Here is a 223091-nt window from a genome sequence, read left to right as displayed (position 1 = left end):
GGGCTGCGTGGACGCGGCGGCGCCGGCTTCTCCACCGGCCTCAAATGGTCCTTCATGCCCAAGACGCCCGATCCGGCGCGCCCCTCCTATCTCGTCATCAACGCCGACGAATCGGAGCCCGGCACCTGCAAGGATCGCGAGATCATGCGCAACGACCCGCATACGCTGGTCGAGGGCGCGATGGTCGCCTCCTTCGCCATGGGCGCGCACGCCTGCTACATCTATGTGCGCGGCGAGTTCATCGCCGAGCGCGTCGCGCTGCAGCGCGCGGTCGACGAAGCCTATGCGGCGCGGCTCATCGGCAAGGACAATGTCCACGGCTATCCTTTCGATCTCTATGTGCATCACGGCGCCGGCGCCTATATCTGCGGCGAGGAGACGGCGCTGATCGAGAGCCTCGAGGGCAAGAAGGGCATGCCGCGCCTCAAGCCCCCGTTCCCGGCCAATGTCGGCCTCTACGGCTGTCCCACCACGGTCAATAACGTCGAATCGATCGCCGTGGTTCCGACCATTCTACGTCGCGGCGCGAGCTGGTTCGCCGGCATCGGCAAGCCCAACAATACGGGGACCAAGCTCTTCTCCATCTCCGGCCATGTGAACAAGCCGTGCAATGTGGAAGAGGCGATGTCGATCCCGTTCCGCGAGCTGATCGACCGCCATTGCGGCGGCGTGCGCGGCGGCTCCGACAATCTTCTCGCCGTCATCCCCGGCGGCTCCTCGGTGCGCCTCGTTCCGGCCGATCAGATCATCGACTGTCCGATGGATTTCGACAGCCTCGTGAAGCTCGGCTCCGGCCTCGGCACGGCCGCCGTCATCGTGATGGACAAGTCGACCGACATCATCCGCGCCATCGCCCGCCTCGCTTATTTCTACAAGCATGAGAGCTGCGGCCAATGCACGCCCTGCCGCGAAGGCACGGGCTGGATGTGGCGCGTCGTCACCCGCATGGCGGAAGGGCGCGCGCATAAGCGCGAGATCGACATGCTGTTCGACGTGTCGAAGCAAATCGAAGGTCATACGATCTGCGCGCTCGGCGACGCGGCGGCCTGGCCGATCCAGGGCCTCATCAATCATTTCCGCGGCGAGATCGAGCGGCGCATCGACCGCTATGCCGCCAATCCGCATCCCGACCCGGTGAAGGTCGCGGCAGAGTAAGGCGCTCACATGACCAAGATTCTCGTCGATGACGTCGAGGTCGACGTTCCGGCCGAATATACGCTGCTGCAGGCCTGCGAGGAGGCCGGCGCCGAGGTGCCGCGCTTCTGCTTTCACGAGCGTTTGTCGATCGCCGGCAATTGCCGCATGTGCCTCGTCGAGGTGAAGGGCGGTCCGCCCAAGCCCGCGGCCTCCTGCGCCATGTCGGTTCGCGATTTGCGCCCCGGCCCCAATGGCGAGCCGCCGCAAGTCTTCACCAAGACTCCGATGGTGAAGAAGGCGCGCGAAGGCGTGATGGAGTTCCTGCTCGTCAATCATCCGCTCGACTGTCCGATCTGCGATCAGGGCGGCGAATGCGATCTGCAGGATCAGGCGCTCGCCTTCGGCGGCGACAGCTCGCGCTACGCCGAGAACAAAAGGGCGGTCGAGGACAAATATATCGGTCCGCTGGTCAAGACGGCGATGAACCGCTGCATTCATTGCACCCGTTGCGTGCGCTTCACGGCGGAGATCGCCGGCACCAGCGACATGGGCGCGATCGGCCGCGGCGAGGATATGGAGATCACCACCTATCTGCAGACGGCGATGACGTCGGAGATGCAGGGCAATGTCACCGATCTCTGCCCCGTCGGCGCGCTGCTGCCCAAGCCGCAGAATTTCCGCGCCCGCCCGTGGGAATATCAGAAGACCGAGACGATCGACGTGCAGGACGCGCTCGGCTCGGCGATCCGCGTCGATGCGCGCGGCCGCGAGGTGATCCGCATTCTTCCCCGCGTGAACGAGGCGGTGAATGAGGAGTGGATCTCCGACAAGACCCGTCAGGTGGTCGACGGACTCAAGGTCCAGCGTCTCGACCGTCCCTATATTCGCGAGAACGGCAAGCTGCGCGCCGCCTCCTGGCAGGAGGCGCTCGCCGCCGTGGCCGCCAAGACCAAGGCGACCGCTCCGCAGAAGATCGGCGCCCTCGTCGGCGATCTCGCCGCGCTCGAGGAAATCTACGCGCTGAAGCTGCTCGTCGAAGGGCTCGGCAGCGTCAATCTCGACGCGCGCCAGGATGGGACCAAGCTCGACCCGCGCTTCGGCCGCGCGTCTTATCTCTTCAACGCGACCATCGCGGGGATCGACGACGCGGATTCGCTGCTGATCATCGGCTCCAATCCGCGCAAGGAAGCCCCGGTGCTCAACGCGCGCATTCGCAAGCGCTGGCTGCGCGGCGACTTCCCCATCTCGCTCGTCGGCGAGGCGGCGGACCTCACCTATGATTATGATTATCTCGGCGCCGGGCCGGACTCGCTGTCGCGCTTCCTCGACAGCGCGCCGACCGGCTCCCACAAGCGCGTCGTTCTGATCGGCCAGGGCGCGCTGACGCGTCCGGACGGCCGCGCCATTCTCGCGCTCGCCGCGCAGATCGCCAAGAAGCACGGCGCGCTCGGCGACGGCTGGAACGGCTTCAGCGTGCTGCATACGGCGGCCGCGCGCGTCGGCGCTCTCGATCTTAGCTTCACGCCGGGGCAGGGCGGGCTCGACGCCGGCGAGATGGCCAAGGCCGGCGCGCTCGAGCTGATCTTCAATCTCGGAGCCGACGAGATCGCGATCGAGCCGGGCGCCTTCGTCGTCTATTTCGGCACCCATGGCGACAAGGGCGCGCATCGCGCCGATGTGATCCTGCCGGGCGCCGCCTATACGGAAAAATTCGGCCTCTTCGTGAACACGGAAGGCCGCGTGCAAGAGGCGCTGCGCGCCACCTTCCCGCCCGGCGACGCGCGCGAGGATTGGGCCATATTGCGCGCGCTCTCGGGGGCGCTCGGTGCGCCTCTGCCCTTCGACTCGCTCGCGCAGCTGCGCGCCGAGCTCGCCAAGACGCATCCGCATATCGCCAAGCTCGACCGGATCGAGCCGGCGAATATCGCCGATCTCGAGGCGGTGGCGCTGCAGCCGGCGACGGCGTGGAAGGACGATTTCGTCGCCGCCATCGCCGATTTCTATCTCACCAATCCGATCGCCCGCGCCTCGGCCACCATGGCCGAATGCTCGGCGCTGGCGCAGGGCCGGCTCAGCCGCGCTGCCGAATAGGAGCATAAGACGTGATCGACGGCTGGCTGCTCAATCTCCTCATCATCATCGTCAAGAGCGTCGTGCTGACGGTGGTGCTGCTCGTCTATCTCGCCTATGCGATCTATATCGACCGCAAGGTGTGGGCGGCGGTGCAATTGCGCCGCGGCCCCAATGTCGTCGGTCCCTGGGGCCTGCTCCAGAGCTTCGCCGACATGCTCAAATTCGTGCTGAAGGAGCCGGTGATTCCGGACACGGCCAATAAGGGCGTGTTCCTGCTGGCGCCCTTCGTCACCGCCATGCTCGCCGTCGCCGCCTGGGCGGTGATCCCGGTCAATGACGGCTGGGCGGTCGCCGATCTCAATGTCGGCATTCTCTACATCTTCGCCATCTCCTCGCTCGGCGTCTATGGCATCATCATGGGCGGCTGGGCGTCGAACTCGAAATATCCGTTCCTCTCGGCGCTGCGCTCGGCCGCGCAAATGGTGTCCTACGAGGTCTCGATCGGCTTCGTCATCATCACCGTTCTGCTCTGCGCCGGCTCGCTCAATCTCACCGAGGTCGTGCGCGCGCAGGACACGCAATATGGGATGCTCGGCTGGTATTGGCTGCGCCTCCTGCCGATGTTCGTGATCTTCTTCATCTCGGCGCTGGCCGAGACAAACCGCCCGCCCTTCGATCTCGTCGAGGCGGAGTCGGAGCTCGTCGCCGGCTTCATGATCGAATATTCGGCGACGCCCTACATGCTGTTCATGCTCGGCGAATATGTCGCCATCCTCACCATGTGCGCGCTGCTGACGCTGCTGTTCTTCGGCGGCTGGCTGCCGCCCGTCCACATCGCGCCGCTGGACATGGTTCCGGGCGTCATCTGGTTCGTGCTGAAGGTCACCTTCTTCTTCTTCATGTTCGCCATGGTGAAGGCTTTCGTGCCGCGCTACCGCTACGACCAGCTCATGCGGCTCGGCTGGAAGGTGTTCCTTCCCATCTCTCTCGTCATGGTGATCCTCGTCGCCGCCGTGCTGCAATTCGCCGGCTCGGCGGGCGCGAACTAAGGGGCCCGTGTCATGAAGCTCGATCAAGCAGCGAAATCGCTCTTCCTCACCGAGTTCATCGCCGCCTTCTTCCTGTCGATGCACTATTTCTTCAAGCCGAAGGCGACGCTGAACTATCCGCACGAGAAGAATCCGATCTCGCCGCGCTTTCGCGGCGAGCATGCGCTGCGCCGCTATCCCAATGGCGAGGAGCGCTGCATCGCCTGCAAGCTGTGCGAGGCGATCTGCCCGGCGCAGGCCATCACCATCGAGGCCGGCCCGCGCCGCAACGACGGCACGCGCCGCACGACGCGCTATGATATCGACATGGTGAAATGCATCTATTGCGGCTTCTGCCAGGAGGCTTGCCCGGTGGACGCCATCGTCGAGGGGCCGAACCAGGAGTTCGCCGTCGAGACGCGCGAGGAGCTGTACTACAACAAGGATCGCCTGCTCGAGAACGGCGCGCGCTGGGAGCGCGAGATCGCGCGCAACATCGCGATGGACTCGCCCTATCGCTGAGGGTTGAGAGCGCTTTCCGATCGAACGGAATCGTTCGGTCGATCAAAAACGAGAAAATGCTGGAGCGCGATCCGATCGGATCGGTAGCGCTCTAAAAGACCGCGGGACGCTATCGGGCTGCGAGAAGAGGAACGACCAAAGTGGCAGCAGCATTCTTCTATCTTTTCTCGGCGGTGCTGATCGCATCGGCTTTCGCGGTGATCGTCGCGCGTAATCCGGTCCATTCGGTGCTCTTTCTCATCCTCGCCTTCGTCAATGGCGCGGGTCTCTTCCTGCTCGCCGGCGCCGAATTCCTCGCGATGATCCTCGTCGTCGTCTATGTCGGCGCGGTGGCGGTGCTGTTCCTCTTCGTCGTGATGATGCTCGACGTCGATTTCGCCGAGCTGCGCCAGGGCTTCTCCAAGCATCTGCCGCTCGGCGCCGGGGTCGGCGCTGTGGTGCTCATCGAGCTCGGCATGATCGCGGTCGGCTGGCAGAGCGCGCCGAGCGCGCTCGAGGCGGCGCAGACGCCCATCGCCGCCGGCGTCTCCAACACCGCGGCGCTCGGTCAGGTGCTCTACACGAAGTATTTCGTGTTCTTCCAAGCCTCCGCCTTGGTGCTGCTCACCGCCATGATCGGCGCGATCGTGCTGACGCTGCATCACCGCCCCGGCGTCAAGCGGCAGAAGATCGCGGAGCAGAATGCGCGCACGCGCGAGAATGTGATCGAGATCAAAAAAGTGCCCTCGCGGGCGGGCGTCTGAAGGAAACGCAGCAATGGCCGTCGGTCTCACCCATTACCTCGTCGTCGCGGCGATCCTGTTCACGCTCGGCGTCGCCGGCATCATCCTCAACCGCAAGAACATCATCATAATCTTGATGTCGGTGGAGCTGATCCTGCTCGCGGTGAACATCAATCTCGTCGCCTTCTCGGCCGCGCTCGGCGATCTCACCGGACAAGTGTTCGCTCTGTTCATCCTGACGGTGGCGGCGGCGGAGGCGGCGATCGGCCTCGCCATTCTCGTCACCTATTTCCGCAACCGCGGCACCATCGCGGTCGAGGACATCAACTCTCTGAAGGGCTGAGCGCCGATGATCCAAGCTATCGTCTTCCTGCCGCTCATCGGCTTTCTCATCGCGGGCCTGTTCGGGCGACGCATCGGCGCGCGTCCGTCCGAGCTCGTGACGACGACGCTGCTCGTCATCGCGGCCGGGCTCTCCTGGATGGTGTTCTTTGACGTCGCGCTCGGCCATGGCCATGCGAGCGCGCCGGTGCTCGCCAACTGGTTCACCTCGGGCAAGCTCAGCGTCGACTGGGCGCTGCGCGTCGACACGCTGACGGCGGTGATGCTCGTCGTCGTCAACAGCGTCTCGGCGCTCGTCCATCTTTATTCCATCGGCTACATGCACGAGGATCCGCACCGTCCGCGCTTCTTCGCCTATCTGTCGCTGTTCACCTTCGCCATGCTCACGCTGGTGACCGCCGATAATCTCGTGCAGATGTTCTTCGGCTGGGAGGGCGTCGGACTCGCCTCTTATCTCCTCATCGGCTTCTGGTATCAGAAGCCCTCGGCCAACGCCGCGGCGATCAAGGCCTTCGTCGTCAATCGCGTCGGCGATTTCGGCTTCGCGCTCGGCATCTTCCTCGTCTTCCAGCTCACGCAATCGGTCGGCTTCGAGCAGGTGTTCGCCGCCGTGCCGGGCATCGCGGGGCAGAAGATCCATGTGTTCGGCGCCGATTTCGACGCGCTGACGCTGGCGACCTTCCTGCTGTTCACCGGCGCCATGGGCAAGTCGGCGCAGTTCCTGCTGCACACCTGGCTTCCGGATGCGATGGAGGGACCGACGCCGGTCTCGGCGCTCATCCATGCGGCGACCATGGTCACCGCTGGCGTCTTCATGGTCGCGCGCCTGTCGCCGATCTTCGAATATGCGCCGGACACGCTGGCTTTCGTCACGCTGATCGGCGGCGTCACCGCCTTCTTCGCGGCGACGATCGGCCTGGTGCAGAACGACATCAAGCGCGTCATCGCTTATTCGACCTGCTCGCAGCTCGGCTATATGTTCGTCGCCGAAGGCGTCGGCGCCTATTCGGTCGGCGTGTTCCATCTCTACACCCACGCCTTCTTCAAGGCGCTGCTGTTCCTCGGCGCCGGCTCGGTCATTCATGCGATGCATCACGAGCAGGACATGCGCAACATGGGCGGGCTGTGGAACAAAATCCCCGTCACCTTCGCGATGATGACGATCGGCACTCTGGCGCTGACCGGCTTTCCCTACACGGCCGGCTATTTCTCCAAGGACCAGATCATCGAGGCGGCCTATGCGGCGAGCGCCCATCATGGCGTCGCCTTCTTCGCCTTCCTCTCCACCGTGATCGCGGCGGGCCTCACCTCCTTCTACTCCTGGCGCCTCGTGTTCATGACCTTCTTCGGCAAGGCCAAGGAGGCGCATGGCGACGCGCATGCCCCGGCTGCGCACGCTGCTGCGCATGGGCATGACGCTCACGCTCACGATGATCATGCCCATGATGACCATGCGAAGGACGACCACGCGCATGGCGACCATGGCCATCACGCTCCGCACGAATCGCCGATCGTGATGCTGATCCCGCTGATCGTGCTGTCGGTCGGCGCGCTCGGCGCGGGCCTCGTCTTCGCCGGCTTCTTCTCGGGCCACGCCTATGAGGAGTTCTGGAAAGGCGCGATCTACACCGGCCAGGAGAATCACATCCTGCATGCGATGCACGAGATTCCGGAGTGGATTTCCTTCGTGCCGACCGTGATGATGGCGCTGGGCTTCCTCGTCGCGCTCTATGTCTACCAGCTCGCGCCGGGCACGGCGCAGAAGATCGCCGGAGCCTTTCCGAGGCTGTACCGGTTCCTGCTCAACAAATGGTATTTCGACGAGCTCTATGACGCGATCTTCGTGCGTCCCGCATTCGCGCTCGGCCGCCTCCTGTGGAAGGGCGGCGACGGCCGCATCATCGACGGGCTCGGCCCGGATGGGATCGCGGCGCGCGTCGTCGACGGGGCGCGGCTCGCTGTGCGTCTGCAGACTGGCTATGTCTATCACTACGCCTTCGCCATGCTGATCGGCGTCGCGGCGTTCGTCACCTGGTTCGTCGCGGGAGGTCTGCGCTGATGTTCGGTTTCGGCATTCTCACGGGCCTCACCTTCCTGCCGCTGGTGGGCGCGGCCTTCATCCTCACGCTGAAAGGCGAGGATGAAGCGACGCTGCGCAACGCCAAATGGGCGGCGCTGCTGACGACCGTCATCGTGTTCGCGCTGTCGCTCGTCGTCTGGGGACGTTTCGACACGGCGAGCGCCGCCTTTCAGCTCGTCGAGCAGAGGGCGTGGTTCGGCTCCGGCCTCACCTATAAGATGGGCGTGGACGGCTTCTCCATTCCCTTCGTGCTGTTGACGACCTTCCTGACGCCTTTCGCCATTCTCGCCTCCTGGGAATCGGTGAAGTTCCGCGTCAAGGAATATCTCGTCGCCTTTCTCGTGCTCGAGACGTTGATGATCGGCGTGTTCTGCGCGCTCGATCTCGTGCTGTTCTACCTCTTCTTCGAGGGCGGCCTCATTCCGATGTTCCTCATCATCGGCGTCTGGGGCGGCAAGCGGCGCGTCTATGCGAGCTTCAAATTCTTCCTCTACACGCTCGCCGGCTCACTCTTGATGCTGATCGCGATCCTCGCGATCTATGGCAAGACCGGCACCACCGACATCGCCGTTCTGTTGGAGACGCAGTTCCCGCCGGAGATGCAGACTTGGCTGTGGCTCGCCTTCTTCGCCTCTTTCGCGGTGAAGATGCCGATGTGGCCGGTGCACACCTGGCTGCCGGACGCGCACGTCGAGGCGCCGACGGCGGGCTCGGTGATCCTCGCGGCGATCCTGTTGAAGATGGGCGGCTATGGCTTCATCCGCTTCTCGCTGCCCATGTTCCCCGACGCCTCGGCGCAATTCGCGCCGCTCGTGTTCGCGCTGTCGGTGATCGCCGTCATCTACACCTCGCTGGTCGCGCTGGTGCAGGAGGACATCAAGAAGCTGATCGCCTATTCCTCTATCGCGCATATGGGCTTCGTCACCATGGGCCTGTTCACCATGACGACACAGGGCCTGCAGGGCGCGATGTTCCTGATGATCTCGCACGGCTTCGTTTCCGGCGCATTGTTTCTGTGCGTCGGCGTCATCTACGACCGCATGCACACGCGCGAGATCGCCGCCTATGGCGGCCTCGTCAATCGTATGCCGCTCTACGCATTCACCTTCATGGTGTTCACGCTCGCCAATGTCGGCCTGCCGGGCACCTCGGGCTTCGTCGGCGAGTTTCTCACACTCACCGGCGCCTTCGTCGCCAATAGCTGGGTCGCGCTGTTCGCGACCAGCGGCGTCGTCCTGTCCGCGGCCTATGCGCTCTATCTGTACCGCCGCGTGATCTTCGGTCCGCTCGACAAGCCGAGCCTGGCCGCAATCACCGATCTCTCGGCGCGCGAGCTCGTGCTCTTCGTGCCGCTGATCGCGCTCACCATTTATTACGGCGTGCAGCCGCAGCCGATCATCGATGCGTCGGCGGCCTCCGTCGCCAATCTCCTGCAATCCCACACGGCCCTGGCGGACGCGCTCAAAGTCGCGGCCCAGGCCGCTCACTGATCGGTCGCCGCCAATGTCGTTCACAACCGCTCTCGCGCATCACTTCCTGCCGGAAACCATTCTCACGCTCGGCGTGCTGGCGTTGATCCTCGTCGGCTCCTTCCGTGGATCGCGCGCCTTCGGCCTCGTCAATGAGCTGGCGATCGGCCTCTTGGGCCTCGCCATCCTCGCGCTGCTGTTCGGCGGCGACGCGCAGGCGTCGTTGTTCGAGGGCGCGTTCGTCGACGACGCCTTCGCCCGTTTCGTGAAGCTCCTCACGCTCATCGGCTCGCTGGTGACGATCCTCATGTCGCGCGACTTTCTGCAGCGCGCCAAGCTCGGCAATTTCGAGTTTCCGATCCTGGTGGTTCTGTCGACCATCGGCATGCTGCTGCTCGTCTCGGCCGATAATCTCATCGCGCTCTATCTCGGGCTCGAGCTGATGTCGCTCGCGCTCTATGTCGCCGCGGCCTTCGCGCGCGACGACGCCCGCGCCTCGGAAGCGGGCCTCAAATATTTCGTGCTCGGCGCGCTCTCCTCGGGGATGCTGCTCTACGGCTCCTCGCTGCTCTACGGCTTCGCCGGGACCATCTCCTTCGACGGCATCGCCAAGTCGATCACCGGGGCGCCGCCGCTCGGCGTCGTCTTCGGCCTCGTCTTCGTGCTCGCCGGCCTCGCCTTTAAAATGTCGGCCGCGCCCTTCCATATGTGGACGCCCGACGTCTATGAGGGCGCGCCGACTCCGGTCACCGCCTTCTTCGCCTCGGCGCCGAAGATGGCGGCGGTCGCCATCACCGCGCGCATCGCCGTCACCGCCTTTCCCGGCATCGCCGCGCAATGGCAGCAGATCGTCGTCTTCCTCGCCGTCGCCTCTATGCTGCTCGGCGCCTTCGCGGCGATCGGCCAGACCAATATCAAGCGCCTGATGGCCTATTCCTCGATCGGCCATATGGGTTTCGCGCTCGTCGGCCTCGCGGCGGGCGACGAGGCCGGCGTAAGGGGCGTCGCCATCTATCTCGCCATCTATCTGGTGATGACGCTCGGCGCCTTCGCCGCCATTCTGCAGATGCGCGTCGAGGGCCGGGCGGTCGAGAACATCGCCGATCTCTCGGGCCTTTCGCGCAACAATGGCGCGGCGGCTTTTTTCCTCGCCATGCTGATGTTCTCGCTCGCCGGCGTGCCGCCGCTGGCCGGCTTCTTCGCCAAATATTACGTGCTGCTCGCCGCGGTGGACGCGGGGCTCTACGCGCTCGCCATCTTCGGCGTGCTGGCGAGCGCCATCTCCGCCTATTATTATCTGCGCGTCGTGAAGGTGATGTATTTCGACGAGCCGGCTCCGGCTTTCGATCATTCGCCTTTGTCGCTGCGCGCCGTTCTCGCTGTCTCCACTGTCTTTCTGCTCGGCTTCTGGCTCTATCCGGCGCCGGTGGTGGAAGCGGCGACGGCGGCCGCGAAATCCTTGTTCTGACCGAAGATGGAAAAGGTCGAGCTCGGCCGCCGCGCCTATGCGCGCGGCGTGCGCCTCGCGGCTTTCGAGACCATCGACTCGACCAATGACGAGGCTCGGCGCCGCGCCGAGGCGGGCGATCCCGGCCCATTGTGGATTGTCGCGGCGCGGCAGACCAAGGGCCGCGGGCGTCTGGGCCGCAGCTGGAGCTCGCTCGAGGGCAATCTCCATGCGAGCCTGCTGCTGTCCGGTTTCGGCGCGCCGGCCATTGCGCCGCAGCTCGGCTTCGTCGCCGGACTCGCGACCATCGCCGCGCTGATCGAGATCACCGGGGCGCCGCATCGCCTCGCGCTCAAATGGCCGAACGACGTGCTGCTCGACGGCGCCAAGCTCGCCGGTGTGCTGCTGGAAGGGGCGCAGCCGGCCCACCCGGCCGCGCCTTTCGCCTGCATCATCGGCGTCGGCGTCAATTGCGCGGCCGCGCCCGAGGGGCTGCCCTATCCCGCGAGCGATCTCTCCCGCCTCTCCGCGCCGACGAACGCCGGCGCGCTTTTCGCTTGCCTCTCGGACCATATGGAAGAGACGCTGCAGCTCTGGTCGAGCGGCGCCGGCTTTCCGGCTCTGCGCGAGCGTTGGCTCACCTATGCGGCCGGGCTCGGCGAGGAAATCGAGGCGCGCTTGCCCGGAGAAACGCTGCGGGGACGCTTCGAGACCATAGACCGAGACGGGCGCCTCATTATTTCAGCCGAAGGCGGGCGCCGCGCCATCGAAGCAGGTGACATTTTCTTGCCGGCCCTGGCGGCCCGGCCCGAGCCGGAGCGACGCCCATGAACGAGGAAGCAGACGAGTTCGTGTTCGCGCCGCTCGGCGGCGTGGGCGAGATCGGCATGAACGCCGCGCTCTACGGCTTCGGCCCCCCGCGCGCGCGCAAATGGCTGATGGTGGATTGCGGCCTCGCTTTTCCGGGTCCCGAGCTTCCCGGCATCGATCTCATGATGCCCGACGTCTCCTTCGTCGAGAAGATCGGCCGCGATCTCGTCGGGCTCGTCATCACTCATGCGCATGAGGACCATATCGGCGCGCTGTCCTTCCTGTGGCCCAAGCTGCGCTGCACGGTCTATGCGACGCGCTTCGCCGCCGGACTGCTGGAGGCGCGGCGCCTCTCCGAGGCCGGCGCGCCCAATATCAAGCTCGTGACCGTCGCCACCGGCGACCGGCTCGACATCGGCCCGTTCAATGTGGAGCTGATCGCCGTCGCCCATTCCATCCCCGAGGCCAATGCTCTCGCCCTGCGCACGCCGCTCGGCCTCGCCATCCACACCGGCGATTGGAAGATCGACCCGGAGCCGCGCGTCGGCCATCGCATCGACGCGGCGCGATTCACCGCGCTCGGCGACGAGGGCGTCGACGCGCTCATTTGCGATTCGACCAATATTCTGCGCGAGGGCGACAGCTTCTCCGAGAGCGATGTGGCCAAGACGCTGATGCGGCTGATCGGCGAGGCCGAGCATCGCGTGATGGTGACGACCTTCGCCTCCAATGTCGCGCGCCTGCGCTCGGTGGCGGAGGCGGCGCAGGCGGCCGGCCGCAGCGTGGTGATCGCCGGACGGGCGATGGAGCGCGTCGTTCAGGTGGCGCGCGAATGCGGCTTTCTCGACGGCCTGCCGCCGTTCTTGTCGCTCGACATGTTCGCCGCGCTGCCGCGTGAAAAAATCGTGGTGCTGGCGACGGGCAGCCAGGGCGAGCCGCGCGCGGCGATGGCGCGCGTCGCCGATAAGGAGCATCCGGCGATCAAGCTCGCGGCGGGCGATCGCGTCATCTTCTCGTCGCGCGCCATTCCCGGCAACAACCGCGAGGTCAACCGCGTCGTCAACAAGCTCTGCGATCAGGGCATGGAGGTGATCACCGATCAGGATCATCTCGTTCATTGCTCCGGCCATCCGCGACGCGGCGAGGTGGCGCAAATGTATGACTGGGTGCGCCCGCGCGCCGCTGTGCCGGTGCACGGCGAGGGGCATCATCTCACCGTCCACCGCGCCTTCGCCGAGGCGCGCGGCGTCGGCCAGGTGCATGGCGCGCGCAATGGCGACATCGTGCGGCTGATGCCCGGAGAGCTCTGCGTCGTCGGCAAGACGCCGAGCGGCCGGCTGCTGAAGGACGGCGACGTGCTGGTCGGCGAGAATGACGGCGCGGTGCGCGAGCGCGCCAAGCTCGGCTTTTCCGGCGTCGTCTCGCTGGCTCTCGCCATCGACAAGCGGGGCGACATGGTCGGCGATCCCGACGTGATGCTGGCCGGCCTGCCGAAGCGCGGCCAGAGCGGCGAGGACATGGGCGAGGTGGTGGACGAGGCGATCTTCCGCACCTTCGACAATTTGCCGCGGCAGAAACGGCGCGACCTCGACGCCGCGGCGACGGCGATCGAGCGCGCGGTGCGGGCGAGCGTCAATGCGGTCTGGGGCAAGAAACCGCAGGTGCATGTATTGATCATCGAAGCCTGATGGCGCATGTAACGGCGAAGCTGTTCACGCCAGGAACGAGAAATGATCGGACGCCTCAATCATGTCGCCATTGCCGTCGCCGATCTCGCGGCGGCCGCCGCGACCTATCGCAACACGCTCGGCGCGAAAGTCTCCGAGCCCGAGGCGATCGCCGAGCATGGCGTGACGGTGGTGTTCGTCGAACTGCCCAACACCAAGATCGAGCTGCTGGAGCCGCTCGGCGAAGCCTCGCCCATCGCCGGCTTCGTCGCCAAGAATCCGGCCGGCGGCATTCATCACCTGTGCTATGAGGTCGAGGATATTCTCGCTGCGCGCGACACGCTGAAGGCGGCCGGCGCGCGCGTGCTGGGCGACGGCGAGCCGAAGATCGGCGCCCATGGCAAGCCGGTGCTGTTCCTGCACCCGAAGGATTTCAACGGCGCGCTGGTCGAGCTCGAGCAGGCCTGAGCCCGCGCGGGGAGGAGGGCCGCACCATGCCGTTCTCGACGCCGCTCGCGATCGCGATCTATCTGACAATGTGGTGGATTGTACTGTTCGCGATCCTGCCGATCGGCGTGCGCTCGTCGCAGGAGGAGGGCGAGACCCCGGAGGGCGGCGACCCGGGCGCGCCGGCGGCGCCGAGACTGTGGATGAAGGCGGCGATCACGACAGTGGCGTCGACTGTTCTGTTCGTGCTGTTCGCGCTCTATGTGAAGTGGATGGGTTGACCGGCGCCGCCGCAACGGTTAGGGGTCGGCGGTCCCATCGCGACGCCGAGAGGCGAGAACGCGGGCGGGCTTGGAGCGAGCGCGTAGCTCAGTCGGTAGAGCATCTGACTTTTAATCAGAGGGTCATGGGTTCGAGTCCCATCGCGCTCACCAAGCAAAACAAAGGCTTAGAGGCGATTTTCCCAGTCTAGCCGACCTTCTGAAAGCTAAAAATCGCCACCATGTCGCCACCGGTGGACGCGCGTCGGACAGGCTTTCACGGTCCCGCGGCGGGACCGTGAAGCACGTTCGGAAATGGTCGCAGGGTGCGACCATTTTGACCGGACAAAAGTCGCAGCGTGCGACTTTTGTCGCGCGAGGCTCGCCGTCATGCAGCGAGCTGCGGCGCCTCGGGAGGGAGTGCGGAGGGGAACCGCCAGCCGCCGAGCTTGTCGATCGGCGGGCTTCGTCTCTTGGTCGCGCGCCACCATGCCGACCATTCTTCCCACCCTGGCTTGCCGACCTCGATCCACACGCCCGCCGGCTCTGGCGCGGCTTCCGCGGCCTGCGGCGGCCCGCTGGCGCGCCAGCGGGCCTCGGACAGCCATCGCGCCGGCGAGCAGATGAAACGCCGCTCACGGCTCGCGATCGCCGCCGCATAGGCCTTCGCCGCGCGAATGAGCTGCGCTTGGTCGGCGCCGTCGTCGACCACGGCCCGGCGCCATGCCGCGAGCGCCGGCTCTCTCGGGCTTTCCTCGTCGCGAGCCGGGAAGGTTTCGAAGAATTCGTCAAAACGCTCATAGACCGCCGCACCGCGCGGAACGCGCGGGGAGTCTGTCTCTCCCTCTTGATCTTTCTCTATGCCGTCACCAAGCGTCACGGCCTCGTCACGCGGCCCGTCACCGCTGGCGCCGCGCCGGTCGCGCCAGCGGCGCGTTCGCTCGGCTCCGGACAGGACCTCGGGAGCCTCGGCCGCGCCCTCGTCGCCGGCGATCCGCAGCTCGCCGCCGGCCTCGGCGATCAAGCCCGCCTCGCGCAGGGCCGCGAGTCGGCGCTCGACGGCGGCAGTGCTCGAGCCGAGCAGAAAGGCGATTTCCGCGACCGGCGGCAGCGCGCCACCGTTGCAGGCGGCGAGGCAGCGCAGGAAGTAGAGATGCTTGAACAGCCCTGCTGGGAGCTTCCGAAGACGCATGTCCAGGAAGTCCGCGCCCTGCGCTTTGAACCAGCGATGAAACTGCATGCGGCAAATCTCCCGATAGCGTCGCCGGCGCGCTCACTTGCGCCGGCCGAGCCGAGCGCCGGCGGCAGCGAGCACTTCGACGAGATAGACCAAGCGGCGCAGTGCCGCCGCCACGGCGCGCAGGGCCATAGCGAGGCCCTTGCGAAGCAGCCGGCGCGCGCCGCGCCGGCCGCCGGAGGGCGGCGCCGACCTCATGCGCCTGCCTCGAGAAACGATTCCAGGAAGGCCACGCAGAATTTGTTGCGGAACTCGTCCGCGATAGCCGATTCCAAGATCGCCGCGGCCTTTATGCGCGCCTCTTCCAAGCTCCGGCAGCGATATGAGCAGAGAGCGAGCGCCGCCTCTTCTTCAGCCTCCTCCGCTTCGTGGTAGCGCCGTAGGGCGGGCCCGAGGCCGAAGGCTTCCTTGCGCTCGTCCTCCTCGGCAAAGAGCGCGCCCGCCATCGCGAGATTTTCCGCTTCCTTCGCGTCGAGCGCGCGGCGCATCTGCTCGGCCAGCTCTGGCTCGATGCAAGCCAGCCGCTCGAGCGCCTCGCGATTATGCCTGTAGGCGCCCGCTATGAATTCCCGAACTTCGTCCGGTCCATTCTCGGAGCCGGCCGAGCCGCCGATGAAAATCGGTATGGTGAAGCCGTGCTCGGATTTGAACCATGCTCGCTCCACGCGATCGAGTTCGTCATACGCGGCGCCGAATATTTCCCCGGCGCTGGAATGTCGAGCGATCAGCGTCGCCAGCTCGCCGCCGGCGGCGAGCGCGGGGAGCCCGGCGATCGGCGTCGCGGCAAGGCCGGCGAGGATCGTGCGGCGGGTCGAATGCGCTTTCATTCTCCAACTCCTTTGATGCGGGTCAAATCGGGATACGCATCGGCGACGGTGAAAACGAAGCGCGGCAAAGCGCGAGTCTCGGTGTCATAGTCGGCGAGGTATCGCAGCGCGGCGACGAGGCCGGCGAATGTGGTCGGCGCGGTCTTGGCGACGGTGTTGAGGGCTTCGGCGTCTCGCCGCGCTGCGCGCTCGAAAATCCGCTGATCCTCATCGGCGTCGATCCGCCCCTCGCCGTCGATATCGATGCGGTTGAGCAGGCGCACATAGACCTTGCGCAGCGCGTTGTGGCGCTCGATCGCCGCGAAGATCGGATCAGCCGCGCTGTCGAGGGCCGCGACGCTTTGGGCGAGGGCTGCGACGCTTTCGGCGAGGGCCGCGCCCTGCTCGTCGAAAAAGACGCGTCCGACGCGCGGTTCGCCGCGGGCGCGCTTTCTCGCGTCCTGTGAGCGCAGCGTCTCGCTCAGCGCGGCGCAGCGATCCCGCGCGTCGTCGAGGATGGCGGACAACGCCAGGAAGGCGTCGCTTGCGAGATCGGCTCCGGCGAACGCGAGCGAGAGCCCATGCAGGCGCTCGTCGATATTCTGGAGTTTCTCCACAATATCAAGCTCCTCTAGGTCGTCGGCGGGCTCGGGAGCGCCAGTCATCGGCAGCGCTCGGCGCGGATTGTGGCGACGACGCGGGCCGTCTCGACGACGAGGAAGGGAATCGCGACGAGCGCGAAGGGCATGAGAAAGTAGAGGGTTGCTGCGATTTTCCAGGGCATTAGACAAAGCTCCGGCGTGCGCAGGGAAGGGCTTTCCCGGCGGCGTTGTTGCTCGTGCGAGCGGATTGTGATAGCTCATGCAAAATACATGACCTTGCGGTAAGGTCAATACAATTTGCATGAGGTTCGATGAGCATCACGGCCGGACAGCTTAGAGCCGCCCGTGGCCTGATCGGGTGGTCACAAGACGAACTCGCCAAGCAATCGAAGGTCGGTCGCGCGACGATCGCTGATTTCGAGTCGGGAAAGCGGGAGCCCTATCAATCCACACAATCGGCGATCCGCGCCGCGCTAGAGGGGGCCGGCGTGATTTTTGTCGAAGCGAATGGGGAAGGTCCGGGCGTGAGACTGCGGAAGAACCCATGAGCCTCGTTCACAACGAGCGCGTGAAGCTCTTGGCGGCGGCGCTGAACACAGCGGCGGGCTCGTCGTTCACCGTCGGCGTGCTCGCGCCGGTCGCCGCCGCTTTCTACAACGTCAATGCAGCCTCGGGCGTCCCTCTTCCGACAATCGTCGCCGGCGCCGCCATTTGGCTTTTCGCCGCGGCGGCGCTACATTTGGCCGCGAGACGCGTTCTCGGGGGATTGAAAGAATGACCGGGACACAGCTTTTCGCTTTCGTGATCCTGCCGCTCGTCGTCGCGGCTCTCGGCTGGATTGTCGCGCTCGCCGCAGAGCGGCGCAGCCACAATCATTGACGGCCCCGACGCGTCGCGGGTCGACGGCGGAAAGGCTCTCCATGACGTTGCAGCCAACGGATTATCCCCTGATCGTCGAGCCGCTGTCCGCAGAACATGGCGGCGGTTTCGTCGCGACGGCCCCCGACTTGCCCGGCTGCATGTCGGACGGGGAGACGCCAGAGGAAGCGGTCGTCAATGCGCGCGATGCGGTCGCCGCCTGGATCGAAGCGGCGGAAGAACTCGGCCACCCGGTCCCGGCGCCCTCGCGCCGCCTCGCGCGCGCGGGCTGACCTTTTCAACTTCCTCCGTTTTCGGCAGTAAGTCCGTGCGGTCACGCCTCGCCGGCGCGCGCGAGGCTCCGCCTAGACGAAACGAACGAAAATTGTCGCTCGTTTGCCTCGGCCGCGCGCGCGGGGCTCCGCCGGTTTAGCAAGCGACAATTTGTCGTTTGTTAACGCCTCAACGAGACATCGACTCGCGATCTGAAAATTTGGCTCGGCTCGATCATGAGCGCCGCAACGGGAATCATTCTCGCCGCCATCCGCTATCTGCCCGCCGGACACTGAAGCGACCTTGCTGCAACTTCGTTCCCGAACGGAACGAAGTTTGCGCGCCCGCCGCGCGCCTCGGCGATCGCGAAGCGCCGTCATTCCATCTTCGCCAGCTCGCGCTCGAGGCTGTCGCGGAACGAGCCGCCGAATTCGCGGGCGATGGCTTCGATGTCGAGCCGCTTGCGCAGCGTCGTCTGCTTCGACAAGTAGAAAATGGGAACGAAGCGCTGGCCGCGCGACATGATGCGAGCGAGGATCGGCGAAAATTTTCGCCTGTGCCGGTATTTCGGCGCCTGCCTCTGCCAATAGGCGTGAGCGACGAGCAGCGCATGTTGCCCGCCGGCGAGCGGAACGAAGGTCAGCTCGATTCCGGTTGCCGCTTGCCATTCGCGGGGCGTGAGCGCCCGATTCCATTGCCTGACGCCCGCAGCAGGCGCGGGAATGGCGAGATACACGCCGTTGCGGGCGCGGATCGTCGCGCCTTTGTCAAACGCGTGAATGATCTTCGGCGCTTTCGTGTAGACGTAATAGGCTGGCTCGAGCGTCGTCGACGAGGCGTCCGGATAGACGTCGCCGCGCCATGTTTGCGCGAGCCGCGTCTTGGGCGGAAACGCCGCGTCCGTTCTTTCGCGCAGACGCAGCTTCAGAGCGTGGCCCGAGCGCTCTGTCGCGCGGCGCGTGGCGCGCGCCAGCTCGAGCTGGATTGCGTCCAACGTGCCTTTCATGGACGCCTTGGGGTCTTCCTCGAATTTTATCTCCACGGACGAACCTCGTTCCATTTGACGCGCGGCCGGGCGCCTGGCGCGCCGGCCGGGCGGCGGCGATCAGTTTGCGATGGCGCCCATGGACGCGCTTTCGAGCAAGCGCATCCGATCGGCGCGGGCGGCGGCGACTTCCTTTCGCAGCGCCGCCGCGAGATCGAAAATGACAATTCCGGGATCCTCGCCGCGATAAAGGCGCAGCATCGACGGCCGCGCGATGGCGAGCGTCTCCTCGGCCGCGTCCAGCGTCGCGCCGGCGGCGAGATGGCCCGCGCGGAAGGCCCGCTCATAAATGAGCCAGAGAGACGCGAAGCGTTCATCGTCGTCATTGTCCATCGTCATTGCCTTTCTCGGCGAGCTCCGCCGTCACCAACCCTTCAAGCCCGCATTGGCTTGCCCCTTGGCGACCTGCGACTCGCGCGCCGAGATCATCAGCATCACCTCGTCATGAGTCGCATAGACCTTCTCGACCTGATTGCCGCCGCGCGCGTCCATGATCTTGACCTCGACCGGTCGGCGCTCGCCGCCCGCGCCGCCACCGCTCGCCACAGCGACGGCCGCCGGAGACGACATGCGCAGCGGCGGCAGCGAGGAGGGCGCGGCTGCCGAGGCATAGGAGAGCGGCGCCGGGCCCGCGCTCGTCATCACGCCGCCGCCGGCGAAGGCATTGAGCCGCAGCGGCGTCGCGCGGCCTTCGCCGCTGCCCCCCGGCGTCGTCAGCCGCTCGCGGCCTTCGAGAACCGCAGGAATGCCGCGCCCATCCGGCAGCGTCACATGCGCGCGCCCGTCGGCGGCGACAGCCACATGCAGGCCGCGCGGATCGGGCATCGGGATATAGGCTTCCCTGTGCCGGCCCTCGCCAAAGAGCGCGAGCTGCGGCCGATCGGCGACGCCGCCCTTCTCATAGCGCTGCAGCGACACGACGCCGCGGCCGGACATGACGCCGCCGTTCGCGAAGCCAAAGAAGCCCCCGATCGTGCTGAAGATGGAAAAGACATCGCCCAGGACATCGCCGCCGCCGCTGGAGCCGCCGCCGCTTCCGCCGAAGATGTTGGACAGGAAGCCGCCCGAGCCTCCGCCGCCGAGGCCGCTGAGACTCCCGCCAGAGACATTGACGACATTCCCCTTGATCGTGATCGTTCCGGCCCCGCTTCCCGACCCGCCGAGCAGGCTTCCAAAGCCCTTCTCGAAAACAGAGGTTAGGCCTGGAAGCAGGTCGCCTCCGCTATTCGTCTGCTGAAACGGCCCGATCGCGCCAGCGGCTTGCCCAGCGAAATTGGCGTTTCGGTCCGGGCCGAACAGCCCGCTGAGCAAGCCGCCGCCGCTTCCGCCGCTGTCGAGCAAGTTCCCGAACAAACCGCCGCCGGAGCGCCCATTGTTGAGCGCTCCGCCGAGGAGCCCGCCGGAGCCGGCGCCGCCGATCGTGACGTTATTCGCCGTCATTTGCACGTCACGGCCGGTCTTGCCGTTCAGTCCGAGCACATCGCCGAAGAGGCCCATATTCGACGAGCCGCGCTCGCCGAGCAGCCCGCCGACGATGTTGCCGACGCTCTTGCGAATGAGGTCGTCTTCGACCTGCCGCAGCGACGACTTCAGCGCATCACCGACATTCTCGCCATGCGCGGCGGCGATGGCGGCGCTGCTGGCGACATTCGTCGTCGCGTCCCGGGCGAAGTCCAATTCGGCGATCTGCTTGCGCGTCTGCTCATTGATGCGCGCACTCTCCGCAGCCTTCTGCGACAGCTCGCCGACGCGGCGCGTCAATTCCTCCGTGAGCGGAATGCCGCGCTGCTGCGCTTCGTTTAATAGTCGCTGCCGCTCCTCGGCCGCAGCGAGCTGCTGGACATTCAGCCCCCAGGAGTTCGAAGAGAGATCGATCGCATGCCGCTGCATGTCGAGCGATTCATTCTCGCCCTTCAGCCATGTGTCGACCTGCTCGATATTGATCGCCTTGACCGTCGCATCATACTTCCGCCACGCCTCGCCGGCCTCGTCGAGCTGGCGCGATTGCGCGCCGAGCCCGGCCGTCTGCGCGGTCGCGCGCTCGGCAGGATGCGATTTGAAGCCCTCCCATGCGCCGACGCCCTGCGTCTTGAAAATCCAGTCCGCCATGCGGTTCTGATTTTCGGCGTTGAACATATCGTTCGCGCCGAGGCCGAGCGCGCGCATCGCGTCGCGCTGCGTCGTGTTGGTGATTTGAAACGCGCCCTTCGCGGAACTGTTGAGCCCTTGCGCACGGCGGACCTGATCGCCCCAGGCAAGACTTTCGCTCATCGTCATATCGACGAGCGGTTTCGGCGAGCGCATGTAACCCAGCGACGTGTTGTAGGGGTCGCCGAACCGGTCGGTTCCCTCGGCGCGCTGAATAGCGGAATAGAAGTCGCCGCCGTTGCGCGCGAAAAGTAGCGTCGGGCTCGCCGTCGCCGCTCGCTGTTCGGGCGCCGAGATCAGCCGGCCGATGCGATCGGCGGAACCCGTCAGCACATCGGCGAGCCGCGTCGCCGCCGTTCCAACGCTCGCAAAGCCATCGATCGCGGGCTTGGTGTAGATGTCCGTCCGCGCGCCGGCGCCGGGCGCGAGGTTCGCCTTTCGCAGGTCCTCACGCAGCGTCAACTCCGCCTCGCGCTTCGCGCGCTCATAGGGCTTCAGTCCCGCGAGCTCGACGCGCTGCTCGGCTTGCTTCGCCTGCTCGCGCATGACCCGCGTGCTTTCGGCGATGGTCGCATTGCGCGCGCCTTCGGCCGCCATTGCCGCGGCGAGCTTATCCTTGGAATTGTCGAGTTCCGCGCGATAGGCCTGCTCGGCCGCGAGCTGCGCTTTCTGGCCGATCGTTTCAGCCTCGATAGAGCGCATGCGCAGCGCATTCTCTTCGCCGACGCGCTGCATCGGCGTCTTCAACATCTCGAGGCTCGTCTTCAGCCGCTCGACGGCTTCGCGCGTCATGTCGCCCGAGACGCCGAGGTCGTCGAGCACTTTGCCGACGCCTTCGCGGCCGAGCGCGCGCTGGAAGCGCTCGACCTGCTGCTCGAGATCGCGTCGCGCGAAGAGGTCCGGCGCCGTCTCGCGCACGATGCTGTAAACGTCCTGTCCGGCGAGGTCGGCTTGCCTCGCGGCCTGCTGCCGTTGCAGCTCGCCGCTGCGCATGCGCGCGAAGACGGTCGAAGCAGATTCATTGCCCTGGACGCCGAACAGGCGATTGACGGTCCGGTTCGCGGGATTATTCGCGAGCGCTTCGCCGTAGGAGGTGAGCACGTCGCTAGCGCCCGTCTCGACGCGATCGATCAGGCGCGAGAAAGGCGAGCGCCGGTCGGCGATCCGATCGAGCGCCCCGCGAAGATCGCGCAGCAGCTCCGCCGCCGCGCCGCTGCGATCGCCGACCTTGGTCAGCTCGTCGATGTGGCGCCCCTGCGCGAGTGTGACGAGCCCATAGCGCTTCGCCAGCTCGTCCGCGCCCTTCGCGGGATCGGCAAGAGCGTCCGTCAGCTCCTTCGCCGCATCGTCGAGCCCCATGCCGAGCTTGATCGAGAATTGTTTCGACAGCGCCGCCACGCCGCCCGCCGTGTTGGCGTCGAGCCCCGCGCCGAGCGCGCCGGCGACGATATGCGACGACGAGCGCAGGGACATGCCCGACGCCGCCGATGCGTTCTCGGCGAGGCCGCGCGCGTCGGTCAGCGATACGCCGCTGAAACGGCCGAGGCCGTCGAGCGAAGCCTGCAATTCATCCGTCGTCGACTTGAAGCGGGTGAGCGCGATGACAGAAGTCGCAGCCGTCCCGACGATGGTCGCGCCGAGCAAGCGCGTCGGAGTGACGGCGCCGGCGACCGCAGAGGAGAACGCCTTCACGCCAGAGGCGGCGCCGCCCTTCGACGAAGCGAAGACGTCATAGACTTGGGCCGCCTGTGTCGAAAAAACCTGCATCATCGACGAGCCCGACGCGAGCATAGTGATCGCATCTTGCCCCTGGCGATTGAGATTGAGCCATTGGTGTTGCGCAAAGCCTCCGATCTGCGCCCGACCATCGTTTGTCGCCGCCGTATCGGGACGCAGCAGGGACATTCTGCTCGTCATTTGCGACCAGCGCGGCGCAGCGGCTTGCGACAGGCCGGAGACGAGCCGATCGGGCTGCAGCTCGGCGGCGACGTCGGTCACGGCCCGGCCGAAAGCGCGCGCCTCGGCCGCGCTTTTCTTGAACTGCGTCTCCGCGGCCGAGCTGATCTTCTCGAGCACGCGCACGACCTCTTCGCCGCCCGTCGTCTGAAGACGAATCCCAACGCTCGCTGCCATCGCCCCGCCCTCCGAACTTCAGCCCTGAACTTCAGCCTCCCGCTGAAATTTCAGCCTATCCAATCTCGCGCCTTGCTGGCCCCACCACGCGCCCCGCTTGCCCGTATTGGTTTCGGGTCCCGGGAGGACCCGCCGCGGGGCCGTCAGCATGTCCCGAAGTCGTGACCGCTCACGTCTCCTGGATTGGCGAGTCGTTCATGAGGCGGCATGGCGCGGCGAAGATTGTCCATCATTTGTCGCCGGATGGCGCGAACATTGATCCGCCTCCATTCCATCGAGTCGTGCGTCAGCACCATCGCGCGGCAGGGCACCAGCGACGTTTCGCTCGCGCCCGACGAGCGGACGCCGCGAACTTGCGCTCCAGGATCGGCCGGCACGGCCACGGCTGAAAGTTCGAAGGGCTCCCAATCGACGACGCTGTAAATTGGCATAGCGCCATCGCGCTCGACGATCTCGACGCGATGAATGGCGTAGCCGACACTAATGTTGCGGATGACGCCTTCCTTGATCTTCAGCACTGTGTCCGCGTCGCTGGGCGCCGGGGAAAGAGCGATCTTCGCGAGCCCGCGCCCGTCCGCTATGCGCGCCGATCCGGGAATTACACTCCCAATGATTGAGGAGACGCTTCCGTCGCGATGCGTATCGAGAAAAGACGCGCCAGCATTGAGACGCGCGAGGCGCACGGCGTTCGCCGATACGATCAGTTCCTCGTCGTAATAGCCATCCCGGCCCCGCTTCGTGACAGTCGCGCCTGTCGTCCAAATAACCTCGATTGTGTTGGTCGATTTGTCGAAGCTCTGCGCGCGCAAGCTCGCATCGCAGAACTGCATGGGCATGGGGAGGTCGCGTTTCTGGTTTGCCGTCATAGCAGGGTCTCCAACCTACCAAGGGGGAAATTTCTCACAACGTCCTCGCGGGCCATGAAAAGAGCGCGTCCATCGATGAGCGCGGCAACATCGTCACCGAAGAGCACCTTCCGTCGCCGGAGCATGACCGACAACGCGCGTGCCGACGCGCGAAACGTCGGATGTCGAAAAAGTAGGAAGGCGAGGAACGCCGCGTCTGACCACAGCGTCACAAGGTCGTCGTCGGCTGCGCCGGCGAAGGCGGCGACCAAGAGGGCCGCTTCCTGGCAGCGGTCACAAGAGCCGCGGTCGTCGTCCCGGACTTGCGCAAGCTTCTGTCGCATGGTTCCTTCGCTCATGAGGAACATGCGTCGGCCTTCGATCCCTTCGCAGGTCGAGCCCGAAATCAGCTCGACCAATCGGCCGAGCCGCGGTGTCTTGGCGCCGTCGGCGCGGATTGAGACGCAGAGCGGATAGTCGCCTATGCGCAGCGCTCGCACGGTGCGGCCGAATGCGACCGCGGCGATTGCATGCCCGGCCTCATGCGCGGCGGCGTTCTGCTGATCGCCGCCCATTTCGGGATATGTCGGCGGCGCTCGATGGTTCGATGCAGGCTCGCCCATGTGGTGCGGCGCGTGCTGACGCGGAGTCACGGGCAACCACCGGCGGCCGATGCAGGCGCAGGGCGAGGAGGCCATCACACGCCTCCGTTCAGACGGGCCCGCTCGGCGTCGTAGAGCGATTTGAGATTTACGCCGAGGTCGACAGTCTTCGGCGTCGGGAGCGTGGCGAGATAGCGCGGGTCGCCGCTCGGGCGCATCGCCGCGCGCGTCAGCGCTTCGCTCGCTTCGGGCGTGCCTGCGCGCAATGCGACCCCCAGCTCGAAAGCCTTCTCCGCGACAGGCTTCGGAACCTTCGCGAGCCAGGCTGTGGCGACCCTCTCTTGTGCAAAATCGTCGCGCCAAGCCACGTTGCTCGTGAAGACGACATCGACCTCGGGGAATGGCGCAGGCTCGATGGTTGCCTTCGGCGGCGCAGGCGGGTCGCGCAGATCGGCGGCGAGCTTGCGCAGTGGCGCCACGATGTTCGCGTGGAATGCGCCGCTCGCCACCAGCGCATTCCCGCCTTCGTCATTGATCGGCAGCTCCGAGCACAGCGCGCCCGCTTTCGTCCGCATCATCAACGTCGCCCGAATCGTGACCGCGCCGGAAATCTCGTCGAGCACGGCCTCGAATGCCTCGGGTATCGCCGCGTAGAGCGTCTCGATCAGCGCCGCGGCGGCGGCTGTCGTCGGCGTGATGTCGCGAAATCCGATAAGGGGGATGTAGCGGCGCGGCGTCAGTGAGTCCGGCGGAATGGCCTCGATGATCTCGGAGAATTCGCCAGCAAGAGCGGTGACGCTCTTTTCGAGACGAAGCGCCGCAAATTCGATCGCCCTTCCCGCCGCGTCCATCTCATCCGCGCGCTTCTCGCGACATTCGGCCGCTCGGGCTTCATCGAGGCGGCGGCGCATTTCCCGCTCGCGAGCGTCCAACGCGGCGAGGGCGTCGCAGATGGCGGCTTCGTTGCGCTCGGCCCTGAGAACTCGGTTGTCGGCAAGAGCGTGGTCTTCACCGTTGTCGCTTCCAATCAACAGCTCACGTAGCGTGTTCCGAGCGGCCTTAGCCTCATCGACCGCGGCTGCACTCCGAGTTCGCAAGCCAACCTGACGCTGAACGATCTGCGCCAGCTCCCCCTCGAGCGCCTCGACGGTGGATTTCTTCGGAAAGAATTTTTCGAGCATCTTCGTCTTGCGCTTTCCAAGAGGGCGAGTGCGAGCCGCCGCCGGCGGCTCGCGACGCGATACAGACTCATCACTTTCTGGACTTTGCGCGAGCAGGCGGCTGTTCGGCAAGCGAACGAACAGACCGAACATTTTCGACTTCGGCCTCCAACCAGGCGGATCGCACGAAAGCGCGTTGGCCAAAGCGAACAAGCTCTCCGCCTCGCGTCGCACGTTGCCGCACGGTGTCATAGGGCTGACCGAGGACTTGCGCCGCATCCTTCAGAGGTATGAGGCTCGACTGCGCAGCGCCGCCGTTGGCGCTCGGTTCTCCCGTGACCTCGGCGAGATGAGCGACGAGCCCCCTGATTTCGGCCTGATGGCGATCAAGCGCGGCATAGATCGCGCAGACCGCCGCCCCGATCATATCATGGCGCCTCATCCGGCTTTTCCCTTTCATCACCAATCACTTGTCAACCGCGGTCAACCGAGTAAACCCAGTCAACCGTATTTCCCGACACCCCTACTGGCGAAAAATCGCGCCCCGTTTGCCCGTATTGCGTTCCGGCGCCGGGAGGACCCGAGGGCGAGGCCGGCGGGTCGGCGGTCGCAATTCAGCGGGCGTCATCGGCTCGCCCCCCTCATCGCCGGCCGGCGGAGTGACGCCCGGCGGCCATTTGCTTCGGCGGCGGAAACCGATGCTGCCGTCGAGAGCGGAGAAATATTCGACGAGCGGCGTCGCGCCGCGCTCGGCGACGTAGGCGAGCCATGCGGCATGTTCCGGCGATCCGCGCGCGATCCACGCCGATGGCTTCGCCGCCTGCGCGACCGGCTGCGCGCGCCGCCTGCGCGACCGGCTGCGCGCGCCGCTTCGGACGGGCTTCCCTGCGCCAGCTCATCGTGCGCCTCCTTCGTGGGGCGCTTCGCCGCCCACGTCGGGAGGCCACTGCGACGGCCGATAGCAACCTATGCCATGAGCTGTGTTGACCGTTTCGAGATGCTCGCCCGCCTTCGCTCGCCATGCCTGCCACTCCGGCGAGCTGAGGGCGATGAAGACGCCCCGATCGGTCACGATTGGCGCATCTCGACGCGGCGTCGGCGGGGGCGAGGGCGCGATGTTCTGGAAGCAGCGGCCACGCAACCAGCGCGAGGCGCGGCCGAGCTTCTCCCTCGCCAAGCCCTTCTTCGCCGCAGCGCGCGCGGCGTCGATAGCTTGGCGCTTGTCCGCTGCGGATGGAAGAAGATCGAATGCCTTCCTCCCGGCCGATCTCGACTCGTTGGCCTCCCATGGCCAGACGGCTTCGAATGCGTCGAAAGCAGGCTCCGAGGGCGCAGGATCGCTGCCCGATTTTGCGGGGGCGTTTGGGGGAAGGTTCCTATCTAAAGGTTCCCCTGACAGACGTGTCAGGGTTTTGCGGACAGACGTGTCAGGGTTTTTAATAGGACACGTCTGTCCGAGTTTTTTGCGCCGCGAGCCGCGTTCGGGCGAGCTTGGAACGGGGGCGGCGCCCTGGCCCTTCAAGACGATGCTATAGACGTTCGGACGCGCACGTCCGCCGCCGATAGACACATTTACGTGTCCACGATCATGTAGCATTTTCAATACTCTGCGAATGTTTCTGTCTGATTGTCCGGTTATTTTCGCAAGTCGTTCCACGCTCGGCCACGCGGTCTCGCTTTGTGAATTGAGGTGTTTCGCGAGCACGATCGCAATGCGGCATGCGCTGTCGAGAAGCCAGACGTCCTCCGCAATCTGTTCCAGCCATTTCGCCTTGGTGACGTGGAACGACATCAGCGCACGCTCAGAACGGCATATCGTCGTTGAGGTCGTTATGCGTTCCTCGATCTTCTCCGGACTTCCGCTCGGCCGCCCGTGGCGTCGCCTTCGACTTCCGTTGCGCGGCTTTCAGGCTCGCGACCGTCGTCGCGACAATGGAGAGATTGACGCGCGCCTTGCCGTCGGCCGGCGCCCAAATCTCGGCTTTCATCGGGCCGCCAATCGCGACGGCGTCGCCTTCGACGAGCGCCAGCAGCTCGGCCGCGGCCCCGTCGTCGAAGGCGACTACGCTCCACCACATGACGCTGCCGCCGCCGACCGCACGCAACGACGCGGTGACGAACGGCTTGCCCGTCCGCGCCGTGCGGCGCTCTGGCCGCCGCCCGATCGTTCCGGAAATGAGAGCAAGCGCGGACATCTCAGGTCATCTCGAATTTCGGCGGGAGCGCCGCGCTGATCTCGCCGAGGAACGCGTTCCGCGCCTGCGCGCCCGATGCTGCCCACACCGCGCGCAGCGCAACCAGCTCGCCCGAGAGCTTCTCCCCGTCGGCCTGCTTTTTCTGCGCCGCTGCGGCCTTGCCTTGCGCGATCCGCGCTTGCACGTCCGGCCGGGCCATCGCCTCGCGCGTGCGGTCGCTAATGCGTTGCCGAATTTCGGGCGCCGCCAACGCCTCCCGCGTCCGGCGCGAGATCAGCGACTTGCGCTCCGGCGAGCTGTTCTCGCGAAGCTTGTCTTGCACGTCCGGCCGCGCCATCGCCTGGCGCGTTGCGTCGGAAATCTTCTTGCGCATTTCCTGCGTCGAATTTATCGACCGCGCTCGCGCGCGAACCGCCTCGCGCAGCTCGGGATTTTTTCATAGCGCGTGCGCAATGACGCGGAACGCTTCGCATTGGCCGCGGCGAGGCGCGCTGCTTTTTCGTCGGCGTGAGGTTGCGGGAGATCGTGCATCGGCTCACTCCGCCGCCGAGCGCGCGGGACGGCCCGTCTTCGGGTAGGGGAATTCCGAGGTCGAGCGATGCGCCGGGCCGATCTTCGATCGCGCCCAATCGTCGAGCGCCGCAGGCTCATAGAGGCAGGCCACGCCCGCCTTGTGGAAGGCGGGACCGCCGCCGACTGTCGCGAGCTTCGCGAGGCTCTTTTCGGAGCCGAAGCCGTAACGGGTCTTGAGGTATTCGCCGGCCTGCTTGCGGCGGAGATATTGCGTAGGATGCATGTGTCATTCCTCGAAAACGCGGGAATGACGCTATCAATCGCATGGACTTTCGCTTTTACGCTTCGCAATGTTCACAATGCAAATTTTGCGAATTTTGCGACGCTATTTATGCCGCGGAAAGGCTTTACTCAGCGCCGCATACATCGAGCTGTCTTGAAATTCTCCGAGTTCGGGGATTTCATGGCTTACGAGCGCCATCAGCTCTTTGGCCTTCATCGGGGGACGGGTCCGATAGCGTTGTCGAAGCCATTCTGCAATAGTTGCGATTTTTCCATTGTGTTCCGACGTAATCTCGACGGCGGGCGCTCGATCTTCGCGCAGCTCAGATGATCGATTACCAGTTGCGCCATTCGCGCGAGGTGTAGGACCATCTCTATCTCGCGGCGCTCTCAGCACGATCGAAGCCCATTCCACCGCGCCCGATTCCGCGTTCACGAGATCGCCGTTGTGGAGGTCGAGCTTCACGTCGGCGCGCGTCCAGAGCTGCGGATCGATCGGCAAGCGCTCGCGTGTGTCGCCACGCCAAAAGCCGTCAGAAAGTATTATGCCCCGAGCCAATCGATTGACGAACAGACTCGCATTCGACACCACTGCGGAAATACGCTTGTAGACGCAGCCTTTTCTCGAGTCGAAATTATGCGCGAGGTCGCGCGCCCGTCCAATGCAGCGCTCGGCGATATGCCAATTCTCGAATGAAATCGTGCGGTCCGCATCGAACAGCTTCAAAATATCGAAATCGCCGAACGCGCCATCGTCAGAGAACAGGCTATATTGCCGCAGATGAAACAGCGCGATTGGTTCATGAAGAACGAACCGATAGAACGCCTCTTTGAGCGACTTATCGGCCGCGATGCTTCCAATGTCCGGAGCCTCGAGGAGCGGAACGACTCTCACGTCGCGCCAGCGCTCTCCCGTCGCGCGCTCGACGATCGTCGAGCTTTCGACATCGAGGATCTGGAATCTCCTCGATTTGTCGAAAAATTCATAGCGTGCGAAATATAACCATTCGCCGTATTCTACGAATTGAACGACAGAGGGCTCCGCGCCGCGACGTCCCCAGAATTGGCAGTCCTGATAGGCCAGCATCGCTTCATCAGGACAGCCGGTCTTTTCGATCCATTCGGCTAGGAAGTAGCTCACCGGACCATTGATGGCGAGATAGTCTTCGAATTCCTCGCGCGTCGGATAGGAGTCGCTATTTAGGCCGAGCATGACATACTTCGCCCATGCGTCCCTCGGGTCCATTGTTCTTCTCACACTGATTGTGGTCGCGAAATCTCGTCACGCGGTCTTGCCGCGCGATCGGCGTTTCTTCAATGGCTCGACGACAGCGCCGCCCGCCTTCTTCCCGTCCAGCGCCGCGGCGATCGTCGCGCCGATCGTGTCGGCGGCGCGGCGCAGCGGGTCCGCGTCCAGATGCGCATAGCGCTCTGTGGTCGCCGCCTGCATATGCCCGAGCAGCTTGCCGATGATCGGCAGGCCGAGCGACGCGCCGGCGCCGACGCTGGCGAAGCTGTGGCGCAGATCGTGGAGCCGCACGCCCTCGAGGCCCGCGGCCTGCCGAACCGCCGCCCATGGGCGTTGCAAATCGGCGCGCGGCGCGCCGTCCTTCGCGCCGGCGATGATATGTGGATTGCCTTCTATGCGCGGCAGGTCCGCCAGCACGGCGAGGGCGGCGGCGCCGAGATAGATCGGCTTGCGGCCGGTCTTGCTGTCCGCCAGGAACAACATGCCACGCTGGAAATCGACCTGCGACCATTGCGCGTCCATGATCTCGCGAAGCCGCGCGCCGGTGAGAATGAGCAGCCGAATCGCCGCGACCGCGAAAGGGTCGAGCTTGACGAGCCGGTTCTCCGGCTTCGGCGCGTGCTTCGCCTTCGCCTTGGTCGCATCGACCGCATAGGGCAGGCCGGCCGTCTCGCCCTCGGCGAGCGCCGCGCCGAGCCGGCCGAGCTCGTCGCCCGTGAGGAAGCGCTCGCGCTTGCTCTCACGATAGCGATCGATCTCGCGCGCCGGATTGTCGCCCTTGGGAACGAAGCTGCGCGTCATGCCCCAGGCGAACAGCTTCGCCCAGGTCGAGAGCGCGCGATTGGCGACGTAGGGGCTCGTCGCCAGCTTCGCATGCAGCGTCGCGATTTGCGCGCGCGTGACGGACTCGGCCTTCGCCGAGCCGTGCGCATCCTTCAGCCGCGCGAGCGCCGCCTTGTAGGAGGCTCGCGTCGAAGGCTTGAGCTTGCCGTCGACATGCTCGACCTCGAAGGCGTCGCAGAGCGCCGCGACCGTCTGCGCCTTGCGCCGGTCGGCGATCTCCTGCGCCGGATCGGCGCCGAGCCGCGCCCGCGCCAGCAGCTCGCCGGCGGACTTCCGCGCCTGCTCTGGCGTGAGCGTTCCCACCTTGCCGATGGTGACGCGCCGCTTGGCGACGCCGCGCCCGCCGCCGTTCGGGCGATATTCGACGACGAAGGATTTCACTCCGGACGGCATGACGCGCAGGCCGAAGCCGGGAAGGTCGGCGTCATAGGCGACGAACGGCTTGGCGATCGGCGCCAGCGTGTCGACGGCGCGCTTTGTGAGCTTGACGATCATCCCCAAACCCCCGACATTCTTTCCCGTGTCGCCACATCAGCGCCCCCAGAAAGTCGCCACCGTGTCGCCACCGTGCGGGGTATGCCGGGAAAAGGTCGGAAATCATGATCGAACGAAAAGCACGATTTCGCAATGGGTTCGGTAAACGTCGTCCACAAGCGGAAAACGTGGGAAATGTCCCAAAATGGGACTTTTAATCAGAGGGTCATGGGTTCGAGTCCCATCGCGCTCACCAAGCAAAGACATAGGTGTGCAAGATAGCGGCGGCGCCGATTCTCCGCCACGAGAGTCGACGGCCAGCGGAGAAGCTCGAATGCGCGATCTCCTTTGTTTCGCTCGCGGCCATGCCGGCGAATGGGAGGGGATTTGCCTCGATTTCGACCTTGCCGTGCAGGGGCGGTCGTTCGACGATATTCGCCGAGCCTTGGAGGACGCCGTCGCCGATTATGTCGCCGCCGCGCGAGACGAGGACGACGCCACGCGCGACAGGCTGCTGAGCCGGCGAGCCCCGGCGTGGGTCGCCTTTGCTTGGACGGCGCGTGTCCTCTGGTCCGCATGGCGACGCGATGCGAGCGACGGCGACACGTCCGCGACCTTCCCCGTGGCCTGCCCAGCGTGACTTTCGACGCCTTCGTTCGGATTCTCGAATCGAACGGCTTCAGATTGCATCGGCAAGGGAAAGGATCGCATGCGATCTATCGCGGCGAAGCGAATGGCGAGGTTCGGCTCGTCACTGTCGCCGCGCATCGCATGAGCGACGACATAAAGCCCGGGTAGGGGGCGATCCATCGAAACTGGCGCCTCGAGAGCGAGCCTGAAGGCTCGCGGTCCGAGCGCGGCCCTGGACCGCGAGCCTTCAGGCTCGCTCTTTCAGCCCCGTCAAAATCGGCCGAGAAGGCTCATCATTCGAACCCGATTGGACGCCCGCCATCTAAGGCTCGCCATGTTCGATCTCGAATTCGCCATTCGCGCCTTGGCTCTCGCCGCTCTGGCGCTGTTCCTGACGCCGGTCGGCGCGCTCGGCTTCTCGGCGAAAGCGCGCCGCTTCTGCCGCCGCGCCGCCATTGCGCTTCTGGCCGCCGCGATGATCGTCGCCATCGGCGCGACGATCGACGGGGTCATGAGGGGTGGGTAGCGGGCGGCGAAACGCTTAACTACACCCCGTCGTCGCCCCGCACGTCTCGCACTTCAAACAAGTCCCATTGCGCACCAAGGTAAAATTCGCGCATTCGGGACAGGCCTCGCCCACATATCCCTTCATCCGCGCTTCGGCGCGCTTCTCGGCGGCGCTGTCCACTTGCTTGGTCGGCGCCGTCCAGCCGAGCTGCGACAAAGGCTCCGGCTCCTCCACGCTCTCGCGCAGCGCCGTCGCGCCGCCATGCACCAGCATCAGCCGGTCGGTCTTGGAGCGCAGCAGCCCTTTCGACACCACCGACGAGGCGCTCTCCGGCGCCTTGCCCTCATGCTCGCCCTTGCCGAGCGCGTCATGGCCCATGTCCTCGGGCGTCACATGGGCGAGATCGGTGCGGCCGAGATAGGAGATCGCCAGCTCGCGGAACACATAATCGAGGATCGACGTCGCATTCTTGATCGCGTCATTGCCCTGCACCGGGCCCGCGGGCTCGAAGCGTGTGAAGGTGAAGGCGTCGACATATTCCTCGAGCGGCACGCCATATTGCAGGCCGAGCGAGATGGCGATGGCGAAATTATTCATCAGGCTGCGGAAGGCGGCGCCCTCCTTGTGCATGTCGATGAAGATCTCGCCCAAGCGTCCGTCGGCATATTCGCCCGTGTGCAGATAGACCTTGTGCCCGCCGACCGTCGCTTTCTGAATATAGCTCTTGCGGCGGTTGGGCAGCTTCTCGCGCTCGCGCACCACTTGATGCACCACGCGCTCGACGATGCGCTCGGCGACCGCGGCGGCGCGCGCGGGCGCGTTCGCCGCGACGATCTCATCGGCGATCTCCTCGGCCTCGTCCTCCGCATCGGCGACGAGATGAGTGGAGAGCGGCTGCGACAGCTTCGAGCCGTCGCGATAGAGCGCATTGGCTTTCAGCGCCAGCTTCCAGGAGAGGAGATAGGAGGCTTCGCAATCCTCGATGGTCGCATCATTGGGCATGTTGATGGTCTTGGAGATCGCGCCCGAGATGAAGGGCTGCGCCGCCGCCATCATGCGAATGTGGCTCTCGACCGAGAGATAGCGCTTGCCGAGGCGCCCGCAGGGATTGGCGCAATCGAACACCGGATAATGCTCGGGAAGAAGATGCGGCGCGCCTTCGAGCGTCATGGCGCCGCAGATGTGGATATTGGCCGCCTCGATCTCCTGGCGCGAGAAGCCGAGATGCGTCAAGAGATCGAAGCTCGCGTCGTCGAGCGCGCTCTGCGGAACCTTCAGCGCGGAGACGAGGAAGTCGGCGCCGAGCGTCCATTTGTTGAAGACGAATTTGATGTCGAAGGCGGAGGCCAGCGCCTTCTCCACCACCTCGATCTTCTCCTCGGTGAAGCCGCGCGCGCGCAGGCTCGTCGTATTGACCGCCGGCGCATTGGAGAGCGAGGCGTGGCCGACCGCATAGGCCTCGATCTCGGCGATCTCGGCCTCGCGATAGCCGAGCGCGCGCAGCGCCTCGGGCACGGCGCGATTGACGATCTTCAGATAGCCGCCGCCGGCGAGCTTCTTGAATTTCACCAGCGCGAAATCCGGCTCGATGCCGGTGGTGTCGCAATCCATGACGAGGCCGATGGTGCCGGTCGGCGCGACCACCGACACTTGCGCATTGCGATAGCCATATTGCTCGCCGAGCGACAGCGCCTCGTCCCAGGCGCGCATGGCGCGGGCGATCAGCGTCTGATCGGGGCAGGCGGCGTGATCGAGCGGCACGGGCGTCATCGACAGGCCCTCATAGCCGGCGCGCTGGCCATGGGCGGCGCGGCGATGATTGCGGATGACGCGCAGCATCGCCTCGCGATTTTGCGGGAAGCAGTCGAAGGCGCCGCGCTCCTTGGCCATTTCCGCCGAGGCGCGATAGGCGACGCCGGTCATGATCGCCGACAGCGCGCCGCAGAGCGCGCGTCCGGCCTCGCTGTCATAGGCGATGCCGCAGGACATGAGCAGGCCGCCGACATTGGCGTAGCCCAATCCGAGCGTGCGATAATCATAAGAGAGCTGCGCGATCTCGCGCGACGGGAATTGCGCCATCAGCACCGAGACCTCGAGCACGACGGTCCACAGACGCGCCGCATGCTCATAAGAATCGACATCGAAGCGCTTGGTCTCGTCATTGCGGAACTGCAGCAGGTTCAGCGAGGCGAGATTGCAGGCGGTGTCGTCCAAAAACATATATTCCGAGCACGGGTTCGAGGCCCGGATCGGCCCGCCCGCCGGGCAGGTGTGCCAGTCGTTGATGGTGGTGTGGAACTGAATGCCGGGATCGGCCGAGGCCCAGGCGGCGTAGCCGATCCTCTCCCATAATTCGCGCGCCTTCAGCGTCTTCGACACTTTGCCGTCGAGACGGCGCGTCAAATTCCAATCGCCGTCGCTCTCCACCGCGCGCAAAAATTCGTCGGTCACGCGCACGGTGTTGTTGGAGTTCTGGCCGGAGACGGTGAGATAGGCCTCGCTGTCCCAATCCGTGTCATAGGTCTCGAAGGAGATGTCCTTATAGCCCTGACGCGCGAATTGAATGACGCGCTTGATGTAATTCTCCGGCACTTCGGCGCGGCGCGCGGCGCGGATCTCGCGCTTCAGCGCCGGATTCTTCTCCGGCTCGAAACAGTCGAAGCCCGGCCCCTCGCAATTGACGCAGGCGCGCATCACCGCCTTCAAATGCTTCTTCACGATCTTCGAGCCGGCGACGAGCGCGGCGACCTTCTCCTCCTCCTTCACCTTCCATTCGATGAAGGCCTCGACATCGGGATGATCGACGTCGACGACGACCATCTTCGCGGCGCGACGCGTGGTGCCGCCCGACTTGATGGCGCCGGCGGCGCGGTCCCCGATCTTCAGGAAGGACATGAGGCCGGAGGAGGAGCCGCCGCCCGAGAGCTTCTCCTTCTCGCCGCGCAGCCGCGAGAAATTGGAGCCGGTGCCGGAACCATATTTGAACAGGCGCGCCTCGCGCACCCACAGATCCATGATGCCGCCATCGTTGACGAGATCGTCCTCGACCGACTGGATGAAGCAGGCGTGCGGCTGCGGATGCTCATAGGCGGTCTTGGACTTGGTCAGCTCGCCGGTATTGTGATCGACATAGAAATGGCCCTGGCTCGGCCCGTCTATGCCATAGGCCCAGTGAAGGCCGGTGTTGAACCATTGCGGCGAATTGGGCGCGGCCATCTGGCGCGCCAGCATGAAGCGCAATTCGTCCTGGAAGGCGGAGGCGTCCTCCTCCGCATCGAAATAGCCGCCCTTCCAGCCCCAATAGGCCCAGGCGCCGGCGAGCCGGTCGAACACCTGCCGCGCCGAGATTTCGGAGCCGTTGCGCTCGTCCTGCGGCACAGCCGCGAGCGCCTCCGAATCGGGCGCCGAGCGCCACAGGAAGCTCGGGACCGCATGTTCCTCGATGCGCTTCAGCCGCGCCGGCACGCCGGCCTTGCGGAAATATTTCTGCGCCAGCACGTCGATCGCCACCTGGCTCCAATCGGCGGGGGCGTCGATGTCGTCGAGCTGGAACACGACGGAGCCGTCGGGATTGCGAATCTCGCTGCGCGCGGCGCGAAATTCAATATCCGCATAGGGAGACTGTCCGGCTCTCGTGTAGCGTCGCTCGATCTTCATCGTCTCGTCATCCTCGCAATAGGCGCGCGCGTTTCCGCGCTCGGCCGCAATGCCGGCCGCGCTGAATCTGGTTCTGTGGGGGACTCTACGTCTGGAGGAAACGCAGATACTGCCCGGCCGCAGGAGCGGCGGGCGCAGGGTCGGCGAGCAAGGAGGCGCGCGCCGCCCTTCCGGGCGCCCGTGCAAACCGCTTCGATCATCCGCCGCTGCGTCATCAGGACCACCGCACAGTGCGTCACTCCGCGAAGCGCGTCAAGACGCTATCAATATATAGTGTGCCTAATTAACAGCCGGACAACATGTTGAAAAAATCGTGGATTGCGGGGGAAAACCGGCTCTGGCTCTGCCGGATGGCTCGACGCGGCCGGGAGATTGGGCAAGGGGGGGCCGAATCGCGCGCTTGGACCGGTCGGCGCGCGGGACGCTCCTCGGCGGCTCGACGCGAGACAACTCCGTCATTGCGAGCGGAGCGAAGCAATCCAGAGCGGCGGGGCGACCCCTCTCGCCCCGATCCCGGGCTTCTCGAATGAGCGAGGCTCGGAGCCTCGCCGCCGGACCGCCCGTTTCGGCGCCGATTCTCCCTCGCCCGATCGCCCCGCCGGCCGCGGCGAAAGCCCTTTACTTCTTATTCACTATGTGCGCCCCCGCACAGACGTGCGCACGAAATCCGCGCAATCTGCCAGCGTTACAACCGATTCTCATCGCCGAGCCGATATTGAAAAAAGGATCATTCCAATGGCCGATTCTCTCAAAGATGCGTTCACCGCCGCCAAAAGCGCTTTTCTGCCGCTCACAATGCTCGCCGCGGTCGTCTCCGCCGGCGTGTTCGTCTGCAACAATCCGGATGTGGTGGGGACGCTGCTCGCGCGCGTGCAGACCGTCGAGCTCGGCGATCTGAAGATCGCGCTCGGCGAGCAGGCGTTCAAGATCAATTCCGCGCTGCAGGCCAAGCATCTCACCGCGGATGCGCAGGCCAAGCTGGCGAAGCTCGCCGCCGATCTCGGCCCGCGCGAGGTCGACCGCCTGCTGCATCTTCCCGAGGTCGAGCAGGCGAGCCAGGGCGATCGCTATCTCCATTGCGAGTTCGAGCGCTCCACGGCGCAGATGCGCTATTTTACGGCGGTCGATCACGGCCTCGCCGAGCGCGCGCTGGTCAAGATCGCGCCGCGCGCCGATCTCGCGACCAAGACGCCGCCGACGCCGAGCCTCGGCCGCGCGCTCACCTGCTATCAGATGGAGCTGACCGACGACGGCTATGACGTGAAATCGCTGATCGTCTCGGAGATGACGCGCTTCTTCCACGGCGGCTTCGAGGGCGAGTTCGAGAAGGGCGCGCCGCGCGAAGGCGCCAAATCCGCCGCCGCCGAAAGGCCGCGCGAAAAGGCCGCCCGCGCGGGCAAGGGCGAGCGCGTCGCGGCGCGGTGAGGTCGGCCTCGGGATGTCGGCGACAGGTCAACCGCGGTCGGGACGCTTCGGCCCCGAGACGAATTTTTATGCGCACCGGCCGAAACGGCGGCCGCAGCGTCCCGGCCTCCCTTTCGCCCCGCCGTCCTCGACGCGCGGGAGCGGCTTCGCGCGCTCTTTCCGCTGCGGGGATAAGCGCGCTAAGACGGCGGGCATGAGCGGCGCGGCGGACATGGACGAGCAGGAACTGGCCGAGGAACAGCGGATCGTCGAGGTGCTGCTGCCGGTCGCCGTCGACATCGCTTATTCCTATCGCGCGCCGGCGGCGCTGCGGCTCGCGCCGGGCGATTGCGTCGAGGTTCCGCTGTCGACGCGCAAGGCCTTCGGCGTCGTCTGGCGCTTCGCCGAGCCGGCGCGCGCCGGGCTGAAGACCGTGACGCAGCGGCTCGACCGGCCGCCGCTGCGCCAGGAGCTGCGCGATTTCGTCGATTGGGTGGCGCGCTGGACGCTGGCGCCGCGCGGCATGGCGCTGCGCCTCGCCACCCGCGCCGTGGAGGAGGCGGCGCCCGAAACGCCGCGCGTCGGCTATCGGCTCAAAGGCCCGCCGCCCGAGCGTATGACGCCGGCGCGGGCGCGGGTGATCGCCGCGGCCGAGGGCGGGCTCGTCTTCGCCAAGGGCGAGCTCGCCCGCGCCGCCGCCTGCTCCTCGGGCGTCGTCGACGCGCTGGTCGACGAGGGGACGCTGGAGGCCTCGGCGCTGCCGCCCGAGCCGGTCGCGGCGCCGCTCGATCCCGATTACGCGCCCTTCGCGCTGGAGAGCGCGCAGCGCGCTGCCGCCGATGCGCTGGCCGCGGCGGTGACGGCGGGCGGCTATCGGCCGTTCCTGCTCGAGGGCGTCACCGGCTCCGGCAAGACCGAGGTCTATTTCGAGGCCGTCGCCGCCGCCCTGCGCGCCGGCGGGCAGGCGCTGGTGCTGATGCCGGAGATTGCGCTCACCGCGCAATTCCTCGAGCGCTTCGCCGCGCGCTTCGGGGCCAAGCCCGCCGAATGGCATTCCGGAATCTCCGAGCGCAAGCGCGCGCGGCTCTGGCGCGGCGTCGCGCTCGGCGAGGCGCTCGTGGTCGCCGGCGCGCGCTCGGCGCTGTTCCTGCCCTTCGTCGATCTTCGGCTCATCGTCGTCGATGAGGAGCATGAGGCGGCCTATAAGCAGGAGGACGGTGTTTCCTATCACGCCCGCGACATGGCGGTGGTGCGGGCGCGGCTCGAGGGCGCGACCATCGCGCTCGCCTCGGCGACGCCCTCGATCGAGACGCGCGTCAACGCCGCGAGCGGGCGCTATGAGCATCTGCGCCTCGCCGCCCGCGCCGGCGCCCGGCCGATGCCGCGCATAGAGGCGATCGACATGCGCAACGAAGGGCCGGAGCGCGGCCGCTGGATCGCGCCGCGTCTGGCGGCGGAAGCGGCCGAGACCATCGCGCGCGGCGAGCAGGTTCTGTTCTTTCTCAATCGGCGCGGCTATGCGCCCTTGACCCTTTGCCGCAGCTGCGGCCATCGCTTCCGCTGTCCCAATTGCGACGCCTGGCTGGTCGAGCATCGCTTCCGCCGCGCGCTGGTCTGCCATCATTGCGGCCATGTCGAGCGCCGCCCGAGCAATTGCCCGGAATGCGAGGCGGAGGACTCGCTCGCCGCCTGCGGGCCGGGCGTCGAGCGCCTCGCCGAGGAGGCGGCGATTCTCTTCCCGGATGCGCGGGTGCTGGTCTTGTCCTCGGATTTCCCCGGCGGGCAGGAGCGGCTGCGGCGCGAGCTGGCCGAGATCGCCGCCGGCGCCTTCGATATCGTTATCGGCACGCAGCTCGTCGCCAAGGGCCATAATTTTCCGCTCCTCACCCTGGTCGGCGTCATCGACGCCGATTCCGGGCTCGGCAGCTCCGATCCGCGCGCCGCCGAGCGCACCTTTCAGCTGCTCGCGCAGGTGACCGGCCGCGCCGGCCGCGGCGACAGACCGGGCAGGGCGCTGATCCAGAGCTGGCAGGCCGATCATCCGGTCATTCGCGCGCTGCTTTCGGGAGAAGCCGAGCGATTCTATGAGGAGGAGACGGCGCTGCGCGAGCGCGCCGGCCTGCCGCCCTTCGGCCGGCTCGCGGCGCTGATCGTCTCGGCCAAGGACGCCGGCGCCGCCGAGACTCATGCGCGGGCGCTGGCCCGCGCCGCCCACTCCCTGCCGGCGAGCGAGCGCTATCGCGTTGCGCCGGCGGGCGGATTGCCGGAGGAGGGCGAGATCGTGGTGCTCGGCCCGGCCGAGGCCCCGATCGCGCTGATCCGCGGCCGCTATCGCTTCCGCCTGCTCATCAAGGCTCCGCGCAGCGCAGATCTGCAGGCGTTTCTCCGCGCGCTGCTCGTCGCCGCGCCCAAGGAGCGCGGCGGCGTGCGCGTCGCGGTGGATGTCGATCCGCAGAGTTTCTGGTGAGGGCGCGGAGCGCCCCGCCGCCGGCCGACGCCTCAGCCACGTAGGAGAAGCCGGGCCGGCGCGTGAGAGAGAGGTAGGAATAAAATCAGAATCTTGCGCCGTCGTCATTGAACCCAGCGAAGCCAGCATATATCATATTGCTTCACTGATGCCGGAGTGTCGCTTCATGCCGCGAACCATCGTCAGCCTGAGCGACTCCGAAAAGGAGTGGCTGACCCGACTCGCCGAGACAGAGCGCGTGCCCGTGACGGAAATCGTCCGCCGCGCCCTGGCGTTGTATCGCCGCCAGAGCGGCGAGCCTCCGAGCTTCGACGAGCTGCTCGACCGCAGCCACGGACTTTGGCGCGAGGGAGACGGTCTCGCCTATCAAAGGAGCATTCGGGACGAGTGGGAGACGTCGTGACGAGTCTACTTCTCGATTCGGTTATCGTCATCGATCATTTCAACTCCATCGCGGCGGCGACCCGATTTTTGCGCGACCACCGCGAGGAGATCGCTATTTCCGTCATCACGCGCGCCGAGGTGCTGACCGGCTGTGACGGCGAGCAGGAGGTATTGGTGAAGGCGGTGTTGGCGGAGCTCCGCCATTTTCCCGTCACCGCAGAGGACGCCGACCTCGCCGCGCGTCTGCGCCGCCAGAATCGCTGGAAGCTTCCCGACGCCTTGCAGGCCGCAATCGCCCTCAACCGACATCATCGGCTGGTGACGCGCAACAGCAAGGATTTCGATCCGTTGAAGCATCCCTTCGCGCTGATCCCCTACACGATCGGCGCTGACTCCGATCGAGAGAGATGAGCGAGCGGGGGACGATGGTGCGTCGTCCCCCCGGCGTCATTCGTCACCACTCGAATTTGAGCGTGCCGACGACCGTCAAGGGCTGCGCCGGATAGGCGCTCAACCGCGGCATGGGGACATTGAACAAAATATCCGCGCCGTAGAAATAGCGGGCATTGGTGATGTTGTTGAGATTGAGCTGCGCCGTCACGCGATGTCCTTCGAACATTGTCGCATAGCTGGCGAAAGCATCGAGCCGCGCCCATGCGGGAACGATGAAAGTGTTCTGAATGTCGCCCCATGCCTGGCTCGCCGCGGTGACGCCGCCGCCGACGCGCCAGCCGAGCCCGTTGTCGCCGAAATCATAGGTCGCGAAAACCTTGCCCGAATGACGCGGCACATTGTCGAGATGGGCGCCGAGAAGTCCGCCCTGCTCGCCATAGACTGTCGCATCGAGCAGGCCATACGGATTGAGGCGATTCATCGGATTGTCCGCGATCACCTTGGCGTCGATATGGGCGTAATTGGCCGAGAGCGTCAGCCGCTCGGTGACGCGGCCGAGAATGTCGAGCTCTATGCCGCGGCTGCGCTGGAGACCCGCGAGATTGGTGTCGGAGGGGTCGGGCGTGGCGTAGTTCAGCGTCGTCAGATTGGATTTCGTCAGCTGGAAGAAGGCGAGCGTGGCGGTAAGCTCGGGGAAGATCTGCGCCTTCACGCCGACCTCCCATTGCGTGCCGCGTTGCGGTGGGAGCGCCTGACCAGTGGAGGAATTATTGGCGCCGAAGGAGCGGGTGAACGAGCCGTAGACGCTCACTTCCGGCGTGAGGTCGTAGACGAGGCCGAAGCGCGGGCTCCAGCCGGTGTCGGTGCGCGACGGCGAGGCGAGGCGGCGCGCCGTCGTGAGCTCCTTGCTCGCGCTGGTGTCGCCGCCGAAGGTGAAGACGCCGGCCGAGGTGACGTCGGCGACGTCATAGCGAACGCCGAGCAGGACATGGGCGCGCTCATCGAGAAAGGTGACGTGATCCTGGACGTAGAGCCCTTTCTGCCGATTGAGCGTCGACGAATGGAATTTCGAGCCCATGCCGAGCAGCGCATTATAAAATGCCGAGGAGGGAACCGTTCCGTAGACGGGGGAATAGATGTCGATCGGATAGGAGCCGCCGTCCGAGGCCCAATAATAATCATTGAGCTTGTTCAAATATCGAGACCGAACAGAAATATGTGACGCGCGCCGAAGGTCTCGAACTTGCCTTGCACATCGAAGTTGGTCGAATAGGTCTCGACCGCCGTGTTCTGCGCCTGGGCGTAGCGATCGAGCTTGGTCAGATCGTCGCTCAGGCCGGAGTGGGCGACGAGGCTCTGCGAATACCACAGGCTCGAATAGAGAAAGCGGTTGGTGACTTTCCAATTTTCGTCGAGATTCTGCCGGAACACATAGCTGCCGACGAAGGAATCCGTGCGGTCGCGCGGGTCGTTCGGCTCCTGATAGGACCGCCACAGCGGAACATTCGCCGGAGCGGAGCCGACGACCGGAATGCCGGAGAGAACGCGCGGCTGATTGCCGTAATATTGCAGATCGACGGTCAGCTCGGTCCAGTCGCTCGGCTTGTAGGTCACGACAGGCGCGACCATCACGCGGCTCGCATGATCGAACTGACGGAAGACCCTGTTCTCCTGATAGGCGCCCGAGAGGCGCCAAGCGAGGCCCGGAACCTCTGCGACAGGCGCCGAGAAATCCCATTGCGTGCGATAATGATCGTAATTGCCGATTTGCTGCTCGACGACGAAGCGCGGCTCGGACAAGGGCGTCTTGGTGACGAGATTGATGAGGCCGCCGGGCTCTCCGCGCCCGAACAGCACCGAGGCCGGACCTTTGAGCACTTCGATGCGCTCGACATTCGCCATGTCGGAGCCGCTGAAATAAGCGGAGCCGGAGTTGAGCAGATTGCGATAGACGTCATAGCTGTCGAAGCCGCGGATCTTGAACAGATAGCCGCCGATCGCGTCATTGTTGGACCGCACGCCCGAGACATTCTCCAGCGCGCCCGACAGATTGGTCACCGCCTGATCGCGAATGAGCTGCTTTGGCACCACCTGCACCGAGGCCGGCGTCTGCTTCAGCGGAACATCGGTCTTCGTCGCCGTCGCCGAGTTGGTGACGACATATCCTTCGCTCGGCGTCCGCGGCTCGCTCGACCGCGCGCCGCGCGTCGCATTCGTCGCTCGAGCGCTTTCGGCCCCGATGTCGATCGTCGGCAGCGTCTCCGCGCCGGCGTCGCTGACGGTCACGCCGTTCTGCGCGACAACGATCGTCACCGCGCGTCCTTCCGGATCGACCCGATAGGCGAGGCTCGTCCCCGTCAGCAATTCGTCCAGCGCCTCTTCCAGCGTGCGCTTGCCATGCACGCCGCGCGTGACGACATGGCGGGCGATGGCGGCGTCGAAGACGAGATGGGCGCCGCTCTCGTCGGCGAGGCGGCTCAGCGCGTCGGCCATCGGGCCGGCGGCGATCTCGTAAGGCTGCGGGGCGAGGCGGGCGAGCGCGGGGCCGGCGTCGATGGCGAGCGCCGAGGGACCGAGAATGATGAGGCCGATCGCTGTCGCCGCGCCCGCTCTGTCTCGCTTCCTGTTCACCGTCTTCGTCCGCATCCCGGCCTCCTCATTCGATCGACGGAGCGCCTCGCCTCCGCCGCCTCCCAAGACGTGAGGATTCGAAAAACAGGAGTCGGGTCGAAAGAGATTTGTCTCACTGTGACTTTTATGTCACTCGGCGTATCTGTTCGGGCCCTCGTCCGACCCGGCCATAGCCCGTCGCTCGCGACGGGCGTGTCGAACGGACGCCATAAGGGACCACTTTCTCCCGTGAGCGGGAGAAGGATGCGCCAAGTCTTCATCGAGCGAGGGCCGTCATTGCGAGCGAAGCGAAGCAATCCAGGGCCGCGGGGCGACTCCCTGTGCTTTTTCGTCGCTACGAATGCAGCAGGATCAGATAATCGGAGAGCCGCGTCGATTTCAGCCCCAGCGATTTCTCGATGGCGCGCAGCGCCTCGAGCGGCTGATCGGTGCGGAACACGCCGGTGACGCGGCGGTCGCGCAGCGCGCTTCCGGCGACCAGCACATAGCCGCGATAATAGCGGGCGAGCGCCGCGATCACCTCGCCGAGCGGTTTGTCGTTGAAATAGAGGCGGCCGCGCCGCCAGGCGGTCACCCTGTCGGGATCGACCGCATAAGCATCGAGCGCCGGCAGGCCGGGGCCATAGGCGGTCTGGCGGCCGGCCTCGACGCGAATGGGCGCGCCGGCGCCGGTCACTTCGACGGCGTGCTCGGTCACCGTGACCTCGGTGCGCGACTCGTTCGTGGAAACGTCGAAGGCCGTGCCTCGCGCCAAAATTTCGCCGCCGGCGGCCTCGACCACGAAGGGGCGGCTCGGGTCGGGCTCCACCTCGAACAAAGCTTCGCCGGCGAGCAGCGCGACGCGCCGACGGTCGCCGCCATAATGAAGGGCGATGGCGGAGCCGGCCCCAAGATGCGCGCGCGAGCCGTCGGGAAGAGCGATGCTGCGCAATTCGCCGGTCCCGGTGCGCGCGTCGGCGCGGAGCCACAGCCACAGCGGATCGAAGCCGAGAAAGAGCGCGAGGCCGAGCGCGGCGAGCGCCGCCACAGGACGCAGCCGCCGCCGCCGCGGGGCGGGGGAGAGAGCCGCGACATAGGCGCTGGCGAGGGCCTTGGGCGCGCGCTCCCAATCGCCCCAGAGGTCGCAGGCTTCCTCGAACGCCGCCTCATTGCGCGGATCGGCGGCGAGCCAGGCGCGAAAGGCCTCGAGCTCGGAGCGTGGCAGCGCCCCGGCGTCGAGCCGCGCCCACCATGCGGCGGCGGCGTCGAAACGCTCGGCGTCCTGCTTCTCGGCGTCCTCCGGCTCGGCGGTCGTCATCTCGCGGCTTCGTCTCCCTGCGGCCAGGCGCGGCCGTCCAGCATGCGGCCGTCCAGCATAAGACGCGCGAGGCGGCGAAAACAGGAGGTCGGCGCGCTCATTTCAGCGCCCCGCGCAGCTGGCGGAACGCGGTGCGCAGATGCTTCTCCACCATATTGCGGGAGATGCCCAGCCGGCGGGCGATCTCCTCCTGGTGCAGATTCTCGAAGCGGCGCATCACGAATACCTGCCGGCAGCGCGGCGGCAGCGCGTCGAGCGCCGCCCGGAACCGCGCCAGCGTTTCCTCGGCGTCGAGCCGGGCCTCGGGCGAGAGCGAGGGAGCGAGGAGGGCGTCGACGTCGAGCCCGCCCACGATGGCCGCGCCTTCCGAGCGCAGCCTGCGGGCGTGGTCCTTGGCCAGATTGGCGGCGGTCGAGCGCAACAGCGAGCCGGCCTCGCGCACCTCCTCCCGCTCGGCGTAGCTCAAAACGCGGGCGATCGCCTCCTGCGCGAGATCGGGGGCGTCGCGCGCGCCGACGCGGCGGGTGAGAAAGCGCAGGAGGTCGCGCGAGTGGCGCGCGAGCGCCGCACGAAGCGAATCATCGTCTCGGTCGAACATGGGAGAGCTTCGCGATCGGACTGCCGCCTCGCGGGCGGCGACAACAGGGCGCGCGAAAGGGACGGCCCCGGGCGGCCGTCGATCAGCGGACGCCGGGCGGCGCCTGGGAGGACCAGCTGCTCGCCCAGCCGGGCGGCGCGCGGCTGAGGCGCGCCGGCGCTTGCGCCGCGGGCGCGACCTCGACCCGCCGAGCCGGCTCAGGGCGCGCTCGCGCCGGCGCGGGCAAGGCGACGCTCGCGGCGCAGAGCAGGCAGGGATCGGCGCAGGGCGTCGCCGGCGCGTCCGCATCTCCGTCGCCGCAGATCGCGGCCGCAGCGGACAGGCCAGAGCCGGCGTGCGCATGGGCGGGCGCGACCGCGAACGCCTGCAGAACGATGAGCAGGACGGCCGTCAGCGTCGCGACCGGGCGGCGCGAGCGGAGCCAGAAGCGCGAGGAGAGAGCCGCCATCGGCGCACAGCATAGCCGAAGTCGGCAGGGGAAGGAAATGGCTCGCCCTCTCGTCTATTCCGCCGCGATGTGCTGATATGGTGCGGGAAATTCCGCGGCCTCCGGGCCCCGCTTTGGGAACAGCATCCGACATGCAGGTCGAAAACGACTCCGCCGATTTCAGCTCCCCCGCCGTGCTCAGCGATCAGTCGCTGCTCGCCGACATCCGCCTGCTCGGCCGCCTGCTCGGCGACACTGTGCGCGAGCAGGAGGGGGCCGCCGCCTTCGAGCGGATCGAGACCATTCGCCGGCTCTCCGTCGCCGTCAGCCGCAATGGCGACATGGAGGCCGATCAGAAGCTCGACGCGCTGCTGCGCTCGCTCTCGGCCGCCGAGGCGCTGACCGTCATCCGCGCCTTCAGCTATTTCTCGCATCTCGCCAATATCGCCGAAGATCTCCATCCGCTGCAGCAGGAGAACGGCAGGGAGCCCGGCCTCGCCAACACCTTCGCGCATTTGCGCAAGGCTTCGATCGGCGCCGGCCGCGTCGCCAAGGTGCTCTCCAACGGCTGGGTGTCGCCGGTGCTCACCGCGCATCCGACCGAGGTGCGCCGCAAGAGCCTGCTCGACGCCGAGCACGCCATATCGGCGCTGCTGCTCGCGCGCCAGCATGCGAAGACCAAATCCGAGCTCGCCCGCAACGAGCTGCAATTGCGCGCGCGCGTCTCGCAGCTCTGGCAGACGGAGCTGCTGCGCGAGGCGCGGCTCACCGTGCGCGACGAGATCGCCAACACGCTCTCCTATTACCGCACCACTTTCCTGCGGCAGATTCCGCTCCTCTACGCCGAGATCGAGGAGCGGCTCGACGGGCTGCGCATCCCGCCCTTCCTGCGCATGGGCACCTGGGTCGGCGGCGACCGCGACGGCAATCCCAATGTGCGCGCCGAATCGCTCGCCACCGCGCTGCGCCTGCAGAGCGAGACGGCGCTGCGCTTCTATCTCACCGAGGTGCACGAGCTCGGCGCCGAGCTGTCGATCTCGCGCCGCTACGCCGGCTGCAGTGAGGCGCTGGGCGAGCTCGCCGCGCGCTCGGGCGACGATAATCCGCATCGCGACGACGAGCCCTATCGCCGCGCGCTGATCGGCGTCTATTCGCGCCTCGCGGCGACGCTCGAGGAGCTGACCGGCCAGCAGGCGCAGCGCCATGCGGTGGCGCCGGCCAATCCTTACGCCGACGCGCGCGCCTTTCTCGCCGATCTCGAGATCATCGACGATTCGCTGCGCTGCCATCACAGCGAGGTGATCGCCTCGCAGCGCCTGGAGCCGCTCATCCGCGCCGCGGAAGTGTTCGGCTTCCACCTCGCCACCGTCGATCTGCGCCAGAGCTCCGACCGCCATGAGGAGACCATTGCCGAGCTGCTCGCCGCCGCGCGGGTGACGGAGACTTACGCCGCGCTCTCGGAAGAGGAGAAGCGCGAGCTGCTGATGCGCCTCCTTTCCGATCCGCGCCCGGTGCGGCTCGTCGACGCGAGCTATTCGGACAACGCCGCGAGCGAATTGGCGATCTTCGAGACCGCCGCGGTCATGCGCAGAAAATACGGCCGCGAATCGATCCGCCATTACATCGTGAGCCATACGGAGACGGTGAGCGATCTTCTGGAAGTGCTGCTGCTGCAGAAGGAATGCGGCCTGATGCGCGGCACGCTCGCGCCCTGCGACGCGGCGAGCGTCGCCGCCGATCTCATCATCGTGCCTTTGTTCGAGACCATCGGCGATCTGCGCAACGCCGCCGGCATCATGCGCGATTTCTACGCTCTGCCCGGGATCGTCAAGCTCGTCACCAATTCCGGCGCGCAGCAGGACATCATGCTGGGCTATTCCGACAGCAACAAGGACGGCGGCATTCTCGCCAGCATCTGGGAGCTCTATCGCGCCTCCACCGCGCTCGCGGAATTCTTCTCTCAGCTGCCGTCGATCGTCATGCGCCTCTTCCACGGGCGCGGCGGCACGGTGGGGCGCGGCGGCGGGCCGAGCTATGACGCCATTCTGGCGCAGCCGCCGGGCACGGTGAACGGGCAGATTCGCCTCACCGAGCAGGGCGAGGTGATCGCGGCGAAATACGCCAATCCGCAGATCGGCCGCATCAATCTCGAGCTGTTGGTCGCCGCGACGCTCGAGGCGACGCTGCTCTCGCATGGCAAGACGCCGCCGCAGGAGTTTCTCGACGCGGCGGCCGATCTCGCGCAATGGGGCATGGACGCCTATCGCGGCCTCGTCTACGAGACGCCGAGCTTCGTCGATTATTTCTTCGCCTCGACGCCGATCGCGGAGATCGCCGCGCTCAACATCGGCTCGCGTCCCGCGTCGCGCAAGCCGTCGCGGAAAATCGAAGATTTGCGCGCCATTCCGTGGAGCTTCTCCTGGGGTCAGGCGCGTCTCGCGCTGCCGGGCTGGTATGGATTCGGCTCGTCGATCACGCGCTTTCTCGACGGCGACGACGGCGCGCGTCTGGCGCTGCTGCGGCGCATGTATCAGGAATGGCCGTTCTTCCGCACGCTGCTCTCCAATATCGACATGATCCTGTCCAAGACCGATCTGTCGATCGCCCACCATTACGCCGGCCTCGCGCCGGATCAGGCGCTGGCGGCGCGCATCTATGGGGAGATCGAGGCGGAATGGGGCCGGGCCAATCGCGCCCTCGCCGACATCACCGGCTCGAGCCAGCGCCTCGCCGACAACCCGTCGCTGGCCCGCTCGCTGCACCACCGCTTCCCCTATATAGCGCCGCTGAACTATCTCCAGGTGGAACTGATCCGTCGCTGGCGCGGCGGGCAGACGGGGGATGATATTCGCCAGGGGATTTTGATGTCGATCAATGGCGTCGCGGCGGGGTTGCGGAATACGGGGTGAGGGGGCATTTCGTTTCGCGGCGCGCAAGTTGTACCTGCTTAACGGCGGCCGGTTGGCGTCACATCGCTCGGCGTCGAAAAAAGGGGTAGATATTATGGACACGAAGGAAGCGATAGCTGTAGCTAAAAAATATATTTCCGATGTATATGCTGACGAGGGTGTAACGAACCTCGGGCTTGAGGAAGTGGAGCATGCCCAGTCTGCGGGGAACTGGGTTGTAACGTTAGGATTTTCTCGCCCGTGGAATACCCCTCGAACCCGGGCGCAAGAGGTTTTAGAAAGCATGGGTACGTTTTCTCCGTTAAAACGATCCTTCAAAGTGCTCACGATTGCAGAAGATGGAACGGTCTTGTCGATGAAAAGCCATGCGGTAAGGGAATGAGTTTTCATGCGAGGCATTGTTGTTGTTGACACAAATCTCTTATTGCTGCTTATTGTAGGCGCAGCATCACCCGCTTACATTGCAAAGCACAAGCGTCTTTCCGAGTATTCCGCTGACGATCTCCATCTGTTGCAGCTGATAATTTCAGAATTTGCAGAGATCGTCTGCATCCCGCATGTCCTCTCAGAAGTGTCAAATCTGGTGAAGGGAATCGACGAACGCTCTCGACTCGAAATTATGAGGAAGCTCAGGCACTTCATCGAAGTGACGCGCGAACTTCACGTTCCGAGCGTTCGGGGGACGGCCCGGTCTGAATTCGCCGATCTCGGTCTCACGGATGCGATCATTTTACATTTGTGTAATTTGTCCCTGGGCGGTTTGGCGCCGACTTTAGTCACTGCAGACCGCGATCTGGCAAACAGAGCGCTCGCCCTGGGTTGCAGCGTTATCGATTATCGACGGGATTTCATGGATCCGTAGCGACAGCGTGGCCGCAAGAGGAATGCGATGAAGGCATGGGTCGAGCGTCAGGCCGCGGGCTATGGCAATGCGGGCGATTATATTCGCGATCTGACCCGCAAGGATCAGGAGCGCGAGCCGTCGCTCGCTCTGCTGCAGGCGGCTGTCGCCGAGGGGATCGAGAGGGGCGCGCCGCAGCCTTTCGACGCGGAAACATTTAAGCTGCGCATGAGGGAGCGGCATGGCGTCCGGTGAGGCCGGACAATGCCGAGGTTTCGATCAATCGCCTGCTGGGAGGACGGCAGGATTGGGTTTCCGTCCTGAAGGCCGCCGATCTGTGAGAGCGCGGACCGGCGACCACCCGCGTCACAGCCCCGCATTGACCCCCAACCGCCGCGATCAAATATAAATCCCATCCGTCGGATCGCCGCGCGCGACCTCGCACGGCGGGCGCAGGCGTCGTGCGGCGTGAGCAGGGGAGCTTCGACATGAATGTGAATGTTCCGACCGCCCGCCCGCATGTCCCCGCCGCGCTCGCATCGCCCGTCAATTCCCACAATGAATGGGATCCGCTGGAGGAGATCATCGTCGGGCGGCTCGAGGGCGCCGTCATGCCCTCCGGCCATCCGGTCGTCACCAGCGTCATTCCCGGCTTCACCGCGCGGCTCATGCCGCTCGTCGGCGGCTTTCGCTATCCTCGCTTCATGATCGAGAAGGCGCGAGCCGAGCTCGATGGCTTCGTCGCGCTGCTCACTTCGCTCGGCGTCGCGGTGACGCGGCCGGAGGCGGTCGATTATCGCAAAAAATTCGGGACGCCCGACTGGTCCTCGCGCGGCTTCTGCAACTCCTGCCCGCGCGACAGCCTGCTCGTCGTCGGCGACGAGATCATCGAGACGCCCATGGCCTGGCCGTGCCGCTATTTCGAGACCTTCTCCTATCGGCCGCTGCTCAAGGACTATTTTCGTCGCGGCGCGCGCTGGACCTCCGCGCCGAAGCCGCAGCTCGTCGACGCGCTCTATGATCGCGATTATCGCATCCCCGAGAAGGGCGAGCCGATCTCCTATGTCGTGACCGAGTTCGAGCCGGTGTTCGACGCCGCCGATTTCTTCCGCTGCGGGCGCGATCTCTTCGTCACGCGCAGCAATGTGACCAATGCTTTCGGCATCGATTGGCTGCGCCGCCACCTCGGCGAGACATACCGCATTCACGAGATCGAGAGCCTCTGCCCGACGCCGATGCATATCGACACGACCGCGACGCCGCTCGGTCCCGGCAAGCTGCTCGTCAATCCCGAATATATCGACAAGGACCGTCTGCCGCCGATCTTCAAATCCTGGGAGATCTTGACCGCGCCGCAGCCCGATCCGATCGAGGATCCGTTGCTGAAGAAGATTTCGCTGTGCGGCAAATGGCTCAATATGAATGTGCTGATGCTGGACGAGAAGCGCGTGATCGTCGATCCGCATCACAAGAAGACCATGCGCGCGATGGAGCAATGGGGACTGGAGCCCATTCCCTGCTCGTTCATGCATTATGCGGCCTTCGGCGGCTCCTTCCATTGCGCGACGCTGGATGTGCGCCGCCGCGGCGGGTTGCAGAGCTATTTTTGACGCGTTTCGCCGGCGCGGGGGGAGGGGTCGCCCGCGTGATTGGGCTGCACCCGCAGCCCGACCACGCCGGCGAGAATGAGCGCGATCGAGACGAGGCGCAGCGGCGTCGTCGATTCGCCGAAGACGCAGATGCCGACCACCGCGGCGCCGGCGATGCTCGTGCCGGTCCAGACCGCATAGGCCGTGCCCATCGGAATGGTCTTGACCGCTATGCCGAGGCAGCCGACGCTCGCGCCCATCAGCGCCAATGTCGCGGCCGATGGCGCGAGCCGCGTGAAGCCATCCGTATATTTCATCGTGATCAGCCAGCCGACCTCGAACATGCCGCCGAGAAACAGGATGAGCCATGCCATGTGAGCGTCTTCTCCCCGGTCGCCGAGCGTCGCGCTGACGCGCCGCCGCGAAGATGATATTTCACCGGCGCCCGGCTCGGAAGGCTCGAGAAACAGAGACTGCGTCAGAGCGCTCGGGCGGATTTTGGCGATCGCGATCGCCTGCTCGGGCGTACGACGCTGCGGAAGCTCCATGGCCGCTCTGCGCCGCGGCTTGTTCCCGTCGCCCGGCCGTCTTATAGACCTCGCCAGCGGCGCAAAACCGACAAAGAGCTTCAAAAATGGACGAGCTGACTCCGATTCTCATCCCCGCCGCCGTCGGCGCTCTCCTCGGCGCCGGCTTTGTCGTGCTCGCGCGGCTCTCCGCGCGCTGGCCGCAGCTCGGCTCGCGGCGCATGCTCGGCTATGCGCTCGTCGCCACGGCCGCGCTCTATGTCGGGCTCGCCTTCGCCTCGGAGAATGTCAAGGCCTGGTTCGGCATAGAGATGACCGGCTTCGCCATTTTCGGCTCCTTCGGCCTGCTCGGCCTCGTCGGCTCGCCGTGGTGGCTCGTCGTCGGCTTCGCGCTGCATCCGCTCTGGCATGTGCAGTTCCATTATCTCGGCACCGGCGCGGTGTTCACGCCGGACTGGTTCGCGCTCGGCCTCTCCGGCTTCGACGCCGCCGTCGCGCTCTATCTTCTCGTCGCCATTCTCGGCGGGCTCGACGCCTCCCTGCAGCGCAAGGCGCCGGCCGCCCCGCAGCAGGAGAAGCTGACCCGCAATGAGCGCCGGTTGTCCAAGAAATCCTGATATCCCTCCCGACGAAGGGCCAGACATGAACGCTCCCGCCGATTTCGCGCTCCGTCACGATTGGACGACGGAGGAGATCGTCGCCATCCACGACGCGCCGCTGCTCGAGCTGGTCGCGCGCGCGAGCGCCGAGCATCGCCGCTGGTTCGATCCCAATGAGGTGCAGAAGGCGGCGCTGCTCAGCATCAAGACCGGCGGCTGTCCGGAGGATTGCTCCTATTGCCCGCAATCGGCGCATCATCGCGAGGTGAAGCTCGACCGCGTCGAGCTGATGGAGGTGGACGAGGTGCTGGGCGCGGCGCGGCGCGCGCGCGAAGCCGGGGCGGATCGCTTCTGCATGGGCGCGGCGTGGCGGCAGGCGCCGGAGGGTAAGCGCTTCGACGCCGTGCTCGAGATGGTGCGCGGCGTGCGCGCCCTCGGCATGGAGGCCTGCGTCACGCTCGGCATGCTGAACGAGGGACAGGCCGAGCGGCTCGTCGAGGCGGGGCTCACCGCCTACAATCATAATCTCGACACCGGGCCGGAGTTCTACGGCGAGATCATCACCACGCGCAGCTATGAGGACCGGCTGGGGACGCTGGCCGCGGTGCGCCGCGCCGGGCTCGAAATGTGCTGCGGCGGCATTATCGGCATGGGCGAGAGCGTGCGCGACCGCGCTGAGATGCTGCAGGTGCTGGCGTCCTTCGATCCGCATCCCGAGAGCGTGCCGATCAATGCGCTGGTCGCGGTGGAGGGCACGCCCCTCGACGGCCGGCCGCCGATCGAGCCCTTGGAGCTGGTGCGCATGATCGCGACGACGCGCATCGTGATGCCGAAATCGCGCGTGCGCCTCTCGGCCGGCCGCTCGTCGCTGTCCCGCGAGGCGCAGGTTCTGTGCCTCGTCGCCGGAGCCAATTCGATTTTCTATGGCGAGAAGCTACTGACGACGGGCAATCCGGGCGTCGATACCGACGCGGCGCTGTTCGCGGCGCTGGCGGCGCGGGCGTAGGCCGCGTCTGTAGGGGCGTCTTTCCGAAGCAATCGAGACTTCCAGCGGCGCTGGCCGCTTCCTCTCCCCGCCGCGGGGAGAGGTGAGGTGAGGGGCCAGGAGGGCTCACGCGGCGTCTCGATCTCTCGCACTCGCCCACCGCCCCTCACCCCGCGAGCGCGGGGAGGGGCGGCAGGCGCCGCGCCCTTCGATCAGCTCTCGTAATAATCCTTCACCAGACGGTCGAGCAGGCGCACGCCCCAGCCGGAGGCCCAGCTCTGGTTGGTGTCGGAGGCCGGCGAGCCCATGCCGGTGCCGGCGATGTCGAGATGCGCCCAGGGCGTCTTATCGACGAAGCGCTCCAGAAATTGCGCCGCCGTGATCGAGCCGGCGTGACGCCCGCCGGTGTTCTTCATATCGGCGAATTTCGACTCGATCAGCTTGTCATAGGCCGGGCCCATCGGCAGACGCCACAGCTTCTCGCCGGTCGCCTTGCCGGCCTCGAGAATGCGGCCGGCCAATTCGTCATTGTTGGAGAACAGCCCGGCGTGCTCCTGGCCGAGCGCCACCAGAATGGCTCCGGTCAGAGTCGCGAGATCGATGATGAAAGCGGGCTTGTATTTGTCCTTCACATGCCAGAGCGCGTCGGCCAGCACGAGCCGGCCTTCGGCGTCGGTGTTGATGATCTCGATGGTCTGGCCCGAGAGCGAGGCGACGATGTCGCCCGGACGCTGCGCCTCGCCCGAAGGCATGTTCTCGACGAGGCCGAGCACGCCGATCACATTGGCCTTGGCCTTGCGCGCGGCGAGCGCGTGCATGAGGCCGGTGACCGCCGCGGCGCCGGCCATGTCGCCCTTCATATCCTCCATGCTGGCGGCGGGCTTGATCGATATGCCGCCGGTGTCGAAGCACACGCCCTTGCCGACGAAGGCGATCGGCTGCGCATCCTTGGCGCCGCCGTTCCAGCGCAGCACGACGACGCGGCTCGCATGCGCCGAGCCCTGGCCGACGCCGAGCAGAGCGCGAAAGCCGAGCGCCTGCAGCGCCGGAACGTCGAGAATCTCCACCTCGACGCCGAGATCGGCGAGCTTGGCGGCGCGCCGGGCGAATTCCTCAGGGTAGAGGACATTGGCCGGCTCGTTGACGAGATCGCGCGCGATGATGACGCCGTCGGCGAGGTCGAGCGCGGCGGCGACGCTCGTCTGCGCCGCCTCCGGGGCGGCGACGGCGAGGGCGATGTCGCTGACGCCGTCGCGCTCGGACTCGTCCTTCTTCTTCTTGGTGCGGTAGAGGTCGAACTTATAGGAGCGCAGCGTCGCGCCGAGCGCGAACTGGCCGGCGGCGGCCGCATCGGCCGGCGCCTCGGGGAGGTCGAACAGGACGAGGGCGCTCGCGCCCTGGCCGAGCTTGGCCGCCGTCTGGCCGCCGAGGCCGAGGTAATCGTCGAAGCGCTCGGCGCTCTTGTCGGCGTTCTCGCCGTCGCCCGCAGCTCCGACGCCGACGAGAATCAGCCTCCCGACCGAGGGAAGGCCGGCCGGCGCATAGAGATCGAGCGCGCTGCCGCGCTTGCCGGTGAATTTGGCGGCGGCCGCGGCGCGCGCGATCTGCGGCTCGGCGTCGCGCAGAATCGTTCTCGTCTCGCCGCCGAGCGCCAGCTTGGCGCCGGCGAAGGCGATCAACACGAGCGGCCTCTCCCCTTCGGTCGGAGCGGCTGCGAGGCGCCGCTCGGCCTCCCCGAAAGACACGGCGTCGAACTTCACATTCACGGACATTTCCAACCTCTCGCGGGGAGACTGAGGCTCGGCGCGGCCGAGTCGAATTTCGGCCGAATATCCTCCCGCGACGCGCGAGGGTCAATTCGTTCCCGCGCCGCGCGCCCGTGAAACCGGCGCCGTCTTCGCTTAGGCGAATCGGGTGAAGGATAAGATCCCCGACCCTCGCCCTGAGGAGCCGCCGCAGGCGGCGTCTCGAAGGCTGCGCCGGCTGAAAAGGCAAGACGGGCTCGCCCGTTCCGCCTCGCCCTTCCTCTTCCTGAGCCCGAGGCCTGGCCGTTCCCTATCCGAAAACGCCTTCAACGTCGCGCTGCGCGCCATGGGCTTCGGCAAGGAAGATATCTCGGCCCACGGCTTCCGGTCGACGTTCTCGACCATGGCGAACGAATCGGGACTCTTCGCCTTCGACGCGGTCGAACGGGCGCTGGCGCATCAAGACGGCTCGGAAGTGCGGCGCGCCTATCATCGCGCCGATTATTTCGAAGAGGGTCGCCGGCTCATGCTATGGTGGGCTGACAAGATCGACGCCATTCGGTCCGGCGACGCCCTGGGATCTGTGGAAACGCAGCCGAGCGAAGTGGAAGCCGAATGATTATTCCTATTCCCCGGGTTCCGACTAGTCGTGGAGGTCCGAGAGCGTGATGCTGATCGTCATGGTTTCGAGAACGCGAACAAGTCCATAGGGCCTAGAATGGCATGATATCATCAAGGTCTGCGATTATCTCGTCGAGAACCTTTTCAGCTCCCAAAGCGGTCCTCCGTGCGGTGTTGTATAGCTCATGTATTATGGAATACCACGACTCTATTGACCCATTTGTCCCGTCATCTTTATCAAGAAGTTCGTCGTCAAAGCTTTCGACAACCTCTCCACTGCCGTTGAGCAACTCAATTTCATATATCGGCGCGCCTATATCATTTTCTTTTTCGGTCACCCGCACGGTGTTGTCGCGGAAGGAGACCTGAAACATATCAGGATGAACTGATGGCTGCCAATTTATTACGCCAGCTCTTGTCGAATCCGCCAGCTTCTTTACTAGACGCATTTGCTTCGCGTATTTCATCTTAGGCCCCTATCTCGGAGAACTTTAGTTCTGCCAGCACTCCCGCTAGTTCATCGACGTCCTTCGACAGAAGCTCATTGAACCTATGATGGGAGCCCTGTGGCATGTTCGGCAGAGACTTTTCCACTGCTTGTTCCATGTCCCGGAGGTTCGCTATCGCCGCCTGAAATACTGAGGCATGTTCGTCCGAAAGATCACTCGATCTCCTAATGCTGATAAGCGTTTTTCGGAGATTTGCATAGCGATCCGGGAGAGCCTCCCATTGTCGGTTTCTATGAGCCCGCTTGACCTCCTCTAGCATTTGTATCGCCGCGCTCAGGTCAACTACGGTCTCGAAAATCTGGATGCTGTTCTTGGCGTCTTGCGCTGCTTGTTGGGCCAGTTCGGCAGCCTTCCGCGAACGGCGAACGTCGTAAACCGTGACCATGAAGCCAATGACCGAAATCCCGACACCGGCGATGCTAGCCAAATCACCAACGTGATTTTCTCCAATCCAGCCTATAATCGAATCGTTGCCCACAATGCCGTCACCCCGCCAAGCCATTTGATATAAGATACCTGCGAGGCACGCCGCCCGCAACTATTCCCCGCCCCTTACGACCCCCGCAATTGGGGGCAGGTATAACTGATCTGGCAGGCGGGCCAAAGCCAATAAGAGCCGGGGAAGTCGCAAGTCAGAGACATCCTCACGTTCCAAGATAGGAGTGGCGCTTCTGCTCGAGCGCATGTTCGGCGTCTTCGATTGCATGATAGATGGTCACGACGGCTTTCTGTCGTTCGGTAGGCCGTCAATCCAAGCGTCGAGGTCCGACACTTTGATGAGCTCTCAGGACGAGGGTCGGGATATAGTCTTCCCACCTGCTTGCCCTGCGTCTTCGCCCCGGAAAAGCCTCGAGCGCGGATCAGCTTCCCAGTTGGCGCGGTCCCTCCGCCGATCGCCCGACTTGCGCGGAGCGCGGGGACGGTTTAGCGACCGCGCTTCGGAGGCGGCCGCAGCGTCGCGGTTTTTGCAAAGGGACAGCGGCCGAAGCGATGCCGGACAGCGTTGCGATTGCGGAGCGGGCGGCGCGCCTGGAGCCTTATCCGATCCGATTGGATCGGATAAGGCTCCACCATTCTTTCGTTCGAGCGAATTCTGATCGATCGAACGCTTCCGTTCGATCGGAAAGCGCTCCAGAGCGCGCGGAATGATCGGGCTCACTTTGTCCCGCTATCTCGCCGCGCGCTTCGCCAAGACCATATTGGCGATTTTCGCGACCATGTTCTGCCTGATGTTCGTCGTCTATTTCGTCGAGCTGCTGCGCCGCGCCGGCGATATTCCCCAGGCCGGGGCGGACACGGTGGCGCTGATGACGATCCTGCGCGTGCCCGCGACGGCCGAGACGATTCTGCCTTTCGCGGTCCTGTTCGGCGCCATGACGACCTTCGTCGATCTGACGCGCAAGCTCGAGCTCGTCGTCGCGCGCGCCTCCGGAGTCTCGGTCTGGCAGTTCCTGTTTCCGCCGGCCTTCGTCGCGCTCGTGATCGGCGTCGTGTCGGTGACGCTCTATAATCCGGTGTCGGCGGTGATGAAGCAGCGCTCCGACCAGATGGAGCTCGAGCTGTTCGGCGTGCAGGGCAGCGTGCGCGTCGATCACAGCAAATGGCTGCGCCTCACCGGCGTCGACGGCACGGCCATCCTGCATGCGACCGATTATCAGGCCGGCGGGGCGCGGCTGACCGAGGTCAGCGTCAATGTCTATTCCAAGGAGGGCCTGTTCCTCGAGCGTGTCGAGGCGGCGCGCGCGCGGTTGCTCGCCGGCGTCTTCGTGCTCGAGGAAGCGCGGGTCAATGCGCCGGGGGAGGAATCGCGCACGGTCGGCTCCTATCTGTTGGCGACCGATCTGACGCCGGAGCAGCTCGTCACGGCGACGACGCCGCCCCAGGGCGCGCCGTTCTGGAGCCTGCTCGAGCTCGGCGAGAAGACCGCCGACGCCGGCCTCGATCCGACCGGCTATATTTTGCAATTTCAAACTCTTCTGGCGCGGCCTCTGCTGCTGGTGGCGATGGTTCTGGTGGCCGCTTCCTTTTCGTTAAGGTTCTTTCGAATGGGGGGAATCGCGCGGACCGTTTCGGGTGGCGTCGTGGCCGGCTTCGTGCTTTATATCGTTACGAAACTCTTTTCCGACCTGGGCGGAGCCGGGGTCATCAGCCCGCTCGTCGCTGCGTGGTCGCCTGCTCTTGTCGGAAGCATGCTGGGCGCAGTCAGTTTGTTGTATTCGGAGGACGGCTGATGGGGCGCCGCCGTCGTCACCGTCATCACGAGCGCACGTCCGAGCGGCTCGGCCTGCTGGCGGCCGCGCTCGACTATTGGCCGTCGCGACGCATGCCGATCGCGATGCGGCTGGCGCTCGCCGTGGTGATCGGCAACGCCTTCGTTCTGGCCGGAGTCCTGCTCGTCGACGCCAAGCCGCGCGTCGCCGAGCCGCCGTCGGCGCCCCCCGCCAAAATGGTGGTCGAAGCCAAGGAGCTCGCCTATGACGAGACGCGCAACAGCGTCTCGGCGACCGGCAATGTGAAGATTTTCTACAAGGGCCGCACGCTCGAGGCCGACCGCGTCGTCTATGACCGCGGCTCGCAGCGGGTCTATGCCGAAGGCCACGCGCGGCTCACCGAGACCGACGGGACGGTGGTCTACGCCGACCGTTTCGATCTGACCGACGACTTCAAGGCCGGCTTCATGGACAGCCTGCGCGTCGAAGGGGCCGACAACGCCCATTTCAGCGCGCCGCGGGCGGAGCGCTCTGGCGAGACGACGACCTTCGATCTCGGCACTTACACCGCCTGCGACGCCTGCCGCGACGATCCGAGCAAGCCGCGCCTCTGGTCGGTGCGCGCCAAGCGCATCATCCACGACAATGACGAGAAAGTCATCTATTACGAGGACGCCTCGCTCGAGCTGCTCGGCGTTCCGATCGCCTACATGCCCTATTTCTCGTCGCCCGATCCGAGCGTGAAGCGAAAGTCCGGCTTTCTCAATCCGCAGCTGACCTATCGCTCGCAGATCGGCTACAGCGTCGCCATGCCCTATTATTGGGCGCTCGCACCCAATTACGATCTCACGGTCACGCCCACCGGCTTCACGCGGCAGGGGCCGTTCCTGTCGGCGCAGTTCCGCCATCGGGTCGAGAACGGCGGCTATTCGATCAATGTCGAGGGCACGCATGTCGGCGATCCGAGCGCTTTCGCCACAGCGCCTTATGGCGCGCGGGACAAGCGCTGGCGCGGCGCCGTGCAGAGCAATGGCGAGTTTCAGATCAACGACCAATGGCGCTTCGGCTGGGACGTGACCGCGCTCAGCGACCGCTATTTCCTGCAGGACTACAAACAGTACAACAGTCTGTATCAAAATTATTTCTTCCGCGAATCCTCGTCCACGATCTATCTGACCGGGCAGGGGCCGCGCAGCTTCTTCGACCTTCGCGGCTTCTACTTCCAGGGCCTCTCGCCCAATGACGTGCAGGCGCAGCAGCCCGTCGTGCATCCGCTCGTCGACTATAATCGCGCCTTCGACGTCGATCCGGAGCGCAGCTTCGGCATCGGCGGCCAGCTCGACGTCGACGCCAATTTCACCAGCACCTCGGCGTCCATCGCCAATTATGAATCGATCCAGCCGCGCACGCTCGACAGTGTCTACGGCCTCTACAATGTCTGCCAAAATTACGCGCCCTCGGCCGACCCCTATCAGAGCCGCTGCCTGCTGCGCGGCGTCGGCGGCAATTACGAGCATGCGACGGTGATGGGCTCGTGGAAGCGTAAGGCGATCGATCCGGTCGGCGGCGTGTGGACGCCCTTCGTCTTCGCGCGCTTCTCGGGCTCCTATCTCGACTATGACACCTCTAACTATTATGCGGCCTACAACGCCGCGTCGCAGCCGATCCCCAACTCGGCGCAGTCGCTGTTCTTCTATGGCGCCGACAATGCGTTCCGCGGCCAGGCGACGCCGGGCGGGGGCGTCGAATGGCGCTATCCGATCCTCGCCCGCGGCGCGCTCGGCGATCTCGTGGTGGAGCCGATCGCGCAGATCGTCGCGCGGCCCAATCAGTCCTCCATTCCTTCGCTCGTGAACATGGACGCCCAGAGCCTCGTGTTCGACGATTCGAACCTGTTCGAATGGAGCAAATATTCGGGCTACGACCGTTTCGAGACCGGCACGCGCGCCAATTACGGCGGGCAGGCGACTCTGACCTTCGGCAATGGCGGCTTCGTCAACGCCCTCGTCGGCCAGTCGCGCCAGATCGCCGGCAAGAACGGCTATTCGACCGCCGACGCGGCCAATGTGGGCCTCTCCTCGGGGCTCGACACCCGCACCTCGGACTGGGTCGGACGCTTCGCTTTCGCGCCGTCGTCGATGCTGAGCTTCGTCGCCAAGGGCCGTTTCGATCCGGACGGACTGCGCGGACGCCGGATCGATCTCATCGGCTCGCTCAATCTCGATCCGCTCAACTTGACGTTCCAATACGCCAATTACGCGTCGCAGCCGGTCATCGGCTTCGACCAGCGCCGCCAGGGCCTCGCGGCCACGGGACGCTATGATCTCACTGAGAATTACTTTCTGAACGGCTCTGTCACATTCGATATGAGCCGCTATCTCTACAACTCCTTGACCCGCGCGCCGGCAGTCACTACGACCCTGACCGGCGCCAATGTCACCGGCTCGGCGCCGCTGTTCTCGCTCGCCGCGCTCGGCCTCGGGGCCGGATATAAGGACGAATGCACGACAGTGGCGATCAACTATTCCTCGGTCTATCAGGCCCAGGCGTCCACCGGCCTGCCGGCGCGCAATCAGACGATCATGGTCTCGCTGCAATTGCGCACGCTGGGCGACGCAAAGTTCAACTACGGATTAGGCTCGATACTGCTCAAGGACGGCGTCCGCTCGCAACCTTGATTTGGCGCGGCGGCGGCCGCTCGAACGGGTCCGTTCGCGCGGAAAGCGCTTTGAAACCTGCAAGGAGACTCCCATGGCCTTCCGGCTCGTCGCCGATTTTCGACGTCTTCTCCACGCCGCCTCGGCCATCGCCGCGATCGGCGGCGCGCTGCTGGCCGCCGCCCCGTCGCGCGCCGAGGCGCCCGCGCAGAAGGCCGAGATCGAGAAGATCGTCCATGATTATCTCATCGCCAATCCGGAAGTGATCCGCGACGCGATCGAGGAGCTCGAGCGGCGCCAGAAGGTCGCCGAGGCCGACACGCGCAGCCGCGCCGTCGACCAGAGCTCCGATAAGCTGTTCAATTCCGCGGCTCAGGCCGTGGTCGGCAATCCTGCTGGCGATGTGACCCTGGTCGAGTTCTTCGACTATAATTGCGGCTACTGCAAACGCGCGCTCGAGGATCTCGCCAAGCTCGTCGACAGCGATCCCAAGCTGCGCGTCGTGCTGAAGGATTTCCCGGTGCTCGGACCGGGCTCGACCGAGGCGGCCGAGATCGCCACCGCTCTGCGGCTGCAATTGAAGCCGGACAAATTCTATGCCTTCCACCGCAAGCTGCTGACGACGCGTGGCTCGATCGGCAAGGCGCAGGCGCTCGCGGTCGCCAAGGAGCTCGGCGCCGACACGGCCCGGCTCGAGAAGGATATGAAGAGCGACCAGACGCATGCGGCGCTGAAGGAAACGGCGGAGCTCGCCGACAGCCTCAATCTGACCGGCACGCCGAGCTGGGTGGTCGGCAAGGAAGTGATCGTCGGCGCCGTCGGCTATCAGCAGCTCAAGACCAAGATCGACAACACGCGCAAATGCGGCAAGACCGTCTGCTGACGCGGCGAAGAGGACGGCCGAGCGCGGGGCTTCCTTCGTGAGGGCAATGCGGCTAAAAGGGGGCTCGCTCGCGCGGCGCGCGCCCTTCGTTCAGGATATCCATGCCCGCCGTCCACGTCATCAACGGTCCCAATCTCAATCTGCTCGGCGTGCGTGAGCCGTCCATCTACGGAACCGCGACGCTCGACGACATCAAGACGCGGCTCGCCGAGCTCTGCGCCGCGCGCGGCGTCGATCTCGTCTTCCGCCAGTCCAATCACGAGGGCGACCTCGTCGACTGGATTCAAGAGGCGGGCCGCGCCGGGGCTCCGGTCATACTCAACGCCGGGGCCTATACGCATACGTCCATCGCTCTCTATGACGCCATCAAAGGCGCGGGCGTGACCGTTGTCGAGGTTCACCTCTCCAATGTCCACGCGCGCGAGAGCTTTCGGCAGCACTCCTTCATCTCGCCGGCGGCGCGCGGCGTGATCGCGGGCTTCGGCCCCGCCTCTTATGTTCTCGCCTTCGCAGCCCTGTTCGAAAAGTAAGAAAGAAAGACCTGAGCAATCATGGCGCGCAAAGCTCCGACGCGACGCACCCCCCCAGCCAAACCGAGAGTCGCCGCCGCCGCCGAGACGGGCGTCGACGCCGCGCTGCTGCGCGAGATCGCCAAGCTGCTCGGCGAGAGCGATCTCACCGAAATCGAGGTCCAGAAAGGCGATCTGCGCATAAGGGCGGCGCGCATGCCGGCGCCGGCGCCGGCGATCGCCCATGGCGCGATCGCGCTGCCGCCCTATGCCGCGCAGCCTTATGCGCCGCCCTATGCTGCGCCGCCGCCGCCGGCCAAGCCCGCCGCGCCCGCGCCGGCGAGCCATGCCGACGCGCTGAAATCGCCGATGGTCGGCACCGCCTATCTGCGCCCGAGCCCGGACGCGCGGCCCTTCATAGAGGTCGGCTCGCGCGTCACCGCGGGCGATAAGCTGCTGCTCATCGAGGCGATGAAGACATTCAACGACATCGTCGCGCCCAAGGGCGGCGTCGTCACCGCCATTCTGGTGGAGGACGGACAGCCGGTCGAATATGGCGAGCCCCTCATCGTGATCGAATAGGGTGGGGCCGCCGATGTTCGACAAGATCCTCATCGCCAATCGCGGCGAGATCGCGCTTCGCATCCTGCGCGCCGCCAAGGAGCTCGGCATCGCCACGGTCGCCGTGCATTCGACGGCGGACGCGGATGCGATGCATGTGAAGCTCGCCGACGAATCCGTCTGCATCGGACCGCCGGCGGCGCGCGACTCCTATCTCAACATTCCCTCGCTGCTCTCGGCCTGCGAGATCACCGGCGCCGACGCCGTGCATCCGGGCTATGGCTTCCTCTCGGAGAACGCCCGTTTCGCCGAGATCGTGGCCGAGCACGGGCTGACCTTCATCGGGCCGAAGGCCGAGCACATCCGGCTGATGGGCGACAAGATCGAGGCCAAGGCGACGGCGCGGCGCCTCGGCATTCCGTGCGTGCCGGGCTCGGACGGCCCGATCGCCGACGAGATCGAAGGCGCGCGCGTCGCCGCGAAGATCGGCTATCCGGTGCTGGTGAAAGCGGCCTCGGGCGGCGGCGGACGCGGCATGAAGGTCGCGCGCAACGACACCGAGCTCGCCATCGCCATTCCCACTGCGCGCACCGAGGCAAAGGCCGCCTTCGGCGACGACACGGTCTATCTCGAGAAATATCTCGAGAAGCCGCGCCACATCGAAATCCAGGTGTTCGGCGACGGCAAGGGCGCAGCCATCCATCTCGGCGAGCGCGATTGCTCGCTTCAGCGTCGCCACCAAAAAGTGTGGGAGGAAAGCCCGTCGCCCGCGCTCAACGACGAGCAGCGCGCCGAGATCGGCGAGGTCTGCGCCGCGGCGATGCGCGAATTGAAATATGCCGGCGCCGGCACGATCGAATTCCTCTATGAGAATGGCGCCTTCTATTTCATCGAGATGAACACGCGCATCCAGGTCGAGCATCCGGTGACCGAGGCGGTGACCGGCGTCGATCTCGTCAGCGAGCAAATCCGGGTCGCGGCCGGCTCGCCGCTGTCGATGCGGCAGGAAGACATCTGGTTCTGGGGCCATGCGATCGAGTGCCGCGTCAACGCCGAGCACCCGTCGAGCTTTCGGCCCTCGCCCGGGCGCATCGCCTATTATCACCCGCCGGGCGGCGTCGGCGTGCGCGTCGATTCATCGGCCTATCAGGGCTACACGATCCCGCCGAACTATGACTCGCTGATCGGCAAGCTGATCGTGCATGGCCGCAATCGCACCGAGGCGCTGATGCGCCTGCGGCGCGCGCTCGACGAATTCATCGTCGACGGCATCGACACGACCTTGCCGTTGTTCCGCACGCTGGTGCGCAACGCCGATGTGCAGAACGGAGTCTATGACATCCACTGGCTCGAGCATTTTCTGGCGACGGGCGGCATAGAGCCGACCTTCTGACCTCGCTCAGCGCCGGCCGCCGCGTCTGTCCGACCGGCGGCGGGCGGCGAGCGCGCGGACGGCCGCGAGACGTTCGGCCATCGGGGGCTCGTTCGTCGCGGCCTCCAGCATCCGCTCCAGCAGGCCGAGCCGGCTCCAGCGCAGGAATTGGCGATAGACGGAGCTCCAATTGCCATAGCGCTCGGGCAGGTCGCGCCAGGGCGCGCCGCTCAGCGCGGTCCACAAGACGCCGTCGAGGACGCGCCGATGGTCTCGCGGCGAACGCCCCCGCTTCGGTCCTCTCTCGATCAAGAAAGGCGCGAGCAGCGCCCATTCACGATCATCGAGGCCGGCTTCGGCGTCGACTTGCGTGGATCGCTCAGGGTCGCGAGGCGCCCATGACGGCTGTGTCTGCGCGCAAGAGCGTTGCGCTGCGAGGCTGATGGGGACGGAATGGTCCATGTCGCGGGCTCGGGTTCGGCGTGCAGCCTATCCGTAGCACCCGCAGGACGAGCGCGTATCCCCCGAATGGGGGATGCCGCAGCACTCCGCTCACGCGCCCTTTCGGATTAGCGCGCCGCGGCTCAGGGCCGCTGGGACGCCAGCGGCGTCGCCGGAGCGGCGTCGCGCAGGCTCGCTGTGGCGATCGCGGGGAGGATGTGAGCCGGCGCGGCTTCCGCTCTCGGCGTCTTCGCCTTTTCGATCGACGCCTCGGGCTTTTTCGTCGCGATGGACGCCTGCGGCTTCTTCAGCTCGGCGCGGCGAGGGGGCGCTGGCGGCTTGACGGCGGCAGGCTGTGCGGGCGCCGGCTCGGACTTCGCGACGTCGCTGACGGTCGTAGCGGCGGGCGCCTCGGCCTCCCTGCGCAGGCCGAACAACCCGCCGATCGCGCCGGCGCCTGCGGCGAGGGCCGCGAGCTTGGTCGATTCGAGCTCCGTCTCCGCGACCGCGGCAGGGGCTGTGGGCGCAGGAGCTGCGGCGGCAGGAGCGATGGCGACGGTCGTCGCCGGCGAGGCTTCCGCCGCCTGGACGCGCGCGGCCTTGGCCGCGGCCAAGGCGACGACAGGAGATTTGGCGGCGGCGATCCGGATCGGCGCCTTGATGGGCTTTTCCTCTATGAGGATCTCGGTCGGCGGCGCGGTCAACGCGTCGGGCCGGCTGACCTCGGCGATGCGGGCGGTGAAGTCCGGATGTTGCCCGCCGTCCTGATAGACGACGCGCACCGGCTTCACGCCGGCGGCGACCAGCTCGGCGATCTTGGCGTCGTCCTTGGCCGCTTTTTCGGCGACCAGCGATTCGATCTGCGGGTCCTGCCGCAGCGCGGGGCAGGGCGCGCCGGCGTCGAGCGAATGGCCGGCCGTGGGCGCGGCGTCGAACACATAATGATGTCCGCACACGCCGACCGTCGGCTCGCGCCAGGCGGTCTCGAAATGATCCGAGCCGTTCTTGAGCTGCTTCCAGAAGCCGATATGCGGATCGAGGCGATGCTTGGCGAGATTTTCCGCCGTCATCTTGAATGGATAGGACTGCATCTGAATGGCGCGCTGGCCATTGTTGAAGGATGTGCGCAGGATCGCATAGATCTCGGAGATCTGATGGTCGGTCATCGAGAAGCAGCCGGCCGAGGAGCAGGCGCCATGCACCATGATGGAGCCGCCGCCATGGCCGAGCGCGCGGTCATAGGCGTTGGGATAGCCGACGTTGAAGGAGAGGTAATAGGACGAATTAGGGTTCATCTGCCCCGGCGTGATCGAGTAGAAACCCTCCGGCGCCTGACGGTCGCCCTCGCGCACCTTGGGGCCGAGCTGGCCGGACCAGCGGCACATCGGAAAAGTCTTCAGATAGACATAGCGGCCGTCGGGCCGCTGCTTCCAAATCTGAAACTCGGATTCCTTCTTGTAGCTGCGGATGAGCGTCGGCGATTCCTTGGTGACCCCGGCCTGCTCCATCAGCGCCAGCGTCTCGGGCGGGATCGGCTGCAGAGAGCGCTGCGAAAGCCCCGAGTCGTTGCAGGCGCTCAAGGCGAGCGCGCCGCCAGCGGCGACGCCGTAGGGGGCGAAGCGCCCGATCTTCCGGATGAGAGTCATTCTCGCCCCGCTTTTCCGACCCGATCCCGCGACGCGAATCACCTCTCGCAAGACCCTGTGACGACACTGGACCCGAAATTCCCAATAACCTTCTAACGCAGAACGCCCCATCTGGCCAGAGCGCGGCCGCTGAGGCCCCAAAGCTTCGAGTTCGGGGTAATGACCAGACTCTATTTCAGCGTTACGGCGGCGCTTGCACGGGAGTTGCTAAACGAGCTGTGAAGGCCTCGAAACCGGGCGCGATATTGCCGCCGCGGTGGGGAAGGCATAGGCTGCAAAAATGTTCGAGAGCAGATTCCAGAGCTTCGCCGACGACGCCGCCTCCGAGGACGGCGCCTTGCGCCTCATGCGGCTGCGCGCCGAATTGTCGCGGCTCGGCGTCGATGGGCTGATCGTTCCGCGCGCGGACGAGCACCAGAACGAATATGTGCCGAAATCGGCCGAGCGCCTCGCTTGGCTCACCGGCTTCACCGGCTCGGCCGGCGTCGCCGTGGTGCTGGAGAAGGAGGCGGCGCTGTTCGTGGACGGGCGCTACACGCTGCAGGCGCCCGAGCAGGTCGACGCGAAGAGTTTCGCCGTCATCGACATCGGCGTCACGACGCCGGCGCGCTGGCTCGCCGATCATGCGCCGGCCGGCGCGCGCGTCGGCTATGACCCCTGGGTGCATACGCCAGCGCAGATCGAGCGTTACGCCAAGGCGCTGGACGGCAAGACGGTCGAGCTCGTCCCGCTCGACGGCAATCCGCTCGACGCGGTTTGGAGCGACCGCCCGCCGGCGCCGCAGGGCGCCGTCTCGCTCTATCCGCCGCGCCTCGCCGGCCTCTCCGCCGCCGCCAAGATCGCGCGCGTGCGCAAGGAGATGGCGGGCGCCGACGCGCTGCTCGTCTCCGATCCGCATGCGCTCTGCTGGACCTTCAACCTGCGCGGCGCCGATGTCGCCTACACGCCGATCGCGCTCGGCTTCGCGCTGCTGCCGAGAGAGGGCCGGCCGCGGCTCTATTTCGACGCCGCGAAGCTCACGGCCAAGACGCGCGCGTCGTTGGAGCGCTTCGCCGATGTGGAGTCGGCCGAGCGGGTCGCCGAGGATCTCGCCGAGGCGGGACGGCGCGGCGAGACGGTGATGTTCGACTCATCCACCGCGCCGGCGCGGCTCGTCGATCTCTTCCGCGCGGCCGGCGGGCGCCCCCGCCTCGGCGACGATCCGATCGCGCTTCTGAAGGCGATCAAGAACGCCACCGAGCTCGACGGCGCGCGCGCGGCGCATCTGCGCGACGGCGTGGCGCTGACGCGCTTTCTGGCCTGGTTCGCCGGCGCCGCGCCCAAGGGCCGGCTCACCGAGATTTCCGCGGCGCAGGCGCTGGAGACGTTTCGGGACGAGACCGGCGAGCTGCGCGACCTCTCCTTCCCCACCATCTCCGCCTTCGGCCCGCACGCCGCCATTCCGCATTACCGCGTGACGCAGGCGAGCGATCTGCCGATCGGCCGCGGCGTCTATCTCGTCGATTCGGGCGCGCAATATCTCGACGGCACCACCGATGTGACGCGCACCGTCGCCGTCGGCCGGCCGACGAAGATGTTTCGCAACCATTTCACCCGCGTGCTCAAGGGTCATATCGGCGTCGCGAGCGCTGTGTTTCCCACAGGCGTCTCCGGCGCGCAGCTCGACGGCTTCGCGCGGCGCAGCCTGTGGGAGGCCGGCCTCGATTTCGATCATGGCACAGGCCATGGCGTCGGCGCCTATCTCTCGGTGCATGAAGGGCCGCAGCGCATCTCCAAAATGGGGACGACGGTGCTGCGTCCGGGCATGATCCTCTCCGACGAGCCCGGCTATTACCGCGCCGGCGAATATGGAATCCGCCTCGAGAATCTCATCGTCGTCGAGAAGCGCAGCGTCGCCGGGGCCGAGCGCGAGATGCTCGGCTTCGAGACCCTGACGCTCGCGCCCTTCGATCTCGCCTCGGTCGATCCCGCGCTGCTGACGCCGGAGGAGACGCGCTGGCTCAACGCCTATCACGCCCGCGTGCGCAAGGAGCTGTCGCCGCATCTCGACGCGCCGACGCGCAAATGGCTGGCGGGGGCGACGCGTCGCCTATGACGAGATCATCGACGCTGAAATTCGCCGCCGGGGCTCTGCTGCTGCTCGTGTTCCTGTTCAGCTTCGGACTGCGGCTCTGGTGGATGCGCTCCGCGCCTTCCATGCCCGAGCTGCTGCTGGGGCTCGGCGATTCGCAGGCGCAGGGCGCGCAGGAGGCGTTCCAGGCCCGGCTGCGCGAGCGCTTTCCGCCGGGCTCGCCGGAGACGGCGATGGTCCGCGCGCTGCAGGAGCAGGGCTTTCGCATCGACCTTCGCCGCAAGGAGGCCGGCTTCGACCGCGCCGCCGATCTGGAGGACCATTGTCGGCGCGGCGGAGCAGCGCGCTGGTCGGCGGACGCCGAGGGCCGCATCGCGGAGATTTCGGGCGGCTATTACATCCATTGCCCGTGAGGCGGGCCTCGGGCCGTCATTGCGAATGAGCCGCTGGGCGGCCCTTTTCTTCGTCGCTTCGCTCCTCGCACTGACGCCGCCTCATCGTCGCGTGACGCAGTCGAGCTCTCGCGGGTCAGAAAAAAGGCGCAATCGCGCGTCACAGCGCGCAGGCTGTCTTTGCGGGCTTGAACCTCGACCGCTTTTCTGTGATTCCTCTCGAAGATAACGGATCGCGCTCGCCGATGAGACCCCTTATCCGCATCGACGCGCCTCGCCGCGCTTCGGAGCGGCCCCCGGTCGGCGCGGACGGAGGCCCTCTCTCTTCATGACGTCTCAGGCGGATCCGGTCGAGCCTCCCGCGCCCGCGCCCGACGCGATCGTCACGGCGCCGGAGCGGCGCCGGCACGCGCCCCTCATCGTCTCGGCCATTGTGCATCTCGTGCTGCTGGCGATCGTGCTCTACGAGCAGGCGAGCACTTTCGACAACGCGGAGCAGGAGGTTCCGGTCGAGGTGATCGTCGAGCCGCCGCCGCAGCAACCGCCGCCGGAGCCCGAGCCGCCGCCGGAGCCCGAGCCGGAGCCTGAAAAGGAACAGCCGAAGCCCAAGGAAAAGCCGCCGCAGCAGAAGCTCGTTCTCGACGAGAAGCCGGCTTATGACGCGCCGCGCGCCGCCAATCAGGAACCGCTCGAGCGCGAGGCGCCCGACCAGGAGACCAAGGCGCAGCATCAGGCGCCGGCCAACGCCGCGCGCGCCGCCAAGTCCTCGCCCGAGGCCGCGGCCGATCCGCAGCGGCAGAAGGAGGCGACGGCGGAGCTGGCTCCCGAGCGGCCCAAGGCGGAGGAGGACAAGAAGGACGCCGAAGTGGTGGAGGAGGCGAAGCTCGAGCCGCAGGCGCAGCCCGAGGAGACGCAAGGGCAGGTGGAGATCAAGGCCTCGCCGGAGCCCAAGCCGAAGTCGATCGCCGAGCAGCTCGCCTCATTGGAGCCCTTGCCCGAATTCAAATTCGGCGGCAAATCCAAGCCGTCCCCGGTGAGCGGCGGCACCGCGAACCCAGGCTATTTGACCGTCCTCTACGGGATCATCATGCCGCATATGCGCACTCCCCCGTCGCTGCGCGGAAAGCCGACACCCAATCGCGGCGTGGTGGTCTTCTATGTCGATGGCGACGGCCATCTCGTTCATCAGGCGATCGCGCGGTCGAGCGGCTTTACGGAGCTGGACGCGGCTGCTGTGGCAGCCGTTCGTCGCGGCGCGCCCTTTCCGGCGCCGCCCGGCGGGCGCTCAATCGGCATTCAGTTCCACTTCGGCCATTGACGTCGCGCTCGTCTCACGACACCGCCTGCGCGAGCGCGTCGATCTGCGCAGTGGTCATGCTCGCGAGCTGCGTCGTCGTGAACGCCGCCACCTGATTGCCGTTCAGCGCCTCGAGCTCGGTGGTGGTCAGCGCCGCGATCGCCGTCGTCGAGAAGGCCGCGACCTGCGTCGTCGTCAGTCCCGAGAGCTGGCGGCCGGAGAAGGACGACAAGGTCGTCGCTTCGAGATTGTTGAGCTGCTGCGTCGTCAGCGCGCCGACCTGGGTCGAGGTCAGCGCTGAAAATTGCGCGCTGGTGAGAGCGGAGAGCGACGTCGTCGTCAGATCGACGATCTGCGTCGTCGCGAGCGCGGCCACTTGCGTGGTGTCGAGAGCGCCGAGCTGCGTCGTCGTCAGCGCGCGCAGCTGCTCGCGGATCAGGCCGGAGAGCTGGACCGCCGTCAATGCCTGGATCTCGGTGGTGGTGAGCGCTTGCGCCTGCGTCGCCGTCAGCGCGCTGATCTGCGTCGTTTCCAGTCCGGTAAATTGCGTCGTGGTGAGCGTCGCGATCTGCGTCGTGGTCAGCCCGGCGATTCCGTCGCTCGACAGCGCGCCGATCTGCGTCGCCGCCAGCGCGGAAAACTGCGTCGACGACAGCGTCGCCGTCTGGGTCGCCGTGAAGCCGCTCATCTCCGTGGTCGACAGCAGCGCGATCTGCGTCGTGGCGAGGCTCGCCAATTGCGCCGTCGTCAGCGCCCCGAAGGCGGTGGCCGAAATGCTGGAGAATTGCGTCGTCGTCAGCGCGGCGAGCTCCGATGGATCGAGACCGGCGATCGCCGTCGGCAAGAGCGCGGCGATCTGCGTTGCCGTCAAGGCGGCGGACTGAGTGGCGGAGAGCGCGGCGATCTGCGTGACGACCAAGCCGGAGACTCCGGTCGAGGAGAGCGCGGCGATCTGCGCGGCGGAGAGCGCTTGCAGATCAGTGGAGTCGAGCGTGGCGACCTGTGTCGAGGTCAATCCACCGAGCTCGAACGCGGTGAGCTGCTTGAGCTGCGTCGTCGTCAGCGAATCGAATTGCGTCGTGTCGAAGGCGCCGATCGCGGTCGAGGAGAAGGCGGCGAGCTGCGTGCTGGCGAGCGCCCCGATGCGCGTCGTCGTGAGGCCGGCGACGCCAATCGTGGTGAAGCCGCCGATCTGCGCGGCCGAGAGCGCGGAGAACTGCGTGGTCGTGAGCGCCCCGACGTCGGTCTGAGTCAATCCGCCGATGGCGTCGCTCGTCAGCGCGCCGATCTGCGTCGTCGTCAGAAGGGCTAGCTGTGTCGTCGAGAAGGCGCCCATTTGCGTCGCCGTCAACCCGGCGAGCTGCGTCGTGACGAGCTGGCCGATCTGCTCCGATGTGAGCGCGCCGATCTGCGTCGTCGTCAGCGCCGCGATTCCGGTGGCGGCGAGGCTGCGGAACTGCGTCGTCGTCAGCGCGCCGACCTCTTCCGGCGTCAGCCCGGCGACGGCCGTGGTCGAGAGCGCGGCGATCTGCGTCGAGGTGACATTGGCGAGCTGAGTGGTGGAGAAGAGGCCGATCTGCGTCGCCGCGAGTCCAGCAATGGCGGTCGACGTCAACGCGCGGATCGTCGTCGTCGTCAGCGCGGCGATCTGCGTCGCGCTGAGCTCGCCGATCTGGGTCGAGACGAGGCCGCGCGACTGCGTCGCGGTGAGCGATGCGATTTCCGTCGTTGTCATCGCGTCGATCTGGGTCGTGGCGAGCGCGCCGATCTGCGTTGCGGTCAGCGCGCCGATCTGCGTCGAGGCCAGAGCCGCGATCCGTGTCGCCGTCAGGCCGGCGATCGCGCTGGTCGAGAGCACGGCGAGCTGCGTCGTGGCGAACGCGTCGAATTGCGTCGCGGCGAGGCTTGCGAGCTGTGTCTGCGTCAGTCCGCCGAGCTCGGTCGTCGTCAGCGCCGCGACATCGGCGGTCGTGAGGGCGGAGAGCCCGGTCGTGGTCACGGCGCCGAGCTGAATGGAGGCCATCGCGCGCAGCTGTGTCGTCGCCAGCGCGTCGATGGCGCTAGTCGTCAAGGCGGCGACGGCCGTGGTCGAGAGGCCGGTGATTTGCGTGCTCGTCAGAGCCGCGAGCTGATCGAGGCCGAGCGCGGCGATCTGCGTCGCGCCGAGGGCATTCATCTGCGTGGAGGTGAGCGCGCGCAGCTGCGTCGTCGAGAGGCCCGCGACGACGGTCGTGTTCAGCGCGCCGACGGCGGCGTAGCCGAGCGCGGAAATCTGCGTCGTCGTCAGCGCGCCGATCTCTGTTGTCGTCAGCGCCGCCGCCTGTGTGGAAGTCAGTCCGCCGATCTCCGTCGTCGTCAGCGCGGTGAGCTGCGTCGTCGTCAGCGCGCCGATCTGCGATGTCGTCAGGGCGCCGATCTGCGTGGCGGCGAGGCCGCGCAATTGCGTCGTCGTCAGCGTCGTCAGAACGCTCGTCGAAAGGCTCGAAATCGCGTCCGACGAGAGGCCGGAGATCTGGCGTGAGGACAGAGCGGCGATCTGCGTCGATGTGAGCGCGGCGAGCTGCGTGTCGACCAGCGCCGCCATCTGCGTCGTCGCCAGGGCGCCGATCTGCGTGACGCTGAGCGTGGCGATGTCCGTGCTCGACAATCCGCCGAGGCCGGCCGTCGACAGCGCCGCCATCTGCGTCGTCGTGAACGCGGTGAGCTGCGACTCCCCGAGCGCGGCGATCTGCGTGTCCGCGAGGGCGCGCAGCTGCGTCGCCGTCACGGCGCCGATCTGCGTCGTCGACAGCGTCGCTATGTCGGTGGTCGACATGGCGCTGAAGGCGGCCGCTCCGATGGCGGCGATCTGCGTCGTGGTGAGCGCGCCGAGCTGCGTGGTTGTCAGCGCACGGATTTGCGTCGTCCCGATGCCGACCAGCGCCGTCGACGCCAGCGCGCTCACCTGCGTCGTCGAGAGCGCCGCGATCTGCGTCTCCGCCATCGCCGCGAGCTGCGTCGATGTCAGCGAGCCGATTTGTCGCGTCGTGAGCGCGGCGGCCTCGGTCGCCGAGAGTCCGGCGACGGCGGTCGACGAGAACGCCGAGATTTGCGTCGTCTGCAGCACCGCGAGTTGTGACGCGGTCAAGGCCCCGAGCTGATCGGCGGAGAGGCTCTTGAGTTGCGTCGTCGACATTACCGCGATTTGCGTCGTGGAGACGCCGGCGATCTGCTGCGTCGAGAGGCCGGCGAGCGCGGAAGAGGCGAGCGCGGCGAATTGCGCCGTCGTCAGCGCGTCGAGCTGCGTCGCCGAGAAATCATCGAGCTGTGACGAGGTGAAGGCGGAAATATCGTTCGTCGTGAGCGCGGCGAACTGATCCGGGCCGAAGGCGGCGATCTGCGTCTCGTTGAGCGCGCGCAGCTGCGCGGCGGTCAGAGCGTCGAGCTGGCTCGAGGCGAGGCCGTCGATCTGATCGCTGGTGAGGCCGCTGATCCCGGTGACCGAAAGGCCGGCGATCTGCGTGGTCGAGAGCGCTGCGAGCTGGGTCTGCGTAAGCGCCTCCACTTGCGTGTCGACGAGGCCGGTGAGCGCGCGCGACGCCAGCGCCGACATTTGCGTCGCGGCGAGCGCGCCGATCTGCCTGGTGTCGAGCGAGGCGAGCTGCGCCGCGCCGAATCCGCTCGTCTGCGTCGTCGTCAGCGCGGCGATGCGAGTGGTCGTGAACGAATCGAGCTGCGTCGAGGTCAGAGCGGCGATCTGCGTGGAGGTCAGCGTGGAAAATTGCGTGGTCGAGAACCGCGCCAGCGTATCGGCGTCGGCGGCGGCGATCTGCGCGGAGGAGAGGCGTTCGGCCGGCAGCGCCTGCACCTCGGTCGTCGTCAGCGCGGCGATCTGGGTTTTCGTCAGCGCGCGCGTCTGCGTCGTCGTCAGATCGGCGAGCTGCGACGTCGACAATCTGTGCAGCGTATCCGTTCCCAGCGCGCCGATCTGCACGGCGGTCAGCGCCGCCGCCTGCGTCGCCGTGAACGCCTGAATCTCGGTGGTCGCGAGCGCGTTGAGGAATGTGCTCGTCAGCGCGGACATCTGCGTCGTCACGAGCGCCGCGAGCTGAGTCGCGGAGAGCTCGCCCCGCCCGTCCGCGGTGAGGGCGGTGATTTGCGCGGCCGAGAGCCGCGTGGCCGGCAGCGCTTCGATCTCGGTCGCGGACATGGCGCCGAGCTGCGTCGTCGTGAGCGCGCGCGCTTGCACGGTCGTCAATGCGCCGAGCTGCGTCGTCGTGAGATTGTCGATCTGTGTCGAGGTGAGTCCGGCGACCTGCGCTGCGGTGAGCGCTGCGGCCTGCGTCGTCGTCAACGATTGCAGAAGCGTCGCTTCCAGGCCGTTGAGCGCGGTCGTCGACAAGGCGCCGATCTGCGTCGCCGAGAAAGCGGCGATCTGATCCGTGGAGAGATTGCCGAAAGCGGTGGTCGAGAGATTGGCGATCTGCGCATAGGAGAAGCCGGCGACAGACAATGATTGCATCCGCGTCGCCGTCATGCTGGTGAGCTGCGTCTGCGTGAGGCTGCGAACCTGCGTGGTCGTCAATGCTGCGAGCTGCGTGGTGGTGAGATTGGCGAGCTGCGTCGTGGTGAGCGCGGTGATTTGTGACGCCGCGAGTCGCGCCGTCTGCGTCGTGGTCAAAGACTGCAGATCGTCGACGGTGAGGCTGTTGATCGCGGTCGTCGACAGAGCGGCGATCTGCGTCGCGCCCAGCGAGGCGAGCTGCGTCGTCGTCAGATTGTCGACCTCGGTCGCGTCGAGCTTCGCGATCTGGCCGGCCGAGAGATTGCCGACGGTGAGCGCGATGATCTGATCGAGCGACAGCGCATTGAGCTGCGTCGAGGTAAGGCTGCGCGCCTGCGTCGTCGACAGCGCGCCGATCTGCGTCGTCGTGAGATTGGCGAGCTGCGTCGTCGACAAGGCGCCGATCTGCGACGCGGCCAGCGCCGCGAGCTGCGTGTCGGCGAGCGAGTGGACTTGCGTCGTGGTGAGGTCATTGACTTCAGTGGACGTCAGCGCGGCCATCTGCGTCGTCGTGAAGGCGGAAAGATCGTCCGCGGCCAACACCTCGAATTGTCCGAGCGAGAGCCCCATCAGCGCGGCGCGCGAGAGCGCCGCCACCTGCGTCGAAGACATCGTTTCGAGATTGGTGGTCGAGAGATTGTTGAGCTGCGTCGCGGTCAGCGCGGCGATCTGCGAGGTGGAGAAGGCTTCGATATCCTCCGTGTCGAGCTGGCGCATGATGGTCGTCGTGAGATGGGCGACCTGCCAAGTGGTGAGGGAGGAGATGACCGACATGGGAGCCCCGCTGCTCGGGCGTCGGCGCGCGCGACGAGCCGCGGGCCACAAACGCTCCGCTCCTCGCGCCGGACCGGCGACGCGCGGATCGCCGCAGGCTAACGGCGCGACGCTTGCGCGAGGCTGGCCTCGCGCTCTGAATCTCTATAGGAACGCCGCGCGCGTGATCGCGGGGAGACGCTCGCGTGCGAAGGGCAGCTGCGACAGCCAGCCGAAGATGAGCCCGCGCCATCCGCGATAGAGCCGGTAATCGAAGGTCTCGACCTGCTCGATCCCGGCCCAGTCGCGCAGGGCCGGCGCGATCTCGCTGCGGTTGAGGCCCCAGGGCATATGCGGCACGGTGAAATTCGGCCCCGGCTTATAGCCTTCGAGCGTCTGCTTCGAGAGCCAGCGCGGCACATGATCGAAGCAGAAGGACGCGCCGGGAAAGCGCTGCGCCATATCTGCGATCAGCGACGCCACCTCCTGCGGCGGCAGATACATCAGCAGTCCTTGCGCGGTGATGTAGACCGGCCGTCCCGGCGGAACCGCGTCGAACCAGCGGCGGTCGAGTGCGCTCATCGCGATATGGAGATGATGATCGTCGGGCGCGATGAAGCGCTCGCGGATGGCGATCGATTCGGGAAGGTCGACGGTGATCCACAGCGCGTCGGCGCCGCCGACGCGATAGCGATGCGTCTCCAGGCCCTCGCCGAGATTGACGATGACGCCATCGGGATGCGTGGCGAGAAAGCCGCGCAGCTCCTCGTCGAAGAAGGCGGCGCGCGCGGCGTGCGACGGCGTCGCAGGCCCGAAAGCGCCTTCGTAATCATAATCGAGCGCGCGATAGATCTCGAGCGTCTTGGCGTCCTTCAGCACGCCGTCCGAGCGCATCGCCTCGCCGGCGCGATTGTGCAGCGTCCACAGCATGGTCTCCGGCACGCCGGCGAGAGCGGGCGTGATCTTGTCGGCGCCCGCGCGCTCGCGCGCCGCAGCGCGCCAGCCGATGTCGCGGCGGCAGAATCCTTCCGGCCAGTCGATCGCGTCGACGCCCGCATAGGCGCGGCGTTGCGCCTCGCTCACCGTGTCGGCGAGAGCGGTGACGTTCAGCACGCGCCCGCCCGCTGCGAGAAGCCGCGCGCCGTCGCGGCGCGTCCCTGCATGAGTGACGACGACCCCTTCGAGCGCGCCCGCGCGTTCGAGCCCACGGATTTCGGTTCCCGTCAGCGGCGTTCCCGGATAACCCCGCGCCGCCAGCACCACGGTCAACGCGACGCGCGGCGAGAAGCGCGGCCTTCGCGTCGGCAGCGCGCCTGCCGCTGCGGCGCGCATCAGCTCCAGCAGATCATCCTCGAGCCGCGGCAGCATCGCCTGCGTCTCCGGATCGCCGAAGCGGACATTGAACTCGATCAGCTTCGGCCCATCCCGCGTCAGCATCAGCCCGGCGAACAAGACGCCGGAGAAGGGCGCGCCCATCTCGCGCATCGCCGCGAGCGTCGGCGCGACGATGCGGCTCATGATCTGCGCTTCCACCTCGGCGGTCGCCGCCGGCGCCGGCGAATAGGCCCCCATGCCGCCGGTGTTGGGCCCGGTGTCGCTTTCGCCGACACGCTTGTGATCCTGCGCCGAGGCGAAGGGGAGCGCGCGGGCGCCGTCGCAGATCGCGAAGAAGGACAGCTCCTCGCCCTCGAGCTTCTCCTCGATCACCACCTCGGCGCCCGATGCGCCGAAGGCGCCGGCGAACATTGCCTCGACGGCGCGCTCCGCCTCTTCCAGCGTCTCGGCGACGACGACGCCCTTGCCGGCCGCGAGCCCGTCGGCCTTCACGACGATCGGCGCGCCGTGCGAGCGAACATGCGCGAGCGCCGCGTCCTTGTCGGAAAAGCGCGCATAATCGGCGGTGGGGATGGCGTGGGCGCGGCAGAGATCCTTGACGAAGCCCTTGGACCCCTCGAGCCGCGCCGCCGCCTTGGACGGGCCGAACACGGCGACGCCGGCCGTGCGCAACACATCGGCGAGGCCGTCGACGAGCGGCTGCTCGGGGCCGACGACGACGAGGCCGATGTCCTGCTCCGCGCAGAAGCGGGCGACGCTCGCATGATCGGCGGCGTCCAGCGCGACGATCTTCCCGACCTCGGCCATCCCCGGATTTCCGGGAGCGATGTAGAGGCGCGTCAGCGAAGGGCTGCGGGCGAGCGTCAGCGCGATCGCATGCTCGCGCCCGCCGGAGCCGATGAGGAGGACATTCATGTGTTGCGTCTCGGAAGAAGTGTGGGCCCGCCGCTGCATAGGCCTTCGCGCGCCCGCGCGAAAGGGCGCGCGCCGAGCCTCGGCCTCTTCGCGAGTGATGCGAGCCTGAAGGCTCGCGGTCCAAGCCCGCGGCCCCTGGACCGCGAGCCTTCAGGCTCGCTCTTGCGCGATCACCGCCAGAACGGCTCCAGCGACTTCAGTGATTTCTCGATTCTGCGCCAGTCGGCCGTGCGGGCCTCTTGCGCATGGGCGCACCAGCCGGCGGCGAAGGCGCTCGCCGGCGCGGCGGCGGGCTGTTCCTCGCCGATCGCACGCAGCAGATCGGCGGCCACGGCCATGTCATTGGCGGCGCCGAGCGCGTCCTGCAGCGCCGCCGAGCGCTTCAGATATTTGCGCGCACGGGAGGGGGAGTCGAACAGAGACTCGAAGAATTCGGCGCCGTAGCGCGCCTTCTTGAAGGCGATGCGCGCCCCGTGGCGCTGCTGCGGCGTCAGCTCGGCAAGGCCGCGCGCCTTCTTCATCGCCTTGCGATGCAGCCGGTCGAGCGAACGCAGCGCGAAGACGCGCGCTGAGCCGGCCGCGGCCGGATCGAGCGTATGCTCGCCTTCGGCCACGGCGGGGCGCCAGTCGCGCGCGGCGAGGGTGGCGCGCAGGTCGAGCGCGAATTGCGTCGTCTCCGGCGCGGCGATCAACGCCTTCGCGGCGGCGTGACGCTCCGCCCTGCGGCATTCGACGGCGTCGAGCAGCGCATAATAGCTCGGCTCGTCCTTCGCCTTCGCCAGCGCTCCGTCGGCGAGCATGTCCTTCAGCACGTCGAGATTGCGCGCCTCGCCCAAGGTCGCGGCAATTTCCTTGGCGCGCCCGCTCGCGCGCCGCAGCCCCTCGCTGTCGACGCCGCGCCTCAGCAGGCCGAGGCCGGCGCGCAGACGCCGCAGCGCCACGCGCAGCTGGTGAATGGCCTCCTCCGGCGCCGGGGAATGCACGAGCGCGGGCCAATTGGCGAGGAAATGGTCGAGGCAGGCGCCGGCCATGGCGACGATGGCCTCGTCGAGCGTGGCGCGGGGCGTGAGCGTCACGCGCCTCGTCTTGACGGCGCGAATCTCCTCGCCCGCCATCTCGTGCAACGCCATCTCGGCCGCGCTCGTCGGCAGGCAGCGCAGCGGCGCGCGGCGCGCCAGCTCCGCGGCGAGCCGCCAAAGCCGCGCCTCCTCGCCCTCGACGAGCGCGAGCTCGAGCTCGTGAAAGCTGGCGCGTCGGCCGCAATAATCGAGGGCGCCGTCCTCGAAGCGCACGCGCACGCGCGCGTCGGCGAGCTCGATCATCCGCTCGCGGCGCTCGGTCTCGGCGATGCAACGCGCTTCGAGCGGCCGGTCGGCGATCTGTCGGCGCAGATCCTCGGAGCAGCCGAGCAATTCTCCGACCTCGAGCGAGGGCACGCGCAATTCGATCGTGCTGCGCGCGCCGGCGGCGTCGGCCGGGCGGCTCCAGCTCAGCTCGACGAAGGAGGCGCCGTGCATCTCATAGCCGCGCAGCAGAATATTCTGCCGGCGGAGGTCGTCGGCGGCGGTGTCGAAAATGATCGAGCGCAGGCGTCGCGGCGGACGCGAGACCGCGCCGGTCGACAGGCAGTCGCTGCGCATGGCCGCGGTCATGCCGGCGCGATCGACGCTGAAGCGCACATGCGGGCCGTCGCTGCGGCGCTGGCGCGGGCCGCGCGCGGCGTCCGCGGGCGCGGGGATGGCGGACGGGCAATTCATGACAACCGTGAAGGCCCTTTCGGCAGGACGGAAGCAACATCGACCGCCCCCGCGTCCGGGTCAAGAGAATCCGACGCGGACACGATCTCCGAGCGTTCGGAAAATCGCTATTTATCATTAAGTTCTATTTCTGCTGCGGCGCAAGGAGGAGGGGCCCTTACAAGAGCGCGCGAAAATCGGTATATGCCGAGCCGCGGAGATTGGCGGGTAAATGTCGAACATAGCGGATCTCTTTCGTGACGGAGCGGCCAATGCGTGGCTGTTCGCCCCGACCGCGGTGGCGCTCGGGGCGCTGCACGGACTTGAGCCTGGCCATTCGAAAACCATGATGGCGGCCTTCATCGTCGCCGTGCGCGGCACTGTGGCGCAGGCGGTGCTGCTCGGCCTCGCCGCGACGCTCTCGCATACGGCGATCGTCTGGATCATCGCGCTCGGCGGAGTCTATTTCGGCTCGCGCTGGAGCACGGAGGCGAACGAGCCTTATCTGCAGATCGCCTCGGGCGTCCTCATTCTCGCGGTCGCGGCATGGATGGCGTGGCGCACATGGGCGGATCGACGCGAGGTCGCGGCCCATTCGCATCATGAGCATGATCACCACCACGATCATGATCATCATCATGAGCATTCTCACGATGCGCTGCTCGCGCTCGACGAGGAGACTCTCGGCGCGCATGAACGCGCCCATGCCGAGGAGATCGAGCGGCGCTTCTCCAACCGCCGGGTGACGACCGGGCAGATCCTGCTGTTCGGGCTGACCGGCGGGCTCATCCCCTGTCCGGCCTCGATCACCGTGCTGCTGCTGTGCCTGCAGCTCGACCGCATGATTCTCGGCGCGGCGCTGGTGCTCGCCTTCAGCATCGGCCTCGCCCTCACCATGATCGCCGTCGGCGTCGCCGCGGCGATCGGCGTGCGTCACGCCTCGACGCGCTTCTCCGGCTTTCAGCAGATCGCCGCCAAGGCGCCCTATTTCTCTGGCGCGCTGGTCTCGCTGGTCGGGCTCTACACGATCTATTCGGGCTTCGCCGCGCTCGTGTGACCGGGCGCGAAGGACAGCGCCCGCACGCCGCGCGTGATCGGCTCTGCGAGGAAGAAATCCAAAATAGCGTCGACCTTCGGGTCGACCGCATATTTGGAGAAATCCGTCTCGCCTTCCTCCTTCAACACATTCACATCGACGAAGAAATTGCCGGTGCAGGCGCGCGCCTCGCGCGTCAGGATCGCATGAGCGGCGTCGGCGACGATCCCGGGCTTTCGCGCGCGGCGTAGCGCCTCCTGCCCGCCGAGCAGATTGCCGACCGCGGCGGTGGCGATGGCGGTCTCCGGCCACAAGGAATTGACCGCGATTCCCTTGGCCGCGAGATCACGCGCGAGGCCGAGGGTGACGAGGCTCATGCCATATTTGGCCATCGTATAGCCGAGGTTCGGCGAGAACCAGCGCGGATCGAGATCGAGCGGCGGCGACAGAGTGAGAATATGCGGATTCTCGGCCCTTGCGAGATGTGGCAGAGCGAGCTTGGCGCAGAGATAGGTTCCGCGCGCATTGATCTGATGCATGAGATCGAAGCGCTTCATCTCGAGCTGGTCGATCCCACGCAGATCGATGGCGCTGGCGTTGTTGACGAGAATATCGAGCGCGCCGAACACGCCGACCGTCTTCTCGATCGCCTCCTCGACCTGCGCGTCGAAGCGAATGTCGCAGGGCAGGGCCAGCGCGCGGCCGCCCGCCGCCTCGATCTCCGCCGCGGCGGTGAACACCGTGCCGGGGATTTTGGGATTCTCGGCGACGCTCTTGGCGGCGACGGCGACATTGGCGCCGTCGCGCGCCGCGCGCAGAGCGATGGCGAGACCGATGCCGCGGCTGGCGCCGGTGATGAACAGGGTCTTGCCGGCCAGCGATCCCGTCATTGTCGTCGTCCTCGTTTTTCTCGTTCACTAGCTTCGTCATTGCGAGCGGAGCGAAGCAATCCAGGGCCGTGGGGCGGGTTCTTCGTCGCTGCGCTCCTCGCAATGAAGCCGCCCTTTATGTCGCGGCTTGTCGTGACGTGTTGAAATCACGCCGCGACGCGCGCGGGATAGCCGGCGTCGGTGATGACCTTGGCGAGAGCTTCCGGGTCCTTGGGCGAAGGCGACACCTGCACCTTGCCCGTCGCGAGATCGATCGCCACCTGCGCCTCCGGCTCGACCGATTGCACCGCTTGCGTCACATGCTTCACGCATTTGCCGCAGGACATTTCCTGAACTTCGAACGTCGTCGTCATGGAGGCTTCCTCTTCTTGCAGTGCTTCGAGATGCGAGCCCGAAGGCTCGCGGTCCAGAGGGCGCGCGTCGGACCGCGAGCCTTCAGGCTCGCTTCCCACAGCCTCGACCGGCGGACGGAACCGTCGCAGCCTCAGCGCATTGGTCAGCACGAACACGCTCGACAGCGACATGGCACCGGCGCCGAGCATGGGCGACAGCAGCATGCCGTTGATCGGATAGAGCGCGCCGGCGGCGACCGGAATCAGCACGATATTATAGGCGAAGGCCCAGAACAGATTTTGCGCGATATTGCGCAAGGTGGCGCGCGAGATGGCCAGCGCCGCCGGCACCTTCGACACATGGCCGGACATCAGCACGACATCGGCGGCTTCGATCGCTATGTCGGTTCCGGTGCCGATGGCGACGCCGACATCGGCGGCGGCGAGGGCCGGCGCGTCATTGACGCCGTCGCCGACGAAAGCGATTTTGCGCGTCCCGCGCAGACGCTGCAGCGCCTCGACCTTGCCGGCCGGCATCACGCCGGCGATGACTTCGTCGATGCCGAGCTTGGCTGCGATGGCGCGCGCCGTGCGCTCGTCGTCGCCGGTGATCATCGCCGTGGCGACGCCCTGCGCATGCAGCGCGGCAATGGCGGCGGCGCTCGTCTCCTCGAGCGGATCGGCGACGCAGAGGATGGCGGCGAGGCGCTCGTCGATGGCGACATAGAGCGGCGTCTTGCCCTCGTCGGCGAGCCGCGCGGCCGTGTCGGCGAACATGCCGGCGTCGAGGCCGAGCGAGGTCATGAAACGCAGCGCGCCGACCGCGACCCTGCGCCCATCGACGCGCGCCGTGACGCCCATGCCCGGCGTCGCGACGAAGCTTTGCACAGCGCCGAGCGCGAGGCCGCGCGCCTTGGCCGCGGCGACGACGGCGCCGGCGATCGGATGCTCGGATTGCGCCTCGACGCTGGCCGCGAGCCGCAGGGCTTCGTCGGCGTCGATTCCCGCCGCCGCCTCGAGATCGGTGAGCGCCGGCTTGCCGCGCGTGAGCGTGCCGGTCTTGTCGAAGGCGATGAGAGTCACATCGCGCAAGCTCTGCAGCGCCTCGCCCTTGCGGAACAAAATGCCGAGCTCGGCCGCGCGGCCCGTGCCGGTCATGATCGCCGCGGGCGTCGCGAGCCCCATGGCGCAAGGGCAGGCGATGATCAGCACCGCCACGGCGGCGACGAGCGCATAGGACACGTCGCGCTGCGGGCCGAAGGCGAGCCAGACCGCGCAGGTGAGCGCGGCGATCCCCAGCACCGCGGGCACGAAGACGGCGGTGACGCGATCGGCCAGCGCCTGAATGGGCAGCTTCGCGCCCTGCGCCTGCTCGACCATGCGGATGATGCCGGCGAGCGCGGTGTCGGCGCCGACGCGCGTCGCGCGGAAGGTGAAGGCGCCGGTGGTGTTGACCGTGCCGCCGGTGACCTCGTCGCCGATGTGCTTTCCGACCGGCAGCGGCTCGCCGCTGATCATGGATTCGTCGACATGCGACGCGCCTTCGACGACGACCCCATCCGTGGCGATCCGCTCGCCGGGGCGGATGACGACGAGATCGCCGACGGCGACCTCGTCGATCGGCGTCTCGATCTCGGCGCCGTCGCGCTTCACCCGTGCGGTCTTCGGCTGCAGCTTGGCGAGCGCGCGGATCGCCTCCGACGTGCGGCCCTTGGCGCGCGCCTCCAGCGTGCGGCCGAACAGGATCAGCGTGATGATGACGCAGGCGGATTCATAATAGACATCGGCGGCGCCGCTCGGCAGCAGCGCCGGTGCGAAAGTGGCGACGACCGAATAGAGATAGGCGGCCGATGTGCCGAGCGCGACCAGCGCGTTCATGTCCGGATGGCCGCGCCACAGCGAGGGAAAACCCTTGGCGTAGAAGGGGCGGCCGGGACCCGCCAGCACCAGTGTCGTGAGGACGAAAGCGATGATGCGCGGGAGCTGATGGCCGAGCGTGGCCATGATCCACTCGTGGAAGCCGGGGATCGTGTGCGCGCCCATCTCGAGGATCAGCACGGGCGTGGTCAGCGCGGCGGCGATCAGGAGGCGCCGGCGCAGCTCGCTCGCCTCGGCGTCGCGCGTCTCGCTCTGCCGTTCGGCCGAGGCGCCGGCGATGTCGCGCGGCTCATAGCCGGCCTGCGTCACGGCGCGCTTCAGCGCCGGGGCGACGTCGCCGAGCGTGCGCAAGCGGGCGCGCTCGGTCGCCAGATTGACCTCGGCGGAAATGACTCCGGGCACGGCGCGCAGCGCTTTCTCGACATGGGCGACGCAGGAGGCGCAGGTCATGCCGCCGACGCCGATCTCGATGGTCTCGACGGACGGCTCATAGCCGGCGTCGCCGACCGCTTTCGCCAGAGCGGCGAGATCGGCGCCGGGTGCGAGCGCGACATCGGCGCGCTCGGTCGCGAGATTGACCGAAGCCTCGATGACGCCGGGCGTCGCCCGCAGCGCTTTTTCGACATGAGAGACGCAGGAGGCGCAGGTCATGCCGCCGACCCCGAAGGAGAGGCGGCAGGCGGCGCCTTCATCGGCGGCGGCGCGCGCATCGGACATGAGGCTTACTCCTCGAGACAGCGAATCATAGCCAACGCCGCGTGCGCGCGACATAGGCCTCATAGTCGCGGCCGAAGCGGCGCGCCAGATGACGCTCCTCCGGCTCTATGGCGAGCCTTTTGAGAGCGACCGCCATCACCGGCGCCAGCAGCAGGATCGCCGGCGCGGCGAGGACGAGGCCGAGGCCGGCGACCAGCGCGACATTGCCGACATAGATAGGGTTGCGCGAGAAGCGGAAGGGGCCGTTGGTGACGAGGCTGGAGACGGCGCGGTCCGGCCGCACGGTGGTGCCGCGCCTCCACATCAGCCGCACGCACCAGACGTCGATGGAGAAGGCGAGGACGATCAGCAGGACGCCGAGCGTCCGCGCCCAATCGGGCCAGGAGGTCGGCCCCGGCAGCAGCGAATCGACGAGCGCGCCGCCGCCGATGGCGCCGACCAGCAGCAGCGGCGGCCAGGGAATGCGGGAGGGCGGGGCGGTCCCGGTGTCGTCTGCGGTCATGGCGCGCGTCCTTTCGCAGTGGAGATTGCGATGGCGGCGCGAAATTGCAAGCGGCGGATCAGATCGCGGCGATCTTCGCGCGGGCCGCGCTGGCGAGAAAGGCCGAGCGGGTGACGCCGCTGCGCCGCGCCGCTTCGTCGATCGCCTCGAGCAGGCCGGCGTCGAAGGTGACATTGGCGCGCACGGTTCGCCCAGAGTCGAGGAGGAGGGGAATCATCACGGTCGCTTCGCCGGCGCCGACCTCGCCGGAGGCGAGGATATCGGCGAGATTGCTGGCAGGCGGTATCGTGAAGCCGCCGTCCCGTTTATACGAGACGACATCGCGCAGCGCGGCCACGGCCGAGGTGATCGCTTCTTCAGGCGTCGATCCGCCGCCTTGAGCGCCCGGAATGTCGGGAATGCGCACGCCCCAGACATCGTCCGAGCCGTCGATGATGCCGACGTAATGAACCATTCTGGGCGTCTCCTACTGGTCTGCTTCATCGAGATCGATAGCTTCGAGAGCGAGCCTGAAGGCTCGCGGTCCAAGCGCGGCCCTGGACCGCGAGCCTTCAGGCTCGCTCTTTTGCTCCCTTCAAGCGAGATGACGCCGCCCTCTCGGCGGCTCCGTCCCGAATGAGAAGGCGCCTCGGTGCGATGCCGGACCCCAAAGCGCCGACGCAGTTCGCGACAGCGCTCGCCCGTCCACCCTGCTCGCCGGCGATCGGGAAAAGGAAAAATCCCTAACCCTCGTCCTGAGGAGGCGTGAATTTTGATGCATATCGCGCGGTGCTTATAGTCAAAACTTCATATCTAGCTGAGTTGATCTCTAATCCATTTTACAAACTCTGGCCTATCGTCTTTTGAGCCACCTTTTAATACCATTTCTTCAAAAAATAGCTGCCGCGTTTCTTTGCTTTCCTGTACCAATTTTAATTCACGAGGAAGAAGGTCTACATTTGACTCGAACATGAAGCCCGTATCTATAGGATGCCTTGGCGAGGGGTTCATGATTGGCTCTAGGTGGATAAGCCAAAAAAAACCTTCCCCAGCATTTCCGCATATCTCGACCTGAAAAATAACCGCGTTATATCGTTTTGATCTTCGGAAGAACTCAAATGTAGTTTTCATGAGGTAGAATGAGATATCGTTCAGATCATACCATGAGGAAGGAACATGTAGAAACAATATTGCTGGATCGTCTGGTGGCACTTGTTTGCGTTTTGACAATAGCTTGTTGTTAAGCGCTTTTTTACTAAAAGTTTGGCTGAGAAATTCGCTTACCTCAACATTTATCAGCGTGCCAGCTGGTGCTTGTACTATAAAATCAAAGTCTTTCCCCTTTATGCCCGTTTCCTCGTTGAGGGTAACTCTGAAGCCTCTGCGCTTAAAGAATCCTGTTGCTGATAGTTCGAAGAAAACTGGCCTGACATCCCTTTCTAAGAGACGCCTTATCGCAACTCCGAACGTCGGCTCATCACTCATGTAAAACAAGCACTCTGCCAAATGCGTTATTCGTTCAACATAGGCTGGATCAACGTGGCCATTGTGATCTACTTTTTTCTTTATGAAGGGGTCGTTGAATTGATCGGGGAACTTCCCGCTATAGTCAGCTATGATGAAGGTCGACATCAAAGCGTTGCGACGCATTCGGTCACCCGGGTCCACATATTCGTGATATAATTCAATCAGTTTGTGGCGCAGTCGCGGGGAGACGAAAGCCATGATGGAGCCAGCAAGAGAGAAATACAGTGATGCCGAAGCGCAGCCGTGAATGAACGCGGCCCTTCGTGGTGCGCGCCTTGTTGGCTATGCCCCAGCTACCGTGACTCCGAAAAAGGAAAAAGGAAAGCCCGTTAAGGCTTCCTCTCCAAAGAAGGCTTCCTCCCGCGCTCTCCCGCCAGCGCAAAAAGCGAGCAGCTTAAACCGCCATATGGGCGCTGGTAGACTGGTTATAGGTGAGGCGCTTGCCTTCGGCGCCCTTCACCGCGGACACGGTGCGTTCAACGTTGCCGTGGCCGAAGCTTGACGCGGTGATTGTGGCGGAAGTCAAATTCCCAAGGTAGCAGTGCAAGTGCTTTTCGCCACAGTGCTGATAAACGCCGCTGCTCGCCTCCCTCCCTTGCCGCATCCCCCCACGAGGGCTAACATCATGGCAATGGCGAGGGGCGCCGCTCTCTTCGAGCGGCTGAGAAGCACCCGTCGAACCTGATCCGGGTAATGCCGGCGCGAGGGAAGGCCAGATCGACGTCGCTCCGACGATGCGGGGCGGCGTCCGTCCTCCTCGCGCCATGCCTCGAGGAGAGCGACGATGAATCATCACGACAAGCGGCCGACCAGCGTCACCACCGGCCCCATCGGCGCCTCCCAAAAGCACTATTGCGCGCCGCAGGGCCGCGCCGACATAAAAGTCCCCGTCCGCGAGATCGCGCTGCATCCGTCCTCCGGCGAGCCGCCGCTGCGCGTCTATGATTCCTCCGGCCCCTATAGCTGCGCGGAGTTCTCGCCCGACCTCTCCGCCGGCCTGCCGGCGGCGCGGCCCTGGCTGGCGACGCGCGCCGGGCTCGAGACTTATGAGGGCCGGGCGGTGAAGGCGGAGGACAATGGTTTCGTCGGCGAGGATCGGCTGGTCCCGCCCTGTCCGGCCGCGCGCGCGCTGCGCCGCGCCAGCGGTTCGGCGCCGGTCACGCAGCTCGAATTCGCGCGCGCCGGAATCGTCACCGAGGAGATGATCTATGTCGCCCATCGCGAGAACCTCTGCCGCGAGCGCGCCTTCGCGCAGGCCGCCGAGCGCATCGCGGCGGGAGAGAGCTTCGGCGCCGAGATCCCCGCTTTCGTGACGCCGGAATTCGTGCGCGAGGAGGTCGCGCGCGGCCGCGCCATCATTCCCGCCAACATTAATCATCCGGAAGCCGAGCCGATGATCATCGGCCGCAATTTCCTGGTGAAGGTCAACGCCAATATCGGCAATTCCGCCATCACCTCCTCGGTCGCCGAGGAGGTGGAGAAGATGGTGTGGTCGATCCGCTGGGGCGCCGACACGGTGATGGACCTCTCCACCGGCCGCAACATCCACAATATCCGCGACTGGATCATCCGCAACGCGCCCGTGCCGATCGGCACCGTGCCGATCTATCAGGCGCTGGAGAAGGTCGGCGGCGACGCTGCCAAGCTCGATTGGGAAGTATTCTCCGACACGCTGATCGAGCAGGCGGAGCAGGGCGTCGATTACTTCACCATTCACGCCGGCGTGCGCCTCGCCCATGTGCCGCTGACCGCCAACCGCGTTACCGGCATCGTCTCGCGCGGCGGCTCGATCATGGCGCGCTGGTGCCTCTCGCGCCATTGCGAGAGCTTCCTCTACGAGCATTTCGAAGACATTTGCGACATCATGCGCCGCTATGACGTCTCCTTCTCGCTCGGCGACGGCCTGCGTCCGGGCTCGATCGCCGACGCCAATGACGCCGCGCAATTCGCCGAGCTGGAGACGCTCGGCGAATTGACCAAGATCGCCTGGGACAGAGGCTGCCAGGTGATGATCGAAGGCCCCGGCCATGTGCCGATGCACAAGATCAAAGTGAACATGGAGAAGCAGCTCGCCGAATGCGGCGAGGCGCCCTTCTACACGCTCGGCCCGCTCGTCACCGACATCGCGCCGGGCTACGACCACATCACCTCGGGCATCGGCGCGGCGATGATCGGCTGGTTCGGCACGGCGATGCTCTGCTATGTGACGCCCAAGGAGCATTTGGGTCTTCCCGATCGCGACGATGTGAAGACCGGCGTCATCACCTATCGCATCGCCGCCCACGCCGCCGATCTCGCCAAGGGGCATCCCGCGGCGCAGGAGCGCGACGACGCCATGAGCCGCGCGCGCTTCGATTTTCGCTGGGAGAACCAGTTCGACATCGGGCTCGATCCCGACACGGCGCGGCGCTATCACGACGAGACCTTGCCCAAGGAGGCGCATAAGGTCGCGCATTTCTGCTCCATGTGCGGGCCGAAATTCTGCTCGATGCAGATCACCCGCGATCTGCGCGACGAGGCGGCGGCGATCGCCGAGCAGGAGAAGGGGTTCGCCGAGAAGAGCGCGGAGTTTTTGGCGAAGGGCGCGAAAATCTACGTCGAGGGATGAGCGCGCGCCCCGTCGCTTTCGATGGCGCAGCAGGGCGCCGCATTCGAGGCGATGAGCCGAGAGTTTCCAGCGTCATGGCCGCGACAAGCGCGGGCATGACGCGGTTGCACGGAAGTTGTCAAACTGGACTCTGAACTCTGATCGCTCAGTGACGAATATTGATTTTCATCATTGTTCAAACTAGTGGTCTGCGTCGGCCGTCTTGCGGTCTTTCGAGAGCGCGCCAGGGCTCGCTCTCTTGCGGACATTTCGAATGGGATCACGCGAGCCGCCAGAGCCGCCTCATCGTCGAAATGCGCGGGGATGCGGCGAGATGCGAAATATTTGCTTTTTTCTCCTCGTCTCCCTCGCAGCCGGCGCGCTCGCCGGCTGCGACGATTCGACCAAGGGGTCCGAGGCGCCGCAGCTGCGCGTGGCGCTGGTCGCGCCGGTGCGCTTCGCGCCGCTGGCGCCGCCGCGCCGTTTCATCGCGACGATCCGGCCGCGCATCGAGGCGGATCAGGGCTTCCGCGTCGCCGGCAAGGTGATGCGGCGCGTCGTCGAGAACGGCCAGCGCGTGCGCGAAGGCGATCTCCTCGCCACGCTCGACGAGACCGATCTGCGTCTGCAGAAGGAGCAGGCCGACGCCGAGCTCGCCGCCGCGCGCATGGCGCTGAAGCAGGCCGCCGCCGACGAGGGCCGCGCGCAGAAGCTGCGCAAGGACGGATGGACGCCGCAGGCGACGCTCGACCGCCAGCGCGCGGCGGCCGAGGAGGCGCGCGGGCGCGAGACGCGTGCGCTGCGCGCCGTCGAGCTCGCGGCCAATGCGCTTGGCTACGCCGCGCTGCGCGCCGAGGCCGACGGCATAGTGACCGCGGCGCTCGTCGAGCCGGGGCAGGTGGTCGCCGCCGGACAGCCGGCGCTGCGCCTCGCCCGCTCCGGCGAGCTCGAGGCCGTGGTCGCTCTTCCGGAGGCCTTCGCCGCTCTCGCCGGCGCCGGCTCGGCGCGGCTGACGCTCTGGCCCTTCCCCGACAAGACTTATCCGGCGCGCCTGCGCGAGCTCGGCGCCGCCGCCGATCCCGTCACCAAGACTTATCCGGCGCGCTTCTCGATCGACGGCGCCGACGCCGCCGTCGCCATCGGCATGAGCGCGACCCTCGCGATCGAGAGCGCGGACGCGCGCAAGGCGGCGAGCGTTCCGCTGGCGGCTCTCTTCGATCAAGGCCAGGGACCGAGCGTCTGGAAGGTCGAAGGCGACGGCAGCCTGACGCTCGCGCCGGTCGAGGTGCTGCGCTACGAGGCGCGGACGGCGCTGCTCGCACGCGGCGTCGCCGAGGGCGACCGCATCGTCGCGCTCGGCGCGCATAAGCTCGCCGCCGGCGAGAAAGTGCGGCCGGTCGCCGCCGACGCGCTGTGAGGCGGTGATGAGCTTCAATCTCTCCGCCGCCGCGGTTCGCCGCCAGACGCTCACCCTCGCGATGATGCTCGCCATCGCCGTCGCCGGGCTCTACTGCTATCTGCGGCTCGGGCGCGCCGAGGACCCGTCCTTCACCATCAAGGTCGCCAATGTCACGACGCTATGGCCGGGCGCCGATGCGACGGAGATGCGCGATCAGGTTTCGGACCTGCTCGAGAAGAAGCTGCAGGAGCTACCCTTTCTCGAGAAGATCGAGACCTATTCCAAGCCCGGCGTCGTCATGATGCAGGTGACCTTCAAGGACACCGCCCCGCCGGCGCAGGCGCCTTATCTCTTCTACCAGCTGCGCAAGAAGCTCGGCGACATTCGCGGCGAGCTGCCGCGCGGCGTGATCGGGCCCAATGTGAACGACGAATATGGCGACGTCGATTCGGTTCTGTTCGCCGTCAGCGGCGAGGGCGCCGATTATCACCAGCTCGACCGCATCGTCGAAATGTTCCGCCAGCGCCTGCTCGCAACGCCGGACGTCGTGAAGGTCGACGTGTATGGAACGCAGGACCGCAAGATCTTCGTCGAGCTCAGCGAGGCCAAGCTCGCCAATCTCGGCGTCGCGCCGCAGGCTCTGTTCGACTCGCTCGCCAAGCAGAATGCGGTGAGCGCCGCCGGCGTGTTCGAGACGACGACGCGCGTGCCGGTGCGCGTCACCGGCGCGCTTTCGGGCGTGGAGGCGATAGCGGCGACGCCGGTCGAGGCCAATGGCCGCGTGTTCCGCCTCGGCGATGTCGCCGATGTGGTCCCGGGCTTCGAAGATCCGCCGAGCCTCTTGGTGCGGCACAAGGGCGCGCCGGCCATCGTTCTCGGCGCCGTGATGGCGAAGGGCGGCAATGTGCTGAGCTTCGGCCGGGAGATCGCCGCGACGCTCGAAGCGGCGCGCGCGGAGACGCCGGTCGGCATCGACATCGAGCAGATCGCCGATCAGCCGCAGGTGGTCGCCGCGGCGGTCGGCGAGTTCACCCGCTCCTTTGTCGAGGCGCTCGGCATCGTGCTGATCGTCAGCTTCGTCTCGCTCGGCTTTCGCACCGGAATCATCGTCGCGCTATCCGTGCCGCTGGTGCTCGCCATCGTCTTCGTCTTCATGCATGCGACGGGGATCGATCTCCAGCGCATCTCGCTCGGCGCGCTCATCATCGCGCTCGGCTTGCTCGTCGACGACGCCATCATCGCCGTCGAGATGATGACGGTGAAGATAGAGCAGGGCCATGACCGCGTCGCCGCCGCCACCTTCGCCTGGAGTTCGACCGCCTTTCCGATGCTGACCGGCACTCTGGTCACGGCGGCGGGCTTCATGCCGGTCGGCTTTGCCGCCTCCTCGACCGGCGAATATACGGGCTCGCTGTTCGCAGTGCTCGGCGTCGCGCTCGTCGCCTCCTGGTTCGTCGCGGTGATCTTCACGCCTTATCTCGGCGTGAAGCTCCTGCCCGAGATGCGCCGCGCCGCGCATCACGATCCGGAGGCGATCTACGAGACGCCGCTCTATCGCACGCTGCGCCGCCTCATCACCTGGAGCGTCGACAATCGCCTCCTCGTCGTCGCCGGCACGGCCGCCGTGCTGGTTCTGGCCGGGCTCGGCTTCGTCCATGTGCAAAAGCAGTTCTTCCCCATTTCCGAGCGGCCCGAGCTGTTCTTCCAGCTGCGCCTGCCCGAGGGCTCGTCGATCTTCACGACTAGCGCCGCGGCGCAGGAGGCCGAGGCGCTGCTGAAGGGCGACGCCGACGCGGCCGCGTTCACCACCTACATCGGCCAGGGCCCGCCGCGCTTCTGGCTCGGCCTCAATCCGGCTCTGCCCAATGACGCCTATGCGGAGATCGTCATCGTCGCCAAGGACGTCGCGGCGCGCGAGCGCGTCAAGCGGCGGCTCGACGCCGCGCTGGCCGCGGGCGCCGTGTCGCAGGCGCGCACGCGCGTGGATCGCTTCAACTTCGGTCCGCCCGTCGGCTTTCCGGTGCAGTTCCGCGTCATCGGCCGCGATCCCGCCGAGGTTCGCGCCATCGCCTATCGGGTCCGCGACGTCATGCGCGCGGACGCGGCCGTCGTCGAGCCGCATCTGCAATGGAACGAGCGCGCGCCTTCGGTGCGCCTCGTCGTCGATCAGGACCGCGCGCGGCAGATGGGGCTGACGCCGCAGGAGGTGGCGACGCGCCTGCAGATGTTGATCTCCGGCGTCACCGTCACCAGCCTGCGCGACGGGATCGACCGCGTCGACGTCGTCGCCCGGGCGAAGGCGGAGGAGCGCGGCGATCTCGGACGGCTCGCCGATATGGTGATCTTCTCGCGCGAGGGCGCCGGCGTTCCCGTCGCGCAGATCGCGCATATTTCCTACGAGCAGGAGGAGCCCATCTTCTGGCGGCGCAATCGCGACATGCTCATCACCGTGCGCGCCGATGTGCGCGACGGCGTGCAGGCGCCCGATGTGACGAGCCGCATCTGGCCGCGCCTCGCCGAGCTGCGCGCCTCGCTGCCCGCGGGCTATCGGATCGAGATGGGCGGGGCGATCGAGGAATCGAGCAAGGCCAACGCCTCCATCCTCGCCGTCTTTCCGGTGATGATCCTCGTCATGCTGGTCATCGTCATCGTGCAGCTGCAGGATTTCATGCGCCTCGGCCTCGTGATGATGAGCGCGCCGCTCGGGCTCATCGGCGCCTCGCTGGCGCTCAATCTCGCCGGGGCGCCTTTCGGCTTTGTCGCTCTGCTCGGGCTCATCGCGCTCTCCGGCATGGACATGCGCAACTCGATCATTCTCGTCGATCAGGTGCGCCAGGATCTCGAGCATGGCGCCCTTTATCGCGAGGCCATCATCGGCGCGACGGTGCGGCGCGCGCGCCCGGTGGCGCTCACCGCGCTCGCCGCCATCCTCGCGATGATTCCGCTGTCGCGCTCCTCTTTCTGGGGGCCGATGGCGCTCACCATCATGGGCGGCCTGTTCGTCGCGACCTTCCTGACCGTTCTCTTCTTGCCGGCGCTCTATGCGTTGTGGTTCCGGCGCCGGCTCGATCTGCGCCTCGGCGAGACGCCGGCCTCGACCGCGCGCGCCCGCATCGGTCATCTCATCGGCAGAGCGGCGCAATGAGCGAGACGGAAACGCGCGCGCGTATCGTCGCGACGACCGAGCGCCTGCTCCACGAGATCGGCTTTCAAAAGACCACTGCCGCCGACATTCCGCGGCTCACGGTCGAATGACCATCTCGGCCCGGCCCGGGCCGAGATGGTCACCTTCCGCCTCGCGGCGCTACGCGCGGGCGCTCGATCAATCGTCGTCGTCGCCGAAGCTCGGGCCGTTGTCCTCGAACATCTTGGTGACCATCGGCATGAAGGCCATCGCCGGCCCGGCCATGCTCGCGAGCTCGCCGAGGCCGCCGAAGCCCGAGCCGGAGCCGTGATGGCGATGATGGCGGCGGTGCTGCGCATAGGCGACATGACGACGATGATGACGCGAATAATGGCGCCGGCGTGTGGGCCGCTCGTCGTCCGCGACAGTCGGGTCGGCGGCCGAGGCGACGGCGGCGGGGAGCGCGTCGGGCGCTTCGGCCGGCTGCGCATAGGCGGGCGGCGTGATCGAGCGGCTGGCGCGGCGCGTCGTCGCCTCGCCGGGCGCGGGAACGCCCATCACCATTTGGCAGGCCGACGACAGGCTGCGGCTGTTGCGGCGCAGGCAGGATTCGATCGCGGTTTCGTCCGGAATGTCGCCGGAGCAGAATTTGAAGGCGTCGCTCATGCAGGCCGAGCGTTGCTCGCTCGTCCCTCCCGCGAGAGCGGGGGCGGCGGCGAAAGAGATCGTCACGGCGGCGATGGGCAGGATGAGCGCGTGCAAGCGGATCATGGGCGTGTTCCTCTTTTAAAAATAGCGAAGCGTTGGACTAGCTCTCTCACTACTCCGGCCGCCCTCCTCGCAATGTGCGCTGGCGCACATTGCGAGGAGGGATCGTAAAAAAGGGCGCTCCCTTTTCCCGCAGGCTTGCGGGGAAAAGAGGGCAGGCGCCGTCGCCCTCGTCCGAATCGCTCGTCGCCAAGCCAGCGGCGCCGGCCGCCCATCTCCCGCTTTGCGCGAGACGCGCGTCGAGAGTCGGCGAATGAAACAGTTGCGCCGCCTCCACGCTTCAATATTGCCCGGCGAGCGAGGTTTCGACCGCGGCGATCTCCGCGGCGGAGAGGTCGAACAGCGCATAGACGATAGCGTCGATCTCGCGTTCTGTCGCGTCGACCGCGCTCGAGCCGGCGCCGTCCGGCGCGAGCGCGGCCTCGTGATTGGCGCGCGCCGCCGCCGCCAGCCTTTCGCGCATCGGCGGAGCGAGCGCCGGGACCGGCACGAGCCCGACATATTGCGCCTTCAGCCGCAGGCGCCATTTGCCGCCGCGCAGCGGATTCGACACCGAATGCAGGAAGAACCAGATGAGCCGCGAGTTGAGCAGCGCCAGCAGCGCGAGATCGGCGCAGGGCAGGGCGAAGGCGGTGGCGTCGATCAGCGTTCCGCTTTCATCGAGCGCGAATTTCGGCCCTTGTGAAATATCGGGGAAGACGACCTTCGGCCCGGCGAAGGCGGCGCGATAGGCGCGCTGCGGCTGCTGCAGCTCGAACCAGGCCTGGCGCGTCGCTCGCGCCTCGAGCCGCGCGCGAAACGGCGCGAGATGCGCCGCGACGGCGGGGAAGCGGTCGATGTCGAGGCCGCCGCCCTTGGGCAGATCGAGCAGCCAGAGCCGCGGCGCGGCGACGCGCCAGCGGCGGATATGCGCGCCACGCCGATAGGGCGTCACGATCTCCGCGCTTTGCGGATCAGCGGCGAGAAGGCGCGCGCGCGTCGCGGCGTCGATGACGAACGCCTCGTTGAGTCCCGTCTTCACGCCCCACAGCGGCGCGCCATGGACCTCGGCCAGCGTGCGGCGGCCCGTGGCGATCTTGTCGCGCAGCCGCGCCAGCGCCTCCTCCTCGAAACGCCAGAAGCCGGCGCCGAGCCGCGCCCGCGGCATCGGCCGGGCCGTCTCGCGAAAGGTCGCGCAGAGATCCGGCGGCGCCGCGTCGAGGCGCAGAAAAGAGAGATCGCCCTGCGTCGCCGCGCCTTTGCGCAGCGTGACGATCGCCGGATAGGCGACGACATCGTCGAAGACGGGAAGATCGCCGAAATCGACGACGCATTCGACGGCGCCGCTCCGCGCGAGCAAGCCGCGTAGCCTCGCGCCGGCGCCGGTGCGAAAGAAGGTCGACGAAGAGATGTAGCCGAGGCGGCCGCCCTCTCTCAGCAGAGAAAGCCCCTTCTCGAAGAAATAGGCGTAAAGATCGGCGCGCTCGGCGGCGACGTGATAGCGCTGCGCCAGCCAGGGTTTCAGCGGCTTCAAATATTCCATCCGCACATAGGGCGGATTGCCGATCACGATGTCGAAGCCGCGCGCCGCCTGCGGAAAGGCCGCGCGCCAATCGAAGGCGCCGGCGCTCGCAGAGGGGTCGTCGACGAGGCTGTCGCCGGCGCGGATCGTCTCCTCGAGACGCAGCGCCGCCTCCGGCGACGGCGCGAGCCGCGCCAGCGCGCGGCGGGCGCGCGCCGCCGCCAGCGGGTCGATGTCGACGCCGAAGAGATTGTGCGAGATCGCCTCGCGCGCCGGATCGAGATCGACGTCGACGCCGAGCTTGCGCAAATGCTCGGCGGCGTCACGATAGCGCCGCGCCATTTCCTGCGCGGCGGCGAGGAGCAGCGCGCCTTCGCCGCAGCCGGGATCGACGATGGAGAAGGAGCGCAGCGCCGCCAGCCATTCGCGCCAGAACGCCGCTGTCTCGCGCCCGCGATGCGCCGCCGCGAGCGCGTCGCTCATCTCGTCGAGCGAGACGGCGATGGTGCGTTCGGCGAGGAAGCGCGCGATCGGCTCCGGAGTGTAGACGATCCCCTGGCGCTTGCGCCGCGTGAGAGAAGGTCCGCTCGCCGCCGCTTCATCCATCGCCGCTCGTCGATCCCAACCGGCCGCCGAATCGCCGCGCAGCCGTTGCGCGAAGGATAGCATCGCCGCGTTGGGCCAGGGAACGGCGCCGAGTGGCGCCGAAGAGCGAGCCTCTAAGGCTCGCGGTCCAGAGGCCGGGTTTGGACCGCGAGCCTTAGAGGCTCGCTCTTTGGACTGAAGCGACACGCTAGGCCGCGTCGGGCGCCCGTGATATCGTCGGTCCATCGCGAACCGGGCGCTTCTCGAGGACATGGCATGAAACATCTTCACCCATGGGACCTCTCGCGGCGGCGGATGCGGGGGGCGCTCGCGATCATTCTCGGCGCGGTTCTTCTCGCAGCGGCGCTCCCGCGCGCGAGCCACGCGGCCGAGAGCCTCGCGCAGGCGAGTCCCTATGCGACCGTCACGCTCGTCGCCGATGTCGACAGCGTCGCACCGGGACGGAGCTTTCGCATCGGCTTGCGGCAGAAGCTGGCGCCGCATTGGCACAGCTATTGGAAAAACCCCGGCGACGCGGGCGTGGCGCCGACCCTGACGCTCACTCTGCCGGAGGGCGCCGTGGCGAGCGCGATCGCCTGGCCCGGGCCGGACGCCATCGCGGTCGGGCCGGTGCGCAATTTCGGCTATGAGAACGAGGTCGTTCTGCCGGTCACGGTGACAGTCCCGCGGACGGCGGCGCCGGGCGACACCTTCTCCATCCGCGCCAATGCCGAATGGCTCGTCTGCGAGAAGAAATGCGTGCCCGAATCCGGCGCGTTCCGGCTCGATCTTCCGGTCGCCCCGACTGCTGCGCCGGTGGGCGGCGACGTCGCCGCGGCCTTCGCAGCGACCGACGCGCGCACGCCGACGCCGAGCCCCTGGATTATCGAGATCGCGGAAGAGGGGGCCGATCTCGTCCTCGCCGCCTCGGGCGACGGCCTCTCCGCCGATCGCATCAAATCGGCCTTCTTCTATCCGGTGGAAGGCGGCGTGATCGACCATGCCGCGCCGCAGCGGCTCGAGATCGCGGAGGGGCGGCTGCGTCTCGCGATCGAGAAGGCCCCGGATTTCGACGCGCGCGCGAGCCGCGCCGGCGTGCTCGCGATCGTCGACGGCGAGGGGAGGACGCGCTGGCTGGAGACGGAGCCCGCGCCCGTCGCAGCTGCGTCGACGCCCGCGCCCTCCGACAGCCTGCCGCTGTGGCAGGCGGCGCTGTTCGCCTTTCTCGGCGGCATGATCCTCAATCTGATGCCTTGCGTCTTCCCGGTGCTCGCCATCAAGGCGGCGTCGCTCGCCCGACTCTCGGGCGGCGATCTGCGCGAGGCGCGGCTCTCCGGCGCCTTCTACACATTCGGCGTGCTCGTCGCCTTCGTGTCGCTCGCCGGCGTCCTGCTCGCCATGCGCGCCGCCGGCGGGGCGGTCGGCTGGGGCTTTCAGTTCCAGTCGCCCACTTTCGTCGCCGCCATGAGCTGGCTGCTGCTGGCCATCGCGCTCAATCTCTCCGGCGTCTATGAGATCGGCCTCGGCGTCGTCGGCGCGGGCCAGGGCCTCGCGGAGAAGCCGGGCCATGTCGGCAGCTTCTTCACCGGCGTGCTCGCCGTCACCGTTGCGACTCCTTGCACGGCGCCGTTCATGGGCGCGGCGATCGGCGTGGCGCTCACCCTTCCGGCGCCGTTGTGCCTCGCACTGTTCGCCGCCATGGGGCTCGGCCTCGCGGCGCCCTTCGCGCTGCTCGCGGTCGCGCCGCGCCTCGCGCGGCTGTTGCCGCGTCCCGGCGTCTGGATGCTGCGGCTGCGTCAGGCGATGGCCTTTCCCATGTACGCCTCGGCGGCTTGGCTCGTCTGGGTGCTGGGCCGGCAGGCGGGCGATGCCGGCGTCGCCATCGGCCTTGCCGGCGGCCTGCTGGTCGGGTTCGGCGCCTGGACCTATGGGATCGCGCAGCAGGGCGCGGGACGCGGGCTCTTCAGCCGTGGGCTCGCCGCCGCCGCCGCGGTCGGACTCGTTGCGCTGCTGCCGCAGCTCGGCGGCGCGCAGGCGCCTCACGCCGAAGCCGCGACCGCCGCCGGCGCGGAGCCTTTCACCAACGCCCGCCTCGCGGCGCTGCGCCGCGAGGGCAGACCGGTGTTCGTCAATCTGACCGCGGCCTGGTGCATCACCTGCCTCGTCAATGAGCGCATGGCGCTATCGACCGCAGCGGTGAAGGAGGCCTTCGCGACCCGCGGCGTCGCTTATCTGAAAGGCGACTGGACCAGTCACGATCCCGAGATCACCGCCTTCCTGCGCAGCTTCGAGCGGGACGGCGTGCCCTTCTATGCCTATTATCCCGCCGGCGCGCGCGAGCCGGTGGTGCTTCCGGCGGTGTTGACGGAGGCGGCGGTGGTAAGCGAAGTTGAAGGCTCGGTCTTAAACTGAGCCTCTCGGGGCTCCTTTCGAACGAGACGCGAGACCGACCAGAGACGCGGCGTTCCGTAGCCCGGAACGCAATATCGAGCAGCAATCAGAGCAGGCGGAGATTGCTATGATGTTTTCGTTTCGACTGAGGCTCGCCGCAGCGGCGGCGACGATCGCGCTGGCCAGCGCAGCTCTCGCCGAGGACGCCGCGCCGGAGCGGCCGAGCGACGCCAGTCGGCTGGCGGTCTCGGATGCGCGGACGGTCGCGACCGGCCGCAATGCGACGGTCGCGGTCGACCATCGCACCGGCGCCGTCTATCTCGCCTGGGCGAAAGAGGTCGCGGACGCCGCGGCGCCGGCTGCCGTGAGCGGCAAGACGGCGGATCCGCAGCTCGAGGCGCGGCTCGCCCGCTCCACCGACGGGGGCCGCAGCTTCGGCCCTTCGGTGGTCGTCAGCACGCCCGAGCAGCGCGTGAAGTCCCACACCGTCAGCCCCACCCGAGCGGCCGTCGGCCCCGGGGGCGATGTCTATGTGCTCTACAACAGCGAGGCTGCGGACGGCTCGTTCGTCGGCATGCGCTCGCGCAATATTCTCACCTTGGCGCGCTCGAGCGACGAAGGCCGCAGCTTCGCCGCGCCGGTCGAGCTCGCCAGCGAGGCGGTCGAAGGCGCGATCGGCTCGCCGGGCATGATCAATCTGTTCGCTGCGCCGGACGGGGCGCTCTACGCCTCCTGGCTCGATTATCGCGAAACCATCGACTACATGCGGACGCATCAGAAGATGCCTCCGAAGACCGAGAATATCGCCACGCAGCTGCGCGTCGCGCGTTCCGGCGACGGCGGCAGGAGCTTCGCCAGAAGCGTGCTGGCGTCGAAACCCGTCTGCGGCTGCTGCGGCACATTCGCGGCGCAGGGCGAGGGCGGCCCCGTCTACGCCGGCACGCGCGGAGCCTGGAGCGAGCTCAAGGGCTCGGTCGACGCCGTGCGCGACATCGTCGTCGCGACGTCGCGCGATCAGGGCGGGAGCTGGTCGAGCGCGGTCAAGGTCCATGACGACGGCTTCAAGATCAGCGGTTGTCCCGATGTCTCGCCGGGAGTCGCGGTGGACGGCAAAGGGCGCCTGCATGTGGCCTGGTACACCGGCTCGGAGCGGCATCCCGGCGTGTTCTACGCGGTCTCCTCGGACGAAGGCCGCAGCTTCTCCGAGCCGATCGCGCTGCTGACCGACGATTGGCTGCCCTATGCCGATGTGAAGCTCGCTCTCGACTCGAAAGACAACGCCTGGGTCGCGTTCGAGGATCGGCGCGGCGATGTCGATCTCGTCCGTCTCGCGCGCATCGGCGCCGACGGAAGCCTCGCTTTCGCGGAGCCCTGGCCCGGCACGATTCCCGATCTGGCGGCGCTGGGCGACGCGGTCGTCGTCGCTTCGGGCGCGCTCGCGCCGGAAGGCGAGGAGAAGAAGAGCGCCGGCATCGAGATACGCATCGCCCATCCTCCGGCGCCCGAGCCGAAGGCCTCCGGCTCGCGATCCTGAGCCGTTCGCGATCGATCGGAGACGGGTGAGCGCATCGCCCGTCGCCTCTCTCTTCTTCTCGGGACGATTGTCATGACCTTTGTCAAATCCATCGCGCTCGCCGCGATCGTGGCGATCGCGGCGCCGGCCGGGGTCGGCGCGCAAAACGCGCCGAAGCTGGCGCGCTCCGAGCCGGTCACGCTGAGCGCCAAAGGCGGGCATGGCGCGACGGTCGCGGTCGACCCGCGCAACGGCGCCGTCTATCTCGCCTGGGCCCAGAAAGACGCGCAGGCTCCGAAGACCGGCGAGGGCCGGGAGAAGAGGAAGAGCGACGCTTCGCTCGGCGTCCTCGTCGCGCGCTCGGACGATGGGGGCCGTCGCTTCGGCGCGCCGGTCGCAGCGAGCCGGCCGGGCGATCATGTCCGCGCCTATACGGTCAGCCCCGCGCGAGTGGCCGTCGGCCCGCAGGGCGACGTCTATGTGCAATATGGCGACGAGGACCCGGATTTTACTCTGGAGGGCAGCTATCTCGGTCGGATGTTCCTGCGCATGGCGCGCTCGCGCGACGGCGGCCGCAGCTTCGAGCCGCCGGTGCAGATCGGCGGCGAGGCGGTCGAGGGCGCCGTCGCCTCGCTCGGCATGACCAATCTGTTCAGCGCGCCGGACGGGGCGATCTATTCCTCCTGGCTCGATTCGCGCCAATCGATCGCCTATGTTCTCGCGAACAAGAAACATCCGCCCAAAAACATCTATTCCTCGCAGCTGCGGGTCGCGCGCTCCGACGACAGAGGGCTGACGTTCCAGAAGAGCACGCTCGTCACCGAGCCGGTCTGCGTCTGCTGCGGCACCGAGGTGGCGCAGGGGAAGGATGGCCCGGTCTACGCCGGCACGAGAGGTCTCGCCTGGGGAGCCGTGAAAGGCTCGGCCGATCCGGTGCGCGACATCGTCGTCGCCGCCTCGCAGGATCGCGGCGCGACGTGGCAGGGCGCGGTGAAGCTGCATGACGACGGCTTCAAGGTCAGCGCCTGCCCCGATGTGACGGCGGGCCTCGCGGTCGATTCCAAGGGGCGTCTGCACGCCGCCTGGTACACCGGCTCCGACCGGCGGCCGGGCGTCTTCTATGCAGTGTCGTCCGACCACGGCAAGAGCTTCTCCGAGCCGGTGGCGCTGCTCACCGATGATTGGCTGCCCTATGGCGATGTGAAGCTGGCGCTGGACTCCAAGGACAACGCCTTCGTGGCCTTCGAGGATCGGCGCGGCGATGTCGATCTCATCCAGCTGGCGCGCATCGGCGCCGATGGCGCGGTCGTTCACGCCGAGCCCTGGGCCGGAACCGGCCCCGATCTCGCCGTCCTCGGCGATTCGGCGCTGGTCGTCTGGGGCGGCCTCAGCCCCGAGGGCGAGGAGGAGGGCGGCGGCGTCGAGCTCGCCACCATTCGCCTGGAGCCGGGCTCGTGAGAGCGCTCGCGAAGCTCCTGGTCGTCGCGCTCGTCGCTTGCGGCTGCGCGCCGGCGCTCGCCGAGGATGCGCGTCCCGTCTCGGATTATTCCGCGCGCCTGCTCGGCGGCGAGCAGACCGCATCCCTCGCCGATCTTCAGGGCAAGGTGGTTCTGCTCAACAGCTGGGCGACCTGGTGCGCGCCCTGCCTCACCGAGCTTCCCGATTTCGAGACGCTGCATCAGCGCCTCCACGATCGCGGGCTCGAAATCATCGGCGTCAATATTGACGAGGGCGAGGTCGACGAGAAGGTCGCGCGTCTCGTCAAGAAGATCGGACTCGGCTTTCCGATCTGGCGCGACCCGCGCAATAAGTTCGCCAAGCGCTTTCGCGTCCTCGGCGTTCCCGAGACGCTGCTGATCGGCCGGGACGGCGTGATCCTGCGGCGCTGGAACGGCCCCATGGACCCCGCCGAGCCGGACAATGCGGCGAGCATAGAGCAGGCGCTGGCGCAGGTTTCGGCCGGCGCCGCGGAGCCGCAGGCGGACGCCAAGGCGCTGATCGCGCGTGGACGCCGTCTCGCCGAGCAGCGCGGCTGCGTCACCTGCCACTCGACCGACGGCTCGCCGGGCGCCGGGCCGAGCTGGAAGGGCCTCGCCGGCCAGGAGGCGACGCTGGACGACGGCCGCCGCGTCCTGCGCGACGAAACCTATCTCACCCGCGCGATTGCGGAGCCCGACGCCGAGATCGTGCAGGGCTATGCGAAAGGCGTCATGAGCGGCGCCATCCCCGGCAAGCCCCTCACAGAGTCCGAGTTGGCGGCGCTCGTCCGCTATCTGCAAAGCCTGTAACGAGATCTTCCGGGCGCGGCGGCGTCCGGCCTCGTTTCTTCTCCTTCGAAGCAGAGGGCGTCCTCGCATGTCATCTTCGCGCATTCTCCTCGCCGGGGCGGTCGCCGCGGCGTTTTTTGCGGGCGCTGCGGGACCGGTCCTCGCCGAGCCGATCCGCGTCGCCGAACCGATCGTGGTCGCACCGCGAGGTTCGGACCCGTCCATCGCTCTCGACCGCAGCTCGAAGGAATTTTTCGTCGCCTTCGTCCGGCCCGGAGCCGCCGCCGAAGCCGTGGTCGCGCGGCTGCCGGCGCAGGGCGGCGGCGCCCTCGCGCCCGTCGTCGTCAGCGCCGGCGACGCCGACATCCTCTCCTCGGCCGTCGACCCGGCTCGGGTCGCCGTCGGTCCCAAAGGCGAGGTCTATGCGCTCTATCGGCGGCGCGTCGCGTCCGAGATCGTCGAGAGCGGCCGCGGAATCCTGCGCCTCGCACGCTCGATGGACGGCGGGCGCAGCTTCGCTGCTCCCGTCGATGTGGTCGCCGATGGCGTCGAGACCAGCGTCGGAATGGCCGATCTCGCCATCGCCCCGGATGGCGCGCCGCTCGTCGCATGGCTCGACAGCCGCGACGCCTTCGCGCGGGCCCGGCTGCCCGAGGACCAGCGGCCGAAGGATGTGCGTTATATCGACTCGGACGATCCCGCCGTGGAGCTGCGCATTGCCCGCTCGCCCGACGGCGGCGCCAGCTTTGCGCCGAGCGCGCTCGTCGCGCGCGGCGCGTCCGAGCGCAGCCATGTGGCGCTCGCCCTCGGCCCCGACGGCGCCTATCATGTTTCCTGGCGCGCCAAGCTCAATTTGTTCAAAGGCTCCTATGATTCCGTGCGCGATGTGCTGACCGCCGCCTCGACGGATGGCGGCGCGAGCTGGTCGTCGCCGATCAAGGTTCACGACGACCGCTTCAAGGCCGGCGCCTGCCCGGAGCTGACCCATGGCCTCGGCGTCGACGCCAAGGGGCGCGTGCATGTCGCATGGTATACGGGCTCGGGCCGCAAGCCCGGCGTGTTCTACGCCGTCGCTGAGCCGGGGAAGGGTTTTTCGGAGCCGGTGACGCTGCTCTCGGCGGCCTGGATTCCCTATGCCGACGTCAAGCTCGCGGTCGACGCGAGCGGCGCCGCTTGGGTGGCCTATGAGGACCGCCGCGAGGATGCGAGCGAGCGGGTGGCGCTGGTTCGTCTCGATGCGCAGGGCAAGGCCGAGCCGGTCGGCTCCTGGCCCGGCCGGTCGCCCGATCTCGCCGCGCGCGAGGAAGAAGCCCTCCTCGTATGGAACAGCCCGGCGGGCGACGTCAGGCTCGTTCGGGCGACGTCCAAATAGGCGGCTGGACCGCGAGCCTTCAGGCTCGCTCTTCGCGCCGTCCGTCGAATTGAAGAGGGAGGAGGCAGCCGCCGGCGCCGACCTCTGCGGCGAATCTACGCATTTTGCACCTGCGTTGGGTCCTGTAGCGTTCGAGCGCTCACGTCTCGCGGGCGCGGCTCCGCTCCGACAGGAGGATCTCATGGTCGTCGTCGATTTCGCCGGCCGCGCCGGCCGCCTTCAGGAGCCTGCCGCCGAGGCGTCGCCGAATCCGCCGGCTCCCGTCGAGGAGCCGCCGCGCCGCGCCTATCCGATCGGCGAGGTCCCGTCCTTCGACACGCTCGACCGCGCCGCCCGCGCCGTTGCGGCGCGCTTCACCCAGGGCGTTTCGCCGCTCGCGCAAATGTCCGCCTGGCTCGACTTTGCGACGCATCTCGCGCTCGCGCCCGGTCGGCAGATCGAATTGGGGCTCGCCGCCGCGCAGAGCGCAGCCGCCCTCGCTTATTTCTCCGCCGAGACTCTCGCCGGCCGCGCCGAGGCCGGGCCCTTCGTGAGCGAGCCGCATGATCGGCGCTTCGTCGATCCGGGCTGGGACGCGCCGCCCTTCTCGCTGTGGAAGCAAGGCTTTCTCGCGACCGAGCACTGGTGGCGCCTCGCGACGCGGGAGACGCGCGGCATGACGCGGAGCGACGCCGCCCGCGTCGGCTTCATGGCCGAGCAATGGCTCGGCGCCTTTTCTCCCTCCAACATCGCCTGGGCGAATCCGGCCGTCGTCGAGCGCACCCGGGAGGAGGGCGGCGCCAATCTCGTCCGCGGGGCCGAGAATTTCGCCGAGGACCTGCTGCGCCTCGTGTTGCGCGCGCCCAATGGCCACGGCGAGTTCGAGGTCGGCGTCGACGTCGCCGCGACGCCGGGCGAGGTGATCTTCCGCAACGAGCTCATCGAGCTCATCCAATATGGGCCCTCGACCGAGACGGTTCACGCCGAGCCGATCCTGATCGTCCCGGCCTGGATCATGAAATATTACGTGCTGGACCTGCGTCCGCAGAACTCGCTCGTGCGCTATCTCACGGCGCAGGGCTTCACCGTCTTCATGATCTCCTGGCGCAATCCCGGCCCCGAGGATCGCGACCTCACCTTCGACGATTATCGCGTTTCCGGCGTGCTGGCGGCGCTTTCGGCGATCGACGCCGTGCGCCCCGGGAGCAAGGTCCACGCCTGCGGCTATTGCCTCGGCGGCACGCTGCTCTCCATCGCCGCGGCGGCCATGGCCCGCGACGGCGACGCGCGGCTCGCCTCGATCAGCCTGCTGGCGGCGCAGACCGATTTCAGCGAGCCCGGCGAGCTGATGCTGTTCGTCGATGCGGCGCAGGTCGCCTTTCTCGAGGATATGATGTGGGATCAGGGCGTGCTCGACACGCGCCAGATGGCCGGCGCCTTCGCCGCGCTGCGCTCCAACGATCTCGTCTGGGGCAAGGCGGTGCAGGATTATCTGCTCGGCGAGCGCCGCAAGCCCAATGATCTCATGGCCTGGAGCGCCGATCAGACGCGCATGCCCTATCGGATGCATTCACAATATCTGCGCGGCCTGTTCCTCGAGAACCGGCTCACCGCGGGGCGTTATGCGGTGGAGGGGGAGGTCGTCGCGCTGAAGGATATTTCGGCGCCCATGTTCGTCGTCGGGACCACGTCCGATCACATCGCGCCCTGGCGCTCGGTCTATAAGGCGAGCTTGTTCACCGATTGCGAGCTCACCTTCGTGTTGACCAGCGGCGGCCACAACGCCGGCGTGGTGTCGGAGCCCGGCCGGTCCGGACGCTCTTATCATGTCGGGCTGCGCCGCCCCGGCGATTTCTATGTGGGTCCGGACAAATGGCTCGCCGCGGCGCGTCTCGCCGAAGGCTCCTGGTGGCCGGAATGGGCGGCCTGGCTCGCCGCCCGCAGCGGCGACGAGCGCGTCGCGCCGCCGACTATGGGCGCGCGCGGCTATCCGCCGCTCTATCCGGCGCCGGGCCGCTATGTGCATCAGGCGTGAGGCAAGCTCGATCGTTCGAGGGTGATCGAAGATAGAGGCGCGGAATTATCGCCGACGGCGCTAAGGCCTCGACACGCGCGCCCTCGATCGCGATTCGCGGGCAAGCGGCGACGCCCCGCCTTCATTCGCCTGACGCTCGACGCGGCGGAAAAACTTTGGCAATGTTATTTCTCGTAACCAATTGACGGACGATATGGGCTTCTCGGCGCTCTCCGGGGAAGGGACCCGGTCCATGGCGAGGAAGGGCGGACCGCGGTGAACTCGCTGCAGCGCATCCCGTTTTTCGAAGGACTCGACGCCGAGGAGGCCGAGCGCGTCGCGCGCAAATGCGTGTTTCGCCGCTATGACGAGCGTGAGCTCGTCGTCGATTATGACGATCCCTCGAATGACGTTTATTTCATCGTCTCGGGCGAGCTGCGCGTGCTGATCCGCACGCCGGCCGGCAAGGAGGTCATATTGACCGATCTGCGGCCGGGGCAGATCTTCGGCGAGATGGCGGCGGTCGACGGCGCCGTGCGCTCGGCCAATGTTTCCGCGCTGACGCGCGCCGAGCTCTGCATCATGTCGGCGGCGGTGTTCAAGAATGTGGTGTTCTCGCAACCGGCGGTGTGTGAGCGGCTGCTGCGCCTGCTCACCAAGCGCGTGCGCGACCTCAACGCCCGGCTGTTCGAGCGCTCGGTGCTCGATCTCAAGCATCGGCTCTATGCGGAGCTGCTGCGTCTCGCCGCGCCGCGCAAGGGCTTCGACGGTCAGTCGATCATCTCGCCGCCGCCGCTGCAGCACGATCTCGCCGCCCGCATCGGCTGCCGCCGCGAGCAGGTCAATCGAGAGGTGCAGGCGATGGTGCAGGAGGGCCTCGCCGAGAAGGTGAGGGGCGGGCTGGTGCTGCTGCGTCCAGCCCTGCTCGAGCAGCGCGTGTCGGAGAGTCTCGAGCAGGCGGGGTGACGCGGGGGAGAGCGTCCGAAGAGCGAGCCTGAAGGCTCGCGGTCCAAAACCCGGCTCTGGACCGCGAGCCTTCAGGCTCGCTCTTTCAGTCCCGGCCCGGTCCCCCAAACGAAGAACGGCGCCCGTGGGCGCCGTTCGCTTGCTGCGGATGGGCGGCTTCCGATCAGTAATTGTAGGCGCGCTCGCCGTGCTCGGCGATGTCGAGACCCTCGCGCTCCTGATCCGGAGCGACGCGCAGGCCGATGATCACGTCGACGAGCTTGTAGAGGATCGCCGAGCCGATGCCCGAGTAGAGGATCGTCGCGCCGACCGCGGTCGCCTGCGAGATCATCTGCTGCGCCATGTCGTATTTGCCCGCGAAGTTCTCGCCGATATTGGTGTAGTCGACGACGCCGGTGCCGCCGAGATCGGGGCTCACCAGAATGCCGGTCGCGAGAGCGCCGGTGATGCCGCCGATGGCGTGGACGCCGAACACGTCGAGCGAGTCGTCATAGCCGAAGAAGTTCTTCACCTTGGAGACGAAGAACAGGCTGAGCGGCGAGACGAGGAGGCCGAGGACGATGGAGCCCATCGGGCCGGCGAAGCCGGAGGCCGGGGTCACCGCGACGAGGCCGGCGACCGCGCCCGAGATCAGGCCGAGCAGCGAGGGCTTGCCCTTCAGCGCCCATTCGGTCAGCAGCCAGGAGAGACCCGCCGCAGCGGTCGCCACCATGGTGTTGACGAAGGCGAGCGCCGTCGTGCCGTTGCACTCGAGGTTGGAGCCGGCGTTGAAGCCGAACCAGCCGACCCACAGCAGCGAGGCGCCGATCATGGACAGCGTCAGCGAGTGGGGCGGCAGCGCCTCCTTGCCATAGCCGATGCGCTTGCCGATGATCAGCGCGCCGACGAAGCCGGCGATGCCGGCGTTGATGTGGACGACTGTGCCGCCGGCGAAGTCCAGCGCGCCCGTGCCATGCATCCAGGGCGCGAGGCCGCCGGCGATCCAGCCGACGGAGGCCAGGATCGTGTCGATATCGCCCTGAGCCGCGGCTTTCGCCTCTTCCGTGCCCGCCGCGGCGAGCTTGGTGGCCGCGTCGACCAGCGCGTTCGGATCGGCGACGCCCCACACCCAATGCGCGACCGGGAAGTAGATGATGGTCACCCAGAGGATGACGAACACGAAGGCCGCCGAGAATTTGATGCGCTCGGCGAAAGCGCCGATGATCAGCGCCGGCGTGATCATCGCGAAGGTCATCTGGAACACCATATAGGCGTATTCCGGAATGACGACGCCCGGCGTGAAGGTCGGCACATTGGACGAGACGTCGACGCCCTTCAGGAACAGCTTGTTGAAGCCGCCGATGTAATTGTTGAGCGGGCCGCCGTCGCCGAAGGCCAGCGAATAGCCGTAGAGCGTCCACAGGACGCCGACGAGCGAAACGATCGCGAAGGTTTGCGTCAGCACCGACAGCGCGTTCTTCGAGCGCACGAGGCCGCCATAGAACAGCGCGAGCCCGGGGATCGACATCATCAGCACGAGCAGGGTGGAGGTGAGCATCCAAGCCGTGTCGCCGGGCTTGGGCGTCGGATCGTTGCCAGCGAAGGCGGGTTCGGCGGCGACTGCGGCGATCGCGACGCCCATGAGTATCGAAGCCGCAGACAGGCCTCGAGGCAAACGAAGTCTCATTGGGAACTCCTGGTGATTTTTCGGGAGAGTGTCAGAGCGCGTCGGCGTCGCGCTCGCCGGTGCGGATGCGGATCGTCTGCTCGAGCGGAAGAACGAAAATCTTGCCGTCGCCGATCTGGCCGGTATGCGCCGCGGTCGTGATCGCCTCGATCGCCTTGGCGACGAGCTCCGAGGTCACCGCCACCTCGATTTTCAGCTTCGGCAAGAAGCTCACGGCGTATTCGGCGCCGCGGTAGATCTCGGTATGCCCTTTCTGCCGTCCATATCCCTTGACTTCCGTCACGGTGAGGCCGTGCACGCCGATATTCGTCAACGCGTCGCGGACCTCATCGAGCTTGAAGGGCTTGATGATCGCTGTCACGATTTTCATCTGCCTATCCTTGTTTTTTCGACCTGCATGGCGTGCGCCGACGCGTCGAGAGCGACGGCGTCGGTGCGGCAATGGCCAAGACGAGCACCGTCGTGCTCACGGCCATGGCCTTCAAATGGCGTGCCAGAGGTAATAAGGCGCCGCCGACGCCGGGAGTCGCACGGTCCCGGCCGGAAAACAACGAGGTCGGTGGAAGATCATTCCGTCTGCGAGACGTCGTGCCCGCCATTCGCCGATGCGCGAGAGCGGTGAGACGGTCGAGCGGCGCCTGAAATCATGCAGCTGGCGCCTATCACATAAGCAGATGCGGGCTCACCCTCGCGGCGGACGCTCGCGGATGAGACCTTCCTGCGCGACCGAGGCGACGAGCCGTCCGTCCAATGTGTAGACGAGCCCGCGCGTCAACGCCCGCGCGCCGGCGGCCGTCGGGCTGTCCTGCGCATAGAGCAGCCATTGGTCCGCGCGGAACGGCCGATGGAACCATACGGCGTGATCGAGGCTCGCCACCTGCAGATCGCGATCGAAGATGGAGCGGCCGTGAATGACCAGCGCGGTGTTGAGCAAGGTCATGTCGGAGAGATAGGCGAGCACGCCGCGATGGGTCGCGTCGTCGTCGGGCAGGGCGCCGATCACGCGGAACCAGATGAATTGTTGAGCAGGCGTCTGGGGTGTGTGCGAAAAATAGGCGCTCGGATCGGAAAAGCGGATGTCGAGCGCCGACGTTCGAGCGATGCATTCGGCGGCCATGGGCGGCAGGAAGGAGGCGAAGCGCTCGGCGAGCGCGCTCGTCGTCGGCAGGCTCTCGGGCGGCGGCGCGTTCGGGGCCGGAAATGCGTGCTCGAAACCCGGCTCGACGATCTGGAACGAGGCCTCCATCGAAAAAATGGCGCGGCCGTGCTGGCTGGCGACGACGCGCCGCGTCGTGAAGCTCGCCCCGTCGCGCACGCGCTCGACCGCATAATCGATCGGCGCAGCGGCGTCGCCGGCGAGGATGAAATAGGCGTGCAGCGAATGGACGACGCGCTCGCGCGGCGTCGTGCGCTGGGCCGCCACCAGCGCCTGCCCGACCGCCTGGCCGCCATAGACGCGCCCGGTCGCCCAGGGGCTGGAGCCGCGAAAGCGATCCTCGCCGATCTCTTCGAGGTGAAGGACCCGGAGCAGGGCGCTCGGTTCAGCGGCGGCGCTCAATCGATGCGCCGCGCTTCTTCCGGCAGCATGATCGGAATGCCGTCGCGGATCGGATAGGCGAGGCGCGCCGGGCGCGAGATCAGCTCCTGCCGCGCGGCGTCATATTCCAGCGTCGATTTGGTCAAGGGGCAGACGAGAATCTCGAGGAGGCGCGGATCGACCTTGGTCGCCTCGGGAGCCGGCGCCTCGTCGGCGGGCTCGCTTTGCTTGTCTGCGTCTTCCATCATAGCCCTGCCTCCCGCCATGGCGAAGCGCTGGCGCGCGCGTCAGTGGAAATGCGGCGGCTCGTCGCTGTTCTGCGCGAGATCGAGCTCGGCGAGCGCGACGAGCATCTCCGCACGCGATTTGAGGTCGATCGCCTCGAGCAGCGCTTGCTTCTCATTGGCGCCGAACGGGCTCATCATCGCCAGCGCATTGACCAGCGCCTCATTGGGCGCCGCGTCTATGCTGCTCCAATCGACCTCGAGCTTGGAGCCTTCGGCGAATTCGCGCAACATGCGGATCATACCGGAACGGTCGACGTCCTCCTCGCCGGCGCCCGGCTCGAGATCGAAGAGGAAGCGCTCGTAGCTGACGCGGCATTTGCGATAGGGGAGCGTCGACGGCAGCTCCTCCATGATGTCGAAACGGGCGATTCCCGTGAGCGAGATCATATAGCGGCCATCGCCCGTCTCGAGGAAGCGGGTGATGCGGCCGGCGCAGCCGGTCCGGTGCAGCGCCGGCGCCGCCTCGCGCTCATCCTCGCCGGACAGAGGCTGAATCATGCCGATCACGCGCTGCGACGCGATGGCGTCGTCGATCATGGCGAGATAGCGCGGCTCGAAAATATTGAGCGGCAGCTCGCCGCGCGGCAGCAGCAGCGCGCGCGTCAGCGGAAACACCGGAAGCACTTCCGGCAGTCCGTTCGCATCTTTGTAGGGACGGTTGACGCTCATTTGGGCCGCGCAGCGATCGACGCCACTCCTCTCTCAGGAGAACAATAGCGACGACAGGCGTCGTCTGGCGCCGATGGTCGCCTTATCGAGCGGACCCCAGGCGTCGAAGAATTGGATGAGCTGCTTCCTCGCCCCATCGTCGCTCCAACTACGGTCCTTGCGGATGATGTCAAGGAGCGCCGTCGCGGCGTCATCGCGCTTGCCCTTGGCGTTGAGCGCCAGAGCGAGATCGAAGCGCGCTTGCAGATCATCGGGATCGAAGGCGATGCGCCTTTGCAATTCGTCGACCTCGTCGAGCTCGGAGGCGCGCAGCGCATTCTCGAGCGTCGCCGCCGCGGCCGCGACGCCGGCGTCTCCGGCGAGCTCGGCCGCAAGCCCCTCGAGCAACGCCTGCGCCTCGGCGAGGCGATCCTGCTCGACGAGCAGCCGGGCGAGCTCCGCCACGGCTTTCGGCAGCGGCGGGTCGCGCGAGACGAGATCGGTCAGAATGGCTTCGGCGCCGGCGAGATCGCCTTCGCCGATCAGCGCCTCGGCGACGAGGAAAGCGTCAGCGCCCTCGTCCTCGAGCGGGCCGACGAGCCGCTCGACGAAGCCGCGCAGCTGAGTCTCGGGCAGGGCGCCGACGAAGCCGTCGGCGGGTCGGCCGCGCACGAAGGCGATCACGGCGGGGATCGATTTGATCCCGAGCTGGCCGGCGATCTCCGGATGGTCGTCGATGTTCATCTTGACGAGCTTCACCTTGCCGCCGGCCGCCTTGACGGCGCGTTCGAGCGCCGGCGCGAGCTGCTTGCAAGGGCCGCACCACGGAGCCCAGAAGTCGACCAGCACGGGCTGGCGCAACGAAGCTTCCATCACATCGGCGCGAAATCCCGCCGTCGTCGTCTCTTGCGCGCCATCGCCCGCGCCGAATGCTTCCGTCGCCATTGTAGCGAATCTCCCGCCGAGACGGCGTCATCGACGCCTTTGGAACATCCCGCGTCCTCAACGCCTCGCGAATGTCAGATAGACCGGTTTGCGGCCGGCCGCCATCGCTTTCGCCTCGTATTTCGTCTGCGTCCAACCGTCCCAGGGCGAGAGCCAGTCCTGCGCCGACTGCGCGCGCCAGTCGAAATCGGGCGAGGCGGCGAGGCGCGCCAGCGTCCAGCCGGCATAATCGTCTATGTCGGTCGCAAAGCGCAATTGCGCGCCCGGCGTCATGACGCGGGCGAGCTTGGCGAGATTGTCCGGCGAGACGAGGCGGCGCTTGCGGTGGCGCCGCTTCGGCCAGGGATCGGGATAGAACAGATAGACGCGCGCGAGGCTGGCGTCCGGCAGCCAGTCGACGACCTCGATGGCGTCGCCCTGGCGCAGGCGAATATTGCCGAGGCCCTCCGCGGCGATGCGCGCGAGCAGGCGGGCCATGCCGTTGACGAAGGGCTCGCAGCCGATGAAGCCGACGTCCGGGTTGCGCGCCGCGGTCGCGATCAGATGCTCGCCGCCGCCGAAGCCGATCTCGAGACGCGTCTCGCGCACTCGCGAATCGAACAGCGCCCGCGCGTCATGCGGCGCGGGCGCGCTGAGATCGAGCAGCAGCTTCGGCAGCAGCTCGTCGATGAGGCGGGCCTGGCCGGGCCGCAGCGCCTTGCCCTTGCTGCGCCCATAGAGGCGGCGAGGCGTGAAATCCTCGCCCGCCGCCGCCCCGCTCCGCCCCTGCGTCTTGTCTCCGCTCAGGAGAAATGCGCCTTCAGCGCGTCGGCGAGGTCGGTCTTCTCCCAGGAGAAGCCGCCCTCCGCGTCCGGCGTCCGGCCGAAATGGCCATAGGCCGAGGTGCGGGCGTAGATCGGCTTATTGAACTGGAGATGCTCTCTGATGCCGCGCGGCGACAGCCGCATGATCTGCGGCAGCACCGCTTCCAGCTTGTCCTCCGCGACCTGACCGGTTCCGTGCAGATCGACATAGATCGACAGGGGCTCGGCGACGCCGATCGCATAGGAGAGCTGCAGCGTCGCGCGATCGGCGAGGCCGGCGGCGACGATGTTCTTGGCGAGATAGCGGGCCGCATAGGCCGCCGAGCGGTCGACCTTGGTCGGATCCTTGCCCGAGAAGGCGCCGCCGCCATGCGGGGCCGCGCCGCCGTAAGTGTCGACGATGATCTTGCGGCCGGTGAGGCCGGCGTCGCCGTCCGGGCCGCCGATGTGGAACTTGCCGGTCGGATTGACGTGCCAGACCGTCTCCTTGGTGATCCAGCCGGACGGCAGCGCCGCGACGATATAGGGCTCGACGAGCTTGCGAATATCCTGCGGCGAGAGGCTCTCGTCGGTGTGCTGATGCGACAGCACGATCTGCGTCGCCTCCACCGGCTTGCCGTTCTCATAGCGCAGCGTCACCTGGCTCTTGGCGTCCGGGCCGAGGCCCTTCTCCTTGCCGGAGTGGCGCGCCTGGGCGAGGCTCTCGAGAATCTTGTGGGCGTAATAGAGCGGCGCCGGCATCAGATCCGGCGTCTCGCGCACGGCGTAGCCGAACATGATGCCCTGGTCGCCCGCGCCTTCGTCCTTGTTGCCGGCGGCGTCGACGCCCTGGGCGATGTCCGCCGACTGGGCGTGCAGCAGCACCTCGACATCGGCGTGCTGCCAGTGGAAGCCGTCCTGCTCATAGCCGATCGCGTGAATGGCCTTGCGGGCGACGTCGACGATCTGCTCCTTGGGAATGGCCGGGCCGCGCACCTCGCCGGCGATCACCACGCGATTGGTGGTGGAGAGAGTCTCGGCCGCGACGCGGATCAGATAGGGATCGACGCCGAATTTGGCCCCCTCACGAAAGAAAAGATCGACGATCTCGTCCGAGATGCGGTCGCAAACCTTGTCGGGATGACCCTCGGAAACCGACTCGCTCGTGAAAAGATAGTTCTGTCGCGTCACGTCCATCTCCGTCTGCGCGTGGAACCGTCCTCGGGCCATCGCGGTTCGGTAGATCAGTACAGGCGCGAGCCCGCTCGTCAAGTCGCGCTCTATCGGAGGCTCCGTACGCCGGCGCCGTCCGGCGCGGCTATTTCGCGGCGTCCTCGCCGCCCGCGGGGACGCCGTCCTCGCTCTGGTCGGCGAGGGTGGAGATGAGATCGATCACCCGCTTGCGCACCTTCGGGTCCTTGATGCGGGCGAAAGCGCGGTTGAGATGCAGCCCCTCGGCCGTGGACAGGAACTCGACCACATATTGCGACGAGGATTCCTCGGCGAAGCCGTCGCCCGGCGCGCCCACCGACGGCGCGCCATCGAAGAAGAAGGACGGCGGGACGTTCAGCGTCTTCGAAATCTGCTGAAGCCGGCTCGCGCCGATGCGATTGGTGCCCTTCTCGTATTTCTGCACTTGCTGGAAGGTCAGCCCCAGCGCTTCGCCGAGCTTCTCCTGGCTCATTTTCAGCAAGACGCGCTGCATGCGCACGCGGCTTCCGACATGCCGGTCTATCGGATCGGGCGCCTTCTTCACTGCGTTTGATCTCCCTTGCCCAACTCACCGACTTCGGTCGGATAGAATTGAATTACCATCGGGTTCGACAGCCTGTCACGTCGGCGCCCGCGCGGCGCCGACGGTTCGCCATTAAGCACCCGCTCGAGCCGTCAAGTCAAACCCGCAAACCCGCGAACACGCCCCAGAGCCGCAAAAATTATTGTGAAGAACCAAAGCGTTGAAGTCCAGAGAAAAGGATGGAGGGCAAAGGGAGGCGGGCTCGCCGGCTTGGGCAGACGGCCGTCGAGCACATCTTCGACTCCGAGTGGCAGAGCGCCGAGAATTCGCCCATATGGATCGACGATGGCGGAGACGCCCGTATTGGCCGCGCGCACCAGCGGCAGACCCTCCTCGATGGCGCGCAGGCGCGCCTGGGCGAAGTGCTGATAGGGCCCGCTGGTCGCGCCGAACCAGCCGTCATTGGTGACGTTGAGCAGAAATTGCGGCCGCTCCGGCCCGTCGGGCTCGACGGTCTCGCCGGGGAAGATCGCCTCATAGCAGACGAGCGGCGCGGCGAGCGGCAGGCCGGGCGCGCGCAGGCGCCGCGGGCCGGCGCCTGCGTCCCAGACTCCGGGCACGAGATGGGTGGCGCCGAGCGGCCCGAGCAGGCCGGCGAGCGGCAGATATTCGCCGAAGGGCACGAGATGAATCTTGTCATAGGCGGCGACGATGCGGCCGCGCTGCAAGGCGAGAATGGCGTTGAAGATTTTCGTGCGGCGCGCCCCGCCCGGCGCGTCCTCGACACGCGCGGCGCCGGTCAGCAGCGTCGCATTCTGCAGCGTCGCGGCGATGCGCGCCATTGCCTGCGGCTCACGCGAGAGGATGAAGGGAAAGGCCGATTCCGGCCAGATCACATGCGTCACATCGGCGACGCCGGAATGGCCCGGGGCTATGGCTCGGTCGGTGAGCTCGAGATAGCGGCGCAGAATCTCGCCGCCGTTCTCCGGCTTGAATTTGGCGTCCTGCGGCAGATTGGGCTGCATCAGCCGCAGCGTCACGCCGTCGACGAAGCCGCTCTCGCCGCGCAGGAGGCGCAGGCCCCCGTAGACGCCCATTGCGGCGGTGAGGATCAGAGCGACGAGGATCGCCGGCGTCATCCGCCGCCTTCCGCCGTCGGCGAGCGTGGCGGGCGCGGCGAACAGGATCACCGCGAGAATGTCGAGCCCGTGCAGGCCGACGAGCGCCGCCGTCTGGTCGAGCACGGGGACGCTCGCCAGCGCCATGCCGACATCATTCCAGGGGAAGCCGGTCATCACATGGCCGCGCAGCCATTCGGAGGCGGAGAGCCCGGCGGCGAGCGCGAAGACGCGCAGCGAGCCCGGCGTCCACAGCAGCCGGGCGAGGGCGAAGCCGAGCGCGGTGAAGCAGGCGAGGCCGGCCGGCACGCCGATGACGGCGAGCGGCAGCGCCCAAGCGAATTGATCGGCCTGCACCAGCAGCGCGGCGCCGAGCCACCAGAGGCCGGCGAGGAAATAGCCGAAGCCGAGCCACCAGCCGGCCGCCGCCGCGGACAGCATCGAGCCCCGGGCGAAGGAGAGCGCGCCCGCGCCGCGCGCCGCCGCCGCACCGTCGAGCAGCCAGACGGCGGCGCACATGGGGACGGCCATCGCGGGCGCGAAATCGATCGGCGCGAGGGCGAGCGCTCCGCAGGCGCCGGCGAGAAAGGCGATCCCCCGCCGCGTCCAGCCCTCGGCGAGGATGACGCGCTGGGGAAGAGTGAGGGCGGGCCGCGCGCCCGCGCCATCCGTTGTGATCGAAGCCTGCGTCATGGAGTCCTGCTCGATTCGAGACAGGGCGATCCTAGCCGCTTCCCGCCCCGCGCCCTAGAGCTTCGCGCGAGCGGGCGACGACGCGCTCATTTCGGCGCGATCTGATAGACTTTCATGATCGTGGGAGATTGTCGCTCGAAGAGATACCAGTTCGGATCGGCGACCTGGAAAGTCTGGCCCGGCAGTTTTATTTCTTCGTGCTTGCCGACGTCGTTGGAGGAGTAGGTCTCGTATTCGTCCACGAACATTTGGATCATGGATGAATCGGCGATCCCACTTTCAATGTACAACCAGCGTGCGACTCCGTCCGCGCTCGGGTCGAAGACATACAGAAAATATTTCGAAACGAAGCTCGTCCCGCGGCGAACCGGCTTCAACATCATGAAAAGCAGTCCGCCCGGAAGCGCCGCCGCAGGTCTCGCCAGTGTGTAGAGATTAGGGCAGAGGTTGTGGGCCTCATTATAGGACAAGATGCAGTCGCTGGCGGTGATCTGAACCGCGTCCGGCAGGTTTTCCTTGATCATGGCCGACGAACGGGAAAGCGAGATCAGCGTCACGCCGACAGGCGGCGGCGGGACCGTCGGAAGCGGTATGGACGGCGTCGAAGGCGTCCTCAGAACAATCTGGTTCGAGATCGCATAGACTGCCGGCGACGCGGAGCCGATCGGCGTCGCCGCCCCATAGGTGAATTTGTTCTGGGCCCAGCCCGCCGGCGGCGTGGCGACATAGCCTTGCAGCTGGGTCTCGTCGATGGTGCGCCTCAGCGTTTTCGTCGCCGCAAGCACTGTCGACGCCGAGATCATCAGTCCCGCGACGACGCAAATCGTTTTTTTCATGGATGCGATCCTTCGATCATCCCTGATGAATGTCATGATGCGGAATGGCGCGCGGCGCCCTTACTTCGGCGCGATCTGATAGGCCTGCACGACGGTGGGAGACTGTCGCTTGAAGAGAAGCCAGTTCGGATCGGCGACCTTGAAGGTCTGGCCCGGGATGTTCATTTCGCTCGAGCCTACGCGCACCCCGGAAGGGTCGATGGACTCGTCCCCGAGCAGGTCGAGAATGGCTTTGTCGGCGAGCCCGTCCTTCACGAGCAGCCAGCGTTCGGCGCCGACCGCGCTCGGATCGAACACATATTCCCAATATTTCGGTGAGGTGCTTTTTTTATACAGAACCGGCTTTATGATCATAACAACGAGGGCGCCCGGCAGCGCCGCAGAGGGCCTCGCGACGACATAGAGAGCAGGGCATGTATCGGGTGTGCCGTAGACCAGAAGGTTGCAGTCGCTGGCCTTCACTTGAACGGCGTCCGGCAGGTTTTCTTTTGTGAGAACGTTTCGCGACAGCGAGATCAGCGTCAAGCCACTGGGCGGCGGAGGCGCCGTCGGGGGCGTGGCGTTGGAGCCGGCGGTTTCCAGCAGCGAGCTTTGTCTCGAGATCGCATAGACTGCCGGCGACGCCGAGCCGATCGGCGTCGCGGCCCCGTACACGAAGCGGGTGGGAGCCCAGCCGGCCGGCGGCGTGGCGACATATCCTTGCAGCTGGGTTTCGTCGATGGTGCGCTTCAGCGTCGCCGTTCCCGCTGGCGCGGTCGACGCCGAGATCATCAGTCCCGCGACGACGCAAATCGTTTTTTTCATGGATGCGATCCTTCGATCATCCCTGATGAAAGTCATGATGCAGTATGGCGCGGCTCATTTCGGCGCGATCTGATAGACCTGCACGACGGTCGGAGACTGTCGCTTGAAGAGATACCAGTTCACATCGGCGACCTTGAAGGTCTGGCCCGGGATGTTCACTTCGCTCGCTCTGCCGCGCGCTCCGGAAACGTTGTCGGCAGCCTCGTCCACGAACAAATTCACCATAGGGGTGTCGCTGAGACCGTCCTGCACGAGCCGCCAGCGGTCCGCGCCGACCGCGCTCGGATCGAAGACATATTCCCAATATTTCAGATAAGCGCCATTCCTGTACACGACCGGCTTCATGACCAAGACGACGAGGCCGCCCGGCAGAGCCGCTGCGGGCCGCGCGGCGGTGTAGAGATAGGGGCACACTTTGGAAACGCCATAGGCCGAAAAAACGCAGTCGCTGGCCGTTATCTGGACGGCGTCCGGCAGGTTTTCTCTGGTCAGGGCGTAGCGCGAGAGCGAGATCAATGTCAGACCGGCGAGTGGCGGAGGCGTGGTCGGAGGCGGGGCGTAGGGATTGAAGGCGTTGCGCAGGAACATGCGGTTCGAGATCGCATAGACCGCCGGATTCGCCGAGCCGGTCGGCGTGGCGGCGCCATAGATGAATGCTGTGGGCGCCCAGCCGGTCGGCGGCGTCGCGACATATCCCTGCAGCTGGGTCTCGTCGATGGTGCGTTTGAGCGTTTTCGTCGCCGTCCATCCCGGCGCGGCGAAGGTCAGCAATGCGACGATGCAGATCGATTTTTTCATCAATGTGGTCCTGTGCAATGAATATCGCGCGGCGGAAGCGGAAGCGCCATGCGCGAGCCGAACCATAAGAGACATGGCCGCGATTGTCGAGCTTACGTTCGGGGAGAAAAGCGCGAATGACGACAAAACGCCTGCTCGTCGTCGCCCATGCGCCGTCGCCGAACACGCTGCGGCTGCGTGAGGCTGCGCGCGCCGGAGCGGACGAGATCGCCGGCGTCGAGACCTTGTGCCTCGCGCCGCTCGCGACGACGCCGGACGATGTGCTGGGCGCCCACGCGATCCTCATCGGGACCACCGAGAACCTCGGCTATATGAGCGGCGCGCTGAAGGATTTTTTCGACCGCTGCTATTATCCCTGCCTCGAGCGCACGCAGGGGCTCCCTTATGTGCTCTATGTGCGCGCCGGCAGCGACGGGACCGGAGCGCGGCGCAGCGTCGAGAGCGTCGCGACCGGCCTGCGCTGGCGCAAGGTCCAGGAGCCGCTGATCCTGCGCGGCGAATGGCGCGAGGACTTCGTCGACGCTTGCCGCGAGCTGGGGATGGCGATGGCGGCGGGTCTCGAGGCGGGGATCTTCTAGTCTAGTGGCGTGCTTCAGCCGATTTGAGAGGGCTGAAAGAGCGAGCCTGAAGGCTCGCTCTCTGAGCTTATCAATTTCGATGACGCAGACCACGAGTGCTCCGCGAGAGCGCGCAGAGGAGTGGGCGATGCAGAACCGGCAGATTTTCGCTTTGCTGCTGCTCGGCGTCGTCGTCGGGCTCGGCCTCTTCGTGGTCAGCCCGTTTTTAACGCCGCTGGCCTGGGCCGCCATCCTCGCTTATGCGACCTATCCGGTCTATCGCCGCATCTTGCGCGCGAGCGGAAATCGCCCCTCGCTCGCCGCGACCTTCGCCACTTTGCTTCTGGTGGTGGTGCTGGTGGTCCCGGTGGCCTTTCTGCTGGTGCGCCTGCAGTCCGATCTCGCCGAAGCCTATCGCGAGCTGTCGAGCCAATTCGCCGATGAGCCGATCGTGCTTCCCGATGCGGTCGCCCGCTTTCCCGTCGTCGGCCCAGCTCTCGACGACATGCTGAACACGATCTGGAACGATCCGGAGCGGCGCCGCGAGCAGGTGAAGGAGTGGATCGAGCCGTGGATGAGCGGACTCGCCAGAACGCTCGGCATGATCGGCCGCAGCCTCGCGCAGATCGCGCTGACCGCCATAGCGCTGTTCTTTTTCTACCGTGACGGCGCGCTCGTGGTCGAGGAGCTGCGCGCCGGCCTGCGGAAGGTGGTGGGCGCGTCCGCCGATAATTACGTCCGCGCCATCGGCGCCACGACGCAGGCGGTGGTGTCGGGGGTGATCGTCAGCGCTTTGTTTCAGGGCCTCATCGCCGGTGTGGGCTATGCCGTCGTCGGCGTCGGCACGCCCATTCTGCTCGGCGCGCTGACCGCGGTGGCGGCGCTCGTGCCCTTCATCGGCACCTGGGCGGTCTGGGCTCCGGTCGGCGTCTATCTGCTGGTCGTCGGCCAGACCGGCGCCGGGGTCGCGCTGCTGGCCTGGGGCGGGCTGGTGGTGAGCTGGGTCGACAATATCATCAAGCCGCTGCTGATCAGCAGCGCCGCCGACATTCCTCTCGTCATCGTGCTGTTCGGCGTGCTCGGCGGCCTGCTGGCCTTCGGCTTCGTCGGCCTGTTTCTCGGGCCGCTGATCCTCGCCGTGCTGCTCTCGATTTGGCGCGAATGGCTGGCCGGCGACGCGCCCGCGGGCGGCGCCTGACCGCGGACCTCAATCGAAGGTCACGCTGAGCCCTCGCCGGTCCAGCTCCTCCTCGATCGCCTCCAAAATCTTCTGCAACTCGACGATGTCGATCGAGATCTCGTCGTCGGGGGCGTCCCAATTGTCGATCTCGTCGAGGCGGATGAAGAAATCGCTCTCGTCGTCGGCGTCGGGCGGCGGCGAGGAATTCACGATCGTCAGCGTCTTGCCCTGCGAGCGGACGCGGATCGCCCCTTCCGTCATTTCCACCGTGATCGCCTTGCCCCGCGCCATGCAGCCCTCCGCTCTCGCATTTTTTCCTTCGAGCGAATTCTGATCGATCGAACGACGCCGTTCGATCGGAAAACGCTCTACTCCAAACCCAGCCCGGCGTGCGCCGCCACCTTGCGCATCAACGTCGGCAGGCCTTCGGCCTCGAGACGCCCGAGCTCCGTCCAGCGGCAATTCTCGATTCCGGGCCGCGGCGGCGGGAGCGTCGCGCGGAAGATGGTCAGCCGCAACGAAAAATGTGTGAACACATGCTCGACCATCCCCGGCAATTCGCGCCATGGCGCCGCGGCCGGCGCATGGGCGCGGGCTTTCCTCGGGTCGAAATCGGCGCGGAAGGGGGTCGAGGGAAATTCCGCCATGCCGCCGAGCAGGCCGCGCGGCGGCCGCGTGCGGATCAGCGCCGCCCCATCGCTCAGCAGCACGAAGGCGGCGCCGCGCCGCTCGGGCTTTTGCGTCTTGGGCGGCTTGACGGGAAAGGCCTCGGCGTCGCCGCTCCGCTCCGCCGCGCAGGCGCCGTGGAACGGACAGTCCCCGCAGCGCGGCCCGCGCGGTGTGCAGACCGTCGCCCCGAGGTCCATCAGCGCTTGGGTGAAATCGCCGGCGCGCCGGCCGGGAAAGAGGCTCTGCGCCTGCTCGCGCAATTCGGCCTTGGCCTCGCGCGCCGGCCGCTCGATGGCGAAGAGCCGCGCGACGACGCGCTCGACATTGCCGTCGACGGCGACCACGGGCGCGTCATAGGCGATAGCGGCGATCGCCGCCGCCGTATAGGGACCGACGCCGGGCAGCGCCAGCAGCTCGCGCTGCTCGCGCGGAAAGGCGCCGCGCGCGGCGATCGCGCGCGCGCAGGCGTGGAGATTGCGCGCCCGCGCGTAATAGCCGAGGCCGGCCCAGGCCTTCATCACCTCCTCCTGCGGCGCGGCGGCCAGCGCCGCGACATCCGGCCAGCGGGCGAGAAAGGCGGCGAAATAGGGCTTCACGGCCTCCACCGTGGTCTGCTGCAGCATGATCTCGGAGAGCCAGACGGCGTAAGGGTCGGCGGTCTCGCCCGCGCGCGCGCGCCAGGGCAGGGCGCGCCGGCGCCGGTCGTACCAACGCAGCAGGGCGAGCGGATCGGGCTTGGCGGGGGCGCTTCGCATGAGATAACGTCCATAGAGCGCTTTCCGATCGAACGAAATCGTTCGATCGATCAGAATTCGCTCGAATGAAAAAATGCTAGAGCGCTTTCCGGTCGAACGAAATCGTTCGACCGATCAGAATTCGCTCGAAGGAAAGAATGCTGGAGCGACATCGCGTCCCCTGCCGCGAGGAACGAGCCAATGGCGGAGAAATACAGAGGATCTCGGACGCTCGGCGAGCTCGTCGACCGAGCGATCGATCCGCTGGCGGCGCGCCAGGGTTTCGGCGAGGCGGCGCTGATCCTGCGCTGGGAGGCGGTGGTGGGCGCGCGGCTCGCCGCCATTTGCGAGCCGATCAAGCTGCAATGGCCGCCGCGGGCGAAGAACCGCGCAGCCGAGAAGAAGGATGAGCCGGCGACGCTGATTCTGCGCGTCGAGCCGGGCTTTAGCCTCGACATCCAGCATATGGCCGGGTCGATCCTCGACCGGGTGAACACGCATCTGGGCTGGCGCTGCGTCGCGCGGCTGACGATGCGCCAGGAGCGGCTGACGGCGCGCCGCAAGGCGCCGCATCGCGCTCCCCTGGTCGACGCCGCGACGCGCGCGCGCGCAGCCGCGGTGACGGATGGCGTCGCCGACGAGGCGCTGCGCGCCGCGCTCACGCGCCTCGGCGAGCAGGCGCTGCGAGCGCGGTGACTTGCGGGCGCCCGGACCGCGAGCCTTCAGGCTCGCCCCTTTCACACCCAATAAAAATATCTCGATGTGAACCCGCGGAAGCTGCGGCCGTCATTGCGAGCGCAGCGAAGCATTTCAGAGCCGCGGGGCGACTTCTGGGTTGCTTCGTCGCTTCGCTTCTCGCAATGACGCCGCCCCGATCATCTCGGCTTCTCGTGATGCGGTAGAATTACTGCAGGATCCAATAAATATCCGGATTGCCGCGGATATGCGCCTTGACCACCCGCATGAAGAGCGGCGTCATCTCGATGACGACGTCGTCGCCCGCCAGCATCCGGCAGTCGTCGCTCTTGACGCCGCGCGCGAACAACTCCTGCGCGGCGGCGAGGTCGCCCAGATCGGTGAGCTCGACGAGGCGTCGCATATTGTCCCGGTCCTTGCAGGCGGCGAGGCCGGGAACCAGCGCCACTTGCGCCAGCGCGCTGGAAACGAAAAGCGGCGCGAGCGCCGTCAATGAGAGAAGGCGAACCCGTTTCATCTTCAAGTCTCCATCTCGAAAAAAGCTTTCGCCGGTCGAAATGAGCGAATCGGCTATCCTATCGTCGCTCATTCGCGACGAAAAAGCGCTCCGAAATGTCGCGTGGGGCAGGGGCCCGGCGCGTGCGCCGAACAAAGAAGAGGGCGGACGCCGTCTCCGGCGTCCGCCCTCTCGAATGCGAGGAGGGACGCGCGTCCCTCCGTCTCGTCCTTGCCCGCGTCAGGCGATGGCGGGGAAGCCGCTCCGGGCGAAAGCCGGATCGCTGGTGCTGACCTTGCCATTCTCCACATGGCCGGCGAGGCGACGCGCGAAGCCCCGATCGGAAGCGACCGAGATCGAGAGGTCGTACCAGCCATGGCTGGCGCCGAGCCGCCACAGCTTCACGACGCGCTCGGCCGGCGTGAGCAGCTTGCGGAAGGCGCCCGTCACGCCATAGGCGTCGGCGACCGATATCGAGACCGGGCCGAGGCCGCGGTTCACGATGGTCAGCTCGATCCCGACCTCCGGCTGCGTCACATATTTCGCGCTCACCTCGAGAGTGGCGCGGCTGGCCTCGGAGCCGCCCTTGAAGCGGCGGAAGAAGCCGTTGGGGCCGTGGACCGTGAAGGCGTAGTCCTTGCTCGTCTGGAATCTGAGGCCCGAGACCAGCGACTTGCCGGCCTCGACCGTATAGCTCCAGGGGCCGGCCGAGGCCTGCGCCGAGCGCACATGGAAGCAGGCGGCGGCGGCGCCGGTATTGACGAATTCGAATTTGAGCGAGGCGCGATCCGTGGTCAGGGAGCCCTTCGCATCCAGCTCATAGGGCAGGGGCCGGGCGTAACGCAGGCCGGGCTCCTGAACGGGGACGGCCTGATTGGCCGGCGGCACGGGCGTATAGCTCGGATGACGCTCGCGATCGCGCGGCCCGAAGCCCGTCGTCGACGGCAGGAAGACGACGCCGGTGAAGGTCTTCGAGAAATCGAAGGCGGAGGTCAGATCGCCGCAGACCGCGCGGCGCCAGGGCGAGATCTGCGTCTCGGCGACGCCGAAGCGCTTCTCGATGAAGCGAAGGACCGAAGTGTGGTCGAACACTTGCGAGCACACATAGCCGCCCTTGCTCCAGGGCGAGACGACGATCATGGGAACGCGTGCGCCGAGGCCATAGGGGCCGGCGGCGTAGGTCGAGCCGCCCGGATAGATTTCATTGGTCGTCGCGACGGTGGAGCGCCCCTGCGCCGATGTCGCCGGCGCGGTCGGCGGCACCACGTGATCGAAGAAGCCGTCGTTCTCGTCGTAATTGATGAGTAGAGCGGTCTTGCTCCACACATTCGCATTGGCGGTCAGAGCGTCGAGGACCTTCGAGATATACCAGGCGCCGAAATTCGACGGCCAGTTCGGATGCTCTGTGTAGGACTCGGGCGCGGCGATCCAGGAGACCTGCGGCAGCTTGTTGTGCAGCACATCGTCGCGCAGAATCTCGAACAGATTGCCGCTCGCGGAGATATTGGTGCCGCGCCGCGCCTTCTCATAGAGCGGCGAGCCCGGCAGCGCGTTCTGATATTGATGGAAGTAGAGCAGCGAGTTGTCGCCGTAATTGCCGATATAGGGATTGTCGCCCCAGCCCCACCAATGCTCGCCGTCGAGCCCCGCGCCGATATCCTGATAGACCTTCCAGGAGACGCCGGCCTGCTCCAAGAGCTCCGGATAGGTGCGCCAGTCGTAGCCGGCTTCCGAATTGTCGACGACCGGACCGCCATTGGCGCCATCGTTGCCGTCCCAGCCGCTCCACAGATAATAACGATTGGGGTCGGTCGCGCCCATCACCGAGCAATGATAGGCGTCGCAGATGGTGAAGGCTTCCGCCAGAGCGAAGTGGAACGGAAGGTCGCCGCGCGACAGATGCGCCATGGTGTGGCGGCCCTTGGCCGGGACCCATTGGTCATATTTGCCGTTGTTCCAGGCCTGATGCGCATCCGGCCAGTTATGCGGCGTGCCTTCGAGGAACTTGTCGCCGAGCGGACGCGTGTCGGGCCGGAACGGCAGCACCTCGCCGGCGCCATCGGGCTGGCGCCACACCGGCTTGCCATTGGGCAGCAGCACCGGACGCGGATCGCCGAAGCCGCGCACGCCGCGCAGCGTGCCGAAGTAATGATCGAAGGAGCGGTTCTCCTGCGTCAGCACGACGATATGCTCGATGTCGTTGATCGTGCCGGTCGCGGCATTCGCCGGAATCGCCAGCGCGCGCTCGATGCTCTGTGAAAACGCCGTGGCGAGAGTGGCGCCGCCGACGAGGCGCAAGAAATCGCGACGATCTGGAGTTGTCATGGTTGTCAGGCCCCTTTTGGTTTCCCCGGGAGGCCGAATAAGCCGCACGCGCTACATAGCGGTGACGTTCCTGTTCAAGGATGATGACAGTCGCAAACGAGCGAGCCTTCAAGCTCGCTCTCCCGACGCGAGCTCGCTCGGCCGCGCATTCCACAGCGCGATGGAGAATCCCTGCGCGTCGGTCTCGACGATCGACAGGCTTCCCGTCCGCATCTTCGCGTCTCGCCGCGCGAGTCCGTAGATCTCGCCGAAGCATCGCAGCACGCCGCCGCTGGAGACGAGCATGATCGTGTCGCCGTCCGTATGAGCCGCGCGCAGCGACGCGAGCAGGCCCTCCAAGCGCGCGCGCAATTGCGCTTCATCGGGCGACCAGCCGGCGCCCTGCGGCCAAATTCCATCCCGCTCCCATGCGTCGACTTCCGGCGCGCCGCGCAGCGAACGAATCTCGTCCGAGGTGAGGCCCTCCCAGGCGCCGTAATCGATCTCGATCAGCCGCGGCTCGATCTCGATCGACGCCGGCGCAAAGCCGGCGGCGGCGAGCGCGGCGCTCTCGCGTGTGCGCGTGAGCGGCCCCGCGATAATGCGCGCAGGATGGACATGCATCGCGGCGAGCGCGCGGCCGACCGCCTCGGCCTGCTCGCGGCCTGACGCGACGAGCGCAGGATCGCTTCGCGCGCCGATCCAGCGCACGGCGTCGCCGGGACCAAAAGTGTTTCCGTGCCGCGCGAGGATCAGCCGCATTCAGCGGCGCCCGGCGACGAGCTCGCCCTCGGCGGCGATCAGCGCCTCGACGAGCGCGACATCCTCGCGCGTGTCGACGGAGGCGTGCGTTCGGCCCTGATAGTCGATGAGCACGATGCGGATGCGCATCCCATTCTCGAGCGCGCGCAGCTGCTCGAGACCCTCGGCGCGCTCGAGCGGCGTCGGCGCGGCGCGCGCGTATTTGTCGAGCCCGGCGCGCCGAAAGCCATAGAGGCCGATATGGCGGTGAACCGGCGCGGCGGCGTCGCGGCCCGGAAATGGAATGACGCTCTTGGAAAAATACAGCGCGTTGGCGTTGCGGTCGAAGACGACCGTGGTTCCGCTCGTCGGCGAGATCTGCTTATGCGCGATGAAGTCGCCGAGCGCGCGCGCGTCGAGCCGGATCGCCGGCGTCGCCATGTCGATGTCGGGATCGGTCTCGAGCGCGTCGATCAGCGCGTCGAGCACCCAGGGCGGCGTCAGCACGGCGTCGCCCTGCAATCCGATGATGATTTCCGCCTCGAGGCCGAGCGTCGCCGCGGCTTCATGCACGCGCTCCGTGCCATTGCGGCAGCTGCCCGAGGTGAGCACGGCCTCCGCGCCGAAGCCGGCGGCATGGGCGAGAACGCGCTCGTCCTCGCTGGCGATCACGACGCGCGAGCAGAAGCGCGCGGCGCGGGCGATGCGCCACACGCGCTCCAGCATCGACATGCCGGCGATCATCTGCAGCGGCTTGCCGGGAAAGCGGGAGGAGCCGTAGCGCGCCGGAATGATGATCGCTGCGGACATGTCTCGTCTCAAAAAGAAGCGAGCCTGAAGGCTCGCGGTCCAGACAAGGGGGTTCTGGACCGCGAGCCTTCAGGCTCGCAATTCGCGCAAAGCGCGTCGCTTCGTCAATTGTCCAGGAAGCTCCTGAGCTTCCGCGACCGGCTCGGATGCTTCAGCTTGCGCAGAGCTTTCGCCTCGATCTGGCGAATGCGCTCTCTCGTCACCGAGAACTGCTGGCCGACTTCCTCGAGCGTATGGTCGGTGTTCATGCCGATGCCGAAGCGCATGCGCAGCACGCGCTCCTCGCGCGGCGTCAGCGACGCCAGCACGCGGGTCGTCGTCTCGCGCAGATTGGACTGGATCGCCGCCTCGATCGGCAGGATGGCGTTCTTGTCCTCGATGAAATCGCCGAGATGCGAATCCTCCTCGTCGCCGATCGGCGTCTCGAGGCTGATCGGCTCCTTGGCGATCTTCAGCACCTTGCGCACCTTCTCGAGCGGCATGGCGAGCTTCTCGGACAATTCCTCCGGCGTCGGCTCGCGGCCGATCTCGTGCAGCATCTGCCGCGAGGTGCGCACGATCTTGTTGATCGTCTCGATCATATGCACCGGAATGCGAATCGTGCGCGCCTGGTCCGCGATGGAGCGGGTGATCGCCTGGCGAATCCACCAGGTGGCGTAGGTCGAGAATTTATAGCCGCGGCGATATTCGAATTTGTCGACCGCCTTCATCAGGCCGATATTGCCTTCCTGAATGAGGTCGAGGAACTGCAGGCCGCGGTTCGTATATTTCTTGGCGATCGAGATCACGAGGCGGAGGTTCGCCTCGACCATCTCCTTCTTCGCCTGCCGCGCCTCGCGCTCGCCCTTCTGCACCATCTGGACGATCTTGCGGAACTCGGCGATCTCGAGGCCGGTCTCGGTGGCGAGCGCGTGAATCTCGCCGCGCAGCTCCCGGATACGGTCCTTCTCGTTGGCGACGAACTCCTTCCAGCCGCGCGAGCCGAGCTTGGACACGCGGTTGATCCATTTGGGATCGAGCTCCGACCCCTGGAACTTGTCGATGAAGTCCTCGCGCTGCACGCCCTGCGCGTCGGCGAGCATGAACAGCTTGCGCTCATAGCCGACGAGGCGCTTGTTGATGTCGTAGAGCTGCTCGACCAGCGCCTCGATGCGGTTCTGGTTCAGCGAGAGAGACTTCACATCGGTGACGATCTCTTTCTTGAGCTGCTTGTATTTGCGCTCCTGCGCCGGAGTCAGCGTCTCGTTCTTGAGCTTGTTCTCGACATTTTGATCCTGCAGCCGGCGCAGCTTCTTATAGGCGTCGGCGACGCGGGCGAAGGTCTCGAGCACGCGCGGCTTCAGCTCGGCCTCCATGGCCGAGAGCGACACCGAATTCTCGAGATCGTCCTCTTCCTCGAAGCTCTCCTCGGCGGGCGCGCCCGGCTCGTCGAGCGCCGCCGGCGGCGAGCGCGGCGCGGTCGCCGGGGCGAGGTCGTCCTGCGGCGCCGGGGGCTTGGCGTTCTTGCCCTCGGGCCCGGCGTAGGTCGCCTCGAGGTCGATGATGTCGCGCAGCAGAACCTTGCCGGCCTCGAGCTCCTCGCGCCAGATGATGATGGCCTGGAAGGTGAGGGGGCTCTCGCAGAGCCCGGCGATCATCGCCTCGCGGCCGGCCTCGATGCGCTTGGCGATCGCGATCTCGCCCTCGCGCGACAACAGCTCGACCGAGCCCATCTCGCGCAGATACATGCGCACGGGATCGTCGGTGCGGTCGGCGGGCTCGGAGCTGCGCGTCGCGACGGCGGTGGCGCGGGCCGATTCGACGACCTCGCCGCCGGTCTCGGCCTCCTCCTCCTCCTGCTGCTCCTCGCCTTCGGCGTCGTCGGGATCGTCGCCCTCGGAGACGGTGATGCCCATCTCCTGCAGCATCGCATAGACGTCCTCGATCTGGTCGGAGGAGACTTCCTCCGACGGCAGCACCGCATTGAGCTCGGTATAGGTGACGAAGCCACGCTTCTTGGCGAGCTTGATCATCCGCTTGACGGCGGCGTCGTTGAGGTCGAGCAGAGGACCGTCGGCGGTTTCCACCGCGACCGCGCCCTCGGTTTCGACTTTCTCGTCGTCTTTTTTCGCCATTCCTCGCTCCAAAGCCCGCGATGCGGTTGCCCGCGGCCGCGCCTGAGGTTCCGCCGTCCTTGGCTCGTTCTTTACGAAAACCACAGGAGCAAGCACAAGACAAGCCGCGGACGGCCCTGCCGCCGCGGCGATTCGCCGGTCGCCCCACACTCGGAGCGTCGGCTTGACACTCCGTTAACCGCACGCCCCGCTTTCGCTCGGAGCCCATTGTCCCCGGCGAATCAAAGCGAGCGAGACGTCCGACCGGACAGAGAACCGAACCCGTCGAGCATGGCTTCGGTTCCCTCGATGGCGTTCAATTGCGCTTGAATATCGCTCAGGCGGGCGAAATCATGGTCGCTCGGCGCGTCCGCCAGCCTCTGCTCGATTTTTCTGAGTTCTTTATGTAGCGCCCGCACCCGATGTTGCAAGACCAGAGCTTGACGTAGGCTTTCGGCGGCGTCGGTCGTCGCCGCCCCGCGGCGCACGTTCCACAGCGAGGCATGCGCTCCCATCCCGGCGAGCCGCGCGCAAAACGCCTCGAGCCCGGCTGCGGCGATCTCGCGCGCGACGCTCTCCTCGTCCGGCGCGCCGTCGTCGGCGGCGCGGAACAGCGCCGCCAGCAGCTCGCGCGCCTCCGCCGAGGCGAAATCGAGCGCCGCGATCTCCTCCAGCCGCTCCAGCAGCAATTGCGGGTGGTTGAGCAGGATCAGCAGGATCAGCGCCTCGCGCGGGGCGATGGCCGCGCCCTCGCCGCGGAAGAGGGGCGAGCGGGCGAGCGAGGCGCCGATGGTCACCGGCCCGCGCAGCGAGGGCTGCTCATTGCCGCCGAACCGCCGCATCGGCCCGCGACCGCCCCCGCCCCCGCCGCTGCGCTGCTCACGCCGCGGCGGATAGTTCCGCGAGCGGCCGAACAGCGTCGCGCAGCGGTCGATGAGCTCCTGCGAATAGTGCCGGCGCAGCGCCTCGTCGGCGATGTTGCGGGCGAGCTCGGCGAATCGGCGCTCCAGCGCGGCGCGCCGTTCTGGCGTGTCGAGGCGCGCCCCTTCCGTCTCGCGCGCCCATAGCAGATCGACGAGCGGGCGCGCCGCGCCGATCGCCTCGGCGATGGCGGCCGGCCCGCCGGCGCGGAACAATTCGTCCGGGTCCTGCCCGTCGGGCAGCAGCGCGAAGCGGAAGCTGCGGCCGGGGCCGAGCAGCGGCAGGGCGGTGTCGATCGCCCGATCGGCGGCCTTGCGGCCGGCCTTGTCGCCGTCGAAGCACAGGATCGGCTCCTCGGCCATGGTCCACAGCAGGTTGCACTGCTCGGCCGTCAGCGCCGTGCCGAGCGGCGCGACCGTCTGCGCGAACCCGGCCGCGGTCATGGCGATCACATCGACATAGCCTTCGACCGCGATGACCGTGCCCGCCTCATGCGCCGCCTTGCGGGCGTTGTGGTGGTTGTAGAGCGTCGCGCCCTTGTGGAAGAGCGGCGTCTCCGGCGAGTTCATATATTTGGCCTGCGCGTCCTTCTGCATCGCGCGGCCGCCGAAGGCGATGACGCGCCCGGCGCGGTCCAGGATCGGAAACATGATCCGATCACGGAAGCGATCGTAGGGGACGACGATGTCCTCGCCATGGACCAGCAGACCCGCCTCGATCATCGCCTCGACGCTCGCGCCCTTGCCGGCAAGATGATCGCGCAGCCCATGGCGCTCGTTCGGCGCGAAGCCGAGGCGAAAGCGCGCCCGATCCGTCTCGCCGATCGACCGGCCCGCGAGATAGGCGCGGGCGGCGCCGCCGGCCGGGCCGCGCAGCTGCGCCTCGAAATAGAGCGCCGCCCATTCGAGCACGTCGCCGAGCGAGGCGCGCTTCGCCTCGGCCTCGCGCGCCTCTGTGGTCTCGACCGGCATGGGCAGTCCGGCCATGCCGGCGAGCTTCTCGACCGCCTCGGGGAAGGTGAGCCCCTCGGTCTCCATCAGAAAGGTGAAGCCGTCGCCGTTCTTGCCGGAGGAGAAGTCATGATAGAATCCCTTCTGGTCGTTGACATAGAAGGAGGGAGTCTTCTCGGCGTTGAACGGTGACAGCCCGCGCCATTCGCGGCCCTGCTTCTTCAGCTTGACCTTCTGAGAGACAACGGCGGAGACCGGCACGCGCGCTCTGATCTCGTCGAGGAAGGAAGGGGGGTATCGCATGGCGGCCAGAGTCGGAGTCGAAGCCTTGTAGCACCTCGCCGGTCGCCCGTGCGATGCAAAGGCTCCTCGTCACCGCTACCCACAGCCGGGAGCGGCGCAAAAAAAAGGGCCGCCGGAAGCCAGCGGCCCAAGTCAAGGGAGGAAACGCCCAAGGAGGGCTACGGAGCGAGACACCAATCTCGCTGCGTCGCACTGTTGTAATGCTGCGGCGCACAAGTGTCAAGCGTAAAAAAATCGAACATGGCCGAGCTCGCGTCGACGCCGATGATTTCACGGCCATTCCGCCAGCGGCCGCCGTCGCTCTGTCGGCGGCCCGCGGCGCTGGCCGCCGCCTCTCCCCGCCAGGGGCGGGGAGAGGCGGCGGCGGGCGCCGTCGTCTTTCCTGAAGGCGCCGCCGTCTTTCCTAATTCTGCCGCTTGCCGCCGCTGTCGGCCAGCGCGTTAGGGAAATATTCTCCCGTCGTCGCGAACAAATGACAGACGCCCTCGTCGAGGCGGAAGGTGAAGGCGACGCAGACCGCATCGTCCCGGCAGAGGGCCTCGCAGGCCTGCGGGCCTTCGCTCGCGTCGATGCGATAGCCCTCGCCCGGAAACGCCCTGGACGGATAGCGCTCCATCGCGATCGGCCCTGCCGGCGCGCGCGGGAGCGGCGAATCGTCGCGCAGCCCGCTCGTCGCGCGCGGATTGAGGGTGAAGGCGATGGCGTCAGCCTTCAGCCGGCACGCGTGGTTCCATTTGTCGAAGACATAGGCGCGGCAGTCCGCACGGCGGCGGCAGGCGGCGAGGCAGCCGGGCTGATCGACATTGCGTAGCGCCGCGATCTGCGCGCCGGCGATGTCGCGATTGTCGAAGGCGAGGCGAAAAGCCGCAGTCCGCTCCGGCTCGGGCGCGGCCGCCGGCGCAGGCGACGGGGCGGGCGGGGTCGGCGCTTCGGCCGGCGCCTCCGCGCGCGCCTCCTCGGCGGCGGGCGGGGTCGGCGTTTCCGCGGCCTGCTGGGTCGGCGCGTCCGCCGTCCGGCGCGAATCGGCGAGGCGCGGCGCGAAGGCCGCCGCCGCGAGCATCGCGCCGAGCGCCGCCGCCAGCAGGACGGCGACGACGCCGGGCGTTCGTCCGCGCCGCGGCGCGGGGGGAGGGACCGCCGCCTCGGCCTCGCGCAGCCGGCGCTCCAGCTCCTCGGCCCGCGCCGTTTCGGCGCCGAGCCGGTCGCGCAGGGCCTCCGCCTCGGCCTCGGCGGCGCGGCGCTTCGCCCGCTCGGCGGCGGCGTCGGAGGAGCGCGGCGCGCGCTCGAGCCAAATCTCGAACAAAGTGGAGAGGTTCGGCTTGGGCGACGCCTCGCCACGTCGCTCGCGCGCGAGCCAGGCGTCGAAATCGCGGGAGAAGCCCGCGAGCGCATTTTCGATCTTGGCCTGCTCGCCGGCGACGCGCTGCTCGAGATGGCGCCGCGCGTCGCCGAGCAGAGCGGCGCATTCCTCGCGATATCGCGCCTCGAGCTCGTTCCAGTCGCGCTCATCCGCCTCCTGCATCGGCCGCCGCGCCGATCCATCCAGTGCAACCATCATCTCTCCCTCGGGCCGCGCCCATGGGGCCCGACCTCGGTTCGGCTTCGGCTTCCTCGATTGTCCGGGATCGCCACGCGAGCCCGGCGGGAAAAGCGACGCGTGCGCGCAATCGGATCGGCGCAGGCGCGCCGCATGGAAATGACAGGCAGGAACGGCAAGCGAATCGAAATGGGCGCGCGCATCTTACGACGCGCGCCGCCCTCATAGCGAGCCTCGGAGTTCCGCAGGCGCCGGCCTCAGTCGCGCAGCGCCGCGCGTCCGCAGCGCACCGCCTCGATGAGACGCAGCGCGACATTGGGGCCGTCGAGCCGTCCGCAGCCCTCGGCGAGCTCGGCGGCGGCCTTCGGCGTCAAAATCTCGCGATAGGATTCGATGCGCCTCACCTTGTCGCGCATCGCCGCCTCGACGAAGCCCAGCGCATAGGCGCGCGCCGGAATGGCGCCCTCGACCACGGTGGCGTGATCGTCGGTGACGAGATGGCTCGCCCGCAGCGAGCCGCCGATCTCGAAGCGCCCGGCGCCCTGGCTGTTGAACACCGGGCCATGGGCGCGCACATCGCCGAGCACGACGACCTCGGCGCCGCCGAGCGTGATCGTCGTCGCCTCGAGATCGCCGCGCGCCAGAATGAAGGCGGCGGCTCCGTTGAAGGAATTATCCTCGAGATTGCCGTCGATGGTCAGATCGCCGTCGACGACGAGCCCCGCGATCTTGTCGCGCCACATCCATTCATAGAGCTCGAGCCGTCCCGGATGGAGAAGATCGCCGGGACAATGAGCGACGCGGAAGGATGAGAGATCGATCGAGCCGAGGCCGATCCATCTGTCGAAGCGCAGCCTGTCCCGCGCTTCGTCGAAACCAATGAACTCGCATTCCTTCGTCGTGACCATCTTCGCCTCCCAGAGCGTTGCCGCAATCTGAAGCGAGAGGGCGGAACGGTCTGTGCGCCAGCGCACAGACGGGGAGGGACGGCGGGCGGTAGCCAGATCATCTCGAGTTTTTGAAAAACAGTCCCGTCATTGCGAGCGAAGCGAAGCAATCTAGAGCCGTGGGGCGGCTTCTGGATTGTTTCGTCGCTACGCTCCTCGCAATGACGGCGCGACTTCAGCGATTTCCAGCGACGCGGTGGAGCCAAGAGGCGGACGGCCCGCCGCTCGCCCTCAGCGCTTCGTCATCGGCAGATAATCGCGTTGCACCTGGCCGGTGTAGAGCTGGCGCGGGCGGCCGATCTTGGAGCCCGGGTCCTCGATCATCTCTTTCCATTGTGCGATCCAGCCGACCGTGCGCGCGACAGCGAACAGCACGGTGAACATGGTGGTCGGCAAGCCCATCGCCTTCAGCGTGATGCCGGAATAGAAGTCGATGTTGGGATAGAGCTTCTTCTCGATGAAATAATCGTCGTGCAGTGCGATGCGCTCGAGCTCGATGGCGACGTCGAGCAGGTCGTCCTTGACGCCGAGCTCGGCCAGCACCTCGCGCGTCGTCCGCTGCATGATCTTCGCACGCGGGTCGTAGTTCTTGTAGACTCTGTGGCCGAAGCCCATCAGCCGGAACGGATCGTTCTTGTCCTTGGCCTTGGCGATATAGATCGGAATGCGATCCGGCGTGCCGATCTCGGCGAGCATCTTCAGCACCGCCTCATTGGCGCCGCCATGCGCCGGTCCCCACAGCGAGGCGATGCCGGCGGCGACGCAAGCGAAGGGATTGGCGCCGGACGAGCCGGCGAGGCGCACGGTGGAGGTCGAGGCGTTCTGCTCGTGGTCGGCGTGCAGCATGAAGAAGCGGTCGAGCGCCCGCGACATCACCGGATTGACCTTATATTCCTCGCACGGCACCGCAAAGCACATGCGCAGGAAGTTCGACGTATAGTCGAGATCGTTCTTCGGATAGACGAAGGGCTGGCCGACCGAATATTTATAGGCCATCGCGGCGAGCGTCGGCAGCTTGGCGATCATGCGCGTCGAGGCGACCATGCGCTCGACCGGATCGGCGATATTGGTCGAGTCGTGATAGAAGGCCGAGAGCGCGCCGACCGAGGCCACCATCACCGCCATCGGATGCGCGTCGCGGCGGAAGCCCTGGAAGAAGCGCGCCATCTGCTCATGCACCATGGTGTGGCGCGTGATGCGATAGTCGAAATCGGCCTTCTCGGCGACCGTCGGCAGCTCGCCATAGAGCAGCAGATAGCAGGTCTCGAGAAAGTCGCCATGCTCGGCGAGCTGGTCGATCGGATAGCCGCGATAGAGCAGGATGCCGGCGTCGCCGTCGATATAAGTGATCTTGGATTCGCAGCTCGCCGTCGAGGTGAACCCCGGATCATAGGTAAACATTCCGGTGTCGTTGTAGAGCTTGCGAATGTCCGCCACAGCGGGGCCGATCGTTCCCTCTATGATCGGCAGGCTCACGGTCTTGTCGCCGGCATGAAAGGAAGCGTCTTTGGTCGTCATGGCCCCACCTTTGGTTGCGCGCGCCGCGCTCTAGACGAGCTTACGATCTGTGATCGCAGCATAATTTGCGCCAGACGCGGCTAAGGCCGTGCGGGCGCCCGCTGCTTGGGCGAGCTCGCGGGGGAGCGGAGGCGCAGGGCGGCCGACCTCGGCGAGCGAGCCATCGAATTGCTGTCGACTCATGTCATTCGGACAGCGCGCCCGGGGCCGGGGTTTCGCCCCGTCGGCTCGAGCGCGGGTTGCGACGCTCGCGTCGCAACCTCAGGGTTGTGCGTTGCACAAACTATAGCATTCCCCGCCTATCCTTCAAGCGACATGCGCGCTCGCGGCGGGGGAATCGGGAGACCGCGGATGCGCCTGATCGGCGAGGCGGGCGAGGCTCTCCTCGCGTCCGAGGATCGCCAGCACGTCGAAAATGCCGGGCGAGGTGGCGCGGCCGGTGAGCGCGGCGCGCAGCGGCTGCGCCAGATCGCCGAGCTTGACGCCGAGCGAAGCGGCGGTTTCGCGCACCACGGCCTCGGTCGTCGCCGCGCCCCACTCCTCGAGCGCGGCGAGGCGCGGAGTCAGCGCCGCCAGCCCCTCGCGCGCCTGCGGCGAGAGCAGCGCCGCTGCTTTGGGCTCCAGCGGCAGCGGCCGCTCGGCGAACAGGAATCCGGCGCCGTCGACGAGCTCGTTGAGCGTCTTGGCGCGCGCCTTCAGCCCGGACATGGCCGCGGCGAGCTGCGTCTTCCGCCGCTCGTCGAGCTTGTCCGCGATCGCCTGTCCGCCTTCCAGATAGGGCAGGGAGGCGAGCAGCGTCGCCAGCAATTCGGCATCGTCCGCATCGCGCAGATAATGCCCGTTCATATTCTCGAGCTTCACGAAGTCGAAGCGCGCCGGCGAGCGATGAATGCTCTCGAGATCGAAGGCCTCGATCATCTCCGCCGTCGAGAAGAACTCGCGGTCGCCCTGGCTCCAGCCGAGACGCAGCAGATAATTGCGCAGCGCCGCCGGCAGATAGCCCATGCCGCGATAGGCGTCGACGCCGAGGGCGCCATGGCGCTTGGAGAGCTTGGCGCCGTCCGGCCCGTGGATCAACGGAATATGCGCGAGCGCCGGCGCCGTCCAGCCCAGCGCCTCGTAGATGTGCTTCTGCCGCGCGGCGTTGGTGAGATGATCGTCGCCGCGAATGATCTGCGTCACGCCCATGTCGTGATCATCCACCACGACCGCGAGCATATAGGTCGGCGCGCCGTCCGAGCGCAGCAGCACGAAATCGTCGATATCCTTGTTGGGGAAGGTGACGCGGCCCTGCACCGCGTCCTCGATCACCGTCTCGCCCTCCTGCGGCGTCTTCAGCCGGATGACCGGCGCGACGCCGGCGGGCGCCTCTTCGGGCGAGCGGTCGCGCCAGCGCCCGTCATACCGCGGCGGGCGCCCCTCGCGCCGCGCCGTCTCGCGCATCTCCTCCAGCTCCTGCGCGCTGGCGTAGCAGCGATAGGCCTTGCCCATCGCCAGCAGCTGCTCGGCGATCTCGCGATGGCGCGGCGCGCGCGAGAATTGATAGGTGACGTCGCCGTCCCAATCGAGCCCGAGCCAGCGCATGCCGTCGAGAATGGCGTCGATCGCGCCTTGCGTGGAGCGCTCGCGATCGGTGTCCTCTATGCGCAGCAGAAAGCGCCCGCCATGGCGCTTGGCGTAGAGCCAATTGAACAGAGCGGTGCGCGCCCCGCCGATATGGAGGAAGCCCGTGGGCGAGGGGGCGAAGCGCGTGACGACTTGGGGCGCGGTTTGGGGCATGAGCGCGGCGGAGGTCCTTAGAAACCGGAGAGCGGCCCCGTCTAGCACGCTGCGGGCTGAGGGGGAACCGAGGCGCGTCCGCTCGCACCTTCGGCCGATGGCTGGGGTAGAGGTCTCGAAGCGGGCGCGGGGCTCGGGTCGAACCGCCGCGCGGCCTCGCCTCGCGCATGGGCGGCTCGCACCGGCTCACGCGGACGAACCCACGCCCGCGCGATGCCAGGATCGAGAAGCGCAGCGACGCCCGCCGAGCGGCGGAACGGCGCGAACAATTTCATCTCAGCGCAAAGGGAGCTGATAGACCACGCCGGCGTTCGCGCCGCCGCCCTGATAAGTCGTGCCGTAGAGCAGGCCGCCGTAACCGAGGGTGAGACCTGCTTGCGGCGAAGACCCATCCGTTCCGCCGCTGAAATTATGCAGAACGGTTTGGGTCCAGGCGTCGTTGGGGCGATTCGGCGGCGTCAGCTTGAACGCGACGCCCTGCCCGAAGCTTCCGCCTTGCGTCGTCGCTCCGTATAGCGAGCCGTTGAAAGCGAAGGTTACGCCTCCAAAGGGTCCATAACCACTGGCGGCGGTGGTCAATGCGTAGAGCACGGTCAGATCCCAGAGCCCATCGGGATCTGATCGACGCCGGGACAAGCGATACACGCCTCCTCCGCTTTGCGTCGTCCCGAACAGCGCGCCGTTCGGGCCGAACACGACACCCGAACCGGGAAACCCGCCGTCGGCCCCACAAAAATGATGCACGGCAGACTTCGTCCAAGTCTCGCCGCCGAATGGCGCGGGCGTCAATTTGAAAACGAGCCCATTACCGCAATTTCCGCCCAGCACCGCTGTTCCGTATAATGAGCCATCGTCGTCGAACGCCAGCTTCGCATAGCTATGATATCCGTCGGCTCCGCCTGTGAAGCTGTGCAATTGCGTGAACTTCCAGGGATCACCGGCTCTGCGCGGCGGCGTCAATTTGAATACACTGCCGAGATTCGCGCTTCCGCCATTAAATGTCGTCCCGTAAAGCGCTCCACGCGTATCGAACGCCAATGCTCCTGCCGGATTTGCTCCGTCTGCGCCTTTGAACGAGTAGAGGACTTTTTCGCTCCAGCTTTCTCCGGCTTTCGACGGCGGCGTCAATTTAAAGACCGTCCCGCATCCTGCCGGACAATTCGAAGACCCTCCCCCTTCCCAGCTCGTGCCATAGAATGCGCCATATCTGTCGGAAACGACGCCGCCTTTCGGATTAGCCGCGTCGCTGCCGCCTCTGAAGGCGTAGAGCACGTCGCGCGTCCATTGCGACCGGTAGCCTCTTGGAGGCGTCAGTCGATACGCTGTCCCGGCATTGTTGGCGCCTGCGGCCTGAGTCGTCCCATAGAGCGCGCCATTGGCGTCTACGGCGAGGTCGCTATTAGAAGGATACCACCCGCCATCGCGATCGACGAGGTCGTAAATCTTGGCATATGACGGAAGTGATAGAATATTATCTTCAGATCTAGCGTCGATTGCGCAAGCAAATAAAAATATTGTTGCTGATAGGAGTGTTTCTCCTGCACGACGAGTCAAAGCCGTGCGGAAAATAATGCATTCGTGAAACATTTCTGTCTCCATCTCGTTCGAGTTGACGAAACTATCATGCATATAGTACCGTATATATCGAATATATCTAGCACGACTTCTAAATTGCGATCGTTCGATCACAGAAGTTGCTTAGATAACGAGAGGTTACTCTATCCGCGGAGGTTAATTTTTGCGATGTATATCGGCAATTCGGCGTTTTCCATAGGTATTGTTTGCTTTTAGGAGAGTTTGTCTCAGCATCTCCTGTCGCCGAGCCGAATTTGCGCATGAGTCGCTCGACGAAGCTGGGTCGGTTGAGCGTCCGGCAGAATAGGGCGACACGAAGCCGAAATTACCCGCGGTTCTCGCTTTCGAGTTTCAGCCGATCGATGTGGTCGTGCGGCCGACGCGCGTGCTTTCGGTCACCGAGGGCCCACCCCGTTCGGCTTCGCCGGCCGCCCCCTCGAGGGGAGGGTGGCGCCCCCTTGACAATTTTCGGAAAATATTCCTATGCTCCGTCACCCTCGCCGAAACGGCAAGGGCTTCGCCCGGGCCGGGGCGGGGCCGGCGTGGGTGCGGTTTTCGAGAGAAGCGGGGCGGCTGCCCTCGTCCGCGCGCTCGAACGCTCCTCCGCCGGTCCGGCTTCTCCTTCGTGCGGAGGCCTTTGGAAACAAAGGCGAAAGTCGGCCGAATGTCCGAGGGTCGCGCGGGGATAGACTACCCGAGAGGGGAAAACAACCCTGGCTCCGGAGGCGGTGAAAATAACAGGCGAACCGCGTCCGGGACCTCGAGGCTTCCGCATCGCGCTTCTTTTGCAAAGGCCGTGGCCATTGGAAGCCGCGGCGTCCCGGACGACCTTGTCCAACCGGCGCGCAACGCGCGGCGGGGGCGCCGCCGCGCGTCTATCCAGGGCTCTAGAATTCCTTCGTTTGAGCGAATTCTGATCGATCGAACGATTCCGTTCGATCGGAAAGCGCTCTACGTTCGCCAGGGATGCGCCGGCAGGTCGCTGACCCCGACGGGCGCGACGCCCGCCACAGCGACCGCATGGTCGTTCTCGACCGAGCTGCCGCTGACGCCGATCGCGCCGACCAGCACGCCGTTCTCGTCCACGATCGGCAGGCCGCCGGGAAAGGTGATGAGGCCCTGGTTGGAATGCTCGATGCCGAAGAGCGGGCCGCCCGGCTGCGACAGCTTGCCGATCTCGCCGGTCGGCATGCCGAAGAACACGGCGGTCTTGGCCTTCTTGATCGCAATGTCGATGCTGCCGACCCAGGCGTCGTCCATGCGATGGAAGGCCTTCAGATCGGCGCCGGAATCGACGACCGCGATGCACATTTTGGTTCCGAGCTCTTCGGCGCGCCGGCGCGCGGCCGCGATCGCGGCTTCCGCCGCGGCGATATCGACATGCATCGAGAAGCCTCCATGCCTTCATGAGGAAGGCGTATCCCACAAATGGCGGGAGCGAGGCCGGGTTTCAAGCGCGGATCGCTGTAACGCGCCGCTGGTCGCCGACGAAGACACATTTCGAGCGGCCTCGGGCCGTTCGAACAAAAAGGAAAGGGAAGTCTCATGCCGTCTCGCTTCGCTCTGGCGCTCGCCGCCGCTGTCGCGCTCGTCGCCGCGCCGCTCTCCGCCGCCGAGCGCCACGCCTATACGGCGAAGGCCTTCGACGCCGCTCAGGCGGCGGGCAAGCCGATCCTCGTCGAGGTTCATGCGCCCTGGTGCCCGACCTGCAAGGCGCAGGAGGCCGTGCTGGAGAAATTGGAGGCGCAGCCGAAATTCGCGTCCCTGCAAGTGTTTCGCGTCGATTTCGACAGCCAGAAGGACGCGTTGACGCGCTTTCGCGCCGGTCGCCAGAGCACTCTGATCGCTTATCATGGCAAGGAGGAGAAGGCCCGCTCCACCGGCGAGACGCGCGAGGAGCAGATCGCCGCGCTGCTGGGCGAGACGCAGTGAGCGCCGCCGATCTCGCCGGCCCTAGCCTCGCCTTCGTGGCGGGGCTGCTCTCGGTGCTCTCGCCCTGCGTGCTGCCGTTGCTGCCGATCATTCTCGGCGCGGCGGCGAGCGAGCACAGGCTGGGGCCGGCCGCGCTCGCCGGCGGCCTCGCTCTGTCCTTCGTGGCCATCGGCCTCGTCGTCGCGCTCATCGGCTTCGGCTCGGGCGTCGATGGCGACAGCTTCCGCTTCGGCGCGGCGCTGCTGATGATCGCCATCGGCGTCGTGCTCGCCGTCCCGGCGCTGCAAGTGCGGCTCGCGGCGGCCGGCGGGCCGCTCAGCAATTTCATCGACCGTCGCTTCGGCGGCTTCGCGACCACGGGCCTGCGCGGGCAATTCGCGCTCGGCCTGCTGCTCGGCGCGGTGTGGAGCCCCTGCGTCGGGCCGACGCTCGGCGCGGCCTCCGCGCTCGCGGCGCAGGGCCGCGATCTCGCCGCGGTCGGCGCGACCATGGCGCTGTTCGGCCTCGGCGCCGGGCTGCCGCTCATCGCGCTCGGCGCTTTGTCGCGGCGTGCGCTGATGGGCTGGCGCGAGCGGCTGATGAGCGGCGGCAAATGGGCCAAGAGCGCCTTCGGCGTCGCGCTCGCGACGATCGGCCTCGTCGTGGCGACCGAGCTCGACAAGCCGCTCGAGGCCGCCCTCGTCGCCGCCTCGCCGGACTGGCTGACACGCCTGACCACCTCATTCTGAGGAGGGTCGGCCTATCCCCATCCGCCGCGATCGGTCTAGCATGAGCGCATTCGTTGAACGGAGTGCGCGTGGCGGGGCGGGGTGCGAGAGCGGCGGGCGCAGTCGATCGGGCCGGGGAAGCGGTGCTCCCCCGGCTCGCGCTCGCGCGCGTCCTCGGCGACGCCTGGCGCGCCGCGATCGCGCGCGAGATCGCGCTGCGCCGTCCGTTCCTGTGGCTGCCGGTCGCCGCCGGCGCCGGCGCGCTGCTCTATTTCGGCGCTGATCGCGAGCCCTCGCTCGCCGTCGCGTCCGGCGCTTTCGCGATCTGCGCCGCGCTGGCGATCGCGCTGCGCGATCATCGCGCCGCGCGCGCGCTGTTCCTCGCGCTCGCCTGCCTGTCGGGCGGTTTCCTCTCGGCGGCCTGGCGCGCGGCGCGGGTCGATGCGCCGATCGTCCCGCGCGCCGGCGTCGGCTTTCTCACCGGCTTCGTCGAAGAGCTCGATCCACGCCGCTCCGGCGCGCGCTTCATCCTGCGCGTCGCCAGCGCCGAAGGCCTGCCCGGCGACGCGCGGCCGCGGCGGGTGCGCCTGACGACCCGCGGCGAGCCGAAATTCGCCGCCGGCGATTTCATCGCGCTGAAGGCGCGCGTGCTGCCGCCGGCCCATGCGGCGCTGCCGGGCGGCTATGATTTCGCCCGCGACGCTTTTTTCGCCGGGCTCGGCGGCGTCGGCAATGCGCTCGGCCGCGTCGAGATCATGCCGCCACCCGATCCGCCGCCGCTGTCTCTGCGATTCTTCGCGAGCGTCGACCGGCTACGAAATGATCTCGCACGGCGCGTCTATGATCGGCTCGGAGGCGACGCCGGCGCCATCGCCGCGGCGATGGTGACGGGCAAGCGCGATTTTCTGAGCGAGGAGGCCAAGGAGCTGATCCGCCGCGCCGGCATCTTCCACATCATCACCATCTCCGGTGTGCAGATGACTCTCGTCGCCGGCCTGTTCTTCGTCGGCCTGCGCCGCCTGCTGGCGCTGTCGCGCACCTTGGCGCTGAATTATCCGATCAAGAAATGGTCGGCCGCGCTCGCCATTCTCGGCGCGATCTTCTACGACATCGCAACAGGCTCGCGCGTCGGCACCGAGCGCGCGCTGGTGATGACCTCGGTGATGCTGATCGCAGTGATATTCGATCGGCCGTCGCTGTCGATGCGCAATCTCGCCTTCGCCGTCTTCTTCGTCGTCGCCTTCGAGCCGGAGGCATTGCTCGGCGCGAGCTTCCAATTGTCCTTCGCCGCGGTGGCGGCGCTCGTCGCCGTCTATGAGGCGCGCGGCGAGATGGCGGCGCCGCGCCGCGAGCCGCCCCTCTCCGCCGCACGCGGCGCGCCGCCCTGGCGTGAGAATTTGTCCGGGTTGCTGCTGCGCGGGCCGGGCGCGCCTTTGTTCGCGACCTTCTGCGCCACCTCGGCGACGGCGTCCTTCATGGCCGGGAACTTCCATGAGCTCAGCCCCTATGTGCTGATCGGCAATCCGTTGACGCTCGCCATCATCGAATTCTTCGCCGTGCCGGCGGCGCTGCTCGGGGCCATGCTCTATCCGTTCGGACTCGACGCGCTGGTCTGGTCCTATCTCGGCTTCGGCATCGATCTCGTCACGCGCATCGCCGGATTCATCGGCGCGGCGCCGGGCGCGAGCCTGCCGGTCAGGAGCTTTGCGCCCTTCGCGCTCGTCTTCCTCTCGCTCGCCGTGCTGTCGGCTGTGCTCTGGCGCAGCTGGCTGCTGCGCGCGAGCGCCATTCCCTTCGCGGCGATCGGCCTCTATGGCGCGGCCAATGGCGAGGGCTTCGACATGGCGGTCGCGCCCTCCGGCGAGGCGGCGGCGGTGCGGCGCCCGAGCGGCGAGCTGGCGCTGCTCGGGCGCGGCAAGCTATCTTTCATCGGCGAGCAATGGCTGCGCGCGGACGCCGACGCCCGCGCGCCGGCCGATGCGCGCGGCGTCTCCTGCGACGAGCTCGGCTGTGTGACGACGACGATCGACGGCCGTTTCGTCGCGCTCGTCTTCGATCGGCGCGCGCTGATCGAGGATTGCGCGCGCGCGCAGATCGTGATCGCGTCCTTCGATGCGCCGGCGGGCTGCGGCGCGCCGATCGTGCTCGATCGCCGCAAGCTCGCCGAGACCGGCGCGGTGACGCTGCGCTTTGCGAGCGAGCGCATCGACTGGCGCATGGCGCGCGCGCCGGGCGAGGATCGGCCATGGTCCAGGGCGCCGCTTCGGCGACCCGAACGCGAGACGTCGGCGTCCGCGGATGAGGAGGAGCGCATTGAATAGCGGCTCGCTAATTCCCCTTCGCTGTCGCAGGAGCGCGAACGCGAGCTCACTCGCTCTGGCGGTGGCGGTAGTGTCGGCGTCCGCTCAGGCTGCGATGCTCGCGCGGCGTCGCCGCGGCGCGGCGCTCGGCGGAGCGTCCGCGCACCGAGGCGCGATCGAGCGCGACGAGCTTGCGGCGCATTCCCTCCGGAACGTCGCGCGTTTGCGACAAGGGCCGAAAATCATTCGCTGTGAACGGATAGCGCCCGCCGCCATGGAACACCTCCACGCCATGGGCGGTCATCACCGCATCGCCGCGGCGCAGCGTCGGATCATGGTAGAGCGCGCTCGCCGGCGGTTCCGCGGCCGCGGTCTCGGATTGGCAGGAGCAGCGCTTGTCCTTCTCCGCGTCGCCGCGACGGCGCAGCGACGCCGTGAGGCGCGAATAGGAGCTGCGGCCGCGCGCGGCGACGGCGTCCTCGATTTTGTCGGAGCCCGAGCGCAGGATGAACAGCGTCGTCCGCGCGCCGGGGCACAGGCTGCCGCAGGCGCGCTGATGCGCCGTCGTGTCGGCCGAGCCCGTGTAGACGCCGACGGGGAAGAAATAGCCGTCGCAGTCGCGCACGCAGTAGGACTGCAGTCCTCCTGGCTGATCGACGACGACGCCGCGATCCGGCGCCGGATCGGGCGCCGCCGTCCGGCGCAGGCGCGGCGTTTCCGCGAGACGCGCGGCCAACGGCGTCGGATTGCGCGCGGCGCGACGAAGACGCCGGGCGCGGGTCTCGCGCATCTGCTGCTGGGAAGGCCGATAGCTCTGGTCCGGAAAGGCGCCGAACACGTCTTGAAAGAAGCCCTGGGCGAGAGCGTCGGAGGAGGTGAGGCGACCGCCCGCCCCAATGGCGGCGAGCAGCAGAACGGCGACGAGAACCACTCCGCGCCGGCCGGGAGGAGCCGACGCTCGGAACAAACGCAAACGCATGACCAGACCTTCGCCGAGCGCCCGGGCGGAGGCGCCCAGGTCGAGGATACCCCCATACATGGCGCAGCGCGGCGTTCGGCAACCCTCGATGTCTGGTTTGGTTTACGCCTCGCGCGACGATCGCCGCAGCGCGCTGCGCAGCGCGTCGATCACCTCGTCGCAGTAGAAGGGTTTCTCGACCATGGCCCGGGAGGCGTGCGCCTCCGGCAGGCCGGCGCGGCCGTAGCCGGTGGTGAAGATGAAGGGACAGTCGCGTCCGGCCAGCAGCTCGGCGACCGGATCGACCCGCTCTGGACCGACGCTCACATCGAGCAGAGCGACGTCGATCTGCTCGCTGGCGGCGAGATGCAGGGCCCGCGCCACGGTGCGGGCCGAGCCGATCACCACGCAGCCGTGCTCGGTCAGCATGTCCTCGAGCGCGGAGGAAATGAAGGGATCGTCCTCGACGACGAGGACGCGCCTTCCCGTCAGCGCGTCGGCCGCCTGCGCGCGCCGATCGTCGTTCACGATCGCGTCCCGTCCGTCGCTCGACTCCGCCATGGCGCTCATGGTGGGGCGGAATCCCGCGCCTGTCCAGACAGGAGCGACCTCGTGACGAGACGCAGGGGCTCGCACGGAGCAGCGGGCGGTCGCGCTTCAGAATTGGCGGTTGACAAGGGGTGAGGATCGCTTTAACAGCAGTGATGCTGCAATGCGGCATCAAAGCTCCAGTCGCGTAGATCGATCCTGTGGGTCGAATTCCTGTCGAGCGCCACCTTTTCCAGACGACGGGCCCTTACGCGAGGCAAGTCACCCTCTCACCGTCGAACTCCTTCGGCGATAGGCGCCGGAGTGGCTTCGATCCACTCGAAAGATCAAACGTGACAAAATTTGCCGATCTCGGCCTCGCCGAGGTCATTTTGCGCGCGCTCGCGCAAGAAGGTTATGTCGCTCCGACGCCGATCCAGGCGCAGGCGATCCCCTCGCTGCTCGAGGGAAGAGATTTGTTGGGCATCGCTCAAACCGGCACCGGCAAGACCGCGGCCTTTGCGCTGCCGATCCTTCATCGACTGCTCGACGAGCGGCGCCGTCCTGCGCCGCAGACGGCGAGGGCGCTCGTGCTCGCGCCGACCCGCGAGCTCGCCGCGCAGATCGCCGACAGCTTCCGCTCCTATGGCCGCTTCGCCCGCATGAGCGTCGGCGTCATCGTCGGCGGCGTCGGCCATGGCCCGCAGATCAAGATGCTCGCCAGCGGCGTCGACGTGCTGGTGGCGACGCCCGGTCGGCTGCTGGATCATATCGCGAGCGGCGCCCTGCGGCTCGACACGACGCGGACGATCGTGCTCGACGAGGCCGATCATATGCTCGACCTCGGCTTTCTCGCGCCGATCCGCAAGATCGTGTCGCGCCTGCCGAAACAAAGGCAGAGCCTGTTCTTCTCGGCGACCATGCCGAAGGAGATCGCCGCGCTCGCCGCCGACATGCTGAACAATCCGGTCTCCGTGCAGGTGACGCCGACGGCGACCACCGCCGAGCGCGTCGATCAGCGCGTGCTGCTGGTGGACGGCGCGGCCAAGCGCGACGTGCTGGTCGAGCTCTTCGCCGATCCGGCGCTCGCCTGCGCGATCGTGTTCACGCGCACCAAGCGCGGCGCCGATCGCGTGTCGCAGCATCTCGAGGCGCATGGCGTCGGCTCGGCGGCGATCCATGGCAATAAGAGCCAGAGCCAGCGCATGCGCGCGCTCGACGATTTTCGTCGCGGCCGCACGCGCGCCCTCGTCGCCACCGATATCGCCGCGCGCGGCATCGATGTCGACGGCGTGACGCATGTCGTGAATTTCGAGCTGCCCGAGACGCCCGAGGCCTATGTGCATCGCATCGGCCGCACGGCGCGCGCCGGCGCCGGCGGCGCCGCGATCTCGCTGTGCGACAATAGCGAGCGGCCGCTGCTGCGGGCGATCGAGAAATCGACGCGGCAGTCGTTGCCGGTCGTCGATCGGCGCAGCGCGCAAGCGGGACAGCAAGCAGGGCAGGAAGAAGGCGCGCCGCGCCGCGCGCCGCAGGAGCATCGCCGCCCCCATGAGCCGCGCCCGGATGCGAGCCGCAAGCCCGCGGGCCGCGCCCATGCGCATGGCAAGCCGGCCGCCGGCGGACGTCCTGGCAAGCCCTCCGGCGCCGGTCGCCCGCAGAAGAGCGGCGCGAGCTCCTCCGGCCGTCGGCCGTAAGTCCAAACGTGACGCGAGCCCTCGGGCTCGCGTCCGCTTCGCTTATCGATCCGTCCGGGCGCGAAGGGCGCAGACGAGCGCAAAAACCGCCAGCGCCGCCCAGCTGGCGATGAGCAGCGATCCGCCGATGGGCGCCGCATAGGGAAAGAGCCGCGTTCCGGCGAGGGCCCTGACGGCGAGGTCGCCGGAGAACAGGGCCGCCCCGGCCTGCATCGCGAAGGTCGCGGCGAGCAGCCAGCGCAAGGACGAGCCGACCGAGGCCGCGAGCGCGGCGAGGGCGAGGCCCGCGGCCGCATGGATCATCAGAAAGCGGCTCGCCGTGTCGAGCAATGGGCTCGCTTCCACATGGGCGGCGGCCGCCGCCGCCACGACGCCCGCGGCGCCTTCGAGCGCCGCGACGAAAACAATGATGAACATCGAGCGCCGCATGGCCGGGCCTTTCGGAAACGCGCCGAAACTCAGTGCATGAACAGTCGCAGCGCGACCGCGGAGAGCAGGATGAGGGCGAGGCCGAGCATCCATTTCAATAGCGCGAGCTCGCCATGAATGACGACGAGCTCCGCCTCGATCTTGACGACATGGCCGTCCTGTCCGCTCAGCGCCTCGGCGGCCTTGCGCGCTTTTTCCTCCGGCGCGCCCGCGGAGACGAATGCGTCATAGGCCTCGGAAATCATAGTGCTCATGAATGGCCTCTCAGATCTGTGGTTGAAATCACTGGCTGCGCCGATCGCGCAAAAATCCTTCAATAGGCGTTCTCCGCCTTCACGAGAGCGAGCGGCGTCAGCGCCAGAATATAGATATCGAGCAGAATAGACCAGTTCTCGATGTAATAAAGGTCGCACTCGACGCGCTTCTGGATCTTCTCCGGCGTGTCGGTCTCGCCGCGCCAGCCGTTGATCTGCGCCCAGCCGGTGAGGCCGGGCTTCACGCGATGGCGCGCGAAATAGCCGTCGACCACCTCGTCATAGAGGCGCTCCGCCGCGCGCGCATGCACGGCGTGGGGGCGCGGGCCGACGAGCGAGAGATTGCCTTTGAGCACCACATTGAACAACTGCGGCAATTCGTCGAGCGAGGTCTTGCGGATGAAGCGCCCGACGCGCGTCACGCGCGGATCGCCGCGCGTCACCTGCTTGGCCGCCGTGTGATCCAACTGGTCCACATACATGGAGCGAAATTTATACACCTCGATCTTCTCATTGTTGAAGCCGTAGCGATCCTGCTTGAACAGCACGGGACCGCGCGAATCGAGCTTCACGGCGATCGCCACCGCCGCCATCACCGGAGCGAGCAGCACGAGGCAGAGGGCTCCGACGATCTTGTCGAAAGCCGTCTTGATCAAGACGTCCCAATCGGCGATCGGCTTGTCGAACACGTCGAGCACCGGCACATTGCCGATATAGGAGTAGGAGCGCGGCCGAAAGCGCAGCTTGTTGGTGTGGGCGGCGAGACGAATGTCGACCGGCAGCACCCACAGCTTGCGCAGCATCTGCAACAGCCGACCCTCCGCCGAGATCGGCAGGGTGAAGATCACGAGATCGAGACGGGTGTGGCGCGCGAATTCGACGAGATCGTTGACGCCGCCGAGCTTGGGATAGCCGGCGACGACATCGGGAGAGCGGCTGTCGGAGCGATCGTCGAAAATGCCGAGGATGCGCAGGTCGCTGTCCTGCTGGGCGGCGGCGAGATCGCGTAGCACCGGCTCGGCGGCCGGGCCGCCGCCGACGATGACGGTGCGGCGGTCGAGCCGTCCCTGCTGCGTCAGCGCCCGCACCAGAGCGGCGACGGCGAAGCGCTCGGCGGCGATGAGGCCGAGGCCCGTCGCATACCAGCCGGCGAGCCAGACGCGCGAGAGAGCGCCGTCCAGCTTCAGGAAGAAGATGGCCGCGAGCGCGGCGAGAAACACCGAGGTCCAGCCGCAGACGAGCCGAACGCCATGGCCGATCGGCGCGCGCAGCGCCTGCGTCGTGTAGAGCTCGAGCGCCTGCAGAGCGACGACGGCGAGCAGCGCCATGCCCGGAATGACGATGAAATATTCCGCGCTATAGCCCCAGGTCGGCGCGACATGGAGGTGATGCACGCCGAAGCCGGAGACGATGATGATCGTGAGCTCGAGTAGCCGCACGAGGCCCGACAGCACGATCGGCGAATAGGCGCGCGTCGGCGTCGCATCGGCGGCGATCTCGGCGAGAAGCGCGCGCGACGCCGTTCGCGGCCCCGGAGCGGCGGCGGACTCATCGACGGATTTCATGTCGCGCAGCGCGAAAGCGCACATTTTTTCCTCCGTTCAAGCTTTCTGCGGCGCTGTCGCCGCGTCGGCGCGGCTTCGCCTTGTCGTTGTCGCGAGCGCGTCGCGATAGCCGCGCACCACCGATTCCGTCATCGCCTCGAGGCTGAAGGTCTCTGCGACGCGCGCCGCCAGCGCGTCGCAGTCGCTTCGCAGCCTCTGCGGCTCCGCGTCCCGCGTGCGGATCATGGCGGCCGCCAGCGCGGAAGGATCGTCGCGGGGAACGAGCCTGTCGGCGAACGGACCGAAGATCTCGGGAATGCCGCCGACGCGCGTCGCCACCAGCGGCGCGCCGGCGGCGATCGCCTCGAGCACGATGTAGGGGAGAGACTCGGCGCGGCTCGGCACGACCAATATGTGGCCGAGCCGCAGCGCCTCGCGCGCCGGAGTCGGCGGGCGAAAGGTCAATTGCCCGAACACGCCGCGGCGCTCGGCGAGCATGCGCAGCGCCGCCTCGTCCGGCCCCGAGCCGACGAGCGCGAGGCGCGGCGCGGCGCCCGTCTGCGCGCCGACGAGCGCGAGCGCTTCGATCAGAGTGTCGACCCCTTTGCAGCGGCGCCATTCGCCCACATAGAGAAAATCGGCGGCGCCGTCGGCGGGCGCGACCGGCGCGAATTCGTCGCGGCGCAGCCCATTGGGCACGACGCGCGTCAGCGCGCGCGCGACGCCGATCGTCTCGCAAAAGCGCGCCTGTGCGAAAGCGCTCTCGAAGGGGATGAAATCGGTGACGCGCTCGAGCGCGGCCTCGACGGCGAGATAGAGTCGATGCGCGAGCGCGTCGGGGTCGTAGTGCAGCGTGCCGCCATGCGGCGTGTAGACGCGGATCAGCGGATGCTTCGGCGACGGGAAAAACGGCAGCAGCGCCGGCAGGCGCGCATAGAGTCCGCCCTTGGCGCCATGGCCATGCACGACGTCGGGCTCCAGCCGGCGCAGCACGGCGGCGATGCGGCAGGCGATATAGGCGTCGCTCCAATGCGGCTCACGGCGCATGCCGATGCGCGTGACGCCGAGCGCCAGCGCGGGCTCCAGCCGTCGCAGCACTGTCTCGGCGCGCTCATTGCCGGTGGTGGAGTCGACGATCAGCCCGATCTTGTGGCCGCGCGCCGCCTGCTCGCCGGCGAGATCGACGACATGGCGAAACAGTCCGCCGATCGGCGCGCGCATCACATGCAAGATGCGCAGCTTGTCGTCGCCCGTTTCGCGCCGCGCCGTCATGTCGTCAGAAAATCCGCTCGCGCACGGTGAGCGTGTCGCCCGGCCGCACCGCCTGCAGCAGCGGCACGCGGCCCGTCACCGAAACGCCGCCCATGTCGCGGGTGAGATCCACCGCGTCCTGATAGCCGCGCGGGCTGAAGCCGCCGGCGATGGCGATCGCCTTCTGCGCGGTGAGCCCTTCGACATAAGGATATTGGCCGGCGTTGATCACCTCTCCGAGCACATAGAAGGGCCGATAGGCCTCGACCTCCACCGAGACATGCGGATCGCGAACGAAGCCGTTGCGCAGCTTGGCGGCGATCTCGTGCTGCAGATCCTGCGTGGTTCGGCCGAGAGCCGGCACGAGGCCGATCAGCGGCATGGAGATATGGCCGGAACCGTCGACCGTATAGCTGTTGGACAGCGCATCCTGTCCGAACACGATGATGCGCAGCCGATCGCCGGCGCCGAGCAGATAGGGCTCGTCCGGCGTGGTCGCCAAAAGCTCCGGGACAGTCGCGCCGGGCAGGGCGCAGCCGGCCATTGTCGCGCTCATGATCAGCCAAAGAAGGAGGAAGCCATATCTCGGCATTTTTGACCTTGATCTCGAGGAACGGCTTATCGCCGTCTTCCGCGCGGGGATTTTTAGGGCGGTATGGTTAACAAAGATTGATCGCCGCGATTAACCGCGCGGAAACCATGATCTCGCTATCAATCGGTGCGGATGGGGAGAGGACGATGGACGCCGGCGATTCGCGAGACGTGGAGCCGATGGGCCAGGGCGAGATCGATCTCGCTCAGATCGCGGCGGCGTTGTCGCGGCGTCGGCGCGTCGTCATCGGCGCGACGCTCATCGCTTGCGTCGGCGCGCTGGCCTATGTGAATCTCGTCAAGCCGCGCTACACCGCCGAGGCGCGCGTCCTGCTCGAGAATCAGGAGAGCTATCTCACCCGCGCCGACAAGGGCGAGCGTTCCGACGCCGCTGCGGCGCCGGACGCCGAGGCTGTGCAGAGCCAGATCCAGCTCCTCACCTCGCGCGATCTGGCTCGCAGAGCGTTGAAGGCGCTCGAGCTCGAGGGCAATGTCGAATTCGATCCGCTGGCCGGCGGGCCGGGGCTGCTGACGCGCATCGGAGTCGCGCTCGGCGTCTCGCGCGACCCGACGCGGCTTTCGCCCGAAGAGCGGATGCTCGACGCCTATTTCGATCGGCTGACCATTCTCTCGCCGACCAAGACGCGCGTGCTGCAGATCGAATTCTCCTCGCGCGATCCCGACCTCGCAGCGCGCGCGGCCAACGCCATCGCCGCGCATTACATCGAGATTCAGCGCGAGGCCAAGCGCGAGAACGCCCGCGCGGCGGCGCGGGCGCTGAGCCCGCTGGTTTCCGATCTGCGCGTGCGCGTCGCCGAGGCGGAGGCCAAGGTCGAGGCCTTCCGCATCAAATCCGGCCTGCTCGCCGGCAGCAATAATATGTCGATCGCCACGCAGCAGCTCGGCGATCTCACCAATCAGCTGTCGCTGTCCCGCACCGCCCACGCCGACGCCGAGGCGAAGGGCAAGCTCGTTCGGGAGATGCTGCGGCAGAACCGTGTCGGCGATATTCCCGACGTCGCCAACAATGAGATGATAAGGCGCATCGGCGAGCAGCGCGTGGCGCTGCGCGCGCAGCTCGCGCTCGAGTCGCGCACCTTGTTGCCGGCCCATCCGCGCATAAAGGAGCTGCATGCGCAGCTCAACGACCTCGAGGGCGATCTGCGCCGCGCCGCCGAGCGCACTGCGCGCACATTGGAGAACGAGGCGCAAATCGCCGCATCGCGGGTCGACAATCTGACGCGGGCGATGGAGCAGCAGAAGAAGCTCGCGGGCGAGGCCGGCGCGGAGGAGGTGCAGCTGCGCGAGCTCGAGCGCGCCGCCCGCGTGCTGAAGGAGCAGCTCGAGGCGGATTCGGCGAAATATCAGGAAGCGCTGGCGCGCGAGGGCGCGAAATCATCGCCCGCAGACGCACGCATCATTCAAGCCGCCGTGGCGCCGCCCAATCCGTCCTTCCCGAAGAAGCTGCCGATCCACCGCCTTTGCGACGATCGCCGCTCTGGTGCTGTCGGCGGGCGGCGTCATCGCCATGGAGCTGTTGTCCGGGCGTCCGCGCCGATCCGCGAACCGCGCGCTTCCCGCCGCTGCGCAGATGCGCATCGAGCCCGCGTTGATGAGCGTTCCGGCGCCCGACGAGGAGCGCGAGCAGGATCGTGACGAGGAAGACATCGACGACGATCTCGAAGACGACGTCGAGGACGACGACATCTTCGACGACGTCGAAGAGGAGGAGGGGCCGACGCTGTTTCGCCGCGCGGCGGTTCGGGTCGAGCCGGAAGCGGCGCCTCGGAGCGAGGCGCGAGCGGAAGACATGGTCGAGGTCGTCGGTCGCATCGCGGATCGCGACGAGGCGGCCTCGGTCGCCGTCCTGCTCGTCGGCTGCGCGCCGGCGCGAGAGAGCTGCGAGGCGGCGACGCGATTTGCGCGCGCGCTGGCGCGGCGCGGCAGCGCTATTCTCGTCGCTGTCGACGACGACGATGAATATGACCGGCTCGTCGCTGGCGATGATCCGGAGCCGCCGCACGGCTTCGCCGATCTCGCGGCGCGCGAGATCACTTTCGCCGATGCGATTCATCGCGACGCCCGCTCGCGGCTGCATGTGATGCCCGGCGGCTGCGCGGAGCCTCCGCCCGACGAGGACACGGCCTTCGCGTTGGAGGCGCTGACGCGCGCCTATGATTTCGTCGTCTTCGCCACGCGCCGCTATGAGCGCGCGCTGGCCGTCGCTCATTGTTTCGACTTCGTTCTGGTCGGCGGCGACGACGAGATCGCCGCGCTCGTCCGCGACGAATTGGAGCAGGCCGGAATCGATGATGTCGTCCTGCTCGAGGATGAAGCGCTCATGAGCGCTTCGGCGGCCTGAATCCGCGCAGGCGCGCGGCCCATGCGAGCAGAATGGGCGTCTGCTTGATCTTGCGCTTGGCCTGCGTCGCTGCGACGAGCAGCGGCGCGGCGACGAAGCCGAGCGAGCGTGTCGGAATGATCGTGTCGACGAGCACGATCGTCTCGTCGCAGACCGCATCCTTGTAGCGCGCTTCGCCGATTCCGAGATCGAAGCGCGTGAAGCCGCGCGCGACGAGATCGCGCATCAGCGCATGCAGCAGCAGATCGCCCGGCGACGAGCGCGCGATCTCCTCGTCGGCGATGAAGGAGTTGAGCATGGCCGAGAAGCAGCGCTCATGCGCGAGGCCCGCATAAGCGGCGATGATGCGCCCGTCGAGAGTGAGCGCATGGATCTCGAGCGCGCCCGTCTCGGAGAGGCGCAGAATGAAATCGCGCATCTCCTCCTGCTCGAAGGACCTGTCGACGCCGCGCAGCCGCTCGGCTTTCTGCGCGATGAGCGCCTCGGCGATGTCGCGCGCGCGGCGCCCGCTCGCGTTATGCTCGAAGGCGAGCGCGCCGAGCGCTTCGAGCCGCGCCTTCTTCTTGCGCAACTTTTTGCGCGCGTCGCCGCTGAGCCGCGCGTCGAGGTCCGCGGCCGCGGCGGGCAGAGCGCGCGCATGGGCGAAGCTCGGACTGGCGGAGGAGCCGGGAAAGGCCAATGGGTTGGCGGCGCCGGCGAAGAGCGTCGGCTGATTGCGCAGCACGAAAAGATCGACGCTCGCCATGCGCGCCGCCCGTCGCAGCAGCGTGCGCGGATCGCCGAGCGCAGCGTCGCGGTCGATCAGCGCCGCATTGAGATTGCTGTCTCTCCCGCCGATGAAGCGCGCGACGCGCAGCGGGCCGACGCGTCCCTGTGCGAGCGGCAGCAGAGCCAACGGCCGGCCGGCGCTCGTCCGGGCGACGACGATCATCGGCGCGAGCCCTTGCGCGCGGCCGAGCGTCTCCAACCAGAGGCGACAAAAATCATAGGATTGATAAGGGCTCGCCGGCGCGCGGACGAAAAGCTCGCTCCAATCCGCGCGCGCATCCTCGAGCCGCGTGAAAATATCGAGCGCGAGGCGCGCCGGCGCGGCCGCGCGTGAAACAGTCGTAACGCCGCAATCGATTGCATTTACCATGTTTCGACGGTCCCGTTGCCGATCTTGTCCTTTGCTTCAAGCTAGCAGGCAAAGGTCAACGAGACGTGCGCGGGGGAGGGAGGGGCGAGGCATGGCCAATTGGCGCCGGCTGGCGATCGACGCAGGCATGGCTTTCTTTCACGCGAGCGGAGCCCACCGCCTCGCCGAGCCGTTTACACGCGGTGTGGGCGTTATACTAACGTTTCACAGCGTGCGGCCGCGGCGCGACGACGGCTTCGAGCCCAATCGGCCGATCGAGATCACGCCGGAGTTTTTCGAAGCCACGTTGACGCATCTGCGCCGCCGTGGCTTCGAGATCATCACGCTCGATGCGGCGCTCGCGCGTTTGCGCGAGGGCGATTCCGATCGCGCGCCTTTCGCGGTGCTGAGCTTCGACGACGGCTATCGCGACCTCGCCGTTCATGCGCTGCCGATCCTCGAGAAGCATCAGGCGCCCTTCGTCGCTTATGTGACGGCGGGCTTCGCCGACGGCTCCGCGCGCCTTTGGTGGGCGGAGCTGGAGCAGGCGATCCGTCGGCTGGATCGCATCGATGTCGTCGCCGGCGGCCTGCGCATCGCCCGTGCGACGACGACGGCCGCGCTGAAGCAAGCGGCTTTCGCCGATCTCTATGCGCGGCTCGACGCCTGCGAGGACGACGAGCGTCTGCGCATCGTCGCCGCGCTGGCGGCGCAGGCGGGATTTGAGCCGGAGGCGCTGACGCGCGAGCTGTGTCTGGGATGGGACGAGCTGCGCATGTTGGCGCGGCGCCCATTGGCGACGATCGGCGCGCATACGCTCAATCATCCGCGGCTCGCGCGTCTCGCGCGCGCGAGCGCCTGCGAGGAGATGGCGGAGAGCCGTCGCCGGCTGCGCGACGAGCTCGGCGTCGCCGCGGCGCATTTCTGCTATCCCTATGGAAATCGCGCCGCCGCTGGCGAGCGCGAGTTCGCGCTCGCCGCGACGCTCGGTTTCGAGAGCGCGGCGACGACGCGGCCGGGCATGATCTTCCCCGCTCATCGTGAGCGGCTGCACGCCCTGCCGCGCCTTTCGGTCAATGGTCATTATCAGAGCGTCGCTGCGCTCGACATTCTCCTGTCGGGCGCGCCCTTCGCTCTGATGAATGGCGGGCGCCGCGTCGCCGCCTGAGCCGTCACCAGCCGAGCCGCTGACGCAAGTCCTGCCACATCTGCGTGAGCGTGCGCTTCTGCGCCAGCGAGCGGGCGCGCGAGGCGACGGCGCCGGGCGTGATGGCGCCGGAATAATTGCAGTCGCAGAAGAGATGATGCGCTTCGCGCATCGACAGGCCGAAGAACTGGATGGCGTCGCCGAGCCGATCGCCGGCGAGCCCGTCCTGGCGAAACTGCGGATCGCGATAGGCGATCGACAGCGGCGACTCGTCCTGACGCAGCTTCACGCGCTCGCGCACCGGAACATATTCCATCATGGAGAACAGCCGAATGCGTCCCGAATAGGCCGAGAGGATGTCGGCGAGACGCTCGAGCCGCGCGCGACGCGGCGGCTCCTCCTTCTTGGCGATCGGCTCGATCGCCGCAATTTTCGTCACTTCTTCCAGAGTTCTGTGCTTCATCACGCCCTCCGTCGCCAATGGGCCGCTGCGCCCGCGAAATCCGATCCCCAGCCTTTGAACACGCTTGGCCCGGATTGGTTCCGGCCGAAAATCCTGCGCCGACGCGAGCTGCGCCATGCGGCGTCGGCCCGGCCTTCCCGCGCGGCGAAGGACGCTTGTCGCGGCTGACGCTTCGACTATTTGGAGCGCCGGGGCTGCTGGCAATGGAGTGTCTTCGATGTCCATGTCCTTCCGAGAGGCAACTACTCAGGAGAACGCCGCAGTCTATGGCGGCCTCGTCGACGCCGTGGGAGGCATCGCGACGATCGTCCTCGCGGTCGTCGGTCTCGCCGGCGTCAATCCCCAGCTGTTCGCGTCGATCGCGACGATCGTGTTCGGCGTCGCGCTGCTCATTCAGGGCGGAACGATGCTGTCCGAATATGCGCAGATCATCTTTCCAGCCGGCTCTCAGTCCTCGACTGTCGAGCATTTCGGCGGCGGCAGCCTGTCGGCGGTGTTCCTCGTCGGCGCCGCCGGCATCGTGCTCGGCGTGCTGGCGCTGCTCGGCATCAGCCCGCCGGCGTTGACGCAGATCGCGGCGATCGCATTCGGAACGGCTCTCGTTCTCAGCAGCAATGCGGTTTGGCAGCTCTATGTGCTTCGCCATGCGGCCGCGAAGAGCGAGACGACGCAGTCTCAGAGCTTCGGCGGCGAGTTCCTGGCGAGCGAGATGGCGTCCGGCTCGGCGGGCATTCAGTCGCTCGCGGGTCTCGGCGCGATCGTGCTCGGCGTCCTGGCGGTCGCGGGCGCCAGCAATGACGTGGTTCTAAACCTCGTCGCCCTGCTCGCGCTCGGCGCGACGCTCGTTCTGACGGGCAGCACGTTGAGCACCACGGTGCTGAGCTTCATGCGTCCGTGGTCGTCGCAGGCGTGACGCGGGCTTGCGCTTCTCCCGAGGTCGTCGCTTTGCGACGACGCTCGGGTGAAGGATTCACGTGTCGCTCGCAAGGGTAGGCCGCCGCGCGAAGACAGCGGCGTCGAAGGCGGCCGCATCGAAGGTTGTCGCATCGAGGTCGTCGCGACGCAGAGCCGTAGGCTCCCGGCCGTCGAAGAGATCGAGGAAAGCCTTCCTGTCGGCGCGCAGCTTCGTCAGATGAGCGGCCGCCAGCTCCGTTAGCCGGCGGTCGCCCGAAGGCGTTATGACGACGAGAGAACGGCGACGGTCCTCCGGGTCGGTCTTTCGTCGCACGAGCTTCGCCTGCACCAGGCGGGAAACCAGCTCGGCCGCGCTATGATCGCGTATGATGAGCTGCTCGGCCAGCTCGCCGACGCTGATATGATCGCCGCCGCGATACGTCTTGATCACCAGAAGCGCCTGATAGCGCTGCATTGTGAGGCCCACATCGGCGGCGGCCTGCTCGCTGAAAGCCAGAAATCGCCGCAGCGCATGGCGGAATTTGGCCAAAGCGATCAGCTCGTCCTCGCTGGGGCGCGCCTTCGGCGCCTTTGCGGTGGGCGCCTCCAGAATATCGCAATCTGCCGGGTTCACGCTCGCTCCTCGTGCTCGCGACCTCGTCGACGGGTGGAGAATGATGGCCTTCGCGTCCCGCTTGGTCAAGGCGCCCAGTGGGTCGCGCTTCCGAATCACCTGCGCCGAGGGATGAGACGCAAAGCCCCGCGCGCCCTGCGACAATAGGGCTCGATCTCGAAGCTTGTCGATATATCGTAGCACGATTTATAGTGACGCGGAACCGCGAGCGGCGCGCGGCGCAAGATCAACGAGCGCTATCGAATGCGCGAGCGGGGAGAGAGCGGAATGTTCGTCAAATTCATCGTCGCCACATTGCTGGCGACTGGTTTTTGCGTGTCGCAAGCCTGGGCCCATGGCGGCGTCAGCATCGACGAAGGCCAGTGCAAGATGAAGATCGGCCCGGATCAGATGAACTTCACGGGCTATCAGCCGCTGAAGTCGCGCGAGCAATTCTGCGACGATATCCCCGATGTGGGGCCGACCATCATCGTGCTCGACGCGGTGCAGGACGAGCTGCGCGACATGAATCTCGAGATTCGCGTGCTCCGCGACGTTGGTCAGAAGAACGACGACGAAAATCTCGAGCAGAACACCGAGACCTATGTTCCGCCCAAGAAATATCGGACCGGAACGCTCAACTTCGAGTATAATTTCGCGCAGAAGGGCAAGTTCATCGGCCTCGTGAAGGCGTCGAACGATGACGGGACGAAAGTCTATGTGTCGCGCTTTCCCTTCTCGGTCGGTGAAACCGCCACGCGCGACATCACGGTCATGACGTTTTTTGCCGCCCTGGGACTGGTCGGATTCGGTCTCTGGTACAAAAACTCCTTCAACAAGAAGCCGTCCGCCAAAGCGTGAACCGAGCCGAGGGGCCGCGTCAGCGGCCCTCTCGTCTTCGTTCGCCGGGCGCGCGGCGATCCACGGAGGCGGCGATGAACATTGATCGACGACGCATTCTCACGGCCGGCGCTGCGGTCGCGGCCGGCCTTCTCGGCCGGCCGTTCGCGGCGCGCGCGCATGAATATGCCGTGGGCAAGATCAAGATCGAGCATCCCTGGCTGCGCGCGCCGCTCGAAGGCGAGACGCGCGCGCAGCTCTACATGCTGGTCGTCAACTCCGCCGACCGGCCCGACCGGCTGATCGGCGTCAAATCCGCCGATTTCCGCTCGGTACAGTTTCATATCGCTCCGCATCTCGTCGCGCGCGAGGACGCGATCTATCTGCCGCCGCTCTCCCGCGTGACCATGGCGCCCGGCGGCTCGCATGTGGAGCTCGTCGACATATCGAAGATGAATCCGGTGGGCTGGGCGGCTGAGATGACCCTGGTCTTCGAGAAGGCCGGAGAGGTCACGATCGACGCCGCGGTCGAAGCGCCGGACGCGATGCATGCGCATGACGCCGAGGCGATGGAGCGCTGGCGAACGCGCGGCGAGGCGTCGTCGGGACGAAGCGAGCACGGGGGTGACGACACGAAGGAGCGCCGCGACGACGAGCGGGCGCCGGAATCTGAATAATCACGCGCTCGAGAAGCGTGTCGACGGAGCGAGTTCGCGTCAGCGATCCGCTTCGCGGCGCCTGCTCGCGTGTTCGCATAACTATTTGAAATAAATGATTTAATGCAAAAAATGTGGTTGCGTATCGTGAGATTGCATCGTAGTACGATTAAAGAGGTGGCGTTCGACGGTTCTCCGCTCGGTGTCTCGAGGAGAAGCGTCGGCGGAGATTTAAACATGTCTGATAGTCCCTTGAAAATGTCCTGCAAGGAAACGGTGAGGTCGCTCGCCTGGTTCGTCGGAGCGACGAGCAGTCCGGGAGACGTTCCCGGCGGGGCGGCTCCCGGATACGTATCGGGATAGGTCACGATGAAACCGGGGCCAGACTCCAATTCACTCTGACCCGCACGAGCGTGCTCGCGGCGCGATTCCGCATTAGCGGCGCGCCGGGGGCGCGCGCTCGAACATTGTCAGAACCATTTGAAAGAAAAGCACATTTAGCTCAAAAAAAAGGCTTGCTCCGCACAGCGATGCATCGTACTGCGACGAAACATGCTGGGGCGTCTCGACGCTTCTGCGCTCAGCATCCTTCTGTCGTGAGCAGAAGCGTCGGTGGAGATAAAATGATGTCCGACAATCCCATGCAGCGGTCCGGCAAGGAGATGGTCAAGTCGCTCGCTTGGTTCCTCGGTGCGGTGGGCTTGATTTTCACGCTCATCCATTACGCGCCGATCATTTCGCACGGCGGCTTCTGATTCCGAGCGACTAAGCTTCGACAAAAAATCCGGGAGCCGTCCTGCCGGGCGGCTCCCGGATTTTGCGTCTGTCGCGGGGTGCGATCATTTCCACATGCGCAGGCCGACCGCGACAGCCATGGAGACGACTGCGACAATCGCTATGATGGCGGCGAGCCGCACCATCTCTCTGCTGTCATCGGCGTTCCGCATGAGCTCCTCTCGACCGGCGTCTCGCGATCCAGCGCTTGTCCGCAGCTTACGCGCCTGCGGCCGCCGAGACGAGGCGCGAACGGCGCGACGATCTGTCGCAAGGTGGAAAGAGCCGGGGAGGGCGCGGCCCGTCAGAAGGGGTTCCAGGTCGCTTCGCGCGTGAATTTCAGATAGCCGAAGCTGACGCCGAGGCGCGCGCCGACGCCCGAGCGGATCGGCGCGAGCACGATATCGCCCGCCATCAGCTCGGTCAGCCCGAGCCCGCCGACGAGGTAGGCGGAGCCGTCGACGCCGCCGAAGCGCGTGTAGATCGCCTCGGCCGAAGGCAGGTTGTAGACGAGCATCATGGTGCGGTCGCCGTCGGCGCCGGCGTCGAAGCCGAGCGTCGGTCCCTGCCAATAGACGCGTTTCTTGCCGGCGTTGCGGGTGAACATCACGCCCTCGCCATAGCGCAGCCCGCCGACGAAGGCGCCCGAGGCCTCCTGGCCGAGCACATAGGCGTTGGGCTGGCCCCAGCGGCGCGCGGCCTCCTGTACGGCGAGCGCCAGATTGCGGGCGATGGAGCCGAAGAAGCGGTGGCCGCTTCGAACCACCTCGTCGCCCGACATGTCCTCGGGCCGCTCTTCACGGGCTGCAAAGGCGGGAAGGGCCGGCGCCAGCGCGCAGGCGCCGGCGAGAGCGAGAATATCCCTGCGGGAGGACGAAGACGCAGCGCTCATGCGGAAAACTCCTCGGCGAGGCGCGAGCGCCGAGCCGGCTCCACGCTTGCCGAGGCCAAGAATCTCGCGCGAAGCTTAACAAAATCTTGCGTCGGTCGGATCTCCCAGCGCGATGAAGGGGCCGTTGCGATAGCCGGCCTCGGCCTTGCCGTAACGCAGCGGACGGCCGGAGGGATCGAGCACGGCGCCGCCGGCGGCGCGCAGCACGGCGTCGCCCGCGGCGGTGTCCCACTCCATGGTCGGCCCGAAGCGGGGATAGAGATCGGCGCCGCCCTCCGCGAGCCGGCAGAATTTGACCGAGGAGCCGGCGTCGCGAATCTCCGTCACGCCATGCGCGCGCAGAAAGGCCTGGGTCTCCGCGTCGATATGCGAGCGGCTGACGAGAGCCGTCGGCCCGGTCGGCGGAGTCTTCCGCGTCGCCAGCCGGCGCCATGCGTCCGGCGGCGGCGCCGGCGCGCCGGGGGCGGCGGCGGCGCCATAGGCGAGCGCGCCCGCGAACCATAATTGCCCGAGCGCGGGCGCGAACACGGCGCCGGCGCAGGGGACGCCGTCGCAGACGAGCCCGATATTGACGGTGAACTCGCCGCTCCGCGCCAGAAACTCGCGCGTGCCGTCGAGTGGGTCGACGAGCAGGAAGAGGTCGGCGGCGCCGGGAATCACGCCCTTGGCGGCCGCCTCCTCGGCGACGATCGGAACGCCCGGTGCGATGATGGCGAGCTCGGCGAGCAGCATGGCCTCGATCCGCTCGTCGGCCTCGCTGACCGGGCTCGAATCGTTCTTGAGCCGTGCGACGATATCGGGCGCCGCGAGAACATCCATGGCGATGACGCCGGCGCGCGCCGAAAGATCGGCGAAAGCCAGTGCGAGGCGATCGCGCTCGCGATCGTCGATCATCATGCGGGCGGAAAGCCGATGTCGCCCGCGCCCTCGCGCAGGACGGCTTCCTCGGCGTCGTCGCAGCGCAGCGCGTCGACCCGGGCCGCCGGCGGTCCGCGCCGCGCGGCGGCGACGAGCGCCTCGATCGCCGCCGCGGGACCGCCCGCGACAATCTCCACCGAGCCGTCGCGGCGGTTGCTCGCCCAGCCTTCGAGCGCGAGCCGCCCGGCCTCGCGCGCGACGAAGGCGCGAAAGCCGACGCCTTGCACGCGGCCCTCCACGATGATGCGTAGAATGCGGCGATCCTGGAAATTCATCGGGCCTCCTCGACGGCAATGTTGTCGATGAGCCGCGTCGCGCCGAGGCGCGCGGCGGCGAGCAGCCGGGCGGGGCCATCCTGCCGACGCGCGATGCGCGCCAGCGTCAGCGCATGGCGCGCCTCGAGATAATCTATGGCGAAGCCCGCCGTCGCGACCTCCTCGCGCGCTTCGCCCATCACATGGCCGATCGGCTCGCCCGCCGAGATCCGCCCGGCCGCCGCGACGAGCGCGCGATGCAGCGCCGGCGCGACTCGCCGCTCCTCATCCGAAAGATAGACGTTGCGCGAGGACATGGCGAGCCCGTCGGCTTCGCGCAATGTCGGCGCGCCGACGATCTCGGCGCGCAGGTCGAGGTCCCGCGCCATGCGCCGGATCACCAGCAATTGCTGGTAATCCTTCTCGCCGAACACGGCGATGTCCGGCTCCGCCTGATTGAGCAGCTTGGCGACGACGACGGCGACGCCGGCGAAATGAGTCGGTCGGAACCGGTCCTCGAGATCGGCTTCGGCGGGCCCGCCGACGGTCACGCCGGTTGAAAAACCCGGCGGATACATCTCCTCCACCGCCGGCGCATAGCAGAGGTCGGCGGCGACGCGCGCGAGCCGGTCGAGATCGGCCTCGAGCATGCGCGGATAGCGGCCGAAATCCTCATTCGCCGCGAATTGGGTCGGATTGACGAACACCGAGACGACGACGCGCTCGGCGCGCCGCCGCGCCTCCTCGACGAGCGAGAGATGGCCGTCGTGCAGCGCGCCCATGGTGGGGACGAAGCCGATTCTCTCCCCGCGCGCGCGCCAGTCCGCGACGCGGCGCCGCAGCTCGGCGAGCGAGCCGACGAGGGGAACGGAAGGGGCGGAACTGGTCATGGCGCGGCTCACGAAGACGCGCCGCGAAGGGGCGCGCGAGGGACGAGGCTGTCGAGATGAGCGACATAGGCGGCGGGCAGCGCCGCCGCGTGGGCGGCGGCGGCGACGCTCTCCATATAGCCCGGCGCCGGCGCGCCTTCACGCGTCGCGGCGCCGACATAGACGAGCGCATGGACCGAGCCGGCCGCGCGCTCGCGCAGCACCGGCAGCACGAGCTTTCGATAGAGGCCGCGCGCCACATCCTCATAGCGGTCGAGCGCCGGCGCATCGGCGAGGGAGAGATCCCATAGAAGACCATGAACATCGGCGCGATTGTCGCGCATCACGCCGGCGAAGCCGGTCTCCAGCACCACGAAGCGATGACGGGCGAGCCGGGCGCGGCCGAGCGGGCGCGAGCGCGGGCAGCGCCGCGCCATCGCGGCCGTGTCCATATTGGCGCCATAGGCGAAATAGAGCGGCATGAGAGTGGCCCGTTGCGATGGGTCGTTCTAGAGCGCTTTCCGATCGAACGGAATCGTTCGATCGATCAGAATTCGCTCGAGCGAAAGAGCGCTAGAATCTTATCCGATCCAATCGGATCGGATAAGATTCTAGCGCATTGCGAGCGCGCCCGCGAGAGCTTCGCGCGACAGAGCTCCCGGCGAAAGCGCGGCGCGGTCCGCTTGCGCGAGGGGCGGCGTGCTGCTAGAACGAAAATAGAACATAAGCGGGCGCTTTACTGTGGACAACGGAACCTATATCCGCCGGCGTCCATTGGTTCGAATTAAAGTAGCCGGGTTCTGAAGGGAGAAGGCGATGGCGGGCAGCGTCAACAAGGTGATCCTGGTCGGCAATCTGGGGCGTGATCCGGAGGTGCGCACGCTTCCTTCCGGCGACCGCGTCGTCTCCTTCTCGGTGGCGACGTCGGAAAGCTGGCGGGATCGCAACACCGGCGAGCGGCGCGAGCGCACCGAATGGCACAATGTGTCGATCTTCAACGAGAATCTCGCGAAGATCGCCGAGCAGTACTGCCGCAAGGGCTCCAAGATCTATCTCGAGGGCCAGCTGCAGACGCGCGAATATCAGGACAAGGATGGGATTCAGCGCCGCGCGACCGATGTCGTTCTGCAGCGCTTCCGCGGCGAGCTGGCGCTGCTCGACAGTCGCGGCGGCGGCGCCGGCGCCGGTGATTATGAAGGCGGCGGCGGGGGCTATGGATCGAGCAGCGGCGGCGGCTCCAGTTTCGGACGCTCCTCGCCGATGGAGCGCTCGTCCGGCGACCGCGCGCCCGCGCCCGCTCCGGCCGGCGGCGGCCGCCTCTCCGATCAGCTGGACGACGACATTCCCTTCTGATCGTCGGCCTCGACAGCGCGTTGCATTGCAGGACTTCGAGCCGCTCGCGAGACGCGCGTAACGAAACTGTCGTCTATTGTTGACAGCTCCGTAGAGAACGGCCTATTTGCCCCACGGGGCAACGCGCCCGAGAACAAGAAGAAGGGTCGAACCCCCGAAGAGAAGAGGGAAGGAAGAATTCGCGTCCCGGCGACGGCGGCTGCGGCTTTCGTGGAAACACGGCTTCGGCTTTCGCACTCGGCGGGTCCCGACTGTTCGTGCGTCGAGCCCGACGACCGCGACCGGCGCGAGGCCTCGCACGAGAACGATTTGGCTGTCCGTTCGGCGCACGGCGCAAGACCCAAGGTCCGACGCCGCTCCGCCGCGCTTGCCAGAAGCGAAGGATTTCTAGAGGATCGACGACGCCGAGGTCACGCTGACAAGGGTGGAACGCCGGCGTCGAAAAGCAAGAATGAAGTCAAGAGAAGAAGAGGGAAGACAGAGATGAAATTCTACGCCCTTATCGCCGCCGCCGCTCTGTTCGTCGGGGCTTCCGGCGCCGCTTTCGCGGAATGCGACCCCAAGAAGGCCGACGTGGATGTGGACAAGCAGGCGAAGTGCTCGGAGAAGTGCGAGGACGGCTGGATCAGCGGCAAGCAGCACTACAGCTCCAACATGGCGAAGCTCAAGGCGGACTCCGCCGCTTGCTTCCAGAAGTGCGATTGCGTCGCTTATGGCGACAAGGTTCTGCAGGTTCAGTAAGGATCTGACGTCCGCATAGCGGAAGCGAATCGGCCGCCGCTGGACGCCACCCGTCCGGCGGCGGTTTTTTTGCACCTATCGTCCGGCTCGGGTCGCCGACGTGATATTGCAGGCTCGATGATCAGCGCCGATCCGCCCCTCGCCCCACGCGTGCGCCGGCTGCGGCTCGCCGATTTCCGTTCCTACGCCGCGCTCGATATCGCGATCCTGTCGCCGCTCGTCGCGCTGACCGGCGAGAACGGCGCCGGCAAGACCAACATCCTCGAGGCTCTGTCGCTGTTTTCTCCCGGCCGCGGGCTGCGCGGCGCCGAGATCGCCGAATGCGCGCGGCGCCAGGGGGCGGGGGGCTTCGCAGTCTCGATCGATCTCGACAGCGACGACCGTCTCATGCAGCTCGGGCACGGCTTCGAGATCGGCGCGCCCGGCGAGACTCCCGCGCGCCGCTTCCGCATCGATCGCGTTCCGGTCTCCTCCGCGCGCGCTTTCGCCGATCATCTGCGGCCGCTATGGCTGACGCCGGCGATGGACGGACTCTTCGCCGGATCGGCGGGCGATCGGCGCCGTTTCCTCGATCGGCTGACGATGAGCGTCGACGCCGAGCATGGCGCGCGCGCGGCGCGCCTCGAGCGGGCCTTGCGCAACCGCAATCGCCTGCTCGCTGAGGAGCAGGCGGACAGCCGCTGGCTCACGGCGGCGGAGCGCGAGATCGCGGCGCTCGCCGTCGCCGTCGCCGCGGCGCGGCGCGACACGGTGGAGCGCCTGCGCGCTCTGATCGCGGCCGAGCGCGACGACGCCTCGCCCTTTCCCTTCGCCGAGCTGTCGATCGACGGCGAGCTTGAGCGCTTAGTCGGCGAGGAGCCGGCGCTGCGCGTCGAGGATCATTACCGCTCCGTGCTAGCGGCCATGCGCCGCCGCGACGCCGCCGCCGGCCGCACGCTGAGCGGGCCGCAGGCGAGCGATCTTCTCGTGCGCCACGGTCCCAAGGACGAGGCGGCTCGCGCCTGCTCCACGGGCGAGCAGAAGGCGCTGCTGACCGGCTTGGTGCTCGCGCATGCGCGCCTCGTCGCGGCGACGACCGGGACGGCGCCGCTGCTGTTGCTGGACGAGATCGCCGCCCATTTCGACGCATTGCGCCGCGAGGCTCTGTTCGAGGCGCTGGCGCGCATCGGCGGACAGGTGTGGATGACGGGCGCCGACCCGCGCGTCTTCGATTCGCTCACTGGCCGCGCCGATCTATTGCGGGTGACGCCGGGGCGGGTCGGTTAGGACTCCTGCGTCACAAACAAGCACAACGATAGGGCGGTCGCCATCGCGAGGACCGCAGCGACGAGGGGCACGGCTCTAGATTGCTTCGCTGCGTTCGCAATGACGAGCCGGCTTCCGTTGGCGCATATCAGAATATCTGTGCTCGAAAAATTTCCGATCGAACGGATTCGTTCGATCGATCCCTGCCGCCGAATCAATCGCCGTGTTCGAACGGCCGCTTCATCTCCAGCCGGAAGCGATGTGCGGGATAGACGCCGATGATCTCGAGCTCCTTGGAGAAGAAGCGCAGCTCCTCGAGCGCGCGGGCGAGCGCCGGCTCGTCGGGATGGCCGTCGACATCGGCGAGGAAGCGCGTCGCCGCGAACTCGCCGTCGACCATATAGCTCTCGAGCTTCGTCATGTTGACGCCATTGGTGGCGAAGCCGCCGAGCGCCTTGTAGAGCGCCGCCGGCACATTGCGCACGCGGAACACGAAGCTCGTCATGGTCGGGCCGTTGTTCGGCGCCGGCCATTGCGGCGTCTTCGACAAAACCACGAATCGCGTGGTGTTGTGCGCCGCGTCCTCGACATTCTCGGCGATGATGTCGAGGCCGTAGATGTCGGCGGCGAGGCGCGGCGCCAGCGCCGCCTTGCTCGCGTCGTTCCACTCGGCGATCTCGCGCGCGGCGCCGGCGGTGTCGCCGGCGGTGTGGGCGGCGAGGCCGAGCTCGCGGATGGCGCGGCGGCACTGGCCGAGCGCATGCACATGGCTGTAGACGCTGCGCAGGCTCTCACGGGTCGCGCCGCGCGGCGCCATCAGCTGAAAATGAATCGGCAAAAAATATTCGCCGATGATGTGCAGGCCGGAATTGGGCAGGAAATGATGGATGTCGGCCACGCGGCCAGCGATCGAATTCTCGATCGGAATCATGCCGAACGCGGCGACGCCGTCGGTGACGGCGGCGAAGGCGTCCTCGAAGCTGGCGCAGGGCAAAGGCTCGAGCTGCGGATAGGCGTCGCGGCAGGCGATGTCGGAATTGGCGCCGGGTTCCCCCTGATAGGCGATTTTCGGCTTATTCGTCATCCAACGCATCTCCACATCGAGCGAAGGCCGAAGCCGGCCTTCGCTGGAGCGCTCGTCGCGCACGGCGTCAATAGGCGTTCTGATCCTCGCCGACCCAGCCCTTGTCGGAGCGAACGAAATGCAGCGTGCCCTCGCTCTTCAGCACCTCGCCCTTCTTGAAGCTCTGATCCTGGGCGAGGCCGAGATAGGCGCAGCGGCCGCGCAGCTTCTCATCGGCGCAATGCGCCTCGTAGTCCTCGGGGAATTGCACCTCCGCCTCGTACCAGAGCTCATAGGCCTCGGCGCTCGGCGTCTTGACGTCGCGTCCGTCGACCTTCTTGAACGCGATCAGCTTGGCGCCGACATCCTGCTTGGAGAGAAGATTGCGCAGCACCTTGGCGCCGACGGCGTCGCCGGGCTCCCGACCGCCGCTGCAACCGCCGAGCGCGATCGTCGCAGCCGCCGTGACCGCCAAGAGAAGGACTCTCATCGTCATCGAACTTTCCTCCCGCGCCCTCGCAGCGCTGCTTTTTTTGCCGGCGGTCGTCGTTGTCGCGGCTCCGGCCCGGCCGATTTGCCACAAAGCGCCAGTGCGAGCAAAGGGCGAATCTGCGGCGCGACGCAGCGGCGACGCCCGCGCTCGGCCGCCGCGCCTCGTCGAAGCCGTCGGACCCTCTCCGCAAGTGACTGATTTTATGTCGGCGTGTGGAATTTTGTAGAAAATCTTGCTGGAAGGTTGCATTTTTATGCGGCTGAGCTAACCTCATCTCTGCCAAAACGAGGTGCGCGTCTGGCGGCGTCAGCGGTCGAGAAGAATAAAAGCCCGTGGCGTGACAGTGCGTTCGATGCGTATCGGCAAACAACTTCGAATACCCTGCGGAGTGCTCAGGTCCGCCGCATCTCCTGGGTCCGTGGGGTTGGCCGGCTGGCGTTGGTTGGAGTGGCCTCCTTAAAGCCAGCGTCAGTCGGCCGCCTTCGTTTCTCTCCCGAACGAAGGCTGGAAGAGCGAAGCAGTCGCTCTAGAGAGGGAGACGTTCCACCCGAGATGAAAAGTTCCGCCACTGGGCGGAGCGAGCCTTCACGTTGGCTCGGTGTCGCCGAAGCGCTCGCCGTGATCGGCTGCGCGACGGTTCCCTTCGCTATGCGCCGCTTTTGCGGTGAGGAAAACGTTCAGCGAACGGTCCGCGGCTCTGGATTGCTTCGCTCGACACGCGGCCGTCGTTGGAGGAGCGACGCGACGAAGCAATGCAGAGCCGCTGGTCGGATTCTCGACGACTTCCCTTCGCGACGCTCCCGCATTGTCTCGACAGCGAGGCTCCAAAGGCGCGTTTCTTTGCGCCTTGACGCCGGGAGGCGACGATCGGGCAAGTCGCGCTTTGCAGTGCCATGACGCGAAACGCCCCCGCAAGCCACAGGGCTTCGGGGGCGTTTCGCAACACCGCTACGGATGCGTCACTTGATCTTGGTTTCCTTGAACTCGACATGCTTGCGCACGACCGGGTCGTATTTCTTGAACACGAGCTTCTCGGTCTTGGTGCGCGCATTCTTCTTGGTGACGTAGAACGTGCCCGTGTCGGCGGTCGACAGGAGCTTGATCTTGATCATGGCGGATTTTGCCATCGGGTTCGGTCCTGCATGTCGAGGGGACTGGTCGCTCCGGTCCCGATTCAACCCGAACCCGGCGGCGAATTGCGCGCACCATACGAAGGCGCGCCGCATTGTCAAGACGGCCGCGCGACAGACGGCCCGGCGGCGCCGAATGCGCCGAAGAGAAGTCGCGATGCCTGTCGATGAGGGCTTGGCAAGGCGACGCCGAGCGGCTATATCGCGGCCACCGTTCCCCGATAGCTCAGCCGGTAGAGCAAGCGACTGTTAATCGCTGGGTCGCAGGTTCGAGTCCTGCTCGGGGAGCCACTCTTCCAACAGAAATGTGAATGGGCTGTGTCGCTCGGCTGATGCGGGCGGCGCGATCATGTCCGATTCCGGCTGGGCCGGCGTTTCGGCGTCGCCCGCCGATGGACGAATCGATCGGGTCTCGATCAGCAATGCGAAATGGGTGGGCGTCGAGGTCGGTGGAGCAATCACGTGTCCATCGCCGACAGATCGGCGGCCAACAGCGAGACCAGTATTTCCGCTGGGGCGAACAGCAAGATCGTTCTTTCCCATTCCTTCGTCGCCGAGAATAAGACCAGGGTCGTTCGCTTCGGCGCGACGCCGATGTTGGAGAGCGCCGGCGACAACATGATTCGCGACAATGTGACCAATGTGAAAGGCGTCATGGCCATGGTGGGAATGCAGTGAGGGCGAAGGGCGGCGACGAAAAATTGACGTTCGCCGCGCCTTTGGGCATGGTCTGCGCCCTATCGACCGAGTCTCGCGGCCGTTGTCGGAGCCGTCGCCGCCGGCCCTGCGAGAGGGAGAGCCACCCATGAGCAATGACCGCCCGCCGATCCCGCACGACGGCGTGCCCGCGAAGCCGCCGCAGGATGGGGACAAGCATCCGCAGGATGCGTTGGAGCCGGCGCCGGAAGAGAGCTGGATCGAGAAGGTCGAGGAGGAGATCGAGGAGGTCGTAACGCAGCCGCCGCCGGTTCTGTTCCTGCGGGTGCTGAAGATCGATCTGCCTTATATCATCATGTTGACGGCGGCCTTCCTCGGCATCGGCGTCGCCACCTTCACAGGCGAGCTGACGCCGCTCTATTGGGAAGCGCTGGCCCCGGTCTATTGCATCACCTGCATTTATGCGGGATGGCGCCACGCCAACTCGCGCGAGGAGCGCGTGCGGCTGGTTTGGAGCCAGGCGGCGCATTGGTTCGCGGTCCTGCTGACGATGTATGTCGTCTATCTGCCGCAGGTGCGCGACGTGATGAACACCAACGCCGCCGGCCTCACTCTGATGGCGATTCTGGCGCTCGCCACCGTGCTCGCCGGCATTCATGCCGAAGCCTGGCAGATCTGCGTCGTCGGCGTCGTTCTGGCGGTGGCCGTCCCGGTGGTCGCCTGGATTCAGCAATCGGCGCTGATGATGACGGTGCTGGTGATCGGCGTGGTCTTCGCCGGCTTCGTCGGCGCGTCGCTCTGGTGGACATCGCATACGGAAAAGCGGCGCGAGTCGACCTGAGCCGCGTCACCCAGCCGGCGAGCCATGCACATGGACGTCATGGCCCGAGTGCCGGGTCATGATGTCGAGCGCCCGCTTCTCGTGATCCTCGTCCCAGGCGCGCACCCAGAGCAGCAATCCGCCGCGGTCGAGCTGCTCCTGCAGCGTCTGCGCATGACGATCGCCGATCAGCTTGCCGAGCACAGCGCCGATGACGCCGCCCGCTCCGCCCGCGGCGGTCGCGGCGAGGATCGCAGCGGCCATCGTGCCGCCGGACGCGAGGATCAGCCCTGCCGCTCCGACCGCGCCGACATAGAACAGCCCCCCGACCAGCGCGCCCTGCGCCTCGCCGATGGATTCGGGCGCGACATAGAAAGTGCGCGGGACATTGGCGTCGTCCTCCATCTCCGAGACTTTCTTGTAGCGGTGGCCGAGCTTCTCCTCGACGACATGCTCGCTGGTCATCAGGCTGATGTCGGCGCGATCGAATCCCGATGTCTGCAATTCGTCGATCGCGGCCTGCAGCGCGTCGGCCGTGTCGAACACGCCGACGGCCTCGCGGACATCGCCGCTGTCATTTTCGGACGGCATGAGAACCTCCCTCGGGCGGAACGCCTTCCTCTTATCTAGGGCGTTCCAAGGCGAAAGCCGGAGGGGGCGAGGGAGCTATTGGTGGGGGGCCGCTTTCAGGCTGGCCTCGATCGCCACGATGGTGGGGACAATGGCGTCTTTCTCGCGTTGCAGATGCATATTCAGGCTCGCGCCGTCCCGCCCCTCGAGCTCATGGATGGTTTCGAGGCGGTATTCGAGAATCTCGAGGACGATTTCCGCGTTTCTTCGTTCCAGCTCGATTTTGACCATGGCGGCCTCGGCGCTTTGTCGGTCAACGACCGTGGGCCGGGAGGCGTTCCGCAATCTCTAGAGCGCTTTCCGATCGAACGGAATCGTTCGATCGATCAGAATGCGCTCTATCTGATCCAATTGGATCAGATAGCGCTCTGAGAGACGGCCGTTGCGCGCGCGCCTCACGTCTGTCCCGGGCGCAGTCGATAGAAGATATGATTGCCGATCCGATCCGTTCGCTTCAACGCTTTCGCCCAGCGCGGCTTCACATAATTGGCGTGGTAATGCGTCGAGCGGCCGACGTCGGAGAGATAGGTCTCGCCGGTCATGACCTCGTCGGCGATGCGTGTCGCGCTCGCCCAGGCTTCCGGCTCATTGATGCGCAGCCTGCGGCCTTCGCAGGCGAAGGAGAATTGGCAGGCCTTGTAATGGGTGCGGTTCTGATAGACGACGCCGCAGACGCTCGCAGGATAGAGGCCCGAGGAAACACGGTTCAGCACCACTTGCGCGACCGCCGCCTGTCCCGCTTCGGGCTCGCTGCGCGCCTCGAAATAGACCGCCTCGGCGAGGCAACGCTTCTCGCGCTCGAGCTTGGCGGGGTCGATGAGCGCCGCGTAATCCGGGCGCGCCGGCGTCGCGGGCGTGAGCGTCGCATGCGAGAAGGAGGCGACCTCGATCGGCAGAGCGTCGCGCCGCGCCGGCGTCGATGAAACGAGCGCGGCGGCGCGCGGCGTCTGCGGCGTCGCGCCATGGGCGGCGCGCTCCTTGGTGGCCTCGTTGGAGACGACGCGCTGCGTCGTCGCCGAGCCGCGCTGCCGCGGCGACGCCTGGCCGGCTCCGCGCTGCGTGGTCGGAGCGCCGGGGTCGTCGGCGCCGAGCCCGTCTTCGCCGGGCGAGAAGGCGGCGACCGTCGATTCGCCATCGGCGCCGGGCGCCAAGGCCACCGTCTCGACTCCGTCCGCATTCCACGAATCGAAGCTCGGCCGCAGCGCGATCAGCGGATCGCCCTTATGCGCGCGATTGACCGCGGGAAAGCGCTGGACATTCTGCTTGAGCACGACATGCGGCTCGCGCTCGTCGGGCGGCTCGGCGAGATCGTCGGGGGCGCCGATCTCGAGCCGCGCAATATGAACGCGCGAGCGCGCGGACGAGCGGGCGGCGAAGGGCGAGAGGCTCCAGCCATCCGCGGGCCGCTGGCCGGCGTCGGCGGTGAAGGACACCAGCAGACCCGTTCCCAGCCACCAGGGCGCGATCACGCCGATGGCCCAGCTCACTCCCGACCGACGCCTCATACGCAGACTCCCGCGTGGCTCCGTGGCGCAAAAGCCACAGCGCTCGCCGATACGCTCGACGCTGAAACTATCGCTTGTTAGGCTTGCGGCTCCGTTACAGGGCTTGCGCGATTCGCGTCTCAGAATGGATCATTCGCCGAGGAGATGGGCGACGATCTCGCGGACGTGCGCGCCGCGCCTGTGCTCGAAGAGATAGACGCCCTGCCAGGTTCCGAGGGCGAGCGCGCCGCCGGAGAGCGGAATGGAGATCTGCGTCTGCGTCAGCGCGGCGCGAATATGGGCGGGCATGTCGTCGGCGCCTTCGCTGTCGTGCTCATAGAGCCCTTCTCCCTCCGGCGCCAACCCGGAGAAGGCGCGTTCTAGATCGCGCAGCACGGCGGGGTCGGCGTTCTCCTGAATGACCAGCGAGGCGGAGGTGTGCCGGCAGAACAGGGTGAGGAGGCCGGTGGTCAATCGCTGCTCGCGCGCAAAGGCCGAGACGGAGCGCGTGACGTCGTAGAAGCCCTTGCCGCGCGTCTCGACGCGGAAATGATGGAGCGCTTGTCGCATCACGCCAATGTGCGGGCGGGGAGGGGCGTTTGTCCAGAGCGGGAACGACGGGGCCGGCGCCGACGAGAGACGGGAAACATGCGGCCGGATTTCGCTCGTCAAATCTGGAACAAGGGCAGCGCGACCGTGATGCGGCCGCCGCCCGTCGCCGAGCGCCCGATCGCCACCGCGCCGCCATGCGCCTCGGCCACAGCGCGCACGATCGAAAGGCCGAGCCCCGCGCCGCCGGCGCCGCGGCTGCGCGAGGCCTCGAGCCGGCTGAACGGCTCCAGCATCAGCTCACGCTGAGGTTCCGGTATTCCCGGCCCTTCGTCCTCGACCACGATCTCGATCGCATCGGCGCGAGGCGTCAGCGAGACATGCGCGACATGGCCGTATTTCAGCGCATTGTCGACGAGGTTGGCGAGGATGCGGCGAAGCGCCAGCCGGTCCCCGAGCACGATCGGCGCGCTCGCCGGAAGCGCGCCGCGAAGATCGACGGCGGCGTCCTGCTCGCGGCGGTCCGCGATCTCCGTTTCGACGAGCGCCGCGATGTCGACCATTTCGTGCGTCAATTCGCCTGCGCCGGCGCGGCTCGACAGCAGCGCGTCGTCGAGCAGGCGAATCATGTCCTCTATGTCGCCGATGGCGCGGCGACGCTCGGTCTCGTCGGCGATCTGCTCGACTCGCAGGCGCAGCCGCGTGGCGAAAGTGCGCACATCATGCGATATGCCGCCGACGAGCGCGAGCCGGGCCCGCAGCAGGGCGGAAAGCCGCGCCTGCAGCCGCTCGAAAGCGGCGATGAGCGCGCGCGCCTCGGGCGCCCTGCCGCGCGGTTGCGGCAGCGGCGCCGGCGACCCCGAAAGATCTATCGCATCGACTGCGGCGGCGAGACGCGCCAGCGGCTTGGTCTCGCGATACGTCACGATCAGCGCGCCGAGCGCCACCAGAGTGCCGAACAGCCCGGCGCCGAGTCCGATCGGCAGGCCGGTGCGCGCGAGAACCAGCGCGCCGCGCGTGTCGATGAGCAATGTCTCGCCGCTGCGCAAGGCGATGCGAAATTCGAGCGCATTGGTGAGCGCGCCAGCGAGGCGAGGGGCGAAGCGCCCGAGCGGCGTCGTCGGCCGCCAGACGAGATCGAGCGAGCGATCGCCGAGCGCGGCTGCGTAATCGCGGCGAATGAATTCGGCGACGCGCGGATCGGCCGGCAGAGCGCGCGCCGACTCGCCCGCGAGCAGCTGCGCCGAAAATTGCGGCGAGGCGATCGCCCGCAGCGCCAGCGCGCGCTCGGCCGGCGGCGCACGCTCGACGAGGTCGACGACGGCGGCGACGCGCTCGGCCGAGGGTCGTGCGCGTGCGCTCTGCGCGGCGGTGAAGCGATAGAAGACGGCGATGCCGACGATCCACGCCGCCACGAGGCTCATGACGACGATGAGCGTGATGCGCGCGGCGATGGTGAAGCGGGACGTCATCAGATTCTCCTGACCTCGGCTCTGAGCAGATAGCCGCCGTTGCGCACGGTTGCGATGAGATCGCCGCTCGCGCCGGCGGCGTCGAGCTTTCTGCGCAGCCGCGAGACCAGCATGTCGATCGAGCGGTCGAACGGATCGGCGGCGCGCCCATGCGTCCAGTCGAGCAATTGGTCGCGCGTCAGCACGCGGCGTGGATGCTGCGCGAAACAGGCGAGGAGATCGAATTCGGCGCTGGTGAGCGCAATCTCGCTCCGCTGCGGCTCGATGGTTTCGCAATCGCGCGCGTCGAGATCGAGAATGAAGCGATCGAAGGCGAGGCGCCGACTCGCCGGCCGGGTCGGCGCGGCGTGCGCACGCCGCAGCAGCGCGCGCACGCGGGCGAGCAACTCGCGTGGCCCGAAAGGCTTCGTCAAATAATCGTCGGCGCCCATTTCGAGCCCGACGACACGGTCGATCTCGTCGCTCTTCGCCGTCAGCATCAGGATCGGAATTGTGTCGCGGGCGCGCAGGCGCCGGCAGATGGAGAGTCCGTCCTCGCCGGGCAGCATCAGATCGAGGATCACGAGATCGGGCCGCGCGCGCGAAAGCTCGGCATCCATCGCCGCGGCGTCGGGCGCAACGATGAGCTCGAAGCCCTCGCGCCGCAGAAAATCGCCGACGAGCCGGCCGATTTCCGGATCGTCCTCCACCATGAGGAGCCTCGCCGCAGGAGCGTTCATGGCGACACTGTCGATCTTGCGCCGTTGCGAAGCAAGACGCGCGGCGTGACTGTTACGCATCGTTACAAATGGGCGACAAATCACGACAAAATGCTTTTCCCTGGTGATCGGCGCGCGACATCGCCGGCCGACTCTCCTCGGGCCTTCGACGCGAAGCGGCGCCGATGGCGTGAAACGAGGAGTTCGATAAATGCCGAGATTTGTCGTTGCATCGGCGCTCGCCGCCGTTCTTTCCCTCGCCGCAGATTCCGATGCGGCGGCATGGACGAGGTCCGTTTCCGCCCATGGCCCTCGCGGCGCCTCCTACGGACGAACCATGAGCTGCGGGGGTGGCGGCTGCTCCTGGTCGCGCAGCGTGCGCGGTCCACATGGAGCAGCATGGAGCCGCTCCGGCTCCGCCTCCTGCGGCGGCGGCGCCTGCAATGTCTCGGGACGCGGCGTTGGCCCGCACGGCTACGCCTATGGCTATTCCCGCTCTGTCTACCGTTGAACGGACGCCCCGAGCGAGCGCGGCGAGACGTCGCCCTTCATTCTCTTCCACGAGGCCCCATTATGCTCAGTCTCGAAAGCTCATCCCTCGATCTGCGAATGCGCATGATCATTCTCGCCGCGGCCATCGGCTTCATGACGCTCGAATATCTGTTCTCACGCCATGCTCGTCGCGATGAGCACGATCTGCGCGAGAGCGCCGCCTCGCTCGGCGTCGCGTTCGGCCGCATACTGCTGCGCGGCGTCGAAGGCTTCGCCGTCGTCTGGCCCTTCGCCTTCGCCTATGAGCACAGGCTGCTCGACTTCGATCAGATGAGCGCGCTCGCGCTCGTCGCGCTCTTCGTCGGCGTCGAGTTCTTCTATTATTGGCATCATCGTGCGTCGCATCGCGTGCGCTGGCTATGGGCGACGCATTGCGTCCATCATTCGTCCACCCGGCTCAATTACACCGCGGCGGTGCGCCTCGGCTGGACAGGCGGCGTCTCGGGCGGTTTTGTCTTCTTTCTGCCGCTCGCCTTTATCGGCTTTCATCCGGTCGCGATCGTCGGAATGCTGACCTTGAACCTCCTCTATCAGTTCTTCATTCATACCGAGCTCGGCCCTCGGCTCGGCTTTCTCGAGCATGTGCTGAACACGCCGGCGCATCACCGCGTTCATCACGCCTCCAACGATTCTTGCCTCGACAAGAATTTCGGCGGCGTGCTGATCCTGTTCGATCGCCTGTTCGGCACTTTCGCCGAGGCCCCGCGGCGCGAGGCGATGCGATATGGGCTCGTCGGCGCGCGGCCGAGCTATAATCCGCTGCGCATCGCCTTCGGAGAATGGCCGGCGATGCTCGCCGACGCCCGCGCCGCGCGCGACTGGCGCGGCGTTCTCGCGGCGCTCTTCGCGCCGCCGGGCGCCGCCCGCCCTGCATCCGAGTCCGTCCATGACCGCCGCTTCGCGATTTGATCGCATGATCGGAGTTGAGAAGATGATCCGTAGAACCATCCTGATCGCAACGCTCTTCGCCGCCGCCTATGCGCCCCTTGCGAGCGCGCAGGACCAGCGCGCCGATTTGAAGGAGGCGCTGAAGAAAGCCTGTCGCGACGATTATCAGCAATTGTGCAATGGCGTCATGCCGGGCGGCGGCCGCATTCTCGCCTGCCTGCGCAGCCATTCGAGCGAGCTATCCCCGGCCTGCGCGGCGGCGCTGCCGAAGTAGGGCGCAGAAAAAAATGCGAGCGAGCGCGGCTGTCGGTCGCGCTCGTTTTTTCGCGTCAAGCCGTGCTCGTCGCCGTCTTCCCCAGCGCCGCCTGCGCCGCGGCGAGGCGGGCGATCGGCACGCGGAAGGGCGAGCAGGAGATATAGTCGAGGCCGACGCTCTCGAAGAAGGCGATCGAGGCCGGATCGCCGCCATGCTCGCCGCAAATGCCGAGCTTGATGCCCGGCCGTTCGGCGCGGGCGCGCGTCGCGGCGAGGCGCACCAATTCGCCGACGCCCTCCTGATCGATGGTCACGAAAGGATCGGCGGGGAGAATGCCCTTTTGGGAATAGACGCCGAGAAAGGCGCCGGCGTCGTCGCGCGAGACGCCGAGCGCGGTCTGCGTCAGATCATTGGTGCCGAAGGAGAAGAACTCCGCCGTCTGCGCGATCTCGCCGGCGCGCAGGCAGGCGCGCGGCAATTCGATCATCGTGCCGACTTTGTAGGAGGGCGTGAGGCCGGTCTCCTCGGTCACTGCTGCGGCTGTCGCCGCCACTTGCGCGCGCACGAAATCGAGCTCGGGCCGGCCGAAGACGAGCGGAACCATGATCTCGACCGTGGCGGCGACGCCGGTCACGGCCGCGGCGGCGATGGCCGCCTCGAGAATGGCGCGCGCCTGCATCTCGACGATCTCGGGGAAGGCGACGGCGAGGCGCACGCCGCGAAAGCCGAGCATCGGATTGAACTCCGAGAGCTCGCGCGCGCGCTGGCGCAGCTTGGCCGGGTCGGCGCCCATGGCGCGGGCGACCTCGGCGATCTCGGTGTCCGAATGGGGCAGGAACTCGTGCAGCGGCGGATCGAGCAGGCGGATCGTGACCGGGAGGCCGGACATGATCTCGAACAATTCCTGGAAATCGGCGCGCTGCATCGGCAGCAGCTTGGCGAGGGCGGCGCGCCGTCCCGCCGCATCGTCGGCGAGGATCATCTCGCGCACCGCGACGATGCGCTCGCCCTCGAAGAACATATGCTCGGTGCGGGCGAGGCCGACGCCTTCGGCGCCGAATCGTCTCGCAGCGCGGGTGTCCGCCGCGGTCTCGGCGTTGGCGCGCACGCGCATGCGCCGCGCCTTGTCGGCCCAGCCCATCAGCACCGCGAACTCGCCGGTGAGCTCGGGCTGGCGCATCGTCACGGCGCCGGCGATCACACGGCCGGCCGAGCCGTCGATGGTGATGAGATCGCCCTTGGAGAAGCGCCGGCCGGCGACCGAGAAGCTCTGCTCCTCGTAATTGACGCGGATCGCGCCGACGCCGCAGACGCAGGGCTTGCCCATGCCGCGCGCGACGACCGCCGCATGCGAGGTCATGCCGCCGCGCGTCGTCAGAATGCCCTCGGCGGCGTGCATTCCGCCGATGTCCTCCGGGCTCGTCTCGACGCGCACGAGAATCACCTTGCGCCCGGCGGCGGCGAGCTTCTCCGCCTCGGCGGCGTCGAACACGATCTCACCAGCCGCGGCGCCGGGGGAGGCGGGCAGTCCGCTCGCGAGAATCGCCGGCTTGGCGTCGGGGTCGATGGTCGGATGCAGCAATTGGTCGAGCGACAGCGGATCGATGCGCAAAATCGCTTCCTCGCGCGAGATCAGCCCCTCGGTCGCCAGGTCGACGGCGATTTTCAGCGCCGCCGGCCCGGTGCGCTTGCCGGCGCGGGTCTGCAGCATCCACAGCCGGCCGCGCTCGACCGTGAACTCCATATCCTGCATGTCGCGGTAATGCGTCTCCAGCCGCTGCGCGATGGCGCGGAACTCGGCGAATATCTGCGGCAGGGCCGCCTCCATCGACGGCCGCTCCGACCCGCCGGCGCGGCGCGCCGCCTCGGTGATCGACTGCGGCGTGCGAATGCCGGCGACCACATCCTCTCCCTGCGCATTGATCAGGAACTCGCCATAGAGTTCGCGCGCGCCGGTCGAGGGATTGCGGGTGAAGGCGACGCCGGTCGCCGACTGATCGTCCATATTGCCGAACACCATGGCCTGGACAGTGACCGCCGTGCCCCAATTCTCCGGAATATTGTGCAGCTGCCGGTAGATGATCGCGCGAGCATTCATCCAGGACGAGAACACCGCGCCGATCGCGCCCCATAATTGCTGCCGCGCGTCCTGCGGGAAGGGGCGGGAGGTCGCTTTCTCGACAATCTCCTTGAACAGAGCGGCCACCTTGCGCCAATCCTCGGCGGTGAGCTCCGTGTCGAGCGTCTGGCCCCGGGCCGCCTTGTAAGCCTCGAGCGCGTCCTCGAACTCGTGATGCTCGAGGCCGAGCACGACGGTCGAGTACATCTCGATGAAGCGGCGATAGGAATCATAGGCGAAGCGCTCGTTGCGGGCGATCTTCGCCAGGGCCTCGACGGTCTCGTCGTTGAGTCCGAGGTTCAGCACCGTGTCCATCATGCCGGGCATGGAGGCGCGCGCGCCCGAGCGCACCGAGACCAGCAGCGGCCAGTTCGTCTCGCCGAAGGCGTGGCCGGCGATCTCGCCGAGCCGGGTCAGCGCCGCTTCGACCTCCGCTTCGAGATCAGCGGGATAGGTCTTGCCGTTCGCGTAGAAATGCGTGCAAACCTCGGTGGTGATGGTGAAGCCGGGCGGCACCGGCAGGCCGAGAGCGGCCATTTCGGCGAGATTGGCGCCCTTGCCGCCGAGAAGGTCGCGCAGGGCGGCCGAGCCGTCCGCGGCTCCCGCACCGAAATGATAGACCCATTTGGTCATCGCATCGCTTTCCGAGGCGCCATTGTGCAGCGCACTCCAAGTCGCGCCGCTCCATACAAGAACCGGACCGTCGGGCGCGGAACGGCCGCGCCGAGGGCGATATATCGCATATAGGAGCTTAAGCGCTCGACGGCGCTGCAGGAAGAGGCGAAGGCGGGTCGTTGCGCGTCAAGGCTAACGGGGCGTCCCCCGCAGGGAGTTTTTGGACGGCGCCGCAGCAGCGGCGCGGCCCGGGCCGGCGAGGGTTAATCGCCCCTTAACCCCGCTTTCCTAGGCTCGGAATCGACATCCGGCGGAGGCTCGGGTCGCAGGCCGCCTCGCTGTCGTTTTCGCATAAGACCATCGGGCCTCTCCTCATGCCGCGCAGCAACGCTCTTCGCCGAGTTCCTGAGCCCGTCCGCGAGTTCGTCGCGCGGCGGTCGGCCGAGCTCGCCGGCGCCGCTCTGCTCGCCGGCTCGCTGGCGGCCGCTTTGGCGCTCGTCTCCTGGTCGGCGCGCGATCCCTCGCTCAACCATGCGACGAGCGGCAAGGTGCGCAATCTGCTCGGCTCCGGCGGGGCGATCGTCGCCGATATCTCGATGCAGATGCTCGGCGTCGCCACCATCGCCGCCATTCTGCCGCTGGCTCTGCTCGGCGCGCGGCTGCTGACCCAACGCATGGTCCACCGCCCTTTGTTGCGAATCGGCCTGTGGATCGTCGGAGCCGGCGCGGCGGCGGCGGTGGCCTCCTTCCTGCCGGTCACCGATCGCTGGCCGCTGCCCACAGGGCTCGGCGGCGTCCTCGGCGACGCGATTCTGTCTCTGCCCCGGCGCATCGCCGGCGAATCGACCGCGATCATGGCGCTGGTCGCCGCGCTCGCCTGCGGCCTCGCCATCATCGCGCTCACCGGCGCCGCCGGCTTCGGCTTCGAATCGCGGCCGGAGGTCGCGGCTGACGACCTCGAGCCCGAAAGAGAGAGCGACGAGGATGCGGACGAGGAGCCGGGCGTCGCGCTCGTCTCGCTCGGCGCGTTGATCCATGTGGCGCTGACGGTGAGGACACAGGTCTCCATGCGGCTCGCGCGGCTGTTCGCGCGTCGCCCGGCGGATGCGCTCGACATTCCGGCCGGACCGCCCCTGCTCGGCGCCCGCCGCGAGCCGGTGTTCGACACATTCTCCTTCGCGCCCGCCGCCTTCACGCCTGCGCCCCCGGCGCCGTCCCGCACCCGCGCTGCGCCCGCCGCGGCGCCCGTCGCCTATGAGGAAGAGGACGTCCCGCCGCCGGCGAGCGCCCGGGTGATGGAGCCGGCCGGTCCGCTGAAGCTCGGCAAGCGCGTGCTGCGCGAGCGCCAGCCGTCGCTGTTCGAGGGCAAGGGCGCGGCGCATTACGAGCTGCCGGGCCTGCTGCTGCTGAGCGAGCCCAAGAAGCCGGCCGTCGGCGCCAAGGTCTCGCAGGACGCGCTGGAGCAGAACGCGCGCCTGCTCGAGGGCGTGCTCGAGGATTTCGGCGTCAAGGGCGAGATCATCAATGTACGCCCCGGCCCGGTCGTCACGCTCTATGAGCTCGAGCCCGCGCCCGGCATCAAATCCTCGCGCGTGATCGGCCTCGCCGACGACATCGCCCGCTCCATGTCGGCGGTGTCCGCGCGCGTCGCCGTCGTCTCGGGCCGCAACGCCATCGGCATCGAATTGCCGAACCATCGCCGCGAGACGGTGTTCCTGCGCGAATTGCTCGCTTGCGAGGATTTCGAGAAGACCAAGCATCGCCTCGCCATCGCGCTCGGCAAGACCATCGGGGGCGAGCCGGTGATCGTCGATCTCGCGCGCATGCCGCATCTTCTCGTCGCCGGCACCACCGGCTCCGGCAAATCGGTCGCCATCAACACCATGATCCTGTCGCTGCTCTATCGGATGCGGCCGGAAGAGTGCCGCCTCATCATGGTCGATCCGAAAATGCTCGAGCTCTCGGTCTATGACAATATTCCCCATCTGCTGACGCCCGTCGTCACCGACCCCAAGAAGGCGGTGGTGGCGCTGAAATGGGCGGTGCGCGAGATGGAGGACCGCTACAAGAAGATGTCGAAGCTCGGCGTGCGCAATATCGAGGGCTTCAACCAGCGCGTCGTCGAGGCGCAGGCGAAGGGCGAGGTCATCACCCGCACCGTGCAGACGGGCTTCGACAAGGAGACCGGCGAGGCCGTCTTCGAACATGAGGAGATGGATCTGCATCCGCTGCCCTTCATCGTCGTGATCGTCGACGAGATGGCGGATTTGATGCTGGTCGCCGGCAAGGATATCGAAGGCGCGATCCAGCGCCTCGCGCAAATGGCGCGCGCGGCCGGCATTCATCTCATCATGGCGACGCAGCGTCCCTCGGTCGACGTCATCACCGGCACGATCAAGGCCAATTTCCCGACGCGCATCTCGTTTCAGGTCACCTCGAAGATCGACAGCCGCACCATCCTCGGCGAGATGGGCGCCGAGCAGCTGCTCGGCCAGGGCGACATGCTGTACATGGCCGGAGGCGGCCGCATCTCGCGCGTGCATGGGCCTTTCGTCTCCGACGCCGAGGTGGAGAAGATCGTCGCGCATCTGAAGACGCAGGGGCAGCCGCAATATCTCGATTCCATCACCACCGAGGACGAGATGGCCGAGGAGGCGGTCGAGGCCGCCGCGCCCGGCTCGATGGATGCGGAGGAATCGGGCGATCTCTACGACCGCGCGGTGGCGATCGTGCTGCGCGACCGCAAATGCTCGACCAGCTACATCCAGCGGCGCCTGTCGATCGGCTACAACAAGGCGGCCTCGCTGGTGGAGCAGATGGAGAGGGAGGGCGTCGTCGGCCAGGCCAATCACGCGGGCAAGCGCGAGATATTGGTGGGCGGCGGGATCGACCGCGGGGCGTTCGACATAGAGGCGGCGGAGTAGGGGCGCGCGGGCGGGAACTCGGATGCAATGGTGGCTGCAATTTTCTGAAGTCGTTCGGAATCTCGGCCTCGTGCTCGGCGGCGCCGTCGGCGTTTATCTGGGCTGGAAGCGGGTGACGGTCGCCAATCGGCAGGCCGAGGCGCAGACCCGTCAGGCGGAGTTGACCCGCCGGGACCATGTCGCGGAGCTTCAACCGGGCGGTGGGGCAGCTGAGAGACGAAAAGCTCGAGGTGCGGCTGGGGGCGATCTTCACGCTCGAGCAGATTTGTCTCGATTTCTCCGACTTGTCTGGTCCCGTGCTGCAACTGCTGACTATATATCTGCGGGAAAGCGCTGTAAACTATGGAGAAGCCGAGCCCCCGCCGGATGTTCGCGAGATCGTCCGGCTGGTGCGCGACCGGAGAGGACGTAGAGGATGACGCAGGCAGCTCGCAGCGCGGCGCCCCGTGAGTTCAAGATCGATCTGAGCGGGACGTTCATTCGGCGGACCGATCTCAGCAACGCCGATCTCGAAGGCGCCGACTTTCGCGGCGCAGATTGCGCTTTCGTGAACTTCCGCGGCGCGAATATGCGTGACGCCAAGCTGGACGGAGCCAATCTGAGAGGCGCCGACTTCACAGGCGCCCGCAACCTCACGCGCACGCAGATCGCGACGGCGATCGTGGACGAGCGAACCATCCTTCCCGACGATCTCGGGGATTGATCTCTTTCCAGAGCGAGCTTCTGAGGCTCGCGGTCCAGACCGCGCTCCCAGCGTGACCGGCGCGGTTCTTGCCATTAGTCTCCGGACGCATCGAACCGGAGATACCGAAAGCCATGGCGGATCTCGCGCGAGCCGCGCTCGCCTTCCTCTGCTTCTTCCTCGTCGCTTATGCCGTGAGCGAGGATCGCGCGCGCATTCCCTGGCGCGTCGTGATCGGCGGGCTCGCCCTGCAATTCGCCGCCGCCGCGATCCTGATCGGCTTCCCGCCTGCGCAAAAAATCGTGCTCGTCGCCAATGACGCCGCTCATGCGCTGCAGGCGGCGACGGACGCGGGCTCCAGCTTCGTGTTCGGCTATCTCGGCGGCGCCGCGCCGCCTTTCGAGGAGAAGAATGCGGGCGCGAGCTTCATTCTCGCCTTCAAGGCGCTGCCGATGGTGCTGACCATCTCGGCGCTCGCCTCGCTGCTGTTCCATTGGGGCGTGCTGCAGAGAATCGCCGGCGCCTTCGCCTTTGTGCTGCAACGTTCCCTCGGCGTCTCCGGCCCGTTGGCGCTCGGCGCCGCCGTGCACATCTTCGTCGGCATGATCGAGGCGCCGCTGCTGATCCGCCCCTATCTCGCGCGCATGCAGCGCGGCGAATTATTCGCGCTGATGAGCTGCGGCATGGCCGGCGTCGCCGGCACGGTGATGGTGATCTATGCGGGATTTCTCGCGCCTCGCCTCCCCGATGCGCTCGGCCATATTCTCGTCGCCTCGGTGATCGCGACTCCGGCCGCCATCGCCGTCGCCGCGGTGATGACGCCTTGGGTTCCCGGCGAGAAGCGCGACGCGCAGCTCGTCGTCGAGCATCCGCCGACCGGCGCCTTCGACGCCATCGTCAAAGGCGTCGCCGACGGCGTCGGCCCGCTGGTCGGCGTCGTCAGCGTGCTGCTGACGACGATCGCGCTGGTGACGCTCGTCAACATGGCGCTCGCGCATCTGCCCGTCGTCGGCGGCGAGACGGTCAGCCTGCAATGGGCCTTCGCGTTTTTGTTTCGCCCCGTCGTCTGGCTGATCGGGGTGCCCTGGAGCGAGAGCGCGCCGGCCGCCGCGCTGATGGCGACGAAGACGGTGGTCAATGAATTCGTCGCCTATCGCGACATGAGCGGCGTCGGGCCCGAGACTCTGTCGCCCAAGAGCCGGCTGATCCTCACCTACGCGATGTGCGGCTTCGCCAATTTCGGCAGCATGGGCATATTGGTCGGCGGGCTCAATGTGATGCTGCCCGAGCGCCGCGCCGAGATCGCCCGCCTCGGCCTCTTGTCGATCGTGTCGGGCACGCTCGCCACCGCGATGAGCGGCTGCGTCGCGGGAGTGCTGTTCGATTTGGGCGCGATTCACTTGCCGGGATGACGCGCGCGGCCATGAAGACAAAGGCGCATTCCTTCTCCCGCAGGGCGGGAGAAGGTGGCCCGGCGTAGCCGGGTCGGATGAGGGTCCATCCGATATCGCGCTATTCTTCGAGGCCCTCATCCGACCTCGCTTCGCGAGGCCACCTTCTCCCGCCCTGCGCACGGCTGTCCGGGGAATGAGTCGATAAGTCGCGGGCGCATGCCTGGTACTTCCGAAGGTTTCGGGGTATTTTCCGGTTGTCGAGACTGGAAAATAAAGGACCAGACATGCGCTTCCAGAATAGCGTTTTTGTCGACTTGCTCAAGCCGATCGATCGTCGCGCGTTCGGCCAAATCGTCGCGCGCCACAAGGGCGACGCCTACGACAAATCCTTCAAGAGCTGGGATCATCTCGTCGTCCTGATCGCCGCTCAGCTCGGCGGCGAAACGAGCCTGCGCAGCCTCGAGGCCGCCTTCAACGCCAACAGCGGCTCCCATTATCACCTCGGCGTCCGCAGGATCGCCCGCTCCACCCTCGCCGAAGCCAACGCACGCCGGCCCGTCGGCGTCTTCGCCGATCTTTTCGCGCGCCTCTCCTGCGAACTCGACCGCAGAACGCGCCGCGACGGCGCCGAGCTGCTGCGCCTCATCGATTCGACGCCTATCCCGTTGAGCAAATTCCACGACTTCGCCCGCTCGAACGGCCGCATCCACGGCATGAAGATGCACGTCGTCTACGATCCCGGGGTCGACCGCCCCTTCTGCGTCGAGGTCACGCCCGCCAATGTCAACGATGTCGAGATCGGCAAGAAGACGCCGATCGAGGCCGGCGCGACCTATGTCTTCGACAAGGGCTATTATGATTTCAAATGGTGGAGGGACATTCACGAGGCCCGAGCCTTGTTCGTCACGCGCCCCAAGAGCAACACCCGCCTCACCGACCTCGCGGATCGGGAGATGCCGCAGACGCGCGGCGAAGGCTACACCGTGCTCAGGGATTGCGAGGTCGAGCTCGCCAGCAAGGGCGACTCGAAACTGCCCATGCCGCTGCGTCGCCTTCATATTCAACGCGATGCGCTGAAGGACGGCAAGCCGCAGCTGATCGTCGTGATCACCAACGACATGACGCGTTCGGCGGTCGAGATCGCCGCGCTCTACAAGGCGCGCTGGGCCATAGAGCTGCTGTTCCGCTGGATCAAGCAGCATCTCAACATCCGCAAGTTTCTCGGCGAAAACGAGAACGCCGTGCGGCTGCAGCTGATCGCGGCGATGATCGCTTTCGTGCTGCTGCGCATCGCCGCCCACCGCCACGATATCGAACTCGCGCATCTGCGGTTCTCGGAGCTCGCCGGCAGGTTTCTGTTCGAGCGGCGACCGATCGACAGACTCGAACGGCCGCCGCCCAAATATCAGGCCGCGCGGCGGCGCATATCGCCGAGGCAGCTGGAGCTCGCCTATGCCTGATTTTCCCCGGACAGCCGTGCGCCCTGCGGGAGAAGGAAACGCGCGGCGAGAGTCGGAGAGCCGTCAACGCTTGCGCCTTTGCGGCGTGCGATTGCCGCTTTTCGCATGCGGAGCGGTCTTTTCCGCGCGGTGAGACTCGCGCGGTGGCGATGACTCGCTTTCGCTCTTCTCGGGCGCGCTCGGCCTTTCGCTCAGCTTCGCCGGCGCGCCGTCCTCGATCGCCTTTCCGAGATCGCGAGCGACGCCGCCCACCTCCTTCAGCAGCTTGATTTTCGCTGGCGCCAGCTGATCCACCAGCGTCGAGAGACCAAATGCGAAGAGGCTGATCCGCGTCAGCGTGCCGACGACGGGCGGAACCTTCTTTCTTATATCGACCCAGCAGTCTCCTGCGAGACCGCCGGCTTCTTTTAAGACGAGCGCAAGGCCGGCCCGCGCGAAGTTGCGAAGATCGAGCACGAGATAGGACAATTGCCGCGCCCGCTCGTCGGCGTCGCGCGCAATGGTCACGGACTTTTCCGTGTCCTGCAGCGCGCTCGCAGCGGCCGGCGTGACGTGCGGCGACTCGCTCGCCGCCGCGATCGCCCTCCTGCCTTGCTCGGCGATGTCTTCTTGCAGCTCCGGCTGCTGAACGATGCGCAGCGCCAGCGCCTCGGCCTCAATCAGCCGCACCTTCGGAAACAGCGAGACGAAATCGCGCACGGCGCCGGCGGCGTCGCCGAGCGCGGCGATCAGCTCGAGCGAATGCTCCTTGCGGCCGTCCTGCGAATTATAGACGTTGAAATCACGCTCGAGCGAATAGAGCGACGGCAGCAGATGCCCGACGCTCACATCGGCGAGCGCGGCGCCGAGCCGCGCTTCGAGCAGGGCGAGATTGGCCTGCAATCTCTTATCCGCTTGCGCGCGCTCCAGCCGCTCCCGCAACTCGCGCGCCTTGCGCTTGGCCTCGTCGTAGAAGGCCGCGGCGATCGTCTCGTCGATGGAAGCCGCCGTCTCCGGCGCCGCGTCGATCTTGTCGCCGACGATGCGAAAGCTGGTCGGCGCCGGAGATTGCTCGGCGAACTCGCGATCGTCGAGCGCTCGGTCCTCACGGCGCGGCTTTTTCTGCTTCAGGTTCTGCAGCTCCTCGTAAATCCAAGTGTTGGCGGCGACATGGCCTTGCTCCCAGATATTGAGAGGGACGCTCGCATAGATCAGTTCTCTTTTCATGCTCCAGCGAGATTTCTTCAGGCCGGCCTCGTACCAGTCGATCCAAACTTTCCAATTCTGGTCCTCTGGCAGGGTTGATCGGAGCCGCGACCAGTTTGTAGGTATTGGCTGCCATGCGTCGCCGAACCAAAGCGGTTCTGCTATCAGTGTGCTCGCCGACCCACCATTGGCGAGAAAATGGGCGTCACGTGACACAGCCTTCCAGTTGGCGTCGAAGGCGGGAGTAAAGGAGGTGCCAGCAGTCACCGCGAATGCAGCGTCGGCGGCGGCATCGGTGGCGTAGGCGGCGCCTGCAAACTCATCAGTGCGGGCGGTGAAGGCCGCGACGCGAGCTGCATAGCCGGCCGCGTCGACTGCGGCGCGATCAAACGGTCGAGTAGGGTATTTTGCAGCAATCCGCCCAATAGCGACGCAGCGAAATGCCGCAGAAGACAATAGAAGCAGGAGGGAAATTCGGTCATTCATCTCCTGTTGTGATATCTCTGAAACGAGAGGTAGCACCCGCATCGCCGCCCTCGTGGCGAGCACGATGCGCCACTCGTGTGGCTTGTCCTTCAGCCAAGCTTCTGACTCGCTAGTTGTCCGAAAAGTTGGTGCAATTCCATTCAAAATCTCGTTCATGCAAACCCGGCTCCCCCGGCCAATCTGAAGTCGCCGCGTTAATGTCGCAAGCGTCTGTTACGTCAGTCGAGACGAACAGCAATCCCGGCCATGGCGCGATAGCCCTACACCGCCTCCTCCCCCACATCCACCACCACGCTCTCCTCCCCGAAATGCGCGGTGATCTCGAGCCTTCCGCCGAGCGCCTCCACATAGCGCCGCAGATTGCTCAGCCGCATGTCGGCGCGCTTTTCGAGCTTCGCGACGGCCGGCTGGCCCACGGCGAGCGCCGCCGCGACCTCCTCTTGCGAGAGGTCGCGTGATTTGCGCAGCTCCTCGAGCGTCATCTGCTCCCGCAGCGCCGCCGCCTTCTCGGCGATCCGCGCCCGGCGCGCGGGCGTTAAATCTCTGCTGAGATCGCTGAACTTGGCCGGCGTCCGGTCATAGGATCATCCCCTCGTTCCGCTGTTCCTCGATGTCGATGTCGTCGAGCCGGTCGGCGACCGGGATCGTGCGCTCGTAGAAGCGGTCGTCCCAGGTCTTGTCGCCGCCGACGAGCAGAATCGCCGACGAGCGCCGTCACGTCATCCTGCCGCGCCTCGCCGAGTTCGTGAAACGGCCTCAGGCGTCGGCTTCGAGCAATTGCAGCGCGCGCGGGGCGTCGGCTGCGCCGCTCGGGCGCCGGTCTCGCGGCAGCAGCGATTCGATGAGGGCGACGCCGGCGCCGGAGCGTTCCGCTTCCGCGAAGCGCGCCCGCATGATCCGCAGCTGCGCCTTGATGAACAGGCTCGTCGTCGCGTCGTCGATCAGGGACTTCATCGAGGCGCTCGTCACCGTCCCGAAATCCCCGCAGACGGCGAGGCCGTGATAGCGCGCTCGCGCGGCGATGCCGGGGTGATCCGCGCCGAGGGGGAACAGCACCGACGGCACGCCGAAGAAAATGCATTCCTTCACGCTGTTGGCGCCCGCATGGCCGATCATCACATCGGCGTGCTGCAGCATCTGCAGTTGGGGCGCATAGTCGACGAGCCGGGCGTTGGCGGGCGCTTCGCCGAGCTCCTCGGGCCGGACATGTCCGCCGAGGGCGATCACGAAGCGGCGATGCGGAGACGCCGCCGCTGCGCCCAGCACGGCGCGGAAGAAGCGCAGGTAATCGCGCTTGGGACGCCATTTGTAGGTGCCGAGCGCGCAATAGGCGAGCGGCCGGTCGTCCGCGATGTCGCTCGAGACGAAGCCGCCGTCGTTGCGCTCGAGGCTGATCGAAGGCTCGATGAAATATTGGTCCGGCGCGTCGTAGCCGGGAAAGTCGAAGCATTTGGGAAACGGGATGATCTGGGGCAGCGTGACGGCGATCTCCATCGGAAAGTCCGCGTCGCGCCTGTAGCCGACGACGCCGTATTTGGCGGCGAGCCGTCGAGTGAGGACGGCGTGTCGGCCCTCGAGCAGGGCGAGCGTGATTTCTCGCCTCGTCCAGGCCGCGCGAATCCTCAGCGCCTGCCATATCGAGCCGTCGGGCCTCGGAATGAGGCCAGAACTGATCGGAGGAAGTCCAGAACCGCGTCTTGGAACCAGAGTGCTGCCGAGAAAGGCCGCTGGGACGCCGAGAGAGTGGACCATCAGCGCCGGCCATTCGGCGTATCGGCCCCCGGACAGCAGGACGAGGTCGGGCTTGGCGCGTTCGAAGGCCTCGAACACCTCGGCGTCGGCCCCGGCCACCAGCGCGTCGATGAAACGGGCGAACATCGCGTTCCTGGCGAGCCGAGCCGAAAGCCGCCACGGCCTCTCGGGCTCGACGAGGCCGGCAATGCTTCCTTTCGGAAAGAAGCGCTCGAAGAGGCAGATGAACTCGAATCCGTTCGCCTCCACGCTCGCGCGCGAATCGGCGACGCCGGCGTAGGCGACGCCGTGTCCCCGTTCTTTCAGGTCCAAGGCGAGCCGAAAGCTGGCGTTGAGCGAGCCGACTTCGTGCACGATGAAGAACAGAATATTCGCCATGTGGTCGATCCTCGAGATTGCAGCGCCGCGCTCGCTGCGGCGGCGCGGCCTGCTCGAAGACGTGGCGGCTGGACTCATCGCGCCAGCAGCGTGAGCCCGCTGGCACGCTTTCGCTCGTCCATGCGTCTTGGTGGCGCATAGGGACGCCGCCGGCGCGCCCGCTCTTCGCAGGATCGCGACGTGCCGCTCCATCGCGCCGACGCTCGAACATTCGACTCTAGAGGCCGCAGGCCACGTAGAGCGCCCGCCGCGCGGAGGCCGCGTCATGCATGATCGCCGCGCGCGGCCGCGACGCGCCGGCGCCTGGAGCCTGTGGAGCGTCTTCGCCGCGTCGAAGAGCACGCTCGCGGTGTCGCTCGTCACCGGCGTGATCGCCGGCGCCGCCAGCGCTGGCCTCCTCGATCTTCTCACGCGCGGCATTGCCGCGGGCCGTGAGCAGACGACGGAGGTCGTCGTCGGATTCTTCCTCCTCTGCGTCGTCTTCCTGGCGTCGAGCGCCGCCTCGCTGCTGCTGCTGTCGCGCCTCGCGCAGGACAATCTCTTTCATCTGCGCCTCGGCCTCGCGCGCCGCATTCTGGAGACGCCGCTGCATGTCGCCGAAGCGCATGGCGCGCATCGGCTGCTCGCGGTGCTGACGGAGGATGCGAACAGCATCGTCGCGGCGCAGAAGCTGCTCCCGACGCTGGTGATCGAAGGCGCGAAGGTCGTCGCCGTGTTCGTCTATCTGCTATGGCTGTCGCCGCTCCTGTGCCTGTTCATTCTGCTCTATGTCGGCGTCGTCCTCTGCGCGCGGCGGCCAGCGTTGACGCGCGCGCAGGGCTGGCTCGACAGCGCGCGGCGGACCGAGAACGCGCTGTTCGGCGCGCTCCGCTCGCTCGTCGAAGGCGGAAAGGAGCTGAGGATGAACGCCCGCCGCCGGCGCGCCTTCCTCGACGAGGAGCTCGCTCGCGCCGCGGATGATTTCCGCGGACACAGCATAAAGGCGCAGACGAGCTTCGTTCTGGTGGAGCGATCGTCGGACACGCTGTTCTTCCTGTTCCTGGGGCTGCTGCTGTTCTTGGTTCCCCGCTTCCTCGCGGTCGCGCCCGAGACGCTGACCGGCTTCGCGCTCGGGACCATGTTTCTCAGCGGGCCGCTGGGGATGGTCGGCGCCTGGCTGCCGATCATCGGCAAGGGCGTGGCGGCGATGCGCAACATCGAGGCGATGGGCCTCGCCGAGCCGGCTGTCGCCGCGCCGGTCGATCGCGCCGCCCTCCCGCCCGGCGCCATAGAGCTGCGCGGAGTGACCTATCGTCGGCGCGGGCCGACCGACGACAGCTCCTATGATCTCGGCCCGATCGATCTTCGCATCGAGCCGGGCGAGATTCTGTTCGTCACCGGCGGCAATGGCGGCGGCAAGACGACGCTCGCGCTCGTGCTGCTCGGCCTGTTCGCGCCGGACATGGGGGAGATCCGCATCGGCGGACGCCCCGTTGCGGCGGCCGACCGCGAAGCCTATCGGCAGAATTTCGCCGCTGTCTTCGCCGACGCCCATGTCTTCGAAGCTTTGCTCGGCTATAGCGACGAGCCGTCGCGGCGGCGCGCCGAGGAGCTGCTGGAGCGCTTGCGTCTCGCCGAGAAGGTCGAGGTCCGGGACGGACGATTCTCGACGGTCGAGCTGTCGCGCGGACAGAGAAAGCGGCTCGCTCTGCTCGCCGCCTGCCTCGAGGACAGGCCGATCCTCGTCTTCGACGAATGGGCGGCCGAGCAGGACCCGGCCTTTCGCGAGATGTTCTATAGACGCCTGCTTCCCGAGCTGAAGGCGAGCGGCAAGACGATCATCGCAATCAGCCACGACGACAGATATTTCTCCTCGGCCGACCGCGTGCTGCGCATGTCGTGCGGCCGCATCGAGCGCGAGGAGACGCCCGTCGTCGACGAGACGGCAGGGAGCCCCGCATGAAAATCCTTCGCGTCGCGACGATCTCGCTCGCGCTTCTCATTCTCGCCGTCGCGGCGACGGCGTTCGGCGCGCTGCGTCTCGCCTTGCCGGTCCGCAGCGGGACCCATGGTCTGCCCGGGCTCGCGCAGAGCGTGACCATTCGTTTCGACGACTCGGGCGCGCCGCACATCGCCGCTGCGAATCGCGAGGACGCTTTCGCCGCGCTCGGCTATGTCACCGCCGGCGATCGGCTGTTTCAGATGGATCTCCTGCGCCGCAAGAGCGCGGGGCGGCTCGCGGAGGTTTTCGGTCCGGCGCTGCTCGAGAGCGACCGCTTCGCCCGCACGATGAATTTCGATCGGCTCGCCGATGCGATCCTCGAGCGGCTTCCCGACGATGAGAAGCGCGCGCTCGACGCTTATGCGCGCGGCGTCCAGCAAGCGATGCGGGACGCCGTCGTGAAGCCCTGGGAGCTTCTGGCGCTCGGTTATGATCCGGAGCCCTGGCGCCCGCGCGACAGCATTCTCGTCGCGCTCACTTTCGCGCATATGTCGTCCTCGATCGAGAGCGAGCGCGCCGCGACCGTCATGCGCGCCGCGCTGCCCGCCGCCGTGGTCGAGTTTCTGACGCCCGAGAGCGATTGCTACAACGAAGCGCTCGCGCCGCGCTCGCCCGAGCGCTGCGCCGCCGGCGCGCATCCGCCCGAGGAGCTGCGCCCGTTGCTGCGCGCAGGCGTCCGCGCGTCGCGCGGCGCGGCGATCGTCGGCGTGACCGCTCCGATAGGGTCGAACGCATGGGCGGTGTCGCGCGCGCGCACCGCCGACGGCCGCGCCATTCTCGCGAGCGACATGCATCTCTTCCTGCAGCAGCCGAATGTCTGGTATCGCGCCCATCTCGCCTATGGCGACGTCGCCATAGAGGGCCTCACCTATCCGGGCGCGCCGCTCGTCGTCGTCGGCTCCAATGGGCGCGTCGCCTGGGGCCTCACCAATCTCGACGCGGATTTCACCGATCTCGTGAGGCTGCGTCCCGCCGGCGAGGATGGGACGAAATATGCGACCGCGGAGGGACCCCGCGACTATTCGATCCGCCGCGAGCGGATCAGCGTCCGCGGCGGCGAGGACGCGCTCCTCGACATCAAGGAGACCGTGTTCGGCCCCGTGCTGCCGGACCGGCTGCTCGGCGACGAGACCGCCTTGCGCTGGACCATGCTCGACCCGGCCGCGACCAATCTCGACCTCATGAACATGGACCGCGCCGTCGATGTGCGCAGCGCGCTGCGCATTCTCCAAGGCGTCGGCGTTCCCCCTCTCAACGCGATCGTCGCGGATGCGGGCGGTTCGATCGGCTGGACCCTCATCGGCAAGATTCCGAAGCGGCGCGGCTTCTCGGGTCGTTTCGCCGAGTTCTGGGACGATGGCGGCCACGGCTGGGACGGCTATTTCTCACGCGAGGAGCTGCCGGTCGTCGTCGATCCGCCCGAGGGCTTCATCGTCAGCGCCAATCAGCGCATGCTCGGCCGCGCCGATTTCGCGCCGGAGATCGGCCACGACTATTCGGGCGGCGTCCGCGCCTGGCGGATCGCCGAGCGGCTGCGCTCCGGCGCCTTCGTCGAGGCGGACATGGCGGCTCTGCAGCTCGACTCTTCCGCCGAATATTACCGCTACGACCGCGACGTGGCGCTCGAGGCTCTGCGCGCGTCGAAAATCGCCGACGCCGAGACCGAGGATCTTCTGCGCGCGCTGGAAGCTTTTGACGGACGCGCCGAGCCGAGCAGCCTCGGACTTCGTCTCGTGTTCGAGTTTCGCAGCGAGCTGAAGGAGGCGATGCTGGCGCCGATCCTCGAGCGATGCCGCGCGCTCGATCCGACGTTCCGTTATTTCTGGTCCAATGTCGACACATCGGTTCGCGCGATGATCGACGCGCGGCGGGCCGAATCGGACCGGGAGGAGTGGAACGGCGTGGTCGTCGCGGCGCTGAGGCGGGCGGCCGCTCGCCTCACCGCCGCGAGCGGCGAGACATCGATCGCGGGCCTCCGCTGGGGCGAGGAGAATCGCGTGCAGATGTTCCATCCGCTCTCCGGCGTCTCCTCTCTGCTCGCGCCTTTTCTCGATATGCCGAAGGCGGAGGTGGCGGGCTGTCCGGAATGCGTCCGTTTCCATGCGGTGTCGCAGAGCGGCAATGGCGTCGGCGCCAATGCGCGCCTCGTCGCCTCGCCGGGCCATGAGGACGACGGATTGTTTCAGATGGCGGGCGGCCAGTCGGGCCAGCCCGCCTCGCCGCATTATGCCGATCGCCATGCCGATTGGGTCGCCGGCCGCTCGCGCCCGTTGCGCGCGCGAAGCTTCGAGAGCGAGCTCGTGCTGGAGCCGGCGAAGGGCGCGCCGTGACGCGCGGCGAGGCGGCTCTCGCGCGAGGCCGCCGCCGTCACGCGGCGTGGCGCTCGCTCTCTGCGGCGCCGCCGAAATAATCGAGATAGCGGGCGTCGAGCTCGGCGACCTTCACGATGACGAAAACGTCGGTCGTGTTGAACTTTCGGTCGACCACGGCGCCGTCGCCGAACTTGGCGCCGACACGCAAATAGCCCTTGATCAGCGGCGGCAGCGCATTCATCGCTCTGCGCGCGTCGACGGCCTCTTTCGCCAGAATGGCCATCGGCACATGTAGGTCGCGCCGCGCGCTGACGCTCCACTCGTCCTCGGCGCTCGCATGATGCGCGAGGAAGCTCAGCGCCGCCGCATGAGCGAGCGGATTGGCGCCCTCGAAGCTGGCGCAGCCGATCATGGCGTCGATGCGATGATGGCGCACATAAGCCAATATGCCGCGCCAGAGCAGCTCGATCGTGCGCTTGCCGCGATATTGCTCCAGCACGCAGGAGCGTCCGAGCTCGAGGAAGCGCAGACCCGGATGGCGCGCGAGCAACGGCTCGAGATCATATTCGCTCGCCGAATAGAAGCCGCCTTTCTTCTGCGCGACCTCGCTGCGCAGCAGACGATAGGCGCCGACGACCTTCGGCTTGATCTTGCCGAAGCGGGTGCGCGCGGCGTGATCGATGACGATGAGATGATCGCAGAATTTGTCGAAGCGATCGGCGTCGCGGCGGGTGATCGCCGCTTTGGCGTCGGGGATGGCGCCGCCCTTGCGGAAGAAGACTTTGAAGCGCAAGCGCTGCGCCTTGCGGATTTCCTTCTTGCCGCAGGCGAGGCGAACCTCGAGCGCGCCGAGCCGCGCGAGCGGTCCGTCGAGTCCGTTGCTCTTTTTTTTCGGTCGCAGCAAAGGAAAAGCGCCGGCGATAATCTTGCGGCCGGCGTCGGCGTCGATCGCCCACATGTTTTCTTCAGTCCCCGCTTCCGAGCGCGCTCGCCTCGCGCAGCGCCGCCGGTGTGGGCTTTAGACCATGGACGGGCGAAGCTTTTGTGACGGCGCGCGTATCGCGCGCCGTCCGAGAATCGCGATCGTCGCAATGCGCGATCACTGCGACTGGGAGGTCGATTGTCCCTGTCCGTTGAGCAGCGGCGTGATGCGTCGCACGGTCACGCGGCGGTTCTCCCGCGAGGGACCTTGAACATCGACTTTTGGATATTGCTCGCCATATCCTTGCGTCGTCAGATTTTCCGCTGGCACGTCGAAGTCGCGCGTCAACAAGGTCGCGACCGATTGCGCACGGCGATCCGACAGCGACAGATTGTCGACATCCGAGCCGGTGGCGTCGGTGTGGCCCTCGACGAGAAAGACTTCGCTCGGATTATTGCGAATCGCCTGGTTCAGCGCCGTGGCGATGACCGAGAGGCGCTGCGCCTGATCGGGGGCGACCGTCCAGGAGCCCGAGTCGAATGTGATCGTGTCGATGTCGACGCTGCGCGTGTAGGCGCGCAGGCTCGGGCTCGCGCGCACCTCGTCCAGCGTGTAGCGACGCGGCACCGGCGCCACCGGCGGCGCCGTCAGCGTCTCATAGACGACCTGCTCATTCGCCGCGCCATAATCGACGACATAACGCTCGCGCGGAATGACGACGGGCGGCGGCGGCAGCATCACGACATCATCCGCATAGCCGCGCGGCGGCCCGCGGAACGAGTTGTCGATGAGGATGATCTCGCGTCCGTCCGGCAGGCGGCGGATGCGGCGCAGCAGAACGCCATTGGCGTCGGTGTAGGTGACGACCTCGCCGCCGTCTCGCCGCGGATAGACGGTGACGAATTCATCGCCGCGCCGCTCGCTGCGCAGGTCGACGCCGAGATCACGAAAGCGCTCGTTCTCGTCGTGGCGGATGTGAACGCCGTAAGGGTCGCGCACGATGGTGCGGCCGGGCTCCTCGATCACCGAGTAGCCGTCGTGGTCGAATTGCCGCCTATGCGTATGGACCTGATCCACGCGCGCGACGCCGGGTTGCGACAGCATGAAGCCGCCGACGAGGCCAGCCGCGGCGCCGATCGCCGCAGCGGCGGCGGGCGAGAGGCCGGAGCCGCCGCCGCGCTGCGGAGCGCCGGGCCGTCCACCGCCGCCGGCGACGGGTGGAACGCCAGGCCCGCCCGGTCCGCCCGGAGGCTGAAAGCGGCCATGCCCATCGAATCCTCGGCCGTCTGGCGCGGCCGCGATCGGAGGAGCGTTCGGGGGAGGAGCGGGTGGGACGCTCGCGCCGGGCGCCGGCGGGACGCCTGCATGGCCGCCCAAGAAATGGCCGGGACCGCCTTGGCCCGCGGGTCCGCCCAGCGGGTTGGTGGCGCCGAGGGCTGGGGGCGTATCGGGGCGACCTCCGGGAATATGTCCGGGACCGCCGTGGCCGGCGGGCGGGTCTCCCTGTGGGTTGGTGGCGCCGAGGGCCGGGGGCGTATCGGGGTGACCTCCGGGAATATGTCCGGGACCGCCGCGTCCGGCGGGCGGGTTTCCCTGTGGGTTGGTGGCGCCGAGGGCCGGGGGCGTATCGGGGCGACCTCCGGGAATATGTCCGGGACCGCCGTGGCCGGCGGGCGGGTCTCCCTGTGGGTTGGTGGCGCCGAGGGCCGGGGGCGCGTCGGGGCGACCTCCGGGAATATGTCCGGGACCGCCGCGTCCGGCGGGCGGGTCTCCCTGTGGGTTGGTGGCGCCGAGGGCCGGGGGCGTATCGGGGCGACCTCCGGGAATATGTCCGGGACCGCCGCGTCCGGCGGGCGGGTTTCCCTGTGGGTTGGTGGCGCCGAGGGCCGGGGGCGTATCGGGGCGACCGCCCGGAATATGGCCGGGACCGTTGCGGTGGGCTGGCTGATCGCCCTGTGAGTTCGCGGCGCCGATGGGAGGCGGCGTTGTGGGCCGACCGGCTCGCCTATGATCGAAAGCGCCGCCGGTCTCCCCGCCGCCATGAACCGCGCCAATCGGGGCGGACTCCGGCGCACGCCTTGCGCCGCCGGGGATGGCGTCTTCGACGGCGCGAACGGGCGCGGGGGGCCGCGCTGCGTGCGGCTGCGGCGCGGCCCGAGGAATAGCGAGGTCGGGACCGCGCCCGCCGAAGGCCGGGGCTCTGTGCGCCGGCGGATCGTCGAACGCCGGCCGCTGCGCCTGCGCAGGAGCCGGACGCGGCGCGATTTGCGGAGCGGGCATGGCCGCCGCCGGAGGCCGAGCCATCGGCGCATGTGGCTGGGGAGCCGCTCCCATGGGCGCGTGAGCCGGGGGCGGCGCGGCGGGACGAGGGGCTGCGGCGGGAGCCGCGCCGTGCGGCGGCGGCTTCTTGTCCTTGTCGTGAGGGTCGGGCGCGGCTTGCGCCAGTCGGACGGGCTCGAGCGCCTGCGCCGGAGCGATGGGGGTCGCGCCGAGAATCAGCGCCGGCGTCATGACGCCGGCCAGCAAAATATTTCTTGTTCTGCGCATGAGCTGTGTCCTCCCGGCTCCGCGGCGAATCGGTCGCCTCCCGTCAGATCGTGACTGGCCTATGACGTAGCCGATAGGCGAAATTCGCGCGAATCTATGGCCGTGGGGCTCGGCGCTCAGATCGCCGCGCGGGCTTCGCTTTCTCCTCCTCTGGAAGCGAGAGCCGCGCCGATCGCGGCGGACAGGGCGGAAAACTCCACCGGCTTGGTGAGCAGCGCGTCCACCCCCGCGCCGAGCGCCGCGCGCTCGTCCTGCTCGAGCGCGCTCGCGGTGAGGGCGACGATCGGCAGGCGTCGCGCCCCGGCGCGCGATTCTTCGGTACGAATCAGGCACGTGGCCTCGAGCCCGTCGAGATCGGGCATGAAGAGGTCCATGAGCGCGACGTCGAAGGTGCGAACTCGGCCGGCGCGCGCCGCGCGCGCGAGCTCGACCGCCTTGGCGCCATTCTCGGCGCGCGTGACCAGCGCGCCGAGCTTCTCGAGACGCCGGCATACGATCCGCGCGTTGATCTCATTGTCCTCGGCGACCAGAATATGCAGTCCCGCGAGCGTCGGCTCGGGCGCGACGAATTCGGTTTCGCTGCGGGCGGGCGGCGGCGCCGGCGACAGGCGCTCGACGAGCGAAGCCGCGCGCGCCGGCTTGACCAGCCAGCCGTCGAAGCGGCGCAGCGCCGCTTCGCCGAAGGCGCGCCGCTCCGCCGGCGAGAAGAGCAGTAGAGCCCGTCCGGCCCCGGCGCGTCGCGCCGCATGGGCGAGCCGTTCAGTCGCCTCCTCTCCGAGCGCGCAGTCGACGACGACCGAATCGAAAGGCTCGGAGCCGCCGAGATGGCGAGCCGCCTCGTCCTCGTCGCCGGCGATCTGCGCCAGCGCTCCGGCCTCGCGCAGAACCTCGGCTATATAGGGGCCCTCGAACAAGGTCGCCGAAACGATGAGCGCCCGCGTTCCGGCGAGGCAGACCTCGGCGCGAGCGCGCGTCTCATAGACGGCGTTCGCGCCGCGCGGGAGGGTGAACATGAAGACCGAGCCCGGACCCGGTCGATCCTCGATCTCGAGGCGTCCGCCCATGAGCTTGGCGAGATGGCGCGAGATGGCGAGGCCGAGACCGGTGCCGCCGTGACGGCGGGTCGACGAGCCGTCGCCCTGCTCGAACTCCTCGAATATGATCTCGCGCGCTCCGGGCGGCACGCCGGGCCCGGTGTCGACCACGCGAAAGACGAGCGCGCCTTCGGCGTCGATCTCCACTCTGAGGCCGACGCCGCCCTCGGAGGTGAAATTGACCGCGTTGCCGGCGAGATTGACGAGCACTTGGCGCACGCGCGCGGCGTCGCCTTCGATGCGTTCCGGCGCATTCGCCGCGATAAAGCCGGCGATCTCCAGATTTTTGGCTTCGGCGCGCGGGGCGAGCAGCTCCACGACCCCTTCGACCAAGGGCGCGAGCGCGAAGGATTCGATGCGCAGCTCGACCTTGCCGGCCTCGATCTTGGAGAAATCGAGAATGTCGTCGATGAGCTGCGCGAGCGAGCGCCCCGACGCCCCAATGGCGTCGACATAGCTCGCCTGCTCGGCGTCGAGCCGCGTCGCCGCCAGCAATTGGGCGAGCCCGAGAACGCCGTTGAGCGGCGTGCGGATCTCATGGCTGACCGTGGCCAGAAAGCGGGACTTGGCGAGGCTCGCCGCCTCGGCGCGGTCGCGCGCCGCCGCCGCCGCCCGCAGCTCCCAGATCTCGTCCCGCAGTCCCTCGAGCTCGGACTCGACCGCCGAGCGTCGCCGCATCCGCAAGAGGCGCGCGCAGCAGAAGGTTGCGCCGGCGAGCAGGCTGGCGGCGGCGAGACTGGCGAGCGTCTGCAAGAGAAAGGACATCCGGATTTCCCGATAGGCTGCGACCATGGCGATCATCCGGTACGGAATGGGAGAAAGTATGAATCCTGAAATTGAACGCGTTGTTCAAGCCGCGGCCCGCGCTCCCCTGCGCTCGCCGCGATAGGCGAGAGCTTCGGCGAGATGGCGGCGCTCGACGGCTTCTGCTCCGTCGAGATCCGCGATCGTGCGGGCGAGCTTCAGCACACGATGAAAGCCGCGCGCGGAGAGCTGCAGCCGGTCCGAGGCGTCGCGAATCAGCGCCGTCCCGCCGGCGTCGAGCCGCGCTGCGGCTTCGATCGTGGAGGCGGGCGCCGAGGCGTTGGTGGTGGTCGGGGTGAGGCCCATGCGCTCATAGCGCAGACTCTGACGTTCGCGCGCGGCGGCGACGCGCCGCGCCGCCTGCGCCGAGCCTTCCGCCGGAGGCGGCAGCACGAGGTCGGCGGCCGACACAGCGGGAACCTCGATGCGAAGGTCGAAACGGTCGATCAGGGGACCGGAGAGCCGGGCGGCGTATTGCGCGACGCAGCGTTCATTGGGCTGGCGCCGGCAAGCAAAGCCCGGATCGAGCGCATGGCCGCAGCGGCACGGATTCATCGCCGCGACGAGCTGGAACCGCGCCGGATAGACGGCGCGGTGATTGGCGCGCGAGATCGCGACCTCTCCCGTCTCCAGCGGCTGGCGCAGGCTGTCGAGCGCCTGGGCGTGGAATTCGGGCAATTCGTCGAGGAACAGCACGCCATTGTGGGCGAGCGAGATCTCGCCCGGGCGTGCGTGCGTTCCGCCGCCGACCAGCGCCGCCATGGAGGCGGAATGATGCGGCGCCCGAAACGGCCGCCGGTCGGTGAGCTCGCCGCCCGCGAGCTCGCCCGCGACCGAATGGATCATCGACACTTCGAGCAGCTCGCGCGGGCGCAGCGGCGGAAGAATCGAGGGAAGGCGCGCCGCCAGCATCGACTTGCCGGCGCCCGGGGGGCCGTTCATCAGGAGATTATGGCCGCCGGCCGCCGCGATCTCCAGCGCCCGCTTGGCGCTCTCCTGGCCTTTGATGTCGCAAAGATCGGGCAGGTCGCCGGCCGGCGCGCGCACCGCGGGTAGCGGCCGCGCCAGGACCTGGATTCCCTTGATGTGGTTGACGAGCTGAATGAGCGAGCGCGGCGCGATAACTTCCATGTCGCTCGACGCCCAGGCCGCCTCCGGCCCGCATTCACGTGGGCAGATCAGGCCATGGCCGCGCGTGTTGGCGGCGACCGCGGCCGGCAGCACGCCGGCGACCGGCGTCAAGGTCCCGTCGAGCGCCAGCTCGCCGAGCACGGTGAAGCCGTCGAGCGCATCGGACGGGATGGCCCCGATCGCCGCCATCACCCCGAGCGCGATCGGCAGATCATAGTGGCTGCCTTCCTTGGGCATGTCGGCCGGCGCCAGATTGACGGTCAGGCGCTTCGCCGGCAGCGCCAGTCCCGAGGCGGTGAGCGCGGCGCGCACGCGCTCACGCGATTCGGCCACCGCCTTGTCGGCGAGGCCGACCAGAGTGAACACGACATTGCCATTGGCGATCTGCACCTGCACGTCGACGGGTTTCGCCTCTATCCCCTCGAAGGCCACGGTTGCGACTCTGACCACCATGCCCGCGTCCCCGCCCGCTGCGCGCGCCGAATAAAGCTCGACCCTCACAATGCTAGCGCGCTCCGCTCGCCCGCGCAAGAACAATATGGGAACAGACCAAGGCGGCGCGGGGGCCGAGCGGATGGCGCCCCTCGGAGGGCCGATTCTCGCCATCCCGGCAACGTCGTGCTAACGCCTCGGCGCCAGACTGGGGCGAGCTTGCTCAGGCGGATGTCGCCGTTCGAGCGCGACGCTCCGGCATGGCCGCGCGCAAAAAGGCCGTGAATCGGCGTCAGTCTGAGCTGCGGACGACCATGCGACGCGCGAAGGCGCGAGATCGGAAGACGTGAGATGAGCGGGCACAGTCATTTTCGAGGGATAGTTCTGGCGGCGGCGCTGCTGGTCGGCTCGGGCGCGGGGGCGGCCGAGGGCGGCGTCGATTGCGGCCGCAGCGCCGAGGGCTTCGAGCCCTGGCTCGACTCCTTCAAGCGCGAGGCGGCGGCGGCGGGGATCTCGCAGCACGCGATCCAGGCGTCCTTCGCCGACGTCTATTACGACCGCTCCGTGATCTCCCATGATCGCGGCCAAAAAGTGTTTCGGCAGAGCTTCGAGCAGTTCTCCGCGCGCATGGCCAATTCGTTCCGCATCAACAAGGGTCGTCAGCTGCTGCAGCGTCATGCGGGATTGTTCCGGCAGATCGAGCAGCGCTATGGCGTGCCGGGCCCGGTGCTGGTGGCGATCTGGGGCCTCGAGACGGATTTCGGCTCCTTCAACGGCAGCTTCGCCACGATTCGCGCGCTGGCGACGCTCGCCTATGATTGCCGTCGCGCCGAGCGCTTCCGCGGCGAGCTGCTCGACGCGTTGCGCATCGTCGATCGCGGCGATCTCTCGCCGGACAAGATGCGCGGCGCCTGGGCCGGCGAGATCGGCCAGACCCAGTTCATGCCGTCGTCCTATTTGAAATTCGCAGTGGATTTCAACGGCGACGGCTCGCGCGACCTCGTTCACGACACCGCCGATGTTCTCGCCTCGACCGCCAATTTCTTGCATGGCTCCGGCTGGAAGGCGGGCGCCGGCTGGGACGAGGGCGAGCCCAACTTTCCCGTTCTGCTCGAATGGAACAAAGCGAAGGTCTATTCCAAGACCATCGCCCTGCTCGCCGATCGCATCGACGGCCGCTGAGTCGGCGCTACTCCGCCGGCTCGGGCCGCGTCGTCGTCGTCTTGAGCGGCGCCGTCGGGCGATGCTTCAGATAGACGAAGAAGAGGCCGATGACCCCGAGGCCCATCAGAATGTAATAGGGCAGGGTGCGAAAGAAGCTCTCGCCGACCGAGAAGGGAAAGCGTGAGACCCAGCGCTCGCCGTGCGGGCCGGTCGCCGTGACGATGCCGACGAAGAATCCCGCCTCCGGGAACACATGCTCGAAGTTGATCGTCCCGTTCGGGTAGACGTGAGGCGGGCGATAGGCGACGGTCACCGCGTCGAGATCGGCGTTCTCCTTCGCTTCGCCGCCAACATCCTTGACGATGCGGAAGTCGATCGCCATCTCGCGCAGCTCGTCCTGCTCGGCGTCGAGCGCGATGATCATATGGCCGGTGGAGGGAATGTCCTCGCAGAACTCGTTCTTCGAGGCGTCCGGCAGATAGCCGGTGAAGTTCATGATGTCCGGCCCGATGAACAGCCGGCAGCGACCCTCCGCCGCGCCGAGCCGCCCATGGGCGGAGGCGGGGCCGGCGAAGGCGACGAGAAGCAGCGCCGCGCCGAGGAGGCCGGCGAAGGGCGTGGACCAAAGGCGGCGAAACCCATCGATCGACCGCCGTGACGGGACAAGACCGTCGGGCATGATAATTCTCCCTCGCGCTCCGTTTCCGGCCTCGGCTCCGCCTCTGCGCCGCGGCCGTCAGCCTTCGACGAGGCTGAAGTCGCGCGCAGCGCGCCCCCTGTCGCCACAGGAACGGCGCGCCGCGCTCGAGGGAAAATCATATCCGATAATCGGGCGTTTTCCAGCGCCAGTTCCCGCTCCCGCTCACGTTGCGGAGGGCGGCGTCTGCGCGCGGCGTCTCGAGATAAAGAGGGAGGGTTGGTGCGGGCGGTCGGAGTCGAACCGACATATCCGTGAGGATGGCGGATTTTGAGTCCGCTGCGTCTACCAGTTCCGCCACGCCCGCGATGTTCGATGGTTATAGCGAGTCGGAGCGGTCGCGCAACGGGGAATCGGCGGATGGAGCCTCGGCCGAAACAGCCCCCTCTCTGGGCTCCTAGGCCATCCAGGTGTATAAACCGCCTATGCGTTCCAACTTGCGACCCGCTGACGAGATCCCGATCGGAATCGGCTTTTACACCATTCCAGAGGCGTCTCGGCTCATCAAGACGCCTGCGCGGAGCATCCGGCGGTGGCTCGGCGGATATTCTTACAAGAACGATAGGGAAGTGACGGAAGTTCCGCCCTTGTGGACGCCGCAGCTCCCTCGATTCGAGGATCGCCTGGAGATTGGATTTCGGGATCTGATCGAGCTGCGATTCGTGCGAGCCTTCCTCGATGCGGGGCTCGGGCTGAAGACGATTCGCGATTGCCTAGCGCTCGCGCGCGACTGCGCAAAGGACGATCGACCGTTCTCGACGCGACGCTTCCAGACAGACGGTCGGACGATCTTCATGGAAAGCCTCGAGCTTTCGGGCGAGGGCGAGTTGCTGGACTTGAAGAAGCGGCAATATGCGTTCAAGCGAGTGGTCGAGCGCACGTTTCGGGATTTGGATGTCTCGGACGAGGTGGTCACGCGCTGGCGGCCTTTCAATGGAAAGGAGTCGATCGTCGTCGATCCGGGCCGAGCCTTCGGCCAGCCGATCGCGGCGGAATTCGGCGTTCCGACAGTCGCGCTCGCGGAGGCGGTCGAAGCGGAGGGGTCGGTCGAACGGGTCGCGATGATTTACGACGTCTCTATCGGCGCTGTCCGCGACTCGGTGAAGTTCGAAGCGTCATTGCGGGCGGCGTGAACATTCTCATCGACGAGCATCTTCCTCCGGTGCTCGCGCGAGCCCTCGACGAGCTTTTCAAAGGCGAGCACAGCGTCGTGCATCTTCGCCAGAAATTCGGGCCATCCGTAAAAGATATCGAATGGATCGAGGCTTTGAGCCGCGAGGGCAGGTGGGTGATTATCTCTGCAGACCGCCGCATCACCAAAAACAAGGCCGAGTATCACGTTTTCAGGAATTCGAGGCTGATCGGGTTTTTCATGTCCCGAGCCCTGTACAAGAGCAAGCTCACGAAGCAGGCGGAGCGCCTCCTCGCCGTCTGGGACGGGATGATCGATTTGGCGACGAGGGTCGAGGGCGGGGCGATGTTCGAATTGCCGATGAAGAGCACGACGCGCTTCCCGCAGCTCAGGCCCTAAGAGAAGGATATGTTAAGGCCTCACTTACCGCGATGGTTCGTCTGCTTCGCTCGAGTGGGGATTGCCGGGAATGTTTGGCGAGGCCCGGTTGCAGTCACTTATTTTTGTCGATGGTCTTTGGTGGAGCCAGACGGAATCGAACCGACGACCTCTTCAATGCCATTGAAGCGCTCTCCCAACTGAGCTATGGCCCCACTTTTCCCCTTTTTTGGAAGGGGTATTCCGGCCCTCTTGGGAAAGGGCGGAGCGTTCCGGCGACTCGTCGCCGCCGGCGTGAGGGCTGTATAGTTCAGCCCGCCGCGCGCCGCAAGCCCGTCTTCGCCATTTTGCGATCAGAGAATGAAACGGCTCAAATCCCTGTTCTTGGCGAGGTCGCCGATGTGCTTCTCGACATAATCGCCGTCGATCGTCACCGTCTCGCCGGCGCGGTCGGAGGCCGAGAAGCTCACCTCGTCCAGCACGCGCTCCATCACCGTCTGCAGGCGCCGCGCGCCGATGTTTTCGACCGATGAATTTACCTGCACCGCGACCCGGGCGATGGCGTCCACCGCCGAGGGCGCGAAATCCAGGGCGACGCCTTCGGTCGCCAGCAGCGCCACATATTGCTTGGTGAGGCAGGCCTCGGTCTCGGTGAGGATGCGGCGAAAGTCCTCCTCGTCGAGCGAGGCGAGCTCGACGCGGATCGGCAGGCGGCCCTGAAGCTCCGGCAGCAGGTCCGAGGGCTTGGCCACATGAAAGGCGCCCGAGGCGATGAACAGCACATGGTCGGTCTTCACCGGCCCGTGCTTGGTCGCGACCGTCGTGCCCTCGATCAGCGGCAGCAGGTCGCGCTGCACGCCTTCGCGCGAGACATCGGCTCCCCCGCGTCCTTCGCGGGCGCAAATCTTGTCCAGCTCGTCGAGGAAGACGATGCCATTGTTCTCGACCTCGGCGATGGCCTCGCGCACGCTCTCCTCCTGGTCGATCAGCTTCTCGCTCTCCTCGGCCAGCAGCGGCGCATGCGCGTCCTTCACCTGCATCTTGCGGCGCTTGGCGCGGCCTTGAAACGCCTTGCCGAAGATGTCGCCGATCGAGAAGGCGGAGACGCTCGCTCCGGGCATGTTCGGCAATTCGAACATCGGCATCTGCGCGCCCGATTGCGCTATCTCGATCTCGATCTCCTTGTCGTTCATCTCGCCGGCGCGCAGCTTCTTGCGGAAGGAATCGCGCGTCGCCGGCGAGGCGGCGGGGCCGACGAGGGCGTCGAGCACGCGCTCCTCGGCGGCGAGCTGGGCCTTGGCCTCGACATCCTTGCGGCGCTTGTCCTTCACCAGCATGATCGCCACCTCGACGAGGTCGCGCACGATCTGCTCGACGTCGCGGCCGACATAGCCGACCTCGGTGAATTTGGTCGCCTCCACCTTGAGGAAGGGCGCATTGGCGAGCTTGGCGAGGCGGCGCGCGATCTCGGTCTTGCCGCAGCCGGTCGGGCCGATCATCAGAATATTCTTGGGCAGAACCTCCTCGCGCATGGACCCTTCGAGGCGCAGGCGCCGCCAGCGGTTGCGCAGAGCGACGGCGACGGCGCGCTTGGCGTCCTTCTGCCCGACGATGAAGCGGTCGAGCTCGGAGACGATCTCGCGCGGCGAAAAATCGGCCATGTTCAAAGTTCCTCGGCGGCGGGCGCGATCAGATCGCTTCGACCACGATGTTCGTATTGGTGTAGACGCAGATCTCGGCGGCGATCTCCATCGCACGGCGGGCGATGGGCTCGGCGTCGAGCGGCGTGTCGAGAAGCGCGCGCGCCGCGGCGAGCGCATAATTGCCGCCCGAGCCGATCGCGGCGACGGAGCCGTGCTCGAAGGCTTGCGGCTCCAGCACGTCGCCGGCGCCGGTGAGCGTCAGCCCCACCTCGCGGTCGGCGACCAGCATCATGGCTTCCAGCCGGCGCAGATAGCGGTCCATGCGCCAGTCCTTCGCGAGCTCGACGCAAGCTCTGGTCAATTGTCCGGGATATTGCTCGAGCTTGCCCTCGAGCCGCTCGAACAGAGTGAAGGCGTCGGCTGTGGCGCCGGCGAAACCGGCGATCACATCGCCCTTGCCGAGGCGGCGCACCTTCTTCGCATTGGCCTTGACGATGGTCTGACCGAGGCTCACTTGTCCGTCGCCGGCGATGACCGTTCTGCCGCCCTTCTTCACGAGGACGATGGTGGTCGCATGCCAAACCGCCGGCGGCGCATTTTGTTCCAGAGTCATCCGAGCCTCGGCCTGAAAAGAGTCCTGCGGATGTAGGGGCTCGCGAGCGCCTCGGCAAGAGGCGCTAGGGGAGGGGGCGAGGGTAGTGGCGGAACAGGATCAGCGCGCAGCGCTCATCGCCGCGGCGCGGGAGATGAATGCGCTCGGCATCAATCAGGGCACTTCGGGCAATCTCTCGATTCGGCACGGCGACGCCATGCTGATCACGCCGAGCGGAACGCCCTATGACGCGCTGACGCCGGAACAGATTCCGCTGGTTTTCCTCGAGGACGGCCGCTTCGAGGGCCCGCTCGCGCCGTCGAGCGAATGGCGCATGCATCGCGACATTCTGCGCGCGCGAAAGGACGTGAATGCGGTGGTGCATACGCATTCGACCTATGCGACCGTTCTCGCTGCGCTGCGGCGCGACATTCCCGCAGTGCATTATATGATCGGCGTGTTCGGCGCGTCGCGCATCCGCTGCACCGGCTATGCGCCCTTCGGCACGCAGGCGCTCTCCGATCTCGCGGTCGAAGGGCTCGGCCGTGCGCATGGCGTGCTGCTCGGCAATCATGGAATGATCGTGACGGCGGACGGGCTCGAGCGGGCGATGTGGCGCGCCGTGGAGCTCGAGACGCTGGCGCGGGTCTATTATCTCGCTCGCCTCGCCGGCGAGCCGGTGATTCTTCCCGAGGAGGAGATCGTCGCCGAGATCGAGCGCTTCGCCAGCTACGGGCTGAAGACGACGGAGGCGCGCTGACAGCTCGTATCGCGAGGCCTCGAGAGCGAGCCTGAAGGCTCGCGGTCCAGAGGCCGGGTTTGGACCGCGAGCCTTCAGGCTCGCTCTTCGAAGAAGGATGGAGAGTGGCTTTCACCTCCCTGGCGCGGCGCTTGCTTCGCGCCGCCAGGAGGCGCGCGATGAAATTCTATATGACGCCGGGGTCCTGCTCGACGGGCATCCATATATTGCTGGAGGAGATCGGCCTCGTGTTCGAGGCCTATGTGCTCAATCTGCCGCGTGGCGACCATCTGAAGCCGGAATATCTCGCCATCAATCCGCATGGCACGATTCCGACGCTGCTGCGCGACGACGGCGTCGCGCTGACGGATTTTGTCGCCATAGCGACATGGCTCGCCGAGACCTATCCGCGCCGCAAGTTGCTGCCGGAGGACGCGGAGGCGAAGGAGCGAGCGATGGTCTCGCTCAATTTCGCCACCCGCTATATCCACGGCGAGGGCTTCCGCCGGGTGTTCACGCCGGAGCGTTACGCCGCCGCGGGCGCGATCGAGGCGGTGAAGGCGCAGGGACGTGAGATCGTCGCCGAGGCGTTCGAGAAGGTGAATCGTGAGCTCGACGGCAAGTCCTATGTCGTCGGCGCCTTCTCCATCGCCGACGCGGGGCTCTTCTATGTCGAGTTCTGGGCGGACAAGATCGGCATGGAGCTGCCCGCCAATTGCCGCGCCCATTATGAGCTGATGAAGACGCGCCCCACCGTGCGGCAGGTGCTGGCGGAGGAAGGCTATCGGTGAGGTCGCGCGACAAAGCTCGCGCGACAACTTGCCGCATGACCGGCGCCGGCACTTGACCCGTCCTGCCCGGTCTCATAGCGTGAACTCATAGCCGAGAGTGTGCGGACGTGAGAGCAGCAGCCCGAAGACAGATGAACAGCGGACGTGTGACCGTGAATGCGGTCGCTGCGATCCTGTTCGTTCTGCAGGCTCTCGCTCTCGGCTTCGCCGGCTCGGCGATGGCGGGCGTCGCGAACAGCCCCTTCGGGGTCGTCTGCGTCACGCTCGACGGCGATGACGGCTCATCGGGCTCGGTTCCGGTCGAACGGCAGCATGTCTGCCCCTGCTGCGTCATCCATAGCAGCTCGGCCATAGAGATCGATGGCGGCGTCGTGACCGTCGTCGTGCTCCGGCGGGAGCGGCCTGTCGCGAGCCCATGGTCCGAATTCCGGACCGATGTCGCCGGCGTGTCCCCCGAATTGCGGCCTCTATCGCCCCGCGCGCCTCCGGCCGTTCTCGCCTGATTTCTCCCTGACGAGCGCCGAGCGGCCGGTTGTGGTCGCTTCCAGATCGAAGAGATGGCGACGTGTCCCGTCGTCGCCTGACCTCCGTCCTCTCGTCAGAAGCGCGCTTTGCGCGTGCGCCCCGCGTCAGTGCAATGGCCCCCTCCTGCCATTCCGGCCTGTTGGCGTGTTTCTTCCGAGAGATCGACTCCCTCTTCGAGAGTTGATCTTCCTCTTCTCCGGCATCCGCGGCGGCCCCCGGGCCGCGGCGTCTCCTCTTCACTCGGATGCTCTCCTCCGAGTGGGGCTCCCAACTCTCCCTGCCCGAGCATCTCTCGGGCAGGTTTTTTTTGTCTGTGGGGGAGGGGGAGGTGCGCGTCAGGCCGTGGCGAGAAAATTCCCACTGTCCTTTACCTGCGGTCGCAGGCAAACGCATTTGCCGACTCTCGACGCTCTCCCTTCTCCCGCTCGCGGGAGAAGGTGGCCCTCGCGTCAGCGAGGGTCGGATGAGGGCGCCTCCGGCTCGGCGTTTCTTGAAGCATCACTTTGAACGACAGCAGTCTATGGCGCGAACCCTCATCCGACCCCGCTTTGCGGGGCCACCTTCTCCCGCAGGCGGCACGGCTGTCCGGGGAAAATCAGGCATAGGCGAGCTCCAGCTGCCTCGGCGATATGCGCCGCCGCGCGGCCTGATATTTGGGCGGCGGCCGTTCGAGTCTGTCGATCGGTCGCCGCTCGAACAGAAACCTGCCGGCGAGCTCCGAGAACCGCAGATGCGCGAGTTCGATATCGTGGCGGTGGGCGGCGATGCGCAGCAGCACGAAAGCGATCATCGCCGCGATCAGCTGCAGCCGCACGGCGTTCTCGTTTTCGCCGAGAAACTTGCGGATGTTGAGATGCTGCTTGATCCAGCGGAACAGCAGCTCTATGGCCCAGCGCGCCTTGTAGAGCGCGGCGATCTCGACCGCCGAACGCGTCATGTCGTTGGTGATCACGACGATCAGCTGCGGCTTGCCGTCCTTCAGCGCATCGCGTTGAATATGAAGGCGACGCAGCGGCATGGGCAGTTTCGAGTCGCCCTTGCTGGCGAGCTCGACCTCGCAATCCCTGAGCACGGTGTAGCCTTCGCCGCGCGTCTGCGGCATCTCCCGATCCGCGAGGTCGGTGAGGCGGGTGTTGCTCTTGGGGCGCGTGACGAACAAGGCTCGGGCCTCGTGAATGTCCCTCCACCATTTGAAATCATAATAGCCCTTGTCGAAGACATAGGTCGCGCCGGCCTCGATCGGCGTCTTCTTGCCGATCTCGACATCGTTGACATTGGCGGGCGTGACCTCGACGCAGAAGGGGCGGTCGACCCCGGGATCGTAGACGACGTGCATCTTCATGCCGTGGATGCGGCCGTTCGAGCGGGCGAAGTCGTGGAATTTGCTCAACGGGATAGGCGTCGAATCGATGAGGCGCAGCAGCTCGGCGCCGTCGCGGCGCGTTCTGCGGTCGAGTTCGCAGGAGAGGCGCGCGAAAAGATCGGCGAAGACGCCGACGGGCCGGCGTGCGTTGGCTTCGGCGAGGGTGGAGCGGGCGATCCTGCGGACGCCGAGGTGATAATGGGAGCCGCTGTTGGCGTTGAAGGCGGCCTCGAGGCTGCGCAGGCTCGTTTCGCCGCCGAGCTGAGCGGCGATCAGGACGACGAGATGATCCCAGCTCTTGAAGGATTTGTCGTAGGCGTCGCCCTTGTGGCGCGCGACGATTTGGCCGAACGCGCGACGATCGATCGGCTTGAGCAAGTCGACAAAAACGCTATTCTGGAAGCGCATGTCTGGTCCTTTATTTTCCAGTCTCGACAACCGGAAAATACCCCGAAACCTTCGGAAGTACCAGGCATGCGCCCGCGACTTATCGACTCATTCCCCGGACAGCCGTGCGCAGGCGGGAGAAGGGAGCGCCCTTATTTCAGCGGACGGGTCGTCCATCGCCCGCTCACGCCGCCGCGGCGGTCACCCGATTGCGGCCGGCGCTCTTCGATTCATAGAGCGCCTTGTCGGCGCGGCGCAGCAGCGAGTCGGGATTGGCCTCGCGGCCGCGCTCGGCGATGCCGATCGAGGCGGTGACGGGAATCGTCCGGCCGGCGGCGTCGATGCAGAAGGGCTCGGATTGAATGGTCGCGCGCACGCGTTCGGCGACGCGCGTGGCGATGGCGAGCGGCGTGTCCGGCATCACGATGACGAATTCCTCGCCGCCCAATCGGCAGATGAGATCGGCGCTGCGCACCACGCGGCGCATGCGTCGGGCGAAGTTCTTCAGCACCTCGTCGCCGGCGTCATGGCCGAAACTGTCGTTGACCGATTTGAAATGGTCGATATCGAGGATCATCAGCGTCAACGCCCGGCCCTGATGCGCGGCATTGTCGAGCAGCGAGGCGAGATGCGTCTCGAGATAGCGCCGGTTGTTGAGCCCGGTCAGCGGATCGACGGCGGCGAGCTCGATCGCCGCCTGCACATCGGAGCGCAGCGAGTCCGCATAGCGCTTGCGACGCAGCTGGCTGCGCACGCGCGCGACCAGCTCGTTGCGGTCGATCGGGCGGACGATATAGTCGTTGACGCCGAGATCGAGGCCGCGAAGAATGCGCTGGCGATCGTCGAGGTCGGCGATGATGAGAATGGGCAGGGCGCGGGTGCGCTCGAGCGAGCGCATCTGGCTGCACAGGCGCAGCGCGTCGAAATCCGACAGATCGAGGCTGACCGCCGCCATGTCGAACCCGCCCTCCGCGGCGCGGAACAGCGCCTCCTGCGGATCGGCTTCTATCGTCACCTCATGCAGGCCGCGCAGGGCGGAGACGATTCGCTCCGCCGAGGCGGCGCGGTCCTCGATGAGGAGAATGCGGCCGTTCTCGCCGGCGTCCAAGGAGCTGCGGGTCAGCTCGACGAGGCCGAGGCTCGCCGTGGTCACGGCGCGCGAGCGCAATTCGTCGAGCATCATCTTGAGGCGCGCCAGCGAGCGCACGCGGGCCAGCAACGCGACCTCGTCGACAGGCTTGGTCAGAAAATCATCGGCGCCGGCGTCGAGCCCGCGCACGCGGTCGGAAGGCTGGTCGAGCGCCGTCACCATGATCACCGGCAGATGCGCCGTCGCCGGATCGGCCTTCAATCGGCTGCAGACCTCGAATCCGTCCATGCCCGGCATCATCGCGTCGAGCAGCACGATGTCGCAGCGGTCGTCCCGGCACAATCGCAGCGCGTCCGTGCCGTTGGTCGCGGAGAGCACGTCGAAATATTCGGCCGTGAGACGGGCCTCCAGCAATTTGACGTTGGCGGCGAGGTCGTCGACGATCAGAATGCGTGCGGTCATGGCCGTGGGTCTTTCATCTATCCGCGAGGAATGCGTTCACGGTCTCGAGAAAACGCGCCACCGAAATGGGCTTGGAGAGATAGGCTTCGCAGCCGCCCTGGCGAATCTTCTCTTCGTCCCCCTTCATCGCGAAGGCGGTGATGGCGATGATCGGTATGGAGCGCAGCTCCTCGTCGTCCTTGAGCCAGCGCGTCACCTCGAGGCCGGACACTTCCGGAAGCTGAATGTCCATCAGGATCAGATCCGGAGAATGGCGGCGCGCGAGCGCGATCGCCTCCACACCGCTCTTCGTCTGCAGGGTCGCATGCCCATTCGCTTCGAGAAGATCGTTGAAGAGCTTCATATTGAGTTCGTTATCCTCGACGATGAGGACGGTCTTCTGCATGGGCTCTCGGCTTTCGCTTCCTCATCTCGCGTCCTCGGCCGGCGCGAGCCGCCTCGGATGCGTCTTCCCCGACCTCCGCCGACACGGCATATGCGGACGGAACGGCCAGATGACGAGTTCGTCTTCTGGTTAGCAGAGGAAGATTGATGAAATGAAAATCGGAAAGACTACACACCGCGGAGGTGGCGAAAAGCGGGCGATGCGCCCGACGATTGCCGAGGCGCGCGCCATCGCGTTGCAGATATTGATTTTTTTATCGAATGACGATGAGCGGATGGAGCGCTTTTTGGCGCTCACGGGAACAAATCCCGGCGCGATTCGCGCGCTCGCCGGCGATGATGGCTTTCTGCGCGCCCTGCTCGAGCATGTCTGCGCCGACGAGCCGTTGCTCGTGGCCTTCTCGGCGGCGGAAGGCGGCGATCCGCAGATCGTCGCCGCCGCTTGCGTCGCGCTCGGCGGAACCGGCTTCGAATAGGGCGGCTTTGCGGCGGCGCGCGTTCAGCTGTCCTCGGCGACGATGGCGGCGCCCGCCGCAGCGACGATTCCATCCTGGAAGGATTGCACGCCGGAGACGCCGATCGCGCCGACCAGCTCGCCGCGGTAGAGAATGGGCGCGCCGCCCTCCACTGGCGTCAGGCCGGGAAGGGCGAGCATCGCCGTGCGGCCGGAGGCGACCGCCTCCTCGAGCGCCTTGGTCGGCCGCTTGAACAGCGCCGCCGTGCGCGCCTTGGCCGTCGCGATCTCGCTCGAAGCCGGCTGCGTGCCGTCGAGCCGCTGCAGCAGCATGAGATGTCCGCCGTCGTCGACGATGGCGATGACGACATTCCAGCCACTCTCGCGCGCCTTCGCCTCGGCGGCCTCGGCGATCCGCCGCGCATCGGCGAGGGTGAGCGCGAATTTGGTCTGCATGGTCCGCTCCTTTCCGCCCTGCCGGGCCGCACGGCGAGGCTTGCATGCCCGCGTCGGCTCGCATAGGGAGGATCATGAATCCGCCGGCGGAGCAAGCCGCGTCGCGGGTCCTCGAGCGAGACCATGCCTCTCACAATGCCTCTGCCGGAGCCCGCGATCCTCTCGCGTCGCGACGAGATCGTCGCGCGCCTGCGCGAGATTTTGCCGCCGGCCCATGTCATCGCCGATGAGACGGCGCGCCGCGCCTATGAATGCGACGCGCTCGCCATGTATCGCGCGCTGCCGCTGGTCGTGGCGCTGCCGGAGACGGTGGCCGAGGTGAGCGCGATCATGGCGCTGGCCGCCGAGCTGAATGTGAAGATCGTGCCGCGCGGCGCCGGCACCTCGCTCTCGGGCGGCGCGCTGCCGCTCGAGGACGGCATTCTGCTCGGCATGGCGAAGTTCAACCGCATTCTCGAGGTCGATTTCGAGAATCGCTGCGCCCGCGTGCAGCCGGGCGTGCAGAATCTCGCCATCACCCGCGCGGTGGAGCACGCCGGCTTCTATTACGCGCCCGATCCGTCGTCGCAGATCGCCTGCACGATCGGCGGCAATGTCGGCGAGAACGCCGGCGGCGTGCATTGTCTCAAATACGGCCTCACCACCAATAATATTCTCGGGCTCGAGATCGTGCTGATGGGCGGCGAGGTGCTGCGCCTCGGCGGCAAGCATCTCGACAGCGAGATGTATGACCTTCTCGGGCTGATGACTGGCTCCGAAGGCCTGCTCGGCGTCGTCACCGAGGTGACGGTGCGCCTGTTGCAGAAACCGCTCACAGCGCGCGGCCTTCTGCTTCCCTTTCCGAGCGTCGAGGCCGGCGCGCGCTGCGTCGGCGCCATCATCGCGCGCGGGATCATTCCCGGCGGGCTCGAGATGATGGACCAGGCGACCATTGGCGCGGTCGAAAGCTTCCAGCCCTGCGGCTATCCGCTCAACGCCGGCGCCATCGTCATCGTCGAGCTCGATGGAACGCCGGCGGAGGTCGACCATCTCGTCGCTGTCGTCGAGGGAATCGCGCGCGCCGAGGGCGCGATGGAGACGCGGGTCTCGCAGAGCGAGGCGGAGCGGCTGCGCTTCTGGGCCGGGCGCAAGAACGCCTTTCCGGCGGTCAGCTGCATCGGTCCCGATTATCTCTGCATGGACGGCACGATTCCGCGCCGCCGCCTGCCCGATGTGCTGACGCGCATGGATCGACTGGCGAAAGCCTGCGGCCTGCGCGTCGCCAATGTGTTTCACGCCGGCGACGGCAATCTGCATCCGCTCATTCTCTATGACGCCTCCAAGGACGGAGACATCGAGCGCGCCGAACAGCTCGGCGCCGATATATTGCGTCTTTGCGTCGAGGTCGGCGGCGTGCTCACCGGCGAGCATGGCGTCGGCGTCGAGAAGCGCGATCTGATGGGCGAGATGTTCGACGAGACCGATCTCTCGCAGCAGCAGCGCGTCAAATGCGCCTTCGATCCGCAGCACCGGCTCAATCCCGGAAAAGTGTTTCCGACGCTGCACCGCTGCGCCGAGCTCGGCGCGATGCATGTGCAAAGCGGGAAGCTGCCGTTCCCCAATCTGCCGAGGTTCTAAAGGTGGGAGGTCATCGTCAATCCCGATCGGGCGCCTTCCTTCTCCCGCTCGCGGGAGAAGGTGGCCCGGCGCAGCCGGGTCGGATGAGGGCTCCCCGAGATTGGCGCGCCCTTTGTCGCACGCCGCAAGCTTTGATGGACCCTCATCCGACCCCGCTTCGCGGGGCCACCTTCTCCCACGAGTGGGAGAAGGGTGCGCGAGCTTTCTAGATGACGCCGAGCCCCAGAGACGAAACCGACGTTCGCGATGCGATCCGCGACGCGCTCGCGGCGGAGACGCCGCTCGCCATTCGCGGCCATGGCTCGAAGGCAGGGCTCGGGCGCGCCGCTGCGCCCGCGCAAATTCTCTCGCTCGCGGCGCTCTCCGGCGTGACGCTCTACGAGCCGGAGGAACTGGTGCTGACCGCGCGCGCCGGCACGCCTTTGCGCGAGATCGTCGCTCTGCTCGACGCGCATCGCCAGCAATTGGCGTTCGAGCCGATGGATCATGCGCTTCTTCTCGGCGGCGCGCGCGACGACGCCACCATAGGCGGCGTCGTCGCCGTCAACGCCTCCGGCCCGCGGCGCATCAAGGCGGGCGCGGCGCGCGATCATCTGCTCGGCTTTCGTTGCGTCACCGGCCGCGGCGAGATCGTGAAATCCGGCGGCCGCGTGATGAAGAACGTCACGGGCTATGATCTTTCCAAGCTCGTCGCCGGCTCCTATGGCACGCTCGCCGTGCTGACCGAGACGACGTTCAAGGTTCTTCCCCAGGCGGAGACCGAGCAGACGCTGCTGCTGTCTGGCCTTGGCGAGGAGAAGGGTCTCGCCGCTCTGCGCAAGGCGTCGGGCTCGCCCTATGAAGTTTCGAGCCTCGCCTTCGATCCGCGCGAGAACATCGCCGCGCTGCGGCTCGAGGGGCCGGAGATTTCAGTCGTGAAGCGCCGCGACGATCTCGTCGCTCTGCTGGCGCCGCTCGGCGCCGCGGCGCAAACGTTGGAGGCGGAGAGCAGCCGCGCCTTCTGGATGCGCTTGCGCGATGGGGAGCCCGTCGCGGCGGGAGAGGGCGTCGTCTGGCGCATATCGCTCGCGCCGAGCGACGGTTTCACTTTCGTCGAGAGCTTGCGGCGCAATGGCGCGCCACTGCTCGCGCATGTGTATGATTGGGCCGGCGGCCTGGTCTGGCTGCGGCTCGAGGCGGCGCCGGACGCTCATGCGGGCGCCATTCGCGCCGTCGTCGATCGGCTCGGCGGCCATGCGACGCTGATCCGCGCCGATGAAGCGACGCGAGCCACAGTGGACGTGTTCCATCCGCAGCCGGCCGCGCTCGCCGCGCTGACGCGGCGCGTGAAGGACGCGTTCGATCCGCTCCATATTCTGGAGCGCGGCCGCATGAGGGCGGATTTCTGATGGCTTGCGAGCAGCGAACGGATGTGCTTCGAGAAGCGAGCCCGCGGGCTCGAGGTGCGACGCGCGCCCTGGACCGCGAGCCTTCAGGCTCGCACTTCTGGCGATAGCGATGCAGACGCATTTCTCACCCCGTCTCCTCGCCGATTCCGACATGTCGCAATCGGAGACGATTTTGCGCGCCTGCGTGCATTGCGGCTTCTGCACCGCGACCTGCCCCACTTATCTCCTCACTGGCGACGAGCTCGACAGTCCGCGCGGGCGCATCTATCTCATCAAGGAAATGCTGGAGAACGACCGTCCCGCCGACGCGCGCACGGTTCGGCATGTCGACCGCTGCCTCTCCTGCCTCTCCTGCATGACCACATGTCCGTCGAGCGTGCATTACATGCATCTCGTCGATCATGCGCGCGCGCATATCGAGAAGACCTATCGCCGTCCGCCGCTCGAGCGTCTGCTGCGCGCGGCGCTCGCCTTCACGCTGACGCGCCCCGCTCTGTTTCGGCAATCGCTGCGCGCCGCCGCTCTGGCGCGGCCGTTCGCGCGCCTTCTGCCGCTGCGCTTCGCCGCGCTCTTCGACATGGCGCCGGCGCGTCTGCCGCCGCCTTCGCCCGTCGATCGGCCGCAGGTCTTCGCGGCGAAGGCGCCGCGGCGTATGCGCGTCGCTCTTCTCTCCGGCTGCGCGCAGACCGTGCTCGACACGCGCATTCATGAAGCGACGGTGCGCCTGCTGACGCGGCTCGGCGCCGAGGTCGTCGTCGTGAAAGGCGCCGGATGTTGCGGCGCGCTGCCGCATCATCTCGGCAGAACGGACGAGTCGCACGCGCTCGCGCGAAAAAACATCGAAGCCTGGACGCGTGAGGTCGAGAGCAGCGGATTGGATCGCATCGTCATCGATGCGTCCGGCTGCGGAACGACGGTCAAGGACTATGGCCATATGTTCCGCGACGATGCGGCGCTCGCGCAGGACGCGGCGCACGTCGCATCGCTGGCGCGCGACGTGACGGAAGTGGTCGCCGAGCTCGGGCTGGCGCCGCAGATCGATGTCGGCGCACTGCGCGTCGCCTATCACTCGGCCTGCTCGCTGCAGCATGGGCAGAAGATCGCGGATCTGCCGATGGAGCTGCTGCGTCGCGCCGGCTTCGATGTCGCAGCGGTTCCCGAGAGTCACATCTGCTGCGGCTCGGCCGGAACCTATAATCTGCTGCAGCCGGAACTGGCGACGCAATTGCGGGCGCGCAAGATCGCCAATATCGAGACGCTCGCGCCGCGCGCCGTCGCCGCCGGCAATCTCGGCTGCATGATGCAGATCGGGCAGGGGACGTCCATTCCGATCCTGCACACGATCGAGCTCATCGACTGGGCCTGCGGCGGGCCGCGGCCGGCGGCGCTTCAGGGATAATCGCTGCCGTAGCGGAAGGCGACGAGCCGATCGTGACGAAACGTGTATTCGGCGAAATAATTCGGCATGTGGACGCGCTGCAGGAACGGATGGCTCGGGTCCTCGGTCTCGTAGCGGATGGTCATGCGGCCGCCCTTGGTCTTCTTCTGCGTGAAGCAGAGTCCGAGCAGGTCGATCACGAATTGTTGCGGCACGCCGAGCCTCACGCCGCGCTCGCTCGCAAGATGCTCGGTCTCGAGCAGCTTGCCGGGACGCCGCGAGGCGCCGACCGCCGAGCGCACCTCGATCACGGCGAAGGCGCCGCGCACGGAGCCCGGATATTGCGTCATCGTCGCCATCTCGCTCTTCTCACGATTGAAGAGCAGCAGCGTCGGCATGTCGTCGCCGGTGACGGGAAGCTGATCGAGCGCGCCGAGCACGCGCTCCGCGCTCGCCTCGTCGTCGAGCCCCACGCCGGCGATGTCCGTCTCGGCGTGAGTGATCTTGCAGCCGGCGAAACAGGATTCGCCGAAAACGAGCAGCGCCGCCAGCGAGCAACCGATGCGATTCATGCGTCTCTCCATCGCGTGAGAGAATAGCAGGAGATTCGATTCGCGATGTGTCTCGACGTGGTCTCAGCGCAGGAAGCCGACGATATCCTTTACCGCGTCCATATTGGCGCGCGCCAATTCGCGCGCTCGCTCGGCGCCGTCGCGCAGCACGCCGTCGACATAAGCCTCGTCGGCCGAGAGGCGGCGCATCTCGGCGGTGATCGGCGAGAGCTTCTCGACCGCGAGATCGACGAGGGCGTTCTTGAAGGTCGAGAAATTGGCGCCGCCGAACTCGGCCAGCACATCGGCCTTGGCGCGCTGCGACAGCGCAGCGAAAATGCCGACGAGATTTTGCGCCTCCGGCCGGCCCTCGAGACCCTTCTCCTCCGAGGGGAGGGCGTCGGGATCGGTCTTGGCCTTCTTGATCTTCGTCGCGATCTGGTCGGCGTCGTCGGCGAGATTTATGCGCGAATAGTCGGACGCGTCCGACTTCGACATTTTCTTCGAACCGTCGCGCAGGCTCATCACCCGCGTCGCCGGGCCGGAGATCAAGGGCTCGGGCAGCGGGAAGAAGGCCTCGCCGAAACCATTGCGGAGAATCGACTCGGCGAAGTCGTTGTTGAACTTCTGCGCGATGTCGCGAGAGAGCTCGAGGTGCTGCTTCTGGTCGTCGCCGACCGGCACATGAGTCGCGCGATAAATGAGAATATCGGCGGCCATCAGCACCGGATAGTCGAGCAGGCCCATGGAGGCGTTCTCGCGATCCTTGCCGGCCTTGTCCTTGAACTGCGTCATGCGGTTGAGCCAGCCGATGCGGGCGACGCAGTTGAGCACCCAGGCGAGCTCGGCGTGCTCGGCCACCTGGCTCTGATTGAACACGATGTTCTTCTTCGGATCGATGCCGCAGGCGATGAAGGCGGCGGCGATCTCGCGCGTGTTGGCTTTGAGCTTGAGCGGGTCCTGCGGCACCGTGATGGCGTGCAGGTCGACGACGCAATAGAGGCAGTCGAAGCTCTGCTGCAGCTCGACGAATTTGACGATCGCGCCGAGATAATTGCCGAGGTGCAGATTGCCGGTGGACTGCACGCCGGAGAAGACGCGCCGGGGAAAGCTGGTCATGTATGAGCGCCGACTGGTTTGAGGCCGGCGGCTCTTATGGCAATGAGAGGACCGGAGCGCAAGTATCGGCGCTCCGGGGTCCATGGCAAACGGGTGAAGGAATGCGCTCCCGTCATCCTCGTCCTGAGGAGCCCGCGAAGCGGGCGTCTCGAAGGACGGCAACGAGAAGAAACCTATCACTTCGCCCCGCGGCCGTCCTTCGAGACGCCGCCTGCGGCGGCTCCTTCAGGACGAGGGTTGCGAATTTGTTCCTCGACCCGATTGCCGGGCTCCGGGCGGCTCAGCCGCGTTTGGCTCGCGCGGCGGCGCGCATCAGCGTCAGGCACTCTTCAGTCGCGGCCATTTCCAGCGCCGAGAGGCCGAGATCGGTCTCCTGGGCAGGATCGGCGCCGGCGGCGAGCAGCGCCGCGACCGCCTTGGCGCGGCCGGAGGAGGCTGCGAACATCAGCGCCGTGGCGCCGGTGAGATTGACATGGCCGATGTCGATTCCCGCTTCGACGAGCAGGCGGATGTTGTCGACATTCTCGCCGACGCAGGCGAGCCACAGCGCCTGATTGCCGTCGGCGTTGATCGCATGGAGGTCGGCGCCGGCTGCGAGCAGCTCCTTCACCAGCTCCGGCGGCGCGAGCCGCGCGGCGGCCATCAGCGCCGTCGCGCCGGTCTTGTCCTTGGCGTTCACATCGCCCGGCGGAAAGCCGTTCTCGACAAGAAACGCGCTCAGCGCGGCGCCGAGGGCGGGCGCCGCCGTCGCCGCGGCGCGTTCGGCGGCGGCCCAGGCCTCATAGCCGCCATCGAGGCTGTAGACCTGCGCAAAGCCCATGTCGGCGAACACTTTCGCATAGGCTTGGCTCGAATTGCCATGATAGCAGCAGACGACGACCGGCGTTTCCTTCGGCGTCTCGAACAGATAAAAAGACAGGTCCTCCTGCGAGGCGTTCTCGGCGCCGGCGATGTGCCCGCGGGCATAGGAAGCGGGGTCGCGCACGTCGAGCACCAGCGCGTCGCCCGCGCTCAGCACGGCGCGCGCCGCGGCCACGTCGATCCGGCGAAATCCTTGCCCCTCGGTCATGTTCCATCCTCGCTCTCGAGAGCGAGCCTCGAGGCTCGCGACGAGCGCAGCTATGCGAAGTCGGGGCCAAATGCGGCGCCGGGCCCGAATTTCGAAGCGATATCGCGCTGCGTTCGGAGCTTTGGCTCTAGAGCGCTATCCGATCCGATTGGGTCGCATAGCGCTCTGGCAGCCTCTCGTTTGAGCGAATTCTGATCGATCGAACGATTCTGTTCGATCGGAAGGCGCTCTAGCCGAGGTCGCCGCGGGCGAACGACAAACGGAACGTCGCGCCGCCGCCCGGCGTCTGCAGTACGGCGATGCGGCCGCCCATCTTCTCCATCAGCTCCCTGGCGACGGCGAGGCCGAGGCCGGTTCCCGGCGTCGCCTCGCTCTTGCGCCAGAACGGCTCGAAGATGGTCTCGCGATCGGCGGGCGCGACGCCCTCGCCATGGTCGATCACCTCGATGCGCGCATCGCCGACCGTCACGAGCACCGTGCCGCCGCGGGGCTCCGCGCGCAGCGCATTGTCGATGAGATTGGCGACGATGCATTCGATGGCGCGCCTGTTGCCGCGCGCGACGACCGGCGTCGGCCCGCCCTCGAAGGCGATCTCGCGGCCGCATTCGATGACGAGCGGCATGTAATCGGCGACGATGCGCCGGATCGCGTCGACGAGATCGACCCATTCGTCGACCGGGCCCTGACGCTCGCCGAGCCGCGCGGCGGCCAATAATTGCTCGACGATCGCCTGCAGCTGGCTGGCGTCGCGCATCAGATCGCTCTTGAAGGTCGGGTCTTCCTTGTCTTCGAGCCGCGCGCGCAGAATGGCGAGCGGCGTGCGCAATTCATGCGCGGCGTTGGCGGTGTAGCGGCGCATGCGCGCAGCGCCCGCGTCGAGCCGCGCCAGCGCGCCGTTCATCGAATCGACGAGCGTTAGAATTTCTGCGGGGACGCCGCGCAGAGGCAGTCGCTGATGCAGCGAATCCATGTCGATGCGCGCCGCCCCCGCGGCCACCGAGGCGAGCGGGCGCAACCCCTGGCGCACGGCGAACCAAGCGGTTGCGGCGGAGATCAGCACCACGGCGACGATATAGGCGTTGAGCCACGCGAACTCGTCTCGCATCGAATAATAGAAGTCGTCGAAGCGGAATTTCTGCCGATAGGTGGCGATATGCATTTGTCCGAACGGCGTGCGCGTCACAGCCATGAAGCCGAGCTCCTCGGTCTTCGGGTCCTCCGGCAAATTGAAATGCGCATGAGTCGTGCTGAGATCGACGATTTTCGCCAGAAGCGGGACCAGCTCCGGAGCCGAGCCCTCGACTGCTCGTCCGGTCATCGCCTCGAAGGCCGCATAGCGCATGAGGGGGGCGCGTGCGATCTCCGCGCGCAATTCCGCGTTCGGCTCGATTCGCAACCGCCGATCCTCGCCGCGCGTCAGCGACATGACGATCATATCCTTGGTGCGCGAAGCGGCCAGAGCGTCGAACGAATAGACCATATAGCCGAGGCCATAGGCTCCGAGCGTGAAGGTCGCGATCCAGCCGATGGCGAAGGCGAAGATTTGCGCGACGATGAGAAAGCCGACGATGCGAAGGGCGAGGGACGGCGCTTTGGTCAATTCCCGCCCTTCGGCTTGGCTTCGGAGAGCATGTAGCCGAGCCCGCGCGCCGAATGAATCTCCACGCCGGCGCCGTGCTCCTGCAGGCGCGTTCGCAGCCGCGAGACGAGCGTCGTCAGCGTATGCTCCTCGATCTCCTCGTCGGCGCCATAGATCCCGGCGATCAGCGCCTCGCGCATCACGACGCGTCCGGCGCGACGCGCCAGCGCTTCGAGCAAGGCGAGCTCGCGCCGCAGCAACACGACGGGACGGCCGGCGACGCTCACCGTGCGCGCGTCGAGGTCGAAGGCGAGAGCGCCGATCGCGATCGGCGGCGTCACCTCGCCGCCGGGACGTCGAAGGCTCGCGCGGATGCGCGCCATCAGCTCGTCGAGGTTGAAGGGCTTCGTCAGATAATCGTCGGCGCCGGCGTCGAGCCCTTCGATGCGGTCGTCGACCGCGTCGAGCGCGGTCAGCACCAATATGCGCCCGCCCGGCTGCCTGGCGCGCATCAGCGGGATCAGCGACAGGCCGTCGCCGTCCGGCAGGCGGCGGTCGAGCAGAGCCACGGCGAAAGGACCCGCCTCCAGCGCCGTCTTCGCCCGTTCAATGCTGTCCGCATGATCGACCGCATAGCCGGCGCGCCGGATGCGCCGCGCAATCCGGCTCGCCAATTCGTCGTGATCCTCGACCAGCAAAATTCGCAAGGGGCGCCGCTCCGCAACCTGAGGTCCAGTCGAATTCACGATGAAAAGGGCGCCATTGGCAAGCCCCGTCGGGGGCGCGACCGTGATGTTTTTGCCACAGTTCCAAGGCTTTCGAGCGCGCGCGCAAAAGCGTAACTTTGAGGGGACGGAACCTGCCTAAACCAGAAGCGCAGCAACTCGGCGACGCCGGGGCGGACGGGAGAGCGGCGGGTGGTCGTGCGGTCGAGCGGAGATCGGAGGCGGGTGGGGCCGACGCAATCGGCGGCGATGCTCGTCGCCGCGCTGGCGATGGTCCTGCACGCGCTCCTCGCCGGCTTCGGCGCTTCGGCGCAGGCGACGCCCGGCTTTCGCGCCGTCGCCGCGACGACGATCTGCATTCCCGCTTCCGGCGACGGTCATAGCGCGCCGTCTTGCGACTCCTCTAGGTCGCACTGCTGCCTACGCGGCGAGTCCGGCGATGCGCCGATCACGCCCATCGCTGCGCTCGAGACGCCCGCGCCGATGTCGATCGTCGTCCGCGCCGGCGCGCTCGGTTTCGAATCCCTGGCCGAGCGCCGCCTGGCGGGCTGGGCCAGCTCCTGGTCGGCGCAGGCGCCGCCGCGCTTCTCCTGATCGATCCGCGGCGCCCGCGAGGACCCGCCGCCAAGCCGATGTCGAGACGAGGCTCGGGGACGAGCCGTTCCAGGAGATTTCCATGTTCCGCACTCTGCTACAGTCCGGCGCCTCCGCCGGAGCGCTCATGCTCGCCCTCGCCTCCGCCCAAGCGCAGGAGGCTCTGCCCGAGATCGATATCGCGGCCGCCGGCGGCGGCCGCGGCGCCTCGACTGGCCCGGCGGCGAAAGGCAGCCAGAAGGATCCATCCGCCTACAAGGTCTGGAACGCCAGCTCGG

General features: G+C 66.9%; 203 protein-coding genes, 4 tRNA genes, 2 pseudogenes and 1 riboswitch (2 of these 210 cut by a window edge). Of the genes and pseudogenes, 94 read left to right on the top strand and 115 right to left on the bottom strand.

The window, feature by feature from the left end; all coding sequences use genetic code 11:
- The 14 genes from nuoF to CQW49_RS05265 all read left to right on the top strand — a co-directional run.
- Positions 1-1155, top strand: the 3' portion of a protein-coding gene (gene nuoF / locus CQW49_RS05330) for an NADH-quinone oxidoreductase subunit NuoF (protein WP_003608846.1). The gene continues 150 nt to the left of window position 1, outside the view; the window shows 1155 of its 1305 coding nt (coding positions 151-1305); its start codon lies beyond the left edge, outside the window; the stop codon is at positions 1153-1155.
- A 9-nt stretch (positions 1156-1164) separates the two neighbouring features.
- Positions 1165-3228, top strand: coding sequence for an NADH-quinone oxidoreductase subunit NuoG (nuoG, locus tag CQW49_RS05325; protein ID WP_003608848.1), 2064 nt, complete (start codon positions 1165-1167; stop codon positions 3226-3228).
- Between the two features lie 11 nt (positions 3229-3239).
- Positions 3240-4259, top strand: coding sequence for an NADH-quinone oxidoreductase subunit NuoH (nuoH, locus tag CQW49_RS05320; protein ID WP_003608850.1), 1020 nt, complete (start codon positions 3240-3242; stop codon positions 4257-4259).
- Positions 4260-4271: 12 nt separating this feature from the next.
- On the top strand, positions 4272-4760 hold the full coding sequence (gene nuoI, locus CQW49_RS05315) for an NADH-quinone oxidoreductase subunit NuoI (RefSeq protein ID WP_003608853.1): 489 nt from the start codon (positions 4272-4274) through the stop codon (positions 4758-4760).
- Between the two features lie 140 nt (positions 4761-4900).
- Positions 4901-5503, top strand: a complete 603-nt coding sequence (locus CQW49_RS05310) for an NADH-quinone oxidoreductase subunit J (RefSeq protein WP_003608856.1) — start codon at positions 4901-4903, stop codon at positions 5501-5503.
- A 13-nt stretch (positions 5504-5516) separates the two neighbouring features.
- Positions 5517-5825, top strand: a complete 309-nt coding sequence (gene nuoK / locus CQW49_RS05305; RefSeq protein WP_003608857.1) for an NADH-quinone oxidoreductase subunit NuoK — start codon at positions 5517-5519, stop codon at positions 5823-5825.
- 6 nt (positions 5826-5831) lie between these two features.
- Positions 5832-7883, top strand: coding sequence for an NADH-quinone oxidoreductase subunit L (nuoL, locus tag CQW49_RS05300; protein WP_003608858.1), 2052 nt, complete (start codon positions 5832-5834; stop codon positions 7881-7883).
- Entirely contained in the window at positions 7883-9394 is a 1512-nt protein-coding gene (locus tag CQW49_RS05295; protein ID WP_003608859.1) for an NADH-quinone oxidoreductase subunit M, read from the top strand. Before nuoL ends, CQW49_RS05295 begins: the two co-directional genes overlap by 1 nt.
- A gap of 13 nt (positions 9395-9407) precedes the next feature.
- A complete protein-coding gene (gene nuoN / locus CQW49_RS05290) occupies positions 9408-10841 on the top strand; it encodes an NADH-quinone oxidoreductase subunit NuoN (RefSeq protein ID WP_003608860.1) in 1434 nt (477 codons plus the stop codon).
- A 6-nt stretch (positions 10842-10847) separates the two neighbouring features.
- Complete coding sequence (locus CQW49_RS05285) at positions 10848-11651, top strand: biotin--[acetyl-CoA-carboxylase] ligase (protein ID WP_003608861.1); 804 nt, start codon at positions 10848-10850, stop codon at positions 11649-11651.
- The gene (locus CQW49_RS05280) at positions 11648-13318 is read left to right on the top strand and encodes a ribonuclease J (RefSeq protein WP_065083632.1); all 1671 of its coding nucleotides are present in this window, start codon (positions 11648-11650) and stop codon (positions 13316-13318) included. The genes CQW49_RS05285 and CQW49_RS05280 overlap by 4 nt, the downstream gene beginning before the upstream one ends.
- Positions 13319-13360: 42 nt before the next feature.
- Positions 13361-13765: a methylmalonyl-CoA epimerase gene (gene mce / locus CQW49_RS05275; RefSeq protein WP_003608863.1), complete on the top strand. Its 405-nt coding sequence runs from the start codon at positions 13361-13363 to the stop codon at positions 13763-13765.
- A gap of 26 nt (positions 13766-13791) precedes the next feature.
- Entirely contained in the window at positions 13792-14025 is a 234-nt protein-coding gene (locus CQW49_RS05270) for a DUF1467 family protein (RefSeq protein WP_003608865.1), read from the top strand.
- A 77-nt stretch (positions 14026-14102) separates the two neighbouring features.
- Positions 14103-14178, top strand: a tRNA-Lys gene (locus tag CQW49_RS05265).
- Between the two features lie 214 nt (positions 14179-14392).
- On the opposite strand, the gene CQW49_RS05260 is transcribed toward CQW49_RS05265, so the two are convergent.
- The 5 genes from CQW49_RS05260 to CQW49_RS26030 are packed head-to-tail and all read right to left on the bottom strand — an operon-like array spanning position 14393 to position 16831.
- Positions 14393-15244: a helix-turn-helix domain-containing protein gene (locus CQW49_RS05260; protein ID WP_003608867.1), complete on the bottom strand. Its 852-nt coding sequence runs from the start codon at positions 15242-15244 to the stop codon at positions 14393-14395.
- A gap of 33 nt (positions 15245-15277) precedes the next feature.
- A complete protein-coding gene (locus CQW49_RS24385; RefSeq protein WP_003608868.1) occupies positions 15278-15439 on the bottom strand; it encodes a hypothetical protein in 162 nt (53 codons plus the stop codon).
- Entirely contained in the window at positions 15436-16068 is a 633-nt protein-coding gene (locus CQW49_RS05255; protein WP_003608869.1) for a hypothetical protein, read from the bottom strand. Before CQW49_RS05255 ends, CQW49_RS24385 begins: the two co-directional genes overlap by 4 nt.
- Entirely contained in the window at positions 16065-16664 is a 600-nt protein-coding gene (locus CQW49_RS05250) for a hypothetical protein (RefSeq protein WP_155931314.1), read from the bottom strand. Before CQW49_RS05250 ends, CQW49_RS05255 begins: the two co-directional genes overlap by 4 nt.
- Before the next feature lie 44 nt (positions 16665-16708).
- The gene (locus CQW49_RS26030) at positions 16709-16831 is read right to left on the bottom strand and encodes a hypothetical protein (protein ID WP_003608873.1); all 123 of its coding nucleotides are present in this window, start codon (positions 16829-16831) and stop codon (positions 16709-16711) included.
- 129 nt (positions 16832-16960) lie between these two features.
- On the opposite strand from CQW49_RS26030, the gene CQW49_RS05245 reads away from it, so the two are divergent.
- From CQW49_RS05245 to CQW49_RS05235, 3 genes are all read left to right on the top strand, one after another.
- A complete protein-coding gene (locus tag CQW49_RS05245) occupies positions 16961-17197 on the top strand; it encodes a helix-turn-helix domain-containing protein (RefSeq protein WP_003608875.1) in 237 nt (78 codons plus the stop codon).
- Positions 17194-17427 (top strand): hypothetical protein, encoded by a 234-nt coding sequence (locus CQW49_RS05240; protein ID WP_003608877.1) that lies wholly within the window; start codon positions 17194-17196, stop codon positions 17425-17427. Before CQW49_RS05245 ends, CQW49_RS05240 begins: the two co-directional genes overlap by 4 nt.
- A gap of 142 nt (positions 17428-17569) precedes the next feature.
- On the top strand, positions 17570-17800 hold the full coding sequence (locus CQW49_RS05235) for a type II toxin-antitoxin system HicB family antitoxin (RefSeq protein ID WP_003608882.1): 231 nt from the start codon (positions 17570-17572) through the stop codon (positions 17798-17800).
- Positions 17801-18156: 356 nt separating this feature from the next.
- On the opposite strand, the gene CQW49_RS05225 is transcribed toward CQW49_RS05235, so the two are convergent.
- From CQW49_RS05225 to CQW49_RS05165, 13 genes are all read right to left on the bottom strand, one after another.
- Positions 18157-18822: a DUF6441 family protein gene (locus tag CQW49_RS05225; protein WP_003608884.1), complete on the bottom strand. Its 666-nt coding sequence runs from the start codon at positions 18820-18822 to the stop codon at positions 18157-18159.
- A 63-nt stretch (positions 18823-18885) separates the two neighbouring features.
- A complete protein-coding gene (locus tag CQW49_RS05220; protein ID WP_003608886.1) occupies positions 18886-19164 on the bottom strand; it encodes a hypothetical protein in 279 nt (92 codons plus the stop codon).
- 24 nt (positions 19165-19188) lie between these two features.
- Entirely contained in the window at positions 19189-23106 is a 3918-nt protein-coding gene (locus CQW49_RS05215) for a phage tail length tape measure family protein (protein ID WP_003608888.1), read from the bottom strand.
- Positions 23107-23249: 143 nt separating this feature from the next.
- Complete coding sequence (locus CQW49_RS05210; protein WP_003608890.1) at positions 23250-23972, bottom strand: HK97 family phage prohead protease; 723 nt, start codon at positions 23970-23972, stop codon at positions 23250-23252.
- A complete protein-coding gene (locus tag CQW49_RS05205; RefSeq protein WP_003608892.1) occupies positions 23969-24649 on the bottom strand; it encodes a hypothetical protein in 681 nt (226 codons plus the stop codon). The genes CQW49_RS05210 and CQW49_RS05205 overlap by 4 nt, the downstream gene beginning before the upstream one ends.
- Positions 24649-25866 carry a hypothetical protein gene (locus tag CQW49_RS05200; RefSeq protein WP_003608894.1) on the bottom strand — a complete coding sequence of 406 codons (1218 nt, stop codon included), beginning with the start codon at positions 25864-25866 and terminating at the stop codon, positions 24649-24651. The genes CQW49_RS05205 and CQW49_RS05200 overlap by 1 nt, the downstream gene beginning before the upstream one ends.
- Entirely contained in the window at positions 25805-26140 is a 336-nt protein-coding gene (locus CQW49_RS25035; protein ID WP_003608897.1) for a hypothetical protein, read from the bottom strand. The genes CQW49_RS05200 and CQW49_RS25035 overlap by 62 nt, the downstream gene beginning before the upstream one ends.
- A 468-nt stretch (positions 26141-26608) precedes the next feature.
- Complete coding sequence (locus CQW49_RS05190; RefSeq protein ID WP_003608898.1) at positions 26609-27505, bottom strand: helix-turn-helix domain-containing protein; 897 nt, start codon at positions 27503-27505, stop codon at positions 26609-26611.
- Positions 27506-27515: 10 nt separating this feature from the next.
- Positions 27516-27908 carry a single-stranded DNA-binding protein gene (locus CQW49_RS05185; RefSeq protein ID WP_003608900.1) on the bottom strand — a complete coding sequence of 131 codons (393 nt, stop codon included), beginning with the start codon at positions 27906-27908 and terminating at the stop codon, positions 27516-27518.
- A gap of 1 nt (position 27909) precedes the next feature.
- Positions 27910-28281 carry a hypothetical protein gene (locus CQW49_RS05180; protein WP_099831746.1) on the bottom strand — a complete coding sequence of 124 codons (372 nt, stop codon included), beginning with the start codon at positions 28279-28281 and terminating at the stop codon, positions 27910-27912.
- A gap of 162 nt (positions 28282-28443) precedes the next feature.
- Positions 28444-28704, bottom strand: coding sequence for a hypothetical protein (locus CQW49_RS05175; protein WP_003608905.1), 261 nt, complete (start codon positions 28702-28704; stop codon positions 28444-28446).
- Positions 28705-28806: 102 nt separating this feature from the next.
- Entirely contained in the window at positions 28807-29949 is a 1143-nt protein-coding gene (locus CQW49_RS05170; RefSeq protein ID WP_003608906.1) for a hypothetical protein, read from the bottom strand.
- A gap of 36 nt (positions 29950-29985) precedes the next feature.
- Positions 29986-31290, bottom strand: coding sequence for a site-specific integrase (locus CQW49_RS05165; protein WP_003608907.1), 1305 nt, complete (start codon positions 31288-31290; stop codon positions 29986-29988).
- Between the two features lie 313 nt (positions 31291-31603).
- Here CQW49_RS05165 and CQW49_RS05160 point away from each other — a divergent pair, with 313 nt between their 5' ends.
- From CQW49_RS05160 to CQW49_RS05150, 3 genes are all read left to right on the top strand, one after another.
- Entirely contained in the window at positions 31604-31909 is a 306-nt protein-coding gene (locus CQW49_RS05160) for a hypothetical protein (RefSeq protein WP_003608909.1), read from the top strand.
- Positions 31846-32067, top strand: a complete 222-nt coding sequence (locus CQW49_RS05155) for a type II toxin-antitoxin system HicA family toxin (RefSeq protein ID WP_244441337.1) — start codon at positions 31846-31848, stop codon at positions 32065-32067. The genes CQW49_RS05160 and CQW49_RS05155 overlap by 64 nt, the downstream gene beginning before the upstream one ends.
- A 166-nt stretch (positions 32068-32233) precedes the next feature.
- Entirely contained in the window at positions 32234-32425 is a 192-nt protein-coding gene (locus tag CQW49_RS05150) for a hypothetical protein (RefSeq protein WP_003608911.1), read from the top strand.
- Between the two features lie 15 nt (positions 32426-32440).
- Here the strand turns inward: CQW49_RS05150 and CQW49_RS05145 are convergent, their stop codons facing one another.
- Positions 32441-36064, bottom strand: a complete 3624-nt coding sequence (locus CQW49_RS05145) for a vitamin B12-dependent ribonucleotide reductase (RefSeq protein ID WP_003608913.1) — start codon at positions 36062-36064, stop codon at positions 32441-32443.
- A 735-nt stretch (positions 36065-36799) separates the two neighbouring features.
- Here CQW49_RS05145 and CQW49_RS05140 point away from each other — a divergent pair.
- From CQW49_RS05140 to CQW49_RS05125, 4 genes are all read left to right on the top strand, one after another.
- On the top strand, positions 36800-37489 hold the full coding sequence (locus CQW49_RS05140; RefSeq protein ID WP_003608916.1) for a hypothetical protein: 690 nt from the start codon (positions 36800-36802) through the stop codon (positions 37487-37489).
- Between the two features lie 193 nt (positions 37490-37682).
- Positions 37683-39935, top strand: coding sequence for a primosomal protein N' (locus CQW49_RS05135; protein ID WP_024749977.1), 2253 nt, complete (start codon positions 37683-37685; stop codon positions 39933-39935).
- A gap of 166 nt (positions 39936-40101) precedes the next feature.
- On the top strand, positions 40102-40338 hold the full coding sequence (locus tag CQW49_RS05130; protein ID WP_003608919.1) for a ribbon-helix-helix protein, CopG family: 237 nt from the start codon (positions 40102-40104) through the stop codon (positions 40336-40338).
- A complete protein-coding gene (locus CQW49_RS05125) occupies positions 40335-40730 on the top strand; it encodes a PIN domain-containing protein (RefSeq protein WP_003608921.1) in 396 nt (131 codons plus the stop codon). Before CQW49_RS05130 ends, CQW49_RS05125 begins: the two co-directional genes overlap by 4 nt.
- Positions 40731-40773: 43 nt before the next feature.
- Here the strand turns inward: CQW49_RS05125 and CQW49_RS25430 are convergent, their stop codons facing one another.
- From CQW49_RS25430 to CQW49_RS05105, 5 genes are all read right to left on the bottom strand, one after another.
- The gene (locus tag CQW49_RS25430; protein ID WP_003608922.1) at positions 40774-41907 is read right to left on the bottom strand and encodes a TonB-dependent siderophore receptor; all 1134 of its coding nucleotides are present in this window, start codon (positions 41905-41907) and stop codon (positions 40774-40776) included.
- A complete protein-coding gene (locus tag CQW49_RS25425) occupies positions 41904-43358 on the bottom strand; it encodes a TonB-dependent siderophore receptor (protein WP_003608924.1) in 1455 nt (484 codons plus the stop codon). Before CQW49_RS25425 ends, CQW49_RS25430 begins: the two co-directional genes overlap by 4 nt.
- Before the next feature lie 319 nt (positions 43359-43677).
- Positions 43678-44640, bottom strand: a complete 963-nt coding sequence (locus CQW49_RS05115) for a FecR family protein (RefSeq protein WP_003608925.1) — start codon at positions 44638-44640, stop codon at positions 43678-43680.
- A 97-nt stretch (positions 44641-44737) separates the two neighbouring features.
- The gene (locus CQW49_RS05110; RefSeq protein WP_003608927.1) at positions 44738-45238 is read right to left on the bottom strand and encodes an RNA polymerase sigma factor; all 501 of its coding nucleotides are present in this window, start codon (positions 45236-45238) and stop codon (positions 44738-44740) included.
- Positions 45239-45320: 82 nt separating this feature from the next.
- Complete coding sequence (locus CQW49_RS05105) at positions 45321-45686, bottom strand: hypothetical protein (protein ID WP_099831745.1); 366 nt, start codon at positions 45684-45686, stop codon at positions 45321-45323.
- A gap of 131 nt (positions 45687-45817) precedes the next feature.
- On the opposite strand from CQW49_RS05105, the gene ppc reads away from it, so the two are divergent.
- The 5 genes from ppc to CQW49_RS05085 all read left to right on the top strand — a co-directional run bounded on the left by ppc (position 45818) and on the right by CQW49_RS05085 (position 51025).
- Complete coding sequence (ppc, locus tag CQW49_RS05100) at positions 45818-48574, top strand: phosphoenolpyruvate carboxylase (RefSeq protein WP_003610617.1); 2757 nt, start codon at positions 45818-45820, stop codon at positions 48572-48574.
- A gap of 94 nt (positions 48575-48668) precedes the next feature.
- Positions 48669-48956: a hypothetical protein gene (locus CQW49_RS24380; protein ID WP_155931315.1), complete on the top strand. Its 288-nt coding sequence runs from the start codon at positions 48669-48671 to the stop codon at positions 48954-48956.
- 6 nt (positions 48957-48962) lie between these two features.
- On the top strand, positions 48963-49436 hold the full coding sequence (locus CQW49_RS05095; protein WP_024749979.1) for a PIN domain-containing protein: 474 nt from the start codon (positions 48963-48965) through the stop codon (positions 49434-49436).
- A 27-nt stretch (positions 49437-49463) separates the two neighbouring features.
- Positions 49464-49670, top strand: a complete 207-nt coding sequence (locus tag CQW49_RS05090) for a ribbon-helix-helix domain-containing protein (protein ID WP_003610618.1) — start codon at positions 49464-49466, stop codon at positions 49668-49670.
- A gap of 233 nt (positions 49671-49903) precedes the next feature.
- On the top strand, positions 49904-51025 hold the full coding sequence (locus CQW49_RS05085; RefSeq protein ID WP_003610620.1) for a hypothetical protein: 1122 nt from the start codon (positions 49904-49906) through the stop codon (positions 51023-51025).
- Here the strand turns inward: CQW49_RS05085 and CQW49_RS05080 are convergent.
- Positions 51016-51378 carry a DMT family transporter gene (locus CQW49_RS05080; RefSeq protein WP_024749980.1) on the bottom strand — a complete coding sequence of 121 codons (363 nt, stop codon included), beginning with the start codon at positions 51376-51378 and terminating at the stop codon, positions 51016-51018. The genes CQW49_RS05085 and CQW49_RS05080 overlap by 10 nt on opposite strands.
- Positions 51379-51638: 260 nt before the next feature.
- Here CQW49_RS05080 and CQW49_RS05075 point away from each other — a divergent pair, with 260 nt between their 5' ends.
- The gene (locus CQW49_RS05075; protein WP_003610624.1) at positions 51639-52148 is read left to right on the top strand and encodes a hypothetical protein; all 510 of its coding nucleotides are present in this window, start codon (positions 51639-51641) and stop codon (positions 52146-52148) included.
- Positions 52149-52173: 25 nt separating this feature from the next.
- Positions 52174-53136 (top strand): biotin synthase BioB, encoded by a 963-nt coding sequence (gene bioB, locus CQW49_RS05070; RefSeq protein WP_003610625.1) that lies wholly within the window; start codon positions 52174-52176, stop codon positions 53134-53136.
- A gap of 191 nt (positions 53137-53327) precedes the next feature.
- Here bioB and CQW49_RS05065 read toward each other — a convergent pair whose 3' ends face one another.
- Positions 53328-54887, bottom strand: coding sequence for a leucyl aminopeptidase (locus tag CQW49_RS05065; protein ID WP_003610626.1), 1560 nt, complete (start codon positions 54885-54887; stop codon positions 53328-53330).
- A 142-nt stretch (positions 54888-55029) separates the two neighbouring features.
- Between CQW49_RS05065 and CQW49_RS25030 the strand changes: the two genes are divergently transcribed.
- Complete coding sequence (locus CQW49_RS25030) at positions 55030-55479, top strand: tyrosine-type recombinase/integrase (protein WP_003610627.1); 450 nt, start codon at positions 55030-55032, stop codon at positions 55477-55479.
- A gap of 94 nt (positions 55480-55573) precedes the next feature.
- Here the strand turns inward: CQW49_RS25030 and CQW49_RS05055 are convergent, their stop codons facing one another.
- A complete protein-coding gene (locus CQW49_RS05055) occupies positions 55574-55948 on the bottom strand; it encodes a hypothetical protein (RefSeq protein ID WP_040566554.1) in 375 nt (124 codons plus the stop codon).
- Position 55949: 1 nt separating this feature from the next.
- Complete coding sequence (locus CQW49_RS05050; RefSeq protein ID WP_155931316.1) at positions 55950-56468, bottom strand: hypothetical protein; 519 nt, start codon at positions 56466-56468, stop codon at positions 55950-55952.
- Positions 56469-57135: 667 nt separating this feature from the next.
- On the opposite strand from CQW49_RS05050, the gene lptG reads away from it, so the two are divergent.
- The 6 genes from lptG (at position 57136) to accC (ending at position 64203) form a co-directional block, all read left to right on the top strand.
- Positions 57136-58221, top strand: a complete 1086-nt coding sequence (gene lptG, locus CQW49_RS05045; RefSeq protein ID WP_003610628.1) for an LPS export ABC transporter permease LptG — start codon at positions 57136-57138, stop codon at positions 58219-58221.
- A complete protein-coding gene (locus tag CQW49_RS05040; RefSeq protein ID WP_003610629.1) occupies positions 58221-60878 on the top strand; it encodes an LPS-assembly protein LptD in 2658 nt (885 codons plus the stop codon). The genes lptG and CQW49_RS05040 overlap by 1 nt, the downstream gene beginning before the upstream one ends.
- A gap of 73 nt (positions 60879-60951) precedes the next feature.
- Entirely contained in the window at positions 60952-61740 is a 789-nt protein-coding gene (locus CQW49_RS05035; RefSeq protein WP_003610630.1) for a DsbA family protein, read from the top strand.
- 101 nt (positions 61741-61841) lie between these two features.
- Positions 61842-62270: a type II 3-dehydroquinate dehydratase gene (gene aroQ / locus CQW49_RS05030; protein ID WP_003610632.1), complete on the top strand. Its 429-nt coding sequence runs from the start codon at positions 61842-61844 to the stop codon at positions 62268-62270.
- Between the two features lie 21 nt (positions 62271-62291).
- Positions 62292-62831, top strand: a complete 540-nt coding sequence (accB, locus tag CQW49_RS05025; RefSeq protein WP_003610634.1) for an acetyl-CoA carboxylase biotin carboxyl carrier protein — start codon at positions 62292-62294, stop codon at positions 62829-62831.
- A gap of 13 nt (positions 62832-62844) precedes the next feature.
- Positions 62845-64203: an acetyl-CoA carboxylase biotin carboxylase subunit gene (gene accC / locus CQW49_RS05020; protein WP_003610636.1), complete on the top strand. Its 1359-nt coding sequence runs from the start codon at positions 62845-62847 to the stop codon at positions 64201-64203.
- Positions 64204-64209: 6 nt separating this feature from the next.
- Here accC and CQW49_RS26025 read toward each other — a convergent pair whose 3' ends face one another.
- Positions 64210-64644 carry a transposase gene (locus CQW49_RS26025; RefSeq protein WP_003610638.1) on the bottom strand — a complete coding sequence of 145 codons (435 nt, stop codon included), beginning with the start codon at positions 64642-64644 and terminating at the stop codon, positions 64210-64212.
- A 122-nt stretch (positions 64645-64766) separates the two neighbouring features.
- Entirely contained in the window at positions 64767-66269 is a 1503-nt protein-coding gene (locus CQW49_RS05010; protein ID WP_003610640.1) for a L,D-transpeptidase family protein, read from the bottom strand.
- Between the two features lie 280 nt (positions 66270-66549).
- Between CQW49_RS05010 and CQW49_RS05005 the strand changes: the two genes are divergently transcribed.
- From CQW49_RS05005 to CQW49_RS04995, 3 genes are all read left to right on the top strand, one after another.
- The gene (locus CQW49_RS05005; protein WP_003610642.1) at positions 66550-68364 is read left to right on the top strand and encodes an aminopeptidase P family protein; all 1815 of its coding nucleotides are present in this window, start codon (positions 66550-66552) and stop codon (positions 68362-68364) included.
- Positions 68361-68753, top strand: a complete 393-nt coding sequence (locus CQW49_RS05000; protein ID WP_003610644.1) for a hypothetical protein — start codon at positions 68361-68363, stop codon at positions 68751-68753. Before CQW49_RS05005 ends, CQW49_RS05000 begins: the two co-directional genes overlap by 4 nt.
- Before the next feature lie 307 nt (positions 68754-69060).
- Entirely contained in the window at positions 69061-70050 is a 990-nt protein-coding gene (locus tag CQW49_RS04995) for a TonB family protein (RefSeq protein ID WP_003610647.1), read from the top strand.
- A 13-nt stretch (positions 70051-70063) separates the two neighbouring features.
- On the opposite strand, the gene CQW49_RS24370 is transcribed toward CQW49_RS04995, so the two are convergent.
- The 4 genes and pseudogenes from CQW49_RS24370 to CQW49_RS04980 all read right to left on the bottom strand — a co-directional run bounded on the left by CQW49_RS24370 (position 70064) and on the right by CQW49_RS04980 (position 79332).
- On the bottom strand, positions 70064-75346 hold the full coding sequence (locus tag CQW49_RS24370) for a beta strand repeat-containing protein (protein ID WP_003610649.1): 5283 nt from the start codon (positions 75344-75346) through the stop codon (positions 70064-70066).
- Positions 75347-75490: 144 nt separating this feature from the next.
- Entirely contained in the window at positions 75491-76219 is a 729-nt protein-coding gene (locus tag CQW49_RS25415; protein WP_244441384.1) for a class I SAM-dependent methyltransferase, read from the bottom strand.
- 84 nt (positions 76220-76303) lie between these two features.
- A pseudogene (gene purD, locus CQW49_RS25410) lies at positions 76304-77575 on the bottom strand (phosphoribosylamine--glycine ligase); the annotation flags it as partial.
- A 170-nt stretch (positions 77576-77745) separates the two neighbouring features.
- Positions 77746-79332, bottom strand: coding sequence for a CYTH and CHAD domain-containing protein (locus tag CQW49_RS04980; RefSeq protein WP_003610654.1), 1587 nt, complete (start codon positions 79330-79332; stop codon positions 77746-77748).
- 211 nt (positions 79333-79543) lie between these two features.
- Between CQW49_RS04980 and CQW49_RS04975 the strand changes: the two genes are divergently transcribed.
- Positions 79544-80368, top strand: coding sequence for a nickel/cobalt efflux transporter (locus tag CQW49_RS04975; RefSeq protein ID WP_003610656.1), 825 nt, complete (start codon positions 79544-79546; stop codon positions 80366-80368).
- On the opposite strand, the gene CQW49_RS04970 is transcribed toward CQW49_RS04975, so the two are convergent.
- The 6 genes and pseudogenes from CQW49_RS04970 to CQW49_RS25405 all read right to left on the bottom strand — a co-directional run.
- Positions 80341-81237, bottom strand: a complete 897-nt coding sequence (locus CQW49_RS04970) for an SDR family oxidoreductase (RefSeq protein WP_003610658.1) — start codon at positions 81235-81237, stop codon at positions 80341-80343. The two genes, CQW49_RS04975 and CQW49_RS04970, sit on opposite strands and share 28 nt — an antisense overlap.
- Positions 81238-81383: 146 nt before the next feature.
- On the bottom strand, positions 81384-84164 hold the full coding sequence (locus tag CQW49_RS04965; protein ID WP_003610660.1) for a heavy metal translocating P-type ATPase: 2781 nt from the start codon (positions 84162-84164) through the stop codon (positions 81384-81386).
- A 25-nt stretch (positions 84165-84189) separates the two neighbouring features.
- Positions 84190-84666, bottom strand: a complete 477-nt coding sequence (locus CQW49_RS04960) for a methyltransferase family protein (protein ID WP_003610661.1) — start codon at positions 84664-84666, stop codon at positions 84190-84192.
- A 58-nt stretch (positions 84667-84724) separates the two neighbouring features.
- On the bottom strand, positions 84725-85120 hold the full coding sequence (locus tag CQW49_RS04955; protein WP_003610663.1) for a type II toxin-antitoxin system HicB family antitoxin: 396 nt from the start codon (positions 85118-85120) through the stop codon (positions 84725-84727).
- 338 nt (positions 85121-85458) lie between these two features.
- A complete protein-coding gene (locus CQW49_RS24365) occupies positions 85459-86370 on the bottom strand; it encodes a hypothetical protein (protein ID WP_003610665.1) in 912 nt (303 codons plus the stop codon).
- Positions 86371-86566: 196 nt separating this feature from the next.
- A pseudogene (locus CQW49_RS25405) lies at positions 86567-86752 on the bottom strand (IS1595 family transposase); the annotation flags it as partial.
- A gap of 47 nt (positions 86753-86799) precedes the next feature.
- Positions 86800-86899, top strand: a riboswitch (TPP riboswitch).
- 57 nt (positions 86900-86956) lie between these two features.
- On the opposite strand from CQW49_RS25405, the gene thiC reads away from it, so the two are divergent.
- From thiC to CQW49_RS04935, 3 genes are all read left to right on the top strand, one after another.
- Positions 86957-88780 (top strand): phosphomethylpyrimidine synthase ThiC, encoded by a 1824-nt coding sequence (thiC, locus tag CQW49_RS04945; RefSeq protein WP_003610667.1) that lies wholly within the window; start codon positions 86957-86959, stop codon positions 88778-88780.
- Between the two features lie 313 nt (positions 88781-89093).
- Complete coding sequence (locus CQW49_RS04940; RefSeq protein ID WP_003610669.1) at positions 89094-90176, top strand: efflux RND transporter periplasmic adaptor subunit; 1083 nt, start codon at positions 89094-89096, stop codon at positions 90174-90176.
- 7 nt (positions 90177-90183) lie between these two features.
- A complete protein-coding gene (locus CQW49_RS04935) occupies positions 90184-93303 on the top strand; it encodes an efflux RND transporter permease subunit (protein WP_003610670.1) in 3120 nt (1039 codons plus the stop codon).
- A gap of 177 nt (positions 93304-93480) precedes the next feature.
- Here CQW49_RS04935 and CQW49_RS25020 read toward each other — a convergent pair whose 3' ends face one another.
- Positions 93481-94053, bottom strand: a complete 573-nt coding sequence (locus CQW49_RS25020) for a hypothetical protein (RefSeq protein ID WP_003610672.1) — start codon at positions 94051-94053, stop codon at positions 93481-93483.
- A 277-nt stretch (positions 94054-94330) separates the two neighbouring features.
- Positions 94331-96157: an Eco57I restriction-modification methylase domain-containing protein gene (locus tag CQW49_RS04925; protein ID WP_003610673.1), complete on the bottom strand. Its 1827-nt coding sequence runs from the start codon at positions 96155-96157 to the stop codon at positions 94331-94333.
- 255 nt (positions 96158-96412) lie between these two features.
- Between CQW49_RS04925 and CQW49_RS04920 the strand changes: the two genes are divergently transcribed.
- From CQW49_RS04920 to CQW49_RS04895, 7 genes are all read left to right on the top strand, one after another.
- Positions 96413-98548: a protein-disulfide reductase DsbD family protein gene (locus CQW49_RS04920; protein WP_003610674.1), complete on the top strand. Its 2136-nt coding sequence runs from the start codon at positions 96413-96415 to the stop codon at positions 98546-98548.
- A gap of 106 nt (positions 98549-98654) precedes the next feature.
- Positions 98655-100061 (top strand): sialidase family protein, encoded by a 1407-nt coding sequence (locus CQW49_RS04915; RefSeq protein ID WP_003610675.1) that lies wholly within the window; start codon positions 98655-98657, stop codon positions 100059-100061.
- Between the two features lie 72 nt (positions 100062-100133).
- Positions 100134-101498 carry a sialidase family protein gene (locus CQW49_RS25015; protein ID WP_003610676.1) on the top strand — a complete coding sequence of 455 codons (1365 nt, stop codon included), beginning with the start codon at positions 100134-100136 and terminating at the stop codon, positions 101496-101498.
- Positions 101495-102328 (top strand): redoxin domain-containing protein, encoded by an 834-nt coding sequence (locus CQW49_RS04910; protein WP_003610677.1) that lies wholly within the window; start codon positions 101495-101497, stop codon positions 102326-102328. The genes CQW49_RS25015 and CQW49_RS04910 overlap by 4 nt, the downstream gene beginning before the upstream one ends.
- Positions 102329-102395: 67 nt before the next feature.
- Positions 102396-103679, top strand: a complete 1284-nt coding sequence (locus CQW49_RS04905) for a sialidase family protein (protein WP_003610678.1) — start codon at positions 102396-102398, stop codon at positions 103677-103679.
- 181 nt (positions 103680-103860) lie between these two features.
- Positions 103861-105693: a PHA/PHB synthase family protein gene (locus tag CQW49_RS04900; RefSeq protein ID WP_003610679.1), complete on the top strand. Its 1833-nt coding sequence runs from the start codon at positions 103861-103863 to the stop codon at positions 105691-105693.
- A 255-nt stretch (positions 105694-105948) separates the two neighbouring features.
- Positions 105949-106638, top strand: coding sequence for a Crp/Fnr family transcriptional regulator (locus CQW49_RS04895; protein ID WP_065083615.1), 690 nt, complete (start codon positions 105949-105951; stop codon positions 106636-106638).
- A gap of 163 nt (positions 106639-106801) precedes the next feature.
- On the opposite strand, the gene CQW49_RS04890 is transcribed toward CQW49_RS04895, so the two are convergent.
- The 13 genes from CQW49_RS04890 to CQW49_RS04830 form a co-directional block, all read right to left on the bottom strand.
- Complete coding sequence (locus tag CQW49_RS04890) at positions 106802-108304, bottom strand: ammonium transporter (protein ID WP_003610682.1); 1503 nt, start codon at positions 108302-108304, stop codon at positions 106802-106804.
- Between the two features lie 31 nt (positions 108305-108335).
- Positions 108336-108674 carry a P-II family nitrogen regulator gene (locus CQW49_RS04885; RefSeq protein WP_003610684.1) on the bottom strand — a complete coding sequence of 113 codons (339 nt, stop codon included), beginning with the start codon at positions 108672-108674 and terminating at the stop codon, positions 108336-108338.
- A gap of 312 nt (positions 108675-108986) precedes the next feature.
- Complete coding sequence (locus CQW49_RS04880) at positions 108987-109862, bottom strand: acyl-CoA thioesterase (protein WP_003610686.1); 876 nt, start codon at positions 109860-109862, stop codon at positions 108987-108989.
- Positions 109859-110089 carry a Trm112 family protein gene (locus CQW49_RS04875; protein WP_003610688.1) on the bottom strand — a complete coding sequence of 77 codons (231 nt, stop codon included), beginning with the start codon at positions 110087-110089 and terminating at the stop codon, positions 109859-109861. The genes CQW49_RS04880 and CQW49_RS04875 overlap by 4 nt, the downstream gene beginning before the upstream one ends.
- 39 nt (positions 110090-110128) lie before the next feature.
- Positions 110129-110797 carry an LON peptidase substrate-binding domain-containing protein gene (locus CQW49_RS04870; protein ID WP_003610690.1) on the bottom strand — a complete coding sequence of 223 codons (669 nt, stop codon included), beginning with the start codon at positions 110795-110797 and terminating at the stop codon, positions 110129-110131.
- A 33-nt stretch (positions 110798-110830) separates the two neighbouring features.
- Entirely contained in the window at positions 110831-111721 is an 891-nt protein-coding gene (locus CQW49_RS04865) for a thioredoxin family protein (protein WP_003610691.1), read from the bottom strand.
- A 57-nt stretch (positions 111722-111778) separates the two neighbouring features.
- A complete protein-coding gene (gene trmB / locus CQW49_RS04860) occupies positions 111779-112507 on the bottom strand; it encodes a tRNA (guanosine(46)-N7)-methyltransferase TrmB (protein ID WP_051418782.1) in 729 nt (242 codons plus the stop codon).
- Entirely contained in the window at positions 112504-113700 is a 1197-nt protein-coding gene (metK, locus tag CQW49_RS04855) for a methionine adenosyltransferase (protein WP_099831742.1), read from the bottom strand. Before metK ends, trmB begins: the two co-directional genes overlap by 4 nt.
- A 121-nt stretch (positions 113701-113821) precedes the next feature.
- Complete coding sequence (locus tag CQW49_RS04850; protein ID WP_003610697.1) at positions 113822-114259, bottom strand: helix-turn-helix domain-containing protein; 438 nt, start codon at positions 114257-114259, stop codon at positions 113822-113824.
- A 131-nt stretch (positions 114260-114390) separates the two neighbouring features.
- Positions 114391-116049, bottom strand: coding sequence for an apolipoprotein N-acyltransferase (lnt, locus tag CQW49_RS04845; RefSeq protein ID WP_003610700.1), 1659 nt, complete (start codon positions 116047-116049; stop codon positions 114391-114393).
- Positions 116050-116135: 86 nt separating this feature from the next.
- Positions 116136-116885 (bottom strand): hypothetical protein, encoded by a 750-nt coding sequence (locus CQW49_RS04840; protein ID WP_003610702.1) that lies wholly within the window; start codon positions 116883-116885, stop codon positions 116136-116138.
- 60 nt (positions 116886-116945) lie between these two features.
- On the bottom strand, positions 116946-117689 hold the full coding sequence (locus CQW49_RS04835) for a hypothetical protein (protein ID WP_003610704.1): 744 nt from the start codon (positions 117687-117689) through the stop codon (positions 116946-116948).
- A 54-nt stretch (positions 117690-117743) separates the two neighbouring features.
- Positions 117744-118487: a hypothetical protein gene (locus CQW49_RS04830; protein ID WP_003610705.1), complete on the bottom strand. Its 744-nt coding sequence runs from the start codon at positions 118485-118487 to the stop codon at positions 117744-117746.
- Positions 118488-118603: 116 nt separating this feature from the next.
- On the opposite strand from CQW49_RS04830, the gene CQW49_RS04825 reads away from it, so the two are divergent.
- Both CQW49_RS04825 and CQW49_RS04820 read left to right on the top strand, forming a co-directional pair.
- Positions 118604-119065, top strand: a complete 462-nt coding sequence (locus CQW49_RS04825; RefSeq protein WP_003610706.1) for a flavodoxin family protein — start codon at positions 118604-118606, stop codon at positions 119063-119065.
- 127 nt (positions 119066-119192) lie between these two features.
- The gene (locus CQW49_RS04820) at positions 119193-120242 is read left to right on the top strand and encodes an AI-2E family transporter (protein ID WP_003610707.1); all 1050 of its coding nucleotides are present in this window, start codon (positions 119193-119195) and stop codon (positions 120240-120242) included.
- A 9-nt stretch (positions 120243-120251) separates the two neighbouring features.
- Here the strand turns inward: CQW49_RS04820 and CQW49_RS04815 are convergent, their stop codons facing one another.
- Both CQW49_RS04815 and mutY read right to left on the bottom strand, forming a co-directional pair.
- The gene (locus CQW49_RS04815; RefSeq protein ID WP_003610708.1) at positions 120252-120515 is read right to left on the bottom strand and encodes an Imm74 family immunity protein; all 264 of its coding nucleotides are present in this window, start codon (positions 120513-120515) and stop codon (positions 120252-120254) included.
- A gap of 77 nt (positions 120516-120592) precedes the next feature.
- Positions 120593-121648, bottom strand: a complete 1056-nt coding sequence (mutY, locus tag CQW49_RS04810; protein ID WP_003610709.1) for an A/G-specific adenine glycosylase — start codon at positions 121646-121648, stop codon at positions 120593-120595.
- Between the two features lie 180 nt (positions 121649-121828).
- On the opposite strand from mutY, the gene CQW49_RS04805 reads away from it, so the two are divergent.
- Positions 121829-122323: a DUF721 domain-containing protein gene (locus CQW49_RS04805; RefSeq protein ID WP_003610710.1), complete on the top strand. Its 495-nt coding sequence runs from the start codon at positions 121829-121831 to the stop codon at positions 122321-122323.
- 208 nt (positions 122324-122531) lie between these two features.
- Here the strand turns inward: CQW49_RS04805 and CQW49_RS04800 are convergent, their stop codons facing one another.
- The 12 genes from CQW49_RS04800 to CQW49_RS04745 form a co-directional block, all read right to left on the bottom strand.
- Positions 122532-122840 carry a hypothetical protein gene (locus tag CQW49_RS04800; RefSeq protein WP_003610711.1) on the bottom strand — a complete coding sequence of 103 codons (309 nt, stop codon included), beginning with the start codon at positions 122838-122840 and terminating at the stop codon, positions 122532-122534.
- A 219-nt stretch (positions 122841-123059) separates the two neighbouring features.
- The gene (locus CQW49_RS04795; RefSeq protein ID WP_003610713.1) at positions 123060-125144 is read right to left on the bottom strand and encodes a phosphocholine-specific phospholipase C; all 2085 of its coding nucleotides are present in this window, start codon (positions 125142-125144) and stop codon (positions 123060-123062) included.
- Positions 125145-125252: 108 nt separating this feature from the next.
- Positions 125253-125885 carry a histidine phosphatase family protein gene (locus CQW49_RS04790; RefSeq protein WP_003610715.1) on the bottom strand — a complete coding sequence of 211 codons (633 nt, stop codon included), beginning with the start codon at positions 125883-125885 and terminating at the stop codon, positions 125253-125255.
- Positions 125886-126674 carry a 3-deoxy-manno-octulosonate cytidylyltransferase gene (gene kdsB, locus CQW49_RS04785; RefSeq protein ID WP_003610717.1) on the bottom strand — a complete coding sequence of 263 codons (789 nt, stop codon included), beginning with the start codon at positions 126672-126674 and terminating at the stop codon, positions 125886-125888.
- Between the two features lie 104 nt (positions 126675-126778).
- Positions 126779-128788, bottom strand: a complete 2010-nt coding sequence (gene rpoD, locus CQW49_RS04780; protein ID WP_003610718.1) for an RNA polymerase sigma factor RpoD — start codon at positions 128786-128788, stop codon at positions 126779-126781.
- Between the two features lie 221 nt (positions 128789-129009).
- Positions 129010-130941, bottom strand: coding sequence for a DNA primase (gene dnaG, locus CQW49_RS04775; RefSeq protein ID WP_003610720.1), 1932 nt, complete (start codon positions 130939-130941; stop codon positions 129010-129012).
- 403 nt (positions 130942-131344) lie between these two features.
- On the bottom strand, positions 131345-132499 hold the full coding sequence (locus CQW49_RS04770; protein WP_155931317.1) for a PAN domain-containing protein: 1155 nt from the start codon (positions 132497-132499) through the stop codon (positions 131345-131347).
- 236 nt (positions 132500-132735) lie between these two features.
- Positions 132736-133386: a hypothetical protein gene (locus tag CQW49_RS04765; RefSeq protein ID WP_003612822.1), complete on the bottom strand. Its 651-nt coding sequence runs from the start codon at positions 133384-133386 to the stop codon at positions 132736-132738.
- Positions 133387-133656: 270 nt separating this feature from the next.
- On the bottom strand, positions 133657-134943 hold the full coding sequence (gltA, locus tag CQW49_RS04760) for a citrate synthase (RefSeq protein WP_003612823.1): 1287 nt from the start codon (positions 134941-134943) through the stop codon (positions 133657-133659).
- 306 nt (positions 134944-135249) lie between these two features.
- A complete protein-coding gene (gltX, locus tag CQW49_RS04755) occupies positions 135250-136722 on the bottom strand; it encodes a glutamate--tRNA ligase (protein WP_003612825.1) in 1473 nt (490 codons plus the stop codon).
- A gap of 276 nt (positions 136723-136998) precedes the next feature.
- Positions 136999-138351, bottom strand: a complete 1353-nt coding sequence (locus CQW49_RS24360; RefSeq protein WP_155931318.1) for a choice-of-anchor tandem repeat GloVer-containing protein — start codon at positions 138349-138351, stop codon at positions 136999-137001.
- A gap of 897 nt (positions 138352-139248) precedes the next feature.
- Positions 139249-139683 carry a GlcG/HbpS family heme-binding protein gene (locus CQW49_RS04745; RefSeq protein ID WP_003612829.1) on the bottom strand — a complete coding sequence of 145 codons (435 nt, stop codon included), beginning with the start codon at positions 139681-139683 and terminating at the stop codon, positions 139249-139251.
- Between the two features lie 159 nt (positions 139684-139842).
- Here CQW49_RS04745 and CQW49_RS04740 point away from each other — a divergent pair, with 159 nt between their 5' ends.
- The 3 genes from CQW49_RS04740 (at position 139843) to CQW49_RS04730 (ending at position 143257) form a co-directional block, all read left to right on the top strand.
- A complete protein-coding gene (locus tag CQW49_RS04740; RefSeq protein ID WP_003612831.1) occupies positions 139843-140229 on the top strand; it encodes a thioredoxin family protein in 387 nt (128 codons plus the stop codon).
- Positions 140226-140957: a cytochrome c biogenesis CcdA family protein gene (locus tag CQW49_RS04735; protein WP_003612833.1), complete on the top strand. Its 732-nt coding sequence runs from the start codon at positions 140226-140228 to the stop codon at positions 140955-140957. The genes CQW49_RS04740 and CQW49_RS04735 overlap by 4 nt, the downstream gene beginning before the upstream one ends.
- A gap of 122 nt (positions 140958-141079) precedes the next feature.
- Positions 141080-143257 carry a ComEC/Rec2 family competence protein gene (locus CQW49_RS04730; RefSeq protein ID WP_244441386.1) on the top strand — a complete coding sequence of 726 codons (2178 nt, stop codon included), beginning with the start codon at positions 141080-141082 and terminating at the stop codon, positions 143255-143257.
- A 46-nt stretch (positions 143258-143303) separates the two neighbouring features.
- Here the strand turns inward: CQW49_RS04730 and CQW49_RS04725 are convergent, their stop codons facing one another.
- Positions 143304-144215: a DUF2865 domain-containing protein gene (locus CQW49_RS04725; protein ID WP_157926063.1), complete on the bottom strand. Its 912-nt coding sequence runs from the start codon at positions 144213-144215 to the stop codon at positions 143304-143306.
- Positions 144216-144317: 102 nt separating this feature from the next.
- A complete protein-coding gene (locus CQW49_RS04720; RefSeq protein WP_003612839.1) occupies positions 144318-144764 on the bottom strand; it encodes a response regulator in 447 nt (148 codons plus the stop codon).
- A 311-nt stretch (positions 144765-145075) separates the two neighbouring features.
- Here CQW49_RS04720 and CQW49_RS04715 point away from each other — a divergent pair, with 311 nt between their 5' ends.
- The gene (locus tag CQW49_RS04715) at positions 145076-146419 is read left to right on the top strand and encodes a DEAD/DEAH box helicase (protein ID WP_003612843.1); all 1344 of its coding nucleotides are present in this window, start codon (positions 145076-145078) and stop codon (positions 146417-146419) included.
- 42 nt (positions 146420-146461) lie between these two features.
- Here CQW49_RS04715 and CQW49_RS04710 read toward each other — a convergent pair whose 3' ends face one another.
- Genes CQW49_RS04710 through CQW49_RS04690 form a run of 5 tightly spaced genes read right to left on the bottom strand, consistent with a single transcriptional unit; the run spans position 146462 to position 150489 of the window.
- Positions 146462-146836 (bottom strand): DUF423 domain-containing protein, encoded by a 375-nt coding sequence (locus CQW49_RS04710; RefSeq protein WP_244441338.1) that lies wholly within the window; start codon positions 146834-146836, stop codon positions 146462-146464.
- Between the two features lie 41 nt (positions 146837-146877).
- Complete coding sequence (locus CQW49_RS04705; RefSeq protein ID WP_003612847.1) at positions 146878-147102, bottom strand: hypothetical protein; 225 nt, start codon at positions 147100-147102, stop codon at positions 146878-146880.
- Positions 147103-147161: 59 nt separating this feature from the next.
- Positions 147162-148691: an undecaprenyl-phosphate glucose phosphotransferase gene (locus CQW49_RS04700; protein WP_003612849.1), complete on the bottom strand. Its 1530-nt coding sequence runs from the start codon at positions 148689-148691 to the stop codon at positions 147162-147164.
- A gap of 12 nt (positions 148692-148703) precedes the next feature.
- Entirely contained in the window at positions 148704-149918 is a 1215-nt protein-coding gene (locus CQW49_RS04695) for a glycosyltransferase family 4 protein (RefSeq protein ID WP_003612851.1), read from the bottom strand.
- Between the two features lie 4 nt (positions 149919-149922).
- Entirely contained in the window at positions 149923-150489 is a 567-nt protein-coding gene (locus CQW49_RS04690; RefSeq protein WP_003612853.1) for a polysaccharide biosynthesis/export family protein, read from the bottom strand.
- A 146-nt stretch (positions 150490-150635) separates the two neighbouring features.
- On the opposite strand from CQW49_RS04690, the gene CQW49_RS04685 reads away from it, so the two are divergent.
- Both CQW49_RS04685 and CQW49_RS25400 read left to right on the top strand, forming a co-directional pair.
- On the top strand, positions 150636-152144 hold the full coding sequence (locus tag CQW49_RS04685; protein WP_244593398.1) for a GumC family protein: 1509 nt from the start codon (positions 150636-150638) through the stop codon (positions 152142-152144).
- Positions 152101-152850 (top strand): hypothetical protein, encoded by a 750-nt coding sequence (locus tag CQW49_RS25400; RefSeq protein ID WP_244593397.1) that lies wholly within the window; start codon positions 152101-152103, stop codon positions 152848-152850. The genes CQW49_RS04685 and CQW49_RS25400 overlap by 44 nt, the downstream gene beginning before the upstream one ends.
- Here CQW49_RS25400 and CQW49_RS04680 read toward each other — a convergent pair.
- On the bottom strand, positions 152828-153988 hold the full coding sequence (locus CQW49_RS04680; protein WP_003612857.1) for a GNAT family N-acetyltransferase: 1161 nt from the start codon (positions 153986-153988) through the stop codon (positions 152828-152830). The two genes, CQW49_RS25400 and CQW49_RS04680, sit on opposite strands and share 23 nt — an antisense overlap.
- A gap of 91 nt (positions 153989-154079) precedes the next feature.
- Between CQW49_RS04680 and CQW49_RS04675 the strand changes: the two genes are divergently transcribed.
- A complete protein-coding gene (locus CQW49_RS04675; RefSeq protein WP_003612859.1) occupies positions 154080-155135 on the top strand; it encodes a polysaccharide deacetylase family protein in 1056 nt (351 codons plus the stop codon).
- A gap of 4 nt (positions 155136-155139) precedes the next feature.
- On the opposite strand, the gene CQW49_RS04670 is transcribed toward CQW49_RS04675, so the two are convergent.
- Positions 155140-155577, bottom strand: coding sequence for a hypothetical protein (locus CQW49_RS04670; RefSeq protein ID WP_003612860.1), 438 nt, complete (start codon positions 155575-155577; stop codon positions 155140-155142).
- A gap of 217 nt (positions 155578-155794) precedes the next feature.
- Here CQW49_RS04670 and CQW49_RS04665 point away from each other — a divergent pair, with 217 nt between their 5' ends.
- Entirely contained in the window at positions 155795-156490 is a 696-nt protein-coding gene (locus CQW49_RS04665; protein WP_003612861.1) for a hypothetical protein, read from the top strand.
- 57 nt (positions 156491-156547) lie between these two features.
- Here CQW49_RS04665 and CQW49_RS04660 read toward each other — a convergent pair whose 3' ends face one another.
- A complete protein-coding gene (locus CQW49_RS04660) occupies positions 156548-157105 on the bottom strand; it encodes a MarR family winged helix-turn-helix transcriptional regulator (protein ID WP_003612862.1) in 558 nt (185 codons plus the stop codon).
- Positions 157106-157372: 267 nt separating this feature from the next.
- Here CQW49_RS04660 and CQW49_RS04655 point away from each other — a divergent pair, with 267 nt between their 5' ends.
- The 3 genes from CQW49_RS04655 to CQW49_RS26020 all read left to right on the top strand — a co-directional run bounded on the left by CQW49_RS04655 (position 157373) and on the right by CQW49_RS26020 (position 159335).
- Complete coding sequence (locus tag CQW49_RS04655; protein WP_003612863.1) at positions 157373-157945, top strand: hypothetical protein; 573 nt, start codon at positions 157373-157375, stop codon at positions 157943-157945.
- A 74-nt stretch (positions 157946-158019) separates the two neighbouring features.
- Positions 158020-158601, top strand: a complete 582-nt coding sequence (locus CQW49_RS04650; RefSeq protein WP_003612864.1) for a copper chaperone PCu(A)C — start codon at positions 158020-158022, stop codon at positions 158599-158601.
- A gap of 602 nt (positions 158602-159203) precedes the next feature.
- The gene (locus CQW49_RS26020) at positions 159204-159335 is read left to right on the top strand and encodes a hypothetical protein (RefSeq protein ID WP_003612865.1); all 132 of its coding nucleotides are present in this window, start codon (positions 159204-159206) and stop codon (positions 159333-159335) included.
- A gap of 323 nt (positions 159336-159658) precedes the next feature.
- On the opposite strand, the gene CQW49_RS04640 is transcribed toward CQW49_RS26020, so the two are convergent.
- The 5 genes from CQW49_RS04640 to CQW49_RS04620 form a co-directional block, all read right to left on the bottom strand.
- Entirely contained in the window at positions 159659-160246 is a 588-nt protein-coding gene (locus CQW49_RS04640) for a DUF1134 domain-containing protein (protein ID WP_003612867.1), read from the bottom strand.
- 75 nt (positions 160247-160321) lie between these two features.
- Positions 160322-161143, bottom strand: a complete 822-nt coding sequence (gene cysQ, locus CQW49_RS04635) for a 3'(2'),5'-bisphosphate nucleotidase CysQ (protein WP_003612868.1) — start codon at positions 161141-161143, stop codon at positions 160322-160324.
- Positions 161140-161439 carry an acylphosphatase gene (locus tag CQW49_RS04630; RefSeq protein ID WP_003612869.1) on the bottom strand — a complete coding sequence of 100 codons (300 nt, stop codon included), beginning with the start codon at positions 161437-161439 and terminating at the stop codon, positions 161140-161142. Before CQW49_RS04630 ends, cysQ begins: the two co-directional genes overlap by 4 nt.
- Positions 161436-162308, bottom strand: a complete 873-nt coding sequence (gene panC / locus CQW49_RS04625) for a pantoate--beta-alanine ligase (RefSeq protein WP_003612870.1) — start codon at positions 162306-162308, stop codon at positions 161436-161438. The genes CQW49_RS04630 and panC overlap by 4 nt, the downstream gene beginning before the upstream one ends.
- Before the next feature lie 8 nt (positions 162309-162316).
- A complete protein-coding gene (locus CQW49_RS04620; protein WP_003612872.1) occupies positions 162317-162769 on the bottom strand; it encodes a gamma-glutamylcyclotransferase family protein in 453 nt (150 codons plus the stop codon).
- A 334-nt stretch (positions 162770-163103) separates the two neighbouring features.
- Between CQW49_RS04620 and ssb the strand changes: the two genes are divergently transcribed.
- From ssb to recF, 3 genes are all read left to right on the top strand, one after another.
- On the top strand, positions 163104-163640 hold the full coding sequence (gene ssb, locus CQW49_RS04615; protein ID WP_003612874.1) for a single-stranded DNA-binding protein: 537 nt from the start codon (positions 163104-163106) through the stop codon (positions 163638-163640).
- Positions 163641-164123: 483 nt separating this feature from the next.
- Entirely contained in the window at positions 164124-164381 is a 258-nt protein-coding gene (locus CQW49_RS04610) for a hypothetical protein (RefSeq protein WP_003612877.1), read from the top strand.
- Between the two features lie 117 nt (positions 164382-164498).
- On the top strand, positions 164499-165647 hold the full coding sequence (recF, locus tag CQW49_RS04605) for a DNA replication/repair protein RecF (RefSeq protein ID WP_003612879.1): 1149 nt from the start codon (positions 164499-164501) through the stop codon (positions 165645-165647).
- 193 nt (positions 165648-165840) lie between these two features.
- On the opposite strand, the gene CQW49_RS04595 is transcribed toward recF, so the two are convergent.
- The 3 genes from CQW49_RS04595 to rpmG form a co-directional block, all read right to left on the bottom strand.
- Positions 165841-166710: a prephenate dehydratase gene (locus tag CQW49_RS04595; protein WP_003612881.1), complete on the bottom strand. Its 870-nt coding sequence runs from the start codon at positions 166708-166710 to the stop codon at positions 165841-165843.
- 67 nt (positions 166711-166777) lie between these two features.
- A complete protein-coding gene (locus tag CQW49_RS04590) occupies positions 166778-167185 on the bottom strand; it encodes a hypothetical protein (RefSeq protein ID WP_003612883.1) in 408 nt (135 codons plus the stop codon).
- Between the two features lie 956 nt (positions 167186-168141).
- Complete coding sequence (rpmG, locus tag CQW49_RS04585) at positions 168142-168309, bottom strand: 50S ribosomal protein L33 (protein WP_003612885.1); 168 nt, start codon at positions 168307-168309, stop codon at positions 168142-168144.
- Positions 168310-168527: 218 nt separating this feature from the next.
- Here rpmG and CQW49_RS04580 point away from each other — a divergent pair.
- The 3 genes from CQW49_RS04580 (at position 168528) to CQW49_RS04570 (ending at position 169810) form a co-directional block, all read left to right on the top strand.
- Positions 168528-168603, top strand: a tRNA-Asn gene (locus CQW49_RS04580).
- A gap of 171 nt (positions 168604-168774) precedes the next feature.
- Positions 168775-168990, top strand: coding sequence for a hypothetical protein (locus CQW49_RS04575; protein WP_003612887.1), 216 nt, complete (start codon positions 168775-168777; stop codon positions 168988-168990).
- Positions 168991-169117: 127 nt separating this feature from the next.
- On the top strand, positions 169118-169810 hold the full coding sequence (locus CQW49_RS04570; protein ID WP_003612889.1) for a hypothetical protein: 693 nt from the start codon (positions 169118-169120) through the stop codon (positions 169808-169810).
- Positions 169811-169816: 6 nt separating this feature from the next.
- Here CQW49_RS04570 and CQW49_RS04565 read toward each other — a convergent pair whose 3' ends face one another.
- From CQW49_RS04565 to CQW49_RS04540, 6 genes are all read right to left on the bottom strand, one after another.
- Positions 169817-170380, bottom strand: a complete 564-nt coding sequence (locus tag CQW49_RS04565) for a hypothetical protein (protein ID WP_003612891.1) — start codon at positions 170378-170380, stop codon at positions 169817-169819.
- A 75-nt stretch (positions 170381-170455) separates the two neighbouring features.
- On the bottom strand, positions 170456-170650 hold the full coding sequence (locus CQW49_RS24355) for a hypothetical protein (RefSeq protein ID WP_003612893.1): 195 nt from the start codon (positions 170648-170650) through the stop codon (positions 170456-170458).
- 164 nt (positions 170651-170814) lie between these two features.
- Complete coding sequence (locus tag CQW49_RS04555) at positions 170815-171924, bottom strand: cell wall hydrolase (RefSeq protein WP_003612894.1); 1110 nt, start codon at positions 171922-171924, stop codon at positions 170815-170817.
- A gap of 129 nt (positions 171925-172053) precedes the next feature.
- Positions 172054-172473: a secondary thiamine-phosphate synthase enzyme YjbQ gene (locus tag CQW49_RS04550; protein WP_003612895.1), complete on the bottom strand. Its 420-nt coding sequence runs from the start codon at positions 172471-172473 to the stop codon at positions 172054-172056.
- A gap of 98 nt (positions 172474-172571) precedes the next feature.
- Complete coding sequence (locus tag CQW49_RS04545) at positions 172572-173924, bottom strand: sensor histidine kinase (protein ID WP_003612896.1); 1353 nt, start codon at positions 173922-173924, stop codon at positions 172572-172574.
- Positions 173924-174643, bottom strand: coding sequence for a response regulator (locus tag CQW49_RS04540; RefSeq protein WP_024749995.1), 720 nt, complete (start codon positions 174641-174643; stop codon positions 173924-173926). Before CQW49_RS04540 ends, CQW49_RS04545 begins: the two co-directional genes overlap by 1 nt.
- Positions 174644-174833: 190 nt before the next feature.
- On the opposite strand from CQW49_RS04540, the gene CQW49_RS24350 reads away from it, so the two are divergent.
- The 3 genes from CQW49_RS24350 to CQW49_RS04530 all read left to right on the top strand — a co-directional run bounded on the left by CQW49_RS24350 (position 174834) and on the right by CQW49_RS04530 (position 176336).
- Positions 174834-175133, top strand: coding sequence for a hypothetical protein (locus tag CQW49_RS24350; RefSeq protein WP_003612898.1), 300 nt, complete (start codon positions 174834-174836; stop codon positions 175131-175133).
- Positions 175134-175195: 62 nt separating this feature from the next.
- The gene (locus CQW49_RS04535; protein ID WP_003612899.1) at positions 175196-176083 is read left to right on the top strand and encodes a sterol desaturase family protein; all 888 of its coding nucleotides are present in this window, start codon (positions 175196-175198) and stop codon (positions 176081-176083) included.
- 22 nt (positions 176084-176105) lie between these two features.
- On the top strand, positions 176106-176336 hold the full coding sequence (locus CQW49_RS04530; RefSeq protein WP_003612900.1) for a cysteine rich repeat-containing protein: 231 nt from the start codon (positions 176106-176108) through the stop codon (positions 176334-176336).
- Between the two features lie 55 nt (positions 176337-176391).
- Here the strand turns inward: CQW49_RS04530 and ppdK are convergent, their stop codons facing one another.
- Positions 176392-179070: a pyruvate, phosphate dikinase gene (gene ppdK / locus CQW49_RS04525; protein WP_003612901.1), complete on the bottom strand. Its 2679-nt coding sequence runs from the start codon at positions 179068-179070 to the stop codon at positions 176392-176394.
- A gap of 356 nt (positions 179071-179426) precedes the next feature.
- Here ppdK and CQW49_RS04520 point away from each other — a divergent pair, with 356 nt between their 5' ends.
- From CQW49_RS04520 to CQW49_RS04500, 5 genes are all read left to right on the top strand, one after another.
- The gene (locus CQW49_RS04520) at positions 179427-181976 is read left to right on the top strand and encodes an FtsK/SpoIIIE family DNA translocase (protein WP_003612903.1); all 2550 of its coding nucleotides are present in this window, start codon (positions 179427-179429) and stop codon (positions 181974-181976) included.
- Positions 181977-182176: 200 nt separating this feature from the next.
- Positions 182177-182395, top strand: coding sequence for a hypothetical protein (locus CQW49_RS04515; protein ID WP_155931320.1), 219 nt, complete (start codon positions 182177-182179; stop codon positions 182393-182395).
- On the top strand, positions 182392-182679 hold the full coding sequence (locus CQW49_RS04510; protein ID WP_003612906.1) for a pentapeptide repeat-containing protein: 288 nt from the start codon (positions 182392-182394) through the stop codon (positions 182677-182679). The genes CQW49_RS04515 and CQW49_RS04510 overlap by 4 nt, the downstream gene beginning before the upstream one ends.
- A 113-nt stretch (positions 182680-182792) precedes the next feature.
- Positions 182793-184070 (top strand): NupC/NupG family nucleoside CNT transporter, encoded by a 1278-nt coding sequence (locus tag CQW49_RS04505; protein ID WP_003612909.1) that lies wholly within the window; start codon positions 182793-182795, stop codon positions 184068-184070.
- A 266-nt stretch (positions 184071-184336) separates the two neighbouring features.
- Entirely contained in the window at positions 184337-185512 is a 1176-nt protein-coding gene (locus CQW49_RS04500; RefSeq protein ID WP_024749735.1) for an IS4 family transposase, read from the top strand.
- 63 nt (positions 185513-185575) lie between these two features.
- Here CQW49_RS04500 and CQW49_RS24345 read toward each other — a convergent pair whose 3' ends face one another.
- The 3 genes from CQW49_RS24345 to CQW49_RS04480 all read right to left on the bottom strand — a co-directional run bounded on the left by CQW49_RS24345 (position 185576) and on the right by CQW49_RS04480 (position 189313).
- Positions 185576-187339 carry a hypothetical protein gene (locus CQW49_RS24345; RefSeq protein ID WP_003615354.1) on the bottom strand — a complete coding sequence of 588 codons (1764 nt, stop codon included), beginning with the start codon at positions 187337-187339 and terminating at the stop codon, positions 185576-185578.
- A gap of 104 nt (positions 187340-187443) precedes the next feature.
- Positions 187444-187677 (bottom strand): XRE family transcriptional regulator, encoded by a 234-nt coding sequence (locus tag CQW49_RS04490; protein WP_244441387.1) that lies wholly within the window; start codon positions 187675-187677, stop codon positions 187444-187446.
- Positions 187678-187939: 262 nt separating this feature from the next.
- The gene (locus CQW49_RS04480) at positions 187940-189313 is read right to left on the bottom strand and encodes a nucleotide disphospho-sugar-binding domain-containing protein (RefSeq protein ID WP_003615356.1); all 1374 of its coding nucleotides are present in this window, start codon (positions 189311-189313) and stop codon (positions 187940-187942) included.
- A gap of 265 nt (positions 189314-189578) precedes the next feature.
- On the opposite strand from CQW49_RS04480, the gene CQW49_RS04475 reads away from it, so the two are divergent.
- Together CQW49_RS04475 and CQW49_RS04470 are read left to right on the top strand one after the other, a co-directional pair.
- Entirely contained in the window at positions 189579-191255 is a 1677-nt protein-coding gene (locus tag CQW49_RS04475) for a cyclic peptide export ABC transporter (RefSeq protein ID WP_003615358.1), read from the top strand.
- Positions 191252-193624, top strand: coding sequence for a penicillin acylase family protein (locus CQW49_RS04470; protein ID WP_003615359.1), 2373 nt, complete (start codon positions 191252-191254; stop codon positions 193622-193624). Before CQW49_RS04475 ends, CQW49_RS04470 begins: the two co-directional genes overlap by 4 nt.
- Before the next feature lie 37 nt (positions 193625-193661).
- Here CQW49_RS04470 and olsB read toward each other — a convergent pair whose 3' ends face one another.
- From olsB to CQW49_RS04450, 4 genes are all read right to left on the bottom strand, one after another.
- The gene (olsB, locus tag CQW49_RS04465; protein WP_003615361.1) at positions 193662-194564 is read right to left on the bottom strand and encodes a l-ornithine N(alpha)-acyltransferase; all 903 of its coding nucleotides are present in this window, start codon (positions 194562-194564) and stop codon (positions 193662-193664) included.
- Positions 194565-194705: 141 nt separating this feature from the next.
- Complete coding sequence (locus CQW49_RS04460) at positions 194706-197075, bottom strand: OmpA family protein (protein WP_099831737.1); 2370 nt, start codon at positions 197073-197075, stop codon at positions 194706-194708.
- Between the two features lie 116 nt (positions 197076-197191).
- Positions 197192-198934: an ATP-binding protein gene (locus CQW49_RS04455; protein ID WP_051418929.1), complete on the bottom strand. Its 1743-nt coding sequence runs from the start codon at positions 198932-198934 to the stop codon at positions 197192-197194.
- A gap of 84 nt (positions 198935-199018) precedes the next feature.
- A complete protein-coding gene (locus CQW49_RS04450) occupies positions 199019-200557 on the bottom strand; it encodes a YifB family Mg chelatase-like AAA ATPase (protein ID WP_003615324.1) in 1539 nt (512 codons plus the stop codon).
- A 330-nt stretch (positions 200558-200887) separates the two neighbouring features.
- Between CQW49_RS04450 and CQW49_RS04445 the strand changes: the two genes are divergently transcribed.
- Complete coding sequence (locus tag CQW49_RS04445) at positions 200888-201718, top strand: lytic murein transglycosylase (RefSeq protein ID WP_003615325.1); 831 nt, start codon at positions 200888-200890, stop codon at positions 201716-201718.
- Positions 201719-201725: 7 nt separating this feature from the next.
- Here the strand turns inward: CQW49_RS04445 and CQW49_RS04440 are convergent, their stop codons facing one another.
- Entirely contained in the window at positions 201726-202379 is a 654-nt protein-coding gene (locus tag CQW49_RS04440) for a hypothetical protein (RefSeq protein ID WP_003615326.1), read from the bottom strand.
- 238 nt (positions 202380-202617) lie between these two features.
- Positions 202618-202704 (bottom strand) — tRNA-Leu (locus tag CQW49_RS04435).
- Positions 202705-202966: 262 nt separating this feature from the next.
- On the opposite strand from CQW49_RS04435, the gene CQW49_RS04430 reads away from it, so the two are divergent.
- Positions 202967-203530, top strand: coding sequence for a hypothetical protein (locus CQW49_RS04430; RefSeq protein ID WP_244441342.1), 564 nt, complete (start codon positions 202967-202969; stop codon positions 203528-203530).
- On the top strand, positions 203527-203928 hold the full coding sequence (locus CQW49_RS04425) for a PIN-like domain-containing protein (RefSeq protein WP_003615331.1): 402 nt from the start codon (positions 203527-203529) through the stop codon (positions 203926-203928). Before CQW49_RS04430 ends, CQW49_RS04425 begins: the two co-directional genes overlap by 4 nt.
- Positions 203929-204046: 118 nt before the next feature.
- Here the strand turns inward: CQW49_RS04425 and CQW49_RS04420 are convergent.
- The 3 genes from CQW49_RS04420 to hslV all read right to left on the bottom strand — a co-directional run bounded on the left by CQW49_RS04420 (position 204047) and on the right by hslV (position 206163).
- Positions 204047-204122 (bottom strand) — tRNA-Ala (locus CQW49_RS04420).
- Between the two features lie 138 nt (positions 204123-204260).
- Positions 204261-205568, bottom strand: coding sequence for an ATP-dependent protease ATPase subunit HslU (gene hslU, locus CQW49_RS04415; RefSeq protein WP_003615334.1), 1308 nt, complete (start codon positions 205566-205568; stop codon positions 204261-204263).
- Positions 205569-205596: 28 nt separating this feature from the next.
- Complete coding sequence (gene hslV / locus CQW49_RS04410; protein ID WP_003615336.1) at positions 205597-206163, bottom strand: ATP-dependent protease subunit HslV; 567 nt, start codon at positions 206161-206163, stop codon at positions 205597-205599.
- An 85-nt stretch (positions 206164-206248) separates the two neighbouring features.
- Here hslV and CQW49_RS04405 point away from each other — a divergent pair, with 85 nt between their 5' ends.
- From CQW49_RS04405 to CQW49_RS04395, 3 genes are all read left to right on the top strand, one after another.
- The gene (locus tag CQW49_RS04405) at positions 206249-206902 is read left to right on the top strand and encodes a class II aldolase/adducin family protein (RefSeq protein ID WP_003615338.1); all 654 of its coding nucleotides are present in this window, start codon (positions 206249-206251) and stop codon (positions 206900-206902) included.
- A gap of 158 nt (positions 206903-207060) precedes the next feature.
- A complete protein-coding gene (locus CQW49_RS04400) occupies positions 207061-207672 on the top strand; it encodes a glutathione S-transferase family protein (RefSeq protein WP_003615340.1) in 612 nt (203 codons plus the stop codon).
- A 131-nt stretch (positions 207673-207803) separates the two neighbouring features.
- Complete coding sequence (locus tag CQW49_RS04395) at positions 207804-208175, top strand: hypothetical protein (protein ID WP_003615342.1); 372 nt, start codon at positions 207804-207806, stop codon at positions 208173-208175.
- Positions 208176-208792: 617 nt separating this feature from the next.
- Here CQW49_RS04395 and CQW49_RS04390 read toward each other — a convergent pair.
- From CQW49_RS04390 to CQW49_RS04380, 3 genes are all read right to left on the bottom strand, one after another.
- On the bottom strand, positions 208793-209968 hold the full coding sequence (locus CQW49_RS04390) for an IS4 family transposase (RefSeq protein WP_024749735.1): 1176 nt from the start codon (positions 209966-209968) through the stop codon (positions 208793-208795).
- A gap of 163 nt (positions 209969-210131) precedes the next feature.
- Entirely contained in the window at positions 210132-211499 is a 1368-nt protein-coding gene (locus CQW49_RS04385; RefSeq protein ID WP_003613090.1) for a PleD family two-component system response regulator, read from the bottom strand.
- Between the two features lie 13 nt (positions 211500-211512).
- A complete protein-coding gene (locus tag CQW49_RS04380) occupies positions 211513-211884 on the bottom strand; it encodes a response regulator (RefSeq protein WP_003613091.1) in 372 nt (123 codons plus the stop codon).
- A 199-nt stretch (positions 211885-212083) separates the two neighbouring features.
- Here CQW49_RS04380 and CQW49_RS04375 point away from each other — a divergent pair, with 199 nt between their 5' ends.
- Positions 212084-212359: a DUF3572 domain-containing protein gene (locus CQW49_RS04375; RefSeq protein ID WP_024750000.1), complete on the top strand. Its 276-nt coding sequence runs from the start codon at positions 212084-212086 to the stop codon at positions 212357-212359.
- Positions 212360-212382: 23 nt separating this feature from the next.
- On the opposite strand, the gene CQW49_RS04370 is transcribed toward CQW49_RS04375, so the two are convergent.
- Positions 212383-212793, bottom strand: a complete 411-nt coding sequence (locus CQW49_RS04370) for a GlcG/HbpS family heme-binding protein (RefSeq protein ID WP_003613093.1) — start codon at positions 212791-212793, stop codon at positions 212383-212385.
- Positions 212794-212916: 123 nt separating this feature from the next.
- Between CQW49_RS04370 and CQW49_RS04365 the strand changes: the two genes are divergently transcribed.
- The 3 genes from CQW49_RS04365 to glcF all read left to right on the top strand — a co-directional run bounded on the left by CQW49_RS04365 (position 212917) and on the right by glcF (position 217197).
- The gene (locus tag CQW49_RS04365; RefSeq protein WP_003613094.1) at positions 212917-214410 is read left to right on the top strand and encodes an FAD-linked oxidase C-terminal domain-containing protein; all 1494 of its coding nucleotides are present in this window, start codon (positions 212917-212919) and stop codon (positions 214408-214410) included.
- 209 nt (positions 214411-214619) lie between these two features.
- Positions 214620-215798, top strand: a complete 1179-nt coding sequence (gene glcE / locus CQW49_RS04360) for a glycolate oxidase subunit GlcE (RefSeq protein WP_003613095.1) — start codon at positions 214620-214622, stop codon at positions 215796-215798.
- A 109-nt stretch (positions 215799-215907) separates the two neighbouring features.
- A complete protein-coding gene (glcF, locus tag CQW49_RS04355) occupies positions 215908-217197 on the top strand; it encodes a glycolate oxidase subunit GlcF (RefSeq protein ID WP_003613096.1) in 1290 nt (429 codons plus the stop codon).
- On the opposite strand, the gene CQW49_RS04350 is transcribed toward glcF, so the two are convergent.
- From CQW49_RS04350 to CQW49_RS04330, 5 genes are all read right to left on the bottom strand, one after another.
- A complete protein-coding gene (locus CQW49_RS04350) occupies positions 217188-217748 on the bottom strand; it encodes a hypothetical protein (protein WP_003613097.1) in 561 nt (186 codons plus the stop codon). The genes glcF and CQW49_RS04350 overlap by 10 nt on opposite strands.
- Before the next feature lie 63 nt (positions 217749-217811).
- Positions 217812-218846: a tryptophan--tRNA ligase gene (gene trpS, locus CQW49_RS04345; protein WP_003613099.1), complete on the bottom strand. Its 1035-nt coding sequence runs from the start codon at positions 218844-218846 to the stop codon at positions 217812-217814.
- Positions 218847-219126: 280 nt separating this feature from the next.
- Positions 219127-219915 carry an ankyrin repeat domain-containing protein gene (locus CQW49_RS04340; protein WP_003613101.1) on the bottom strand — a complete coding sequence of 263 codons (789 nt, stop codon included), beginning with the start codon at positions 219913-219915 and terminating at the stop codon, positions 219127-219129.
- 229 nt (positions 219916-220144) lie between these two features.
- Positions 220145-221515, bottom strand: a complete 1371-nt coding sequence (locus CQW49_RS04335; RefSeq protein WP_003613103.1) for a sensor histidine kinase — start codon at positions 221513-221515, stop codon at positions 220145-220147.
- Positions 221512-222201 carry a response regulator transcription factor gene (locus CQW49_RS04330; RefSeq protein WP_003613105.1) on the bottom strand — a complete coding sequence of 230 codons (690 nt, stop codon included), beginning with the start codon at positions 222199-222201 and terminating at the stop codon, positions 221512-221514. Before CQW49_RS04330 ends, CQW49_RS04335 begins: the two co-directional genes overlap by 4 nt.
- Positions 222202-222444: 243 nt before the next feature.
- On the opposite strand from CQW49_RS04330, the gene CQW49_RS25395 reads away from it, so the two are divergent.
- Positions 222445-222813, top strand: a complete 369-nt coding sequence (locus tag CQW49_RS25395) for a hypothetical protein (RefSeq protein WP_024750002.1) — start codon at positions 222445-222447, stop codon at positions 222811-222813.
- Positions 222814-222895: 82 nt separating this feature from the next.
- Positions 222896-223091 carry the start of a TonB-dependent siderophore receptor gene (locus CQW49_RS04325; protein ID WP_003613108.1) on the top strand. 2015 nt of this gene lie beyond the right edge of the window, so only the first 196 of its 2211 coding nucleotides appear in the window; it begins with the start codon at positions 222896-222898; its stop codon lies off the right edge, out of view.

Source organism: Methylosinus trichosporium OB3b, assembly GCF_002752655.1.
In the GTDB taxonomy this organism is placed as follows: Bacteria; Pseudomonadota; Alphaproteobacteria; order Rhizobiales; family Beijerinckiaceae; genus Methylosinus; species Methylosinus trichosporium.
This window is presented reverse-complemented; position numbering and strand designations above follow the sequence as displayed.

Excerpts from the sequence above, each read along its gene's own strand:
- nuoN (WP_003608860.1), top strand. The coding sequence starts at position 9,408 with ATGTCGTTCACAACCGCTCTCGCGCATCACTTCCTGCCGGAAACCATT.
- CQW49_RS04925 (WP_003610673.1), bottom strand. The coding sequence starts at position 96,157 with ATGGATGAAGCGGCGGCGAGCGGACCTTCTCTCACGCGGCGCAAGCGC.
- CQW49_RS05215 (WP_003608888.1), bottom strand. The coding sequence starts at position 23,106 with ATGGCAGCGAGCGTTGGGATTCGTCTTCAGACGACGGGCGGCGAAGAG.
- CQW49_RS04505 (WP_003612909.1), top strand. The coding sequence starts at position 182,793 with ATGGCGGATCTCGCGCGAGCCGCGCTCGCCTTCCTCTGCTTCTTCCTC.
- CQW49_RS04675 (WP_003612859.1), top strand. The coding sequence starts at position 154,080 with ATGGCCAATTGGCGCCGGCTGGCGATCGACGCAGGCATGGCTTTCTTT.
- CQW49_RS04400 (WP_003615340.1), top strand. The coding sequence starts at position 207,061 with ATGAAATTCTATATGACGCCGGGGTCCTGCTCGACGGGCATCCATATA.
- lnt (WP_003610700.1), bottom strand. The coding sequence starts at position 116,049 with ATGACGCAGGCTTCGATCACAACGGATGGCGCGGGCGCGCGGCCCGCC.
- trpS (WP_003613099.1), bottom strand. The coding sequence starts at position 218,846 with ATGACCAGCTTTCCCCGGCGCGTCTTCTCCGGCGTGCAGTCCACCGGC.
- CQW49_RS05000 (WP_003610644.1), top strand. The coding sequence starts at position 68,361 with ATGACGAGATCATCGACGCTGAAATTCGCCGCCGGGGCTCTGCTGCTG.
- CQW49_RS05140 (WP_003608916.1), top strand. The coding sequence starts at position 36,800 with ATGGCCGATTCTCTCAAAGATGCGTTCACCGCCGCCAAAAGCGCTTTT.
- CQW49_RS04875 (WP_003610688.1), bottom strand. The coding sequence starts at position 110,089 with ATGATGGAAGACGCAGACAAGCAAAGCGAGCCCGCCGACGAGGCGCCG.
- CQW49_RS24360 (WP_155931318.1), bottom strand. The coding sequence starts at position 138,351 with ATGCATGATAGTTTCGTCAACTCGAACGAGATGGAGACAGAAATGTTT.
- CQW49_RS04620 (WP_003612872.1), bottom strand. The coding sequence starts at position 162,769 with ATGCCGCTCTATTTCGCCTATGGCGCCAATATGGACACGGCCGCGATG.
- gltA (WP_003612823.1), bottom strand. The coding sequence starts at position 134,943 with ATGACGACCAAAGACGCTTCCTTTCATGCCGGCGACAAGACCGTGAGC.
- CQW49_RS04700 (WP_003612849.1), bottom strand. The coding sequence starts at position 148,691 with ATGTGCGCTTTCGCGCTGCGCGACATGAAATCCGTCGATGAGTCCGCC.
- CQW49_RS04570 (WP_003612889.1), top strand. The coding sequence starts at position 169,118 with ATGAGCAATGACCGCCCGCCGATCCCGCACGACGGCGTGCCCGCGAAG.
- CQW49_RS04340 (WP_003613101.1), bottom strand. The coding sequence starts at position 219,915 with ATGACCGAGGGGCAAGGATTTCGCCGGATCGACGTGGCCGCGGCGCGC.
- CQW49_RS04630 (WP_003612869.1), bottom strand. The coding sequence starts at position 161,439 with ATGAATTTCCAGGATCGCCGCATTCTACGCATCATCGTGGAGGGCCGC.
- CQW49_RS25400 (WP_244593397.1), top strand. The coding sequence starts at position 152,101 with ATGAGCGTTCCGGCGCCCGACGAGGAGCGCGAGCAGGATCGTGACGAG.
- CQW49_RS05010 (WP_003610640.1), bottom strand. The coding sequence starts at position 66,269 with ATGACTCTCATCCGGAAGATCGGGCGCTTCGCCCCCTACGGCGTCGCC.
- bioB (WP_003610625.1), top strand. The coding sequence starts at position 52,174 with ATGAACGCTCCCGCCGATTTCGCGCTCCGTCACGATTGGACGACGGAG.
- CQW49_RS05110 (WP_003608927.1), bottom strand. The coding sequence starts at position 45,238 with ATGTTCGACCGAGACGATGATTCGCTTCGTGCGGCGCTCGCGCGCCAC.
- CQW49_RS05180 (WP_099831746.1), bottom strand. The coding sequence starts at position 28,281 with ATGCGCAAGAAGATTTCCGACGCAACGCGCCAGGCGATGGCGCGGCCG.
- ppdK (WP_003612901.1), bottom strand. The coding sequence starts at position 179,070 with ATGACCAAATGGGTCTATCATTTCGGTGCGGGAGCCGCGGACGGCTCG.
- CQW49_RS04940 (WP_003610669.1), top strand. The coding sequence starts at position 89,094 with ATGCGAAATATTTGCTTTTTTCTCCTCGTCTCCCTCGCAGCCGGCGCG.
- CQW49_RS04450 (WP_003615324.1), bottom strand. The coding sequence starts at position 200,557 with ATGGTGGTCAGAGTCGCAACCGTGGCCTTCGAGGGGATAGAGGCGAAA.
- CQW49_RS25035 (WP_003608897.1), bottom strand. The coding sequence starts at position 26,140 with ATGATCGGGGCGGCGGTCTGCGCGATCTATGCCGCGCTTGATCGCCAT.
- CQW49_RS04640 (WP_003612867.1), bottom strand. The coding sequence starts at position 160,246 with ATGAGCGCTGCGTCTTCGTCCTCCCGCAGGGATATTCTCGCTCTCGCC.
- CQW49_RS04370 (WP_003613093.1), bottom strand. The coding sequence starts at position 212,793 with ATGCAGACCAAATTCGCGCTCACCCTCGCCGATGCGCGGCGGATCGCC.
- CQW49_RS04695 (WP_003612851.1), bottom strand. The coding sequence starts at position 149,918 with ATGACGGCGCGGCGCGAAACGGGCGACGACAAGCTGCGCATCTTGCAT.
- mutY (WP_003610709.1), bottom strand. The coding sequence starts at position 121,648 with ATGCGAAGCGCCCCCGCCAAGCCCGATCCGCTCGCCCTGCTGCGTTGG.
- CQW49_RS04965 (WP_003610660.1), bottom strand. The coding sequence starts at position 84,164 with ATGTCCGATGCGCGCGCCGCCGCCGATGAAGGCGCCGCCTGCCGCCTC.
- CQW49_RS04725 (WP_157926063.1), bottom strand. The coding sequence starts at position 144,215 with ATGCGTTTGCGTTTGTTCCGAGCGTCGGCTCCTCCCGGCCGGCGCGGA.
- CQW49_RS05155 (WP_244441337.1), top strand. The coding sequence starts at position 31,846 with ATGGCGACGCGATGCGAGCGACGGCGACACGTCCGCGACCTTCCCCGT.
- CQW49_RS05085 (WP_003610620.1), top strand. The coding sequence starts at position 49,904 with ATGAATGTGAATGTTCCGACCGCCCGCCCGCATGTCCCCGCCGCGCTC.
- rpoD (WP_003610718.1), bottom strand. The coding sequence starts at position 128,788 with ATGGCGAAAAAAGACGACGAGAAAGTCGAAACCGAGGGCGCGGTCGCG.
- CQW49_RS26030 (WP_003608873.1), bottom strand. The coding sequence starts at position 16,831 with ATGCCCTGGAAAATCGCAGCAACCCTCTACTTTCTCATGCCCTTCGCG.
- CQW49_RS25020 (WP_003610672.1), bottom strand. The coding sequence starts at position 94,053 with ATGATCCGCTTGCACGCGCTCATCCTGCCCATCGCCGCCGTGACGATC.
- CQW49_RS04670 (WP_003612860.1), bottom strand. The coding sequence starts at position 155,577 with ATGAAGCACAGAACTCTGGAAGAAGTGACGAAAATTGCGGCGATCGAG.
- CQW49_RS04590 (WP_003612883.1), bottom strand. The coding sequence starts at position 167,185 with ATGACGATGAGAGTCCTTCTCTTGGCGGTCACGGCGGCTGCGACGATC.
- CQW49_RS05255 (WP_003608869.1), bottom strand. The coding sequence starts at position 16,068 with ATGAAAGCGCATTCGACCCGCCGCACGATCCTCGCCGGCCTTGCCGCG.
- CQW49_RS04890 (WP_003610682.1), bottom strand. The coding sequence starts at position 108,304 with ATGAGACTTCGTTTGCCTCGAGGCCTGTCTGCGGCTTCGATACTCATG.
- CQW49_RS04535 (WP_003612899.1), top strand. The coding sequence starts at position 175,196 with ATGCTCAGTCTCGAAAGCTCATCCCTCGATCTGCGAATGCGCATGATC.
- CQW49_RS05040 (WP_003610629.1), top strand. The coding sequence starts at position 58,221 with ATGGGGCGCCGCCGTCGTCACCGTCATCACGAGCGCACGTCCGAGCGG.
- CQW49_RS05170 (WP_003608906.1), bottom strand. The coding sequence starts at position 29,949 with ATGGACCCGAGGGACGCATGGGCGAAGTATGTCATGCTCGGCCTAAAT.
- CQW49_RS04460 (WP_099831737.1), bottom strand. The coding sequence starts at position 197,075 with ATGCGCAGAACAAGAAATATTTTGCTGGCCGGCGTCATGACGCCGGCG.
- CQW49_RS05145 (WP_003608913.1), bottom strand. The coding sequence starts at position 36,064 with ATGAAGATCGAGCGACGCTACACGAGAGCCGGACAGTCTCCCTATGCG.
- CQW49_RS26025 (WP_003610638.1), bottom strand. The coding sequence starts at position 64,644 with ATGGACCATTCCGTCCCCATCAGCCTCGCAGCGCAACGCTCTTGCGCG.
- CQW49_RS04530 (WP_003612900.1), top strand. The coding sequence starts at position 176,106 with ATGATCCGTAGAACCATCCTGATCGCAACGCTCTTCGCCGCCGCCTAT.
- CQW49_RS05280 (WP_065083632.1), top strand. The coding sequence starts at position 11,648 with ATGAACGAGGAAGCAGACGAGTTCGTGTTCGCGCCGCTCGGCGGCGTG.
- CQW49_RS26020 (WP_003612865.1), top strand. The coding sequence starts at position 159,204 with ATGATGTCCGACAATCCCATGCAGCGGTCCGGCAAGGAGATGGTCAAG.
- thiC (WP_003610667.1), top strand. The coding sequence starts at position 86,957 with ATGAATCATCACGACAAGCGGCCGACCAGCGTCACCACCGGCCCCATC.
- CQW49_RS04710 (WP_244441338.1), bottom strand. The coding sequence starts at position 146,836 with ATGTTCATCATTGTTTTCGTCGCGGCGCTCGAAGGCGCCGCGGGCGTC.
- CQW49_RS24365 (WP_003610665.1), bottom strand. The coding sequence starts at position 86,370 with ATGGCTTTCGTCTCCCCGCGACTGCGCCACAAACTGATTGAATTATAT.
- CQW49_RS05270 (WP_003608865.1), top strand. The coding sequence starts at position 13,792 with ATGCCGTTCTCGACGCCGCTCGCGATCGCGATCTATCTGACAATGTGG.
- glcF (WP_003613096.1), top strand. The coding sequence starts at position 215,908 with ATGCAGACGCATTTCTCACCCCGTCTCCTCGCCGATTCCGACATGTCG.
- CQW49_RS04770 (WP_155931317.1), bottom strand. The coding sequence starts at position 132,499 with ATGATGGTTGCACTGGATGGATCGGCGCGGCGGCCGATGCAGGAGGCG.
- ssb (WP_003612874.1), top strand. The coding sequence starts at position 163,104 with ATGGCGGGCAGCGTCAACAAGGTGATCCTGGTCGGCAATCTGGGGCGT.
- rpmG (WP_003612885.1), bottom strand. The coding sequence starts at position 168,309 with ATGGCAAAATCCGCCATGATCAAGATCAAGCTCCTGTCGACCGCCGAC.
- CQW49_RS24380 (WP_155931315.1), top strand. The coding sequence starts at position 48,669 with ATGGACACGAAGGAAGCGATAGCTGTAGCTAAAAAATATATTTCCGAT.
- CQW49_RS05095 (WP_024749979.1), top strand. The coding sequence starts at position 48,963 with ATGCGAGGCATTGTTGTTGTTGACACAAATCTCTTATTGCTGCTTATT.
- CQW49_RS04550 (WP_003612895.1), bottom strand. The coding sequence starts at position 172,473 with ATGCGACAAGCGCTCCATCATTTCCGCGTCGAGACGCGCGGCAAGGGC.
- mce (WP_003608863.1), top strand. The coding sequence starts at position 13,361 with ATGATCGGACGCCTCAATCATGTCGCCATTGCCGTCGCCGATCTCGCG.
- CQW49_RS04520 (WP_003612903.1), top strand. The coding sequence starts at position 179,427 with ATGCCGCGCAGCAACGCTCTTCGCCGAGTTCCTGAGCCCGTCCGCGAG.
- CQW49_RS05295 (WP_003608859.1), top strand. The coding sequence starts at position 7,883 with ATGTTCGGTTTCGGCATTCTCACGGGCCTCACCTTCCTGCCGCTGGTG.
- CQW49_RS04995 (WP_003610647.1), top strand. The coding sequence starts at position 69,061 with ATGACGTCTCAGGCGGATCCGGTCGAGCCTCCCGCGCCCGCGCCCGAC.
- CQW49_RS04685 (WP_244593398.1), top strand. The coding sequence starts at position 150,636 with ATGGACGCCGGCGATTCGCGAGACGTGGAGCCGATGGGCCAGGGCGAG.
- CQW49_RS05205 (WP_003608892.1), bottom strand. The coding sequence starts at position 24,649 with ATGGCCTCCTCGCCCTGCGCCTGCATCGGCCGCCGGTGGTTGCCCGTG.
- CQW49_RS05115 (WP_003608925.1), bottom strand. The coding sequence starts at position 44,640 with ATGACGACCGCCGAGCCGGAGGACGCCGAGAAGCAGGACGCCGAGCGT.
- CQW49_RS25015 (WP_003610676.1), top strand. The coding sequence starts at position 100,134 with ATGACCTTTGTCAAATCCATCGCGCTCGCCGCGATCGTGGCGATCGCG.
- CQW49_RS04690 (WP_003612853.1), bottom strand. The coding sequence starts at position 150,489 with ATGCCGAGATATGGCTTCCTCCTTCTTTGGCTGATCATGAGCGCGACA.
- CQW49_RS04440 (WP_003615326.1), bottom strand. The coding sequence starts at position 202,379 with ATGCCCGACGGTCTTGTCCCGTCACGGCGGTCGATCGATGGGTTTCGC.
- CQW49_RS04365 (WP_003613094.1), top strand. The coding sequence starts at position 212,917 with ATGCCTCTCACAATGCCTCTGCCGGAGCCCGCGATCCTCTCGCGTCGC.
- CQW49_RS04565 (WP_003612891.1), bottom strand. The coding sequence starts at position 170,380 with ATGCCGTCCGAAAATGACAGCGGCGATGTCCGCGAGGCCGTCGGCGTG.
- CQW49_RS05190 (WP_003608898.1), bottom strand. The coding sequence starts at position 27,505 with ATGTCGTTCCACGTCACCAAGGCGAAATGGCTGGAACAGATTGCGGAG.
- CQW49_RS04375 (WP_024750000.1), top strand. The coding sequence starts at position 212,084 with ATGCGCCCGACGATTGCCGAGGCGCGCGCCATCGCGTTGCAGATATTG.
- panC (WP_003612870.1), bottom strand. The coding sequence starts at position 162,308 with ATGACCAGTTCCGCCCCTTCCGTTCCCCTCGTCGGCTCGCTCGCCGAG.
- CQW49_RS04665 (WP_003612861.1), top strand. The coding sequence starts at position 155,795 with ATGTCCATGTCCTTCCGAGAGGCAACTACTCAGGAGAACGCCGCAGTC.
- CQW49_RS04390 (WP_024749735.1), bottom strand. The coding sequence starts at position 209,968 with ATGCGCTTCCAGAATAGCGTTTTTGTCGACTTGCTCAAGCCGATCGAT.
- CQW49_RS04800 (WP_003610711.1), bottom strand. The coding sequence starts at position 122,840 with ATGAAACGGGTTCGCCTTCTCTCATTGACGGCGCTCGCGCCGCTTTTC.
- CQW49_RS04765 (WP_003612822.1), bottom strand. The coding sequence starts at position 133,386 with ATGGTCACGACGAAGGAATGCGAGTTCATTGGTTTCGACGAAGCGCGG.
- hslV (WP_003615336.1), bottom strand. The coding sequence starts at position 206,163 with ATGACTCTGGAACAAAATGCGCCGCCGGCGGTTTGGCATGCGACCACC.
- metK (WP_099831742.1), bottom strand. The coding sequence starts at position 113,700 with ATGGACGTGACGCGACAGAACTATCTTTTCACGAGCGAGTCGGTTTCC.
- CQW49_RS25415 (WP_244441384.1), bottom strand. The coding sequence starts at position 76,219 with ATGCGCTCGGACGGCGTGCTGAAGGACGCCAAGACGCTCGAGATCTAT.
- CQW49_RS04830 (WP_003610705.1), bottom strand. The coding sequence starts at position 118,487 with ATGAAAAAATCGATCTGCATCGTCGCATTGCTGACCTTCGCCGCGCCG.
- CQW49_RS05165 (WP_003608907.1), bottom strand. The coding sequence starts at position 31,290 with ATGATCGTCAAGCTCACAAAGCGCGCCGTCGACACGCTGGCGCCGATC.
- dnaG (WP_003610720.1), bottom strand. The coding sequence starts at position 130,941 with ATGCGATACCCCCCTTCCTTCCTCGACGAGATCAGAGCGCGCGTGCCG.
- CQW49_RS05090 (WP_003610618.1), top strand. The coding sequence starts at position 49,464 with ATGAAGGCATGGGTCGAGCGTCAGGCCGCGGGCTATGGCAATGCGGGC.
- CQW49_RS05210 (WP_003608890.1), bottom strand. The coding sequence starts at position 23,972 with ATGACGGCAAACCAGAAACGCGACCTCCCCATGCCCATGCAGTTCTGC.
- nuoI (WP_003608853.1), top strand. The coding sequence starts at position 4,272 with ATGAAGCTCGATCAAGCAGCGAAATCGCTCTTCCTCACCGAGTTCATC.
- CQW49_RS24350 (WP_003612898.1), top strand. The coding sequence starts at position 174,834 with ATGCCGAGATTTGTCGTTGCATCGGCGCTCGCCGCCGTTCTTTCCCTC.
- accC (WP_003610636.1), top strand. The coding sequence starts at position 62,845 with ATGTTCGACAAGATCCTCATCGCCAATCGCGGCGAGATCGCGCTTCGC.
- CQW49_RS04795 (WP_003610713.1), bottom strand. The coding sequence starts at position 125,144 with ATGACAACTCCAGATCGTCGCGATTTCTTGCGCCTCGTCGGCGGCGCC.
- CQW49_RS04740 (WP_003612831.1), top strand. The coding sequence starts at position 139,843 with ATGCCGTCTCGCTTCGCTCTGGCGCTCGCCGCCGCTGTCGCGCTCGTC.
- CQW49_RS04790 (WP_003610715.1), bottom strand. The coding sequence starts at position 125,885 with ATGCGGCTGATCCTCGCGCGGCACGGAAACACTTTTGGTCCCGGCGAC.
- CQW49_RS04470 (WP_003615359.1), top strand. The coding sequence starts at position 191,252 with ATGAAAATCCTTCGCGTCGCGACGATCTCGCTCGCGCTTCTCATTCTC.
- CQW49_RS04680 (WP_003612857.1), bottom strand. The coding sequence starts at position 153,988 with ATGGTAAATGCAATCGATTGCGGCGTTACGACTGTTTCACGCGCGGCC.
- CQW49_RS04745 (WP_003612829.1), bottom strand. The coding sequence starts at position 139,683 with ATGCATGTCGATATCGCCGCGGCGGAAGCCGCGATCGCGGCCGCGCGC.
- cysQ (WP_003612868.1), bottom strand. The coding sequence starts at position 161,143 with ATGATGATCGACGATCGCGAGCGCGATCGCCTCGCACTGGCTTTCGCC.
- CQW49_RS04970 (WP_003610658.1), bottom strand. The coding sequence starts at position 81,237 with ATGACGGGATCGCTGGCCGGCAAGACCCTGTTCATCACCGGCGCCAGC.
- CQW49_RS04555 (WP_003612894.1), bottom strand. The coding sequence starts at position 171,924 with ATGAGGCGTCGGTCGGGAGTGAGCTGGGCCATCGGCGTGATCGCGCCC.
- CQW49_RS04935 (WP_003610670.1), top strand. The coding sequence starts at position 90,184 with ATGAGCTTCAATCTCTCCGCCGCCGCGGTTCGCCGCCAGACGCTCACC.
- CQW49_RS04655 (WP_003612863.1), top strand. The coding sequence starts at position 157,373 with ATGTTCGTCAAATTCATCGTCGCCACATTGCTGGCGACTGGTTTTTGC.
- CQW49_RS24345 (WP_003615354.1), bottom strand. The coding sequence starts at position 187,339 with ATGAACGAGATTTTGAATGGAATTGCACCAACTTTTCGGACAACTAGC.
- CQW49_RS05065 (WP_003610626.1), bottom strand. The coding sequence starts at position 54,887 with ATGTCCGTGAATGTGAAGTTCGACGCCGTGTCTTTCGGGGAGGCCGAG.
- CQW49_RS04885 (WP_003610684.1), bottom strand. The coding sequence starts at position 108,674 with ATGAAAATCGTGACAGCGATCATCAAGCCCTTCAAGCTCGATGAGGTC.
- CQW49_RS04480 (WP_003615356.1), bottom strand. The coding sequence starts at position 189,313 with ATGGCGAATATTCTGTTCTTCATCGTGCACGAAGTCGGCTCGCTCAAC.
- CQW49_RS04870 (WP_003610690.1), bottom strand. The coding sequence starts at position 110,797 with ATGAGCGTCAACCGTCCCTACAAAGATGCGAACGGACTGCCGGAAGTG.
- CQW49_RS04610 (WP_003612877.1), top strand. The coding sequence starts at position 164,124 with ATGAAATTCTACGCCCTTATCGCCGCCGCCGCTCTGTTCGTCGGGGCT.
- CQW49_RS05235 (WP_003608882.1), top strand. The coding sequence starts at position 17,570 with ATGACGTTGCAGCCAACGGATTATCCCCTGATCGTCGAGCCGCTGTCC.
- CQW49_RS04475 (WP_003615358.1), top strand. The coding sequence starts at position 189,579 with ATGCATGATCGCCGCGCGCGGCCGCGACGCGCCGGCGCCTGGAGCCTG.
- CQW49_RS04385 (WP_003613090.1), bottom strand. The coding sequence starts at position 211,499 with ATGACCGCACGCATTCTGATCGTCGACGACCTCGCCGCCAACGTCAAA.
- CQW49_RS04595 (WP_003612881.1), bottom strand. The coding sequence starts at position 166,710 with ATGACGAATAAGCCGAAAATCGCCTATCAGGGGGAACCCGGCGCCAAT.
- ppc (WP_003610617.1), top strand. The coding sequence starts at position 45,818 with ATGCAGGTCGAAAACGACTCCGCCGATTTCAGCTCCCCCGCCGTGCTC.
- CQW49_RS04865 (WP_003610691.1), bottom strand. The coding sequence starts at position 111,721 with ATGGCGACGGAAGCATTCGGCGCGGGCGATGGCGCGCAAGAGACGACG.
- CQW49_RS05240 (WP_003608877.1), top strand. The coding sequence starts at position 17,194 with ATGAGCCTCGTTCACAACGAGCGCGTGAAGCTCTTGGCGGCGGCGCTG.
- CQW49_RS05035 (WP_003610630.1), top strand. The coding sequence starts at position 60,952 with ATGGCCTTCCGGCTCGTCGCCGATTTTCGACGTCTTCTCCACGCCGCC.
- CQW49_RS04955 (WP_003610663.1), bottom strand. The coding sequence starts at position 85,120 with ATGGTTCATTACGTCGGCATCATCGACGGCTCGGACGATGTCTGGGGC.
- CQW49_RS05175 (WP_003608905.1), bottom strand. The coding sequence starts at position 28,704 with ATGCATCCTACGCAATATCTCCGCCGCAAGCAGGCCGGCGAATACCTC.
- CQW49_RS04900 (WP_003610679.1), top strand. The coding sequence starts at position 103,861 with ATGGTCGTCGTCGATTTCGCCGGCCGCGCCGGCCGCCTTCAGGAGCCT.
- CQW49_RS04540 (WP_024749995.1), bottom strand. The coding sequence starts at position 174,643 with ATGAACGCTCCTGCGGCGAGGCTCCTCATGGTGGAGGACGATCCGGAA.
- CQW49_RS04720 (WP_003612839.1), bottom strand. The coding sequence starts at position 144,764 with ATGAGCGCCATGGCGGAGTCGAGCGACGGACGGGACGCGATCGTGAAC.
- aroQ (WP_003610632.1), top strand. The coding sequence starts at position 61,842 with ATGCCCGCCGTCCACGTCATCAACGGTCCCAATCTCAATCTGCTCGGC.
- CQW49_RS04705 (WP_003612847.1), bottom strand. The coding sequence starts at position 147,102 with ATGAGCACTATGATTTCCGAGGCCTATGACGCATTCGTCTCCGCGGGC.
- glcE (WP_003613095.1), top strand. The coding sequence starts at position 214,620 with ATGACGCCGAGCCCCAGAGACGAAACCGACGTTCGCGATGCGATCCGC.
- CQW49_RS05005 (WP_003610642.1), top strand. The coding sequence starts at position 66,550 with ATGTTCGAGAGCAGATTCCAGAGCTTCGCCGACGACGCCGCCTCCGAG.
- CQW49_RS05075 (WP_003610624.1), top strand. The coding sequence starts at position 51,639 with ATGGACGAGCTGACTCCGATTCTCATCCCCGCCGCCGTCGGCGCTCTC.
- CQW49_RS04395 (WP_003615342.1), top strand. The coding sequence starts at position 207,804 with ATGAACAGCGGACGTGTGACCGTGAATGCGGTCGCTGCGATCCTGTTC.
- CQW49_RS24385 (WP_003608868.1), bottom strand. The coding sequence starts at position 15,439 with ATGAGGTCGGCGCCGCCCTCCGGCGGCCGGCGCGGCGCGCGCCGGCTG.
- lptG (WP_003610628.1), top strand. The coding sequence starts at position 57,136 with ATGATCGGGCTCACTTTGTCCCGCTATCTCGCCGCGCGCTTCGCCAAG.
- CQW49_RS04975 (WP_003610656.1), top strand. The coding sequence starts at position 79,544 with ATGTCGAACATAGCGGATCTCTTTCGTGACGGAGCGGCCAATGCGTGG.
- nuoL (WP_003608858.1), top strand. The coding sequence starts at position 5,832 with ATGATCCAAGCTATCGTCTTCCTGCCGCTCATCGGCTTTCTCATCGCG.
- CQW49_RS24370 (WP_003610649.1), bottom strand. The coding sequence starts at position 75,346 with ATGTCGGTCATCTCCTCCCTCACCACTTGGCAGGTCGCCCATCTCACG.
- CQW49_RS04840 (WP_003610702.1), bottom strand. The coding sequence starts at position 116,885 with ATGAAAAAAACGATTTGCGTCGTCGCGGGACTGATGATCTCGGCGTCG.
- olsB (WP_003615361.1), bottom strand. The coding sequence starts at position 194,564 with ATGTGGGCGATCGACGCCGACGCCGGCCGCAAGATTATCGCCGGCGCT.
- CQW49_RS05150 (WP_003608911.1), top strand. The coding sequence starts at position 32,234 with ATGTTCGATCTCGAATTCGCCATTCGCGCCTTGGCTCTCGCCGCTCTG.
- accB (WP_003610634.1), top strand. The coding sequence starts at position 62,292 with ATGGCGCGCAAAGCTCCGACGCGACGCACCCCCCCAGCCAAACCGAGA.
- CQW49_RS04835 (WP_003610704.1), bottom strand. The coding sequence starts at position 117,689 with ATGAAAAAAACGATTTGCGTCGTCGCGGGACTGATGATCTCGGCGTCG.
- CQW49_RS05160 (WP_003608909.1), top strand. The coding sequence starts at position 31,604 with ATGCGCGATCTCCTTTGTTTCGCTCGCGGCCATGCCGGCGAATGGGAG.
- CQW49_RS04650 (WP_003612864.1), top strand. The coding sequence starts at position 158,020 with ATGAACATTGATCGACGACGCATTCTCACGGCCGGCGCTGCGGTCGCG.
- CQW49_RS04815 (WP_003610708.1), bottom strand. The coding sequence starts at position 120,515 with ATGGCGCGGGGCAAGGCGATCACGGTGGAAATGACGGAAGGGGCGATC.
- recF (WP_003612879.1), top strand. The coding sequence starts at position 164,499 with ATGATCAGCGCCGATCCGCCCCTCGCCCCACGCGTGCGCCGGCTGCGG.
- CQW49_RS05245 (WP_003608875.1), top strand. The coding sequence starts at position 16,961 with ATGAGCATCACGGCCGGACAGCTTAGAGCCGCCCGTGGCCTGATCGGG.
- CQW49_RS04915 (WP_003610675.1), top strand. The coding sequence starts at position 98,655 with ATGATGTTTTCGTTTCGACTGAGGCTCGCCGCAGCGGCGGCGACGATC.
- CQW49_RS04510 (WP_003612906.1), top strand. The coding sequence starts at position 182,392 with ATGACGCAGGCAGCTCGCAGCGCGGCGCCCCGTGAGTTCAAGATCGAT.
- CQW49_RS04920 (WP_003610674.1), top strand. The coding sequence starts at position 96,413 with ATGAAACATCTTCACCCATGGGACCTCTCGCGGCGGCGGATGCGGGGG.
- CQW49_RS04820 (WP_003610707.1), top strand. The coding sequence starts at position 119,193 with ATGCAGAACCGGCAGATTTTCGCTTTGCTGCTGCTCGGCGTCGTCGTC.
- CQW49_RS04980 (WP_003610654.1), bottom strand. The coding sequence starts at position 79,332 with ATGAATTGCCCGTCCGCCATCCCCGCGCCCGCGGACGCCGCGCGCGGC.
- CQW49_RS05285 (WP_003608861.1), top strand. The coding sequence starts at position 10,848 with ATGGAAAAGGTCGAGCTCGGCCGCCGCGCCTATGCGCGCGGCGTGCGC.
- CQW49_RS05260 (WP_003608867.1), bottom strand. The coding sequence starts at position 15,244 with ATGCAGTTTCATCGCTGGTTCAAAGCGCAGGGCGCGGACTTCCTGGAC.
- CQW49_RS25425 (WP_003608924.1), bottom strand. The coding sequence starts at position 43,358 with ATGCGGACGAAGACGGTGAACAGGAAGCGAGACAGAGCGGGCGCGGCG.
- CQW49_RS24355 (WP_003612893.1), bottom strand. The coding sequence starts at position 170,650 with ATGGTCAAAATCGAGCTGGAACGAAGAAACGCGGAAATCGTCCTCGAG.
- CQW49_RS04825 (WP_003610706.1), top strand. The coding sequence starts at position 118,604 with ATGACGACAAAACGCCTGCTCGTCGTCGCCCATGCGCCGTCGCCGAAC.
- CQW49_RS05185 (WP_003608900.1), bottom strand. The coding sequence starts at position 27,908 with ATGTCCGCGCTTGCTCTCATTTCCGGAACGATCGGGCGGCGGCCAGAG.
- CQW49_RS05220 (WP_003608886.1), bottom strand. The coding sequence starts at position 19,164 with ATGACGATGGACAATGACGACGATGAACGCTTCGCGTCTCTCTGGCTC.
- CQW49_RS04380 (WP_003613091.1), bottom strand. The coding sequence starts at position 211,884 with ATGCAGAAGACCGTCCTCATCGTCGAGGATAACGAACTCAATATGAAG.
- CQW49_RS05105 (WP_099831745.1), bottom strand. The coding sequence starts at position 45,686 with ATGGCGGCTCTCTCCTCGCGCTTCTGGCTCCGCTCGCGCCGCCCGGTC.
- CQW49_RS05080 (WP_024749980.1), bottom strand. The coding sequence starts at position 51,378 with ATGGCATGGCTCATCCTGTTTCTCGGCGGCATGTTCGAGGTCGGCTGG.
- CQW49_RS04545 (WP_003612896.1), bottom strand. The coding sequence starts at position 173,924 with ATGACGTCCCGCTTCACCATCGCCGCGCGCATCACGCTCATCGTCGTC.
- CQW49_RS04500 (WP_024749735.1), top strand. The coding sequence starts at position 184,337 with ATGCGCTTCCAGAATAGCGTTTTTGTCGACTTGCTCAAGCCGATCGAT.
- CQW49_RS04455 (WP_051418929.1), bottom strand. The coding sequence starts at position 198,934 with ATGTCCTTTCTCTTGCAGACGCTCGCCAGTCTCGCCGCCGCCAGCCTG.
- CQW49_RS04350 (WP_003613097.1), bottom strand. The coding sequence starts at position 217,748 with ATGAATCGCATCGGTTGCTCGCTGGCGGCGCTGCTCGTTTTCGGCGAA.
- CQW49_RS05130 (WP_003608919.1), top strand. The coding sequence starts at position 40,102 with ATGCCGCGAACCATCGTCAGCCTGAGCGACTCCGAAAAGGAGTGGCTG.
- CQW49_RS04960 (WP_003610661.1), bottom strand. The coding sequence starts at position 84,666 with ATGACCGCAGACGACACCGGGACCGCCCCGCCCTCCCGCATTCCCTGG.
- CQW49_RS04445 (WP_003615325.1), top strand. The coding sequence starts at position 200,888 with ATGAGCGGGCACAGTCATTTTCGAGGGATAGTTCTGGCGGCGGCGCTG.
- CQW49_RS05135 (WP_024749977.1), top strand. The coding sequence starts at position 37,683 with ATGAGCGGCGCGGCGGACATGGACGAGCAGGAACTGGCCGAGGAACAG.
- CQW49_RS05055 (WP_040566554.1), bottom strand. The coding sequence starts at position 55,948 with ATGAAATACGCGAAGCAAATGCGTCTAGTAAAGAAGCTGGCGGATTCG.
- CQW49_RS05200 (WP_003608894.1), bottom strand. The coding sequence starts at position 25,866 with ATGTTCGGTCTGTTCGTTCGCTTGCCGAACAGCCGCCTGCTCGCGCAA.
- CQW49_RS04905 (WP_003610678.1), top strand. The coding sequence starts at position 102,396 with ATGTCATCTTCGCGCATTCTCCTCGCCGGGGCGGTCGCCGCGGCGTTT.
- CQW49_RS04805 (WP_003610710.1), top strand. The coding sequence starts at position 121,829 with ATGGCGGAGAAATACAGAGGATCTCGGACGCTCGGCGAGCTCGTCGAC.
- hslU (WP_003615334.1), bottom strand. The coding sequence starts at position 205,568 with ATGGCCGATTTTTCGCCGCGCGAGATCGTCTCCGAGCTCGACCGCTTC.
- kdsB (WP_003610717.1), bottom strand. The coding sequence starts at position 126,674 with ATGTCCGCAGCGATCATCATTCCGGCGCGCTACGGCTCCTCCCGCTTT.
- nuoG (WP_003608848.1), top strand. The coding sequence starts at position 1,165 with ATGACCAAGATTCTCGTCGATGACGTCGAGGTCGACGTTCCGGCCGAA.
- nuoK (WP_003608857.1), top strand. The coding sequence starts at position 5,517 with ATGGCCGTCGGTCTCACCCATTACCTCGTCGTCGCGGCGATCCTGTTC.
- gltX (WP_003612825.1), bottom strand. The coding sequence starts at position 136,722 with ATGCCCCAAACCGCGCCCCAAGTCGTCACGCGCTTCGCCCCCTCGCCC.